Raw genomic sequence first — 230686 nt, forward strand, 5'->3', positions numbered from 1 at the left:
CTTTACCATTAATCTGGACTCTACAAAAGTGAACAGTAATCCGAGCAGCAGCGGCAGCATACCCGCAACCAATAACTGCAACATGTTGATCTTACGTTCACTACGTCTGGGACTCATCAACATCTCCTTTCTGGCAGCAGAGGCCTATGTAGAGACGTCCTTTTCTCCGTGAATTCAAGGAGAGCGCTGAATAGTGGTTATTATAGTGCCTATTTGCAGAAAGGCAGCGCCTGCGCGCAGGCCCATGCTGAACTCCACGCCCATTGGAAATTATACCCCCCGAGCCAGCCAGTTACATCGACCACTTCACCGATGAAATACAGACTTGGTACCGTGCTGGTCTCCATGGTTTTGGAGGACAGTGCTCGAGTGTCAACTCCGCCGATGGTCACTTCAGCCGTGCGATAGCCTTCAGTGCCGTTTGGCTGCACACGCCACTGTTGTAGGCTCTGCTCAATATGCGTTTGCTGTGTGCTGTTGAGCTGCTTCAACGTGATATCCGGCAATTGTCCTAACGCTTGCAGGCATTCGACCAGTCGTTTAGGTAGCCATTGTGCCAGCGTGTTTTTCAGGCTTTGGTTCGGGTGAGCCGTGCGCTCATCATTGATAAGTTGGGTGAGATCGCAATCGGGCAGTAAGTTGATGGTGACGAATTCACCTGCCTGCCAGTAGCTGGAAATTTGCAAAATAGCGGGACCAGAGAGCCCGCGGTGCGTGAACAGGATGTTTTCACGGAATATCACGCCGTTTTCTGCGGTGACGACGGTAGGTACAGAGACGCCGGAGAGCGTTTGCAGCTGTTCGAGCAAAGGCTTGTGCAGCGTAAAGGGCACCAGTGCGGCGCGGGTTGGGAGTACGTTGATACCAAATTGTGCGGCGAGCTGGTAACCGAACGGCGTCGCGCCAAGGCCTGGCATCGACAGGCCACCACAGGCAACAACCAGCGATGTGCTTTGGAATGATGTCCCGTTGCTCAGGTGGATGGTGAACAGATCGTCTGATTTCTCCACCGAGGTAACTTCACTGCGCAGACGGAGAGTGACGTTAGCCCGCTCGCACTCTGTTACCAGCATATCCACGATTTGCTGTGCGGAATCATCGCAGAACAGCTGGCCGAGCGTTTTCTCGTGATAAGCGATGCGGTGGCTGTTGACCAGACTAATGAAATCCCATTGGGTATAACGCGCCAATGCTGATTTACAGAAGTGAGGGTTGTGGGACAGATACGCCGCTGGTTCCGCATACATATTGGTAAAGTTGCAGCGCCCGCCGCCGGACATCAATATTTTGCGACCGGGTTTCTTGCCATTGTCGAGCAGTAGAACACGCAGCCCGCGTTGTCCCGCCTGTGCGGCACAAAACATGCCTGCTGCACCGGCACCGATGATGACAGCGTCAAACTGTTCCACAATGCATTTCTCCGATGAGTGATTTTATCTTGGATTGCCGTTGGCAAATAAGCCATCGAGGTGGCGAATTGTAGTGTTGGTTTCTGTTCGATACCAGCGTAACAATTTGCATGTTTTAGTAAAAATATATAATTGCTTGATTTATATTGATTAAGTGCTTTTCCTGTCTATCCCCATCACATATTAAGTCAAAAAAATGTCATATTTTGCTTTTCCCGACCCCTGCTTGTCGCCGATAATGCGCCGCGTTCATGACCACTAAATGGCCTAACGTTTATGCTACATTTATTTGCCGGACTGGATTACTACACCGGCCTGATGTTGATATTGGCTTTGTTGTTTGTGCTGATGTATGAAGCCATTAACGGTTTTCACGATACTGCGAATGCCGTTGCCACTGTTATTTATACCCGAGCCATGCGCGCCGAGTTTGCCGTTGTTATGGCGGGTGTCTTTAATTTCTTCGGTGTACTGCTGGGCGGCCTGAGCGTGGCCTATGCGATTGTTCACCTTCTTCCCACGGATTTATTGCTGAACGTGAGTTCGGCGCACGGTCTGGCGATGGTCTTTTCCATGCTGCTGGCCGCGATTATCTGGAACCTGGGTACCTGGTATTTTGGTATTCCTGCCTCCAGTTCCCACACGCTTATCGGTGCCATTATCGGTATTGGTTTGACCAACGCTTTGCTGACGGATACCTCCATCGTTGATGCGTTGAACGTACCGAAAATGATCAGCATTTTCCTGTCGTTGCTGCTATCGCCAATTGTGGGGATGGTAGTCGCAGGCCTGATGCTGCTGGTGCTGCGTCGGTTCTGGAACAACAGTAAAAAACGCAAACGCGTGCATCTGACGCCCGTCGATCGCGAGAAGCAGGACGGCAAACGTAAGCCGCCGTTCTGGACGCGTACCGCGCTGATCTTGTCGGCGATTGGTGTGAGCTTCTCTCACGGTGCAAACGACGGTCAGAAAGGTATCGGCTTGATTATGCTGGTGCTGATTGGTGTCGCGCCAGCCGGGTTTATTGTCAACATGAACGCATCTGGCTATGACATCAGCCGTACCCGCGATGCCGTTGTCAATTTACAGGAATACTACAAGCAGCATGGCGACGCGTTGACGCACGTTATCGATCTGTCTCCGCCAGTAATTCCTGTGCCAGAAAGTACGATTCCCGGCAACGGTCAGAAAGAATTCCACTGTGATAGTTCACGCGTGATGATCGCGATTGAACGTACTCAGGGTCTGCTGAATAACCTGAAAAGTTACGACCAGTTGAATCCTGACGATCGTAGCAGAGTGCGTCGCTTGTTGATGTGCATCGCGGATACGATGGATCGGGTGGTTAAGCTGCCAGAAACGTCGGGCGAAGATAAACGCTACCTGAACAACCTGCGTAAAGACATGCTGCAGACGGTTGAATACGCGCCTCTCTGGATTATCGTCGCGGTTGCGTTGGCGCTGTCTCTGGGCACGATGGTGGGCTGGAAACGCGTTGCTGTGACCATCGGTGAGAAGATTGGTAAGAAAGGCATGACCTACGCACAAGGCGTTTCGGCGCAGGTGACGGCTGCCTTGTCGATTGGTGTTGCGAGCTACACCGGGATGCCAGTTTCCACCACGCACGTATTGTCCTCGGCGGTTGCTGGGACGATGATTGCGGACGGTGGGGGCGTACAGGGCAAAACGATAAGAAGCATTCTGCTGGCCTGGGTATTGACGCTGCCAGTCTCAATGTTGATGTCTGGTACGCTGTACTGGCTGGCGTTGAAGCTGATCTAATCGCGGTGATTCATAACGCATAAAAACGTAGGGAACGTTTTTCAACGTCGCTTGCGACGGCCCGCAGGGGAACGGACAAGGATGTCCGTCATAAAAAAAGGCGATTCTGTGGGGAATCGCCTTTTTACTTTTTATCGACGTTCATGTTGTTAATACCAGAGATTGTGTAAGTACCAATAATTATATAAATACAATGCCTTAATACCACATCATCATGGCAATCAGGCTGATGACAATGAGGCCACACAGGGCGGTCGTGAGCAGAAATTGTCCCCGCACCCGCTCACAGCGGCGAATAAACTCAGGGTCGTGATGGTCAAGATAGCGTTGCGCGTAGATATAGCCTACCAGCCTGATTTGCTTGCTTGGTTGACCGTGCGATGTAAAAAAACCTCCCCCATCAACGTATTGGTAAAGCAGTGGGTCACAGTCACGCAAAATCATCAGTAACACGCGTAATGAAGAGTAATACCTCGCCATATTGATGATGCAGACGATACATAAAGCCCAGAAAAGCGCAAATGTACTAATCATGCTTCCCTCCCGGTCGTTCTATTCGTCAGATTCGATGGTCATACCTTCCCGTTGTCCACCTGTGTCCGATGACAAGCGTTATTATCAGCGACGCTTATCAACGACGTTTTTCTGCGACGAATAGTTATGCCACGCGCTTACGCACGATTTTATTGTCATTTGGGACAGCCAACAGCATCACGGCTAGCCCATTCTCGTTTTCCATCCCAAGGCGCAGCGGATAGGTTCACCACCCCCTACTTGTAGTGTAGAAGAAGAATGTTCGTTTGTGCCAGAGAGGCAGGCGCAATCAGGATGAAGGACGATTTTCGACGAGGTAATGCCCTTTTCGAAAGGAGAAGCTACGCGATTTAACTGTGAAAAGGAGCGGTTTCTACTACACTTATTAATAGAATTAACAGGTTTAAAAACGGGTTGTGATCGACTGAACAGTCCGATAGTGCGGACGAGTGTTATTCTATAATCCGCCGTTAAGTATCAGATTGGCAGGAGAAATATCTGCTAACCCTTAATTAGTCTTTACGGAAGGAGTCTTATTATGGCTTACAAACACATCCTTATTGCTGTTGACCTTTCTCCAGAAAGCAAAGTGTTAGTGGAAAAAGCCGTTTCAATGGCAAGACCGTACAATGCGAAAGTGTCGTTAATCCACGTCGATGTGAATTACTCCGATCTCTACACGGGGCTCATCGACGTCAATCTGGGTGACATGCAACAGCGTATCTCTGAAGAAACCCAGAATGCGTTGACCGAGTTGTCTCAGAATGCGGGCTATCCCATCAGCGAAACGCTGAGTGGCAGCGGCGATTTAGGGCAAGTACTGGTTGATGCAATCAAAAAATACGAAGCCGATCTCGTGCTGTGTGGGCACCATCAGGACTTCTGGAGCAAACTCATGTCTTCTGCACGTCAACTGATTAATACCGTACATGTTGACATGCTCATCGTGCCTTTGCGTGATGAGGAAAACGAATAAAAATTAACTTTTTTTGCATTTTTTTTCAGTGATGAAAGGCGCGGCTTCTGGCTGCGCCTTTTGTTATATAACAAAAACTTATCTCGAATTTCCTTCTCAAAACACCCCAAAAAACCCTTCCTATCTCATTGGATTATAACGTTTATCTGAAAAGAAAACGCTTGCTTAAATATCCATCGCCAGTGTTATAGTCCAGAGGACACAACATCATTTTCACCGATCCCACAAGCTTCTACGTGTCTAAAAATTAAAGAAGCAGAAGGGAGCTTATTCGTTCAATCAGGAGCTGTTCATGGCACAAATCGTATCTCTGGCAAGTTTTCTTGATTCTGTTCAACAACGCGATCCGCATCAGCCTGAATTTCTACAGGCTGTTAATGAAGTACTTTCCACGCTGTGGCCTTTTCTGGAGCAGAACCCTCACTATGCCGATTACAGCCTGCTGGAACGATTGGTAGAACCGGAACGTGTAATTCAGTTTCGCGTGGCGTGGACGGATGACAAAGGTCAGGTACAGGTGAACCGTGCCTGGCGCGTCCAGTTCAGCTCCGCGATTGGCCCGTACAAAGGTGGCATGCGTTTCCATCCGTCCGTTAACCTGTCGATTCTGAAATTCCTTGGGTTCGAGCAGACGTTCAAGAATGCGCTGACGACGCTGCCAATGGGCGGCGGTAAAGGGGGTTCGGACTTTAATCCGAAAGGGAAAAGTCAGGGCGAAGTCATGCGCTTCTGTCAGGCGCTGATGACGGAACTGTATCGTCATTTGGGCGCGGATACGGATGTTCCAGCGGGTGACATCGGCGTGGGTGGTCGCGAAGTCGGCTTCATGACCGGCATGATGAAGAAGCTGACCAACAACACGGCGTGCGTCTTCACCGGCAAAGGGTTGTCGTTTGGCGGCAGTCTGATTCGTCCTGAAGCAACGGGCTACGGCCTGATTTACTTCACAGAAGCGATGCTGAAACGCCACGGTCTGGGTTTTGAAGGCATGCGGGTTGCGGTGTCTGGTTCCGGTAATGTGGCGCAGTACGCGATTGAAAAAGCGATGGAACTGGGTGCCCGCGTGGTCACGGTATCGGATTCTAACGGCACTGTGGTGGATGAAAACGGATTTACCCCAGAGAAACTGGCGCTGCTGGAAGAGATCAAGAACAAACGCTATGGCCGTGTGGAAGATTACGCGCGTGAAGCGAAACTGACCTACCTCGCAGGCAAAACGCCGTGGGAAGTGCCAGTAGATATCGCGCTGCCGTGTGCGACGCAGAATGAGCTGGATCTCCCAGCGGCGCAGACGCTGATTGCTAACGGCGTGAAAGCCGTGGCGGAAGGTGCCAATATGCCGACCACGATTCCAGCGACCGATGCGTTCCTGGATGCAGGCGTGCTGTTTGCACCGGGTAAGGCGGCTAACGCCGGCGGCGTGGCGACATCCGGGCTGGAAATGGCGCAGAACGCGGCACGTTTGGGCTGGAAAGCGGAGAAGGTGGATGCGCGTTTGCATCACATCATGCTGGATATTCACACTGCGTGCGTGCAGTACGGTGGTGAAGATAGCCAGACGAACTACGTGCGCGGTGCCAATGTGGCGGGCTTTGTCAAAGTGGCTGACGCGATGCTGGCGCAGGGCGTTGTGTAACGGATAATTCCCCTGAGCGCCTGTATTCGCAGGCGCTCTTACCCGTCATACTTCAAGTTACAGGTGTGTTTGCTGCCTTTCTTTATCTTAATCCGCATTGTGTATCGTCGGTTTTTTGCCGGTACAACCCGTTCTCTTCAAGGTTTACACCATTGTGAAAATCAAACATCTTCCTTTCGATCAGAATCGTAATGGCTGGTCGGCAGATCTTGTCGATAAACCGAATTACCCGCAGCAACGTGGAAAAACAACGGCGGATTGGTTGGTGATCGGCGCGGGCTATGCGGGGATCGCTTTTGCCCAGCGTTTGGCTGAACAGCGCCCGGATAAACACATTATCCTGCTGGATGCGGGCGAGATTGGCGACAATGCCTCTGGGCGTAACTCTGGTTTCGTCATCGATTTGCCGCATAACATCGGCAGTTCGACGGCGGAGTTAGAAAAGGCAGCCGCTTATCGCCGCCTGTTGCAGTCCGGTGTGGCGCACTTAAAAGAAAAGGTGGATCGCTATGCTATCGCGTGTGACTGGAGCGTGGCGGGGAAATATCACTGTGCCGTTAGTTCGACATTCAATGGGCTGATCGATACTTATGTCCGTGAATTGAACGACCTTGGCGAACCTTATCAGGTGGTTGAAAAAGACGAACTTGCTCGTCGCCTTGGAACCTCTTTCTATCAACGCGCTGTGTATACCCCCAATTGTATTCTGCTAAATCCGGCGGCGCTGGTGATCGGGCTGGTGGCGAGTCTGCCTAAGAACGTGACGGTTTACGCTCATTCCCCTGCGCTGAATATCGAGACTGGATCGCGCATTCGTGTGAAAACGCCCTATGGTGAGATTCAGGCAGATAAGCTGATGATGGCGATTAACGGCGCGGCGCGCGGCCTGCCGTTGTTCAATGGTCGGGTTTTTGCCGTGGCGACCTTTGCGACGCTGACTGAGCCGCTGAATGCGGAACAGATTGCACGGATGGGTGATATGCCGGATTGGGGGCTGACGCCGGTCAATGCGCTGGCCAGCGCGACGCTGCGCTACACGCGCGACCATCGTTTCCTGATTCGGGAGCATGTGAAGTTTGCCCCTGAGTTGGTTAATAGTGCGGTCGAAACTGGACGCCACGCGCGTCGACATGCTGCTATTTTTGCCCGCATGTTCCCGCAGTTGAGCGACGTTAAAATGGCGCACTCGTGGTCAGGACTGATTAGCGTAACGCGCAACGGTGCGCCAATTTGGGGGCAGCTAAGCGACAATGTGTTCGCATCCGCTGGCTGTAACGGGGCCGGGCTGTCGAAGCAAACCGCCGCCGGACATATTCTGGCGGATCTGGCGTTAGGTGAAGACAACCCACTGATTAGCGATATGCAATCGCTCGGTCAGGCAAACTACCTGCCGCCACGCCCTTTTCTGGATATCGGCGTGAACGGCTACCTGACGAGCGAACGTTGGAAAGCCCGCAGCGAGAGATAACGCCTGTCAGTTAATCGCCGCGATAACTGTCAACTGATCGTTCAGCCGCTGCTTGGTCAACGCATTGGTGGTGCTGTCACGCTGTTGCGTCAGCTCCGTCACGCGTTTCTCCCTCTGCGTGGCATCCGGCAGCAGCAACGGCTTCACGTTGATGGATTGCACGTTGCTATAGCGGCCATCGTCTGAGGTCGGTACGCTGATTTTTCCACTGTTAAGCAGCGATTCGACAATTTTTCGCTCACGCTCATAGCCCTGCAATCCCGCCAGCTTCCAGCGCTGCGGCACCGTACCCTCGTATTGTCCTTTCTTCACCTCAGTCAAATAACGGATGGTCAGGTTACGAATCGTGCCCGCCTCTTCGCCATATTCCACTTTGGTATCCGATATCACCGGGAACTGCATGCCCTCCAGCACGCCGCCTTTTTGCGTCAGGTGGCCCATACGGTAGCTGTTCATGCCCAGACGAATCGGCATGTCGTCGGTAACCGGCGTGCCGTTATTCATTTTCAGATCGGTAATGCGCTGCCCAGCGGGTTTCGTCAGGTCGATGGTGTAGGTCACGCCGTCGAAGAAATCATTGGTGGAATACTTGGAGGCACGACGCTGTGGATTGAAACTGTAAGTCACATCCCCGTCTTGCAGCTGGTTGAAGTAACCCGCTGACCATTCCATGTATTTCTTCAGTTCTTTTCCGGTTAGCTGATAAACCGTGATTTCACCACCAGCGTATTGATAGTTAAAGGCGATGTCTTTTGCGGCAATAGTACCGACGTTCAGCTTAGGCCGATCGTTATCAATTTGCAGCGCGATAACCTGCGCTTTGGGGGCGTAATGACGGCTGGCTTCCTGAAACAGGGCGCTGATGCCCGTGTCCTGTACGTGTACTTGAGGAATGCCTTTCACGGCATCTTGCGGCACCAGATCGTGCCCGAGAAGTTGTGCAATCGGACGGCTGGCGTTGGCGCGTAAGGTATTGTGATAAGGCTCGTAGATGTCTTCCATCTTGCGGTCAGAATCTACGTCTTTAATCGAATAGGTATAGCTGTCTTTATTGATCAGCACGTATTTGCCGTTCTGTTGCTCAAACTGCAAATCGATACGCGACAGCGCGCGACCATATCTGTCCGGTTCGGTGACGATCACGCCATTAATCACCTCTTTATCCACTTTTACGTGCATATGGCCCGCGACGATGGCGGCTAATTCAGGGTTAGCGCGAGCAATGTCGCCTACGCCAGTGCCCGGCCGCTGGTTCTCGTTATCGATTCCCATATGGGCGACTAGCACGATGGCATCCACTTTGCCGTGGATTTGCTGGATAACGGTTTTTACCGCCCCGACGGGATCGGTAAAGTTCAGCCCTTTCACACGGTCGGTGCCCTTGGCGAATTCAGCGGTCATCGGCGTGTCCATGCCAATGATGCCAATCTTCACACCCTGTCGTTCGACAATTTTATAGGCCGGTAAGTAAGGTTTACCGCTCTCCCAAAAAATATTGCCCGCCAGCGCAGTACCATTGAACTGCTCAAGCGAAGTAGAAAGCACATTCAGTCCGAAATCAAACTCGTGGTTGCCCATGACCCAGACGTCATAATTCATTGCGTTAAAACCGAGAATCATCGGGCTGGTTTTGTCATTTTTGAAGGTTTCGACAAAATTGCCCTGAATGGTGTCGCCCGCATCAACCAGAATCACATTTGGCTGTTGTGCACGAACTTTATGCACCTGCGTCGCGATCTGACTCAGGCTGCCAGCCATGTTGGCGGTATCGGTAGCGTAATCCCAGGGAACAAAGGTGCCATGCAGGTCGGATGTACCTAGAATCGTGATATTTACCGGTTCTTGAACGGCCATAGCAGAGGTACTCAAACAAAGCAGAAGTGACAGAAGCGTTTTTTTCATTATGTCATCTTAGTGTAATAAGAACTGATAGCGTGAAATTATGCGATTTGCTTCTCATTTGTGCTACAGACTTTGCAAAAGCGGCATAAGAAATGCGAAGCAGGATGGGTTTTTAGCCGCCAACACGTTTATCGATGCAGCGGCGAGGGATTCAGACGGGAAGATAGAAGTCGAAGCGGTGGCTTTTGGTTTCCAACATGGACTGTGCCGGCACGCCAGCCAGCGGTGGCGCATAGTCTGGTCGCTTCACCACGACACGTTTCTTTGCCAGCGCACGTGCAGGTTCCAGCAGTGCATCGGCATCGTCATCTGCACCCACCAGCGATTGAAACACCCGCATCTCTTTCTTTACCAGCGCGCTCTTTTGTTTGTGTGGAAACATCGGATCGAGATAGACCACATCCGGCGGCGGTGTAATGTCACGCAGCGCGGTCATACTGGATGCGTGTAGCAGCGTGAGCCGTTCCCGTAGCCACGGGCCGATTTCTGCATCTTGATATCCACGTTTCAACCCATCGTCCAGCAGCGCCGCAACCACAGGATTGCGCTCCACCATGCGTACGTGGCAACCCAATGCCGCCAGCACAAAAGCATCGCGCCCTAGTCCGGCTGTCGCATCCACGACATCCGGCAGGTAATCTTTTTTGATACCAACAGCTTTAGCGACGGCCTCACCGCGTCCGCCGCCAAAGCGACGGCGGTGTGCCATCGGCCCGGCAACGAAATCCACGAAAATAGCGCCGAGCTTCGGTTCATCCTGCTTGCGCAATTCCAGACGTTCCGTTGTTAGCACCAGCGCCATCACCGCATTGGGATCGGAAACCAGCCCCCAGCGCTCAGCCAAAGAAGATAAGGCGCCACTATCGGCGCCTTCTTCTGCGATTAAGCAGATGCTCATCCTTTGATGCCGTAATGCGCGAGCATGGCATCTAACTGAGGTTCACGGCCACGGAAGCGTTTGAACAGCTCCATCGGTTCTTCGGAGCCGCCGCGGGTCAGGATGTTATCCAGGAACGACTGACCGGTTTCTCTATTGAAAATACCTTCTTCTTCAAAGCGGGAATAGGCATCGGCTGCCAGCACGTCGGCCCACAGATAGCTGTAGTAGCCTGCTGCATAACCGCCTGCGAAGATATGGCTGAATGCGTGCGGGTAACGACCCCAGCTTGGGCTTGGCACCACGGCTACCTGCGCTTTGATCTCCGTCAGCGTTGGCAGAATCTGGGCGCCTTTCGCAGGGTCAAACTCGGCATGCAGGCGGAAATCGAACAGGCCTAACTCCAACTGACGCAGAATGAATAGCGCGGCTTGGTAGTTCTTCGCTGCCAGCATTTTATCCAACAGTTCCTGCGGCAGCGGTTCACCGGTTTCATGATGGCCGGAAATAAAGGCCAGCGCTTCAGGTTCCCAGCACCAGTTTTCCATGAACTGACTCGGCAGTTCGACTGCATCCCACGGTACGCCGTTGATACCCGAGACACCGGCGGTATCGATCTGGGTCAGCATATGGTGCAGGCCGTGACCGAACTCGTGGAAGAGGGTGGTGACTTCATCGTGTGTGAACAGGGCCGGTTTGCCGTTGATTGGTCGGTTAAAGTTACAGACCAGATAGGCGACCGGTTTTTGCAGCTCGCCGTTGCCTTTACGCAGTTTACCCGCGCAGTCGTCCATCCAGGCACCGCCACGCTTGTATTCGCGGGCGTACAAATCGAGGTAGAAGCTGCCGCGCAGTTCGCCGCTTTCATCGAACAGATCGAAGAAGCGAACATCCGGGTGCCACACGTCCACATCTTTACGCTCTTTGGCCGTGATACCGTAAATGCGTTTAACTACTTCAAACAGGCCATTTACCGCGCGGTTTTCTGGGAAGTACGGTCGCAGTTGCTCATCGCTGATGGAATACAGGTGCTGCTTCTGCTGCTCGCTGTAGTAGGTGATATCCCAGGCCTGCAATTCATCCACGCCGAAGTGTTCTTTGGCGAAGGCGCGCAGTTGGGCGAGTTCTTCTTCAGCCTGCGGGCGGGCGCGTTTCGCCAAATCGGTCAGGAAATCGATCACCTGTTGTGGGTTTTCCGCCATTTTGGTCGCCAGCGATTTATGCGCGTAGCTATCGAAGCCCAGCAGCTGTGCCAGTTTGTGACGCAGTACCAACTCTTCCGCCATAATTTCGCTGTTGTCCCACTTGCCTGCGTTCGGCCCCTGATCGGACGCGCGGGTGCCGAACGCGCGGTACATCTCTTCACGTAGCGCTTGATTGGTGCAGTAGGTCAGCACCGGCAGGTAACTCGGGATATCCAGCGTTAACAGCCAGCCATCCTGCTCTTTGGCTTCTGCCTGCGCTTTGGCTGCTGCCAGCGCGCTTTCCGGCATGCCATCCAGCTCGGCGACGTCGGTAATCAGTTTGCTCCAGCCCATCGTGGCATCCAGCACGTTGTTGCTGTACTGCGAGCCGAGTTCAGACAGACGAGCGGAAATTTCGCCGTAGCGTTTCTGTTTTTCCGGCGACAGGCCGATGCCGGACAGTTCAAAATCGCGCAGCGCGTTATCAACGGATTTCTTCTGCGCTAGGCTCAGTGTGGTGTAGTGCTCGCCGTCACGCAGGCTGCGATAGGCCTGATATAGCCCGGCATGTTGACCAACCCAGGTGCTGTACTCGGACAGCAGCGGCAGACATTGTTCATAAGCACTGCGCAGCTCTGGGCTGTTCTTCACGGCGTTCAAATGGCTGATAGGGGAAAAAATGCGGCCAAGACGATCATCGCTGTCCGCCAGTGTCTGACACAGATTATCCCATGTGAACGGCCCCGCTTGCGCGACCACACGTTCTACCGTCTCGCGGCATTCATCCAGCGCAGATTTAACGGCTGGGACAATATCTTCCGTTTTAATGCTGGAGAACGGGGGCAGGGTAAATGAGGTCAGTAATGGATTCGTCATAGTGCCGTCCTGATAATTGTGGGTGATCTCGTTGCCGGTAAGTTGAATCTGTTGAAGAGAGACCGGCAAGGCGGATATCTATTGCGGATTGATTACTAAGATGAGGTCAAGTGCCGTGAAAATCAATGGTGGAGGCGGTGCTCCTCGTGATCAACGGTGCGTTTTCCGTCATCAATAAGCCCTGTGCGTTACCTGAGAAGGCCTGTTAACGTTGTACTAAATGCGTTTTCCTAAAAGTTTTTGCTATTTTCCTGCCCGATTTTGTTTCTCGCGTGACCTACCTGATGTGTCTTTTTTTTCAATATTTCAGGGGAATGACAATGGCGATAAACAATCATAATGGTGGGTGCATCGCGCATAAACCTACCTTGGCGGTCGCGCGGGCAGTCCATTTGGCACTGTCTGGCGTGTTGATCTTAAGTGTTGGAACGGTCAGCTCAGCGCTGGCGGCGGAAACTGCCGCTGCTGTCGCGGCACCAACAATGACGTTTTCCATTCTGGCAGGGTCGCTAGGCACCACGTTGCAGGCTGTCGCCAGCCGTGCCAATGTCATTCTCACGTTTTCTCCCGATCAAACACAGAATAAAACCAGTGGGAGCGTGCGGGGAACCTACACCGTACAGGAAGCCTTTGCGGCCGCACTGGCGGGAACGGGATTGAGTGCAGTACAGACGGCCACAGGCTATCGGCTGGAATCCACGCTTGCCGCCGAGGGAAGCGACGGCAGCCTGCTGATCCCAACGCTCTCGGTTGTCGGCGGCACATCGGACAGCGCTGCGGCCGGACGTTCCGTGTTACGTCAGGCCGATGTCGATCGCGTACAAGCTGACAATATTGCCAGCCTGCTCGATAAACTTCCCGGCGTGTCGATGGCGGGTTCTCCTCGACCGGGTGGACAGAGCCTGAATATCTGGGGCATGGGCGACATGGAAGACGTCAAAGTTGTTTTGGACGGTGCGCCAAAAGGCTTTGAGAAATACCGTCAAGGCTCGGTGTTCATTGAACCTGAACTGATTAAGCGTATCGACGTTGATAAAGGCCCGCATGATATTCGCAGCGGTAATGGCGGCTTCGGCGGTACCATTCACGTTGATACCAAAGACGCCAGCGATCTGCTCATGCCGGGAGAAAATTTCGGTGGGATGGCCAAGTACAGCTATCACACCAACGATCGGCAAAATATCTACAGCGGTGCGCTGTATGGCCGAACGGAGGATGGGATGGCTGATGGCCTGCTCTACATGAGCAAGCGCGATGGCGACAACATCGAACGTCCTGATGGCTCGCGCTTTGTCTACTCGACGAGCGACATGGCATCCTATTTACTGAAGACCAACATCTATCTGACGGATTCTCAGACGCTGACGCTCTCCGCTATGCGCTCCGAATCTGACGGCTGGCAGCCGTTTGCTGCTAAGCGTGACGATATGGCGGCACCCACACAGGCAGACATCAATCGTTATGGCTGGGAAGAGGCGTGGCGGCGTAAGCTGGTTTACCGCGATCAGGTCGATAAAAACTACTCGCTGAAATGGAATATCGCGCCAGCGGATCAGCCGTGGCTGAATCTCACTGCGTCATTTGCCACCTCAAAAACTGAACAGCATGACAGACGTTCTGATTCGGCTTCACAGAGTAGCTATCTGGGAACGCTGGGGAATGAAAGCTGGGTAAGCTATAAAGATCAACTTGCGGAAATCAGTAACGAAAGCCTGTTCACTACCGGCCCGCTCGACCATAAGTTGCTGGTGGGGATGCGCTGGCACCAGCATAAGCGCGATACGCTTATTTATTACCCATCTGGCAAGAATAACGCCGAGTATAACTATGGTTATTTCCAGCCTTACTACATGCCGGCAGGGGAACAGGAGACGCGCAGCCTGTATGTACAGGACGCGGTAACGATCGGTAGCGTGACGATTACTCCGGGTGTGCGTTATGACCATGTCACGAATACGGGGAAACCTAACGCGGCACCACGTTATAACAGCAGCATTCCGGCTGCCGGACATGATTACAGCAGCGTGACCTACACCGGCTGGTCGCCGCGTATCGGCGCACTCTGGAAAGCGACGGACAATCTCTCGCTGTTTGCCGATGCCAGCCGCACCTGGCGTGCGCCTGTTGTCGATGAGCAATATGAAGTGCAGTCTGCGGCGTCCAGCGTGCCGGGAACCAGTCGTAATCTGGAGGTTGAAAGCATTAAGGCATTTCGTCTGGGGGCGATTCTGGACTTCAACAATCTGATGCTCGAAGAGGACAGCCTACAAATCCGCACCACGCTGTTCCGTAATCGCGGTAAAAACGAAATTTTCTACCGTCGCGGTATTTTGTGTGAAGCGCAGACGCAGAGCGGCACGTCATCATCTTGTGGGCAGCCGCTCTCTAACTACCGTAATTTACCGGGTTATACCATTGAAGGGGTCGAGATTGAGTCGTTCTACGACAGCCGCTGGCTGTTTGGTAGCCTGTCCTTCTCTTCCATTCGCGGCGAGCGCGATGCTTCACCGCGTAATCCGTGGGGCAATAAAACCTGGATTGCTGAAATCCCGCCAACAACCGCACATGCGACGCTGGGCACCAAAATTCCTCGTCTGGATATGGCCGTAGGCTGGACGAGTGACTTTGTGCGTAAGCAGGACCGTTCGCCTGCCGATGGCGATCCACAGGCCGATATCTGGGCGCTACCGAAAAGCAAAGGCTATGTACTACATGGTCTGTTCGCCAGTTGGCAGCCACAGACGATAAAAGGATTTGAAGCGCGTGTGACGGTCGATAACCTACTGAATACCGATTACTACCCGTATCTGGGCGAATCCGTGTCCGGCGTGGGACGTAACGTGAAAATCAGCGTGTTACAACGCTTCTGATCGCGTCACGCGGGGCGGATAGGATGACCGCCCCGTTAGTAGGGGCATGTTGCATAGGCGTAATGCAAATTCAGCAAATTTGAATAATTTTCGTTTCGGAACTTGACAGTCAGAGGGAAAAAACATAAATAAGAACGATTATCATTCTTATGTTTAAATAGCGCTCTGGGGTAAAGTTCGATGGTGAGGAAAGCGACGGCCAGCGTGAATGACTTTGCCCAACAGCTCTATTTCGATCATCACCGCTGGTTGTATAACTGGCTGCGCCATAAACTGGATTGTTCCCAGAATGCGGAAGACTTGGCACAGGATACGTTCCTTAGTGTGCTGATGAACCCGGAGTTGCTCACGATTCGCCAGCCGCGCCCGTTTCTGGCCACCGTGGCCCGCCGTTTAGTCGCCAATCATTATCGTCGTAAAAAAATTGAAGATGCCTATCTGGATGTGTTGAGCACGCAGCCGGATGCCTGTATGCCTTCCCCGGAAACGCGTCTTCTTACCCTCGAAATTCTTGAACAGCTTGATGCTGCACTGGATGGCCTGCCAGCGCCAGTCAGAGAGGCGTTTCTGCTGGCACACCTCCACGGTATGCGCTACAGCGATATCGCCGAGCGTTTACGCGTTTCCAGCAGTTCAGTGAAACAGTATCTGCAACGCGCCAACCTCCAATGTTTCTTTGCTTTGCCGCTATGAACGATCCCACTTTTTATCGTGACGGACAGGGGCAGCCTATTCAGCCAGATAGCGCACGTGAAGCGGTGGCGTGGCTGACGCAACTGATGTCCGACAGCGTCACGGAGCAGGATCGCCGCGAGTGGCAGCGTTGGCGCGAGGCCTCACCGGATAACGAGCAAGCGTGGCAGCATATTGAATCCGTGTGTGCCAATCTGGGTCAACTTAACGCGCGGGCAGCACACCAGAGTCTATCGACGCTTAACGGTATGCAGCGGCGCAGCGTACTCAAAGCGCTAGCCATTCTCTGTCTGACCGGAGGGGCTGGCATGGCTGGATCGCGTACGGATGTGTGGCAGTCGTTTACGGCAGATTATCAGACGCAGGTAGGCGAACAGCGCCACGCGGTATTGGAAGATGGCACGACGCTGCTGCTGAATACGCAGACGGCGCTGAATGTGGCCTACGGTGACGATCTACGCCAGCTCACGCTGATTCGCGGTGAAGTCATGATCGAAACCAGTCAGGTGGAAAAGGCCGCGTTGTATCCACGTCCTTTCATTGTGACGACGGCACAGGGAAAGGTGCAGGCACTGGGCACGCGTTTTAGCTTGCGGGTACAGGATGAACACACGCAGGTGGCGGTGTATGACGGCGCGGTAAGGCTTCATCCGCAGCGGAACGGTCAGGATGTACAAGTGGTAAAAAGCGGACAAACGGCAACGTTTACCACGCAGCGCTGTGGCCAGATAGAGACGGAGAAGGCAGAGCCTGCATGGGTGAAAGGGCAACTGCTGGCGGATAATCAGCGTCTGGTGGATTTTGTTGATGAATTGAGCCGCTACCGCAGCGGCGTGATTCGTTGTCAGCCAGAGGTTGAGAGCCTGCGGTTCTCCGGCGTCTTTCCGCTGTCTGATACCGATAATATCTTGGCGGCGCTGGCGGAGGCGCTTCCTGTGCAGGTGCGTTATTTCTCTCGCTACTGGGTTCAGATTGCTGCGCGATAAAATATCCTGCCAAAGTGTAATAACATTGTATTTTATGCTGTTTTCATTTTTTTTCTGCCCGATCCCCGTAGCTGAACGACCCACTATTATCGGTTGCCTGTTTTATACCTAACGATGTGATGAAGAACGCATGATGATGTCCTCGGAACCTCATACATTGAGAATGCTGCTTCTGTCTCTGCGGCGAGAGGCGGTGTGCTAATGGCCACACAGACGCTGAAATTCAATACGATTCAGCCCGCAACGACAGTACGTTGGGGAAGTGGCTCGCTGCTGGCCTTGGCGCTACACGCGGGGGTGATTGTCTGGATGAGCTACCATGCGCTCGATTCCTCAATTGAAGCGCCGCCGCCCGCCATGATGTTAATGGTCGCGGATAGCGTGCAATCCACATCCAGCCCTCAGGATGCGCCTGTTGGCCCGCAGCAAACGCTGTCCACGCCGCAAGAATCTGCGGCTCAACCGGAAAAAATAATGCAAGACGTGCCGCCGCTCGCGCCTGCACCAAAGCCGGTGATTACGACGGCGCAAAAGGAAAAACCGCAGTCGCAGAAAAAAGTGCAGAAAAAAATGGAAAAACCGGTGCAGGAGACGACGCCGCAGGAAGCGATCGCGCCATCGGAAAAACCGCCAGCACCCGTCACCAGCGCACCGCTGCCGGGCAACAGTCAGCACGTCGCTGCGCCGTATAACAGCGATGCCGCGCAGATGCGTAAAGGCGTGGCGGACTGGAGTAGCAAACTGTTGGCACATCTGAGCCGCCATAAACGCTATCCGGCTCAGGCCGCACGGCAGCGATTACAGGGTGTCGCCCAGATTCGTGTGACGTTAGATCGAACCGGAAATGTACTGGCTGTTTCGTTGGTCAGCAGCAGCGGTGTGGCACCATTGGATACGGAGTCTGTCGCCTTGCCGAAGCGTGCTCAGCCGCTTCCGGCTCCGCCAGCAGAAGTGATTGGCGATAACGCGCAACTCACCATCACGGTCCCGATTAGCTTCGATTTACGCGAAGCACGTCGCTAACTGGTATCAACTAGCGCGGCGTGTGTGCATCATAGCCAGCATAAAAAAACCGAATCGCGTAAGGGTTGCCTTGTTCGGTAAAGAACTCTGCGACTCTCTCCCGTTCCAGCCCGTAGCGGCGCGATAACAACCCAGCCTCGAAGGCGGCCTGCTGGCGGTCGCCTTTGGTTTCCGCCAGATGGTGAGCATAGCCACAGATATAGCCGCGCCGATAATCGTAGCAGTAAGGGTTAATGTCGTTGGTGGATTTTGGGTTGGCAGATCTCAGCCCCGCGAGGACGCCTCGCTCAAAATGGTTTCCCACTATAATGCTCCGTGAATTATCGTTATATATTAAATGATATAACGCTTATTTGTCACTCACCAGATCTGTTGAAAAATATTCCTGAATCCGTCGCGCATGCACGTACTTCCTCAGCCTGAATATCGGTAGCTTTCAATCGAATGAAAAACGGCCATGTTTCACAATTTGCTGATTTCAGACGATAAAAATTGCCAGTTTGCGCGGCGGTTCGCAGGGTGGGGCGTTGTTTCGGTATTGAAGGGATATTTTCCGCCGCAGACGGTTATACTGTCGGTTAATCGACGTTATTTATAAAAACTTCACCGGAAAGCAAGCATGCTAAGTTACCGCCACAGTTTCCATGCCGGCAATCACGCCGACGTGCTGAAACACACTGTTCAGAGCCTGATCATCACTGCCCTGAAAGAGAAAGAAAAACCTTTCCTGTATCTGGATACCCACGCGGGTGCTGGACGTTATCAGCTTAGCGGCCCGCACGCCGAGCGCACAGGGGAGTATCTGGATGGCATCGCGAAGATCTGGCAGCGTGACGATATTCCGGCTGAACTCGAACCTTACATGCAGGCGGTGCGTACCTATAATCACAACGGACAACTGCGCTATTACCCTGGTTCTCCGCTGATTGCGCGCCAGCTACTGCGTGAGTACGACAAACTCCACCTGACCGAGCTGCACCCCAGCGATTTCCCGCTACTGCGCAATGAGTTTCAGAAAGATGCGCGTACCAAAGTGCTGCGTGACGATGGTTACCAGCAGTTGAAAGCTCAGCTTCCGCCGCTTTCTCGTCGGGGATTTGTGCTGATTGACCCACCTTATGAGCTGAAGACGGACTATCAGGACGTAGTCAAAGGCATTAAGGAGGGGCATAAGCGCTTTGGCACTGGCGTATTTGCACTGTGGTATCCGGTTGTGCTGCGTCAGCATATCAAACGCATGCTGAAAGAGTTGCAAGCCTCGGGTATTCGCAACATTTTGCAAATTGAGCTGGCGGTACTGCCGGACAGCGATCGCTACGGTATGACGGCGTCGGGCATGATTGTGATTAACCCGCCGTGGAAGCTGGCGGCGCAGATGAAGGACGTACTGCCGTGGCTGCATAGCGTGCTGGTACCGGAAGGCACTGGACATACGCTGGTGGAACAAATCGTACCGGAGTAATGCGTGTGAGCACGGTGGGCGATGCGGTCGGTTTTTCCTATTGCAACCATAGGCATAACCTTTATTGGACATGTGGCTCTGGCGTTACACTCTAGGCAAATTTTATTCACTTAAGCATGGATACACTGATGACCAAACACTATGACTATCTTGCTATTGGCGGCGGCAGCGGCGGTATCGCGTCTATCAACCGCGCGGCGATGTATGGACAAAAATGTGCGTTGATCGAAGCGAAATATCTGGGCGGCACCTGCGTCAACGTCGGCTGTGTGCCGAAGAAAGTGATGTGGCATGCAGCGCAGATCGCCGAAGCGATCCATCAGTACGGCCCAGATTACGGGTTCGATACCACGGTGAACCAGTTTAACTGGGGCACGCTGGTCAAGAATCGTAGCGCCTACATCGATCGTATCCACCAGTCCTACGATAACGTGCTGGGTAAGAATAAGGTTGATGTTATCCACGGCTTTGCCCGCTTTGTCGATGCGCACACGGTGGAAGTGAACGGCGAGAAAATTACGGCTGACCACATCCTGATTGCCACGGGTGGTCGTCCGGTTCACCCTAACATTCCCGGTGCAGAATACGGCATTGATTCCGACGGCTTCTTTGAGCTGGATGCGCTGCCGAAGCGTACCGCTATCGTCGGGGCTGGCTATATCGCTGTGGAGATTGCTGGCGTGCTGAACGGGCTGGGCTCTGAAACCCATCTGTTTGTGCGGAAACACGCACCGCTGCGTAGCTTTGATCCGCTGATTGTCGATACGCTGGTGGAAGTGATGAACACTGAAGGGCCGACGCTGCATACCGAATCGATCCCGAAAGCGATTGTGAAGAATGCCGATGGTAGCCTGACGCTAGAACTGGAAAACGGCCAGTCACAAACCGTCGATTGCCTGATTTGGGCGATTGGTCGTGAACCGGCGACGGATAACCTGAACCTGAGTGTCACTGGCGTGGGGCTGAACGACAAAGGCTACATCAATGTCGATAAATTCCAGAACACCACCGTTTCTGGCATTTATGCTGTCGGCGATAACACAGGTGCCGTCGAACTAACGCCGGTTGCTGTTGCGGCGGGGCGTCGTTTATCCGAGCGTTTGTTTAACAACAAGCCGGACGAACATCTGGACTACAGTAATATCCCAACCGTCGTCTTCAGTCACCCGCCGATTGGCACAGTCGGGCTGACCGAACCGCAGGCGCGTGAACAGTACGGCGACGATCAGGTGAAAGTGTATAAATCCGCCTTCACCGCGATGTACACCGCCGTGACGCAGCACCGTCAGCCGTGTCGTATGAAGCTGGTCTGCGTGGGTAAAGAAGAAAAAATCGTCGGCATCCACGGTATCGGCTTTGGTATGGATGAAATGCTGCAAGGCTTCGCGGTCGCCGTCAAAATGGGCGCTACCAAAAAAGACTTCGACAACACTGTCGCCATCCACCCGACTGCCTCGGAAGAGTTTGTGACGATGCGGTAATGGTGTAGGGAAGCGGGTCTAATAGCTTTTCTGGAAGACGAAAATATGCTGGTTGAATAGTGAACTATTTAGCCGGCATTTTTTTATGCTCAGCCTAACGTGATTATCTCATTCGCTCACTTGCCAGATGATAAACGCCGCTACGTTCACGCTTGCCTACTGCTACCACAGCTATAATCAATACGTCGTCAATGACTTCATACACTAAGCGAAAGCCTGACGCCCGGAGCTTTATTTTGTAGCAATCCTTTATCCCCCGTAACTTTGCCGAAGGAATATGAGGGTTTTCGCAGCATTTTTTTAGCTTTTTGGCAAATTGCTGTTGGATGGTTTTATCGAGTTTTAGCCATTCTTTCAGCGCATCTTCCCTGAATTTGACGCTATAGCTCATAGGAAACTATCCAAATCCACGTCAACCAGCGGCTGGTTTTTTCGTTCACCGATCAATTTAACCAGTTCCTGGTCGTCCAGCGCATCCAGCATTTTTTCGTAGAGATCCGCAGGAATGCAATAAAACGCAGGCTGGTTGCGGTTCAGAATAGCGACAGGTAGGCCATCGCCAGCGTTGACTGTTGCCATCGGGTTCTTTTTCAGTTCACTGACGCTGGCACTGGTATCACTCAATATAATATTCGGCATGACAGACCTTTAATGACCGGTTAATAGGTCTTTAAACTAAGCAATAAAAGACCTGTTAACAAGTCTTTTGATGGTTTTTTATGCCTGTTCCGCATGGCTTCCTTCCCACGTGATGAAGAAAACGCTGCTTTTATCACGGCATTCACCTTAATGGTGATAATGATTATCGTTAGTGTTTTGTTTATGGTAAGTTGCGGTGAATGGGTTTGATCCCGCTGGCTTATTTTTCCTTACAAAACATACGGCTTTATCACTATGTCTTTAGCTAACCGCACAACGTCTTCAGCCTATCGGTTGTTCAATTTACGTTTAGAGAGTAAGACGCTGCTCTCGCCTTCATTAGCGCGCTGTGTATTTACTGGCCCGGAAGTGCGCCAGATGAAACTGGATGCGCCGGATCAGCGCATCAAACTGCTGTTCGCCAGTGAAAGCGGCGAATTGACGCCGATGACCGTGAGCGACACTTGGTATCAGGACTATCTGGCACTGCCGCGTGAGCGCCGTCCCATTCTGCGAACTTATACGCTGCGTTCTGTTTCTCGTGACTTACAGCAGGCAACGATCGATTTTGTGCTGCACGGTGATACTGGGCCAGCCTCAAGCTGGGCGGGTCATGCTAAGCCGGGCGATGCCCTACAGATCGTCGCGCCCAACGCGGAAGCCGATGGCGCCAGCGGTGGCTATGAGTGGGCACCGCATGATGGCGTTGAGCAGGTGCTGCTGATTGCGGATGAAACAGCGCTGCCAGCAGCAATGGGAATTCTTGAACAACTGGCTACCCAGCCTTCTCCGCCGTCGGTGCAGGCCTTTTTTGAAGTGCCAAAAGCGGCGGACTGCGTGACGCCTAGTGACTTCCCTTTTGCGCAGATTCACTGGCTACCGCGTGAGGAAACCGGCAGCACAATATGGGGAGAACGCCTGCTGTATGCGGTGCAACAAGACGTGAAAATCCCCGCTAGCGCCTGTATCAACCGTGATGATATTGCACAGGAGACGCCCGAAGACGAGCTACTGTGGGAGCGCGCAACGGCGCACCGTCCGTTCTATGCTTGGGTGGCGGGAGAATCATCGGCCATCAAACGACTACGCCGCTATCTGCTCGACGAACGTCACCTCGATAAAGAGACGATCAACTTTATGGCTTACTGGTCACATCGCTAATAGAAAACGTCAGGAGGGGTATTCCCTCCTGCGTCTATTTCCCCATCATCTCTGCTAATTGCTGTTCATCCGGCAGCCCGACCACCTGCTGTAGTTCATCTTTATCGTTCAGGTAATAGATGGCTGGCGTAACGTTCGCACCCAGTTCATCCATCAGCCGCTGATTAAGCTGAATGTTATTCCAGATGTCGCGTGAAGCGCTTTCAGGGAACGGGGGCACAGTTTTGCCGTTTGATAGCTCATACTCATGCCAGGCTTTGGCCGGATCGCTGGCGGCAAGAATCGCCGCGGCATAACGCCCGCTTTCCGGTTTGATGACGCCGACCAACAGCGTTTGCAACTGTACTTTTCCTGCTTTCACCCACGGCTGTGCCTGCTGCCAGAACTGTTTGCAGTACGGGCAGAACGGGTCGGCAAAGACGATGATTTTACGCGGCGCATCCTTTGCCCCTTCGGTGATAAATGGCGCTTGCTGTAATTTCTGCCACATCTCCCGACCGGCGGGAACATAGACTTCCTGCTGAATCAGCGCTTCGCTGAGGTTGTTACCGTGTTCATCATACATATATCCCGAAATGGCATGCTTACCGTCAGGGGTTAAGTAGATGGTCACCCCTACGCCCTGATAGCTGCCCAGCCAGCCTTGCATGCCACCGGGCGCAGTGAACGGCTTAATGATCGTAATACCCTGTTTTTCGATGCTCTTCACCGCATCTGGCAGAGCATCTTGCGCTAGCGAAGACGCGGAAAGCGTCAATAAGGTGAGTGTGAGGGAGACGCGTTTTATCATGGTGTTTGAGCCTGTATCGTGAATCATTGCCTGCCGGATAGCGTAGCGGAAGGTAACCGATCGAGGGAGCTTATTTACGCTTCCTGAACCAGGACCATACTGTGACCTGTCGTTATACGATCTGGCTGAAGAGAGTGGTTGGGTAGGGTCAGTCTCTGCCGTATATTACGTAAAGAATGATGCGTTTTGTGGTTTTCCCCTGTTGGAGTAATGAATTACCGTGACGTTGACCGAATCGCTGATTGCTTTTACGTTTGCCGCGACGCTGCTGACCTTAACGCCGGGTTTGGATACCGCGCTGATTTTACGCACTGCTACCGTTGAAGGCAGTAAGAAAGCTTTTCATGCCGCGTTTGGAATTAACGTCGGCTGCCTGATTTGGGGCGCGATGGTGGCGTTTGGTTTGGGAACGTTGATTGCCGCGTCGGAGCTGGCCTATAACATCCTGAAATGGTGCGGTGCGGCTTATCTTTGCTGGCTGGGTCTGCAAATGATCCTGAAACCCAGAACCGAACTGGTGATGGCGGCGTCACAAACTGCGCCGAAGCATCAAAACTGGTTTCTCCGCGGCATGTTGGGCAACGTATTAAACCCGAAAATCGGCGTGTTCTATGTTTCATTCCTGCCGCAGTTTATCCCCGCTGGTCATTCGGTCGTGCTATGGACCTACCTGCTTGTTCTTATTCATGTCTTTATTGGCACGCTGTGGTCGTCCACGCTGATTGCCGCAACGCGCCCGCTGTCGCGTTTTTTGCGTCGCGGCTCGGTGGTTAAATGGATGGATCGAACAACAGGCGTGGTCTTTTTAGCGTTCGCCGCACGTCTGGCGTTCTCGCGGCGGTAGATCCAATATCAATACTGATATTATCAATAAGAGTATTGCCCACCCATCATAATCTGCCGAACAGTAGCTCGATGAGCATTATGATTTCTTTGCCGAGCGGCTGCCCTTTCTCTTCGGCTAACAGATAGAGCGGGGTGGTGCGCCTTTCCCCTTGCTGTAACGGCAATATGTGTAATTCGCCCCGCGTAATGTGCTCTGAAATCCGCGCTTCCGGCAGCCAGCCGTAACCGACCTGATGCAAAACGGCCTGCGTTGCCGCTTCAAACGTCGTAAATGTCCAGCTCTCGGCAGACGCCGGCTGCGAATGTGGCGGCGTTCGCATCACAATCTCTACGCAAGGGTAGCGAGACAGTGCCTCATGGCTTAATGGCGTTGGTAGTGAAAAAAGCGGGTGATGGCTGTGTGCGACAGCGACAAAATCAACGTTCATCAGCCAGCGCCCAGCACAGCCGTCGATCTCACGCTGCGTAATGATATAAATATCCGCATCTCGCGCCTTCAACTGCGCCGACGTTTCATTACGCAGCACCTCAGTCAGGTGGATACGCGTAGCCGGGTGCTGTTTCTGAAAGGTGCTGAGCAAGTGGAATAGGCGATCTTTGGGGAAGGTGCTGTCAACCACCAGATTGATGCTAGCCTGCTCACCCATTTTCAATGAGTGAGCGCGGGCTTCCAACGCATGAAACGAACGTATTACGGACCGCGCCTGTGCCAGCAGGTTTTCTCCCTCTGGTGTCAGCTCAGCTTTACGTCCGTGTATCGTGAGTAGCTCAATGCCCAGACGCTCTTGCAGCAGCGAAAGCTGGTAGCTGACCGAAGACTGGCTGCGATGAAGCACATTGGCCGCCTGCGTATAGCCGCCCAAATCAATAACTGCCTGAAGTATTTCCCATTGTTCCAACGTCGTCTTTGCTTGCATCTTTGATATATCTAAATATTGAATGATTTTCCCTGAAAAATAGCGTTATTTATCGAATTAGGAAAGCTATAGAGTGAATTTACACATTTAAGGAGAACTATCATGCCTGCATTTAACCAACACGACCTGAGTCACTTTGTAGGGAAACATCTGATATATACCTACGATAATGGCTGGAATTACGAGCTGTATGTCAAAAATGCCAACACTATAGACTACCGTATTCACAGTGGCATTGTGGGTAACCGTTGGGTGAAGGATCAGCAGGTGTATATCGTGCAGGTCGCTCGCGAGGTGTATAAAATTTCATGGACAGAACCAACGGGAACGGATGTCAGCCTGATTGCGAATATTGCCGATAAGGTCTTCCACGGCACCATCTTCTTCCCGCGTTGGGTCATCAACAACCCAGAAAAAACGGTGTGTTTCCAGAACGAGCATATTGCTGAGATGGAAGCGTATCGCGACGCGGGTCCTGCGTACCCTACTGAAGTGATTGATGAGTTCGCCACCATTACGTTCATCCGCGACTGTGGGGAAAACAACAACGATGTCATCAACTGCCCTGCCAGCGAATTGCCTGCGGATTTCCCTGCTTGCCTGAAAAAATAAGCAGCAACAGGCGTCACGAATGTTGTGCCGCCTGATTTTCTATCGCACCACGCTGATTAACTCTCCGGCCAGAACGGTTCGCCCAGCGTGAGCATCAGTCGGTTGGCCCATGAGAAGAAGGCGGCCGACTGCACCACATCGACAATTTCCAGCATATCCAATCCCTGTTCTTGCAGCTGTTTCACGTCGTTTGCGTTGACCTGCGCGGGCGTGGCAGAAAGGCGTGCCGAAAAATCGATAATCGCCTGCCAGCGTGGGCTTTGGCCGATACTCAAATCGCCACCGGGAACGACATCCAGTAGCCGTTGCACGTCGCTGTCCTGCTTGGATAGCTGGCTGGCTTTACGGGCATGCACCGAGGCGCAATAGATGCAGCCGTTGACCTTGCTGGTGACGGCGGCGATGAGTTCGCGTTCTTTGCGCGGCAGGCCGCCAGAGGTATAAAAAATCCCTTTATCCGTCAGCGTGCGCTGTTCCAGTACCGGCAAGTTACGTCCTAAGAGACGGAAATAGTCGGAATCGGTGTGGCCGAAGCGCGCCAGAATCGCCTGCTCGTCGGTATTGAATTCTGCCAGCGGTTTGGGGGCAATCCACGGTTCCCAATCCAGTTCCGCCTGAGTGAATGCCTGCGGTGCGGACTTGCCGCTGTGCGTCTGCGATTGGGTATTATGCCACTGGCCTGCGACAGCAGCCTGCGAATGAGGCTGGCTAACACGATGACCCGCAATCAGGCGATAGCCGCGCAGCAGGCGGCTTTGAAAATTCACAAATGCGATGAGCTGCGAGAGCGTCACGATATCGTCTACCGACCAGCCCGCCTGCTCCAGCGCGTTGACGTGTGATGGTGCGGCTTGCACGGGCGTTTTCGTCAGGCGTTCAGCGTGATCTAGCGCCAACTGTAGCGCGGGTGTCAGCACGGGTTCTGGGAAGTCCGCCAGCCGCTCGGTATAAAAATGCTGTAGTTGCTCATCCTGCTGCCAGCCACTGATTTTTGTCGCAAACCAGAAGCGCAGCGATAACGGTAATGTCGCGTTGTCATGTACTGTGGCGTTAAACAGCGCATCGTAGCTGCCCTGGGTGTGGCGAGTTGCCGCTTCACGAGTTTTTCTGGCTGCGGCGAGGGCAGAATCCGGGCCGATTTCGGCCAGCGCATCCAATACGTCATGGGTGTGCAAAGTGTTAGCGTGCGTCATGCAATCTCCTGCCCGAGTGGGCTTTTCTGTTTGACTGCGGGCTTCCAGCCCAAAGCGGGTGCGACCTGAGTAGCAATCAGCTCAAGTGAACGAAGGATCAGCGCATGTGGCGGATCGATGGAATGCACCTGGAATGTTACATCCGTCGCCCGTTCTAGTGAGCTGTCCGTCTTAAGCGACGCGGTGACATCCTGTGCGGTGCCGACATGGCTGTCGAAGGAGGCGATCAGTGCTTCTATCGAGTCGTGAGGGATCGCGCGGAACGTACCGGAGCGGGCGGCAGAACGATTAAGCCCTTTCTCCGCCAGACTTAGCGCCAGTTGACGATCGTCAGCCACGAAGACGCTACGCGAGCTGAGGATACGCGGTGCGACGCCAGCGGGCAGCGCAGCCAGATAGGCGTCGATCATCGGGTTTTGCAAGTCAGCAAGCGTGGCATCTGGGAAATGTTCTGGGCGTGGCTGGGTACGGGAAAGCATCAGGCCATCGCCCGCTTTTCCCGCTCGTTCAGCACCCTCAATGGAAAATGTGGCCTGCCAGACGCGCTTATCTAAATGTGGGGCAGCAGGATATAGGCGATTGCCGTCTTCGCTCAATGCGTCTCCCCGCCATGCGGCGCGCAGCTTCTCCAGATAGCGCCCGAGGATCTGCCCGCGCTGTGCGCTGTCGTGACCGAACGCGGCAAATGAGGACGGCGTGCCGCCGGAACCCACGCCGACTTCCAGCCTGCCGTTGCTGAGTAAATCGAGCACGGCGGTGTCTTCCGCCACGCGCAGCGGTTCTTCCATTGGCAGCGTAATTACGCCAGTGCCGAGTTGAATGCGTTGAGTGCGTGCCGCGACCAGCGCCAGAAACACCAGTGGTGACGGTAACCCACCTTCATCAGCGTGAAAGTGGTGCTGTGCGACCCAGGCGCTATCGAATCCTAACTGTTCTGCTTTGACGATCTGTTCCGTCGCCAGCCGATAGAGCTGCTGGGCGGAAACGTCATCCAGCAACCGTGTGAAAAATCCCAGACGTTTCGTTGCCATTTTACAGTCCTTGGTTTAGTGCGAATGTGGATTCAGTATGAATTGGGGGTTGGTGTGAACGGGCAAAAGCCGGGTGTTGCTGCCCAGGGATAGCCTCGATGAGTTCACGGGTGTAGCGATGCCCAGGCTGAGCGAAGATGTGCTCCACTGGGCCGGATTCAAGCTGCTTGCCGTGGTACAACACGGAAACGGTATCGGCGATCTGGCGTACCACCGCCAAATCGTGCGAGATGAACACGTACGTCAGCCCCAGAGACTCCTGTAGCTCAGTCAGCAAACGGAGAATCTGCGCCTGCACGGTGACATCCAGTGCAGAAACGGCTTCGTCCAACACCAACACCTGCGGTTCCAGCACCAGCGCCCGAGCGATGGCGACGCGTTGGCGCTGGCCGCCGGATAACTCACGCGGCTTGCGTGATAGCAGCGCTACGGGCAGAGCGACGCGTTCGAACATCTCATGAATTTTTCGCTCCCGCTGCCCGGAGGAATGGCGATTAAAATTGCGTAGTGGTTCCTCGACGATGTCGTACAACCGCTGAGAGGGATCGAGCGAGCCAAAGGGGTTTTGATACACCAGCTGAATTTTCTGCCGGAACTGGCGCAGCGCTTCACCTTTCAGATGAGTGATGTCCGTGCCGTCGATCAGAATGCGTCCGGCGCTGGGATGATGAAACCCGAGCAAGCTGCGTGCCGTGGTGGTTTTACCGGAGCCAGATTCGCCGACAATCGCGTGCGTTGTGCCGCGTGCCACGCTGAAAGAGACGTCATCCACCGCGCGAAAATGCTCGCCTTTACGGCCCGACAGAGGAAAGGTCTGCACCAGATTTTCAACTGAGACAATAATATCGGATGCATGGCTGCGCGGTGGACGTGGCGTCGGGTTTAGCGATGGGACGTTCGCCAGCAGCGTGCGGGCATAGTGACTTAAAGGCGCGCTGAGCACGTCAAGCGTTGGGCCTTGTTCCTGAATGTAGCCGTTCTGAAAGACCAGCAGACGATCGGCACGCTCGGCCGCCACGCCCAGATCGTGGGTGACGAACAGCACCGCTGTACCATTCTCACGCCGTAACTCATCAAGCAGATCGAGAATACGTTTCTGCACCGTGACATCCAGTGCGCTGGTGGGCTCATCGGCAATAATCAGTGCGGGTTTCAGCGCAATCGCAATGGCAATCAACACGCGCTGTTTCATACCGCCGGAGAGTTCGTGCGGATACTGCTTCGCCCGTAATTCGGGCTGATTCAGGCCAACGCGCTCCAGTAGCGCCAGTGTTTTCTGGCGGGTCGTCTGGCGATCTTCCCGCTGATGAATACGCAGAATTTCGTCCACCTGTTCGCCGATGGTCTGCACTGGATTCAGGGAACTGGTGGGATCCTGAGGGATCAGACTGATCTGCGCACCGCGCACGCTGTCCAAGCGTTTCTGCGACCAGCCGCTGATATCTACGCCGTTTAGCCGAATAGCACCGCGCGTGAGCCTACCATTCTCGGCCAGCAAACCGATGACGGCCTGTGCGGTGGTCGTCTTGCCTGAACCGGATTCCCCTACCAGCGCCACGACTTCGCCGGGCTGAATATGAAAAGAGACACCTTCCACGACGGTCTGCTCGCGATCGTCGCTACGGTAGGCAATCGTGACATTCTCCAGAGCCAGTACGGGCACCGCCGCGCTGGTTTGTAAGCTAGCTGACAGGCTCATCGTTCTTTACTCCTTATCGACTGGCTGATGCGGTTAGCGGACAGCACCACGAGTACGACAATCAAGCCAGGGAAGGTGGTTAGCCACCACGCGGTTGCGATGTAGTTGCGGCCTTCGGCGATGAGCAGCCCCCATTCTGGCGTGGGCGGCGGTGCGCCGTAGCCGAGGAAGCTGAGCGTGGAGATAGCCAGAATCGCGCTGCCGAATTGCAGGGCAGCGAAGGCGAAAACGGTAGTTAATGAATTTGGCAAAATGTGCCGCCACAGCACGCTGAAAAAGGTGCCGCCGCTGCCATAGGCGGCTTCGACATAGTCGCTGTGGCGCACGCGCAATACCTCTGAACGCACCAATCGGGTAAAGCTGGCAACGGAGGTGACGCCCACAGCAATCGCGGCGTTGACCGTGCCGAAACCCAGCAGAATGATGACGCTCAACGCCAGCAGCAGGCCGGGGATTGCCAATAAGACATCGATGCTGCGCATGACGACGCTATCCAACCAGCCGCCAATCGCACCAGCCAAGAGACCGAACAGGCTGCCGAGCACCAAACCTAGCCCGACGGCGATAAATGCGCCGGACAGCGAATGCACCGCGCCGTAAACGATACGCGCATAGAGATCGCGCCCTAACTGATCGGTGCCGAGCCAGTATGCTGCGTCGGGTGCCAGCCGTTGTGCGCCTGCGATGCCTTCCGTCGGGTTATAGCTGGTAAACCAACCGGGAAACAGGGCCCAAAGCGCGACAGTCAGTATGACAAGCCAGGCCAGCAGCAGCCCCGGCTGAAAGGCATAGCGACGTATAAACAGCCGCTTGCGCAGAAGAGGAAAGGTGATTTTTTCCAGTGGAATGGTAGTCATAGCGTGGCTCCTGGCGTTCTTTTCAGGCGCGGATCGAGAAGGGGATAAAGCAGGTCGACGGCCAGATTGACGACAACAAAGGCGGCGGCGGAAATCAGCACGATGGCCTGTAACACGCTGCTGTCCTGATAGTTCACGGCTTCCTGCGTTAACTGTCCGAGCCCGTTACGGCCAAACACGGTTTCCGTAATCAGCGCGCCCGCAATCAGTTCGCCCAACAGTAAACCGGCGATGGTCAGCGTGGGCAGCATGGCGTTACGGGCGATATGCCGCCAGAGCACACCGCTGCGACTGGCACCTTTCGCGCGGGCGACGGCGACAAACGGCTGGGTTTGCACCTGATCGATGCTGCGCATTAGCACCTGAGCCAACGGGGTGGAGATTGGTAGCGCCAGTGTGAGAACGGGCAAAATCAGTCCTTCCCATTCTCCGGGGTTAATCACCGGAATCAGGCCCAGACGGAAAGAGAAGATCTGAATCAGCACGATGCCCAGCCAGAATGTTGGCACGGAAATAAACAGCGACGGCAGCGATTGCAGTGCGGTTCGCAGCCACTGAAACGGCGTTAGCGTCGATAAGAATGCAAGAGCGAACGCCAATAGCCCGGCGGCGATGAAACCCAGCACGGAGAGCAGTAATGTGGGTGGCAGATTCGCGGCGATAAGCTCGCTGACTGGCACGCCAGCCTGAATAGACAGGCCAAGATCGCCACGCAGTATCTGCGCTATTGCATGGAAATATTGCGTGAGTACTGGCGTATCAGCACCGTAGGACAAACGCAACTGCGCGATCTGCTCGGCGCTTAGGCCGAGCTCTGGGTTTTGAAACTTGATCAGTACGGCATCACCCGGCATCGCCTGAAGCAGGATAAAAGACAGGGTGAATGCCGCCCACAGCACGAGCAGTGCCTGACCGATGCGCAGTGCCAGATAGCGGTTCATGATGATCTCCTCCCTCTTCTTCTGTGTTACTTATCTAGCCAGGTGTTGTAAAAGCTGGGGCGACCTACGGCTTCAAACGCGATGCCTTTTGTGGTGGGGGCGCCCGCAAATACCTGCGGTTCTTCAAAAATGGGAATGACGTAGGCCTGATCGATCAGGTAGCCCTGCACTTCTCCCACCAGCGTCAGCCGCTTGCTGCGGTCAGTTTCTGCGGCGATGCCATCCAGCAGCGTATTCAGATGCGGGTCAACAAAGTCCTTCACCTTGTCGCTGGAACCACCTTTTTGCAGCAGGACGTTACGTACCGTCGGGTAATACTGGCTTTTCAGCACATCTGGGTCGGCGCGGCCGACCATCGCGGGTGCCACGCCGGTTTTCAGCGGGTCGAGGCTATCCACGGTTTTACTGCCTGCATCGCCCGCTAACACATTCAGCTTCACGCCGACTTTTGCCCACTGTTGAGAAACCAGTTGCAGGGTTTCTTTGTTCTGCGGCTGCGGCAGAGATTCATAGGCGGTCAGTTCCAGCGTTTTGCCGTCTTTCTGACGTAATCCTTGGGGACCGGTTTTCCAGCCTGCTTCATCTAACAGTTTGTTGGCCTGAACGGGATCGAACGTCAGCTTGCTGGAGAGATCGACATAGCCTGCGGCGGTTTTGGCCAGCGGTGACGTGGCCTGTGGGTAGTTGTCAGAGAGCAGCGTATCAATGATCTCTTTGGTGTTGGTGGCGTGCAGCAGCGCCTTACGTACGCGGATATCGGCCACCAGCGGGTTATCCGGGCGGAAAACCACGCTGTTATTGACGCCGCGCGTAGGCGGCGCATACAGGTTGAAGCCCTGACTTTGCACCCGCTTTTCATCATAGGCTTGGATCTGACGAATGAAGTCAGCCTGACCAGAAACCAACGCGCCGATACGCACGCTGTCTTCCGGGGTGACCAGATAGGTAATACCGTCCAGATAGGCGCGTCCCTGATGCTTTGACTTAACCGGAGCCCAGTCGTAATCCTTACGTGCAGTCAGCTTCAGTTCGCGTCCCAGCTTCTCGCTGCTCACCACGAACGGGCCGGAGCCAATAATATTTTTGGCATTGCCTAACTGATTGAAATTGCGCTCAAGCGTACTGAGAGAAACTAAACCAGAACCGATCGCCGAAGTGCCTTGCAAGAAACCCGGCGAAGGCTTCTTGAAATAAAATTTCACCGTCAACGGATCGATAACTTCACTGCGCAGGTAATTGTTGATGACTTCGGAAACTGGCTGGTTGAGCGCGGTGTTCCCTAAACCATAGGTATCGACGTTTTTCGCTACCGCGTTGGCATCCAGCGGAGTGCCGTCAGAGAAGCTGACGCCAGGGCGGATCTTGAACGTGTATTCGGTGTTGTCCGCGTTGATGCTCCAGGATTCTGCAACCCACGGTTCGATCTCCAGCGTTTCTGGGTTCTGGTACGTCAGTTTATCGGTAATCTGGTTGAGAATGCCGCCGTTCGGATAAAAACCGCCCGCTGGCGTATAGAGATTGGTGTGTGGTTGCTGTTCCAGATAAACCAGCGTACCGCCGATTTTCGGTGCGTCGTTCGCAGCGTGTACGTTCACCGCACCGCCCAGAAGGAGCAGCGAGGCAAAAAGAGTGAGTTTCTGATGAGGATGCAAAAAAGTTGCCACGATAATTGTCCCTACATGTGATGGTTTTTATTAAGTTATTGGTATATCAGGTGAATATGTGGAGCGATTACGTCCTGACGCGGGGGAATAAAGCAGGAAACGTTAACCGCTTGTTACAGCCGATACTTCCATAGGCGGTAGGAAACAGCAAAGAACAATACCGGTATTGGTTATCCAGTTTTTAGGTAGAAAGAAAGGGAATAACGTTGATGTATTGGGGCATATTTAAGCGGGATAAATATATTGATAGTGCTTTTTGAGCGGACCTTTTAATATCGAAAAAATTTAACGTCCGTCTATTCAATTTAAGACATTTTTATTATGCACTTATGCTTTCGACTTGTGCTGGGCACGGCAACATTATTGATGCTCTCAGGCTGTAGTGCATTATCAAATATGTCTATTGATGAATCTGATGCTGATGTGTTGCGGCTTGCCTGCTATCAAGACTTAACCGCTGAGGTCGATCGTCTGGCCGTTCCTTTTCTTAAACAAAAAGCGATACCAGGTCTTGTCGTCGGGGTATTAACTGCTGACGGAAATAGGCGTAGTTGGGGATATGGTTTTACAGATAGTCATCACCGTTATCCTATTACGGGAGATACCCTGTTTGCCGTTGGGTCGGTGAGCAAAGGATTTATGGCGGAAACCACGGGTATTCTGGTGAAACGAGGGATACTGCGCTGGGATAATACGCTCGAAGAACTCCTGCCTGGTCAGGTTCTCTTAAGCGAGAGCGTAAAAAAGATCACGTTACTACAGCTGGTTACCCACACTTCGGGCTTACCTCGTCAGATGATGGATATGCAGATGCTGGGGCTTTTTGCCGAGTATCTATTTACCGGAAATAATTTCTATACGCTATTGGATGACGATCGGGTATTGGATTATCTGGCTGATTTTACGGTGCCGCCCAATCCAACGCCGATGTATTCGAATCTTGGCTATGCCATTCTGGGGTATGTCTTACAGTTGAAAACGGGGGAATCCATTGATCAGTTGGTGAATGAAACCATTATCGAGCCTCTAAGACTGGAAAACACCAGTTTTACCCCACAGAAATTAACGCGCTTTCCCTATCGAGCGATTGGCCATGCTGGCGATCAACCCAAATTTATTATGCGTGGTAAGCCGATACCTGACTGGCACTTTTCTTCCAATATGGTAGGTGCTGCCAGTTTGTACACCAGCGCCAACGATCTGTTGAAATTTGCCCGCGCACATATTTATCCGACAGGTTATTACGCGCTGGACGAAGCCATAAACGATTCGATGAAGACATATTACAACCGCACGAAACAGGCTGCCAATATTGCTTGGATCACCGATGAGGTAGGCACACAACACATTACCTATCAGGTGGGATACATTGGTGGTTATTCAAGTTACATCGGGTTAGATCGTCACAATCGCATTGCCGTAGTTGTACTGCAAAACAGCTTCAATTGGGACAATAACCTCGGGCATACCCTTATCTCGCGTATTGGTCAGGCAATGCATTATCAAGGTGTGTGCAAAGCTTAAACAATCACCTCCGCCCGCACGCTCCAGCCACGTAGTAGACATCGTTGCTGGAGCGTGAAGGGCGTTTTGAAAGCAAACGCTTGGTGGTGACCTACTTCAAAACCTGCGGATTCACGCAGTTTTCTTTTACCTGACCGCTCAGGGCGGCAATCAGGTTATCGACGGCGCAGGCGGCCATGTCGTAGCGCGTTTCGTGCGTGGCAGAACCGATATGCGGCAGCGCCACGACGTTAGGTAAATCCAGCAGGGGAGAATCGACAGGCAACGGTTCTTTGACAAAAACATCCAGACCTGCGGCCTGAATTGTCCCTTTGACCAATGCTTCCGTTAGCGCATCTTCATCCACGACGGCACCACGACCGATATTGATCAAAATAGCGCTGGGCTTCATTTTTGCCAGCTGTTCACGGCCAATGAGGTGGTGAGTTTCCGCCGTCAGCGGCAGCGTGATACAGAGGAAATCAGATTCTGCCAATAGCGTATCGAGATCGCAGTGGCGGGCATTAAATCGTTCTTCTGCTTCGGCATGATGGCGGCGTGCGTTGTACAGTACTGGCATGCTGAAACCAAAGTGGGCGCGTTGTGCGACGGCCAGACCAATGCGGCCCATCCCCAGAATACCGATGGTTTTATGGTGAACGTCGGTGCCAAACCAGTCGCTGCCTACACCGCCTTTCCATTCGCCCGCTTTGACCCGCTCAACCACTTCCACGACTCGGCGCGCGCTCGCAAGCATCAGTGCCAGAACCGTATCCGCCACCGTTTCCGTTAGCACGGTTGGGGTATGCATGAGAATCACCCCTTTTTCATTCAGCGCGTCGACGTTAAAGGTGTCGTAACCGACAGAAATAGTGGAAGCCGCGCGTAAAAGCGGTGCGTGTTGCAGGAAGTCTTTATCGACTTTGCCGCCGGAACCAATGATGCCTTCGGCCGTTGCCAGAGCAGGGTGGTCGAGTGCGGGAAAGGCGTCAAGTTCGGTGACGGTGAAGTGTTGGTCTAAACGAGCACGTAGGTCGTCAGCCACTTTTTTATACAGGATAACGCTAGGTTTCATCACAAACTCCAGCAGATTAAGGAAGTTAAGGTAGAAATCGCTCATCAAATAATCGCGTAGCTGGCGAGAGACTGCAAGCGATACCGCCCCCGCATCTGCCCAAGGTTAATCTCGATTAATGGGGGATTTGCACGATTGATGTGATGAACGATCGCATACAGACGCTTCACCGCTGCGTGCAGCTGTCCCTGAATGACGTTTCTTGATGATCCATTGATTAATATATTTCCTTTGTGATTGATATCACTCATTTCTTGATAAAGCATTACTACAAAAAACCGATAACGTTATTTACGGGGATGTTTTTTGACATGGTGATGTTTTAGACATTGATAGTGTTAATGGGGGCGGAAATGCATTTTTTTACCAGGATTATGAGTAACCTCAAGGTTTCTCATAAGCTGTATGGCGGTTTCGGTATTGTCCTGTTTTTGGTAATGATCGCATCTGGCGTTGGTGCTGTACGATTTTTCATCATCCACGATCTGTATGTTAAAACGACGATTTTGAATGAAATGAATCATTATCTCGATCAGTCAAAAATGGCGAGAGTAAAATATTCATTCACCTTTGCGGATGACAATATCAAGAACCTTAATACCTACATTAGTCAGGCAAATCAGCAAAAAGAAAAAGCGAAAGCGCTAACGTGGGAAGCGGTTTATCTCTCTGATTTTAATAATCTTGATCAGGATTTCGCTAATTATGATACCGATCTGAATAGCATGAAAGCCGCCGCAAACACGGTGGTCGAGACGGCAAAGAAAATCAGCCAGATGAATGCCTCTGATGCATTAACGGCATTTATGACTGGTCTCCCCGTCGGCGCAGATGAAAGTGCGTTGTCTATGCAGAAGGAATCCCTCTCGCTGCTGTTTCTGAAACTGGTCAACAGCACCTACACCTTACAAAGAGAGAATAGCGAAGCCGCGTTTACTGCACAGAAACAGGTCTATGGCGAATCGAAGACATCCTATGATGCGCTGGCATCGTCGGTCACTGGCGATCGCCGTCGCGTAGTCGATTCGTTTTGGCAATCATTTGAAAATTATCATCAAACGGCAGAGCAGTATTACGCACGGTTGGGGCAGTTAAAAACCACTGATGTGAAGTTCCGGGCAACCGGAGACAAAATGACGAGCGACATCGGCAGTATTCTGCAAAAGCTCGGCGCGAAGAATGATGACATTATCAATAGCTCTGTACTGCAAACGCTGGTTTTAGGGGCGATTGCCATTGTATTCGGCCTACTGATCGCATGGTCTGTCACGCGACAAATTACCCGATCCATTATCACCAACCTGAAGCTGGCGGAACGGATCGCTGGTGGCGATCTCTCTGCGAATGTCACGGTGGAACGGCATGATGAGCTGGGGCAATTAACGGCGGCCATGATGGTGATGACGGAGAAATTACGTCATTTAATGACGGATATTCGTCAGAGCGTGTACAGCGTTGAGAGTGCTTCCGCTGATATTGCATCGGGCAATAATGATTTGTCATCACGTACCGAGCAGCAATCGGCGGCGATTGTAGAAACGGCGGCCAGTATGGAAGAGTTAACGGCCACCGTGAAGAACAACGCCGAGAATGCCCGACATGCCAGCCAGATTGCCGGAGAAGCTTCAACCAATGCCAACCGCGGCGGGGATATTATTAACCGCGTGATTCACACCATGAGCGATATTTCAGGCAGTTCGAAGAAGATCTCTGATATTACGAGTGTCATTAATAGCATCGCTTTCCAGACTAATATTCTGGCATTGAATGCGGCTGTGGAAGCGGCACGAGCCGGTGAACAAGGACGGGGATTTGCGGTGGTCGCCAGTGAAGTTCGTAGTCTTGCTCAGCGCAGTTCACAGGCCGCAAAAGAGATCGAAACCCTGATCTCCGAATCGGTTTCTCGCGTGGATGCAGGTACTGAACTGGTTTCTCGGGCGGGAACGACGATGGATGACATTGTCGCTTCCGTGAACCGTGTGAATGACATCATGGGGGAAATCTCCTCAGCATCGGATGAGCAGAGTCGTGGTATCGCCCAAATTGGCAGTGCGGTTGCTGAAATGGATACCACCATCCAGCAGAACGCCTCGATGGTGAGTGAATCTTCGGCTGCGGCAAACTCGCTGCAAGAACAAGCGTCGAAGTTGGCAAAACTGATGTCGGTTTTCCGCATATCCGATAAGGATGTTGCGGGGCTGGCAAGACTGCAGGGTTCGAACACCGGTAATCCAAATTCGGGTAATAAGGCTATAGCTCGTCTGCCGACGCTTGCGTCGCGGGATAACGGCAACGATAACTGGACAACGTTCTGATATCCGGTTGAACCGATAGCTCAGAGATTATCCATTGAACCGAAGGGAGCGGTATTTACTGCTCCCTTACTCGTTTCACCCACTGCATAATTAGCGCAGTAGCTTGCGTATCCTGATTGACGTTTTCCTCAACAATGGCGAAACCCTGCTTATGGTAGAACCGGCAGGCGCGCGTATTCTGCTGATACACTTCCAGACTGAGTAAGGGGAAAAGCGCCTGAACATGCTGGATTAGCGTTGCGCCAATCTGTTTGCCGTAATAGTTTTGTTCCACAAAGAGTGCGCCGATAAATCGTGCTTCCAGTACGCTGATAAAGCCAATAAGACTTCCTTGCTCCTCATAAACCCAGGTTTGTGACTGAGGAATATAGATGTCACGTACCGCAGTTGCACTTTCTCGCCAGTAATCTTCATGAATGAAGGGATGCGCCAGAATGGTGCTCGTTAACCAAAGTTGCATCAGCGGTTCGAGATCGAGGCCACGGTAAGGGCGGATCATGATGTGCTTTTCTGATGACAAAAACAGTCGGTGACATGGTCGTTGACCAATCCGCCCGCCTGCATGAAGGCATAACAGATAGTTGAACCGATAAATTTGAAGCCGCGTTTCTTCAGGGCTTTTGACATGGCATCTGAAACGTCCGTTTTGGCAGGAACCTCTGCAAGTGAAGCTGGGTGATTGAGACGCGGTTGGTGTTCGACAAAAGACCAAATGAAGTGCGAGAAACTCTCTCCCTGACTTTCCATCGCCACCCATATTTTTGCATTGGTGATGATCGCCTCGATTTTCCCACGGTGGCGGATAATACCGCTGTCCTGCACCAGTCGATCCACGTCATCCTGCGTCATTTTTGCTACTTGTTCAGGATTGAACTGGTGAAAACAACGGCGATAGTTTTCGCGTTTTTTCAGGACGGTGATCCAGGAAAGGCCCGCCTGCTGGCCCTCCAGACACAGTAGCTCAAATAGCTTCTGGCTGTCGGTGCAGGGCTTCCCCCACTCGTTATCGTGGTAATCCTGATATAAGGTGTCTTGTGTAACCCAGCCGCAGCGTTGCATTCCTTTCTCCTGATTCGGTTGTGCCGTTGGTATTTGGACGCACAGTTCATTGTAATGCGGTCTGCCGCAATGTGGGGAGATCATGACATTCATAGTTCTGTATATGCAACCAGCGTTTTGCGGGCGTGCTCGCAGATATGAAAGGTCGTGTGCGGATGGGGCGGAAAGTCGTCGTGGAATCGTGAATAATGCTTTGCCAACAGCTCAGGGCTGTTTTATTCGCTCAGGGCTGTTCATTAGCTCAGGGCTGTTTATTGATCATAAGAAAAGCATAAACAGAGACAGAGGTATAGGGAATGGCAGTGGAGTGGATAGCGGCCTATCTGGCATTAGGCGCAGTGGTGGGTTTTATGGCCGGGTTATTGGGCATCGGCGGCGGTGGCATTATGGTGCCAGTGCTGACGGCGCTGTTTGCCGCACAAGGTGTAGATAATACGCATCTGGTGCATTTGGCGTTGGGAACGTCAATGGCGGCGATTGTCGTCACGGCAATTTCCAGCCTGCGTACCCACCATCAGCATCAGGCGGTGCTTTGGCCTGTAGTGGTGCGGATTACGCCTGCCATCCTGATCGGGACATTCGCCGCTACCTGGCTGGCGACGATGTTGCCGACGCGAACGCTGGCAATCTTTTTTTCCTGTTTTATGGCCTACGTTTCGCTGCAAATGGTGTTGAATATCAAGCCAAAACCGCAGCGCCAGTTGCCCGGTACGGCAGGTGTTTCGTTCGCAGGGCTGGTGATTGGTAGTATTTCGGCGCTGGTGGCCATTGGCGGCGGGTCGCTCACGGTGCCGTTCCTGACGTGGTGCAACGTGCGTATCCAGCAGGCGATCGGTACGTCGGCAGCGGTCGGGCTACCGATTGCTCTTTCCGGTGCGCTGGGCTACATGATCAACGGTTGGTCGGCGAACGGGCTGCCTGATTACAGCGTCGGCTATGTTTCTCTGCCCGCTGTTCTCTTGATTTCCGCCGTCAGCTTCTTCACTGCGCCTGTTGGCGCTCGTCTGGCGCACCGTCTGCCTGTTGCGACGCTGAAAAAAGCCTTTGCGGCATTGTTACTGCTGCTGAGCCTGAAGATGTTGCAGACCGTTTTTTCCGGTTGATCCCGGAACTTGAAAGATGATGGCGGGGATTTGCACTTGTTACCGCATTCTGGCTGTATATCTTGCGGTCAGAGGGTATACTGGCGAATTCCTTATAAATCCACTTGTATCGCGCGCGAATCCAACATGCAAAAGTTTGATACCAAGACCTTCCAGGGCCTGATCCTGACGTTACAGGATTATTGGGCTCGCCAGGGCTGCACCATTGTTCAACCATTGGACATGGAAGTCGGCGCAGGCACTTCACATCCTATGACCTGCCTGCGGGCACTGGGGCCGGAGCCAATGGCCACCGCCTATGTGCAACCCTCTCGTCGTCCAACCGATGGGCGCTACGGCGAAAACCCGAACCGCTTACAGCACTATTACCAGTTTCAGGTCGTCATTAAGCCATCACCGGAGAATATTCAGGAGCTGTATCTCGGTTCTCTGAAAGAGCTGGGCATGGATCCGACCATTCACGATATTCGCTTCGTGGAAGACAACTGGGAAAACCCGACGCTGGGCGCATGGGGCCTGGGCTGGGAAGTTTGGTTGAACGGTATGGAAGTCACGCAGTTTACCTACTTCCAGCAGGTTGGCGGCTTGGAATGTAAACCAGTAACCGGTGAGATCACCTACGGTCTGGAACGTCTGGCGATGTACATTCAGGGCGTTGATAGCGTTTACGATCTGGTCTGGAGCGATGGCCTGTTAGGTAAAACCACCTACGGCGACGTGTTCCATCAAAACGAAGTCGAGCAATCGACCTATAACTTTGAACACGCAGATGTCGATTTCCTGTTCAGCTGTTTCGAGCAATATGAAAAAGAAGCGCAGCACCTGCTGGCGTTGGAAAAACCGCTGCCTTTACCAGCTTACGAACGCATTTTGAAAGCGGCGCACAGCTTTAACCTGCTGGATGCGCGTAAAGCGATCTCGGTTACCGAGCGTCAGCGCTACATTCTGCGTATTCGTACCCTGACCAAAGCGGTTGCGGAAGCCTATTATGCCTCTCGTGAGGCTCTGGGTTTCCCGATGTGTAATAAGAAAGAGAGCTAAGAGGCAGCCATGACTGACAAGACTTTTCTGGTGGAAATTGGCACGGAAGAGCTGCCGCCGAAGGCTCTCCGTAATCTGGCAGAATCCTTTGCCGCTAATTTCACGGCGGAGCTGGATGCCGCCAATCTGGCGCACGGGGACGTAAGCTGGTTTGCTGCGCCGCGCCGTCTGGCGCTGAAAGTGGCACGCTTAAGCGCTTCTCAGCCCGATCGTGAAGTAGAAAAACGGGGTCCAGCGATTTCTCAAGCGTTTGATGCCGAAGGAAAACCAACCAAAGCGGCAGAAGGCTGGGCGCGTGGCTGTGGTATCACCGTTGAGCAGGCCGAACGTTTAACGACCGATAAAGGCGAGTGGCTGCTGTATCGCGCCCACGCTAAAGGTGAACAGGCTCAGGCGTTGCTGGCTGGCATGGTAAGCACCGCGTTATCAAAGCTGCCGATCCCAAAACTGATGCGCTGGAGCGATAAAGAAACCCAGTTTGTGCGTCCGGTACACACTGTAACCCTGCTGCTGGGTGAGGAACTCATCCCCGGTCAGGTACTGGGTATCCATTCTGCTCGTACTATCCGCGGTCACCGCTTTATGGGTGAAGCTGAATTCACGATCGACAACGCCGAACAGTACCCGCAGATTCTGCTGGAACGCGGTAAAGTCGTCGCCGACTATGATGCGCGTAAAGCCAAAATCAAAGCCGATGCGGAAGAAGCCGCACGCAAGATTGGCGGTAATGCCGATCTGAGCGACAGCCTGCTGGAAGAAGTCACCTCGCTGGTGGAATGGCCGGTGGTACTGACTGCGAAATTTGAAGAAAAATTCCTCGCTGTACCGTCCGAGGCGCTGGTTTACACCATGAAAGGTGACCAGAAGTATTTCCCGGTTTACGACAACAGCGGCAATCTGCTGCCTCACTTTATCTTTGTTGCCAATATCGAATCCAAAGATCCACAGCAGATTATCTCCGGTAACGAAAAAGTGGTGCGTCCGCGCTTAGCTGACGCCGAGTTCTTCTTCAATACCGACCGTAAAAAGCGTCTGGAAGATCATCTGCCGCGTCTGGAAACCGTTTTGTTCCAGCAACAGTTGGGTTCATTGCGCGATAAAACCGACCGTATTCAGGCGTTGGCTGGCTGGGTTGCTGGCCAGATTGGTGCCGATGTGAATCATGCTACGCGCGCGGGCCTGCTGTCCAAGTGTGACCTGATGACCAACATGGTGTTCGAATTCACCGACACGCAGGGCGTGATGGGGATGCACTATGCGCGTCACGATGGCGAAGCGGAAGATGTTGCTGTTGCGTTGAATGAGCAGTATCAACCGCGCTTTGCGGGTGATGAACTGCCGTCTTCTGCGGTGGCTTGTGCGCTGGCTATTGCCGATAAAATGGATTCGCTGGCAGGAATTTTTGGCATCGGCCAACATCCAAAAGGCGACAAAGACCCGTTTGCACTGCGTCGTGCGGCCCTCGGCGTGTTGCGCATCATCGTCGAAAAACGTCTGCCGCTCGATTTGCAGACGCTGACCGAAGAAGCGGTGCGTTTGTATGGCACTAAGCTGACTAATACCAAGGTTGTGGATGAGGTGATTGAGTTTATGCTCGGTCGCTTCCGTGCCTGGTATCAGGAAGAAGGTCACAGCGTAGATACCATTCAGGCGGTATTGGCGCGTCGTCCAACCCGTCCGGCTGATTTCGATGCCCGCGTGAAAGCGGTTAGCCACTTCCGTTCGCTGGATGCAGCAGCGGCGCTGGCAGCGGCTAACAAACGCGTTTCCAACATTTTGGCTAAGTCTACCGATAAGCTGAATGAGAGCGTCAATGCTGCTGTATTGAAAGACGCGGCGGAAATTACGCTGGCAACGCACCTTGTCGTGCTGCGTGACAAACTGACGCCGCTGTTTGCTGAAGGCCGTTATCAGGAAGCGCTGGTTGAGCTGGCCTCACTGCGTGAACCTGTCGATGCATTCTTCGATCAGGTGATGGTAATGGCGGAAGATGAGCAGGTTCGAGTGAACCGCCTGACGCTGCTGAGCCAACTGCGTGAGCTGTTCTTGCAGGTTGCGGATATTTCTGTGCTGCAATAGGGACAACATAACCTTTCCCTAGGCTGTAAAATGAGCCTAGGGAAAGATCGTTTAGCTTTCTGAAAGAACCATACTGTTTTTTATTTGAATAAATGGTGTAAGTTGGGGATTGTTTTTCATATGCCCATGGTTGTCCTGATTAGAATGACATTCAATACAGAGTGCCTGTAAATTTTTGTTGTTATTATTATTTTTTTGCCCATCACGGTGGTGGACATGTAAAAATTTATTTAAATCTTTACGTGTAAGGTTTATGTTGCAAATTTCACATTGCCAGTTAACTGACTCTCGATATTGTTTTGATATTATTTGGAAATTTTTGGAGTAATCATTAATTGGAGCAGTAATATCATTATGCTCAGCATTGTATGTTGTTGCTGAGTTCGGATAAACAGTAAAGAATTCTCTTAGATCAAAAGTAGAAAAAATATTTTCTCTATCCTGATATTTTCTAGAGTAATTTTTCCAATTTAGCGTTTCGAGACAAAACTTACATACATCTAAGTTTTCTTCTCTGGTGACCCACTCTGTTTTTTCAGTATTCTGTGATTTTATCGTAAAAATTCCATCACTACGAGTGGCTGCAACGTATCTTCCACTTTTGTTATTTTCCCACATTCTCTGTAATGTTTTACAGTTTGCCAAATGATATTTTGGCAAACTCATGTTCCCACTGTAGGAAGCGACATCTCTTATATGAAGGATAACTCGGTTATCTTTATAATTAATAGTATGATCACTATTAATTTCTATTTCTAATATATCAACATCTTTTCCAGTTGTTGACAGTATTTTATCAAGAACAAGAGCATCCATTTTTATTTCGGTGATTGGTGGGATAATTTCTGCTTTCATTTCCTTGCGTAGATTATTGAAAATTGACGACTCAAGAAAATCGGGAAGTTGAGAGACGAGAAACGAATCCATTATATTTTATTCCCTTTCTCAACAATATTGGCCACCTGACGTTCAACATTTGTCCTGACACGAAACTCCACTCTTTGAGAGCGTGCACTGTCTTCAATTTGCGTTGGGGATGTAATCGTTTTTCCTTCTTTATCAATGGGTTTTGCTGAAGAAAACCCAATGGCTCGAACATGATTTTTAAACCAGCTTAAGGTGTTTTTAGAGTCTGAAACAGCAGGCATATTCATAATATATGACAGAGTTGTTCGAGTTCTTGACTGAGACAGTTCCATGTTATGAAAGTAAGCATCATTTTCACTTACACCAGTTCGCCACATCGTTGATGTATGTCCCTCAATACGTATTTCCTCAATGTTATCGATATATTTTTTATCAGTCATAATACCAAGGTAGCGAGGGATAAATTCATCTAAGATACTTTTAAATTCCGGCTTTAGCTCAGAGGAACTGGTTGTAAATAAAATATTTGGCTCCTGGAACCGTACTGTTAGATCCTCGTCGATTGTTGCGTGCCAACGTTTTAGATCATCCTTGAATTCGAGCTGTAATGCTTGACCAAGCCCCTGTAGGGTATTTTTATATACTGATGGAATCTTAACCATCTCCTGTACTTTTATCATATAGACAACGGAGATAAGTAAAAATATCATCATCAGAGAGGTCATTAAATCACTCAGGCTGATCCAAAAATCCTCTTTATCTGCTTTTTTGTGAGTCAGTAATGGATTATTCATCTGCTATCTCCTCAAATTCTCGGATAGGCGTACGACGTCTCTTAGTTTTTCTGTTAGAGGATCGTAATCCTGTACAAATTTAGAAGATAGTGCTCCTAATTGTTGGCCTAGGCTATCGAGAGATTTCTTCAACGCAGCAGCTAAAGCAGCATCCAATGTCTGAACTTGTTGTTCTGTTTTTTTATTTAGTTCGACAATATTATTGGTGACGTCTTCATTGTGTTTCTGCATATATTTAGTGAGATCTTGAGAAAGGCGGGTTATCTGCTCTTGTAGCTCAGTACCTGTTTTCTGAACAGATTTTTGCATTTCCTGATTTTGGTTTTTTATTGCATCGGACATCGCTTTCGAACTACCTATCATCTGACTGGTAAAGTCAGCCGCTGAGGATTCCAATGTGCGTGTGACAGTATAAATACTATCTCCAATGACTGTGGCAGAGGCTTTAGCCCCGTTTCTCACATCCTCTATAATAGCCATGATTCCTTTTTCTATTTCGGGGATGCCTGTTTTTGAGGATTCAATTAGTTCAGCGAGTTGTTTTAGATTTTCTTCTATGCCTTTTTCTAAACTAGAGGCCGTGCCAATCGTTTGATGAATGTCTTTTGCAACTTGAGTAAATGATTCCGATTGTGTCATTATTTCAGAAAAGGATTGGGTCGCTTGTTGCATATTTTCTGTTGTTTGAGTTTGTTGCTCAATCATCTCTCGTATTTGCAGGCTGTATTGTTGCTGCCACTCATTTATTTTACCGACAGCTTCATTTAGCTGTTTAAAATTTTCGCCAAATTGCTCACCGATTTTTTCGTTAAAGTCATGAATAACTTCTTTTAATGCTTCAATTAATGCTTTTGAGTTATTTTCAGTTTGAATTTTTGCAAATTCAGTAAATGCATTATGAATATTGGTGAGTTTATCGTTTTGATCGCCGCGCATTAACTTTAACTGTGTGAGTAAAGAAGCATCTTCATTTCCTGCTATAGCATAATGCAATCGGCCAATCGATTCTGTAGAGATCTGTAAGTGTTGAACAATATCATCAATTGTTGAATCAGTGGGTGTTGGTTGGTTGTTTTTTGTTCTTACACCCCAGATGGCATAGCGCCATTTTATAATTAATGCGCAAGCGACACCCGCGACAGAAGCCCAAAATGCGGTTTTTATGCCATTAATCAGCGTAGGTAAGCTATTTTCCACATCATTCATATCGAATGACGACAAACCTAACGCAATGCCAAGGAAGGTTGCCAATATTCCTATAGTAATGAGGATACCTGGCGACTCATGGGATTTTTTCTCGGTAAAATTCCAGTTGCTATAAATGAAGTAGGCAAGGATTACAGCAATAAAAATCCATGTTTCAAGTGGTAATATACTAAGCATAGAGTAGTCAAATTGTCCGTTTGTTAAAAATAAAGCTATCGTGCTAAAAGAGTCACTTTTTATTTAAGGTAGTAAATTGCATATTCGTTACCTTGTTAATAGTTTCATTTTGTAATCTATTTTTTCATATTGTCGAGTAACCTCATATTTTTGGCGAATTTTATTATTCGGATGAAAAATGCGAGATGAAACGCAATTTTAATAATATGTTTATGATTAAACAATAACCATACTGGTTTTTATTTCTCTTGAACGCCAGACCTGGCCTTTTTCTGCACAGCCAGCCTGATTCGACTATGCTTATGTCGTAGAAAATCTTGTCATGGAAAATCCGTCGCTAGCGTGTTTTTGTCCGTATAAAGCACGGCTGGCGGGGCAGTAAGCATAACAGGAGTAGGGAATGAGAAGGCTGATGACGTACCGTTCACGCTGGCTGCTGCCAGTTCTGGTTATTCTGGCGGCATTGCAGCTTGCTGCCTGCGGTGACAGTGAAGCCGAGCAGCGGAAGGCATTCATTGCGTTCCTGCAAAGCGTGCAGTCGCAGCAGGATGGGATACTGCCTGCATTGACGGAAGAGCAAAAGAAGAATTTTGGCAATTTCACCAACGATTACGCGATTTTAACCACCTTTTCTCAGCAGTTTAATCAGGCCGTATCCGGCAGTTTAACGCCGATGCTGGGGCAAATTTCCCGTATTCGCGTCCCTAAAGACTATCTGACACAGCGTGATGCACTGAGGCAATCTGTTGGAACCATGAGCCTGTTGGCGCAGCATGTTCAGACGGCGAAAGCGCAGGCTGACAATGCCCACCGCACATTAAAACAGCCCGAAGAGGTGCAAATTCCTTATGAGCGACTGTATGCGCGGACGGTAATACAGCCGACGAATGCGTTGTTGCCTGCTATTCCGAATGCCACGTCGTTTACACAAAGCCTGATTCAGGTTGGGGATTTCCTTCAAGCTCAGGGCGATCAGGCCGTATTTAACGGTGCGTCTGTGCAATTCCGTACGCCACAGCAGGTGGCGCAATATAACGGTATGGTGGCAGCATTGCCGGTTCAGCAGCAAAATTTAATGAATGCGCTCAGAGGGGTAACTGGCACGAACTATCCCTAATTAGCCTCTTTTAGCGAGGCGCTCTTGGCGGATAGGTATTCTGGATAAGATGAGTTTGGCAGACGAGAGGAAAAATAAATTGTGATTAACATCACATAAATAAAACAAACAAGCGCCTGTAAAGTGTGATGCAAATCACATATAAGGCGCAGTGTTTGTCTACAAATCTGTTTAGTTTTTCATTTTTAACGGTTTTTTGTGAAGTAAATCACCTATTTGTATCGTTGATGTAGGGTGGTTGTGTGATTTTTGTCACGTTGCTGCCATGAGGTTGCGGTATGAAAACAGCGTGTTAGAGTCCGCGCTGCATACAGTAATAATGACGGAAGTATTCTTGTGGCAATCGGTATTTTTATAGCCACGCCGTCTCACGATAATTACCACGCGCTCTTATTGTCAGCGCGTTTCAATAGGGGTGTGTTTTTATGCTTTCACCAGATATTAAGATCAAAGTTCAAAACTTTGGCCGCTTCCTCAGCAATATGGTGATGCCCAATATTGGCGCATTTATCGCCTGGGGTATTATTACCGCGCTGTTTATCCCCACTGGCTGGATTCCCAATGAAACGTTGGCGAAGCTTGTCGGTCCAATGATCACGTTTTTGCTGCCATTGCTGATTGGTTATACCGGCGGACGCTTGGTATTTGGTGAGCGTGGTGGTGTGGTTGGTGCAATTACAACGATGGGCGTGATTGTTGGGACCGATATCCCGATGTTCCTCGGTGCCATGATTGTAGGCCCGTTGGGCGGCTGGGCGATCAAACGTTTTGACCGTATGGTCGACGGTAAAATCAAGAGCGGCTTTGAAATGCTGGTCAACAACTTCTCTGCCGGTATTATCGGTATGTTGTTGGCAATTCTGTCGTTTTTGGCAATTGGTCCGCTGGTTGAAGTCTTCTCTCAGGTGCTGGCCTCCGGCGTTAACCTGATGGTGCAGAACAACCTGTTGCCGTTGACGTCCATCTTCGTTGAACCCGCAAAAATTCTGTTCCTGAACAACGCTATTAACCACGGTATCTTCTCACCGCTGGGCATTCAGCAGGCGACGGAAACTGGCAAATCTATTTTCTTCCTGATCGAAGCGAACCCAGGCCCGGGTATGGGCGTGCTGATGGCTTACATGTTCTTCGGCCGTGGTAACGCGAAAGAATCAGCACCGGGTGCGGCGATTATCCACTTCCTGGGCGGTATTCACGAAATTTACTTCCCTTATGTGCTGATGAATCCGCGTCTGATTATTGCGGTGATTCTGGGTGGAATGACTGGCGTGTTTACGCTGAGCGTGTTGGGTGGCGGCTTGGTTTCTCCTGCGTCCCCTGGCTCAATTTTGGCCGTGTTGGCGATGACGCCAAAAGGCGCTTACTTCGCTAACCTCGCAGCCATTGCAGCCGCTTTCGCGGTGTCCTTCATTGTGTCAGCGATTTTGCTGAAAAGTACCAAGCAAAAAGAAGAAGACCTGGGCGACGCGACACGCCGCGTGCAGGAAATGAAAGCCTCTTCCAAAGGTGCAGCAACGAGCGCCGGTGTCAGCGGCGACATGAGCACCGTGCGTAAAATCATCGTAGCCTGTGATGCCGGCATGGGTTCCAGCGCGATGGGTGCTGGTGTGCTGCGTAAGAAAGTTCAGGATGCTGGGCTGACCAACATTTCGGTGACTAACAGCGCGATCAATAGCCTGCCGGATGATGTTGATCTGGTCATTACGCACCGCGATCTGACCGAGCGTGCGATGCGCCATGCGCCGCAAGCGCAGCATATTTCGCTGACCAACTTCCTTGATAGCGGTTTGTATAGCGATCTGGCAGCTCGTCTTGTGGCAGCGCAGGGTGCTGCGAAGCCTGAAACCGTCGCGACACCTGCACCAGCAGTTGTAGCCGATGTGCAGACGAACCTGTTCCAACTGGGTGCGGGTAACGTGTTCCTGAATCAGCATGCGACACACAAAGAGCAGGCAATCCGTTTTGCCGGTGAGCAACTGGTAAAAGGTGGCTACGTCGAACCTGAGTATGTTGAAGCGATGCTGGAGCGCGAAAAGCTGACCTCCACCTATCTGGGTGAATCGATTGCCGTACCACACGGTACGATTGAAGCGAAAGATCGTGTGCTGAAAACGGGCGTTGTCTTCTGCCAATATCCTGAAGGTGTTCGCTTTGGTGATGAAGAAGATGAGGTTGCGCGTCTGGTTATCGGTATTGCTGCCCGCAATAACGAACATATTCAGGTCATCACCAGCCTGACTAACGCGCTGGATGATGATGCCGCCATTGAACGTCTGGCACATACCCAAGATGTTCAGGAAGTACTCGACTTACTCTCTGGTAAAAAAAGTGCCTAATTGATGTGGCTAGAGCCGCCTTCGGGCGGCCTCTTTTTATGTTTTTTTAAGGTTATGTCTCATGAAAGCATTACATTTTGGTGCAGGTAATATCGGCCGTGGATTTATTGGTAAATTGTTGGCGGACGCTAACGTTGAACTGACATTCGCTGACGTCAATCAGCCGCTGTTGGATGCGCTCAACAGCCGTAAAAGCTATTCGGTGCGGATTGTCGGTGATAACACTCAAGTTGAGGCCGTCAGCAACGTCAGTGCTGTTCACAGCGGCAGTCAGGATGCCATCGCATTGATCGCCGTGGCCGATCTGGTGACGACCGCTGTGGGACCGCAGATTCTGGAAAAAATCGCCGGCACTATCGCTCAGGGGCTGGTTAAACGTCATGAAGACGGCAACACCCGGCCGTTGAACATTATTGCCTGTGAAAATATGGTGCGTGGCACCAGCCAGTTAAAACAGCATGTGCTGAAACTGCTGCCGGAAGCCCATCAGGAATGGGTTGTCGAGCATGTAGGATTCGTCGATTCCGCCGTGGATCGCATCGTTCCCCCTTCGGAAGCGGGAAGTGACGATGTGTTGGCGGTGACGGTAGAAACCTTCAGCGAATGGATTGTCGATAAAACCCAGTTCTGCGGTGAGCCGCCAGCGATTCCCGGTATGGAACTGACCGACAATCTGATGGCGTTTGTCGAGCGTAAGCTGTTCACGCTTAATACTGGTCATGCGATTACGGCCTATCTCGGCCAGCAGGCACGTCATCAAACGATCCGTGATGCGATTCTTGACCCGAAAGTCAGAGCCGTGGTCAAAGGCGCAATGGAAGAGAGCGGTGCGGTACTCATCAAACGTTATGGTTTTGATGCGGATAAACATGCCGCCTATATCAACAAAATTCTCAGCCGCTTTGAAAACCCTCATCTGCATGATGATGTGGATCGCGTTGGCCGTCAGCCGCTGCGCAAGCTGAGCGCAGGTGACCGTCTGATCAAGCCGCTGCTCGGAACGCTGGAATACCATTTACCGCATGACAACCTGATTATTGGTATTGCAGCCGCGATGCATTATCGCAGCGAACAGGATCCGCAGGCGCTGGAACTGGCTGAATTAATCCGTACTCTGGGGCCGCAGGCGACGCTGGTGCAAATTTCTGGTCTGGATGCTGACAGCGAGGTTGTCGCGCAAGCAGTGAATGTGTATAACGCCATGCAGTAATCGGCGCGTCTCGTCACAAGGCAGGTGTGGTCTTTTCGACACGGTGTAATGTATACGGGCGACGTCGGGGATCGGATGTCGCCACACCTGCCGGTAAGCATGCTACCGAGATGGGTATGTTGTGCGGATTTAAAGGTACGAGAAGTGACGATGGAAGAAACACAGGCGTTTGAAAACCGAGTTCTGGAAGCGCTGAACTCAGGGAAGACAGTGCGCGACTTTATGCTCTGCGCCGTTGAATTGCTGGCCGAAGCGGCCAGTATCTTGATGTTGCAGGTGTTCCGTAAAGACGACTATGCGGTGAAATATGCCGTTGAACCTCTGATGACGGGAACGGGCCCGCTGGGTGACCTTTCCGTGCGCCTGAAACTGATTTATGGCTTGGGGATGATCAGCCGTAAAGAGTATGAAGATGCGGAACTGTTAATGGCGCTGGGCGAAGAGTTGGCGCATGACGATCGGCACTATCGTTTTACCGATGATGAAATTCTGGGGCCCATCGGCGAGTTGCACTGCGTTGCGGCGTTGCCCGCAGAACCGACGTTGCCGCCGGGGGCAGATGCCGATCCGCTTCTGGTGAGTATGCAGCAGCAGCGTTATCAGCAGATGGTGCGTTCCACGCTGGTTTTATCCCTGACCACGTTGATTGCGCAAATCAGTCTGAAAAAGGCGTTTTAACCCCGTTCTACCGCATTACACCACTATACCTGTCAGGCGTTTATACTCGTTGTACTTCAAGCTGCATGTGTGTTGGCCGCCTTCACGCAACTCGAATTATTTAGCGTATAGTGTATGCTGTGCCCCGCATTATTCTCCCGTTATATAGGTTATCTTTTATGAAAGAGCAGGAAAAAACAGAGATCAAACTCCTTAGCGACCAGTTGGATAAGCTGACGCATAAGCAGACCACGCTGCTGGCACAAGGTGATGGTGAAGCCATCGCCCTCAATTTGGAGGCCTGCGAGAAGCTAACGGCTGAAATTGAGCGCCTGCGTAACGTGAGAGAACAGAAACTCAGCAAAGAAGCACAGAAATTGGCGAACTTACCTTTCAACCGTGCGATTACTAAAAAAGAGCAGGCTGATATGGGGACGTTGAAGAAAAACGTTCGCGGTTTGGTGATTGTGCATCCGATGACGGCACTCGGGCGTGAGATGGGTTTAAAAGAGATGACAGGCTACGCGCCGAAATCGTTCTGAGGCCTTTTCTCTGCACTGGCGGAGGATAGTGATGGACGAGTTATCGTGATGGATTCATTGATGAAGCCCCTGTTTAACAGGGGCTTTGTCGTTTTTATCGTTTTCGATATTAGCGCGGCGCGTGCAGACGATGCGGTTGGTTGTTAAACGCGATACCAGCGGGGGTATCGTCATGCTGTGCGTTGGCCAGACGGAAGACGGAAACCGCCTGCTTCAGCAGTCTTGCCTGCTCTTCCAGAGAGTCGGCGGCGGCAGAGGATTGTTCAACCAACGCGGCGTTCTGCTGAGTGGTGCTATCCATCTCAACAATAGCTTGGCTAACCTGAGTAATTCCTTTGCTTTGCTCATCCGATGCAGTGGCAATTTCACCCATGATGTCATGTACCTGAGTGATAGAGGTGACGATATCGTTCATCGTTTTACCTGCATTGCCGACCAGCGTCGCACCGCGTGATACCTGATTAACCGATTCAGAAATCAAACCTTCAATTTCTTTCGCAGCCTGCGAACTACGCTGGGCAAGACTACGGACTTCGCTGGCGACAACGGCAAAGCCACGGCCTTGTTCACCGGCGCGCGCGGCTTCCACTGCGGCGTTCAATGCCAGAATGTTAGTTTGGAAGGCGATGCTGTTGATGACGGACGTGATTTCCGCGATACGTTTAGAACTGCTCTCAATCGCGGTCATGGTTTGCACCACCTTATTGACCTGCTCGCCACCCTGTTTGGCGGTTTGGGAAGCGCTGATTGCCAGCTTGTTGGCGTGGTGTGCGTTGTCTGCGTTTTGCTTAACCGTCGCGGTGAGCTGTTCCATGCTGGCGGCGGTTTGTTCAACGGCAGCGGCCTGTTGTTCGGTACGTGACGACAAATCTGTGTTGCCCGCAACGATCTCGCTGGATGCGTTAGAAATCTGGCTGACGCCGACGCGAATGTCATCGATCATATTGTGCAGATTGTCGTTCATTTTCGACATCGCACTCATCAACTGGCCCAGCTCGTCTTTACGGGTCGTGTTGATGGACATGGTGAGATCGCCCATCGCGATTTTTTCAGCCATGTTCAATGTATTGCCAAGTGGTGTGGTGATCTGACGTGAAATGAACCAGGAAATCAGCAGACCAAGCAGTAGGGTAATCAGCGCCGCGATGCTCATTTGCAGCGTGGCATTGTGAATGTCTGCCTGTGAGGCGGCCAGTTGATCGCTAAGTAGTGATAGGATAACGGCATTCAACTGATCGGCAACAACCCGCATTTGCCCTGCCTGCGCCATTTCTTCTTGATAGGCCGGCATGTATGCCAACACCTGTTCTTCATAATTGTTCATGATCGTCATAACCGGTGCCAGCGTTTCACGCTGTTCGGCAGACAGACTCTGATACAGGAAGGTCAATGATGTTTGCGCCGCGTTGATGGAATCCGTTAGTTTTTCTTCGGATTCTTTATTGGTTGAAAGTAATAAACCGCGAACGTGGTAGCGGACGGCAATCAGTTTTTGGTTTAGGTCAGAAAGTAATAATTGCAGAGTGGCGCTGTTATTATCCGTCTTTAATTGGTCATTGAGCTGTTGCAGTGGTTTTTCTGTCGTTGAGATATTCCAGCCTTTTCTTACCGTGTCTTTGGTATTTACTGCATTAATATAACCTTTTTGCTTTTCCTGGTAGCTGGAAATTAACGTAGGGATGCTGGCTATTTTCTTGGCGTCGCTTTCTGGCCAGTTAAATTCTTTTGCTTTTTCAGCGAGCTTGCTGATATTAGAAATATGCTCAATGTTCTTTTTGATATCATCAGGATTATAGGTGGTGCCGTATAATGCGCGGTAATATTTAGCCTGATTAATTTCATCATTGATATCGTTGCTTAAATTAACTTTATCAATACTGTCTTTCAGCGAGCCTATATGCATAATACCCGCACCGGCAATCACCATGGTCATCAGCAGAATCAGGAAAAAGCCTAATCCTAATTTTTTACCGACTTTTAGATTGTCAAAATTCATAGCCATCCCATCCCACCACTATATCGTATTGAGTCAAATTCATTATCCTGATGCACACTTGATTAGCGGTGTTAGCATCTCGGATTACCGCGTGCCAAGCCTATCCCTGCAAAACAACATGATAAAAACCCGCAGTAGATATCGGCACTCTACTCTGAAACTTTACGTGCCGCCCGCTTTTCGGGCTTGAAGCCTGTTCGCTAACAGAAACGGGTAAACGGTGCGAGATAGCGGCTATTCGATCGCGCGGGTCGGTGGGGAACAACGAGAAGATGAACAGAAAATACGAGGTGAAATATAATAAAAAACTGGAATAACACGTTGTTATTCCAGTCTCCATTCAAACGCAGAAGGAGCCTGATGGTATCAGGCATCCAACGGTTTTATTTTTTCGCGCTAGCGAAGCGAGCTGAGGCTTCGTCCCAGTTCAGCACGTTCCAGAATGCTTTAGCATAATCTGGGCGACGGTTTTGGAATTTCAGGTAGTAAGCGTGCTCCCATACGTCCAGACCGACGATTGGGTAGCCAGAGGTACCAGAAATTGCTTCACCCATCAGCGGGCTGTCTTGGTTTGCAGTAGAGACTACAGCCAGTTTGCCGTCGTCTTTCAGAACCAGCCAAGCCCAGCCAGAACCGAAACGGGTTGCTGCTGCTTGCTCAAATTTTTCTTTAAACGCATCAACGCTGCCGAAATCGCGTTCGATTGCTGCTTTCAGATCGCCAGTCAGCGTAGTATCTAATTTCAGGCCTTTCCAGAACAGGCTGTGGTTAGCGTGGCCACCAGCGTTGTTACGCAGGGCTGCTTTTTTCTCAGCAGGAACTTTATCCAGTTGAGCAATCAGCTCTTCAACAGACAATTTAGCCAGTTCAGGCAGAGATTCCAGCGCGGCATTAGCATTATTGACGTAAGCCTGATGGTGTTTGGAATGGTGAATTTCCATCGTTTCTTTGTCGAAATGCGGTTCCAGTGCGTCATAAGCATAAGGCAGCGATGGCAGTGAATAACTCATGTTTAGCATCTCCATGGTAAAAAAAATGTTACGGCACTGTTCTATGAGTGCCGCGTAAGCAATACGTTCATTATAGTTAATTAAATGATATTGAAAATGATTATTCTCGATCTGCTGTCGGGAGTCAGATTGCTTTACTTCATGATAACAAACGTTTATGTCATTATCGCACTATGTAAAAACAAATTAATCTATACTCGTCATACTTCAAATTGCGTGTGTGTTGACTGCGAGCCACCGCGATCTTGACGGCAATGGCTTACTTGCTCAGACGCTGCGGGTGCGTGTAAATGGTTGCCTGCCCTGGTCGACAAAAACCCACTAGAGTCAGGTTGCAGCGCTGTGCGACGTCAACGGCCAGTGAGGTTGCCGCAGAGACGGCGAACAAGATTTCCACGCCACACATGGCAGATTTTTGTACCATTTCATAGCTGGCTCGGCTGGAAACCAGTGCTGCACCCTGTTGCCACCCCTGTTTTGCTCGGGCACCAAGCAATTTATCCAGCGCAACATGGCGTCCGACATCTTCGCTCCCCCCTGACAACGTGCCGTCTGGTGCTATCCAACTTGCAGCGTGAGTGCAGCCAGTCACCTGACCGATCTTCTGCACATCGCGCAGTCGCACTAGCGCGTTTTCAAGCTTGCTGAGGGAAAATGTCTGCGTGAACGGCAGAGGTGCAACCGGTTTGCCTATTTCCGCTAGCTGCTCTACGCCACAGACGCCGCAGCCTGTACGGCCATCCATCGATCTGCGTCGTTCTTTTAGACCGGCAAAACGTCGGCTGGAAAGCTCAATTTGAACTTCAATCCCGTTACAGGCGTTCTGTACATCAATACCGTAGATATCTGCGGGTGATTGAATAATGCCTTCAGATAAGGAAAACCCGAGTGCGAACTGCTCCAGTTCCTTCGGTGATGCCATCATAACGACATGCGAGATGCCGTTATAAACCAGCGCCACAGGCACCTCTTCTGCCAGCCAATCAGACTGTGGCTGATGCAGCGAATCGGGATGATAGACCGAATGTTGCGTTGCGCCTTCGAGGACGGCATCCGCTTGTGAATGAACCTCTTTCACCTGAAATACCTGCATGTTAGTAACCATAGAAATTAAAAGTATTATTTCACCGCGCCAGAAGGGATGCGAATTTTTCTCCAGGAACAGCGAGCGTGTTCGCATAGCAATATGTATTTTTCCTGCAACAGGAAAGAAACTGTGCGTCAACTCGAAGAGTTGCCTTCTTCTCTGGCCGAATCCTGTCGCTAACCCCATACCCCGTATAGGCTTAATGGAGCTGCTTACTGCTTGCCTCTTTTTTTCACTGCGGCATGGCCGCTCACTCGGAAATAAAAAGGAGACTGAAATGGCGCACGATAATCTCGAAGGCCGATCCGCATTTGGCGAAGTCGGTTCTCTCGATCTGAAAAAACGCTATGACAATTTTATCGGTGGAGCCTGGGTTCCGCCTGATGCTGGTCAGTATTTTGTCAATTTAACGCCAGTGACAGGCCAGCCGATGTGTGAAGTAGCCAGTTCGTCAACGCGAGATATTGACCACGCGCTGGATGCAGCCCACAAGGCAAAAGCGGAATGGGGTGGTCTATCGGTGCAGGAACGGGCGCTGGTTCTTAACCGTATTGCCGACCGGATGGAACAAAATCTTGAACGGCTAGCGCAGGTGGAAACCTGGGATAACGGTAAGCCGATACGTGAAACCAGCGGGGCGGATGTGCCGCTGGCGATTGACCACTTTCGTTATTTTGCTGCCTGTATCCGCGCGCAAGAGGGGGCAATCAGCGAAATTGACGGCGATACCGTGGCCTATCATTTTCATGAGCCTCTTGGCGTTGTTGCACAAATCATTCCCTGGAACTTCCCGCTGCTGATGGCCTGTTGGAAGATGGCTCCTGCACTGGCAGCCGGTAACTGTATTGTACTGAAGCCTGCCAAGCTGACGCCGATGTCGGTGCTGATTTTGATGGAGCTGATTCAGGATCTGCTGCCAGCGGGGGTCATTAATGTCGTCAATGGATCGGGAAGTGAGATTGGCGAGTATCTGGCAACATCGAAACGCGTTGCGAAAGTCGCATTCACCGGGTCAACCGAAGTGGGCCAGCAGATCATGAGCTATGCGGCACAGAATGTGACGCCGGTGACGCTGGAATTGGGTGGCAAATCGCCGAACATCTTCTTTGCCGATGTGATGGATAAGGAAGATAGTTTCTTTGACAAAGCGCTCGAAGGTTTCACGCTGTTTGCCTTCAATCAGGGAGAGGTTTGCACCTGCCCGAGCCGCGCGCTGGTGCAGGAATCTATCTATGATCGCTTTATGGAACGGGCAATCAAGCGCGTTGAAGCTATCCGCATCGGTAACCCGCTGGACAGCAAAACCATGATGGGCGCACAGGTGTCAGCAGGCCAGCTCGAAACCATCCTTAACTATATTGATATCGGTAAGAAAGAGGGCGCACGGGTACTCACTGGCGGCCAGCGTAAGGCGATGCCGGGCGGGCTGGCGGAAGGCTACTATTTGGAGCCGACGATATTGTTCGGTAAAAATAGTATGCGTGTCTTTCAGGAGGAAATTTTCGGTCCGGTGTTGGCGGTAACAACGTTCAAGACGATGGAAGATGCGCTGGAGATAGCTAACGATACGGAATACGGTCTGGGTGCTGGCGTGTGGAGCCGTAACGGTAACGTCGCTTACCGAATGGGGCGCGGCATTCAGGCTGGTCGAGTTTGGACCAACTGTTATCACGCCTATCCGGCACATGCCGCGTTTGGGGGCTATAAGCAGTCCGGTATCGGGCGTGAGAATCATAAAATGATGCTGGATCATTATCAGCAAACCAAGTGCCTGTTGGTGAGTTACTCTGATAAGCCGATGGGGCTGTTCTAACACCAGACCCTGCGCGCCTGCCATTGGGAGGCGCGCATAACGTAAATCGATGCTAGTTTTCCGTGTTAATGCGTCCTGAGCACTCAGATTTGCCCGATTGTTAGTTGCTGATGATTGATAGTTGATTGTGTCGGCGCTTAACAACGGCTACGCTGTTTTGAATAGCGCTTTGCTTTCAAGAGGTTGTGCATGACGGATAAGATCGGCTGGATTGATAACCTGCGGGCGCTGGCTTGCATGATGGTCGTTCTGATTCATAGTACAACTTACTATATTACTGCGGGTGGCACGCCGGGTGACGGATATTGGGATGTGGCGAATGTCCTGAACTCTGCTTCGCGCGTCTGCGTCCCACTGTTTTTCATGATCTCGGGTTATTTATTCTTTGGTGAGCGTAGTGCGGGGAAGAAAAATTTCCTACGTGTCGGTTTATGTCTGCTTTTTTATAGTACGGTCGCGCTGATCTATATTGCGACGCTCACGCCGATTAATGGCTTGAATTCATTACACCATGCGCTGCAAAAACCGATCTTTTATCACCTATGGTTTTTCTACGCCATTATCGTGATTTACCTGCTTTCCCCACTTATTACAATCAAGCCAGTATCGGGCAAATATTTAGCGGTCTTGATTATCTTATTGGCCGTTATCGCCAACCCTAATACGGGGCGGGTGGGGTTTGAAGGCTTTAAATTACTGCCTGTTAATCTCTATATTTACGGTGATACGTTTTACTACGTGCTATATGCCGCGCTGGGGCGTGCGTTGGGCATGTTGGATGTGCCAAAGAAAGTCGTGCTGGCCGCTATCCCCTTCTTCATTGCGTGTGTCGCGCTGATTGCTATGGGGACGAAGCACCACACATTGTTGAACGATACATTCACCCAGACGTTTTATATCTACTGCGGGCCACTGGTGTTTCTGGCGGCGGTCAGCCTTTTGGTGGTGTTTAAGTACTACTTTAGCCAGCGGATCTTACCGGGTTTTGCCACCATTTCGCGTCATTCGCTGGCGATTTACGGTTTCCACGCGTTGATCATTCACTATCTACGTACGCATGATGTGATGCTGCCGGATCATCCGGTTCTCGATATCTTCTATGTCTTCACCATCGCGCTGGCGGCCAGCCTGCTGCTTTCGATGGCTTTACAGAAGATTGATGTGCGGCGCTGGGTGAGTTGACTACCCGTCCGGTGTACCGGACGAACGGTGCTACATCAGCGGACTAAGCTGTTGGTAGAGCGTTTTAAATGTGCGCCTACGCTCGGCATAGTCGGCGTGGCGCTGGGTATTCGGCTGATGAACCTGCTCCATCGGTAGCGGCGGCAAGAGTTCTGCCAGTGGCGTATGGGGATGCATAGCGATTTGTGCCAGACGGGCGGCACCCAGCGCTGGGCCGACATCGCCGCCCGTGCGGTATTCCAGAGTTTGACCACTGATATCTGCCAACATTTGCCGCCAATAGTCGCTACGTGCGCCACCGCCAATTAGCGTGATGCTATCGGGTTTTAGCCCAGTCATATGCAGTGCGTCCATCCCATCGGCAAGCGCAAATCCCACGCCTTCCAGCACCGCTTTTGCCAGCTCTGCGCGGCCGTGCTGGTGGGTGAGCCCCCAGAATGCGCCTTTGGCATCAGGATTGTTGTGCGGTGTACGCTCGCCAGAAAGATAGGGCAAAAACCACACTGGCGTTATCGTGTCATCGGCTGGCATTGAGGCGACTTCCTGCAACAGTGCGGGCACGCTCTCGGCGTGTGTCAGGCGGGCGACCCAATCTAGGCAGGACGCCGCGCTTAACATCACGGACATCAGGTGCCAGGTATTTGGCAGCGCATGGCAAAAGCTGTGGACGGCATGCTGAGGATTACTGAGAAAACCGTCGCTGACGGCGAAATAAACGCCGGATGTGCCGAGAGACAGCATCGCCTGACCGGTTTGATACAGCCCGACGCCAATCGCGCCTGCTGCGTTATCCCCACCGCCAGCAATAACGGGGACGGGATCCATACCCCAGCGACTGGCGATGTCAGGTCGCAGATAACCGGTAATCTGGTTGCCTTCATACAGCGTGGGCATGTGTTCACGGCTCAGCGAGCAGGCTTCCAGCAGAGCATCGCTCCAATCCCGTTTGGCGACGTCCAGCCAGAGGGTTCCAGCCGCATCGGACATATCGCTGGCAAATTCCCCTGTCAGACGCCAGCGGAGATAGTCTTTTGGCAGCAGGACCTTGTCGATTTGGCGAAAGATATCGCTTTCGTTTTCCTGCACCCATTTTAGTTTGGGGGCAGTAAAGCCCGGCATCATCAGGTTGCCGGTAATCTGGCGCGAGGTAGGCACCAACTGTTCCAGCGTTCGGCATTGCGCCGCGCTACGTCCGTCATTCCAGAGAATCGCGGGCCGCAGCACGTTCTGGCGGGCGTCCAGCAAGGTCGCCCCGTGCATTTGCCCGGTCAACCCCAGCGCTTTCACGGCGCGAAGGCTGTGTGTTGCTGCCAATGCTTGTAGCGCTTGGTCTGTTGCCTGCCACCAGTCCTCAGGCGCTTGCTCCGACCAAAGCGGATGCGGACGCGAAATGCTCAGCGCGGCGCTATGGCTGGCGATCACCTCTCCTGTTTCATCCAGTAAGATGGCTTTAACACCGGAAGTACCCAGATCAATACCGATATACATAGTCGCTCCTGATCGCCTTGTACTACGGCAGTTTTTTAACCTGCCGTAGCAGGCAAGCGTACCGCACTAGCCAAATAGATGGCGGTTAACCAGATTTTCCAGCAGTTCCTGCTGGCCGCTCTGGTGCTGTGGTGCCAGTTGATGGCTTTCCGCATACTGAGCCAGCGATTCCAGCGACGCGTTGCCTTGCAGAATTTGCTGACCTAGTTCACCGTTCCAGCCCGCATAGCGCTTGGCGACCAATTGATTGAGCTTATCATCTTCAATCATTCTGGCAGCAGCCTTGAGCGCCAGTGCCATTGTATCCATCGCGCCGATATGCGCATGGAAAAGGTCATAGCGATCGGTGCTCTGGCGACGAACTTTGGCATCAAAGTTCAGCCCACCTGTCGTGAAGCCGCCTGCCTTGAGAATTTCATACATGATCAGCGTGTTTTCTTCCACGCTGTTAGGGAACTGATCGGTGTCCCAGCCAAGCTGAGGGTCGCCGCGATTGGCATCGACCGATCCGAAAACGCCCAGCGCGACAGCGGTGGCGATCTCATGGTGGAATGAATGCCCAGCAAGCGTCGCGTGGTTGGCTTCCACGTTGACTTTAATCTCTTTTTCCAGCCCAAACTGTTTCAGGAAGCCATAAACAGTGGCGACATCGTAATCGTACTGATGTTTAGTCGGTTCCTGCGGTTTCGGTTCAATGAGCAGTGTGCCCTGAAAACCGATTTTGTGTTTATGCTCGACAACCATTTGCATAAAGCGGCCAATTTGCTCACGCTCCTGACGCAGGTCGGTATTGAGCAGAGTTTCATACCCTTCGCGCCCGCCCCACAGCACATAGTTTTCACCGCCCAGTGTTTTGGTCGCGTTCATTGCCGTGAACACCTGCGTAGCAGCCCAGGCAAACACATCTGGATCAGGATTGGTGGCCGCGCCTGCGCCATAGCGGGGATTGGTGAAGCAGTTAGCGGTGCCCCACAGCAGCTTCACGCCGCTATCCTGCTGCTTTTCCGCCAGCACATCGGTGATCACCGCAATGTTATGCAGATATTCTTTCAGCGAGTTCCCTTCCGGCGCGACATCGACGTCATGAAAGCAGTAGTAAGGCACGCTTAGTTTTTGAAAGAATTCGAATGCGATATCCGCTTTGCGCTTCGCCAGTTCCAGCGCATCGCCCGACTGCTGCCACGGCCGGGCAAAGGATCCGACGCCGAACATATCCGAGCCGTTCCAGCAGAACGTGTGCCAATAAGCGACGGCAAAACGCAAATGGTCCGCCATACGTTTACCGAGAATTTCCTGATCGGGATTGTAGTGACGAAAGGCGAAGGGATTACTGCTTTGGCTACCTTCATAACGAACTTTTTCGATCTGTTCAAAATAGGCTTGCATCGTTAACTCCTTAGAAACCACCCAGACGGAAGAGACGGGAATGTGATTAATTTTCGGAGTTGATGAACGTTTCCTCAATTACGTTATTTCACACTGAAATTCAGAGAATTATTAAATGTGCGCTGTGTCGCAAAAATAACGGCGTTTTAACCTGAATACGCTTCGCAATATGTAACAACGTAAAAATGTGACTCGACAATAAAATATGACCCGCATCAAAAAACGGAAATTAAACCAAAAAACATAATTGGAGGATAAAAATCTGTAATTGATGGGGGGATATTTAGCGACAATACTCATCTGGCTATTGGAGACCTCATACCCGTCATACTTCAAGTTACATGTGCGTTGGCCGCGTTCAGTCACCCGAATCACTTACTTGAGTAAGCTCATCGGGACTCCCTCTCTTGCCGCCTTCCTGTAGCTCGAATTATTTAGGGTATAGCCCTGCACTTTAAATAAAAAAAGGTACGCTATGATGAAAGTTAACCATTTTTTACTCTCAGCTTGTGCCGTATTCACTTTAGCTTGTCAGCCCGGATTCGCGAAGGACGTTAAAATAGGCATGGCGATTGATGATTTGCGTCTTGAACGCTGGCAGAAAGATCGCGATCTTTTTGTTGAGCAAGCCAAAAAGCAGGGCGCTGATGTTTTTGTTCAATCAGCAAACGGCAATGAAGCTACGCAAATTTCTCAAATAGAAAACATGATCAATCGCGGTGTCGATGTATTGGTTATTATTCCTTATAACGGTCAGGTACTTGGTAATGTTATTGCGGAAGCAAAACGTGAGGGAATAAAAGTTCTTGCTTACGATCGCATGATTAATAATGCGGATGTGGATTTTTATATTTCATTTGATAATGAAAAGGTTGGAGAGCTACAGGCGAAATATCTCGTCGATAAAGTGCCCGGCGGAAACTATTTCTTAATGGGCGGCTCACCGGTCGATAACAATGCGAAGCTGTTTCGTCAGGGGCAAATGAAAGTGCTCACGCCGTTGATCGAGAGTGGGAAGATCAAGGTCGTTGGCGATCAGTGGGTCGATGCCTGGCTACCAGAAAACGCGCTAAAAATTATGGAAAATGCGCTAACGGCGAACAGCAATAAGATTGATGCTGTCGTTGCGTCGAACGATGCCACGGCGGGCGGGGCGATTCAGGCGCTGGCTGCACAAGGATTGGCAGGGAAGGTGGCTATTTCCGGTCAGGATGCCGACTTGGCGGCAATCAAACGCATTGTGGCTGGGGCGCAAACCATGACGGTCTATAAACCGATCAGCAAGCTGGCGAAAGATGCCGCAGATATCGCTGTGGCACTGGGAGCCGGTAAAACGCCAGAGTCTAACGCTAAACTAAACAATGGGTTGAAAGACATTCCTTCCTTCTTACTGACCCCAATTCCCGTCGATAAATCCAATATCGATTCCACCATCATTGCTGATGGTTTCCACAAAAAAGCGGATGTGTATTAACGCGCTCCGCAGCCAATATACTCCAAATAATTCGAGTTTCAGGATGTAGGAAAGAGGTTACTGAGCCACGACATGACGTTGTGGCTCGCCACTGTCGCTGACGAGGTCTGATACACCTGAATCACGGAGGCTACGATGCCGCACCTGTTGGAAATGAAAAACATCACGAAGGCGTTTGGTGCGGTGAAAGCCGTCGATAACGTCAGCCTGACGCTGGAGGCTGGTCAGGTCTTGTCGCTGTGCGGCGAGAATGGCTCAGGGAAATCCACCTTAATGAAGGTGTTATGTGCCATCTATCCACATGGCAGCTATGACGGGCAGATTATCTTTTCCGGTGATGAACTGCGTGCCAACCATATCCGTGATACGGAGCAAAAAGGCATCGCGATTATTCATCAGGAACTGGCGCTGGTGAAAGAGATGACGGTGCTGGAGAACATGTTCCTAGGTAATGAGTGGACGCGTTTTGGCGTGATGGATTACGACAATATGTATCTACGCTGCCAGCGCATGTTGGAGCAGGTCAAGCTGGCCGTCGACCCGAATACTAAAGTGGGGGAGCTTGGATTGGGTCAGCAGCAACTGGTGGAAATCGCCAAGGCGCTGAACAAGCAGGTGCGTCTGTTGGTGCTTGATGAGCCAACGGCCTCATTGACCGAACGGGAAACGGGTATCCTGCTGGAAATCATTCAGGATCTGCGCGATCACGGTATTGCCTGTATCTATATTTCTCACAAGCTCAACGAAGTTAAAGCGATTTCCGATGTGATTTGCGTGATTCGTGACGGGAAGCATATTGGTACGCGTCCAGCGGCTGAGATGAGTGAGGATCAGATCATTGCCATGATGGTAGGGCGGGAACTGACAGAGCTTTATCCCAATGAGCCGCATGTCATTGGTGAAGAGGTGTTGCGCGTGGAGCACCTTACTGCCTGGCACCCCGTGAATCGCCACATTCGTCGGGTGGATGATGTGTCGTTTGCTTTGCACCGAGGCGAAATTCTCGGTATTGCCGGGCTGGTTGGGTCAGGGCGTACGGAGACGGTGCAGTGTCTGTTTGGTGCCTATCGTGGGCGCTGGCAGGGCGACATATTTATTGACGGCAAGCAGGTGACCATCAGCAACTGCCAGCAGGCTATGGCGCAGGGGATTGCAATGGTGCCTGAGGATCGTAAGAAGGACGGCATCGTCCCAGTGATGAGCGTGGCGCAGAATATGACGCTGGCGGCGCTCGATCAATTCACAGGGATATTTTCCACGCTGGATGACGCCCGTGAACAGGACATCATCCGGCAATCGCTAGCGAATCTGAAAGTGAAAACCTCCAGCCCGGAACTGGCGATCGCCCGATTAAGTGGCGGTAACCAGCAAAAAGCGGTACTGGCGAAATGCCTGCTGCTGAACCCTCGTATTCTCATCCTTGATGAACCCACGCGCGGCATTGATATCGGTGCCAAATATGAAATCTATAAGCTCATTAATGCGCTGGTAAAACAGCATATTGCCGTCATCGTGATTTCTTCAGAATTGCCCGAGGTACTGGGGTTGAGCGATCGGGTGTTGGTGATGCATCAGGGGCGTATCAAAGCGGATTTGATCAATCGTGATTTAACCCAGGAACAGGTTATGGAAGCTGCATTGAGGAGTGAACATCGTGCTGAAAACATCGCAGTCTGAACAACAACATGTCGCTGGATCTGTCCCGATGCTGCAACGACTGAAAAGCATCAATCTTCAGGTCTACGTGATGATTGCCGCCATCATCGCGATCATGCTCTTTTTCACCTATATGACCGACGGGGCGTACCTCAGCGCGCGTAATCTTTCCAACCTGCTGAGGCAAACGGCAATTACTGGCATTCTGGCCGTCGGTATGGTGTTCGTCATTATCTCCGCCGAGATCGATCTGTCGGTCGGATCGATGATGGGGTTATTGGGCGGTGCGGCGGCTATTTTTGATGTCTGGTTTGGCTGGCCTTTGCCGCTGACCATTGTTGTGACGCTCGCGCTGGGATTATTGCTTGGCGCGTGGAACGGCTGGTGGGTTGCCTACCGGAAAGTCCCTTCTTTTATCGTGACGCTGGCGGGGATGCTGGCTTTTCGCGGCATTTTGATCGGTATTACCAATGGGACAACGGTTTCCCCGACCAGTGAGGCGATGTCGCAGATTGGGCAAAGCTATCTGCCTTCTGGCATCGGTTTTATGTTCGGTGCTATCGGGCTGATGGTGTTTATTGGCTGGCAGTGGCGTCGGCGTAGTAGCCGTGCTCGGTTAGGGTTACCGATAAATCCACCCGCCGGGGATGTCGGCCGCCAGACAGTGACAGCACTGATCGTATTGGGCGCGATCTATCTGCTGAATGACTATCGTGGCGTGCCAACACCGGTTCTGGTGCTGACGCTGTTGATGCTGGGCGGTATTTTTTTGGCGACGCGAACCGCGTTTGGTCGTCGTATCTATGCCGTGGGCGGGAATATCGATGCCGCTCGTTTATCGGGAGTGAATGTCGAACGCACCAAAATGGCGGTGTTCGCGATTAATGGCCTGATGGTCGCGGTCGCTGGGCTGATTCTCAGTTCACGATTAGGGGCAGGGTCGCCATCTGCCGGGAATATTGCCGAGCTGGATGCGATTGCGGCCTGCGTGATTGGTGGAACCAGTCTGGCAGGCGGTATTGGCAGCGTGGCGGGCGCGGTGATGGGGGCATTTATCATGGCGTCGCTGGATAACGGGATGAGCATGTTGGATGTGCCGACGTTCTGGCAATACGTCGTGAAAGGCGGAATCCTGCTCTTGGCGGTGTGGATGGACACCGCCACAAAGCGGCGCGTATGACGTGACGTTGGGCCTGAGGAGGAAATACGTGGCGGCTCGCAATAATCAGCAAATTATTTTGGCCTCTGGGGGCGCTGTGCTATTCAAGAAAGAGGTCTTTATTCAAGGAACTTGCGATTAATGAGCGCCGACTACCATGTTTGAAAAACGCTATCGCATCACGCTGCTGTTCAACGCCAACAAAGTGTATGACCGTCAGGTGGTTGAAGGGGTTGGCGAATATTTACAGGCTTCTCAGTGTGACTGGGACATCTTCATTGAAGAGGATTTTCGTTGCCGGATTGATAACATCAAAGAATGGCTGGGTGATGGTGTGATTGCCGATTTTGACGATGGTGAGATCAAACGGCTACTACAGGATGTGAACGTTCCGCTGGTAGGGGTTGGCGGTTCCTACCATCAGCCTGAGGATTACCCGCCAGTGCATTATATCGCGACAGATAATTATGCACTGGTGGAAAGCGCGTTTATGCACCTTAAAGATAAAGGGCTGAACCGCTTTGCTTTTTATGGGTTGCCCGCATCGGGCGGGAAAGGCTGGGCGCAGGAGCGGGAGCATGCTTTCCGGCAGCTAGTTGCGGCAGAAAAGTATCAGGGCGTGGTGTATCAGGGAATGGAAACCTCGCCGGATAACTGGCAATACGCGCAAAATCGGTTGGCCGATTGGGTACAGGGGTTGCCACCGCAGACGGGAATTATCGCGGTGACGGATTCCCGTGCGCGTCATCTGTTGCAGGTCTGCGAACATCTGAATATTGCCGTACCAGAAAAGCTGTGTGTGATTGGGATCGATAACGAAGATCTGATTCGCTACCTGTCACGCGTCGCACTCTCGTCTGTGGCGCAAGGCACGCGCCAAATGGGATACCGCGCCGCGAAGCTGCTGCATCAGCTGTTGCTAAATCAGGTCGATTTGCCGCTGCAACGTATTCTGGTGCCGCCGGTTCGGGTGGTCGAGCGCCGTTCAACGGACTATCGCTCCGTGCACGATCCTGCTGTTATTCAGGCCATGCACTTTATCCGCTATCACGCCTGTAAAGGGATTAAGGTCGAGCAGGTGCTGGATGCGGTAGGGATTTCCCGCTCGAATCTGGAAAAACGCTTCAAAGATGAGGTAGGCCAGACGATTCACGGTGTGATTCACGCAGAAAAATTAGATCGGGCGCGCAACTTGCTGATCTCGACCTCGCTCTCGATTGGTGAGATTTCGCTGATGTGCGGCTACCCTTCGCTGCCCTATTTTTATGCCGTCTTTAAGAAAGGGTATGACATCACGCCGAAAGAGTACCGCGAGCGCTATGGGGAAGGTTATTAGGATTATTTATACAGGAAAGGCATACAGGAAAGCCATGCAGGAAGGCGCGATGGTGCGCGCCTTATCATTAGGCTGGTGAACTGTTACGCTGGCACGCGCCAGTAATCGTAATCGATGTGTTCAACCTGGAAGTTGGCGTCTTCTTTGTCGCCGGTCAGGCGGGTGGCGATGGTAAAGGCAAAATCGAATGACACGCCCAGTCCCTTACCGCTGATCAGATTGCCGTCTTCTACGACTTTCTCGTTAACATAAACGCCATCGGTTACGTCCTGCCATAAATCCCCAGAACAGACGTAGCGGCGGCCTTTCAACAGCTTGTTACCACCCAGCACGCGCGCGGCTGCGGAGCACAGTGGGCAGATCAGTTTTCCCGCGTCGTCATGGCGACGGATAAACTCGACAACCATCGGGTTTGCGGCAAGATTTACTGTTCCCTGTGGGCCGCCAGGAATGACCACGGCATCAAACAGCGTGTCCTGGTTTCTTTCCAGCAGCGCATCGGCAAACATACGGATATTGTGATAACTGTGCAGCTCCAGTCTGTCATGGCATGACAGCATGGTGACTTCTATCTTCATACGGTGCAGTACATCAATCACCATAATCGCTTCTGCTTCTTCAAACCCAGGAGCCAGCAGAACGGCGACTTTCTTAGACATAGCATCTCCAGCAATATGCAAGGGAAGGTGTTAACCGCAAGAGAATAGCAAAGAAATATCGTAAAAATGAAACGATGTTTTATTAGTGTCGAGTGAGTCGCGTAAACGATTTTTGCTGCTTAGCCTGGAGAGAAGATAGCGCTATACTCGCTAACTTGGCCGTGAATTAGCCACGAATTTTTTTGCATGAAAGCATGACTCTTCTCTTCCTGTCCCGCCAAAAAGATGTTTAAATTATCACTCACTTATTTTGCATAAATATGCATTGGTGAGCGCGTCGATTTTTGGTCATCGACCGGCCCGTGAGATGTGCACAGGGCACGAACGCTCATTAATGTATGGCGTAACATAATGGTGTGGCGGCTAAGCTGATACCCTTAATAATTCGAGTTGCAGGACAAAACGTGTTCGTTTTGAATAGCGCGAAGCGTTAACCCTTTAGGGCGATGCTCAGTCATGAGCATCGTAACGCGGCAATCGCGCGAGTCCTAGGAGCTTACATCGGTAAGTGGCTGGGGTGAGTAAGAGAAGCCAACGCACATGCAGCTTGAAGTATAACGGGTATATCACCATAGATCTTTCGAGCAGGGATTACATATATGACAACGATTCTCAAGCATCTTCCGGTTGGTCAGCGTATTGGTATTGCGTTCTCGGGTGGTCTGGATACCAGCGCTGCACTGCTTTGGATGCGTCAAAAGGGCGCGGTTCCTTATGCGTATACCGCAAATCTGGGGCAACCAGACGAGGATGACTACGATGAAATCCCACGTCGTGCTATGGAATACGGCGCAGAAAATGCTCGCCTTATCGATTGCCGTAAGCAATTAGTCGCTGAAGGTATCGCTGCGATTCAGTGTGGCGCATTCCACAATACGACAGCGGGCGTGACCTATTTCAACACCACGCCGCTAGGCCGTGCAGTTACCGGTACGATGCTGGTTGCGGCAATGAAAGAAGACGGCGTGAACATCTGGGGTGACGGCAGCACCTATAAAGGCAACGATATTGAGCGTTTCTATCGCTACGGCCTGCTGACCAATGCTGAACTGAAGATTTACAAGCCGTGGCTGGATACCGACTTCATTGATGAGCTGGGCGGTCGTCAGGAGATGTCTGAGTTTATGTCGCAGGCAGGGTTCGGCTATAAAATGTCGGCCGAGAAAGCCTATTCTACGGATTCCAATATTCTGGGTGCGACGCACGAAGCGAAGGATCTGGAATTCCTGAATTCCAGCGTTAAAATCGTTAACCCGATTATGGGCGTGAAATTCTGGGACGAGAACGTCAAGGTTCCGGCAGAAGAAGTGACCATTCGTTTTGAGCGTGGACACCCAGTTGCGCTGAACGGCAAGACCTTTACCGATGATATTGAACTGATGCTGGAAGCAAACCGCATCGGCGGTCGTCACGGTCTGGGTATGAGCGACCAGATCGAAAACCGCATCATTGAAGCGAAAAGCCGCGGCATCTATGAAGCGCCGGGAATGGCACTGCTGCACATTGCCTATGAGCGTTTGCTCACTGGTATCCACAACGAAGACACCATCGAGCAATACCATGCTAATGGCCGTCAGCTGGGTCGTTTCCTGTATCAGGGACGCTGGTTTGACTCCCAGGCATTGATGCTGCGTGATTCTTCTCAGCGTTGGATAGCCAGTGCCATCACCGGTGAGGTTACGCTGGAGCTACGTCGTGGCAATGATTACTCCATCATGAATACTGTGTCTGACAATCTGACCTATAAGCCAGAACGCTTGACCATGGAGAAAGGCGACTCGGTCTTCTCGCCAGATGACCGTATTGGCCAGCTGACCATGCGCAATCTGGATATCACAGACACGCGTGAAAAACTGTTTAACTATGCTGAAACGGGCTTGCTCTCTTCCTCTGCCAGCACGGGCCTGCCGCAGGTAGGGCAATTGCAGGATAAAACAGAGAAATAACGAACAGATTGAATAATATAAAAATCCGGAGTCGTCTCGCGCTTCCGGATTTTTTTTATCTGTTTATCATATGTTTATATTCGATTTTTTCATGTATGAACTCTTACTGACAATGCAGGTTACATCTGTACAACCGCTGTGGAAAGCGACAGAATACAATAACAATAAGCCTAGGTTTTTGTTAAAAGGCGAAAGAATCTATTGGATGGCCTATCTGTTTTTTTGATATCTAGCTGCAAATTTTTAATGGAGGAAAAATGTTAGAAATATTCGATGTAAGTTACACACTACTGTCGGAAAAAAAATCGGAAGAATTGTTTACGCTTAGGAAAGAAACGTTCAAGGACAGGCTTAATTGGGCGGTAAAATGTATTAACGGGATGGAGTTCGATCAGTATGATGATGATAATGCGACTTATCTTTTCGGTATAGAGGATGATCAAGTTATTTGCAGTTCTCGACTAATTGAAACGAAGTATCCTAATATGATTACCGGAACATTTTTTCCCTATTTTGAAAAAATAGATATTCCTGAAGGGAAATATATTGAGTCGAGTCGGTTTTTTGTAGATAAAGCGCGGTCAAAAACTATTTTAGGAAATTCTTATCCCGTTAGTACGATGTTCTTCTTGGCAACGGTGAATTACTCAAGGAGTAAAGGATATGATGGTGTTTACACTATTGTCAGTCACCCTATGCTTACAATACTGAAGCGTTCTGGTTGGAAAATTTCGATTGTTGAGCAGGGTATGTCAGAAAAGCAGGAAAGAGTCTATCTGCTTTTCTTACCTGTCGATAATGAAAGCCAGGATGTGCTAGTTCGTCGTATAAATCACAACCAAGAATTTGTTGAAAGTAAGCTACGAGAGTGGCCACTGTCTTTCGAACCTATGACTGAACCGGTCTGATGAGTTGTAGCTCGATGCCAAGTCTGATTGCATGTTTGGCATTTAATACGCCGAGTTTTTTTACAACATTGCCGATGTGAAATTTAACTGTGCCTGTTTTAATATCTAATATCAGTGCTATCTCCTGATAGGTTTTACCCATACTGGCCCAATAAAGGATTTCATTTTCCCGTTGAGAAAAAATATCTTTATCATTTGATCTTTCATCTTCTTTGCTTCTAATCATCTCTCTGTACAGAGAGATGGTTTCTGCATGAATATTCATCAACGTCATTTGTAACTTATCTTTATTACTCTCGATTACGTCATCGATGTTATTCACATTAGATTCATCAATCATAATTGATAGCATAACCAGATTATTGTTGTGGTCATGAAGAACAAAAGTGTAACCGTTGGTGATGTTATGCTCTCTGGATAAGTTAAATATCTTTGACATCTTCAGTTGTGTGCTGACAAGTAAATCTTCGTCCCAAGGGAAAGGGGTGATTTTATTAAGGGCTGCAATTACCACAGGATCAATTTGTTGATAGTTATTTGCTTGGTATATCTCTCGCCACTCGTCATGGTGATTGGAAATGATCAAAATTTCTGTTGGCTTCTTTTTATTTAACACCATGTAGGCATATTTGATGTCACCGTAGTGGCTTAATGCCGTATCGAATTGACTTTTTATTATCCTGCTTATAGTTTCATTGTTGTAGAATAGTTGCGACATCTCATGACCTCTGCCTGAAAATTCAACATCCTGTAATAGAAAAAGTATATACCCATCCCTATACGTATATCTATAGTAACCTATGCAGATAGCCTTAACTATACTTTAGTATAGCTTTTCTTTGAGATGAAAAAACATAAAATCTTACGACGTTGTTAAGGGCGTAAAGCAAAAGAAATAAACATCGCTCAGGATAAGCGTGATGATTGGCTGACATCAGGGAATGCTAATTAAGCAAGATTTATCAGTAATATAATAAAAATAATTTTTCTTTTCTATGGCCTGTATTGTTTTACAGGCCCATCAGGTTCTAATGACATTAGTTATATCAATGTGATGTTTTCACAAGCGGAATCTGCCTACTTTCATCCGCATTATTCCTCATCGATATTGTTATATTCCCACAGCCGATTGAAATGCATATCGTCCAGATTGCGGGCCGAATCCGTGTTACCTGCAAAGGGTCTAGCGGTAGTGGCAGCGGCTCCCCACGGTTGTTCTCTGTCATAGCTGGCATCAATCGTACTGTCGCGAATCACTAGCTGTCCGTTTGCTGTCTGGCCCGGCTGATATCCTGTGTGCCTTGCTCCCTGATCCCATGCGCGCCCCAATTTGGCCTTTTTTTCCCTGCTGAAGCCTTCGTCACCCGTAAAGCGACATTTCATTGCCAAAAACCCATACTGCGCCCACGGCATGCTGTCAGGTGCAAACACATGAATATCTTTTGCCCCACGGCTGGAAACGGTATGAAAGTGGACGCGATCGAATACCGCAGTCGCCCGGCCAAAAATGTAATCAACATCACCTTCAATGTAGCTGTCTTTAATGTAGGCGCGGCTGTAGCGGTCTGTGACGTACTCGTTGTGGAGATTACTGGTATTGACGAAAAATGTATCCTGACGCCCGATCAGATGAACTCTTTCAAGCTGTACTTTATCGCCGTCGGTGCGTAGCGCCACAGCCTGATGTGCGCGGCTATCTACCGAATCGAGCAATGAATTTACCACCGTCAGGTTCTTCATCTGGAAATTGTCGCTCTGCGACCAGACCACGGCGGCACAGAGAGTATCAATCGTCGCGTTCTGCTTTGACGCACAGAGATCGTACATGTACCAGGCAGGATCGCTGGGCTGATATTCACCGTGCGGGTTCACCGTTTTTCGGTAGGTTGCTGGTGAAAACATCGAATCCAGCGCGAGTTGAATCACCATGTCATCCGGTTGTTCTCCTGCGCCAAATAGCGTGAGCGGTGGCGAATCGGCGGGGAGGTAGACCGTGCCGACATAGCTGCCCGGGAGCACTTTAATATCAATGCGCGCCCGACCCTGCTGAGCCTGCAGCGCGGCGTTTACCGCCTGCTGGATATGAGTGTGCGTTGCGCCATCGACCCCGACCTGTGGCCCAACAACCCAAGGCGTCGCCGGATCGACCTCAATCGGTGCGGGTTGCCAGACATCAGCATGACCATCGTGTCCACGCAACGTAAAATAGTCCGGGAGCGTGAAGCGATCCGCTTCCTGCGCGGAAAGAATAGGGCGAGAAACTGTGCCGGGGTATGTCGTTTTTGTCATTACGCAATCCTAATAAAGAAGTCAGACGCTAATTCCCCTGATACCACGTCCAGATTTTGATCAGCAGTGCCGCTGACACACTCCAACACACGACCGCCGCGAGCAGCGCCTGTGGCAACTTCATCCACCCGGTAAAGTAATAAAGTGAGATGAGATAAGCCAGATAAGGAATAACAGACCAGATGCCAAACAGGATGGTTGTGCGTAGCGCGTCCAGTCCGCGTTCGGTGCCAACGATGTAATGTGCGATCAGGGCGAACGTGGGGAATAGCGGCACCAGCCCGGCAATATAATAGTTTCGGCTTTTCGCCAATACGCTGATGAGCAATACAATCAGAGCGCCGATAACAGATTTGATAAACAATGACATAAGTATGACTTCTGGCTTAATTAAGCATCGTGAATGAACAGAGAATAGCGAAAAAGTACCCGTATGGAATAGTGTGACCGCACAGCTTGAGATTTCAATTCGTGGCAATTTCGTTATTCTTAGCGGCAAAATGAAGAAATACTGTACATGATAACCTGCTCAGTACGGGTAAAACGATAACGAATCTGAAAAGGATTGATGTTGAAGACGCAAAGTCATGCATTTACTCAGGGGTTGGTTCCACTCAAGATTATTTCCACTGGCAGCGCGCTTCCTGCGCAGCGGGTGACCTCGGCTGAATTAGATGTGCGGCTAAATAAGCCCGCTGGTTATGTTGAAAGCCGTTCAGGCATTATCTATCGCCATCATGCCGATAATCATGCCAGCCAGGCTGAGCTTGGTGTGGCGGCGTTAAATGATGCGCTGACGCGAGGCGTTATTCCGCCAGCGTCAATCGATCTGCTGCTGTTTGCTTCCGCCATCCCGATTCAGGCGCTGCCTTATAGCGCCAGTCATTTATTAAAGGCATCGTCTCTGCCAAAAGGGACGGCCTGTTTTGATATTAACAGCAGCTGTGTCAGCTTTATTTCTGCCCTTCAGGTGGCCGCTGGCTTGCTAAATACCGGAGCCTATCGGCGCATTGCTATTGTCTCTACCGAACTGGCCTCACGCGGTATTGACTGGGATGACGAAGAATCGTCGCTGATTTTTGGCGATGGGGCCGCCTGTGCCATTGTCGAACGTGGTGATGGTCGCAGCGGGATTGCTGCATGTCTGCTGGAAACCTATCCGAAGGGTAATGAGCTGTGTCAGATCCGCGCAGGCGGTACGTTGCGTAACCCGCGAGCGGGGATGGAACTGCATGATTTTCTATTCCATATGCAGGGAAAACGGCTATTCAGACAGGCTTCTGCTTTGATTGAGGGCTATCTGCAACGGCTGTTGGATGCGAGTGGTTTCACGCTTGAGCAGATGGCTGCGGTGGTTCCGCATCAGGCCAGCCACCTGTCGCTGGAGCATATGCGTAAACGGCTGGCGATCCCGACAGAAAGATTGATTGATATTTACCGCTATCACGGTAATCAGGTGGCGGCCTCGATTCCGACGGCGCTGCACCATGCCATCGTGACGCAACGCCTGCCTGAAGGCGAACCCGCGATGCTGGTTGGTACGGCCGCTGGGCTGACGCTGGGCGGAATGGTACTGATTCCATGAAGGTCTTCGTCACTGGTGCAACCAGCGGGTTGGGGCGTAACGCGGTGGAATGGCTGCTTCAGGCTGGGCATCAGGTGCTGGCTTGTGGGCGCGATCGCACGGTGGGGCAACAGCTTGATATGCAGGGCGCGCAGTTTACCTGCATTGATTTGGTTGAAACGTCGGTAGAGCAGTATCGATCGCTGATGGCGGGCTGCGACGTGGTCTGGCACTGTGCGGCGAAATCATCGCCGTGGGGTCAATATGATGACTTCTATCAGAATAATACCGAGGTAACGGCGCGGCTGGCTGAGGCTGCCGGACAATTGGGTATCCCGCGTTTTGTCCATATCTCCACGCCTGCGATTTACTTCGATTATCAGCACCACCTGAATATTGATGAAAGCTACCGCGCAGCACGCTTCGCCAATCACTATGCGCAGACAAAATTTCTGGCGGAAGAACGACTTCATGCGCTGACGTCGCGCTATCCGCAAACGACCTATGTAATTCTGCGACCGCGTGGCCTGTTTGGTCCGCATGACCGCGTGATCCTGCCGCGTGTTCTGGAGCAGATCGCGGTGGGCGGCGGTGTGCTACGGCTCCCGCGCGGCGGCGAGGCGCTGCTGGATCTGACATTTGTCGGCAACGTGGTGGAAGCGATGGCGCTGGCTAGCCAGCGAACGGGATTAGTTTCTGGCTCGGCGTACAACATCACCAATCATGAACCCGCACGCCTTGCAGACATGCTTGCGCAACTGCTGGTTGGGCAACTGGGGATGCATTATCGCGTCAAAGCGGTGCCGTATCCGCTGTTGCATGCGGTAGCGGGGGGGATGGAGTTGTTCTCGCGGTTTAGCCGGAAAGAGCCGTTGCTGACGCGCTACAGTGCGGGCGCGGTGAATTTCGATATGACGCTCAGCGCGGAAAAAGCGCAGCAAGAGCTGGGATATCAGCCGCGTTTCTCCCTCCAGCAGGGCATCGAATTAACCGGTAGCTGGTTCAATACCCACCTTGCACAGCGGAGTACTGACGGACATGGCTAATATTTCGACGTTTGAAGTAGGGTACTGCCTGCATCCGGGTTGCATGGCGCTGCGTGGAGCAGGCTGGAAGGTGTGCCGTTTTCCGGCGCGGGTCTGGATGCTGGAAAGTCACGGCAAGCGCTGGCTGTGGGACACCGGTTATGCCCAGCATTTTACCGACGCCACGCGTTCCGGCCTGTTTCAACTGTACCGCAGAATGACGCCGGTGCATTTCGAGACGAAAGACGCGCTGATTCATCAGCTACACGCGCAGGGCATTCAGCCTGCCGACATCGACGGCCTGATTATTTCCCATTTTCACGGTGACCATATCGCGGGGCTGCGGGATTTCCCTGCCGTGCCGTTTATCTGTTCGGCGCTGGGCTGGCAGCAGACGCGGAATTTGCGTGGTTTCGCGGCCTTGAAGCGAGCGTTTGTGCCTGCGCTGATCCCTGAACATTTTGAGCAGGCGCTCCAGTTTGTCGAAAACTTCCCGCTTACCGACCTGCCTGCGGCGCTTGCGCCGTTTACGCAAGGTTATGCGTTGCCGGGGAGCGACAAAGAGATCGTGCTGGTGCCGTTGCCCGGCCATGCAGTCGGGCACCTCGGCGCGTTTGTGCTGACCGAAACCGGCTGGGTGCTGTTGGCAAGCGATGCCGCCTGGTCGCCGCACAGCTATCGCGAAGGTCGCGGGCCGTCGCGCTTGGCGAATCTGGTGATGGACGATCCAAAAGCCTATTACCAAACGTTAGATCAACTGCATCAGTTGCATCTGAACGGGCAGGTTGAGATTCGGCTGTGTCATGAGGGCGACCTATGATTCCGCTGATGACGATCTGGCACTATTTGCGTGCCAGACGCCTGAGTTTTAGCACTCGTCAGGCGCTTGAACGCCATCAACAGCGTCAGCTTTCTCGTTTCGCGCGGCGAGTGCTGGCGCGTAGCCCCTATTTTCGTCCTTACTGCAATCTCCCGATCACGTCCTGGCCGATGATGGATAAAGCCGTGATGATGGCTGAATTCGATCGGATGAATACCGCCGGGCTTAAGCGGGACGACTTGCTCGCCTGTGCGCGCCGCAGTGAAGACGATCGGGACTTTACGCCGAATGTGAACGGGTTCAGCGTCGGGCTGTCGTCCGGCACCTCCGGTCAGCGCGGGTTGTTTGTCGTCAGCCCGCGCGAACAGCAGATTTGGGCCGGAGGCATGTTGGCTAAAATGCTGCCGGACGGTTTACGCGCCGGTGAACGCGTGGCGCTGTTTCTGCGGGCGGATAACAACCTCTATCACAGCGTCGATAATCGCTGGCTCAGCCTGTCGTTTTACGATCTCTTCGCGCCGTTTACTGAACATTTTTCTCGTCTGGAAACGTGGTCACCGTCGATTATCGTCGCACCCGCGCAGGTGCTGCGTGAGCTGGCGTTAGCGGTACAACGTGGTGAGCTGAACCTGTCGGTCAAAAAGGTGATTTCCGTGGCCGAGGTGCTGGAACCGCAGGATAAGCAGCTGTTACAGCAGGTCTTCGGGCAAGTAGGGGAAGTGTATCAGGCGACGGAAGGCTTTCTGGCATCGACCTGTGAACACGGCACGCTACACCTCAACGAAGAATTTATTCACATTGAGCCGCAGTGGTTGGATGACGAACGCTTTACGCCCGTCATTACTGATTTCACCCGCAGCACGCAGCCGATTGTGCGTTATCGGCTGGATGATGTGTTGGTGAAGCAAAAAGCGCCCTGTGCGTGTGGCCGAGTGACGATGGCGATAGCCCGTATCGAAGGGCGCAGTGATGACAGCCTGTGGCTACCGAGCAACAGCGGTGAACCTCAGACCGTGTTTGCGGATCTCTGTAGCCGGGTGATTGCCAATGCGCTGCCATTGCATGCCGACTATCGGCTGGTACAGCACGGAGAAGCGGCGCTGCATTTATCCGCCGCGTGTAGCCTGCCGGAACTGGAAGCCTGTCGGGACAGTTTGTCGCAGCAGTTTGTGTTGCAGGGGATTGATACGTCGCGGCTACGGTGGCAGTTAACTGCCAGTGAGATCGCGCCAGAATTCACGCAAAAGCGCAGACGTATTACCCGCCTGAAGGAGGAAGCATGATGCGATTTCCTCAAAGAACGATGCTATTGCGGCTGAAAGCGCTGCTCTTCGGCTGGGGGGCGGTCGGCGTGGTGTATCAACTGAGCGCACAGTTTCAGGGGCAAGGAACGGTGTTATCGCCTTCGATGGTTGATGAATGGATTCCCTTTAACGCCTCGGCTATCTGGCTGTATCTCTCCTTTTTCATCATCATTCCACTGTCTTACTTATCCTGCCCGATTACACGCTTGGCTGGATTACGCCGTGCAACGCAGCTTACCGCGTTGATTGCGGGCGCGGTGTACCTGATTTTTCCGACTACGATGGTGTATCCGCAAGTCGTCGGGGACGATATCTCCGCCCGTCTGCTACAGCTTTTACAGCGTATCGATTCGCCGCAAAACTGCCTGCCGTCGCTGCACATTGCGCTAACGGTTCTGGCGGTGTGGGCGATGAGCGATAGTCAGCAAAAGGTGAAAACGGGTCTGTATCTTCTGTGGGGTGCGGCGATTGCCTTTTCCATCCTGCAACTGCGCCGACACCTGTTCATCGATCTGGTGACTGGAGCGATGCTCGCAGGAATCGTCGGATGGATCTTTCTGCGTAGCCGGGAGACGGTGAAGGCCATTTCCCCATCGACGCTGCCCAACGATAAGCGCCATCAGGAATGAATTCATGATTGATTTAGCATTACCGATAGTCTTCATGCTGGTTGTGGTGATTGGCGAAGCGCTGGTTTTACAGTGGATGCAGCGCGAGAAGGTGAACTGGCATGACGTGGTTTTCAACCTGAATTCAGGGCATATCATGCTGTGGCTCTTTCGCAGCGTGGAAATTTTTTGCTATGGCTATGTCGCGGCGCATTTCAGTTTTGGCTGGGTGGAAACCTGGCCGCCGGTGCTGATGTGGTTGTTCGCGATACTCGCCTGGGATTTTGGTTTTTATTGGCTACACCGCCTGCACCATACCTTTGGCGTGCTGTGGGCGGTGCATGTGGTTCATCATCAGGGTGAACATTTCAATCTGTCGCTGGGCGTGCGTAACTCCTGGTATTCCTCGCTGACCTCGATTCCGTTTTTCCTGATTCTGGCGTTGCTCGGTGTTCCGCTGTACGTGTTCGTCACCGTTTCCATCCTGCATTACAGCGTCCAACTCTTTAACCATAACGCGATGACGCCCAAACTGGGCTGGCTGGAAAAGGTGTTGGTTACGCCAGCACACCATCGTGTACACCATGTGAATAACCGTGCGTACGCCGATAAGAACTTCGGTGGCACCTTCATTTTTTGGGACAAGTTGTTTGGCAGCTTTTGTCCGCAGTTACCTGACACGCCTTTCCGTTACGGCGCAGGCAAAGAAACGCCATCGGAAAACCCGTTCTTGGCCAGTAACCTACCGTTTATGTCGTATCTGAAATTGTCAGTACGCCGCACGCGTCAGGCGACGTTTCACTGTACGCCGATGGCGTTAATCGCTGGGTCGATGCTGCTATTTTCGTTGGTGGTGGGCTACGTCTACCTGTATGGCTACGGCTATGATTCCGCCAACCTGTCACAGGCGGCGCTCTTCCTGCTGCTGGTGGCGGGGGCGGTCGCGCTGGGCGGCATTTCTGAAGGGCGACGGTGGGGCATTTACGTCTGGCTGCTGGTGGTACTGTTGTTTCCTGCCGTGTTTCTTGTCTATCTGGGCTGGGAAGCGCTCTACTGGAAAATAGCGATGCTGATGTTGGCATTGCACGGGCTTGCAATGATGGTCGGCTGGGGCCAGCGCCCTATTGCCGTGGGGGAATGAAAATGAATGATGCGCTTCCCGCGAAGCTGTACCCCGCGAAGGGTGAACAGGCTTTTCATCGGGCATTACAGCGAGAAACGTCGGCCTATCTTCGTGCTAACCACGATCATCGCTTTGCCGATCGCGGTCAGTTTGTGAAGGCCGGATTACTCTTTTTATGCGGCATCGTCTGTTATGTCCTTTGTTTAGTGCAGCAGGCAGCATGGGCATTCTTCCTGAGCTATTTTTCTTTCATCATGCTGTCGATGTTATTGAATATCATCGTTAATCATGATGCGTCCCATAATACTTTTTTCCGCAACCACACGCTTAACCGCGTGGTTGGGCGAATAGTGACGCTGCCATTAGGCATCGATCCTGACTATTGGCGTTGGCGTCATGTGGACTTCCACCATCTTTATCCGAATGTGGAGCATTACGATCTGGATACGGAAGAGAATGGTGTTTTCCGCCAAACGCCTTTTCAGCGTCACCGTTCCTATATGCGTTATCAGCATCTTTACTGGCCGCTGGTAGCGGCGTTCTCGCTCCCCTACATCGCCTGGATCTTTGATTGGGCCGATCGCTTGGGTAAAACGCCCGTGAACGCCCGCGTAGCACAATCAGGCCGAGATGGGTGGTCGATTTTTATCGGCAGTAAAATCGGCCATATCTTGCTGGTGCTGGTTATTCCCATCTTGGTGGGAGGCGCACACGGCATTAGCCCCGGTATCGTGCTGTTAAGCTACGTGTTCGGGCAAATGTTGGCATCGCTATTGGTGGTGTTTTTACTGCTGGGTACGCACTGGGCTGAGGCTGAGTTTTATGCTGTCGCTGACGCAGAGAACATGCCTCAAGGCTGGTATCAGCATAACTTTGCGACCGCCTGTGACTGGCTGCCGACGCCGCGCTGGCTTGGGCACTGGACGGGAGGACTGAATTTACATCTGACACATCATCTTTTCCCAGGATGGCATCATCGCCATTACCCCGCACTCGCCGCTATTTTACGGCGCATTGCCGCCGAACATGGTATGAATTACCGCTGCATTACCTATCGTGAGCTGCTGGATAGCCAGCGTCGGTTTCTAAAATCGATGGGTGAAGGTTACGATCGGCGTACTGCGCAACGTACCGAGCAATCCCGCTCAGAGGAAGAATGATGCTCGCACCGTTGAAACCTCTACGTTATGAACAAGGCCGCGATCTGGCATTGCATCGGGCGTTGATGAAGGCGGCGAATGCGTATCTGGCAGAGACGGGCGATCACCGTTTTGCCAATGCGGGGTTTATCGGCAAGATGCTGTTTCTGGTGGCGCTGTGCCTGACGTTTTATGGTTTCAGTCTCCGGCAAACGACGCTGTTGGGTTTTGCTGGCTGCTACTTTGCCTTTATTTTTACCGCCATGTTTCTGGCGGTGAATGTGGTGCATGATGCGTCCCATAACGTCTTTTTCCGGCGGCCGTGGGCGAATAACCTGCTCAATATTGTGGTGAGTATTCCGCTCGGTATGGATTCCGACTGCTGGCGAGTGCGGCATGTGATTTTTCATCATGCGCACGTGAATGTGCAGCACTACGATCTGGATATCGAAGAAAACGGCGTCTTGCGCCAATCGCCCTACCATCGGTTTCGCTTTTTTATGCGCGCTCAGCGCTACTACTGGCCAATGGTGGCGTCGCTGACATTTCCCTGCATCATCTGGTTTTTTGACTGGCTCGATCGTGCGGGGAAAACGCAGGTGACGCGCAATATGACGTTTCAGGGTGCTCAGGGCTGGGGCGTTTTCCTGTTATCCAAAGTGCTGCATGCTCTGTTGGCGCTGGCGATCCCCTACTGGCTTTTGTCTCCGACGCCCATCAGCTTCGGCTCGCTGTTGTTGGTTTATCTGCTGAGCCAGATGTTGTCATCGCTGATTTTTGTCGTCCTGATTTTGGGGTCACATTGGGCAAAAGGGACGTTTTATCAAGCACCGGAAGACGGCCTATTCAAGCATGGTCGCTACCAGCATGCCTTTTCCACCACGGTAGATTGGCATACCCGGCCCGCATGGCTGGGTTACTGGCTGGGGCAGCTCAATATGCACCTGACTCACCATCTTTTCCCCAACTGGAATCACCGGCACTATCCTGCGCTATCCAAAATTATTGCGGACGTTGCCCCGCGTCATGGCATTAATTATCAATGCATTACGCTAAAAGCGATTTTGGTTGAGCAACAGCGCTTTCTTAAAAAAATGGGAACAGGACGCTAAAAATAGCCTGTTATCCATTTTTATCAATGCCTGAGATTGGTCATGGGCGGGGCGTTGCCGTCTCAACGATTTTCTCTGGTATGCCATAGCCGCAGCACATAGACTGTCGCATCAAGGATTTCATAACGAACCTCGTATTCCCCAACTAAAATCCGCCTAACCTCGCGTGGATCGAACTGGAACAACTACTCTCCAATACGTGGATTGGTGATCAGAGTGGTCGGGGGCTGGGTTGACGCCTGTATCACTCGTGTCGCAGCAGGTTGATTAGCCAGAGCCAGAAATTCATACCAGCGTGACAAATCTGATAGCGCCTTGCTGACCCACTTAACTTCCATCAACGCGGCACTGGCAGTTGCGGGTCGGTACCAAGACTGCCAGCCCAAGCCTGCACTGCTTGGTGAGCGATAACTTGCCCCGCATCCACGTCTGCTAATGCCTCTTGGGTCAGTCGGTCTCGTTCCTCCTCTTGGGCGATCCAAGCGGAAAGCGCCTGTTTCATGATCCAGCCGCGTGAGCGTTCAAGCCGAGCTGCCATCTGGTCAATTTTGTCAGCCATCGGTAGTGGCACGTGTGCTGTCAGTACTTTGGTGGTTGCTTGTGTCATGTTGCTTTTCATTTACCGACTCCAAATTATTCAATTTGATTCAAAATTAGTCATAGTGATTTACATTAAATCAATCAAGATAGTGTCACTTTGAACTGCACCCTATTATCAGGATGTACCTATCAAAAACAGGCAATTTCACCGTTCAAATCACAGTCTCTATGTATTCCCACGTCTCAGTCGGCAAGCTCGCCATCCAAATCTCCAATACTTTGCAAAAGTGTTACGTCAGGCGTTCTCATCATGACTTTTTTGCCACTTGCTAGACTGAGATGGCAGCGATGAAAAGGTAAATGCAGTGCAGATCGCGCAGCATGGCAAAACTTCACAAAAAAGACGTGTTTTTTTAACAACTCGTCTAAACAACTCGTTTATACGCTAAATAATTCGAGTTGCATGAAGGCGGCGACACAGTGAATCCCCAGGAGCTTACACCAGTAAGTGACTGGGGTGAGCGAGGAAAGCCAACGTACATGCGGCTTGAAGTATGACGGGTATATCACTTTGGAGACGCCTGACATGAGCACCACCCAGAAACGTATGTACATCAACGGTGAGTTTGTTGAAAACAGAAGCGGGAAGTGGATTGACGTAGTGAACCCGGCGACCGAGCAGGTCATTTCACAGATCCCAGAAGGCTCCGCTGACGATGCAAAAAGAGCGATTGATGCGGCAGAAGCTGCACAGCCGAGCTGGGAAGCGCTGCCTGCGGTTGAACGCGGCGTTTGGCTACACAAGATAGCCGCCGGTATTCGCGAGCGCGAAGCCGAACTGACCGACACCATCATTGCGGAAGGCGGTAAAACCCACGGTCTGGCGCAGACGGAGGTGTTGTTCACCGCCGACTATCTGGATTACATGGCCGAGTGGGCGCGCCGTTATGAAGGCGAGATTATTCAGAGCGACCGACCGAATGAAAATATCTTCGTCTTTCGTAAAGCGATTGGCGTCACGACCGGTATTCTGCCGTGGAACTTCCCCTTCTTCCTGATTGCACGTAAGGCCGCTCCTGCGCTGATTACCGGCAATACCATCGTCATCAAACCGAGCGAGATCACGCCGAATAATGCAGTGATTTTCGCCGAAATCATTCACAAAATTGGCCTGCCGAAAGGCGTCATCAATTTTGTTACCGGCTACGGCCCTACGGTAGGGCAAGAGCTGGCCGGTAACCCGAAAGTGGGCATGGTCAGCCTGACTGGCAGCGTGGCGGCGGGGATTGCCACCATGACGGCAGCAGCGCAGAACGTCACGAAGGTGTCGCTGGAACTGGGCGGCAAAGCGCCAGCCATCGTGATGGATGATGCCGATCTCGATCTGGCCGTTAAAGCGATTGTCAGTTCTCGCGTCATTAACAGCGGGCAGGTGTGTAATTGCGCCGAGCGCGTTTACGTGCAGAAAGGCATTTACGATGAATTTATCATCCGTATTAAAGCCGCCATGGAACAGGTGACCTTCGGCAACACGGGGGAGAAAAAAGCGCTGGATATGGGGCCGTTAATCAGTGCTGCGGCGCTACAGCGTGTAGAAGACAAGGTCGCTAAAGCGGTATCGCAGGGCGCGAAGGTGTTGCTTGGCGGCAAGTCTGAAAGCGGTACGGGGTATTTCTATCCGCCGACGCTGCTGGTAAACGTGACGCAAGAGATGCCAATCATGCACGAAGAAGTGTTTGGCCCGGTGCTGCCAGTGGCGACCTTTGACACGCTGGAAGAGGCGATTGCGATGGCGAACGACAGTGAATATGGCCTGACATCGTCGATCTATACTCAAAACATCAACACCGCGATGAAAGCGCTAAAAGGGCTGAAGTTCGGCGAAACCTACATCAACCGTGAAAACTTCGAGGCGATGCAGGGCTTCCACGCGGGCTGGCGTAAATCCGGCGTGGGTGGCGCGGACGGCAAGCACGGCTTGCAGGAATACCTGCAAACGCATGTCGCGTACCTTCAATTTCACTAAAAGCAGCTTCACTAAAGTCATGCCGATCGTTTAAGCATCGAGATACACGGGGCGACCACAGGGGTGAGGCGTCCCTGCGGGAATCTCCCCTGTGTTTCCCAAATAACAGGCTTAAGCGAACAGCACGAATTCCACTTACTGTAACAGTGGCACAAACCAGAAGAAGGATGGGAAAGGACGATGATCATCTCTGCTTCAACGGACTATCGGGCAGCGGCGCAGCGTAGGCTGCCGCCGTTTCTTTTTCACTATATTGATGGCGGTGCGTATGGCGAGCACACGCTCAGGCGTAATACCGCCGATCTGGCAGATATCGCACTGCGTCAGCGTATCCTGAAAAATATGTCCGACCTGAGTCTGGAAACGCAGTTGTTCGGTGAAAAACTGGCAATGCCGGTGGTGCTGGCTCCCGTTGGTCTGACCGGTATGTACGCCAGACGCGGCGAGGTACAGGCGGCTCGTGCGGCGGCACAGAAAGGGATTCCGTTTACCTTATCCACGGTTTCAGTCTGCCCGATTGAGGAAGTCGCACCTGCCATCGATCGCCCGATGTGGTTCCAGCTTTACGTGTTAAAAGATCGCGGCTTTATGCGTAGTGCGTTGGAGCGTGCGCAGGCTGCAGGGGTGAAAACGCTGGTGTTTACCGTGGATATGCCGACGCCGGGTGCGCGTTATCGCGATGCGCATTCTGGTATGAGCGGGCCGAATGCGGCAGCGCGCCGTATGTTACAGGCCGTGACTCATCCACAATGGGCGTGGGATGTCGGCCTGAACGGTAAGCCGCACGATTTGGGGAACGTCTCCGCTTATCGTGGCAAACCCACGACGCTCGAAGACTACATCGGCTGGCTGGCGGCGAATTTCGATCCCTCCATTTCCTGGCAAGATTTAGCATGGATTCGCGAGTTCTGGAAAGGGCCAATGATCATCAAAGGCATCCTTGACCCGGAAGATGCCAAAGAAGCGGTCAGGTTTGGCGCAGACGGCATCGTCGTCTCCAATCACGGCGGTCGCCAGTTGGATGGCGTGCTGTCGACGGCACATGCTCTACCTGCCATCGCCGATGCGGTAAAAGGCGATATCACCATTCTGGCGGATTCCGGTATTCGTACCGGGCTGGATGTGGTGCGCATGATTGCGCTGGGCGCGGATGGCGTAATGCTCGGACGCGCGTTTGTCTACGCGCTCGCGGCGGCGGGCGAGGCGGGTGTGGTTAATCTGTTGAACCTGATCGAAAAAGAGATGCGTGTGGCGATGACGCTCACCGGTGCTAATTCCATTGCCGACATTACCACTGATTCATTGGTGCAGGTTACGCAGCGGCGATTGGACGGCCTGTAAGCGCGAATCAGACGGTGAGAGTGATCCTCTCGCCGCGTTTCCTAATGGCTTTTGTTGGGGGATGGCTTTTTCCTGTATTGCAAATGCCCCACTTCGTTCTATATTTCGAGAGCAGATTGAACGAAGGGGAAATCGTTGTGAATATTAAAGGGCTCACGAAGGGATTCTTCATCCTTATCTTGTTTGTCGTCACGCTGGCGTTTTTTGACATCTTGGCGCCATATTATTCCGCCATTTTATGGGCGGCAGTGTTGGCCATCATCTTCCATCCGCTGAAAAGCAAGATTCGGCAAAAATTAAACGATCGCAACGGGTTGGCCTCGCTGCTGACCGTCTTGATCATCTTTCTGATTGTGTTCATTCCATTGGGGATCATTGTTTCCTCACTGGTGGTTGAAATTAACGGGGTTTACACCCGATTACAGGATAGCAATACGCAATTCCCTGTGGTGCTGGCGGAGCTGTTTCAGCATCTACCGAAGTGGGCACGGCATTTCCTGACAGAACACAATCTGGATAACGCCGCCAAAATACAGCAAGAGCTTTCTCAGGTAGCGCTGAAAGGCGGGCAATATCTGGCGGGAAGCGTGCTCCTGATCGGCAAAGGAACATTCACCTTCTTCATTGGTTTTGGGGTGATGCTTTACCTGCTCTTCTTCCTTTTGAAGGACGGTTCCTATCTGGTGAACCTGATTCTGGAATCGCTACCGCTTTCTACCCATGTTAAGCATCACCTGCTAGTGAAGTTTGCCGCCGTATCGCGGGCGACCGTGAAAGGCACCGTGGTCGTGGCGATTGTGCAGGGGACACTGGGCGGTATTGCGTTCTCCATCGCAGGGATAGAAGGTAGCCTGCTGTGGGGCTCGCTGATGGCGTTCCTGTCGCTGATCCCCGCTGTGGGTTCGGCGATTATCTGGGTGCCTGCCGCTATCTTCCTGTTCGCGACGGATATGCTCTGGCAAGCCATCTTCATTGTCGCGTTCTTTGTGCTGGTGATTGGGGTGGTGGACAACATTCTGCGTCCGCTGCTGGTGGGGAAAGACACCAAAATGCCGGATTACCTGATTCTGATCGCCACGTTGGGCGGCATGGAAATCTACGGCATTAACGGTTTTGTGATTGGCCCGCTGATTGCTGCGCTGTTCATCGCTTGCTGGAACATCCTCTCTGGGCGTGATAATCAGGAAAATATCGAAGGTATCAGCGAAGATTTTATCGAAGAAGGGCGTCAGCATCCGAATGTGGTAAAACCGGAAGAGAGTGAGGTGCTAGAGGGTCAGGTAGTGGAAGGCCAGAGCGTTGAACGTAAGACCACGGAGTAAGTTTGCTGTCTGGTCGTGAGTCAGAGGGATCTGCTTCGGCGGATTCCTCTTACGTCCAAATCTCTTGTCCCTCGGGCGTGATCCACACGACGCCTGCGGGCGCTTTGGCGAAGAACCACAGGCCAAATTCATCTACATCATCAAATTCATCGTCGGAGACGTCAGATGGAAAGGCTTCCCGGAGTTGATCGATCTGATATTTCGGTTCGCCCCGCAGATATTCTCCCTTGCTGGCAAGCCTGATTTTTCCTGCGACGATGAGGTGCTCTAGCAGATCGAAAAACAGCGTCTGACGCTGTGTGTACGTTCTGGGATTTTCCCGACACTCCACTGCAATATGTTGCCATATTGCGCCCATCGACAGCCCGTATGCGCTAGTCGTGACTGCATCAAAAATGTCGTTGTCGTTCATCTTCCCTCCTGTTTTTCAGAAGCTCACGTTTCTACCGTGTAGGGTCATAGGCATTGACCTCATGGCTCCACGGAATCGTGCGATCGTCAACCGCGACGTGCCATTCACAGTGCGTAAGAGCACCGCGAATCTCGGATAAACACTGGCACCAGTGCTGTACGCCAATCCAGATTGCTTCTTCCTCGTTGTCGGGAAGTTTGGTTGAACCGGAGAGCACGATCCCTTTCCTAAAGACGTTACCGATTTTCACATTGAGGGCGAAATCAAAGGATTCCCAGTTCAGGCCTGTACCCGTCGTCAGATATTTCTCAATTTGGTCATTAACAGAATGGCGTTGGACGATCTCCTTCACGGCAGATATCTCTTTCTGGCTCAGGGATTTTTTACGTCGAGCGGTGTAATAGAGAGAAATTGCCACGTTGCCTCGTTCGTCAAGAGTGTTTAAGGTGAGGAAAATACGGCTTGAATTCTCGAATAAAAAACGGCGTAAAATAATCAGGAAGTTCTGATTTTATAAAGGTAAGGGATGGTTATGTTGGGAAAAATTCTTCTGATTGGGGTGAGTGCGGCATTACTCAGCGGGTGCTCGGTCGCAACGTACAGCAATAAGTTGGAGGACTATCAGGGAACGGATCGTGTTGGTATGACGTTTGATAACCGTAACCTCGACTATATTCGCGTTTATCCGAATACTGATAGATGCATTAATATTGATGCGCCAGAAAATGGCTACACCAATAATGCGATTGGGTTCCAAACTAAACTCAATAATAAAGAGCTCGGCTTCCCTGAAATTCCCGAAACACCAACAATGATTCGTGAGTTTTGGGTCAGTGCGAAAAACAATATCGCGGTTAGAATGATTGCAGGCAATGGCGGATTCAGAACCGTGACGTTTAAGCCCGTGGTCGGGAATTACTACTATATCACTGGCGAATTTGCCGGGCCTTATTCGGCACGACGCCTTGAGGTTTATGAAGTCTTCAAGACTGAAAAAGGCTACTACGACCGCCGACTTGTCAAAGATTTGATGCTGAAAAACTGCGGCCAATTCACGTCCAGAATGCAGAAATTTTAATTATTAGGTTTCGGCCAGATACGCCAACTTATCTGGCCGCTCCTACCGTGGTTACGTCAGCTGTTTTCCTGAGAACGTACCGGCATACCAGGCATCCATCACCGATAGCAGATTTTTCACTTCATCGATGGTCAGGCCGTAGAAATCCGCATTTTCACCGGGCTTAACGACGAGCAGAGGAATATCGGCACGGGTGTGTAGATAATCGAACTGATATTGCACTTCTCTGTTGTCGTACAGACTGCCGCCAACGTTTCCGGCTTTGCGTAGCTGGGTAATCTGTTTATCTTTTGCGGCTGGATCTTCCGTCCAAATCAGGAAATCACGCAGCGGCTGCGTCTGCCGTGCAAAATCATCGCGGGTAAAGCCGAAATAGGCATATTCGGTTCTTACCACTAATGCAATTTTGCTCTTATCGTCGGATATTCTGACGTTAAAAGATCGCTTATTCACCGTACAGTCGCGGAATTTAGGTTTGTAATCGCAGGCGGAAAGGTTGTTGGTTTCATACACTTCATAAAGACGCATCGTGGCGTATTTATCGAAGGTAGTGATCGCCTGGCAGCCTGTTAAGGCAAGAAGCATGAAGGGGAGGACGAGATAACGCATGGCGGTTGTTTTTCCCTGTTTTCACTGGTGTGCTAACAGCATTCGATCACGCTGATATAATCTGAGCAATACTTAATAATATTGCCATCGTTCGTTATCAATGCCAGACCTTCTATTTTCGCCTGAGAGACTAACATTCGGTCAAACGGGTCTTGGTGCATTTCGGGTAAGTCAGCGAGGTTATAGGCGTGAGTTGCATGCATCGGAAGCTCAAGATAATCTGCTGATAATAAACCTTTTGTTATAGCCTCAGCATCAATACTAAAACTGGGTTTGTTTAGAGCAGTTTTGATTGCTATTTCTTGTATGCTGACCGAAGAGAAGTAAAAACGGTTATTATCATCGGAAAGAATGGCAATTGCCTCGCTGCTAAGTTTTTCCGGTTCTCCTGCTAGCCAAATTAACGCGTGCGTATCTAACAAGTAGCTAGTAGAGCGCCGCTTTGGGGCATCGTCCTTGTTGATTGTCATCATTATTTTCCATTAAACATGTCGATAATTTCTTCTTTATTCAAATCATTAAAATTCTCTGGGGCTGAAACTTGGCCCTTCATGAAACCAATACGTGGCGTTTTCTCGGTCACGGTAAGAGGGACGATCTTAGCGACGGGTTTACCGTTGCGGGCGATAACATAGGACTCTCCCGTTTCTGATACATGATTGATGATTTTGGAGAAATTGGTCTTTGCCTCGTAGAGATTGATTTTTTGCACGTGTCCTCCGAAGATTTGGTCAGAATCTTAAAAAAAGTTGGTCTATATGAATCTAGTCTACTGGTCATTTAAGAGTTGGTCAATCTATGACCGATTAAAGTGTGGGTAGATATTTTGTGTCGCTTTCATCGACCGATAAAATAGGACTGTATTCCCATTTTTGGCGCCATTATAGGAATACAGTCCCATGTTGCTTGATTTTTGCTCTTCGCTACATTGATTACCTGATAATGTGGGACTATATTCCCATTAATGGGTTAATACTGGGAATATAGTCCTACTTTGGTGTGAGGTTGATGATGGCCAAGCGAGATATGTACAGGGTGCTGTTTCCAAAGCAACGAAAGATCCTGACCACGTTTGGTGAGGATTTACTGCTTGCTGTCAAACGTCGTGGATTCACTAAAAAAATGATCTGCGATCGCACGGGATTTGATAACAAAACCGTCAATAAAGTCTTCTCTGGCGATCCGGGCGTGGCGATTGGGACTTATCTAAAGGTGATGGCCGTACTGGGTATGGAAGATAACTTTGCCAAACTTGCGGCTCACGATGAAGTCGGCATGAAGTTACAGAACATCAAGCTGTTGGAGGGCACAAAATGAGCCGCTCCATCGTTGAGGTTTATGCATCCTGGATGCCTATTGATACCCCTCTGTTAGTGGGGCATTTGACGTTTGCAGAAAGCAGCCGTGGCGGTGTGTTTAGCTTTGCTTACGACAAACATTTTTTGGCATCCAACTATCGTTTGCAGATCGACCCCTTATTGGCATTGCACCGTGGGGAGCTTTATAACGACTCGGCAGATAAAAATTTCCGTGCCTTTCTGGATTCATCTCCCGATCGTTGGGGGCGCATTTTGATGCAGCGACGCGCGGCAATTGAATGCCGTAAAGGCATACGAGCGAGCGCGAAACTGACGGAGTTGGATTATCTTCTTGGAGTTCACGATACCTATCGAATGGGCGGTATTCGTTTTAAGACGGCGGCGTCGCAAGATTTTTTAGACAATAACACCGAGTTTTCCGCTCCACCGATGACATCGTTACGTGAGTTGGAACAGGCAGCGATGAACATTGAACGGGATGACAACATCGACAGCGATGATTATTACCGTTGGCTCAAGATGCTGATATCTCCAGGATCCTCACTGGGGGGAGCAAGACCCAAAGCGTGTGTGACCGATTCAGAGGGGCATCTATGGATTGCCAAATTTCCCAATCAGAACGACACATTTGATGTGGGTGCTTGGGAAATGGTGTGTTATCAGCTCGCGTTGGCTGCGGGTGTCGATATGTATCCGAGTGAAATACGCAAATTTTCGGCTGAACACCACACTTTCCTGACTAAGCGCTTTGACCGCGTAGGTGATAAACGGATTCATTTCTCATCGGCGATGACGCAACTGCAATATTATGACGGTGAGCAATCTGACGGCGCTAGCTATCTGGAGATAGCAGAGTTTTTAAGTAATAGTGGTGCGCAAACCAAAGCCGATCTTGCCCAGCTATGGCGCAGAATTGTGTTTAATATTGCGGTGTCCAATACAGACGATCACCTCAGAAATCATGGTTTTTTGCTCGCCGATAAAGGCTGGAAGTTATCTCCGGCATACGATTTAAACCCGATAGTGGGTAAACATGGCTTGCATCTCAACATCACCGATACCGCTAACGAACTCGACTATACACTGGCCTTCGAGGTGATCGATTTCTTCCGCTTAAGCCGCGAGGACGCCACTTGCATCTATGATGATGTCATGGGTGCAGTAAAAGGGTGGCAAACTGTCGCAAGCCGTCTGGGTATCAGCCGCAACGAGCAACTTACCAAACAAGAGGCGTTTAATGTGTAGCGCTGGTCGGTTTATTGGCGTGTTTCTATAAGGACAGAATAGCGGTAGTGTCTCTATATTGAGTAGAGATAAGGACAAAATTCAAGTTAATAAGGACATTTTATAAAAAATTTGTCCTTATTAGGCTCTGATAGGGACAGTTTTAGGCTAGATTTGCCGTGTGAACAGATGAAATATGTTCGCTGAGTATGACCAATACCGGAATCAAATGCGCGCAGGTGTTGAGGTAAGAGCTAATTTGTTGAAGGTGCTCTGTGACGGTTTCTGTGACCAGCGATTTGCTCAGGTACTGTAAACCGTGGCATAGCCCTTCAACCGACTCTGCGGCGATTGCGCTGAGATCGTCACGTTGAGCACGACTAAGGTGATCAATGGGTAGCGAAGCAATTAGGTCTTGGAAAATAGTAATGGAACTCTCTGTTACGGCAGCATTTGTAATGGTCATTGGCGATCCTCCTTGAAAGTTAGTGTCACCAATTGTCGATGCTTTTTACGGGTTCAGATACTACGAGTTTCGTAGCCATTGACTTGGTAGTCATAGAAATTAAAAACGCTCTGAAAACAGGGTGTTTTGGCAGTTAGTGGAGCAGGCTGGAAGTTATTCGATGTTTGAATCTTAATATCGAATTATCAGTTTTATTATTAATAATGGTGGAAGAACAGAACGAATTTATGTTCATGATAAAAAGGAACATGACGCAAACAGGCTGATAAAACCCTCAATAATCGCCAAGAAAAACGGCTGTCGATTATACTAGAATTTGTTTTAAAGGGTATCCTTTAAACGATAACTTGTGTGATTTTTTCAATTAAAAAATCACACAAAAATAAAGGGTGTTGTATTTTAAACTCTCACCTGAGAGCGTATTATATCTATGCAATAGATACTACGGATCTGTACCGTAGAGTGGGATTTTTTTTGTATGGAGGCATGATGTCCAATCTTATTTATCTTAGCATTACCGGGGAAAAGCAGGGACTGATATCAGCAGGGTGTTCATCGCTGGATTCTATTGGAAACAAGTATCAATCCGCACATGAGAATGAAATTTTTGTTTATGAGTTGGTGAATAACATTAGTCGGGAAGAAAATATTTCTCTTCTTCCTGTAGAAATCAGAAAACCAATTGATAAAGCTACACCATTGTTCGCTCAGGCAATAAATGATAAGGAAAAACTGGAGTGCGTTTTTTCTTTCTATAGAACGGCTCAGTCTGGTGGAAATGAACTTTATTTTAAGATGAAGCTTCGGGATGCGCTTATCAGCAACATCCGTTTTTTCTATCCTAACTCGCTGACACATAATGAGGTTCAGCCACAGGAAAGCGTATCATTCAAATTTGCTTCTATTGAATGGGAGCATGTTATTGCGAGAACTAGCGCATACATGCTTTGGCAGAATGTAGCTTACTGATAATATTAAAGGCCGATTTACTTTCGGCCTGATTTTTTTGAAAAGAATTTTACGTCAACATAAACAATAATGACAATCGAAAGAATAGTCAGTTTTCCCCAATGCTCAGGGATGAATTCGTAGAATAAAACACCTAAACCAATTATTAACGCCATCGTGGTATAGGTGTTAATAAATTCTTTAACTGCATAAGAAAGTATTTTCTTTAAACTCATTTTTTTAGAATTCCGTTTATTGCTTCTGTTATATCGATTTTGTCATAGGGATTTCTTGGCACATAGGGGGATAGGCGTTCTTCAAATACGAAATACAACATCTCAACCTGCATAGCATAGAGAGACCAGTATAGCTCTGGGCATACATCATGTAGGTGTCGTGCAGACATCGCGGCCTTCTGAACCTTGCCATGAAAAGTGAGAGCACTTAATCACTATCAGTGAATATTTATTAATCGATCGGCGAATTGACAGTGAAAAATTTAACGAAGATGCAATATGTTTTGCAAGCAGATAAGCAACTGACATTTTTATTGCTCTGTTTGTCGTCATATCTGATGCTATTGATACACCTAATATAGCTTTAGCTATTAATTTTTGCTCTCTTTCTTCGGTGTCTTTTAATAGAAGTTTTATATACTCAACTAAAATGTCAATAATTACATCTCTTCTTTTGTATATTTGCTTTATAGCAAGATACATTCTTCCATTTTCGGATTTTAATTGCTGGCAATCGTCATTGTATTTCTCTATAAGACAAGATGAATACCATGTTGCCCTTTCTATTCCGCTATATAAGTCAGAGGTAATGCTTGCGGTGTTTTCTTTAAACTTATGTACAATGCTATCTAAGTGAGTGGCGAGAACTCTTTCTGATTCCATTTTGTATTTTAAATATTCTGATAACTGCATGTTACGTCCCTTTTATTAGGCTGGTTCTCTCCCTTTATGCAGGCAGTTTACCCGAATAACTGGCAATATTTCAATGTTATTGCGAGAACAAACGCATACATGCTTTGGCAGAATGTAGCTTACTGATAATATTAAAGGCCTATTTACTTTCGGCCTGATTTTTTTGAACCATATTTAATATTAATAAATATGATTATGGCAATTGAAAGCAACATCAGTTTCATCCAATGCTCTGGAATAAACGAGACATAAAAAAACCATAATGCAATGGTTATAATAACTAAAACTTCAGTGATTATGAAATTTTTTATCATATATACTAGCATCTTTTTTAAACTCATTACCTTATTATCCCATTAGTTAAGTTTATTATTTCTTCTTCACTTTTTGAATTGGTTGGAATATATGGTAATAGGATTGGTTCTATTAAAAAGTATAACATTTCTAATTTTTGTGCATAAAATAAAGCATATAGTGCGGGGTTAATATCCCGTAAATGGCGGGCTGACATGGCCGCTTTCTGAACTTTGCCATAAAATGCTGTTACTGTTATAGCCCAATAAGATGTTTGATTAATTGTTTTGCGTAAGGATGCATTGAAATTAAGAGTAGTGCTAATAAATTTAGCTAATGCATATGATATTGATTCTTTTATCACCCTGTTTGTGGAGAATTCAGATGTTACACCTAAAATTGCTTTGGCTATTGTTTTTTGTTTATTTTCATCAAAGTCTTTCATTAAATTATCGGTATAAATTTTCACCATATCCAGAATAACATCATCTCTTTTAAATACTTTTTTTATTGCACTAACCATTCTGGAATCTTCATACTGTAATTCTTGACAGACATCGTTATATTTCTCAAATAAGCATGATGAATACCAGCTTGTCCTTTCCATACCACTATATAGATCTGTTGTTAAGCTTATTGAGTTGCTCTTTAATTTCTTTGTGATGTCACCTAAATGGGTTGCGAGAACTTTATCAGACTCCATTTTGTATTTTAAATATTCTGATAACTGCATGTTACGTCCCTTTTGTTAGGCTGGTTCTCTCCCTTTATGCAGGCAGTTTACCCGAATAAGCGGAAATATTTCAATGCTTTTGCTTGTCTGATAATTTGCATCCTACTAATTATAGAATGAAAACATTGTTTTTTTAGAAAATACGATAATATATCCTTATATAAATAAAAATGAGTAGTTATAGATTGTGATGAAAAAGGCGGTGATTATGTGTGCCCCCGAAAATTCGTGGTTTTCTATGGATGTGAATGTTCATTATTGGAATTTGAAATGCATAAAAAGCCCATGTTACATGGGCTTGTGTAGGTCAATGATGTTGAATGGAAATCACTCGATATTCTGAATTTGTTCCCGCATTTGCTCGATCAGCACTTTCAACTCGATTGCTGAAGCGGTTACGTCGGCGTTGATGGATTTCGAGGCCAGCGTGTTCGATTCGCGGTTGAATTCCTGCATCATGAAGTCGAGGCGGCGGCCGACGGCTTCTTCTTTTTTCAGGATTTTGTAGGTTTCTTTGACGTGAGCATCGAGGCGGTCGAGTTCTTCGGCGACGTCGACGCGCTGCGCCATCAGCACCAGTTCCTGTTCCAGACGGTTATTTTCCAGCTGTACCTGCGCATCTTCCAGCTTGCTTTGCAGGCGCTCGCGCTGCCATAGCAGGACGTTCGGCATCTGGGCACGGACTTTGGTCACTTCGGCGCTAACACCAGCCAGACGCTGTTCGATCATCGCTTTCAGCGCGTTACCTTCGCTTTCTCGGGCGAGGATGAAGTCATCCAGCGCGCCTTCCAGTGCTTTCAGCAGTTCGGTGCTGATGGTGTCCAGATCCTGCTCTTCTGCCGACATCACGCCCGGCCAGCGCAGAATATCAACCGGGTTGATTTCGCCCTCGTCGCTCTGCATTTTGACCCAGTTGGCGGCATTAACCAGCTGTTTCGCCAGCTTTTCGTTCAGGATCAGCGAACTTTGCGCACTGGGATCGAGTTCAAAACGCAAGTTGCATTCGATTTTTCCACGGGTCAAACGGGCGCGGATGCGTTCGCGGGCCACAGGTTCGAGGCTGCGGAATTGTTCCGGTAAACGAAGATAGGTTTCCAGATAGCGCTGGTTAACGGAACGCAGTTCCCAGGCTGCGCTTCCCCAGTTGCCCTTGATTTCTCGGCGGGCGTAAGCGGTCATGCTGCGAATCATTGGTGCATACCTGTAAAGCAAATGATGGGAAGGATTATAGCGTTGAGTCCTGCGCAGGGGATAGGAAAAACCGTCCGTGGCGTGGCGTCTGTCGCGAATCAGGCGGCGTAAAGCAGAGTCTCGTGCTGTCTGGCGATGTCACGACAGCGGTTCTTCATCATCTGTTTCAGTTGCAGCGTCGCCTGCGATTGTGGGTTGTCGCGGCGGCTGATCAGCGTGACTTCAAAAGGCAGCGGCTGATCGATAGGGACGATTTTGAGCTGGTCCGCATAGCGGCAGGCGGTGAAAAGATCGACGATGCCCGCGCCGCCGCCCGCCAGAACCATGTCGGCAATCACTGAGTAGGTTTTGATGTAGAGCGAAGCCGCTGGCTGTAGCGCTTTGTCGCGCAGCGCACGGTGTACCACCTGACCGAGCGGATCCTGATGCTGCATCATCAGCAGGTTATTGTTGCACAACCATTCCAGCGACACCGGGCCATTTATTGGGCTATTTTTCGGCAATAGCGCAACCATAGTAGACTGGAACAACGGTTCCGCCAGCAGTTCAGACGGCACCTGCTGACCAAAAATCAGCGCGAAATCGAGCTGGTTTTGCAGGATGTTCTGGCACAGCGTGCTGAAGTGTTCGGTTACCAGTTCGACGTTAACCGATGCAGCCTGCTTATGAAACTCCACCAGCGTTGGTGCGACGATCATCTGCCCGAACGCGTGTGCCGCGCCCAGCCGCACTGAGTGTGCTTTGCTGGTTTTGATTTGTTCGGTGAGGGAACTGATGCTTTGCAGATGGCTGAAAAGCTCCTGCACTTTCGGTATTAGGCGCAGCCCCTCTTCGGTGGCGATCATTCCCTGTGTACGACGTTCAAACAGGGAAAAACCGAGCTGTTGTTCTGCATGGTTAAGTACGCGGCTGACGTTGGGTTGTGAGACGTTGAGCAACCGAGCAGCACCGCTGATAGTGCCTGCCTGAACAATGGCCTGGAAGATTTCAATATGGCGTAATCGCATGAGTGCAGGCTCCGGCTGACGTTTTCTGATGAACGTCGTATGAGTAATAACCAAAGGGTCTGCAATTATTACGCCAGATTATAAGGCCGCGATGAATGGTCGATAGATAAGCGATGAAAACACTTTGTGCACTATTTTGATGCCCGATATCGGTGCGATCGCACCGATATCGGGCAATTTGGTTTCTACCGACTTGTGCGACAGTTTAACGATAGATATCGGCGACGGGTTCTTTCCCCACGTAGCCATAGCCGCGGTACATGCCTTCGCTGTTGAACGGCAGGGCGATGTTGCCTTCTTTGTCGACGGCAATCATCCCGCCGCTGCCATCCATTTGCAGTAATTTTTCCATCACTACGCGGTCGCTGGCCTGTTGTAAAGTCAGTCCTGCGTATTCCATAAGCGCCGAGACATCATAAGCGGCGACGGCGCGCATAAAGACTTCGCCGGTGCCGGTGCAGGAAACCGCGACCGTCTGGTTATTGGCGTAACAGCCTGCACCGATGATTGGGCTATCGCCCACGCGCCCAGCCTGTTTGTTGGTCATGCCGCCCGTCGAGGTTGCCGCTGCGAGATTTCCTGCACTGTCGAGTGCGACTGCGCCGACGGTGCCGAATTTACGGTCGGGATCGATAGGGTCGTTCTGTCCGTCATGATCGAGGATGACGCGACCTGAACCCGCCTGCGCGTTGTGCAACTGCTGACGGCGTTCGTCGGTGGAGAAAAATGCAGGCTCAACCCTTTCCAGCCCATGCTGCTGGGCAAACGCTTCTGCGCCATCGGCGGTAAACATCACATGCTGGCTGGCTTCGAGTACAGTGCGCGCTGCCAGAATCGGGTTACGGATGTGGCTGACGCAACTGACCGCGCCGGCATCTAACGTCCGTCCATCCATGATGCTGGCGTCCAGTTCGTGGGTTTCCGCGTGGGTGAACACCGAGCCGTGTCCAGCATTGAACAACGGGCACTCTTCCAGCAGGCGGACGGCTTCCGTCACGGCATCCAGCGCGCTGCCGTTTTCAGCCAGAATGCGTTGTCCACTGGCAACAATCTCGGACAGCGCTGCCAGATAACGTTGCTCTTTTTCAGCACTCATAGCCGAGCGGGTCAGCGCACCTGCGCCACCGTGGATCACAATCACGGGTTTCGTCATGCGATAAATTCTCTTTTCAATCGGTTTACGCCCCGGAATAAGGGGCGGAGAGACCGGAATCAGTTTTGCGTTGTCGCCAGATAGGAAAATGCACCCAGCAGGCTGGTGATTTCCCGCATGCTTTGCGCCGTATAACCTACGGTTATGGCATCCAAACGTTCAATGTTCGGCAGCAGACAGAATAGATCGGCGAGTACCGGTTTTGCCACCATCAGCTCAAGACGGTAGGGAGCCTGAATCCGCGAATTCAACGAACGGTGTGCTTTTTCCACCGCCGCCTTTGCCGCGTCGCGAATCACCTGGCGAGCCTGTTCGGTGCTGAGGGATTCTGCTGCGTGCTGTGAGATAGCGCGTTTAACGCAGGCGTAATCGGTATCGGGATAGTAACGGGCAATCCAGTTCTGGAGCGTGTCGTCGCCGCTGACCAGCCAGAGCGGCGTCTTCTGTTCAACGCCTGCGGCGGCGTAGATGTCGCTCTCTCCCATGATTTCACCGTTGATGCGCACGCGGTAGAACGCCCGGCCGTTGATGGTGTGCGACAGCACGCCAAACTCGCCCGCGGCGCTGTGGTAGCCGATGAACATCATGCCGTCGAACTGCTGCTGTTCCAGCCCTTCGACCATCGAATAGCCGCGCGGTTTACCTTGTACCAGTCGGGCGCGGGCGTCGATGTTCTCCGCACGTAGGTTAACCATTGCCGCATGGCTGTCGGCGACCACCACTTCTGTTGCGCCACCTGCGAACGCGCCGTCGATGGCGGCATTCACTTCCTGTTCCATCAGGCCGCGTGCCAGCTGATATTCAGCGGTGCCGGGGCTGCACTGTTCCGGGCGCATCACGCCTGCGATCCCTTCAATATCAGCAGAGATAAAAATTTTCATAATCAGTTTCCTACGGGAGAATGACCTACAGAAGAGAAAGTCGCGGCTAGCTTATCCAACGCCTGTGGTAGCGTCGGGCGATGATGGCCGCGAAAACCGGTGACGGCGTCTGCCTGAAGCATGGCGTCGAGCACGGCGTGTTCGGTCGCATCGGCGGCGGCGCTTAACAGCGGTTCAAGCTGCGCATCCTCCGGCGGTTGCGGTTGTGGGCAGGTGGAGAACGCCACGGCGATGTCGCCGGAACCGTGTCCCCAGTAGCTGCCGAGTCGTCCCAGTCCCGCACCCGCACGTTTGGCGATGCGCTTGAGCTGGCGGGCATCGAGCGGTGCATCTGTCGCCATGATAATGATGATCGATCCCGCATCCTGCTGCGGTGCGAGCTCTGGCAGAATGGGTGCGATGGCGTCTCCCATCTGTACGCCGTCCAGCGTCAGCGCGGAAAGTGTGCCGAAGTTTGCCAGCACCAGTACGCCGAGCGTGGCGTTTAATTCGGGAATCAGACGTGATGTTGTGCCGATACCGCCTTTCAGACTAAAGCAACTCATGCCACGTCCAGCACCGACGCTGCCGCGTGCGAAGTTATCCGTTGCGCTATCCAGTGCGTGCCGCGCCATGTGTTCCGTCACAGCCAGCGCCTGAATGTCGTTCAGCCAGCCGTCGTTGCACTCCAGCGCCAGCGGGTTAACTGTCGGCAACGTGCGGCCCAGTTCAGGATTGCGGGAAATCGTGTCGCGTACCAGCGTGGTAAACAACGTGCCGGTTGCCAGCGTGTTGCTGAGCAGGATAGGTGTTTGCAGCAGCCCCAACTCCTCAATCTGCACCAGTCCGACGGGTTTGGCGAAGCCGTTCAGCACCGCCGCGCCGCAGGGCAGGGGCTGGGTGAACAGGTTCTCGCCGGGCGGCACAATCGCGGTCACGCCGGTTTGTACTTCCCCCGCTGCCAGCGTGCAGTGGCCGACTCGCACGCCTGCCACATCGCTGATGCTGTTATGCGGCCCGCTGGCCGAGCGCGGCGTACCCAGTTGCCGCGTCGTTTTCCAGCGTTGTAGCACCAGCGCTTGCTGCTGCTGGTGATAGTCTTTCATCTGGTGATCGCGGTGCATTGCCGTCCTCAGCTTTTCAGTTTGGGATCGAGCGTATCACGCAGCGCATCCCCGAGCAGGTTAAACGCCAGCACGGTGAAGAAAATCGCCAGACCGGGGAACACGCTAACGTGCCACGCGCCCGCCATCATCAGGCTGCGGCTCATCGCCAGAATATTGCCCCATTCCGGCACGTCCGGCTCTGGACCAAGACCGATGAAGCTCAGCCCTGCCGCAGTCAGGATGCTGGTGCCGATACGCATGGTGAAATAGACGATCACGTTAGGCAGCGTGCCGGGCAGGATGTGGCGCATCAGTACGATGCGATCCGGTGCACCGGCGCAGCGTACTGCTTCTACATAGGCCGCCTGTTTCAGCGACAGGGTGGAGGCACGCACGATGCGAGCGAAGACCGGCACGCTGAAAACTGCCACGGCGATAATCACGTTATTCAGGCCAGGACCGAGGATCGCGACGACCGCAATTGCCAGCAGCATACCGGGGAAGGCGAACAGCACGTCGGAACCGCGCATGATCAGCGTATCCACCCAGCGGCCGTAGTACCCCGCCAGCAGGCCGAGTACGATACCGACCAGCATTCCCAGCGTGACGGAGAAAACACCGATATATAACGAGATGCGAGCGCCGTAGATGATACGACTCATCACATCGCGCCCGAGATCGTCGGTGCCCATCCAGTGTGCTGACGAAGGCGGTGATGCTAACGCCATCCAGTCGGGTTCCATCGGGTTCCACGGTGCTAGCCAAGGGGCGAAAACCGCGACCAGCACTAGCAGCAGAACGAAGCCGCTGGAAACCAGCGCCATCGGGTTACGGATAAAGACCTGAACGAAATCGCGCCACGGCGACCGTATCGTTTCTTCATCAAGCGTGGCAACGGCCACGACGGGATCGGAAGGGAGGTTCATCGTGTCTCCTAACGTAGGCGAATCGCCGGATTGACCACCGCGTACAGCAGGTCCACCAACAGGTTAATGACAATAAATTCAAACACGAACAGCATCACCAGCGCCTGCATGACCGGCTGATCCTGCGTCTTGATCGATTCAATCAGCAGCCAGCCCAGTCCCGGCCAGCTAAACACGCTTTCGACCACGATGGAGCCACCAAGCAGGAAGCCGAATTGCAGCCCGAGCATGGTGATAACCGGGATCAGCGCGTTCCGCATCACGTGCTTCCAGGTGACCAGCCGATTGCGCAGCCCCTTGGAGCGAGCGGTGCGCACGTAGTCTTCTTGTGCGACTTCCAGAAACGCGGAGCGGGTAAAACGTGCCATGACGGCGGCTACCGATGCCCCGAGCGTCAGCGCAGGCAGAATAATGTCGCTGGGCTGATTAAAGCCGCTGACGGAGAAGACGCCGAACGGCATGGCGACAAACTGAATCAGCAACAGGCCGAGCCAGAACGGCGGCATGGAAATCCCGCCGACTGCGAAGCTCATTAGCGTCCAGTCCTGCCATTTTCCCCGCTTGAGCGCGGAAACCACGCCGATCAGCAGGCCGAGCAGGACTGACCAGACAAAGCCCGCCAGCGCCAGCCACATGGTGGGCATGAAACTCTTGCTGATGACGTCGATGACTGGCTGCTGGGTACGATACGTTACACCCAGATCGCCGCTGAACAGGCCGCCGAGCCAATGGACATATTGCTGCGGCAGCGGATCGTTCAACCCTAATTGCTGACGGGCGGTTTCCACCGCCTCAATAGTCGCGTCAGCACCAGCGTAAATGCGTGCCGGATCACCCGGCAGCAGTTTGATAAAACCGAACACTAACAGGGAGACCACCAGCAGAACCGGGATCATTTCCAGCAAACGTCGGACGATATAAGCAAACATGGCGTTCTCCCTGACCGATTACTTAAATTCAGCCTGATCGAAGATCAGTGAACCGTCTGCCAGCATGTATACGCCGTCGAGGTTCTTGGTTTTGCCGACCACGTTGTCCGGCGAACCCAGGAAGACCACCGGCGCATCCTGCCAAATCTGGCGCTGTGCATCAGCGTAAGCGGCGGCACGTTTGTCTGTATCAGCAGTCGCCAACCCAGCGGTAATCGCTTTATCCGTGACCGGATTGCTGTAGTAGGAAACGTTGTAAGCAACCGGAACCCAAGACTCTGTAGCGAACAGTGGACGCAGCGCCCAGTCAGCATCGCCCGTAGATGGCGACCAGCCGTTATAGAACAGGTCAAATTCAGCTTCTTTTGGATCTTTCACGCCAAACAGCTTGGCGTTACGCATCCCGGAATCCATCGGGGTAACGGTAACCTTGATGCCGACCTGTTCTAACTGCTGTTTGAAGAACTGCGCGCTACGGATGTAGTCGGTACGGTTCGTCGTCCACAGTTTCAGGCTCAGGCCGTTGGCGTAGCCCGCTTCTTTCAGCAGTGCCTTGGCTTTTTCTGGGTTATAGGTGTAGTTCGGCGAGCTCTGGCGGGCGAAGAACTGCACGTCCGGTGCCATCGCTGAAGAGGCAGGAACGCCCATACCTGCAAAGCCGACTTTCAACCAGATATCGCGGTTGATGGCGTAGTTAAGTGCCTGACGCACGCGGATATCGTTCAGCGGCGGGCGCAGGTTGTTCATTGCCAGCCAGAACTGATAAATACTTGGGTCGCGCTGAATCGCCAGTTTGCTGTCGTTTTGTACGGTGCCGATCAGGTCAGAAGGCAGCGGATACACGGCATCGACCTGGCCTGATTTCAGGGACGCCACGCGAGTGGAATCTTCTGGCGTCGGGTAGAAGGTCACGCTGTCGACTTTCGGCCAGCCTTTCTGCCAGTAATTGTCGAATTTCACCAGCTTCACGTCTTTACCCTGCTGCCATTCGGTGAACTTGAACGGGCCAGTACCGACTGGATGTACGCGCAGCTGTGCTTCATCTGGATATTTCTTCAGTGCTTCCGGGCTGTGCATAACAGCAGACGGGTGCGCCAGCGTGTTCACAAAGGCACCGAAGGATTTGTTCAGCTCGATTTTAACCTGTGTTGGCGACAGCACGGTGACGGTTTGCACCATGTTAAACAGGCTGTTGCGTTTTAAGCCTTTGCTCTGATCGGCCAGACGGTCGAGGTTGGCTTTAACGGCGTCGGCGTTGAAGGGGGCGCCGTCCTGGAAGGTGATGCCTTCACGCAGCGTAATGACAAACTCGGTGGCGGCGTCGTTGCTGGTATAGCCTGTCGCCAGACGTGGCACCAGCTTCATTTTGTTATCGAACTGGAACAGACGCTCGAAGATGCCGCTCTGAATGGAGTAGCTCAGCGTGTCCGAGGTGTCGTGCGGGTCGAGCCCGGTGATATCGGCATAGATGGAAATACGAAGGTCTTGCGCCTGGGCAACAGCAGCCAGACACAGTGAGAGCCCGAGGGCAACGGCGGAGCGGCGAACGAATGGCTTCATGGTTATCTCTCCTGGTCAGCAATGAACGTGTGTTGTGTTTATGAATGTGTTGTGTTTCAGGCAGCCGATTCGTTGTCGGCGACCCAGTGCTGCGGCGCAACCTCTCGGTAGCGCGTTTTGGCGACGACCTCGCCTGCTTTACGCAAGGGGGAGGGGATTTCGCTGTCGTCAAACTGTCGTGTGCCGCGACGGGTTGGATCGGCAATCGGGACCGAGGCCAACAGGCGGCGAGTGTACGGATGCTGTGGATCGTTAAACACGGACTGGCGCGGGCCGATTTCCACAATCTGGCCGAGGTACATCACCGCCACGCGGTTGGCAATGCGCTCGACTACCGCCATATCGTGCGAGATGAAAATCCACGACACACCGGTTTTCTTCTGAAGATCCATCATCAGGTTGACGACCTGTGCCTGAATCGACACATCGAGCGCCGAAACGGCTTCGTCAGCAATGATGACCTGCGGCTGCAACGCCATCGCTCGGGCAATCGCGATACGCTGACGTTGTCCGCCGGAAAACTCGTGTGGATAACGACGTGCGTGCTCAGGCAGCAGACCGACGCTTTTTAACAGCGCCTGTACTTGCGGTGTCGCCTCTTCCAGCGATTTCACCAGCCCGTGCAGCAGCAGTGGTTCGGCGATGGTGAAGCCGACCGTCAGACGTGGATTGAGCGAAGCGTAGGGGTCTTGAAACACCATCTGCATTTCCCGACGTAGCGGCTGGAAATCACGCTCTTTCATCTGAGAAATTTCGTTGCCCTGAAAATGAATGCTCTCGGCTTCGCTCTGTACCAGACGCAGCAGGGCGCGTCCGGTGGTGGATTTGCCGCAGCCGCTTTCGCCAACGATAGCCAGCGTTTCGCCCGGCCAGACGTTGAAATCGATCTGTTCTACCGCATGAACGTGATGGGTGATGGTGGAGAAAATCCCGCTACGCATGGGGTAATACACGCTCAGCCCGCGAATATCTAACAGCGGCTCGGCATCATAACGCGCGGTGACCTGCTCACTATCTTCTGGGTCGGCAGCCTTTCCTAGCAGAGGGAAGCGCTTCGGCCAGAGGCTATCGCGCATGTCGCCCAGTTTCGGTACGGCGGCCAGCAGCGACTGGGTATAAGGATGTTGCGGTGCAGCGAAAATCTGTTCAACAGAGCCTTGCTCTACGATCTCGCCGCGATACATCACCACTACGCGGTCGGCGATTTCCGCGACCACGCCCATATCGTGGGTGATAAACAGTACTGACATGTCGCTCTGCTGTTGCAGGTCACGCAGAATTTGCAGAATGCGAGCCTGCACGGTGACATCCAGCGCGGTGGTGGGTTCATCGGCAATCAACAGTTGTGGATCGCAGGCCAGCGCCTGAGCAATCATCACACGCTGGCGCATCCCGCCGGACAGCGAGTGCGGGTAGCTTTTCATCACGCGATCGACGTCAGCAATACGCACTTTATGTAGCAACTCACGCGCTTTTTTGTCTGCGCTGGCGGCATCACAGATTTTGTGGTCAAGCAGGGCTTCCGTGAGCTGATCGCCGACTTTCAGCACCGGATTCAGTGACGTCATCGGCTCTTGGAAAATCATGGCGAGATCGCGACCGCGCAGCTTCCGACGCGCTTCCGCTTTCATGCTCAACAGGTCATGCTGCTTGCCGTCGCGTGCGGTGAAACGGAGTGCGCCGCGTTCGATGTTGGCAGAGTCCGCCAGCAGCCCCATCACGGCAAGCGACGTCACGGATTTACCTGAACCACTTTCGCCGACCACGGCGACCACTTCCCCTTTATTAACGGTAAAAGAAATGCCTTTTAGCGCTTGATGGGTACCGGAACGGCCGCTAAAGCTGACGCTCAGGTCGTCGATTTCCAGTACAGGTCGGGGGGCGTTACCGGGTGCTGTGGCGGCACCCGCGTGCATGATATCCGTCATGGTCACTCCGGTTGAGGGTAGTAGGGTTGCTTCGGTTGAGAGCGTCATAGCCAGATTCGGCCGAGGTTATAGGTCAGATAAGGTGAGCTATCGGCGGCCAGCCAGATCGGGCCATCGAGATCGACATGCTCGGCGTCCGCTGCAACCGGCAGCGCGGCTTCCATTGCCATCGATGAGCCCAGCGTGCAGCCAACCATAATGCGCAGGCCGTGAAAGTGGGCCTCACGTACCATCGCCAGTGCTTCGGTCAACCCGCCGCACTTGTCCAGCTTGATGTTGATCATGTCGTAACGACGGCGTAACCCGACGATATCACTGCTGTGGCGGCAGCTTTCATCCGCACAGATAGGAATAGGGTGGGCGAAACGCTGCAAATCCTCGTCCTTACCGACCGGAAGCGGTTGCTCAATCATCGCGACCTGATAAGGCAGCAGCGCAGTGGATAGGCTATGCAAATCCAGCCCGCTCCAGCTTGCTCTTGCATCGATAATCAATCTGGCATTGGGCGCGGCGGCGCGAATAGCGGCGACCTTTTCCAGAATCAGTTCGCGATCCAGTTTGATTTTCAGCAGCAGTGCGCCGTGGGAAACAGCATTGGACGCGGCGGTGGCCATTTTCTCCACGCTGTCGAGCGCCAACGTTTGCGCACAGACCACAGACGTGGGGGGATGGATGCCAACGCGCTGCCACAGCGTTTGCTTTTCCAAGGTGGTGTTGAGCCGCCACAGTGCGCAGTCCAGCGCATTTCTGGCTGCACCTGGCGATAAATTCTGTTGGAGTTGTTCGATGGTGAGGCCGTTTTCTATTGCCTCACGGATCGCAGAGAGCTGGCGGCATACGCTGTCGGCGGACTCGCCATAATGTGCGGCTGGCGTACACTCGCCTTGTCCAATAAATCCTTTTTCTTCCAGTGTGACGCGAATAACGGTAACCGCGTCACGCGTACCGTTCTCAGCCGCCATAGGACGGGCTAGTGGCAGATTGACGGTTTCAATTTGCATATGCCGCATCATGATTTTTTCTCATTCACGCTCAAGGGATGAATGGACTATTTCATGATGCATCATAACTGACGAATACTTGTTTATGAGTAGGGTATAACCTGAGGTTATAGCATAAGGATAAGGTATGGCTGGTGAATAATTAACCGCTGGCGTTGCGAAATTATCGATACTGGCGCAGGGTAAGATTAGGCAGCGCGCCGCGAAGACCGTATAATGTGCGCCAGTTTTCATTGACCCACCGGAGATGAGCCATGCGCCCAACAGGCCGAAGTGCACAGCAAGTACGCCCCCTTACATTCACCCGTCATTACACGAAACACGCCGAAGGTTCCGTTTTGGTCGAGTTTGGCGACACCAAAGTGTTATGCAATGCCACGGTAGAAGAGGGTGTTCCGCGCTTTCTGAAAGGCCAGGGGCAAGGATGGGTCACCGCCGAATACGGCATGCTGCCACGTGCGACGCACAGCCGTAACGCGCGTGAAGCGGCTAAAGGCAAGCAGGGCGGGCGGACGCTGGAGATTCAGCGCCTGATTGCACGTTCCCTACGTGCGGCAATCGACCTGAAAGTGCTTGGCGAATACACCATTACGCTCGACTGCGATGTCTTGCAGGCAGACGGCGGCACGCGTACGGCGTCCATTACCGGTGCTTGTGTCGCTCTGGCGGATGCGCTGAATCAGATGGTTGCCAACGGTAAGCTGAAAAAGAACCCGATGAAAGGCATGGTCGCGGCGGTTTCTGTCGGCATCGTTAAGGGCGAAGCGCTGTGCGATCTGGAATACGTGGAAGATTCCGCTGCTGAAACCGACATGAATGTGGTCATGACCGAAGATGGCCGCATGATTGAAGTGCAGGGGACGGCCGAAGGCGAGCCGTTCAGCCACGAAGAATTACTCACCCTGCTGGCGCTAGCCCGAGGGGGAATCGATACCATCGTTCAGGCACAGAAAGCTGCCTTAGCCGATTGATTCTGATAAGCGACCAAATGGTCGCTTTTTTATACCCGTAATACTTCAAGCTGCATGTGCGTTGGCGATACTCGGCCCATCTTGAGCCTCGCCCTAGCAGGCCGCCGCAAGCGGCGTTCAAAAACGCCTTGCCGTTTTTGTCCTGCAACTCGAATTATTTAGGGTATATATAATGGTCAACAACGTGATTAACCCGTAAGACGAGGAGATGCCGTAATGAAAGCCTACCAGCGCCAGTTTATTGAGTTTGCACTCAGCAAACAGGTATTGAAGTTCGGCGAGTTTACCCTGAAATCAGGGCGTATCAGTCCCTATTTCTTTAACGCCGGGCTGTTTAATACCGGGCGCGATCTGGCCTTACTAGGGCGCTTTTATGCGGCAGCCTTGGTTGATTCCGGTGTTGAGTTCGATCTGCTGTTCGGGCCGGCTTACAAAGGCATTCCGATTGCCACTACCGCAGCGGTAGCGCTGGCAGAACACCACGATCGAGACCTGCCTTACTGCTTTAACCGCAAAGAAGCCAAAGATCATGGCGAAGGCGGCAGTTTGGTCGGCAGCCCATTGCAGGGCCGTGTGATGCTGGTAGATGACGTGATTACGGCGGGGACGGCGATTCGCGAATCGATGGAAATCATCGGTGCCCATGGTGCAACGCTGGCGGGTGTGATGATTGCACTGGATCGTCAGGAACGCGGTCGTGCCGATCTGTCTGCGATTCAGGAAGTTGAACGCGACTATCAGTGCAAGGTGATTTCGATTATTACGTTGACGGATTTGATCGCCTATCTGGCAGAAAAACCAGAGATGGCGGCGCATCTTGATGCGGTGAAAGCCTATCGTGAACAGTACGGGATTTAATTTGTGAATAGGTTCCCGCCAGACATGTTTGGCGGGAACCTTTGTTGGTAATAAGCGGCGTTTAGTTCAACTGTGCGGCCAACAGCGGCCAGCGGGTATCGAATTCTTGCGTCGGACGATAGCGGAATTCAGAGCGAACGAAGCGCGACAGCATCCCTTCGCAAAACGCTAACAGCTGACTGGCCAGCAGCGTTTCATCATGCTGGAAACCTTTTCCGTCGCGTAGCTTATGTTCGCGCAATACCTGACGCAGCTGTGATTCAATACGCTCAAACAGCTGGTTAATACGCCCCTGCAAGCGATCCTGTTCAAACATCAGCGCGTGACCGGTCATTATCCGAGTCAGACCCGGGTTCCGTTCCGCAAATCCTAAAATAAGCAGCAAAATCAGACGAAGACGATTAAACGTTTCTTTTTCATCTTGCAGAATCAGGTTAATGCGGGTGGTCAGGCTATCCTCAATAAATTCAATCAGGCTATCAAACATCCGCGTTTTACTGGGGAAATGCCGGTAGAGCGCTGCTTCGGACACGCCGACGTTCGCAGCCAGTTTTGCCGTGGTAATGCGTTGGCTACCGTCGCTGGATTCCAGCATTTGCGCCAGCGCCTGCAAAATTTCCTCGCGGCGATTCCTTTTCGTATTTTCTTTTTCTGCCATGTCTGAAAAGACCCTTGCTAAATATTTGACTGACAAGCACCCGGTAGCGCCACAGTCGCCATTTCCTTTTGGATAGATAGGCGCTGTGGCTTATATGAATTTTTTACACTATGGGGTGGCTGGAGCGCGTTAGCTACGGCCAGAGTGGCCGAAGCCGCCTTCTCCACGTTCACTGCCGACGAAATCTTCGACCAGATTGAATTCGGCCTGAACGACGGGCACAAAAACCATCTGTGCGATGCGCTCGCCCGGTTCAACCGTAAACGTTTGTTGGCCACGGTTCCAAACGGAAACCATCAGTTGCCCCTGGTAGTCCGAATCAATCAGCCCAACCAGATTCCCCAGCACTACGCCGTGCTTATGGCCCAGCCCAGAACGAGGCAGAATAACCGCTGCCAGTCCGGTATCGGCAATGTGAATTGCCAGCCCGGTTGGGATCAGGGTCGTTTCCCCTGCTTTAAGTTCAATTGCCTGATCCAGACAGGCACGCAGATCGAGCCCGGCAGAACCCGGTGTGGCATAGGTTGGTAACGGAAATTGCTGCCCAACGCGTGGGTCAACAATCTTAACGTCGATTTTTTTCATCATAACGGCTGATAATCTCGTCGATTAATTTTTGGCCAAGAAGACGCTTGTCGCACTGCGGCAACGGCGTGTTCCCACCTTGCCAAAAAAGGTGTAATGCATTGGTTTCACTGTTAAAACCATGCCCGGAAAGAGAGACGTTGTTCGCGCAAATCAGGTCCAGCTTTTTACGCGCCAGTTTTTGCCGGGCGTATTCTTCCACATTCTGGGTTTCGGCAGCAAACCCGACAACATAAGGACGATTTTTCGTCATCGCTGCGACACCGGCGATAATATCTGGATTTTTGACCAGAGTGAGAGTCATTTCATCACCCTGCTGATTCTGTTTTTTAATCTTTTCGTCAGCGATGTGTTTGGCGCGATAGTCTGCAACCGCAGCACAGCCGATAACAATGTGCTGCTGTGCCGCGTGTTCCATCACCGCGAGCTCCATCTCCAGCGCGCTGCCGACATCAATACGCGTGACGCCCTGCGGTGTATCAAGCGAGACTGGGCCGCTTACCAGTGTGACGTTAGCACCACGAGCGGCAGCGGCCTGCGCGATAGCAAAGCCCATTTTCCCAGAGCTGTGGTTAGTGATGAAGCGAACTGGGTCCAGCGCTTCCCTCGTCGGCCCAGCGGTGACCAGAATGTTCAGATGTTGCAGATCGTTGATGGCAGAAAAATGACGCTGCGCTAGCCCGACAATGTCCATTGGGTCGATCATACGGCCTGGTCCAACATCGCCACACGCCTGACTGCCGCTATCCGGCCCCCAAATAGGTAAACCTCGAGCTGCCAGCGTGCGCAGATTGTCCTGCGTGGGCTCTGCGCGATACATCTGCTGATTCATCGCAGGGACAACGGCGATAGGGGCGGATGTTGCCAGACAAATAGTGCTCAGCAGGTCGTTCGCCATGCCCGCGGCGACTCGAGCGATCAGATCGGCGGTAGCCGGGGCAAGAATGACTAAATCAGCCCATTTCCCTAACTCAATGTGACCCATTGAGGCTTCTGCTGCTGGGTCAAGCAGATCGTCCGAGACCGGGTAGCCAGAGACGGCTTGTAGCGTCAGTGGAGTGATGAAAGCTTTAGCGGCAGATGTCATGACAACCCGTACGTCGGCTCCGCCATCGCGCAGGCGCCGCACCAGTTCCGGGCACTTGTACGCCGCGATACCGCCGCTGATACCCAGCACGATTCGTTTGCCGGAGAGTGCATTCAGGCTGGAAAATTCCGTCATCATCATGGTCCGATTGAAAGTCAGAAGAGTCGTCATTTTACCATAACCTTGAGGGCAGATAGGAATCTTAAGGTCGTTGCTGTGGTTTCCTTGAGAAGATTGCGAGGCGCTTCGCAGCCTTTTATCACCGATATCGTCCTATTTTTTCGGGCGTGACATGATGCCGTCGAGTGGTACAGGGAGAGGCTGATGGGTTGGGAAAAGGGATTGGCACCGCGTGAAAAACTGGTGCGTTTAGGCGCGGAATCACTGACGGATGCCGAACTGTTGGCGATTTTTTTACGCACAGGGTTGCCCGGTGTGCATGTGATGCAGTTGGCAGAGAATTTGTTGGCGCAGTTTGGGTCGTTATATCAACTGATGACGGCCGAGCAGTCCGCGTTCCATAACGCCAGAGGGGTGGGAATATCAAAATATACGCAAATCAAGGCGATCGCAGAGCTGTCGCGGCGGTTGTTTTTCTCCCGCCTGGCGAAAGAGGATGCGATGCTAAACCCAGAAGCGACTGGTCAATATTTGCAGTTGCTACTGTCGCGACGTGAGCGCGAGGTTTTTTTAGTCCTGTTTTTGGATAATCAGCATCACGTTATTCGCCATCAGGAGATGTTTGTTGGTACGATTAACAGCGTAGAAGTACACCCGCGTGAAATTGTGCGTGAAGCGCTAAAGGCGAATGCCGCTGCGCTGATTTTGGCGCATAATCACCCGTCGGGAAAAGCGGAGCCGAGTCAGGCTGACCGTGCGATAACCGAACAGATTGTCAAAGCGTGCCTATTACTGGAGATCCGCGTGCTCGATCATTTAGTGATTGGGCATGGTGAATTCGTTTCTTTTGCCGAGCGCGGCTGGATTTGACAGATATTTCCGCGATCCAATGGGATCTTTAGCTGTTCGGGACTTGAGCACTTACGCTTCAGAGCGTATACTACGCCACCTTTGAGAATCTTGGGTGTGGCGTTAAGAGCCTATCTCAGCAGGTTTATCCTGATGACAGAGTCTTTTCAGTGAAGTTGCTGAGATGGGCTCTAAAGCCTGACGAGGCGGCCAAACCCTATACGAAGCTCGAGCTGATTTGATTTTTGGAGAATAGACATGTCCCGAGTCTGCCAAGTTACTGGCAAGCGTCCGGTGGCCGGGAACAACCGTTCCCACGCACTGAATGCGACCAAACGCCGTTTTCTGCCGAACCTGCATTCACACCGTTTTTGGGTTGAAGGCGAGAAGCGCTTTGTGACACTGCGTGTATCTGCTAAAGGTATGCGTGTTATTGACAAGAAGGGTATTGAGACGGTTTTGGCCGATCTACGTACCCGTGGTGAAAAGTATTAAGGAACTGAATCATGGCTAAGGGTGTTCGCGAGAAGATCAAGCTTGTTTCTTCTGCTGGTACTGGTCACTTCTATACCACTACGAAGAACAAACGTACTAAACCGGAAAAATTGGAACTGAAGAAATTCGATCCAGTTGTCCGTCAGCACGTTCTCTACAAAGAAGCTAAAATTAAGTAATTTTTGCTCCTTTATAAAAAACCCGGCTAAGGCTGGGTTTTTTTTTGGCAATTGCCAGTCAGGCACGTGTCGATTTGTCTTAACTGATTTGTTTTAATCGCTGTGGGTAAAATATGTCAGCGATAGCGTTGTTTCCCGCCGCATCCCCTGTCTTGAGGGTCGTCACTGATGGTATCCTTTTGTTTATGCTAATGTAGCCACCTTTATCAGGAGACACGCATGCCTGAATTACCTGAGGTTGAAACCAGTCGTCGGGGTATTTCGCCGTATCTTGTTGGCCATACCATCCTTTATGCGGAAGTGAGGAACGCGCGTCTGCGCTGGCCGGTATCGGCTGAGATTCTTTCACTGAGCGATGAGCCAGTGCTAAGCGTGCGTCGGCGGGCAAAGTATCTGTTAATTGAACTCACGCATGGCTGGATTATCGTGCATCTCGGCATGTCTGGCAGCTTGCGGATACTGCCGGAATATAGCGAGCCGGAAAAGCACGATCATGTTGATTTAGTGATGGACAGCGGCAAGGTGCTGCGTTACACCGACCCTCGGCGTTTTGGTGCCTGGCTGTGGACGGATAGTCTTGAAACCAGCTCGGTGTTGGCGCATTTGGGGCCGGAACCGTTAGAGGCGGAATTCTTCGCAGATTATCTCTATCAGGCTTCACGCGGTAAAAAAACAGCAATCAAGCAGTGGATTATGGATAACAAAGTGGTAGTTGGCGTAGGTAATATTTACGCGAGCGAATCGCTGTTTGCTGCGGGTATCCATCCTGACAGAGCTGCCGGATCGTTAAATGAAAACGATGCAGACGTATTGGTTCGCGTGATTAAACAGGTGTTACAACTTTCGATTGAGCAGGGTGGCACGACGCTGCGTGACTTTTTGCAATCAGATGGTAAACCCGGTTATTTCGCACAGGAGCTGCGGGTCTATGGCCGTAACGGTGAACCTTGTCGGACATGTGGCACGCCGATAGAAACTGCGAAACACGGGCAGCGCAGCACGTTTTTTTGCCGCCGTTGTCAGGTGTAATTGGCGTTACGGATAAAAGCTCAGATAAATAACAATGACGATAATGCTTATTAAGGGAAAAGAAGTATGCAGCGCATTTTGTTGATAAGAATAGATTTTCTGGGTGACATGGTATGTACCACGGCGTTGATTCACTCTCTGAAAAGAAAATGGCCTGCTGCTGAAATTCATGTGTTAGCGAACAAGTATAATTCATATGCGCTTGAAGATAACCCTGATGTGGAAAAAGTGCATCGTTATGTTTACAGCAAGAGTCGAGAAAGAAATAACCGCAGTGGTTTAATTGGCTCATTAATTGATAAATTTCTTTTGATTATGCGCTTAAGGCGTTTGAATTTCGATTTTCTGATTATTCCTAATGGTGGAATGAATAAGAATGCGATCCAGTTTGCCCGATGGATGAATATCCCTGATAAGCGTTGGCACACGGCTGAGACAGAGTTTGACGATCGCAATATCGAAAATGTTACTAATCGGCCAATAAAGCATGAAGTATTAGCTGGGTATGACTTAGTGCCAGAGCTTGGTGTGACGAGCACTGACGATTTACGGCTTTATGTTTACCCTAATCCAGAACTAAAAAAGCAATGGTCAGAAAAATTAGAAAGCAACGGTAAAGCAAATATAGGACTTTTTATATCAAATAAGGCGCATGAGCGTCGCTGGCCGTGGGAAAATTGGTATTCGCTCGCTAAATCACTTGGCGACGATTTCAATATTATTATTTTCTCTAATCCTGGTGAGAACCCAGGGCAAGATGCACTTAATGGTATTACTGTTCAGTGTGTCGATACTGAAACCGTGCCTGACCTTATCGCTGCGATGAGTCAATTAGACTTGGTCGTTTCGGCTGATAGTGCGCCTGTTCACCTTGGTGCAGCGCTACAGATACCTGTTGTCGGTCTATTTGAAGCAAGACCAGAGAAATATTTACGTTGGTATCCGATTGGTGTCAATCACGTACTGTTGCATTCGGATAGATGTATTGACAGCATCAGCGTGACTGATGTTAAAGACGCGGTTATTTCTCTTATTGCGTGAACGTATTATTAGTGCAGCTTTTCCAGTAAGGCACGAACGATGGCATCGGGTAAGAAGTGCGTTACATCACCGCCGTGACGCGCGACTTCCTTGACCAGAGAGGATGAAATAAACGACCACTCTTCCGATGGCATCAGGAAAACGCTTTCTAGTGTTGGCATCAGGTGGTGATTCATTTTTGCGAGCTGGAGTTCATATTCGAAATCAGCCACGGCTCGCAAACCACGCACAAGAATATTCGCTTTTTGCTGCTGCGCGAAGTGCACCATGAGATCGCTAAAACCAATTACCTCGACGTTCGATAAATGCTGCGTGGCATCGTTTGCCAACGCGACACGTTCATCCAATGTGAAGAGCGTATTTTTGCTCGGGCTGGCAGCGATAGCTAGTACCACATGATCGAACAGTCGTGCTGCTCGTGTCAGCAGATCCAAATGACCATTGGTTAATGGATCGAACGTTCCGGGGTAAATCGCTTTGGTTGTCATCACATCAGCCCTTTATTCACAATCTCGGTAACTGCTTCACTGTGTCCGCTGAGGTAAATAAGGCTCTAGTAGCGTTAGCAGCATCTGTAGTGCACCCTGATTTTGGTGTAACACTTCCACGGCATGTCGACCATAGTAAAGACGATAGTCTTCGTCAGCGAGCAGTTTCCCTACTTCTTTTCCAAGTGAATCAGCATCGGTCACGGTAATCAGTCCATCAGCCTGATCGAGTTTGTTGCAGATATCTTTGAAATTGAAAGTGTGTGGCCCCATTAATACCGGAATAGCATGAGCTGCCGCTTCCAGCGGATTATGTCCGCCTCGCTCAACTAAACTTCCACCGACAAAAGCCAAATCGGCGATGCCGTACAACAGCATCAGCTCGCCCATGGTATCTCCAATCACTACCTGAGTGTTCGCAGAAGGTTGTTCACCACTGCTGCGCAGCGTGTAGTTGAACCCCATACTTTCTGCTAATGCCTGGGTGGTGGAGAAACGTTCTGGGTGGCGAGGAACAAGAATCAGTAATAAATCCGGATAGGTGGCAAGCAACCGCCGGTGAGCGGCCAGAACGATCGCTTCTTCACCTTCGTGCGTACTGGTGGCTATCCATACTGGACGATGTGGAGCCCATTGCCGGCGTAATGTAATCGCTCGGGCAGCTAGCTCTGGCGTAACAGAAATATCAAATTTGAGGCTTCCGGTTACTTTCAGGCTTGAGCGCTTCAGGCCAAGAGCGATAAATCGATTCCCGTCTTCCTGATTCTGCGCGGCGACGAGCGTAATTCGCTGCAAGATGTGGCGCATTAGCTTCCCGATCTTTTTATAACCCGCAGCAGAGCGTTCTGAAAGCCGGGCATTCGCAATGACCAGCGGAATTTCGCGTTTATGCAGTTCAGCGATCAGATTTGGCCAGAGTTCGGTTTCCATAATGATGACGATTTTTGGACGAACTTGATCAAAAAAGCGCTTCAGAGCACAGGGCAAATCATAAGGCAGATAAACGTGATAGACCGTGTCGCCAAAAGCGGAACGCACGCGCTCGGAACCGGTCGGCGTCATGGTCGTTACCGTGATCGGCAGATTAGGGTAACGATGGCGCAATGCTCTAACCAAAGGGATGGCAGCCAATGTTTCACCCACCGACACTGAATGCAGCATGATGCCGTCTGGCTTGACCTTCTCTGCACAAAAACCGTAGCGTTCACCCCAGCGTCGACGATAGGCGGGTGCCTTGCGGCCACGAAGCCACAGGCGAATCCAAATCAACGGCTGGATGAGGTACAGGATGATGGTGTAGAGAGTTTGTAACATAAGATCTACTGTTATCGGTTATCGCTGGGGGGGATTTTATCGGGTTCGTGAGGATAAGGCTATTTGTAAAACGGATGTCGTTTATTCCTTTACCGATTTCCCCAAAAAATTGCTAGTAAATACGCTCATGACCGCAATTGTTGAATCTGGTATGGGATAAACAAACAACTGAACGAACCAGAAGAGCAACTATATTCACACGACCCTTTTTTATGAGACGTTTGTATCTATTGGGACGTTTTACGGGAAATTCGTTTCATTTTTCTTATGACGAATTTACTCTCATTAATAATGTTTTTCTTTAGTCGTTGCAGCGGGTAAAAAAATAGCAACCATAGTTTATAATATAGCTTATCTTTTCCTTCTAGAGTAACAATGGAATCCTTTAGCTTGCTGTAATGATTTTTATTAAGTTTTCTTATTGTCTCTTCGGTAACATTTCGGTATTTTAATCCTATGTTACGATAATTTTCTTCGTGATGGAAAAATTCAGTCTTATTGATTCTTTCAATGCCAACGGAAAATGGAACTGGGCCTGTAGTATTTAATACGCCTTTCATTCCTACACCATAAATCCAGGGTTTGTAAGTTTTTAACCTGTGAATAACTTCATCTATTGCAGATTTTATATAAGGAGAACCAGATGCTGAAATTATGTTCCATTGTTGGTATTCCCCACATTTTAAAAAACCTAACTCTTTGTGTATTCCCATATTTCTATCACAGCCACATTCTTTATTATCCCAGCTGCATAGCAATATCTCACAATCGTCTTTAATTACTTGATCAAGGGGGATCGAACATGAGCTTTTAATATCTAGATAAACACCGCCTTCTATGTAAATCAATAGATAACGGAATAAGTCAGCTTTTGCTACACCATACTTAGGGTTTATGCTTAAATAGATGTTCAGCATCTCTTTTCCATAATGCTTATGTATATATCCAATTATGCTTTTTTCATCATAGAAAAAATACTCCCACCCTGGATTCAGATCTTTTAATTTACCCACAGATACTAAAATTTCTTCAGGCAAATCATGTATGCCTTTAGTATATATCTGATGAATCTTTTTAGGTATTTTCATCACTATATCGTCCTTGGTGAAAAATGTATTTATATAATAATAAGTGTTTTTTATTTATTTTTATTATTGAGTGACCATAGTTCTGTATACTTATTAAAGGTATATTGAGCGTTAACAAATGCGAGCAATAATCCTTGTTTTCCATCTAAAAAACCACATCTGAATAACCAAGTTTTTAAGAATGAAAATGCGCTATGGGTAAATATTTCTATATAGTAACAAGATTTACGTCTTTCATGACGTTCTTTTGCCCATGCAGAGGCATAACGCAACTGTTTTTCTTGGAATACTGAAAAATCGCGACAGGTTAAATGCTTTAGATCTCCAGATAAATGGAGAACAGGAGCATCACCACAATCAAGAGACTCATGGACACTATTATCATTATATTTATAGCGTTGATTAGCATAAAGTCGAATGACCTTGTCAGGATACCAGCCGCTATGCTTCATAAAGCGACCAAGAAAGAGGTTTTTTCGTGCACAGGAGTAGACGATTTTATCGTCCATATCGGGTTTGAGTAACAAGTTTTCAATTGATTGACGTAGCTCTGGCGTAACTCTTTCATCGGCATCAATAAAGAATATATAGCCTCCGTTTGCATACTTTTGTGCTCTCTGCCTTTGCTTGCCATACCCTGACCAGTCATCATGTTGATAGACGTTTGCTCCATACTGATGAGCTATTTCTACCGTATTATCTGTGCTGCCAGAATCAACAACAATGATTTCATCAGCCCAACTAACTGATTGTAGGCATTCTGCTATTAGTTCGGATTCGTTTTTTGTAATTATTAGAATAGATAGTTTTTTATTCATATCACGCCCGTGATGTAGATTACGCTTGATTTTTTCATAGTTGTTGATATAGGCTAATTTGTTAATGTTGTCACAAGGTGATTACTATGAAAGTGTTTGTTGTGAATTTGGATAAAGATAAAGATAAAAAAGAGAAAATTAAAAATGAATGCCGAAATGCAGAGCTTGATTATGAAATAATTAGTGCAGTGGACGGAAGAGAGCTAAGTTATAATGAATTGAAATCAAAAGTCCACCCTGTTAGTCTTAATTATCTATCCAAAGGTGAAATAGGCTGCGTATTAAGTCATCAACGAATATATAAAAGAATATTAGATGATGACATCGACTATGCTCTTATTTTAGAAGATGATGTTGAGCTTTCTCAAGATATCAAGGTTTTTTTAAAAGAATTCTTAAGCGTCAAAGATAAAAATAAAGGCGATGTTTTTTTATTGTATCCTTCCGGATTGAGGTTTCTTAATAGAAGGATAAACGTTTCTCATGATTATTTTTTCTATGAGGCATACAATTCTTCATGTGCCCATGGTTATATTATATCCAATAAGGCTGCTAAAAAACTCATACGTATTAATACGCCGATTATTTTAGTCGCTGATGCTTGGTTATGGTTTTATCAAATATCTCTGTTAAAAGTGTATGTGTTGAATAAAGAATTAGTCAGAGCATATGATGTTGATAAATCACTCTCTACTATAGAAACTGAGCGATCGTTACTTTTAGATGAAAAAGAAAAGCATCAAATGCAAATAATAAAAAAACAACCATTATATTACCTGATAAAATATTATCATAAATATATTAGAAGGCTGTTTATCAATAAAGATAAATAATAGCAATTATTTTATTTTCTATTGAAAACACATTGTGTTAAGACATCGTAGGTATTGGTTTTAATATATAATGATGCTGTTTTTTTATTATTTCATATCAATTGATATGTTTTCCCAAATTTATGCTTATGGAGTGAATGTTAAATATTTAATTAAAAATATTTTTTTTCGTAAGGTTTCGGTTTTTTCCATAAAACCCAATAATTTTTATTGGGTTGGGGGGGCGGATTTATTTTATTTAAGAGTAATAGAGTAATGCAGGGTTATGTATGTTTAACAACTTATTATTTTAATAATTAATATTTTAATTAATTAATATTTTCTTTATTGTTCCCGATGTTATTAACTTAATGTATCTGTATCTCTCACGGTGATTTATAATGCCAAATGTCTTTTTTTGAATCTTTTTAATTCTTTTTTTATTTTACTAATAATGCTTTTTTTATCTATGTAATTTTCTAAAAATTTCTTATGGCTTTCTGATGAAGCTTTAATAATATACTTTCTATAATCAATAAACTCTTCTTTTGATATTATTTCATTTGCTATATCGATGAAGCATTCTATAAGATGTTTATTCCTTGACTCGAAAATGTGTAAATAATCATTGTTATATATTGTAAATAACCCATAAACATGGCTGTCACCTAGTAACCATTTCGGAACGGCATAATTAGTAGGATAAACAAGATCTACTGTGTATCCAGAATCTTTGGCTGCTAATGTTAATTTACCACCAACGTCAAATTCTGCATCTGCCAATAAGTTTGGCCTCCCAACCCCACGCCATGTCTTCCCTGTTAGAGCAAGGAACATAGGAGCCGCATAAATATAGTTATGGTCGATATGATTCGCTGATTGAGCGCAGCCGTATATATGACCATTACGTGCACTGGCAATGGCTTTTTTTACCGCATTTTCATTTAAAGGAATGCAATCAATATCAATGATAATAACAACATCATTTTCTGGTGTATTATCTAAAATGTCTGTCATCCATACACCATGATCCATATCGTGTATGTTTTGTTGTTCAATATGATATCCGAATTTTTCAAAAACCTTTCGTTGACTATTAACTAATCGAATATCTATGTTATCCCAATAAAGAGTGACTATTTTAACATTATCTACATCATAGGTGTCTTTTTTAGTCATTATTCTTGTCCATGTAATATCTATTTAATCCCGATGCTTTTATTCTTGCTATAAAATAGTTAGATGTTAATTTAGCTATATCTACAGGATCTAGGCATAGAGTAAATGTCGTTTTAAGTTGATGTGGGGTTAATGTATTTTTTAATCCCTAATTTACATTCTTTCTGTAATGCTTATTTATAAGATATTTAAAAGCACAAATTAACCCAGATAAATACTTTCCTTTTTTTAACAAGTGCTTGTATTTTTTCTTCATTTCTACGAACGTATCAGCATCTTTCAAATCCTTGAACGACCAAGGGGATTCTTTCTGGGCGTGTTGAAAGTATGAGGTTGATGGATAGTTAGCCCATTTGTGCCAAGGTTTAGTTATACCTGTATAGTGTATAAGAACAGTGTCATCTTTAATGACTTCTTTATATTTTTTATGGCTTGGATCATTTAATTCATTTTTTATAGAATAAATAGTGTTGTATTCCCTAGGAAGGAAAATTACATTATTATGTAATAATATATTCATGACATCTTGATCTGGGTATTGAATGGCCTCATCACCATTTATTAATTTTTCAAATATCTTTTGTGTTAAATCTAATTCATTCCAAATTTTTAAATTTACAAATAAAACACCAGAATTAAAATATTCTCCCTCTAAGGTAGTAATCTTTAATCGACTTGCTGATTTCTTTTGCGTTTCTGGCAAATCACGAATTACAGCAGCAACATGTGGTGCCGTATCCAGTGTGCTAAGCTGTGCTAAAGAACCCTTGCACATCACATCGGCGTCAAGGTAGAGGAGGCTTGATATTTTATCTGAAAGATGGGAGAAAGCTAATAATCTAAAATACATAGCATGTGACCAAATATCAGTACAAGGCAATGTTTTTAACATTTCAGAGTTTATTTTATATAAGACTATTTTAGTTTTGAATTTTTCTGCAATAATCTCTATTTTTTTAATAAATTCATCATCAAAATCGTCAGAAAAAATATGGAATGTAAAATTGATATTGTTATTTATGAGAATGGATGCTACTGATATTCCACAACCAACGGCATAGTTCTTATCTATACCATAAGCAACATTTAACGTGTTATTATCGGCGATTGATTGATGCCTTTTTTCAAAAACCGAGAGAACATCAATATGTGATGAAAAGACCATAAAATCACCTTAAAAGAAGAAAAATTTAGCGTGTAGATTTTGGGATTATTTTTTAAAATGCTTTTTTATACAGGTAGCTAAGGATGCTCAATGTTCCACGAATAATGTCACCGTTGTGGAACTGGTGCTTGGCACAATATCGCATATTACTCGCTGTCACAGCATCTAATAAAGGCTCGTTTTTCCATGGGGAATTTTCTTTAGCTTTTAAAAAATATTTTGTGCAAGCGTAATTAGCCGCCCATTTATGCCAGGGCTTAGTTGGACCGATGTAATGAATAAAAACAGTTTCATTGGAGATCGGCGTGGGTGCAGACTCACCATGGCTATATTTTAATTCATAATTAATACTAAACTGAGTGTTATATTTATTGTCCAGTTGATAAAACTGTCTTGCCAAAAGTATATTTAAAACATCCTGGTCTGGATGGGTAATGACTTCCTTCATATCCGGGTCGACCAAAAAACGCATGCTATTTTCTGTTATCGCTGCCTGATTCCAGTTACTGATCTCAATTAATAAAACGCCGGAGTTAAAGTAGCCATTACTGAGTTCAGGCTGTTGGAGTTTTTGTGCACGATTTTTCCACCAGTGGCTATCGCCATCTAAAACAACGGCAGCAATATGGTTGCTAAGGTCTAATGTTATTAGTTCTTTCAATGAGCCATTACATATAATATCCGCATCAAGATAGAGAACTTTATCTAATGTTTTATAAAAATAGTCAGCGATAATGAAGCGGAAATAAATGGCATAGCTCCAGAGTTTTGTTTCTGGTAACGTTTTCAACCAAGAGCAATCAACGATATAGATGTTAATTGTTGTATTATATTCCTTTGCCATTTCCTGAAACTTGGCTTTGTCGCCATCACTGATTTTGTCTGTAAACACGTGAAAGGATAAGGAATGATCCTGATTTTTTAATAGGGTTGATGCTATAGCTATCGCGCAGCCATAAATGAACTTTTCATCAGTACCAAATGCTATATTTAACTCAGCATTTTTTTTCGAATATGAGAATGAGTGTACATTTTTTATGACTTTTTCTTTGTCAAAGTACATGTGCTTACCGTGTTGGGTGAGTAGCGAAGAGAATGACGTGTTGTAAAAAACAGGTCAAAATATTTATCATATTGATTCAATAATCAACTGCGCTGCTTTTTCTGGCAGGCTATAAATATCTTCTGTATCGGCAAAATGGCGGGCATTTTGTGCCCATTGTTTAAGCGTTTCTGGCTGACTGAGTGCGTGTAGTAACTCGTGGTTCAGTGCCGTCTGGCTAAACGGTTCTGGTATGACTTGTCCGGCCTGAGAGCGCTCAATATAAGAAGCATAACCACATGCATCGGTAACGAGTATCGGTAACCCTGCTGCGATAGCTTCTAGCAAGACGATTCCTGCGGCTTCCTGATGAGCTGGATGAAGTAACAGGTCTGCTGCTGCCATGAAGTCAGGAATATCATCTCGGCCTGAGAAGAATTGTATTTGTTTACCAATACCGAGTTGTTCAGCCTGCTGTTTAAAGGGTTTGGGATCGTCTTGGCCGACAACTAACAGCGTTACGCGTTGACGCAGTTCCTGAGGCAGGCTGGCGATAGCGGTCAGGCTACGACCAACGCCTTTACGTTTGAAGTCAGAACCGACTTGTAATAGAACAAATCCGTTTTCATCCAGATGGTGCTGCTGACGGAACTGTGAACGCGTATCTGGAGAGTGTGCGCTGTACTTTCTATCCTGCGAAATACCCGGTGGCAGCATAAAGAAGCGCTCATCCTGTGTGCCGTAATGCTTCTGGAAATGGGCAATTTGACGCGGGGTCAGCATCAGCATACGCGTGTGGCTGTTTTTATCGAACACATCTCGTTCAAGTGCCGCATATCCGCGGTAGCGGGGTGTTAGTCGATAAAAGAAGCCTTTTTCCTGAACCGCTTTTTCTGCCGTACATCCTTCTGCGGCATAGTAGAAGTCCAGTCCTGGCATTTTGCTAAACCCGACAACTCGGTCGACAGGACGTTGTTGTAAATGGTTATGTATCCAGTCGGAAAAATGGCGATGGCGAGTGTGGTTGCCAAGGCCTGATATGGGAACGAGAACGATGTCGAATCCTTCCGGCTTGTCGCCTTGCCACTCGCTGGTGTAAACGCGAATGTCGTGACCCTGTTTTTGGCAGGTTTGTGCGATGCTCAGAAAATCACGCTGTAATCCGCCAAAAGGAAAGTATTTATAGACGCAGAATGCGATTTTCATAGGGTGTTTTCTTCCTGCGACGCTTTTAGCATGTGTTCTGATGCCTGAATAACTGCTTGTGCAGGAATGCAGGACAAATATTTGACTGTCTGATCGTAATTCTGCTGTGCTGGCATCTGTTGATATTCACCTGCCCAAATCTGCTTATAGTGCTCACACCATGGACGCCATAATTTGTAGTCTGTTGGGCCAAATAGACACACTAGCGGTGTATTTAACGCAGCCGCCATATGCATCGGGGCTGAATCCACACCGATATATAACACTGCGTTGTCAATTAAAGCAGCCAACTCAAGAAAACTCGTTTTACCCGCAAAGGTCATATCCGGTTTATGCATGCATTGTGAATGAATGTCTCGCACTACGTTTAAATCATCTTCTGAGGGACCACAGGTCAAAACGACTTCCAGATTTTTTGTTTTAAGATAGTCAATAACCTGAGCGAATTTGTCGTTGTCCCAGTATTTGTAATATTGGCGAGTTGTGGGTTGGATGACGACGTAGCGTTGCGTTAAAAGTGTAGGACGTTGGTTAGCTATGCTCTGAGCATCTTCCTGACGATAATGCAGTGATAATTTAAAACATGTATTTGACGCTGGCAGTTTGAGCGGGGTGAGGAGATAAAGATTTTGCTCAACAATATGTGCACCTACCGGTGGAACACAAGTATCGAAAAACAAACGCCAAATCTTCCCTTTCAGGTTATTGCCCCGATCGAGAGCAATACTGCGGCACCCCAATAATTTTACTAATAAGGCAATCGGCCACTGATCAGCCAGATTGACGATCAGATCGTAATTATTTTGCTTAAGCGTTTGCCAGATTTCTGTGAAATTACGGATTTTTTCCAAAAGCGTGCTGGTCTTTCTTTTGAGCCCATAAAGCTGATGTATCTCTGGATTTGCGGAGAGAATCGGCATCGTATCCTGATACAGTAATACATCGATTTTAGCGTTAGGATAATTGGCTTTCAGCGTGCTGATGAGCGGAGTGGTCAGCAGCATATCGCCATGATATCTTAATTTTAAAATCAAAATTTTTTTTGGGGGCAGAGATTCCTCTTTCATTGCACTCCCCTATTTCTTTTTACTAATAAAATACTGAGGCAGTAAGTAACAATCCACACGGTGGTAGCATTTTTCCCATAAAAAATAACATCACTTAGTCCATAAATAACTAAGGATAGTGTGAGGGATGTAAGTGCGTAATCTTTTAGGATAAATGAAGAAAAATAAAATAATGATGCATAAAGAAGCAGTAATGCCATGCCACCTATAATCCCTTTTAAGGATATTGCTTCAATTAGCTCATTATGTAAATGAATTCCGGTAAGGAGTGCGGCACCAGAAAGGGATGGGTTTTGTTCTGCTTGTTTCTGAATATCCAACTGCCTTGATTCTGCTGATTGTCCCATTGGGGCATGTATGAAGGAGGTTAAACCACTTCTGTACATGGCTATGCGAGCGCCAACAGATGATTCACTATTTGATTGATTATACATGTTTATATCAGAAATAAGATTTTCAGATCTAGACATAATGGTTTTTTGACATGCCACTAAACAAACAATATTCACCATTATGTATAATATTATTAGTTTTAAGTTGATCTTTTTGTCTTTTAATATTGCGGGTATCAATACTATCGCACTTAGTAATGGATAGGCTAAAATAGCTGCGCGGGTTCCGCTTAATACTATAATTGTAAAGAAAATAATATGATTAATAAAATAAAAAAATAAATTTCTTTTCTCTGTTTTTAATAATATGACCTGTGAGGTAAGAATGCCAATAAAACTTATCATATAGGCAGAGCTTGTCGCGATTTTATCAGAAATAGAAAATCTAACCTCTGGTTCGGATAATAAATAATAAAGAATAAGAAAAAAAGGAATTGTATATATTATATTGAGTACATTCTTAGGTAACGGATGCTTTGATGAGAAAGTCATAGCAAACAATGTTAAAGATGAACCGAGGAATAGAATTTTCATTACATTATGATAGGAGTGATATAGTCCAATTATTTCGCTTCCGCTATTTTTATATAATTGCTCCCATATTAAATTAGTGACACATAAGAAAAGTATACTTAATGGAATTAGCATGCTTTCTTTCTTTATTTCTCTTTTATTAATAAAAAGAAGAATGGCGGAGATTATTCCAATAGTATTAAATATTTTAGATGCTAATTTTACATCAAAGATCATGGCAATTAAAGAAATTATTAAACTTGTATAAATTAACGAAGAGAAGACTTTTATTGTTTTCTCATTGGTAAGTAAATTCATTTTTTACCTTTTTGATTCGGGATAATTAAATATAAATTAATTTCTTGTATGTCTTACATGATTTAATTTTTATAAAGGTTGCAGTCTTGCATTATTCTCAAATGATTGTTCGCGAGTATTCAATATTCCATGTCGCTTTGGCCACAGGTATACATGGGTGTCTAAATGCGTCTCGAAGTGTATCGACAACGTGGCAATGCCAGATTCTGGTTGTGAAATGAGTGTATCCAGTGTCCAGACGAGTGCAAGATACCAATTGTTAAGATGGGTAGTAGAGAATATTGAGTACGGCTAACCTGAAAACAGGTTTAAGTGTGAAAAAATGCTACCGCCCCTGGCTCGACAGCTACCAGTTAACTGAAATGACCTGAAATCTCACGACGATTTGCGATGCGCAAATTTATCTCGCGATAGTGTTACAACACATATTGTGCTAAACCCCATATGGTACTAGAACCCACATCCCTCTCACAGAGGTAAATGCTACTACCACACGCTAATTATAACAGGACTAATTTTTTAGCCATTTTACGTTCAGCGTTGTGCCGAGGCAAAAAGCCATCAGCCACGCAATAAGCATGTCCCGTGAATAGAGAATGACATCGCTAAGTCCATACATAATCAGCGCAAAAAGCAGCGCGGCGGAGAGGTGACTGCGCAGAACAAAAAATGAAAAATAAAATAAGGATACATAGAGTAATATTAACAATATCGCTCCTGGTAGCCCCTTAAGAGAAAAAGCATCAATCACTTCGTTATGTAGATGGACATTCAGATATTCAACTGCGCCAGCTAAGCTCGGTTTTTGTTCTGCTTGTGCAATGATCCGTTCTGACCGCTGTTCAGCAGATTGTCCGAGTAATGCTTCTTCTCCTGCTTCGGTGCCGGATTGGTACATCGCGATGCGTGCACCAACCGATGTCCTGCTGTTATTCATGCTGTAGCTGTGTACGTCATTGATCAGATCGTTGGCGCGCTGATGAATCGTCTCTTGGAAAAGGAATAAACACAGGAGAATAGTGGCCGATGAACCGATTAATGCTTTGATGAACAAGCGCTTATTGTGCCTGACTTCTGACAATAAAATAGTCGCGCCAACAATAGGATAGACGAATATGGCCGCCCGGGTTTCTGTCAGGAAAATAGCGATAGTGACTAACAGAAAATGCCCCAGATAGAGATAATATTTATAAGCTGAATCTAGCTTAAGCAGTGCCTGTGCGCTTAACGCGCCAATAAAAGTAAGAAAATAGGCCGCGCTGGTTGCTGTGCCAAATACCAACCCAATACGATGCATTCCACTGAAGAGTGACTGATAAAACGCATAGCCCAGTGTTAACACACAGATTGCGATGGTGTAGAAGAGCGACAGCTTTTGCTTTTGTTGCGTGATGTGTAGGGCTGTCAGCAAGATAAAGGCGCCCAAAATACCAGCATGTGCAGATGTTTTATAGGCGTTATATACATAAGAAAAAAGGCTATCAGGTTGATAATATTGGTGATACCAAATGAGATTGGTTAAGCCGATAGCTAGCAGGCAAAGCGGGATCAATAACAACCGCTTAGCGGCTATTACTGTTCTTAAGTGTGTTACCACATAGAAAACAGATAGCGAACCCGTGAGATAAAAAAACCACCCAGCAAGGACGCTACTAAACGGCATAATGGCTAATGTGAGTAAACAGCCGGGGAAGATCGCTGTAAGTGCGACAGCCGAACTTATACTGGGCGTTTTTCCCAATTCGTACCTTAATTCATTGAGCATGTATTTGTTCACTGTCGGGAGTGATATCACTCCCTTGATGCAGGTAATTCTATCAGCATCTCTAATTTCTGATGGATGAGGCTAGCGGGAATTGTCTCCATTTGCTGGCTTTCAGACATTTCCACCACTTGGTTCATTCCATAGCCGCCAATCAGCCCTGGGTCGGTTGGCCCGTATAAGGTGATATTCGGACGATCCAGCGCGGCTGTCAGGTGGCTAAGTCCAGTATCGACGGAGACGATAGCGCTGGCCCCTGCGAGTACCTCGGCAACCTGTTGCAGCGTGAGGCGCGGTAAGACGTCAACGTGTGGGAACCCTTCCGCCAGCCGTAATGCACGTTGGTGCTCGTGTTCTGCTCCCCAAGGGAGTTTGATGTGCAGTCCACTCGATGCCAATAGCGCAATCAGTTCACGCCAGTGCGCCTCCGGCCAGTGTTTTTCATCACGCGTGGTGGCATGGAGAAACACCAGATAGCGGTTGGCATCTGCGAGCGGCTGGGAGAGGAAACGTTGGGCAATCGCATAATCGCCGCGTTCGGTGGGTTTTTTATAGCCCAAACTAGCGGCAAACAGCTCCCTTATGCGCTCTACCGCATGCTGTCGACGGCTTATCGGGTGGCGATAGTTATAAAACCAGCTTGCCAGCGGCTCACGCGCGCTCTTGCAATCCAATCCATGTTTCTTTCCGTTAGCGAGTCGCGTAACCAGCAGCGCACTTTTAATCAGCCCCTGTGCATCGATAACTGCATCGTAGTGGTATTGATGTAGTTGGTGCTTGAATTCTGCACGTTCCTGACGTATCGGGGCACTAAACCAGTTTTTCCGCCAGCGGCGTATTGCCACTGGAATGACGCGGGAAACTGCGGGGTGCCAGCTTGGAATTTGTGCGAAACCTTCTTCAACCGCCCAGTCGAACTGGATACCGGGAATAGCCTGCATCGCGTCGGTTAAAGCGGGCAACGTATGTAGCACATCGCCCATCGACGATGTTTTCACGATCAGCACTCTCATGCGTCTGCTCCCGGCGCCCGATTTACTCCCAGAATGAGATGCTTATCCAGCGCGCTGAGCACGCGTTCGGGCTGAATATCGATCAAGCTCTGGTGATAACCTTGCTCGGCATCCCCTTTACGCACCCGGTGATAACCGGTAATCAGGCGAATCACTTCAGCCTGGTGGGACAACGGCGGGGTAAAATCGGGGCTACTCGGGCCATAAAGCGCGACAAGCGGGCGATGAAGCGCCGCGGCGACGTGCATGAGCCCAGAGTCATTGCTGACAACGGCATGGCAGGCCGCAATCAAGACAACAGCCTGTTCCAGCGAGGTTTTCCCCGCCAGATTGGCGCAGTGCTGTCGGGCATCCTCCGTCAACCCCTGAAGGATATCGTCACAGGCTGAACTATCATTGGCCGAACCGAACAGCGCAATCTGGTAGCCGCGCTCAATCAGTGATTGCGCCAACGCAGCGTAGTGATAATGCGGCCAGCGTTTGGCAGGGCCGAATTCGGCTCCGGGGCAAAAACCGATGATGGGGCGTTTATCGCTGAGGTCAAAGGCCTGCGTTATGTCCGCAATTTCGGCCTGATTAACCTGTAACTGTGGCCAAAGTAACGGCTGCGGCAAGTCCTCAGCACGATGGATACGGCTACGGTCATAGGCTAATGCTGCGTAGCGCTGAACCATCAGTGGAAATGCGGCTTTATCCAGCACGCGTAGGTCGTTCAACAGCCCGTAACGCATCTCGCCGCGCCAGCCTGTGCGTTGCGGAATGTTGGCAAAGAATGGCACCAGCGCAGATTTGAAGGAGTTGGGCAGCACGTATGCTCGGTCATAGCCTGCATCGCGCAGGGATACGCCAAGACGACGGCGTTCGCCCAGCTCAAGTGCGCCGTGGCCTAGCGGCATGGCTAACGCCTGATTGACTTCCGGCATTCGTGCCAGCAGCGGACGGCACCAGGCTGGCGCCATCACGTCAATGACCGCTTCCGGGTGTTCAGCCTTCAATGTGCGATAAAGGCTGTGCGACATCATCATATCGCCGACCCAGGAAGGGCCGATGACCAAAATTTTCATACCGCTTATAAATCCTTATCCGATTAAACGGTACGGTTCAGCCAGGTCATATATTCCGCTACGCCTTCGGCGACGGTTTTGAACGGCTTATCGTAGCCCGCGGCCCGCAAGTTGGTGAGATCGGCCTGCGTATAGGCCTGATAGCGGCCTTTCAGTTTTTCAGGGAATTCGATGTACTCCACGCCGCCTTTGTTATGGAAGGCGAGTGTGGCGTCGGCAACGGCCTGGAAGGATTCGGCACGACCGGTACCGCAGTTGAAGATGCCCGAAACACCGTTTTGCCAGAACCACAGATTGACGGCCGCGACATCACCGACGTAAATGAAGTCACGTTTGAAGTTTTCGCTACCAGAGAACAGCTTCGGATTTTCACCCTGATTAATCTGGTTGTTCAGGTGGAACGCGACGCTTGCCATGCTGCCTTTGTGCCCTTCGCGCGGTCCATAGACGTTGAAATAGCGGAAGCCGCAGATCTGCGATTCCGCTTCCGGTAGAATCTCACGCACGTACTGATCGAACAGGAACTTGGAGTAGCCATAGACGTTCAGAGGCTGCTCGTATTGGCGGTCTTCGATGAAGTTATCGTTACGACCGCCGTAGGTCGCGGCCGAAGAGGCATACAGGAACGGAATACTGCGATCGAGGCAGTAGTGCAGCACATCTTTGGAATACTGATAGTTGTTATCCATCATGTATTTGCCATCCCACTCGGTGGTGGAGGAGCAGGCACCTTCATGGAATACGGCCTCGATATCGCCCAGATCGTCACCCGCAACGATGCTGGCGACGAAATCTTCCTTATCCACGTAATCTGCTATGTCCAGATCGACCAGATTGACGAACTTGGTGCCGTCTTTCAGGTTATCGACAACCAGAATGTCCCGGTAGCCGATGTCATTCAGAGATTTTACGATATTGCTGCCGATAAAACCGGCACCGCCAGTAACGATAATCATGGGTGCGACCTTTGTTAATCATGCCGGTGAGGCACCGCGCCCCACACTGTTTATGACCGCTATAATAGCATTTCATTTTACCGCAAGCAGCCAGAGGTTAATTTATCCCGTGTTGTCCCAACCTTTTAAGATGATTCAGGTCGTGACGAAACCTGCATTTTCAGACTGTTTCCCCCGCATTTCTGCCCACATCCGCTAGCTTAAAAACCATAAAGCAATCTTTTTATGGGAGATGGTCGCTATGCCTGCCGCTTTTTATCAACAACTTACTACACAAATTATGGCTGCACGCACCGAAGGCGTGTTTAAGGAAGAGCGAATTATTACCTCTGCTCAGCAGGCCGAAATTGAGGTGATGGACAGCAACTGTCTGCTCAACTTCTGCGCCAATAATTATCTTGGTCTGGCGGACAGCCCTGAGCTGATTGCCGCGGCAAAAGCGGGATTGGACAGCCACGGTTTCGGCATGGCATCGGTGCGCTTCATTTGTGGAACGCAGGATATCCACAAACAGCTGGAGCGTAAGTTGGCGGATTTTCTGGGAATGGAGGACGTAATTCTCTATTCCTCTTGTTTTGATGCCAACGGCGGGCTGTTTGAAACGCTGATGGGGCCGGAGGATGCGATTATTTCCGATGCGCTTAACCACGCCTCGATCATTGACGGTATCCGGCTATCGAAGGCTCGGCGCTATCGTTATGCCAATAACGATATGAGCCAGTTGGAAGCGCAGTTGCAACTGGCCAGAGCGGCAGGGGCGAAACATATCATGATCGCCACCGACGGCGTTTTCTCTATGGATGGTGTGATTGCAGACTTACAGGGAATTTGCGACCTAGCGGACCGCTATGATGCGCTCGTGATGGTTGATGATTCCCATGCAGTGGGATTTGTCGGTGAACAAGGGCGCGGAACACATGAACACTGTGGGGTGATGGATCGCGTTGATATCATCACCGGCACGTTAGGCAAGGCGTTGGGTGGCGCATCGGGCGGTTATACGGCGGGCAAGCGGGAGGTTATCGACTGGCTGCGCCAGCGCTCTCGCCCTTATCTGTTTTCCAACTCGCTCGCGCCAGCCATTGTCACCGCATCGCTCAAGGTGCTGGATCTACTCGAACATGGCGGAGAGCGACGTGATCGCCTGTGGAAAAATGCCCGCCTGTTTCGTGAAAAGATGACTGCTGCAGGGTTCACGCTGGCAGGTGCCGATCATGCCATTATTCCCGTGATGCTGGGCGAGGCGCAACTGGCACAGGATTTTGCTCAGGCGCTACAGCGGGAAGGCGTTTATGTCGCGGGCTTTTTCTATCCTGTTGTTCCCCTTGGTCAGGCGCGTATTCGTACCCAAATGTCGGCTGCCCATACGCCGCAGCAAATCGAATTCGCCGTCGAGGCTTTTATCCGTGTGGGCAAGCGTCTGGGTGTGATCATCTGAGGAAACTGTCATGAAAGCATTGGCAAAATTGCGGCCGGAAGAAGGTATCTGGATGATGGATGCCCCCATGCCAGAACTCGGGCATAACGACATCATGATTAAAATCCGCAAAAGCGCGATTTGCGGAACGGATGTGCATATCTATAACTGGGACGAATGGTCGCAGAAGACCATTCCTGTTCCGATGGTCGTCGGGCATGAGTACGTGGGTGAAATTGTCGCGATTGGTCAGGAGGTTAACGGTTTTCATATTGGCGACCGGGTTTCTGGTGAGGGGCATATTACCTGTGGCTACTGCCGTAACTGTCGCGCTGGGAGACGTCACTTATGCCGCAACGCCATCGGTGTCGGGGTAAACCGTCCCGGTTCGTTCGCGGAATATCTGGTGATTCCTGCCTACAATGCATTTCGCATTCCCGACAATATTTCTGACGAGTTGGCCGCCATCTTCGATCCTTTCGGTAACGCCGTGCATACCGCACTTTCCTTCGATTTAGTCGGGGAAGATGTGTTGATTGCAGGGGCAGGGCCGATAGGCATGATGGCCGCGGCGGTGTGCCGTCACGTTGGTGCAAGGAATGTCGTGATTACCGATGTGAATGCATACCGTCTGGAGCTGGCTAGTAAAATGGGGGCAACGCGTGCCGTCAATGTGGCAGAGGAAAAGCTGACTGACGTGATGATAGAACTGGGTATGACCGAGGGGTTTGATATTGGGTTAGAAATGTCGGGCGCACCATCGGCCTTTCGCGCGATGCTGAAAGCGATGAATCACGGTGGGCGAATCGCCATGCTGGGCATTCCGCACGAACCGATGTCGATTGACTGGGGCGAAGTGATTTTTAAGGGATTGTTTATTAAAGGCATCTACGGACGGGAAATGTTCGAAACCTGGTACAAAATGTCTGCGCTGATTCAGTCCGGACTGGATTTGTCCCCGATTATCACTCATCGCTTTCACATTGATGAGTTTCAAAAGGGGTTTGATGCCATGCGTTCAGGTCAGTCGGGCAAGGTTATTCTCAATTGGGATGAGGCATATACTCGTCATACTTCGAGTTGCATGTGCGTTGACTGCGCTACTCGGCATACTTAACGTGTACCTCGCCCCTCATGGGCCGCTGCAAGCAGCGTTCAAATCAGCCTTTAGCAGATTTGTCACTCACCCGAATCACTTACCTGAGGAAAACACGCGCCTGACATTACGGCTGCTTGTGCGTTTCGGTGTCGGCGGGGGCAATCCAGGTCTGCCAGCGGTGCTTGATAAACAGCACGGGTGCGCTGTCCCGAATACTGCTGCTCACCAGCCTGAAGAACACATCGTCTTTTACAGGTTCCGGTGGCTGCTTGACCTGACATTGCGGTATGCCGCGGAACGGATTACGCGACTTAGGCGGTTTCTGTGGCTGAGGCTCATAATGCTGCGTAGGCTCATTCAGCAACTGGCTGGGGCGCACTAAGACGATATCGGCATCCAGTGTAGGCAGCATCTGCTGCAAGACGCGGATAGTTGAAGGATGTGGGTGCCCAATAGCGATAGCGGAACCGCTGCGGCGGGCAATTTGCACCGCACGGGTAAACTGTTTACGAATCTCGGCTTCGTTCTGCGAATCGTCCAGAAAGACTTTGCGTTTGATAACTTTGACGCCCGTTCCTGCTGCGGCCTGACTCGATTGGCTGCTGCCAATGGTCATACTATCGAGGAAATAGAGCTGGTAGGCGCTCAGCGCCTGCATGACTTTTTGCATACCAGGCAGGCTGGCGGTCATCGCGCTGCCCATATGGTTATTCAACCCTACGGCATAAGGCACGTTACTGACCGATTGGCGAATAATGCGCTGAATTTCATCGCTGCTCATGTCTGGGCGTAACGTGTCGCGCTCCAGCGGCTGCTTGCTCATCGGTGCCATCGGCAAGTGGATCAGCACTTCTCGCCCTTGCTGGTGGGCTTTAGTCGCCATTTCACGGGCGTACGGTGCGTTAGGTAATACTGCGACGGAAATTGCCGTAGGCATCGCCAGAATCTGGTTCTCATTATGTGGACGATAGCCGAAATCATCGATCACGATGGCGAGTTTTCCGGCCAGAGCCAACGGAGAAAGTGCGAATAGACTCAATGCCAATAACGGTGTTTTGGTTAAATAAGACAAGACTATCTTCCCAGCCAAGGTTGTGGATTGACCGCCTGACCCTGACGACGGATTTCAAAATATAGCCCGGCCTGACTTTGCCCGCCGCTGGTGCCGACCAGTGCGATAGGTTGGCCTGCTTTGACCTGAGCGCCAACGGATACCAATGCGCTTTGGTTGTAACCGTACAGGCTCATGTCACCTTTACCATGCTGCACAACAACGACCAGCCCGTAGCCCTGTAGCCAGTCGGCCATCAGTACGGTACCGTCGGCGATGGCTTTCACTTCCGTCCCTTCTGGTGCGGTAATCACCAAGCCTTTCCAACGTAGCTCACCCTGTAGTGGCTCGCCGAAACGGTGCTCGATGCGGCCGTTAACCGGCCATATAGCTTGACCAGAAGGTCGTCCTAAACCGCCAGTGCGCGCCATAAGTGAGCGTTCACCTTCAGTCGGTTTGTAACTGCTGCCGCTGCGTTTAGCCTGCTCTTCTTTGGCGCGAACCTTTGCAGCCTCGCGCGCTTCCCGCTCAGCGCGGGCTTTAGCTTCTCGCTCGGCGCGGGCGATCTGATCGCGCAATCGGGTTTCATTCTGGCGCAGTTCCGTCAACTGCTGCTGATCTTTTTCCAGCGAACTTTCCAGCGTCGACAGGGTTTTCTTTCGATCGGACTGCGCCTGTTCCAGCGTTTGCTGTTGCTGCTGTTGGTCACTCAGCAGTGTTTTTTGCTGCGTCTGTTTTTGTTCTAACTGACGTTGCTGATTAGCCAGCTCTACGCGAGTTTGCTGCAATTCGTTGATGGATTTCTGCCGTGCTTCATTCAGGTAACCGAAGTAGGCGAGGATACGCTCGTTGCGCTGGCTTTCCTCTCCGCTCAGCATGAGTTGCAGCGCGCTGTGCTGGCCTTGCCGGAAGGCGGCATCAAGCTGACGAGAAAGGAGCGTTTGTTGCTTATCCTGCTGAGATTGCAATTTTGCGATAGAGGCGCTGAGGCTGGTTAATTCTTTATTTAGCGTTGACAGCGTATTGCGCGTTTCATGCAGTTGGCGGCTGGCCTGAGAGATGGACTGCTCCTGCTTTTTCAACTGCTGAACTAATGTACTGCGCTGCTTTTGTTGCGCTTGAACGCTTTTTTCTTTCGCGGCGATATCTTGTTGCAGGGTCTTAAGCTGTGCCTGATTATCTTCCGCCTGGCTGAGCGCGGGCAACAGCAAAATGCCAACGCAGAGCGCGCTGGCGCAGCGGGTGAGTAGCCTGTGTAATGCAGATAATTGGCGATCGGCGCTACATACCACTCGACTCTGTTCAAATAACGCGTTTTTACTCATATCGATAAATTATTCCACGATGAACAGCGGCTTACCAGTTGTCTCTTGTCTGATTTCTATTTCCAGACGTGACAAGCATGGCACAAAGGTGCGTGTCTATGCGTATCAACAATAGATAAATGGAAAGCGCGCCGCAGATTCGATACGCTATATTGGCTTACTGGCTGTAATTGCCGTATCGCGCAGGTATACTCAGGAAACTTATATTTTTGTTGCTTAACTGATCCGGGAGCCGTTACACCCCATGCAAGAGATTATGCCATTCGTTAGCAAGAACCCTATTTTGAGCATCGCCTGGGTTGCGCTGTTGGTTGCGGTAATTGTTCTTACTGTGAAGAGTAAACTGTCGAACGTGAAAGAAGTGGTTCGTGGTGAAGCGATCCGACTGATTAATAAAGAAGATGCTGTCGTCGTTGATATTCGTAACCGTGATGACTATCGCCGTGGCCATATTGCCAACGCATTTAACCTGTTGCCGAACGACATTAAAAACGGCAGCGTAGGTGAACTTGAAAAACATAAGTCGCAGCCGATTATTGTGGTCTGCGCCAACGGCCTCTCTTCACGCGAGGCGGCCGATAATTTGCACAAAGCCGGTTTTGAGCGTGTGCAGGTGCTGAAAGACGGCCTGGCTGGCTGGAGCGGTGAGAATCTGCCTTTAGTCCGCGGCAAATAAAACGGTTTGTGGTAAAACTATCCGCATCGTGCCACGTGCAGCAAGTCATATGCAGCCAAAATGGCAACGATTTTGCAGGATAACCGACAGGCTGATTGCAGTACGACAATAACAGAAATGTGCTGACGTCCGCCTACTCATGACGACGGAAGACGTCAAGAAAATCTAACAAAAGGGTATTACCTAACATGTCTGAACAAAACAACACAGAAATGGCTTTCCAAATCCAGCGTATCTACACCAAAGATATCTCTTTTGAAGCGCCGAAAGCGCCTCAGGTGTTCCAGCAGGAATGGCAGCCGGAAGTAAAACTGGATCTGGATACGGCTTCTAGCCAACTGGCTGATGACATCTATGAAGTCGTACTACGTGTGACCGTAACGGCTTCTCTGGGTGAAGAAACTGCATTTCTGTGTGAAGTTCAGCAAGGTGGTATCTTTACCGTTGGCGGTATCGAAGGGACTCAGCTGGCGCACTGCCTGGGCGCATACTGCCCGAACATTCTGTTCCCTTACGCGCGCGAGTGCATCACCAGCCTGGTTTCTCGCGGTACTTTCCCGCAATTGAACCTGGCGCCGGTTAACTTCGATGCGCTGTTCATGAATTACCTGCAACAGCAGACCGAAGGTGAAGGCGAAGGTGAAGGCGCTGCGCAGCATCAGGATGCCTGATGAACGCGTCTGACGCTTCCATGACCGTCATCGGTGCCGGTTCATACGGCACCGCATTAGCCATTACGCTGGCGCGTAATGGCCATCGAGTCGTGCTGTGGGGTCACAACCCTACGCACATTCAGGCGTTACAGGCCGCTCGTTGTAATCAGGCATTCCTGCCGGATGTCCCTTTCCCCGATTCGCTACAGTTGGAAACTAATCTGGCTCATGCGCTCGCTGCCAGCAGAAACGTGCTGGTTGTCGTGCCGAGCCATGTATTCGGTGATGTTTTGCGTCAGTTGAAACCTCATTTGCGTTCCGATGCGCGTATCGTGTGGGCGACCAAAGGGCTGGAAGCAGAAACGGGCCGTCTGTTACAGGATGTCGCACGCGAAGCGTTGGGTGAAACCATCCCGCTTGCGGTGGTATCTGGCCCGACATTTGCCAAAGAATTAGCGGCCGGCATGCCGACGGCTATTGCTCTGGCATCACCGGACAGTGAATTTGCTGACGATCTGCAACAGCTACTGCATTGCGGGAAGAGCTTTCGTGTTTATAGCAACCCAGATTTTATCGGTGTGCAGTTGGGCGGAGCGGTGAAAAACGTCATTGCTATCGGTGCCGGGATGTCTGACGGCATTGGGTTTGGTGCTAATGCACGTACTGCATTGATCACCCGCGGGCTGGCGGAAATGACCCGGCTTGGTGCCGCGCTGGGCGCGGATCCTACTACCTTCATGGGGATGGCTGGGCTTGGCGATTTGGTGCTGACCTGTACTGATAATCAGTCCCGTAACCGACGCTTTGGCATGATGCTGGGGCAGGGAATGGACGTGCAGAGCGCACAGGATAGCATTGGTCAGGTTGTTGAAGGATACCGCAATACGAAAGAAGTATTGGCATTAGCACAGCGCTACGGCGTTGAAATGCCGATTACGGAGCAACTCTGGCAGGTTCTGTATTGTGGGAAAGACGCCCGTGAGGCGGCGTTAAGTCTGTTAGGGCGAACGCGTAAAGACGAAACCGCCAAATTATAAAACACGTCGTTCCATACTCTAAATAATTCGAGCTTCAGGCAGGCGGCAAGGGAAGGAGTCCCGATGAGCTTACTCAGGTAAGTGATTCGGGTGACTGAACGCAGCCAACGCACATGAAACTTGAAGTATGACGAGTATATGCTGGGCTTCCTAATCTTGGAGGCTCATAGTATCTTCATTTTCTTGTACATGAGCGATGGGCTAACAAGCCTGTCGTTTGGAACAGATATACGTTGTGATGTGTGGTATCTCGGAGAGTAAGGCAATGTCGACAGAAGAACTGGCACTGGTCTGGACCAATATCAAAGCAGAAGCGCGCAGTCTCGCAGACTGTGAACCGATGCTGGCCAGCTTTTTTCACGCCACATTGCTGAAGCATGAGAATCTGGGTAGCGCCCTGAGCTACATGCTGGCGAATAAGTTAGCCAATTCGATTATGCCTGCAATTGCTATTCGTGAGGTGGTGGAAGAAGCTTACAGCGCCGATCCGCATATGATCGTTTCTGCCGCGCGCGATATTCAGGCCGTCTGCCTGCGCGATCCTGCGGTAGATAAATACTCTACGCCGCTGCTCTACCTGAAAGGGTTTCATGCGTTGCAGGCTTATCGCATTGGTCACTGGCTTTGGTCGCAGGATCGTAAAGCACTGGCGGTCTATTTCCAGAATCAGATCTCAGTTTCTTTTGGTGTCGATATTCACCCAGCGGCGAGAATCGGTTGTGGGATCATGCTCGATCACGCAACAGGTATTGTGATCGGTGAAACGGCCGTGGTTGAAAACGATGTCTCCATTCTACAATCCGTTACGCTTGGCGGTACGGGCAAAACTAGCGGCGATCGTCATCCTAAAATTCGTGAAGGTGTGATGATTGGCGCAGGCGCTAAAATTTTGGGGAACATTGAAGTTGGCTGTGGAGCGAAAATTGGTGCTGGTTCTGTCGTGCTGCAATCCGTTCCTCCACATACGACGGCGGCAGGGGTTCCGGCCCGTATCGTCGGTCGACCAGAAAGCGATAAGCCCGCCATGGATATGGATCAGTATTTCAACGGTATCAACCGCGGCTTTGAATACGGCGACGGCATCTAATCCTGTTGCGTCAGCGGTTCTATTCAATCTGAGATTGATGCCGCGCTTTACCTCCATCAGAATATAAACCACCGACAAATAAGGTGGTTTCTTGTTATTGCGCCTAGGAAACGTCTGAAAGCATATCTGAACTCACCATCTATTTAGCCACAGTTGCTGTTTATCCCTTCATAATAGGCTGCTTTGATTTCCCGTTTATATAGGCAGATCGCGTAAGTTGAACTATATATTTTGGTAACGATCAGAATAGTTTTGTTTGGATCACCTTTGTTTGAATGGAATCGTGACGCTGTTACAGAGAATCTTATATGTATTTGAAGCGAATTTTAATCACATTAAGTTTGATTACACTGCCGATTGTCCCTTGTTTGAGCTACGCAGCAGAAAGCATAAGTAATGTAGGGATAAATAATACGGGTAGCACGGCGAATCTTGCACCCGCTGCGGTTGATGCCAATGTTTCGGCGTCGGATAAGCACGAGGAAAGCTGGTGGCAGAGAAGTAAAAATAATCTGTCTACTACCTGGAATGCGCCGCAGAGCCACGATATTTATATCCCGACTATCACCTGGCATAACCGCTGGACGTACGATAAAGAAAAGACTGACAGGTATAATGAAAAACCGTGGGGCGCGGGCTACGGTGTTTCCCGTTTGGATAAAGATGGGGATTGGCACGGGCTTTATATCATGGCGTTCAAAGACTCCTATAACAAATGGGAGCCTATCGGTGGTTATGGCTATGAAAAGCGTTGGCGGCCAACCAGCGATCAGGATTTTCAATTGGGCCTAGGCTTTACGGCGGGTTTTACTATGCGTGATAACTGGAACTATATTCCAATTCCCGTCTTGTTGCCTTTGGCGTCAATAAGTTATAGCAAACTTTCTTTCCAGGCGACTTACATCCCCGGAACATACAATAACGGTAATGTTTTCTTTGCCTGGTTCAGATGGCAGATTTAATAGCCTCTTGTTTTCTTCGAGAGTGTTTTTTCTTCAAGAAGAAAATCATAATATAAATGGCTAACGGTCCCGTATTCTGGGATCGTTACTGCTATGTTGTGATTTGTATAATACCCACAATATATATTAATGAGAAAAGGCTAGAAATTATCCGCAATGCTTTTCTAGCTATCTATATCCGATGATACTATTCGTGATTTTATTATATGGCTTGCCTATTGAATTTTTCATGTTGATGAAACTATAATCAGCATGTTATCTCTATTTTTTAGAATTAAATATAGTGGTTTGTTGGTTTTTACATTAATTACGAGTAGGTTTTCGTAAAGTGTTTGAGTATGTAAGCGATTTTTTACGTGGAAAGTTAACGTTTTTTTATTGTTAAATTCGCAAAATTTACGACTTTTTAGATTAAATGATATAAAGGGATTTTATATGGCGAATAATATTTATTTGACCTTGACGGGTAATCAGCAGGGGGAAATATCTGCTGAGTGTGGCACTGTTGATTCGATTGGGAATAAATATCAGATAGGGCATAGAGACCAAATCTTTGTGTTGCAATTTGATCATTCTATCAGCCGAAACCAAAACATTAATCATCAACCTATAACTTTTTGTAAGCCTATCGATAAGTCTTCTCCGCTCCTGGGAAATGCCATATCAAACAACGAAAAGCTTGAACTTTTGTTCGATTTTTACCGTACGGCGCAGACTGGCACGCAGGAAAAATATTATTCTGTAAAACTCCTTGGAGCCGTTATAAGGAACATTGCCGTTTCCTATCCGCATGCTTTGACCCATGCAGAGAACCAACCAGAAGAAATGATATCTATTGCGTATCAAAGCATAGATTGGCAACACCATATCGCTGGAACTGGTGGTTATAGCTTATGGGAAGAAAAAGTATACTAATATAAAAGGAGCGATTATGGCAGGTGATATTATCGTACGAAATAAATTTTGTGATATTTCCAAAGTTAGATTTAGAAAGTGGGATGAAATTGATGTTATTTTCTGGAAGTTTGGTAAAAGCAATCCTGAAAGGAAGAGTGGAGGATATTATTTAAACGCATATAAAGATGCTTATATCCAATACAATAAAGAAAGAATAATAAAATATGCTAACCAAGCTGGAATTCTCCCTGAGTTGCTTGGTGGTGTTGCTTGGATTGAGTCAGGTGGAATGCCAGAAGAATATAAATTTCAGGTGTTTGAGATAAAACGGTTTTTGAAATTAAAGTCATCCCCCGAAAATAAAACCTCTTTTGGTTCTGTTGCTATGCAAATTCAGGTCGCAGCTAGAACTTTGGGCTTAAATCCTGATATTTTGACAACGCGCGATCAGCTTGAATTAGCAACTTGTCTGATGGAGGATGATTTTAACCTCTGGATTGTCGCGCAGCATCTAAGAGATATGATCCTCTATGATTATCCGAGTGTGGCGGCACTTTATTTGACTGATGAACAGTACATGATGGCGGGGATTCGTTACAACCGGGGTATACAAAGAAAGTTGAGTGAATTTATTCGTTTTATCGATGCTAAGCCAGAACGTGGTTCTGCAGAATTTGATTACATCTCTTATGGAGTACGGCTACTACAGATTAGAAATCATATAAGAAAACTGCTGGAGCTTAATACCTGAATGAACATAAGCAAGGAAAAGGTCGTCGATGCTATCTCTATGGTGGGGTATTTTGTATTCGCCTATGTTGTAATGGAGTTACTCTCGATCAACAAATATGATTGGATGATGGAGTCAGGAGACTCTATCTGTAGTATTCCCCATCAGCCTCTCAGCAACCGTATCTTACAAGCGGGTGTTGCGGCTCTATTGTTGATAACACCTTTGTTTATTGCGTTAGCACGTAACCTTTTCATAAAAAATCGCTATAAAATAGCCTATTACATAGCTGGGATACTGTGCATCGCTCTGTATGGCGGATGGCTTTTCTTAGGTCGATTTGCTTTATGTTAATTGGCTGGTTCCGTCAAAATGACCTGATTTCATCGTGATTAACGATCATTTTAGAAAACAGAGTTCAATACCATTATGAATATTATGGGAATGGCGATTTACCCTTAGGGGATAAATGTAGGAGCACCGATGCTTTTATTTGTTCATTATTTAATCTCATGTAAACCACTTTGACTGAAATTCATTCAGTTATCTCCGCTACAATAGCGCTACTTTTTTCTCAGTGGATGCTGTCGTGCCATTACTTATTATCACCACTATTTTGTGGGCATTTTCATTCAGCCTGATTGGCGAATATCTGGCGGGTCAGGTCGATAGCTGGTTTTCTGCGATGTTCCGTCTAACGGCCGCAGCAGTTGTATTCTTGCCGTTCTTACGCTGGCGGGGCTACGCGCCGCGCGTCATTTTCTTGTACATGTTAGTGGGTGCTTGCCAACTGGGTATCATGTACCTGTTTGTGTTCCAGGCTTACCTGTACCTGACCGTACCTGAGTTTTTACTCTTCACGGTGATGACGCCGCTGTACGTCACGCTGATTTACGATTTGCTTGCCCGACATCGTCTGCGCTGGGGCTACGTGATGAGTGCGCTGCTGGCAGTATTCGGGGCGGCGGTGATCCACTATCACGGCGTGAGTGAGCACTTCTGGTGGGGATTCCTGCTGGTGCAGGTGGCTAACGTGTGTTTTGCCGCAGGTCAGGTTGGGTATAAGCGTCTGATGGAGATTCATCCTGTGCCGCAGCACTGCGCGTTTTCCTGGTTTTATCTGGGAGCCGCGATCGTGACGATAGCCGCATGGCTACTCTTCGGCAATATGGATAAATTACCCACCACAACCTTACAGTGGGGCGTGTTGGCCTGGCTGGGGATTGGCGCTTCTGGTGTTGGTTATTTTATGTGGAACTACGGTGCAACCCAGGTGGATGCCGGAACGCTCAGCATAATGAATAACTTCCACGTGCCAGCCGGTCTACTGGTCAACTTCGCCATCTGGCACAAAACGCCAGACTGGCTGAGTTTTATCGTGGGGACAGCGATCATTACGTCCTCGCTGTGGGTACACCAGCATTGGGTCGTGAAGCGTCCTTTACGAACGGCAAATGATCACAAGCGTGCTGACGCGCCGAACGAGTAAATGCATCAATTACCGGTTGGCGTTGCTCTCCGTCGCGGACGGCGGCGTACAACCGGCTCCAAAGCCCATCCCCCAGCGATTTGGTCACAATCAACCCTTGGCGTTCAAAGCTTTCCACCACCCAGTGCGGTAGCGCGGCGATACCCATGCGGGCGGCGACCATCTGAATCAATAGCAGCGTATTATCCACGCTTTTCAGTGCTGGGCTGATACCTGCTGGCTGTAAAAAGTGACGCCAGACGTCCAACCGCTGCCGCTGTACCGGATAGATCATCAGGGTTTCGGCGCTGAAATCTTCCGGTTCGATTTTTTCTTTTTTTGCCAGTGGGTGTTCGGGAGCCAGTACCAGCCTGACTTCAAAATCAAACAGAGGCGAATAGTGCAGACCGCTGCGCGGCATAATGTCCGAAGTCATGACCAGATCCAGCTCGCCTTGCTGGAGTGCGGGCTGCGGATCGAATGTCACACCCGATTTAAAATCCATCACCACCTGCGGCCAGTGTTGGTGAAATTCGTCTAGCGCAGGCGTCAGCCACTGAATACAGCTGTGACACTCAATGGCCAGACGCAGTGTGGTTTGGTGCGGCTCATGGCACGCCTGCAACGCCTGCTGAATTTGCGGTAACACCTGCTCTGCCAACTGAAGCAGAATTTCTCCCTGAGGCGTAAAGCGCAGCGGCTGGCTTTTACGCACGAATAGCCTGAACCCAAGGCGTTGTTCCAGATCGCTGAACTGGTGGGATAACGCCGATTGGGTTTGGTGAAGTGCAGCGGCAGCGGCGGCTAACGATCCGGTATTGCGCAGTGCTTGCAGCGTTCGCAGGTGTTTAAATTCGATCATGAGAGTCCTTCACAGTGACAGTGAACAAATTGCGCTTGTGCTTACTACAGTACCTGCGGATTATGGATGTGTAAACATCTGGACGGCTAAATGAGGAATTAACGATGGCGATTGTGAATCACACACTGGGTTTTCCGCGCGTTGGACTACGCCGTGAACTGAAAAAAGCGCAGGAAAGCTATTGGGCAGGTAACGCGACACAGGAAGAGTTGCTGACCGTTGGACGTGAGCTGCGTGCACGTCATTGGCAACAACAGAAGGATGCTGGCGTTGATCTGCTGCCAGTGGGTGATTTTGCCTGGTACGACCATGTGCTGACGACGAGTCTGCTGCTGGGTAACGTACCTGCGCGTCATCAGAATGAAGATGGCTCGGTCGATCTGGATACGCTGTTCCGTATTGGTCGTGGACGTGCGCCAACCGGTCAACCTGCCGCTGCGGCAGAAATGACCAAGTGGTTTAACACGAACTATCACTACATGGTGCCCGAATTCACCAAAGGGCAGCAGTTCAAGCTGACCTGGACACAACTGCTGGATGAAGTCGATGAAGCACTTGCGCTGGGCCATAAAGTTAAACCTGTGCTGCTAGGCCCGGTTACCTATCTGTGGCTGGGCAAAGTGAAAGGCGAACAGTTTGACCGCCTGTCGCTGTTGCAGGATATTTTACCGGTTTACCAGCAGGTGCTGGCTGAATTAGCGAAGCGCGGCATTGAGTGGGTGCAGATCGATGAACCTGCACTGGCGCTGGAGCTGTCGCAAGAGTGGCTGGCCGCGTTTAAACCCGCTTACGACGCGCTGCAAGGCCAGGTGAAACTGCTGCTGACGACCTATTTCGATAGCATTAGCCAGAATCTGGAAACGATCAAAGCGCTGCCGGTTCAGGGGCTGCATATCGACTTGGTTCACGGTAAGGATGACGCCGCTACGCTGAGTGCCCAACTGCCTGCTAACTGGGTATTGTCTCTGGGTGTGATTAACGGACGTAACGTATGGCGTGCCGACCTGAGCAGCTGGTTCGAGCGTTTGCAACCGTTGGTAGGGACGCGCGATCTGTGGCTGGGAAGTTCATGCTCACTGCTGCATAGCCCTATCGATCTGAGCGTGGAAGTCCGTCTGGATGATGAAGTGAAGAGCTGGTTTGCCTTTGCGATTCAGAAATGTGCGGAGTTGTCACTGCTGTCTCAGGCACTGAACAGCGGGAACGGTCAGGCGCTGGAAGCCTACAGTGCGCCGATTCGCGCTCGCCGTACCTCTACACGAGTCAATAACGCCGCCGTTGCGCAGCGTCTGGCGGCCATCACCGCACAGGACAGTCAGCGTCAGAACGTATATTCAGTGCGTGCCGATGCTCAGCGTGAGCGCTTTAATCTGCCAGCATGGCCGACGACCACGATTGGTTCTTTCCCACAAACCACCGAAATTCGCGGCCTGCGTCTGGATTTCAAGCAGGGTCGTCTGGACGGTAATAACTACCGCACCGGCATTGCCGAACACATCAAGCAAGCTGTGGCTGAGCAGGAGCGTCTGGGTCTGGACGTACTGGTACACGGTGAAGCTGAGCGTAACGACATGGTCGAGTACTTCGGTGAGCATCTGGATGGCTTTGTCTTTACCCAGAACGGTTGGGTGCAGAGCTACGGTTCTCGCTGTGTGAAGCCGCCAGTCATTATTGGCGATGTGAGCCGCCCAGAAGCAATCACCGTTGAGTGGGCTAAATACGCGCAGTCTCTGACTGACAAGCCGATGAAAGGCATGCTGACAGGTCCGGTGACGATCCTGTGCTGGTCTTTCCCGCGTGAAGACGTCACACGTGAAACCATTGCCAAGCAGATTGCACTGGCGCTGCGTGATGAAGTGGCTGATTTGGAAGCCGCAGGCATTGGTATCATTCAGATTGACGAACCAGCGCTGCGTGAAGGTCTGCCGCTGCACCGCTCGGATTGGGATGCTTATCTGGCTTGGGCAGTGGATGCCTTCCGTCTTAATGCCGCTGTGGCGAAAGATGATACGCAAATCCATACCCACATGTGTTATTGCGAATTCAACGACATCATGGATTCTATCGCCGCGCTGGATGCAGACGTGATAACGATTGAAACCTCTCGCTCCGATATGGAGTTACTGGAGTCATTTGAAGAGTTCGAATACCCGAATGAAATCGGTCCAGGCGTTTATGATATTCACTCCCCGAACGTACCGAGCGTGGAGTGGATGGAAGCCCTGCTGAAGAAAGCGGCGCAGCGTATTCCCGCTGAGCGTCTGTGGGTGAACCCAGACTGTGGTCTGAAAACCCGTGGCTGGCCGGAAACGCGTCAGGCTCTGGCAAATATGGTTCAGGCAGCACAGCGTCTGCGTGAAACCCAGTAAAGTTTAGTTACTGATGAAATCAGGGTGGTTATAGCCTCCCTGATTTTTTACTGTTTACTGATAAATAAAATACGTTTTCCCCTTTCATTACCCCAACGCGTAATTATTACTTATCCTTCAGATTTCCTCCTTTTCTGCACATTAAATATTGCCTCTTCATTTTAATAAAATCTCCGCATTATCTCCTTTTTTCTACATCGCCTGGTAGGCTGTTTTTCGAGAGTTAATATTTACCCGCTATCTATGTATTTATTCCTTGAAAGGTTTAATCGACGAATTAATAAAGCTAGGGGATATTGTGCCGATAAGGTAAACGGCATCGAGGGGGCTCAGTATGTACCAATGGAGCGAGATTGTTTGTATTTATTAGCGTTTTTATTAAGTTGAAAGTACATCTTTTATTACTCTCTTTTGGGTATGTTAAATATACCCACAAAGCATATTTTTCTTTCCCGAAAAAACGATTATTTCACCACTCTACGACGTTATTCGGCGGTGCGCCGTGCGCAGTAGTCATTATTATTTATTACCTAAAAGGAGTGAGATGTGAATTTAGCGAATTGGCGTATTGGCTATCGATTGGGTGGCGGATTTGCCATCTTGATTCTGATGTTATTTGCCGTGAGTATTTTTTCCCTGTCTAAACTGTCCAATTTTCAGGATGGTGCCAGAGACATCGTCAAAGAGGTTTATCCACAAACGGTGGATGCCAATAACCTTATCGATAATGTGAATGGGCACTTTGTGGCCTATTTGCAGATGATGTTGGTATCAGGCCAAGAGCAGCGTCAGGGATATGTGGATCGGATTATGGCGTACCGCAAAGAGATTGGTCGCCTGCTAGGCAATCTGGAAAGCAATGCTTCAGGAGAGCGTTCCCGCAAACAGATAGAGACCATCCGCGTGCTTCGTGCCGAGTTCATAAAATCCGGTGATAAAATTATTAGTGATGCGTTGGCGGGTAATAACGACGTCGCCGTAGAAGAATTCAATAGCAACCTGAACGTGATTCAACGCAATTACCGTGATTCGGTGAAGCAGTTGGTGAATTATCAGGATGATGCGATGAATACGTCTGTCGAAGCCATGGCAGAGGTATACAGCAGTACTCGCATAATTTTACTGCTTATTTTGGCGCTGGGTGCCGTATTTGGGGCGCTGATTGCCTGGGCGATCACGCGCAGCGTAACCCGGCCAATAGAACAAGCTTTGCAAGTGGCAGACCGAGTGGCACAGGGCGACCTGACCTCACGCATCACGGTTACCAGCAAGGATGAAACCGGATTGCTGCTGCAATCGTTGGATCGTATGAACACCAGCCTGAGTTTGATTGTTGGTCAGGTGCGCGATGGCGCGGAAACGATTTCGACGGCCGCGTCGCAAATCACGGCGGGTAATCAGGATTTGTCATCGCGTACTGAAGAGCAAGCCAGCTCGCTGGAAGAAACGGCAGCCTCGATGGAGCAACTGGCATCCACCATTAAAAACACGGCGGAAAACACCCAACAGGCGACGGAGATTGCCAATAAGGCGACGGGAGCTGCCAAACAAAGCGGCGACGTTATGGTTTCTGTGACGCAGAAAATGCGTGGGATACGTGATTCATCTCAGCGTATGGCGGAGATCATTGGCGTGATTGACGGTATTGCGTTCCAGACCAATATTCTGGCTCTGAATGCGGCCGTCGAAGCGGCGCGTGCGGGCGAACAAGGGCGCGGTTTTGCGGTAGTGGCGGGGGAAGTCCGTTCACTGGCACAGCGCAGTGCGACTGCTGCGCGGGAGATCAAGGATTTGATCGACGACTCTGTGAGCAAGATTCGCGAAGGCATGGAGCTTGTCGATACCGCTGAAGAAACGATGGGGGGATTAACGGCTCACGTGAAGGATGTACACGGCATCATCAGTGAGATTTCACAAGCCAGCCGTGAACAGAGCGACGGGATTAACCAGATGAATCTGGCGATTGGACAGATTGATACCACGACCCAGCAAAACGCGGCTCTGGTTGAGGAATCCGCCTCTGCGGCTCTGTCTCTGCAATCGCAGGCCTCTGTTCTGGCAGACGCAGTGAGCGCGTTTAAAATACCGTCGTATAGCCACGGTAATGCTGGTTCTTATGCATCGGTGCCAATGAGCACACCAACGTTGTCTCTGGTGCTGGCAAGGAAAGAGTAAGGTTACTGCCATCATTTGGCTGCTTTGCTGCGTAACGTCTCTTGCATCAGGGGGGCAATCGCCTCTCTGATTCTGCCACCTCGATACATAGAGTAAATATTATTTTTTCTATTACTATTCATATAGTTATCCTTTTTTAAGAAATATTCTCATCTCTTTATTTTTAATATCAAATATGTCTGACTATTATTTTATGTAACAGATGCGTTATTTATGTTAATGGTTGGTGGGTTGGTCTGTGATTTTTCCGATCAAAACTTGACTTTTGATAGTTGAAATCTATTTATTATCTGTTTTTGAATGATTTAAACGATCAAATTGTAAAGATAAGAAACCGGTTGCCGATAAAACGAATAACACAGGAACGGCTATGGATGCACGAATACGGAGAGGGAAGGCCATCATCTCACCTCGACAACGTCTCTGCGGTCTTATCAACCGTATTTGTACTACTGTTAGATTTATTGCCATTTTTACACCTCAACATCTGAGGAAAACTATTTGATTTTTGATCGCGCCTCTCATGCTGAGAGTGTGCGTAAAAATGCCTGCCTCAAGGTATCTCTGGTGCGTCAGAGGGAAACCGCTTTTTCCTTCGGATAGCCAGCCATTCTCCGCCCTGTGGTTCCACAAGCTGCGACATGTGCGCAATTGACATTGCTATGCATTACCTAAAAGGAGTGAGACATGAATTTAGCAAACTGGCGTATTGGTTATCGATTGGGAGCGGGATTTGCCATCCTGATTGTGATGCTGTTCGTCGTGAGTATTTTTTCCCTGTCTAAGCTATCCGGCTTTCAGGATAGTGCCAGAAGTATCGTGAAAGATGTCTATCCACAGACGGTGGATGCCAATAATCTCATCGATAATGTCACCAGTATTCTAGTTGCTTATCAGCGACTCATGCTGGTCTCTGATCAGGTGCAAATTCAGACAAACGTCACTCGCGTGAATGAATTCCGTCAGGAAATTGGTCGTCTACTGGACAAGCTAGAAAGCCAAACCGTTGAAGAGCGTTCGGTCACCCAGCTACGTGCCATCCGCGCGATTCGTACCGAGTTTCTGAAATCTGGCGATAAAATCATCAGCGAAGTCGTGGCGGGCAATCGGGAAGCCGCGATCGAGGAGTTCAACAACAACCTGAACGTGGTCCAGCGGCAGTACCGTGATGCAGTGAAACAATTAGTGAATTACCAAGATGATGCGATGGATACCTCCGTTGAAGCTATGGCTGAGGTATACAGTAATACCCGCATGATTTTGTTGCTCATTTTAGCGCTGGGTGCCGTATTTGGAGCGTTGATTGCGTGGTCGATCACGCGCAGCGTAATCCGACCGATCCAGCAGGCTCTGCAAGTGGCAGACAGAGTGGCGCAGGGCGACCTGACCTCTCGAATCACGGTTACCAGCAAAGATGAAACAGGATTACTGCTGCAATCGTTGGATCACATGAACACCAGCCTGAGTACGATTGTCGGGCAGGTACGTGACGGGGCGGAAACGATATCGAGTGCAGCCTCGCAGATCGCCGCAGGTAATCAGGATCTGTCATCGCGCACCGAAGAGCAGGCCAGCTCACTGGAAGAAACAGCAGCTTCAATGGAACAGCTGACCTCCACTATTAAAAATACGGCGGAAAACACGCAGCAGGCGACAGACATTGCGAATAAAGCCTCTAGTGCTGCGAAGCAAAGCGGTGACGTCATGGTTTCCGTAACGCAGAAAATGCGCGGCATTCGTGATTCATCCCAGCGTATGGCGGAGATCATTGGCGTCATTGACGGCATTGCATTCCAGACTAATATTCTGGCGCTGAACGCGGCGGTTGAAGCGGCGCGCGCGGGCGAGCAAGGGCGTGGCTTTGCGGTGGTGGCGGGGGAAGTACGTTCTCTGGCACAGCGCAGTGCGACAGCCGCGCGTGAGATTAAGGATTTGATCGACGATTCCGTGAGCAAAATTCAGGAAGGGATGTCGCTGGTGGATAACGCCGAAGAAACGATGAGCGGTTTAACGGGCTACGTGCGCGATGTGAATGAGATCATCAGCGAAATTTCGCAGGCCAGCCGTGAACAGAGCGACGGGATTAACCAGATGAACCTAGCTGTTGGGCAAATTGATACCACGACCCAGCAGAATGCGGCTCTGGTTGAAGAATCTGCCTCTGCGGCACTTTCCCTGCAAGCACAGGCCTCCGTTCTGGCGGAGGCGGTGAGCACCTTTAAACTTCTGTCGTATGGCAATGGTAAAACCGCCTCTTACGCATCGGCACCAACGCGCACGCCAACGCTATCTTTAGCACCAGCAGCGGCGAAAGACCAAAGCAACAACGACAATTGGACTACGTTCTAAGGGTGGCTCTATAACACGGTGAAACAAACGCCACCGTTGTTTGGTGGCGTTTTAGATCGTAGGTAAGAACGGAAACGTGTGATGGTGTTACGCCACACCGTTTTTCTGAAACCATGCCAGCATACGCTGCCAGCCGTCACGTGCGGATTCTTCATGGTAGCTAGGGCGATAATCGGCATGGAAAGCATGCCCGGCATCGGGGTAGACAATAATTTCTGCCGTCGCGTTGGCGGCACGCAGCGCCTGCCGCATGATATCCACGTGTTCCAGCGGAATACTCCCGTCTTTCGCTCCGTATAACCCCAGCACGGGCGCTTCCAATTCTGTTGCGATATCGACCGGATTTTTGGGGCTATTCAGCGTTTTCTCACCCGTAAATTTGCCGTACCAGGCAACGGCCGCTTTGAGCTGCGGATTGTGCGCGGCGTAGAGCCAGGTGATGCGCCCGCCCCAACAAAACCCCGTTATCGCCAGCTTACTGGCATCGCCGCCCTGTTTAATCGCCCAGTTAGCGGTGTGATCGAGGTCGGACAGCACCTGCGTATCAGGAACCTTATGCACCAGCTCGGTCAGGATTTGCTGAATGTCGTTGTATTGGCTAGGGTCGCCCTGACGAAAATACAACTCTGGTGCAATGGCCATATAGCCCTGTTTGGCGAGCCTGCGGCAGACATCCTGAATGTGTTGATGAACGCCGAAAATCTCCTGCACCACCAGGACAATTGGGAGCGGCCCGTCATGGTTCGCCGGTCTGGCGATATACGCGGGTAGTTGCTCCCCCTGAGAAGGAATAGTGGTTTCACTGGCAATAATACCGACAGAATCCGTCGTAATGATGGAGAAGCTCTGCGGTTCCACTGCTGGGGATAACCCTTGGGGAAGATGTTTGAAGGTCGTCTGTTCATCAGTCTTCATTACGCGCTCTCCTGTTACTGGCCAACTGGCTTTCATATAAAGAGGGATTTCAGAGCATCTATGATAAATACTATCAATGATTAAAGAATCTACACTAGAAGACAATTAATCGGCAAAAATGAATTTCCCATCCGATAAAAAGTGATTTAAGTCACATTTTTTATGTATGTTGATCTCCGTTTCTTTTTGGTAGGTGACTCTCATCACTTAAAAAAACGTACTGATGCGCTAGAGTCTTTTATTGGACGGACGCTTACAGACTGCTACAAGCAGCATAGATGAGGCGTTCGGCGCGATTTCTCTGAATACCCAACTGATTGCCCGGGAGGCAGTTATGTCTACATCTGATGTGTTCCATCTTGGTCTGGTCAAGAATGATTTACAGGGCGCAACGCTGGCTATCGTGCCCGGCGATCCTGAGCGTGTTGAAAAAATTGCTCGCCTGATGGATAACCCGGTGCATCTGGCATCACACCGCGAATTTACATCCTGGCGTGCTGAGCTGGACGGAAAAGCGGTGATTGTCTGCTCGACGGGTATTGGCGGGCCGTCAACGTCAATCGCGGTAGAAGAACTGGCTCAGCTCGGCATTCGTACTTTCCTACGCGTCGGCACAACGGGGGCGATTCAACCCGGTATTAATGTCGGTGATGTACTGGTCACCACCGCCGCTGTACGTCTTGACGGTGCGAGCCTGCACTTCGCGCCGATGGAGTTCCCAGCCGTTGCTGATTTTGGCTGCACCACTGCGCTGGTGGACGCGGCGAAAGCGTCGGGTATTGCGTTGCATGTGGGCATCACAGCATCTTCAGATACGTTCTATCCCGGTCAGGAACGCTATGACACTTTCTCTGGCCGTGTTGTACGTCGTTTCCGCGGTTCTATGGAAGAGTGGCAGAGCATGGGCGTTCTGAACTATGAAATGGAATCAGCCACGCTGCTGACCATGTGTGCTAGTCAGGGGCTAAAAGCAGGTATGATCGCTGGGATTATTGTTAATCGTACCCAGCAGGAAATCCCAGATGTAGCAACGATGAAGCTGGCCGAGACGAACGTGATCAAAGTGCTGCTGGACGCGACTCGCAGTTTGTTAGCCGCTGAATAAGCACAAAAACTGATGGTATTTTGGGCTGGTCATCGCAGAGGCCAGCCTTTATCCTAATAACTTGTTCTGGTTTATTGGGTTAACCTGCGACGCGCTCTGCGTGTGTAATACGGTTGCCTTGCTCGCCTTTCAACCTCGCAAGGAGATGTATGACCGAACCAACGTTGCTTCATCCCTCTTTATTACCGCTTGACGGCGGAATCAATTTCCGTGATTTAGGTGGTAACCGCGCTGCTGATGGGCGGCTTATCCGACACGGTAAACTTTTTCGTTCTGGCTCGCTGGATCTGCTGAGTCAGGCGGACTGTGAACACCTTGCTGGCGTGCCTATTTCTCATGTCGTGGACTATCGGGATGTCGATGAAATTGCGCAGAAGCCGGATATATTATGGACTGGGGCCAATTATCACGCCTATCCGGCTAATCCATTACGTCACGAAGTGACAGCCAATCTGGATTCGTTGGGGTCTGATGTGTTGGCGGCCTTTGATTCCCGAGCGTTTATGTTGGAACTTTACCGCCGTTTGCCTTTCAATAATTCTGCTTATAAACAGCTGGTGTCGCTGTTATTACGGCCGGATGAGGGCGGGTTGGTACAGCACTGCGCGGTGGGTAAAGATCGCACGGGTATCGGTTCGGCGCTGGTGATGTTTGCGCTGGGGGCAGATGAGCAAACCGTGATGGAAGATTACCTGCTCACGGATACGACACTGACGCCATTCCGCCAGCAGCTACTGGCGCATTTGTCGGAAACGCTGAATGAGAAAGCGCTCGGGCAGTTCTCTTATGTGCTATCAGTGCAGGAAGAGTTCATCGTGACGGCGTTGCAGGCTATCTACGAACGACACGGATCGATCGACAGCTGGCTTGAAGTGGAATACGGTCTGGATAATCGTGCGCGGAATTATTTGCAGGATAAATATCTGGTGTAAGGTTTTAGTTTTAGGCCGGTCAACTGACCGGCCTTTGTTTTTGCTTCAGTGTGGTTTTTACTTCCGCATAGCTTTTACTGCTTGGATGATTAACCCGTATTACGCATACCTGCTGCGACGCCAGCGATGGTCACCATCAGCGCCAGCTCCAAGTCGGCATCCGGTTGTTTTTGCTGACGTGAACGATGCAGCAGTTCGGCCTGCAGCACATTCAGGGGATCGGTGTAGACGTTACGTAGTGCGATCGACTCGGCGATCCACGGTAGATCTGCCATCAGGTGATCGTCGTTGGAGATCGCCAGCACAATGTTGATGTCGGCGGCTAACTGATCGCGCAGCTGTTTTCCTAACGGCCACAGTTTCTCTTCTACCAAACGCTGATCGTAATACTCCGCCAGCCATAGGTCGGCTTTGGCGAACACCATCTCCAGCATGCCGATACGCGTCGAAAAGAACGGCCAGTTGCGACACATTTCTTCCAACTGCTCCTGCTTGCCGTCATCGACCACTTTCTGTAGCCCAGCCCCGGCACCGAGCCACGCTGGTAGCATCAGACGGTTCTGCGTCCAAGCGAAAATCCACGGGATCGCGCGCAGGCTTTCCACGCCGCCGTTCGGACGACGCTTAGCCGGGCGTGACCCCAGCGGCAGTTTACCTAGCTCCAGCTCCGGCGTAGCGGCGCGGAAGTAAGGAACGAAATCTGGGTTTTCACGAACGTATCCGCGGTACATATCGCAGGACACGCGGGACAGTTCATCCATCACCTCGTGCCATTCCTGTTTTGGCTCCGGTGGTGGCAGCAGGTTCGCTTCCAGAATCGCACCGGTATACAGCGCCAGACTGCTGATGGTGACATCCGGCAGGCCGTATTTAAAGCGGATCATCTCGCCTTGTTCCGTAACGCGCAGGCCGCCTTTCAGACTGCCCGGCGGCTGTGACAACAGCGCGGCGTGAGCTGGTGCGCCACCGCGACCGATGGAACCACCGCGTCCGTGGAACAGCGTCAGTGCGATACCCGCTTTCTCACAGGTTTTGATCAGCGCGTCTTGTGCACGGTACTGTGCCCAGGATGCGGCCATCACGCCTGCGTCTTTTGCCGAATCGGAATAGCCGATCATGACCATCTGTTTGCCCTGAATAAAGCCGCGATACCAGTCGATGCTTAGCAATTGCGTCATGACATCATCGGCGTTGTTCAGGTCGTCTAACGTTTCAAACAGCGGCGCGACGGGCAGAGCAAACGGGCAGCCAGCCTCTTTGAGCAGCAGTTGAACGGCCAGCACGTCGGAAGGCGTACGCGCCATTGAAATAACGTAAGCGGCAATAGAACCCTGTGGTGCTTTAGCAATGACCCGACAGGTATCCAGCACTTCTTTGGTATCTGCACTCGGTTCCCAGTAGCGCGGCAGCAGCGGGCGTTTGGAGCTGAGTTCACGGATCAGGAATGCCTGCTTATCGGATTCTGACCAGCTTTCATAATCGCCCAGACCCAGATAGCGGGTAATTTCGGCCAGCGCGTCGGTGTGGCGGGTGCTTTCCTGACGGACATCAATGCGCACCAACGGTACACCGAAACAGCGTACGCGACGCAGCGTATCCAGCAGGCTACCGTCGGCAATGATGCCCATGCCGCAGGTTTTCAGCGACTGGTAGCAGGCGTGGAGCGGTTCCCACAACTGCTCGTTGGTAATCAGCAAGTCTTTAGGTGGCAGACGTTCTTCACCCGTCAGGCGTGCTTCCAGATAGCTCAGCGTGCAGCTCAACTGTGAGCGCAGTGACTTCATTATGGCACGGTACGGTTCCTGAACCTCGCTGCCACCTGCTAATTCCAGCAGCTCCGGCGTACATTCGGACATCGACAGCTCGGAAACCAGCACCTGAATATCACGCAGGAACAGATCGGCGGCTTTCCAGCGACTGAGTAACAGCACATGGCGAGTGACTTCTGCCGTGACGTTTGGGTTGCCGTCGCGGTCGCCGCCCATCCAGGAGGTAAAGCGTACGGGGACGGCGTCAACCGGCAGACGGTAGCCGAAAGCTTGTTCCAGTTGTTCATCCAGTTCACGTAAAAATGCGGGTACGCCTTCCCACAGGCTATTTTCCACTACGGCGAAGCCCCATTTGGCTTCATCTACCGGGGTAGGGCGAATTTTGCGGATCTCATCGGTATGCCAAGACTGTGCGATCAACTGGCGTAGACGGCGCATGACCTGATTGCGTTCATAATCAGCCAGATCGTTGTGATCGAGCTGTTTGAGGCAGGTATTCACTTCTACCAGCTTGTGGATCAGCGTCCGACGGGTGATCTCGGTGGGGTGGGCGGTCAGCACCAGCTCGATCGACAGCGATTCCACTGCATCACGGATATCTCGCTCGCTCAGATCTTTACTTTCTTTCAGGCGCTTAAAGGCGCTGGAAAGCTGTGCCGGGTTACTCGCCGCTTCACCGTGCGGTGAAATCGTATGATATTGCTCAGCGGTATTGGTCAGGTTAAGGAATTGGCTGAACGCGCGAGCAACGGGCAACAGTTCATCGTTAGACAGGTTTTGCAGTGTGGTCAGCAACTCCTGACGATGTTTTTCATTCCCTGCGCGGGATGATTTTGACAACTTGCGGATTGTTTCGACTTTATCAAGGATGTTTTCACCCAGTGCTTCCTTGATGGTATCGCCGAGTAGTGTGCCGAGCATACTGACGTTACTGCGCATTGCGGAATATTGTTCGTTCATAGTTACCCTGACCATCCCTACCATTTTTGTAAGTTTATTTCACTTGACATATTTTGACGCGCTGCCTCCATCTAGCCACGATAAGGCGAGTTCGTCAATTGACGATTCTTTCTTCTCCTTATTCTTTGTACTTGTATTGGTGAGGGTTTGGCAATTTGTGAAATTTAATTACAAAGGCGCGGATATTAGGACAACTTATATACTCGTCATACTTCAAGTTGCATGTGCGTTGGCTACGATACTCGGCACACTTGCGTGTGCCTCGCCCCGCTGGGGCCGCTGCTTGCAGCGTTCAAATCTGCCTTTGGCAGATTTGTCAGTCACCCGAATCACTTACCTGAGTAAGCTCATCGGGATTCCTTCGCTTGCCGCGTTACAAGGCTTATAAATGCCTCACCCCTTCAGGGTCAGCGTAAGCGCTGTTCAAAAACGCCTTGCCGCCTTCCTGAAACTCGAATTATTTAGAGTATCGTGGGGGGAAGAAACGCGGGGCGCAGCGGCCCCGCGAGTGCGGTTATGACTGCTTGGAGGCTCTGACAACCAGAATGTAGGTCAGAGTAAAAGAAAGCACGATGGCGATAGCCATACCGGAGACGGCATAGCTAAAGTACGGGCCGATATAGGCTGGCAAGCTGAAAATACTCGACAGAATGTAGCCATATAGCCGGACACCGAAGTACGCAATAAAGGCCGAGGCGATGGAGCTGGCAACGGTGGCGGAGATAAACGCTTTTTTATACTTAGTCAGTACGCCGAAGAGTGCAGGTTCGGTAATACCGAGCAGTGCTGAAACCCCAGCAGACAGTACGACAGACTTGTCCTGACGGGTTTTGGCATGGAAGTAAATAGCAAATGTTGCCCCAGCAATCGCCATATTAGCCATACACATCATTGGCATCAGCATATCGAAACCTTGATTGCTGAAATTTTGCAGCGCAATGGGCGTCATCGCATGATGCATCCCAGTCAGGATAGCGACAGGCCGAATCGCACCGACCACGAAACCAGCAAAGATAGACGACACATCGAACAGGCTCTGAATAAACAGTGCCAGTAGTTTACCGAGATAGATCCCGAATGGTCCGATAACCGTGAGGGACACCAACGCGGCGATAAACAGCGTCAGCGTTGGAGTAAACACGGTTTTCAGGATCGAAGGCATGATGCGGTCGACCCAGCGGTGGATATAGCTCAACGCCAGCACGGAGAAAATCACTGGGATGACGCTAGCAGCATAGTTGAACACTGGAATGGGCAGTACGCCCACGAAGTAAAAGGCGCTGACCGCATTAGGGCTATTGCTGGCTAGTGCCTTCGCCGCTTCCATTAGCGACGGGTACATCAGGCAAGCAGCGACAGCCGCTGCCAGATATTCGTTCGTTTTGAATATCCTGGCCGCTGAGATTGCGAGGAAGAACGGCAAGAAATAGAACACGCCGCTGGCGATCAGGTCGATAACGATAACGGTATCGGTTTTGGCAGAGACTACTTTCAAGGCGATCAGCCCTGCCAGTAGCCCTTTGATCATCCCCGCACCCGCGATAGCAGGCACGATGGGACCAAATACGCCAGAAACCGTATCCATGAACAGCGAGATCAGCCCTTTTTTCTGCTTCGGCGCGTCTGGCTGTGCCGTGGCGGTAGGAGAAAGCTGTGCGTTCAACAGTTCGTAGTATTCATTGACCTGCGGCCCGATAATAATCTGAAATTGCTCACTTTGGTGTTGCGCACCTAATATCCCCGGCAGGTTCTTGATTGCGTCGGTTTGCACTTTACTTTCATCAACTAAATCAAACCGAAGCCGCGTCATACAGTGCCAGGCTTTATTAATATTCTCGTTTCCGCCAACCAGTTTAATGATTGACTGAATAACCTCATTTTTTCCCATGGAATAAACCCCTGCATAGCACTATGTTATTTTTGGTCAAATTATTCCCACTGATAATAAAAAACTAAAAATAAAAAAACAAACCAATAAAACATGAAGTCCATCACATGATTAGGCTTTAAAGGGGTTTTTATTGCCAGTAACTGATAATTGGTCTGGTTTTTTAATCAATTAAGCGAGTTTTTTAAACCAAAATAATTCTTTTAAAGAATAGGTTTACAATAAAAGAAAAAATAAGTAGAAAACAAAAAAGAAACTGATTTTAGACTGTGTTTTTACTGGGCGTGACTATTCCGGTAAACGCACCGGAGGATATTTTTGTGTTGCCAACAATCATTACTGACATTGAATGTCTTGTTACCCGCCCTGACCGCCATAATTTGGTGACGGTGGTGGTGCATACGAATAAAAACGTTACAGGTTATGGGTGTGCAACCTTCCAGCAGCGCCCGCTCGCCGTAAAGGCGATGGTAGACGAGTACCTCAAACCGCTGCTATTGGGAAGAGATGCTAACCATATCGAAGATTTGTGGCACATGATGATGGTCAACGCCTACTGGCGTAACGGGCCGGTTATCAACAATGCTGTCGCGGGTGTCGATATGGCGCTGTGGGACATCAAGGGTAAGCTGGCGGATATGCCGCTCTATCACCTGTTTGGTGGGAAATCTCGCGATGCGATTGCCGCATACAGCCATGCTGCCAGCGATACGCTGGATGGACTGTATCAGGAAGTCGAGCGGCTTTATGCGCAAGGCTATCGCCATATCCGCTGCCAGTTAGGGTTCTATGGCGGTAATCCTGATGCGTTGCACAGCACGCGGCAGCCAACGGAGGGAGCCTATTACGATCAGGATCAGTACATGGCTAACACGCTCGCCATGTTCCGTGCCTTGCGGGAGAAATACGGCGATCGTTTTCACATCCTGCATGATGTCCATGAACGCCTGTTTCCGAATCAGGCCGTGCAGTTCGCCAAAGCAGTAGAAGTTTATCGTCCCTATTTTATCGAAGATATTTTGCCGCCTGCGCAAAACGAGTGGCTGGCGCAGATCCGTAGCCAGAGCGCGGTGCCGCTGGCGACGGGAGAGCTGTTTAACAACCCCGCCGAGTGGCAAAATCTGGTGATTAACCGTCAGGTTGATTTTATTCGCTGCCATGTCTCACAGATTGGCGGGATTACGCCTGCGTTGAAACTGGGCGCATTCTGTCAGAACTTTGGCGTTCGGTTAGCGTGGCACTGTCCGCCGGATATGACGCCCATCGGCGCGGCGGTTAATATTCACCTCAATATCCACCTGCACAACGCCGCGATTCAGGAGTTTGTCGCTTACCCAGAAAATACCCGCAAGGTCTTCCCGCAGGCGGTGGAACCGGAGAATGGCTATCTGTACCCGATTGAGCGTCCCGGTATCGGTGTCGGCATCGATCTGGATGCAGCGCGGCAGTTCCCTGTCGTCTATCGTCCGCACGAGTGGACGCAGAGTCGCCTGCCAGATGGCACGATGCATACGCCTTGAGTCGCTTACGGCGACTGACGGAAGGCTAGGTTATCGAGGTTTAAGGGGATGACGTAGGTGCAGGTGTAATCTATATCGATGATATCGCTCGATTCGTACACGCGCCCGCCCTGTAAAATTCCGCGATTAAGAATATGCATCGCCGCCGTGCCTTTCTTGCAGCCCAACAGCTCAGCCTGTGCTTTAGTGACGTTAACCGCCTGATAATGTGTCAGGTAGTGTGAAATTGCATAGCCCTTGCTGAGCACATACTGCTGAATAGAGCCTTCAATAATCTTCTGACTCATCTCAGGGAAGTCTGCGGCAGGCATTTTCGATATCTCAATCTGCACCTTGCGGTTATCGACATAGCGTAAGCGGCTGAATTCCCAGATGAACGCATTGTCGCTGATAGCAAAGACCTGCTGCTCTTCTCGGTTCGGCAGGCGTTTATGTAGGCTAAGCAGGCGAGATGAAATCTGAGTAAATTTCTTTTCGGTAATCGAGTTATAAACCAGTGGGTTACTGCGTACGCCCTGATTAATGAAATTACCCGAGCCTTGCACCATATGGATCGCGCCGATACTGGCGAGTTTTTCCAGCGCCTGACGAATAGTAAAGCGCGACACGCCGTATTCTTCCGCCAACTGGCGTTCCGGCGGCAGCTTTTCCGGCAGCGGATCGGTGTGCTGATAGATTTTGCTCAGTAAATCCTGCGCGATGAAATCTTTCTTTTTCATGGGCTGTCTCAAAATGGCCCTGCCAGCATAGCTGACAAGGCCGCTTTCATCGGATCAGTGGTGGCAGAAGTGATGAATAACCTGCGAAATCAGTTCCCGCGTCGGTTTGATAAACGCGGTATCAATATATTCATCCGGCTGGTGCGCCTGTTCGATCGATCCCGGCCCCAAGACCAGCGTCGGGCACAGCGTCTGAATAAACGGCGCTTCGGTGCAGTAGTTCACAATTTCCGTTTTCGTCCCCAGCAGATTCTCCACGACTGATATTAGACGGTGATCGGGCGGGCACTCATAGCCGGGAATCGGGGGATGCAGTTCGCTGATGGTCAACCGACCCGGCCAGCGCTGGCTGACGGGCGCAAGTGCTTCTGACAGCAGTCCGTCCAGATCGTTAAGCGTAATACCCGGCAGCGGGCGAATATCCATATGCAGTTCACAGCAGCCGCAGATACGGTTTGCGGCATCGCCGCCGTGAATATGACCGAGATTCATCGTGGGGTAAGGAATGTGGAAAATTGGGTTGTGATAGCGTTCCTGTAGGGTATTGCGCAGCACCAACAGGTGGGAAATTGCCTCGTGCATCAGCTCAATCGCGTTTACGCCGCGTGAAGGATCGCTGGAATGGCCGGATTGACCCTGAATACGAATCGCATTGGACATATGGCCTTTGTGCGCCCGCACTGGTTGCAGCGAGGTGGGTTCGCCGATGATGGCGCAGTCCGGGCGAATCTGCGTGGATTCGGAGAAATATTTGGCGCCAGCCATCGTCGTTTCTTCATCCGCCGTTGCCAGTACATAGAGCGGCTTCGTGAGCTTGGTCGGATCGATATCGCGCAAGGCATCCAGAATAAAGGCAAAGAACCCTTTCATATCCGCCGTGCCCAGACCGTACAGCTTGTTGTCGTGTTCGGTCAGCGTGAAGGGGTCGCGCGTCCAGCGACCGTCGTCGAACGGAACGGTGTCGGTGTGCCCTGCCAACAATAAGCCACCTTTTCCTTCACCAATCCGCGCTAGCATATTAAATTTATTGAGGGTGCCGGGAACCGGTTGGACTTCAACATGGAAGCCGATATCGCCGAACCAGCCTGCCAGCAGGTTGATTAAGGTATGATTACTTTGATCGAGCGCGCTGTCGGTGGCACTGATGGACGGTGTGGCGATCAATGCCCGATATAGCTCAATAAAAGGGGGTAAATTCATCTTCACTGTTGACAGCCTCTGGTTAGGATAGTATCAATATTCATGCATTTATTTTGAATAAAAATACAATATTGCTCGGCGAAAGGAAACCCAAAGGTACGGCGATGACGATTCGTCACTTTCACTGAGTTTCGCGGGTGAGCAGCGTATCGACGCTGGTGAACCCTGTTACCTGTTCCATAGATAAATAAGAAGGTATACGGATCCCATGCTGAATACGCTGATTGTTGGTGCAAGTGGTTATACCGGCGCTGAGCTTGCGCTCTACCTGAACCGTCACCCACAGATGAACATAACCGCTTTGATGGTTTCTGCGCAAAGTGTCGATGCAGGAAAATTGATTTCTGATTTACATCCGCAGCTCAAAGGCATCATTGATATACCGGTAAAACCGCTGACTGATGCTGAAGAAGCGGCGAAGGGCGTGGATGTTGTTTTTCTGGCGACTGACCACAAAGTCAGCCACGATTTGGCCCCGATTTTTCTGGCGGCAGGCTGCACTGTTTTTGATTTGTCCGGCGCGTTTCGCGTACAGGATGCCGAATTTTATCGTCGCTATTATGGCTTCGAACATCAGCACACCGACTGGCTGGCAAAAGCGGTTTACGGGCTGGCGGAATGGCGCGCTGAAAGCGTAAAACAGGCACAGCTGATTGCAGTACCGGGCTGTTATCCGACGGCTGCGCAGCTGGCGCTGAAGCCGCTGCTTGATGCTCAACTGCTGAATTCAGCCCAGTGGCCGGTGATTAATGCCGTGAGCGGAGTGAGCGGCGCGGGGCGTAAAGCATCACTGACCAGCAGCTTCTGTGAAGTCAGCCTGCAACCGTATGGTATTTTCAACCACCGCCATGAGCCTGAAATTTCAACACATCTCGGTACGCCAGTGATTTTCACGCCGCATTTGGGCAACTTCGCCCGTGGCATTCTGGAAACCATCACTTGTCGCCTGCAGCCGGGCGTCACCCAGCAGGATGTCGCTGAAGCCTATCACAACGCTTATCACGATAAGCCGCTGGTTCGTCTGTATGATAAGGGCGTTCCGGCGCTGAAATCTGTTGTTGGCCTGCCGTTCTGCGATATCGGTTTCGCCGTTGACGGTGAGCACCTCATCGTGGTGGCAACCGAAGATAACCTGCTGAAAGGCGCGGCGGCACAGGCTGTGCAATGCATGAACATTCGTTTTGGTTTCCCTGAAACCCAATCGTTAATTTAATGACTACTGGTCCCGACATTTCGAGGCACGAAGCATAATGAATCCGTTAATTATCAAGTTAGGTGGCGTTTTACTGGATAGCGAAGAAGCGCTGGAGCGCCTGTTCACAGCACTGGTGGCTTACCGTCAGGAACATCAGCGTCCGTTGGTGATTGTGCACGGCGGTGGCTGTCTGGTGGATGAACTGATGAAGAAACTGTCGCTGCCTGTCGTGAAGAAAAACGGCCTGCGCGTCACGCCTGCCGATCAGATCGACATCATTACCGGTGCGCTGGCGGGTTCAGCCAACAAGACGCTGCTGTCATGGGCGAAGAAGCATGATATCAACGCTGTGGGTTTGTGCCTGGGCGATGGTGACAGCACGACGGTAACGCAGTTAGATGAATCTCTGGGTTTTGTGGGTAAAGCGGAAGCAGGATCGCCAGCGCTGCTGAACACGCTGCTTTCTGCGGGCTATCTGCCTGTCGTCAGCTCCATCGGTATTACGGCGCAGGGTGACCTGATGAACGTCAACGCCGATCAGGCGGCAACGGCGCTGGCGCAAACGCTGGGCGCGGATTTAATCCTGCTGTCTGATGTTAGTGGCATTCTGGACGGTAAAGGCCAGCGTATTGCCGAAATGACGGCGGAGAAAGCCGAGCAACTGATTGCTCAGGGCATCATCACCGACGGCATGATTGTTAAGGTTAACGCTGCGCTGGATGCCGCTCGTGCGCTGGGCCGTCCGGTTGATATCGCCAGCTGGCGTCATGCCGAGCAACTGCCCGCGCTGTTCAGCGGTGTGGCTATCGGCACGCGTATTCTGGCGTAAGTCGTTTCTGGGTATGGCATGATGCGATACCAACATGAATTACATTCTGGGAGTAATGGTTATGGCTTTGTGGGGCGGTCGGTTTAGTCAGGCAGCAGATCAGCGTTTTAAACAATTTAATGACTCACTGCGGTTTGATTACCGTCTGGCGGAACAGGACATCGTTGGCTCGATTGGCTGGTCGAAAGCGTTGGTGACGGTCAATGTGCTCAGCGAGCAGGAACAGCAACAACTGGAACAGGCGCTGGATGCGCTGCTGGTTGAGGTACAAGCCGATCCTGAGATGATCCTGCAAAGCGATGCAGAAGACATTCACAGCTGGGTTGAGCTGCGCCTGATTGAGAAAGTCGGCGATTTAGGTAAGAAATTGCATACCGGTCGCAGCCGTAACGATCAGGTCGCAACTGACCTGAAACTGTGGTGCAAGGCACAGATTGCAGAGCTGCTGCTGTCGGTACGCCAGCTGCGTCAGGCGCTGGTCACGACGGCAGAAGCCAATCAGGATGCCGTAATGCCGGGTTACACCCACTTGCAGCGCGCGCAGCCAGTGACGTTTGCACACTGGTGTCTGGCTTATCATGAAATGTTAACTCGTGATGAAAGTCGTCTGGAAGATACGCTGAAGCGTCTGGATGTCAGCCCGCTGGGCTGCGGGGCGCTGGCAGGAACGGCTTATCCGATTGACCGTGAGCAGTTAGCAGACTGGCTGGGCTTTGCCTCTGCTACGCGCAACAGTCTGGACACGGTTTCCGATCGCGATCATGTGCTGGAACTGCTGTCCAACGCCTCAATTGGCATGGTTCACCTGTCGCGCTTTGCTGAAGATCTGATCTTCTTCAATAGCGGTGAAGCCGCGTTCGTCGAGCTGTCTGACCGTGTGACATCCGGTTCCTCCCTGATGCCGCAGAAGAAAAACCCGGATGCGCTGGAGCTGATTCGCGGTAAATGCGGTCGCGTACAGGGTGCATTGACCGGCATGATGATGACGCTGAAAGGCTTGCCGCTGGCGTATAACAAAGACATGCAGGAAGATAAAGAAGGGCTGTTTGATGCGCTGGATACCTGGCACGACTGCCTGATGATGGCGGGTCTGGTGCTGGAAGGCATTCAGGTTAAACGTCCGCGCTGTAAAGAAGCCGCTGAGCAAGGCTACGCAAACTCTACAGAGCTGGCAGACTATCTGGTCGCGAAAGGCGTCCCGTTCCGTGAAGCGCACCACATCGTGGGTGAAGCGGTGGTTGAAGCCATTCGTCAGGGCAAAGCGTTGGAAGCACTGCCGCTGACCGATTTGCAAAAATTCAGTGCGGTGATTGGCAATGACGTATACCCGATTCTTGCGTTGCAATCCTGTCTGGATAAGCGTGCTGCACAAGGTGGCGTATCACCGCAGCAGGTCGCTAAAGCGATTAGCGATGCGAAACAGCGCTTAGCCTAAGCATTACTAGAATAGGTCTACGCTATACCTTAAGTTCCCTCAACGTTGGTGCTTCGCGTTGGGGGATTTCTTTGTTATCGCTCTGATTCTTCTGCAAATTATCGTCTGTTGATACTCATATGGAATGCGGCTCGCATTTTTCGGCTCAACCGACTCCCCTCCTGAATTGTTTCTGGACATCCATACAGTATCATTTTACCTTGACCGACAGCGTGAAAGGCCTGCGGAGGTAAAGTGGATATCAGCATATTTTATGGTCTAGGCGGTGGTGCGGTGGGTCTGCTGATCGGGTGGTTAATTGCTAGTCTGATTCATCAGCAGAAGCTGTCGCAGCATAATACTGAACAGCGGTTGCTGGCGCAGACATTGCAGCAGACTCAACAGTCACTCAGTGAACAGCAGCAGGCAAAGCAGCAGGATGAACAACGACTGCGGCAAAACGAGCTGGAACTGCGCACGGTTCACGCTCAACTCTCTGCCAGCCATGAAAAGCTGCAACAACTTGGCGAACTCCGCACTGAATGCGTGCAGCTAAATCAGGAACTGCGGACGTTGCGTGAAATCAATAGTGCGCAGGAAGCCGAACTGCGGGAAGTCACTATTCGGCTGGAAGAAACCCGTATGGCAGCGGAAGAGAAGCAGCGGCTGCTGGCAAGCAGCGAACAGCGGTTGACGACACAGTTTGAGAATCTGGCGAACCGCATTTTCGAACACAGTGGCCGCAAGGTGGATGAACAAAATAAACAGAGTCTGGATAAGCTGCTGATGCCGTTGCGTGACCAGCTTGATGGGTTTCGTCGCCAGGTGCAGGACAGTTTTGGCGCGGAAGCGCGCGAGCGTCACACGTTGGCACATGAGATCCGCAATCTGCAACAGCTGAACGCGCAGATGGCACACGAGGCCATCAACCTGACGAAAGCGCTGAAAGGCGACAATAAGACGCAGGGTAACTGGGGCGAAGTGGTGTTAAGCCGTGTGCTGGAAGCCTCCGGTCTGCGTGAAGGCTATGAATATCAAACACAGGTCAGCGTGCAAACGGGGACAAATAGCCGTTTGCAACCCGATGTCATCGTGCGTTTACCGCAGGGTAAAGATGTTGTGATCGATGCCAAGATGTCGCTGGTGGCCTACGAGCGCTATTTCAATAGTGACGATGACGTAGAACGTAGTGCGGCGCTGAACGAACATTTACTCTCGGTTCGCAGCCATATTCGGCAGTTGAGCAGCAAAGATTACCAACAGCTTCCGGGGCTGCGTTCTCTGGACTACGTACTGATGTTTATTCCCGTCGAACCCGCTTTTCTGGTCGCTATCGATCGCCAGCCCGAGTTGATCAACGAGGCGCTAAAGAACAATATTATGCTGGTCAGCCCGACCACGCTGCTGGTGGCATTACGTACTATCAACAATTTATGGCGCTATGAACAACAGAGTCGCAATGCACAGCAGATCGCCGAAAAAGCCTCACGGCTGTACGATAAGCTGCGGTTGTTTGTGGATGACATGGAGGCGCTGGGGCAGAGTCTGGATAAAGCACAGGGCACTTATCGTCAGGCGATGAATAAACTTTCGTCTGGGCGTGGTAACCTTATTGGCCAAGCTGAGGGATTTCGCGCGCTGGGTGTAGAAATTAAACGCACGATCAGCCCGTCATTGGCAGAAAAAGCAATGGCCCATGAGCACACTGAACACGATGAATTACTGGGTTCTATAGCACCTGAAACTGCCTCCCCAACCGTAAAAACGGAGGGTGAAGGAGCGTAGCCAACGCACAAGCAGTTTGAAGTCTGACGGATATAAATAGGTATGGATTTCGCGGGCTTGGCACCCATGCTATGCGAAATTAGTGCAGTGGGGTTTTTATACGGGTCTGGTACACTCTCATCATTAATGGGTAGACCCGAAATTTGACTGAAATAGTAGGCGGATAAGATGGCAAGTGAGCAGGAGAAAACGGCCGACTTTGGTTTTCGGACTGTCGCCAAGGATGAAAAAGAAGTCATGGTGGCTGAGGTTTTTCATTCTGTAGCGGCAAAGTATGACCTGATGAATGACCTGATGTCTTTTGGTATTCACCGTATCTGGAAGCGTTTCACTATCGAGTGCAGTGGAGTCAGGCGTAATCAGCGCGTTCTGGATCTTGCTGGAGGAACAGGGGATTTGACTGCCAAGTTCTCCCGTATGGTTGGTGAGGGCGGTGAAGTCATTCTGGCGGATATCAACGCATCCATGTTGAAGGTGGGCCGCGAGAAACTGCGTAACAAAGGCATTATCGACAATATCAACTACGTGCAGGCCAATGCAGAAGCGCTGCCGTTCCCTGATGATTTCTTCGACTGCATTACTATTTCCTTTGGTCTGCGCAACGTGACGGACAAAAACAAAGCGCTGCGCTCCATGTACCGTGTTCTGAAGCCCGGTGGTCGGTTGCTGGTGTTGGAGTTTTCCAAACCGGTGATTAAACAGCTGAGCACTATTTACGATGCGTATTCATTTCATATCCTGCCGAGGATTGGCGAAGCGGTGGCAAGCGATGCCGGAAGCTATCGCTATCTTGCTGAATCCATCCGCATGCACCCCGATCAGGAAACGCTGAAAGGGATGATGAGCGACGCTGGTTTTGACAGTGTTAACTATTTCAACCTCACCGGTGGAATCGTTGCGCTGCATCGTGGGTTTAAATTCTGATTGGAAACGCCAATGCTGATAACGTCTTTTCTGACAGCCACGCTGGAAACCGCGCTGAATCAGCTGCTTTTTCACGACGCTTTTTCTTGTGATCGAAGCATGAAATCTGCCCGTCAGCGCTTACAGGGAAAAACACTCCAGATCGAGCTGGCTGAACTGGATGTCCCCTTGGTGCTGGTGTTTAACGAACAGCGGCTGGATGTTGTTAGCCAGTGGGACGAGTTGGCTGATTGCCGTCTGAAAACACGCGTTCCGGTTCTGATGAAATTACGCGATCGTCAACAGCTATCGTCGCTGATGCGCAGCGGCGAACTGATCATTGAAGGCGATATTCAAGTCGTTCAACAGTTCATCGTGCTGTGTGATCTGGCGGAGTGCGATCCGGCTGAATGGTTATCCCCTTATCTGGGCGATATTGTTGCTCAGGGGCTTAGCCAGACGGCACAGAAAACACTGAGTTTCCTGAGACGGTCATTACATCAGCAGCAACATTTCCTTTCCGAGACGTTAACGGAAGAGTGGCGATTGGCACCGGGAAAACTGGAGAATGCCTGGTTCCATGAGGAAATTGTTGCGCTGGATAAATCCGTCGATACGTTGTCCGAACGGCTGGCGAAATTGGAGGCTTTACGATGACGCCCAGCGAATTACGCCGCCTCTACAGCATTGTGCGTGTACTGTTGAGCTACGGTCTGGACGAACTCATTCCTAAGATGCGTCTGACGTTTCCGCTGCGTGTGGGGCGTCGCCTGCTATTTTGGTTACCTAATCGCCACCGCAACATGCCTTTAGGGGAACGTCTGCGTTTAGCGCTTCAGGAATTGGGGCCAGTGTGGATTAAGTTTGGGCAAATGATGTCGACGCGCCGCGATCTGTTCCCGCCCGCTATCGCCGATCAACTGGCGATGTTGCAGGATAAGGTTGAGCCATTTGATGGCAAACTGGCGCGTGAGCAGATTGAGTTGGCGATGGAGGGTATCCCTCTTGAAGAGTGGTTTGATGATTTTGACATCAAACCGTTGGCCTCGGCCTCGATTGCACAGGTTCATACCGCCCGTCTGAAAAGTACGGGAAAAGAAATCGTTATCAAGGTGATCCGCCCGGATATTCTGCCAGTCATCAAGGCAGATATGCGCTTGATGAAACGTCTGGCTGGCTGGTTGCCCCGCCTGTTGCCGGATGGTCGCCGCTTGCGTCCGCGCGAAGTGGTGATGGAATACGAAAAAACGTTACTTGATGAGCTGAACTTGCTGCGAGAAGCGGCAAATGCCATCCAACTACGGCGTAATTTTGAGAATAGCCCGATGCTGTATGTGCCGGAAATTTATTCTGATTATTGCAGAGAAAGTATGTTGGTAATGGAACGTATCTACGGTATTCCTGTTTCTGATGTCGACGCGCTGAAAGCCAATGGCACGGATATGAAGTTACTGGCAGAACGCGGCGTTCAGGTTTTCTTCACGCAGGTATTTCGCGACAGTTTCTTCCACGCGGATATGCATCCCGGCAATATCTTTATTAGTTACGATCACCCGGAAGACCCGCAATACATCGGGATTGATTGTGGTATCGTCGGTTCGTTGAATAAAGAAGATAAGCGCTATCTGGCCGAGAATTTTATCGCCTTCTTCAACCGTGATTATCGCAAAGTCGCCGAACTGCATGTGGATTCGGGCTGGGTGCCTCCAGACACCAATGTTGCAGATTTTGAGTTTGCTATTCGTACGGTCTGTGAGCCGATTTTTGAGAAGCCGTTAGCGGAAATTTCGTTCGGCCATGTATTATTGAATTTGTTTAATACGGCGCGTCGCTTCAATATGGAAGTACAGCCTCAACTGGTGTTGCTGCAAAAAACGTTGCTGTATATTGAAGGTGTTGGTCGGCAGCTTTATCCGCAGCTCGACCTGTGGAAAACGGCTAAGCCGTTTCTGGAGAGCTGGCTGAAGCAACAGGTCGGTTTACCTGCGGTTTTTCGTGCGCTCAAAGAAAAGGCACCGTTCTGGGCTGAGAAATTACCGGAAATCCCTGAACTTTTTTATGACGGACTTCGTCAGCATAAGATGTTAAAACAAAGCGTCGATAAGCTGGCATATGAGCTGAGAACGCAGCAGGCACGTCAAGGACAGTCACGATATCTTTTGGGTATTGGCGCAACGCTGCTAATCGGTGGTACGTTGTTACTGATCAGTCGTGTTGAAGCCGATATGGTTCCCACAGGGTTGATCGCGGCAGGAATTGTCGCTTGGATTATCGGTTGGCGTCGAACTCGTTGAAGCAGATCATGATGCACGTCAGAATTACCCGATACAATAACGAGAATTCTGTCGTTCCCCTTTTTGAAAAGAGGTAAATGTTATGGGTGGTATTAGTCTTTGGAACCTGTTGATTATCGCAGTTATCGTCATCTTGCTGTTCGGAACCAACAAGCTGAGAACGCTGGGTTCTGATCTGGGTGCATCCATCAAGGGCTTTAAAAAAGCGATGGGTGACGATCAGCCGTCCACGAATGCAGACAAAGCGCAGCCAGATGCTGATTTCTCTACTAAATCTATCGCTGACAACCAATCAGACGCCAAGCAGGGCGACACGAAGAGCCAGCATAAAGAGCAGGTGTAATCTGTGTTCGATATCGGTTTTGGTGAATTGCTATTGGTGATGGTTCTCGGCCTGATAGTCCTTGGGCCTGAGCGTTTGCCTGTTGCAGTCAGAACGGTTGCAAGCTGGATCAGGACGCTGCGTTCACTGGCGTCTACGGTTCAGAATGAACTGTCTCAGGAGCTGAAACTCCAGGAGTTTCAGGAAAGCCTGAAGAAAGTCGAAAAAGCCAGTTTGCAGAATCTGTCGCCTGAGTTGAAAGCCTCAATGGATGAACTTAAAGATGCGGCAGAAGCGATGAAACGTGGCTATACCGAGATACCGTCACCGCAAAAATCAGACGATCCCAAAAAATCAGGTGATCATAGTGCGACGGTGGAACCGCAGAGCAATATCCCGTTAAACGATCCTGAAGCGGCCTACGATGGGGTGATTGAAGCGGAAACCGCAGTACGTCCGGCAGACAGCCAGCAGGAGCCTGAGAACGCTGCTGTTGCTGAGAATCACAATGATGGCCGCCACGCCACAAGTGATGAAGCTGTCGGTAACAATAATGTCAAACCTGAGCAGTCACAGCCTTCTGCTGCTTCTGCCCGCCAACCGAGCGATAGTCGTTAGTTTATGGCCGATGAAGATACTCAACCGCTAATTAGCCACCTGATTGAGCTACGTAAGCGGCTACTGAACAGCATTATCTGTGTGTTGGCGGTATTTGTTGTACTGGTGTACTTTGCCAATGACATTTACCAAGTGGTTTCTGCCCCGCTCATCAAGCAATTGCCTGCGGGCGCCAGCATGATCGCGACCGATGTCGCCTCGCCTTTCTTTACGCCGATAAAGCTGACGATGATTGTCTCAGTGTTTGTCGCCGCGCCTTTGGTGCTGTATCAGGTGTGGGCGTTTGTGGCTCCTGCTCTGTATAAACACGAACGTCGCTTAATGATGCCGTTGCTGGTATCCAGCAGCCTGCTGTTTTATTCGGGTATGGCGTTCGCGTACTTTGTGGTATTCCCGCTGGCATTTGGCTTTTTTGCGAAAACCGCGCCCGTCGGCGTGTTGATTGCGACCGACATCAATAACTACCTCGATTTCGTTATGGCGCTGTTCATGGCATTCGGGATATCGTTTGAAGTGCCGGTTGCCATTGTGCTGCTCTGCTGGAGCGGTGTGGTGACGCCAGAAGATCTGAAGAAAAAGCGGCCTTATATTTTGGTGGGTGCATTCGTTGTCGGGATGCTGCTGACGCCGCCGGATGTTTTCTCACAGACGCTACTGGCGATTCCGATGTACCTGCTGTTTGAAATCGGTGTGTTCTTCGCGCGGTTTTATGTTGGCAAAGGCCGACGACGGACTGAAACTGAAGAGCCATCGCAGTAACTCACGGTTTCCTGCGGCAGGACGGTAAAATGACCTCTCTTTGAGAGGTCTTATTTTTTTATTCGCCAGAGTGAGAGTCATGTTTGATATCGGTGTCAATCTAACCAGTTCCCAGTTTGAAAAAGATAGGGGGCAGGTCGTCATCCGAGCAAAGCTAGCGGGTGTCAGTGGCATCTTAATCACGGGAACTAACGCCCAGGAAAGTCATCAGGCAATGCTGCTGGCGCAAGCCTATCCCGATTACTGTTGGTCAACGGCGGGTGTCCATCCGCATGATGCTAGCCAATGGAATGACGCTATTGCCGAACAGCTTCACCAAATGGCAAACGCTGCCTGTGTAGTCTCCATTGGTGAATGCGGATTGGATTTCAACCGTAACTTTTCTACCCCAGAAGAGCAGGAACAGGCATTCAGTGCACAGTTAGCGATAGCGGCTGAGCTGTCCATACCGGTCTTCCTTCACTGTCGTGATGCACATCCCCGCTTTATTTCCCTGCTTACGCCATGGTTGAGCCAGTTACCTGCTGCAGTGGTTCACTGCTTTACCGGCAATCGCCATGAATTGGATGAGTGTCTGGCGGCGGGACTGATGATTGGCATCACTGGCTGGGTTTGCGATGAGCGTCGTGGGCTTGAGCTACGCGCCTTATTGCCACATATTCCTGCCGATCGGCTGTTGGTGGAAACCGACGCACCTTATCTGTTACCCCGGGGTTTACGCCCTAAACCGGCATCCCGTCGTAACGAACCCTGTTATCTGCCTCATATTATTCGCCAGATTGCGGAGTGGCGTGGAGAAGATGCCACATGGCTGGGACAGACAACAGATGAAAATGCCCGCCGGGTTTTCCGGCTGGCCTGATTCAGGAGAATAATGACATGAGCAATGCTTTTCCCGGCACGTTCCCCGGCCGACGTATGCGCCGTATTCGCCGCCATGATTTCAGCCGCCGCCTTGTTGCTGAAAATCAACTGACGGTGAATGATTTGATTTATCCCGTTTTTGTGATGGAAGGGACAAATCATCGTCAGGAAGTTCCCTCAATGCCGGGGGTATACCGGATGACTATCGACGTGCTTCTGAAAGAAGCCGAAGAGATCGCTAAGCTCGGCGTTCCGGTACTGTCGCTGTTCCCCGTTATTGAAGCGGATAAGAAATCACTCTATGCCGAAGAAGCCTATAACTCGGATGGCCTTGTTCCTCGTACGATCCGCGCGCTGAAAGGTGCCGTCCCAGAGCTGGGTTTGCTGACGGATGTGGCGCTCGATCCCTATACCACGCACGGTCAAGACGGGATTATTGATGAAGATGGCTATGTGATTAATGACGTCACCAAGGAGATTTTGGTGCGTCAGGCGCTGTCTCACGCTGAAGCCGGAGCAGAAATTATTGCGCCTAGCGATATGATGGATGGCCGTATCGGCGCTATTCGTGACACCCTGGAAGCACAAAACCTGATCAATACGCAGATCATGGCGTATTCGGCTAAGTATGTATCGTGCTATTACGGGCCTTTCCGTGATGCCGTGGGCTCAGCAAGTAATCTGAAAGGCGGCAACAAGAAAACCTACCAGATGGACCCGGCCAACAGCGATGAAGCCTTGCAGGAAATTGCGCAGGATTTGCAGGAAGGCGCGGACATGGTGATGGTCAAACCGGGGATGCCATATCTGGACGTGGTTCGTCGCGTCAAGGATACGTTCGGTGTGCCGACGTTTGCTTATCAGGTATCTGGCGAGTATGCGATGCACATGGCGGCGATTCAGAACGGCTGGCTACAGGAACAACCGGTGGTCATGGAGTCTCTATTGTGCTTCAAACGCGCTGGCGCGGATGGTGTGCTGACCTACTTTGCCAAGCGTGTTGCACAGTGGCTACACGATCAACACATGCAACGCTAAGCGGGTTATTTATCCGGCGCGGTGTAAACGTGCCGGATGGAAATAGTCAGGAGCGTTAGGACTAGGCTTTGCGAAACTCGCGATTATCGATGCTCTGCCTGACCTGCTTGTTCAACATATTCAGCAACAACATCGAGCGGGCTTCGCCGTCAGGTTCGCTGTAGATAGCCTGAAGACCAGAGAAAATACCGTCGGTAATGACCACGCTATCGCCGGACTGTGGCGTCAGTGGATCAATGATTACCTGCATGGGGCGAAGTGACAGCTCATCGATAACCTGCTGCGGAATAGTCGCTGGCAGTGCGCCAAACCGCACAAAGTTACTCACCCCACGCGTTGCGCTGATGGTGGTAGTGTGGATGCGCTCGGGGTCGAACTCCACAAACAGGTAGTTCGGGAACAGCGGCTCACAGACTTCAGTTCGTTTACCGCGAACGATTTTATCCAGCGCGATCATCGGGCTCACGCAGGTTACCTCCTGACGTTCCAGGTGCTCTTTCGCTCGCAGCAGTTGACCACGTTTACAATATAGTAAGTACCAGGCTTCCATAATTTCGCAGACTTATGATTCCGACGGGCAAGCATAACAAAAGCAAGCACGGATAAAAAATTTTCGGCAGATATTTTTGTTACCACATTCTGGCGATCGAATTCTTGATGGTGATTAGATTCTTGCCATAAATAGGCGCTGTGGGAAGCGACAGGCTGGCGAAGAGACTTTATAATAGCCAGAACGATAGACTGCCTCCGATGAATAGCATGAAATACCGTGACTTACGCGAGTTCCTCTCGCTGCTGGAAGAGAGAGGGGAGTTGAAACGCATTACTCAGCCCATCGATCCCTACCTTGAAATGACGGAAATTGCCGACCGGACGCTGCGTGCCGAAGGCCCAGCCCTCCTGTTTGAGAACCCCAAAGGCTATGACATGCCGGTGCTGTGCAATTTATTTGGCACGCCGAAACGTGTTGCATTGGGAATGGGACAGGAAGAGGTCAGTGCATTGCGAGATGTGGGCAAACTGCTGGCGTTTTTGAAAGAGCCAGAGCCACCTAAAGGGTTCCGCGATCTGGTAGATAAAATGCCGAAGTTCCGTCAGGTGCTGAATATGCCGACGAAACGGCTGTCTTCGGCACCGTGTCAGGAGCAGATCTGGCAGGGTGATGATGTTGACCTGCGTCGGATTCCGGTGATGCAGTGCTGGCCAGAAGATGCCGCGCCGCTCATCACCTGGGGGCTCACCGTGACGCGCGGGCCGCACAAAGAGCGACAGAATCTGGGGATCTATCGCCAGCAGGTGCTAGGCAAAAACAAACTGATCATGCGTTGGCTATCTCATCGCGGCGGCGCACTGGATTTCCAGGAATGGTGTCAGGAAAATCCGGGGCAGCGTTTCCCCGTGGCTGTTGCGCTAGGGGCTGACCCTGCGACGATTCTCGGTGCAGTGACGCCCGTGCCCGACACGCTGTCGGAATATGCCTTTGCGGGTTTACTGCGTGGGCATAAGACGGAAGTTGTGAAGTGCCTGTCGAGCGATTTGGAAGTTCCCGCCAGTGCGGAAATTGTTCTTGAAGGCTATATTGAACCCGGAGAAATGGCGGCTGAAGGGCCTTATGGCGACCATACCGGCTATTACAATGAAGTCGATCACTTTCCGGTCTTTACCGTCACGCATATCACGCAACGCCAGAATGCCATTTATCACTCGACTTATACGGGGCGGCCACCGGATGAACCCGCCGTGCTGGGCGTGGCGTTGAACGAAGTTTTCGTGCCGATCCTGCAAAAGCAGTTTCCTGAGATTGTCGATTTTTATTTGCCACCGGAGGGTTGCTCTTACCGTCTGGCGGTCGTTACCATGAAGAAACAGTACGCTGGCCATGCCAAACGCGTCATGATGGGCGTCTGGTCTTTTTTACGCCAGTTCATGTATACGAAATTTGTTATTGTCTGCGATGATGACATTAACGCGCGCGACTGGAAGGACGTGATATGGGCGATTACGACGCGCATGGATCCGGCACGCGATACGGTATTAGTGGAAAATACACCGATAGACTATCTTGATTTCGCCTCACCGGTTTCTGGTCTGGGCTCCAAAATGGGTCTGGACGCCACCAATAAATGGCCTGGTGAAACTCAGCGTGAGTGGGGACACCCCATCAAGAAAGATCCGCAGGTTTGTGCCCGCATTGATGAAATATGGGACGAATTGGCCATTTTTAGTGACAGAGAGCCCCGGCGTTAACGGCTGCCCTGTTCTCAGTTTTGCTTTTATGACCCTATAGAGGGAATGCATGACAACATTGAGCTGTAAAGTGACTTCGGTAGAAGCCATAACCGATACGGTCTATCGCGTTCGTTTATTACCTGAAGCGCCTTTTTCCTTTCGGGCCGGTCAGTATTTGATGGTAGTCATGGGCGATCGGGATAAACGTCCTTTCTCACTGGCATCAACCCCGATGGATAAAAACTTTATCGAGTTACACATTGGGGCGTCCGAACTGAATCTTTACGCGATGGCGGTGATGGAACGCATTCACAAGGAAAAAACCCTGACGGTCGACATCCCGCATGGCGAAGCCTGGCTGCGTGAAGAGAGTACGCGTCCACTGGTGTTGATTGCCGGTGGAACTGGATTTTCGTACGTGCGCTCTATTCTGCTGACCGCGCTTGCACAGCAACCCGATCGCGATATCTCCATTTACTGGGGCGGACGTGAATCCCAGCATCTGTATGATTTAACAGAGCTTGAGGGTTTTGCAGCCAAGCACGCTAATCTGAGAGTAGTGCCTGTTGTCGAACAGCCAGAAGAAGGATGGGATGGCAGAACGGGTACCGTTCTGAGCGCGGTCCTGCAGGATTATGGCTCACTGGCAGAGCAGGATATTTATATTGCCGGGCGTTTTGAAATGGCGAAAATTGCGCGTGAGCGTTTTTGTAACGAGCGCGGTGCGTTGGTAGCTCACATGTTCAGCGATGCGTTTTCGTTTATTTAAAGCCGTCGGCGACAGTAAGAAATAAACAGTAAAAATCCCACAGTTGTGGGATTTTTTGTTTCTACAGGAGTTGCTTGCAGAGATTGTCTACGCTCAGGGGCGTTCAAATACCGTCGCAATACCTTGTCCTAAGCCGATGCACATCGTCGCTACTCCAAACTGAGCGTCGCGGCTTTCCATCAGATTAATCAATGTGGTGGAGATGCGTGCCCCCGAACAGCCGAGTGGGTGGCCCAGCGCGATGGCCCCGCCGTTGAGATTGACCTTTTCATCGAGCTGTTCCAATAGACCCAGATCTTTAATGCAGGGTAGCGTTTGGGCGGCGAATGCCTCATTCAGTTCAAAGATGCCGATATCGGCCAGACTCAAGCCTGCTCGTTTCAGCGCTAGTTTAGTGGCTGGGACAGGACCATAGCCCATAATTGAGGGATCGCAGCCCACCACGGCCATCGCCCGAATGCGGGCCCGCACTGGTAAGCTTAATGATGCTGCGCGGGATTCGCTCATGATCAACATGGCCGATGCGCCATCGGATAGAGCAGAGGATGACCCAGCTGTCACCGTGCCGTTAACCGGATCGAATGCCGGTTTGAGAGCGGCAAGACTATCGACGGTGGTTTCTGGGCGAATCACTTCATCATAATCGAAGCGCTGCAGCGCACCGTCTGCATCATGGCCTGACGTGGAGACGATTTCATGGCGAAATGCGCCAGATTGGGTGGCGTGATAGGCCCGTTGGTGCGAGCGGGCGGCGAATTGATCCTGCATCTCACGGCTAATATTGTGCATACGCGCGAGCATTTCGGCCGTCAGCCCCATCATTCCTGCGGCTTTAGCTATAGTGCGGCTCAGTCCCGGATGAAAATCGACGCCATGATTCATCGGCACATGTCCCATATGCTCAACGCCGCCGATTAAACAGACATTCGCGTCGCCAACCATAATCGCACGGGCGGCATCGTGGAGCGCCTGCATAGAAGAACCACAGAGTCTGTTAACTGTCGTTGCGGGTACGCTCACCGGGATTTCAGCTAACAAAGCGGCGTTACGGGCCACGTTGAAACCTTGCTCCAGTGTCTGCTGTACACATCCCCAATAGATATCGTCGATCTCACGGGCATCTAACGCTGTGTTACGGCTCAATAGGCTACGCATCAGGTGTGCGGATAGGTCTTCGGCTCTCACCTGACGGAAGGCTCCACCTTTGGATCGCCCCATCGGCGTGCGTACGGCATCAACAATCACTACCTTTTCCATATTTCCTGTCCTCATGCCGGTTGACCGTGGGAAACGTCCGCGTGTGGCGCGACCGATGGGTAATAGCCTTCATTGCTTCTGGCTTTTTGTTGTAAGCCGTCAGGCACTTGATAGATGGCGCTGAGGTGCGCCAGCTGTTGCGCCATCTCGACATAACGTTCGCTGCCCAACGTATCCAGATAGCGGCAGGCTCCGCCGTGGAAGGGAGGAAAACCTAACCCATATACCAGTGCCATGTCCGCTTCGGCAGGACTGGCGACAATACCTTCTTCCAGACAGCGCGCAACTTCATTAATCATTGGGATCATCATCCGAGCGATAATCTCTTCTGCGCTGAACGTTTTTTTCGGTTGGCTGATGTCTTTAAGGAGCGTATCTACGGCTTCATCCTGTTCTTTGCGCAGTTTCCCTTTGCTATCCGTTTGATAACGGTAGAAACCCTGACCATTTTTCTGCCCAAAGCGCTGATGCTCAAACAACACGTCAATCGCATCGCGATAGTCTTTCGCCATCCGCTGTGGAAAACCTTCCGCCATCACCGCTTGGGCATGGTGAGCGGTATCAATGCCGACAACGTCCAGCAGATAGGCTGGACCCATCGGCCAGCCGAATTTCTTCTCCATGACGTTATCGATCTCGCGGAAATCGGCACCGTCTCTGAGCAGTATGCTGAATGCTGCAAAGTAGGGGAACAGGACGCGATTTACGAAGAATCCTGGGCAATCGTTCACAACAATCGGCGTCTTGCCCATCTTGCTGGCGTAAGCCACCACGCTGGCGATGGTACTGTCACTGGTTTTAGGGCCGCGAATAATTTCGACCAGCGGCATGCGGTGTACCGGGTTGAAGAAGTGCATACCGCAGAAATTTTGCGGTCGTTTTAACGATGCAGCCAGCACAGCAATTGGAATCGTTGAGGTATTAGAAGCCAGAATCGTATTCTCGCTAACGTGCAATTCGGTTTCCGCTAATACGCTGGCTTTGATTTTCGGGTTCTCTACGACGGCTTCAACTACGATATCGGTACGTTCGAACCCGGCGTAATCCAGCGTCGGGTGAATGTTTGCCAAAATCGTCGCCATTTTCATTCCGTCCAGTTTGCCTCGTTCCATCTGTTTATTCAGGAGCTTAGCTGCCTCGTTCATCCCCAGCGCGAGTGGCTTCTCGTTGATATCCTTCATCCGAATTGGCACGCCTTTGAACGCGGATTGATAGGCAATTCCGCCGCCCATAATGCCCGCACCCAGCACGGCGGCCTGCTTTGGTACGGATGTTTCGCCAATCAGCTTCTTCGCTTTTCCTTTAACATATTGACCGTTGAGGAAAATGCCGACGAGGGCGCGAGCTTCATTTGAACGCGCCAGTTGAACGAAGTGCTGCGTTTCGAGCTGCAATGCCTCATCACGTGTCATGGTTGCGGCGGCTTCGATGGTTTTTACCGCTAACATCGGCGCTGGATAATGTTTCCCAGCGGTTTGTAGCACCATCGCTTTGGCGGTGGTAAAGCTCATCATGGCTTCAATTTTATTGAGCTTCAGCGCCTCAAGTTTCGGGCGTCGGTAACCCAGCCAGTCCAGCTCGCCATTTATGGCCTGCTTTAGCATCTTGATGGCGGCGGGAATCAGTTTTTCATTAGCGACAACAGCCTGCACCAGCCCCACTTTTAAAGCATCGGCTGCGCTGACGTCTTTACCTGCGGCGATAATCTCCAGCGCGCTGTCTGCACCTAACAGACGCGGTAGCCTGACTGTGCCGCCAAAGCCCGGCATGATTCCGAGTTTAGTCTCAGGCAACCCGATTCGTGCATCTGGCGTTGCTAAGCGAAAATCGGTCGCCAGCACGCATTCACATCCGCCTCCCAGCGCATAGCTATTAATCGCGGACAGCGTGGGAACGGGTAAATCCTCAAGACGGTTGAAAATGCTGTTGGCGAAGACAAGCCACTCATGCAGCTTTTCGGCCGGCGCGGCAAAAAGAGAAAGGAATTCCGTGATATCGGCACCGACAATAAATGCAGCTTTGTCTGATCGCAGCAGTAAGCCCTTCAGGTTCGGCTGTTCCGCCAGAACGTCCAGCGCCTTACCCAGGCTGGCAACCGTGCGGGTATCTAGCGTGTTTACAGAGCCAGGGGCAGAAAATACCAGCTCGGCAATGCCGTCCTCAAGCCAGTTAAGGTAGAGGGATTCACCTTGATAAAGCATGTTCATCTCCGCTGTTTGTGTGAGTGATCTGGTATGACCAGATAATCGAATTGTGGTTATAATGTTAATTTTTTGCAAACGGGAGATTAATTTTTTGCCGAATTGATCACAAAGCATGGGACGCTGCCCTTGGGTGATGCCTGTGTTAAAATGGAGGGATCAAGTCGTGACGTACAAGGATACTCATGGAAAAGCTGGCTTCTTTATATCATCACCATCTGGCTACGCTGCAAACGCGTGCTCAGGCGGTTTTAGTGCGCCATAAGCTTGACGCATTACTGATTCATTCTGGTGAGCTGTTGACCGTTTTTCTGGACGATCACGACTATCCTTTTAAAGTTAACCCGCAGTTTAAAGCTTGGGTGCCGGTCACGCAGGTGCCGAACTGCTGGCTATGGATTGATGGCGTTAATCCGCCGAAGCTGTGGTTCTATTCGCCGGTTGATTACTGGCATAGCGTTGCTCCGGTGCCCGAGAGCTTCTGGACCGCAGGGGTTGAGATTGCCGTGCTGCGCAATGCCGATGATATCGGGCAACTGCTTCCAGCACAGCGTGAGCGCGTTGCCTATATCGGCTATGCACCACAACGTGCACAGGGTTTGGGAATTCGGGCGGACAATATCAATCCTCAGGGCGTGTTAGATTATCTGCACTATCATCGCGCTTACAAAACAGACTACGAGCTGGCCTGCATGCGTGAAGCACAGAAGACGGCGGTTATCGGTCATCGTGCAGCGCATGAAGCGTTTCTTTCTGGCATGAGCGAGTTCGATATTAATTTGGCGTATCTGACGGCCACTGGCCATCGGGATATCGATGTGCCTTACGGCAATATCATTGCGCTCAATGAACATGCGGCAGTGTTGCACTATACCCAGTTAGATCATCAGGTGCCTTCCGATGTCCGCAGCTTTCTGATTGATGCAGGTGCTGAATATAACGGATATGCCGCTGACCTCACGCGAACCTACTCGGCACAGAGCGATGGGGCTTTTGCTCAACTGATTAAAGATCTCAATCAGGAAATGCTCGCGTTGATTGATACCATGCAGGCGGGAGTACGTTATACCGATTACCACATTCAGATGCATCAGCGGATTGCGAAGCTGCTGAAATCACATCAGTTGGTTCGGGATATCAGCGAAGAAGCCATGGTAGAGCAGGGGCTGACGTCGCCTTTCCTGCCGCACGGCCTTGGTCACCCGCTGGGCTTGCAGGTGCATGACGTCGCTGGGTTTATGCAAGACGATCGCGGTACACATCTGGCAGCACCGACGCAGCATCCTTACCTACGTTGTACCCGTGTGCTCGAACCTGGCATGGTCATGACGATCGAACCGGGCATCTACTTCATCGAATCCTTGCTCGCTCCGTGGCGCGAGGGTGCATGTAGTCAACACTTTGACTGGCAAAAAATCGATGCGCTGAAACCGTTTGGTGGTATTCGTATCGAGGATAATATTGTCATTCATGAAGGGCGCGTGGAAAACATGACGCGCGACCTGAATCTGGCCTGATGCACGCGTATCCCATTCTTACTGCGCCCGTGAGCTTCAGTGAGGAAATCAAGAAAAGCCGCTTTGCTACGATCCTGGCGGCAACGCCGGGAATCGACGCGGCAAAAGCGTTTATCCAGCACGTCAGAGAGGAACATGCCTCGGCGGGGCACCACTGCTGGGCGTTTGTTGCAGGAGCGCCTGACGATTCTCAACAGCTTGGTTTTTCTGACGATGGTGAGCCGTCCGGCACGGCGGGTAAACCGATGCTGTCGCAATTGATGGGAAGCGGTATCGGTGAGATTACGGCTGTGGTAGTGCGTTACTATGGAGGAATCCCGCTAGGGACTGGCGGGTTAGTGAAGGCTTATGGCGGTGGCGTTCAGCAAGCGCTGAAGCAGATATCGCTGCAAGAGAAGGTCTTGCAAAAAGAGTATGGCTTACAATGTGACTATGCGCTGTTGCCCCAGGTGGAATCACTGATCTTTCAGCTTGGCGGAAAAGTGCTGCATAGCGAGTATGGCGTGGACGTCGTATTGCGGTTCTCTCTCCCTATCAGGGGAACCGAGGAAGCGGCAACGAAATTGCGTGATTTAAGTCGCGGTGCGTTGCATTTATTGCCGATTCCATAATAATCCCAGCGCTTTTTTATGAATCATTAAGGAATTCCCTGCGATGCACTTGCGCGCCATAACCCGTATTGTCGGCCAGTTGGTTATCCTTTTTTCCGGAACGATGGTTATTCCCGGCCTGGTGGCGTTAATTTACCGCGATGGCGCAGGCCGTGCGTTTACGCAGACATTTATTGTCGCGCTGGCAATTGGCATCATGCTGTGGCTACCAAACCGCAAGCAGAAGCATGAACTGAAATCTCGTGAAGGATTCCTAATCGTTGTCCTCTTCTGGACGGTACTGGGAAGCGTTGGGGCTCTGCCTTTCCTGTTTGCGGAACACCCTAATCTGGGCGTAACGGATGCTTTTTTCGAATCGTTCTCTGGGTTAACGACAACGGGAGCGACCACGCTGGTCGGGCTGGATTCATTGCCTAAAGCCATCCTGTTTTATCGACAAATGCTGCAATGGTTTGGTGGGATGGGGATCATCGTTCTCGCCGTTGCTATCCTACCGATTCTTGGCGTCGGTGGGATGCAGTTGTATCGCGCAGAGATGCCGGGGCCGCTGAAGGAAAACAAAATGCGCCCGCGTATTGCCGATACGGCGAAAACGCTGTGGCTGATTTATCTCTTACTTACTATTGCTTGTGCTGTTGCGCTTTGGCTGGCGGGAATGCCAGTATTTGATGCAATTGGGCACAGTTTCTCTACGGTGTCAGTCGGAGGTTTCTCTACCCACGATGCCAGTATCGGCTACTTCAACAGCCCAACGATTAACACCATCATCGCGATATTCTTGCTGATTTCCGGCTGTAACTTTGGTTTGCACTTTGCCCTGCTGAGCGGCCGCAGCCTGAAGGTATACTGGCGTGACCCAGAATTTCGCATGTTCATTTTTGTTCAACTGTCGCTGGTGGCCGTGTGTACGATTGTCCTGTGGTTCCACCATGTTTATGACAGCGGTATGCAGACGATCAACCAGGCATTCTTCCAGGTTGTCTCTATGGCGACAACGGCAGGGTTTACGACGGATAGCATTGCATCGTGGCCACTTTTTCTGCCGGTTTTGCTTCTGTGTTCCGCGTTTATTGGCGGATGTGCGGGGTCAACTGGCGGCGGCTTGAAAGTGATTCGTATCCTGCTACTTTTCCTGCAAGGGTCGCGTGAGCTCAAGCGTTTAGTGCATCCGAATGCAGTTTACACAATTAAGTTGGGCCACCGAGCGTTACCGGAGCGCATTCTTGAAGCTGTATGGGGATTCTTTTCCGCGTATGCACTGGTTTTTATTGTCAGCATGCTGGCCGTCATTGCGACAGGCGTTGATGATTTCTCCGCGTTTGCTGCGGTCGCTGCCACATTGAATAATCTGGGGCCGGGGCTGGGTGTTGTCGCTGAGAATTTTACGTCGATGAATGATACGGCGAAATGGATTCTGATACTGACAATGCTGTTTGGTCGTTTGGAAGTCTTCACGCTTTTAGTGCTGTTTACGCCAACCTTCTGGCGGGAATAGTACCAATAAGGATAAAGAACAATGAAAGCTTTGATCGTGTTTTCGAGTCGGGATGGGCAAACAAGAGCGATTGCCTCCTATATTGCGAATACGCTGAAAGGAACGCTGGAGTGTGATGTTGTTAACGTACTCAATGCGAATGATATCGATCTGGGCCAATACGATCAGGTGCTTATTGGGGCGTCGATTCGGTACGGGCGCTTTCATCCAGCGGTAAATCAATTTATCCATAAGCATCTGGCTTCTCTGCGACAACTGCCTAGCGCATTCTTCTCAGTTAACCTCACCGCACGTAAACCAGAAAAGCGCACAATACAAACCAATGCCTATACGCGTAAGTTCCTGCTGAATTCCCCTTGGCAGCCGGATTTGTGCTGTGTGTTCGCGGGTGCTTTGCGTTATCCGCGTTATCGTTGGTTTGATCGGGTAATGATTCAGCTAATTATGCGTATGACGGGCGGCGAAACGGATAGCAGTAAAGAAGTTGAATATACGGACTGGCAGCAGGTTGCCCGTTTTGCACAGGATTTCGCGCAATTAGCGGCGAAAAATCCGGCATAACGCTGTCTTTTACTGCGCTTTGCTGAAGAAATCTCCACTCGATAATTATTTTGCATTTAGCGCTTGTCAGCGGGCGAGAAGTCCCTATAATGCGCATCCACTGACACGGCAACAGCGACACGCGGTTGTGGTGACAGAGAAAAGATTCAACGAAGGCAGTCAGTAATGACTTGACTTCACAGCGGAAAAGCATAATATATGCGGCCCGCGCCACGGAAGACGTGGCACTGCTCTTTAACAATATAATCAGACAATCTGTGTGGGCACTCACAAGACCGTATCTTAAACGATATAAAAAGTCTTGAAGAGTGAACAACAGTGAAATTCATTACGAATAAACAGTTTTAATTCTTTGAGCATCGCTGACGAGTTCAGCAAATCAAACAAATCTTAAATTGAAGAGTTTGATCATGGCTCAGATTGAACGCTGGCGGCAGGCCTAACACATGCAAGTCGAGCGGTAGCACAGAAGAGCTTGCTCTTTGGGTGACGAGCGGCGGACGGGTGAGTAATGTCTGGGAAACTGCCTGATGGAGGGGGATAACTACTGGAAACGGTAGCTAATACCGCATAACGTCTTCGGACCAAAGAGGGGGACCTTCGGGCCTCTTGCCATCAGATGTGCCCAGATGGGATTAGCTAGTAGGCGGGGTAATGGCCCACCTAGGCGACGATCCCTAGCTGGTCTGAGAGGATGACCAGCCACACTGGAACTGAGACACGGTCCAGACTCCTACGGGAGGCAGCAGTGGGGAATATTGCACAATGGGCGCAAGCCTGATGCAGCCATGCCGCGTGTGTGAAGAAGGCCTTCGGGTTGTAAAGCACTTTCAGCGGGGAGGAAGGCAGTAAGGTTAATAACCTTGCTGATTGACGTTACCCGCAGAAGAAGCACCGGCTAACTCCGTGCCAGCAGCCGCGGTAATACGGAGGGTGCAAGCGTTAATCGGAATGACTGGGCGTAAAGCGCACGCAGGCGGTCTGTTAAGTTGGATGTGAAATCCCCGGGCTTAACCTGGGAACTGCATTCAAAACTGACAGGCTAGAGTCTTGTAGAGGGGGGTAGAATTCCAGGTGTAGCGGTGAAATGCGTAGAGATCTGGAGGAATACCGGTGGCGAAGGCGGCCCCCTGGACAAAGACTGACGCTCAGGTGCGAAAGCGTGGGGAGCAAACAGGATTAGATACCCTGGTAGTCCACGCTGTAAACGATGTCGACTTGGAGGTTGTGCCCTTGAGGCGTGGCTTCCGGAGCTAACGCGTTAAGTCGACCGCCTGGGGAGTACGGCCGCAAGGTTAAAACTCAAATGAATTGACGGGGGCCCGCACAAGCGGTGGAGCATGTGGTTTAATTCGATGCAACGCGAAGAACCTTACCTACTCTTGACATCCAGAGAATTTGGCAGAGATGCCTTAGTGCCTTCGGGAACTCTGAGACAGGTGCTGCATGGCTGTCGTCAGCTCGTGTTGTGAAATGTTGGGTTAAGTCCCGCAACGAGCGCAACCCTTATCCTTTGTTGCCAGCGCGTAATGGCGGGAACTCAAAGGAGACTGCCGGTGATAAACCGGAGGAAGGTGGGGATGACGTCAAGTCATCATGGCCCTTACGAGTAGGGCTACACACGTGCTACAATGGCGTATACAAAGAGAAGCGAACTCGCGAGAGCCAGCGGACCTCATAAAGTACGTCGTAGTCCGGATTGGAGTCTGCAACTCGACTCCATGAAGTCGGAATCGCTAGTAATCGTAGATCAGAATGCTACGGTGAATACGTTCCCGGGCCTTGTACACACCGCCCGTCACACCATGGGAGTGGGTTGCAAAAGAAGTAGGTAGCTTAACCTTCGGGAGGGCGCTTACCACTTTGTGATTCATGACTGGGGTGAAGTCGTAACAAGGTAACCGTAGGGGAACCTGCGGTTGGATCACCTCCTTACCAATAAAGATGTGTGTTAAGTGAAGTGCTCACACAGATTGTCTGATGAAAATAACGAGCAGAAATACCTTAATAGGCTTGTAGCTCAGGTGGTTAGAGCGCACCCCTGATAAGGGTGAGGTCGGTGGTTCAAGTCCACTCAGGCCTACCAACTCTTCCATGAGTGGTATCTAAGGTAACTGTAAGTAGAGATGGGGCTATAGCTCAGCTGGGAGAGCGCCTGCTTTGCACGCAGGAGGTCTGCGGTTCGATCCCGCATAGCTCCACCATTAAAAAAGACTTCAGAGCGTATTGGAAACAGTATGCTGCGAAGTATTTTGCTCTTTAACAATCTGGAACAAGCTGAAAATTGAAACATGACAGCTGAACATGCATGACTGCCTTCGGGCGGGTCGTGATGAATCAGCATGTCAATGAGTCTCTCAAATAATCGCAGCGCGAGGATGAATCGAAAGAAACATCTTCGGGTTGTGAGGTTAAGCGACTAAGCGTACACGGTGGATGCCTAGGCAGTCAGAGGCGATGAAGGGCGTGCTAATCTGCGATAAGCGTCGGTAAGCTGATATGAAGCGTTATACCCGACGATACCCGAATGGGGAAACCCAATGTGTTTCGACACATTATCATTACGTGAATACATAGCGTAATGAGGCGAACCGGGGGAACTGAAACATCTCAGTACCCCGAGGAAAAGAAATCAACCGAGATTCCCCTAGTAGCGGCGAGCGAACGGGGAGGAGCCCAGAACCTGAATCAGTTTGTGTGTTAGTGGAAGCGTCTGGAAAGTCGCACAGTAAAGGGTGATAGTCCCGTACACAAAAATGCACAGATTGTGAGTTCGATGAGTAGGGCGGGACACGTGACATCCTGTCTGAATATGGGGGGACCATCCTCCAAGGCTAAATACTCCTGACTGACCGATAGTGAACCAGTACCGTGAGGGAAAGGCGAAAAGAACCCCGGCGAGGGGAGTGAAATAGAACCTGAAACCGTGTACGTACAAGCAGTGGGAGCCTTGATTAATCAGGGTGACTGCGTACCTTTTGTATAATGGGTCAGCGACTTATATTCTGTAGCAAGGTTAACCGAATAGGGGAGCCGCAGGGAAACCGAGTCTTAACTGGGCGTTAAGTTGCAGGGTATAGACCCGAAACCCGGTGATCTAGCCATGGGCAGGTTGAAGGTTGGGTAACACTAACTGGAGGACCGAACCGACTAATGTTGAAAAATTAGCGGATGACTTGTGGCTGGGGGTGAAAGGCCAATCAAACCGGGAGATAGCTGGTTCTCCCCGAAAGCTATTTAGGTAGCGCCTCGTGAACTCATCTTCGGGGGTAGAGCACTGTTTCGGCTAGGGGGTCATCCCGACTTACCAACCCGATGCAAACTACGAATACCGAAGAATGTTATCACGGGAGACACACGGCGGGTGCTAACGTTCGTCGTGAAGAGGGAAACAACCCAGACCGCCAGCTAAGGTCCCAAAGTCATGGTTAAGTGGGAAACGATGTGGGAAGGCACAGACAGCCAGGATGTTGGCTTAGAAGCAGCCATCATTTAAAGAAAGCGTAATAGCTCACTGGTCGAGTCGGCCTGCGCGGAAGATGTAACGGGGCTAAACCATGCACCGAAGCTGCGGCAGCGACACTTAGGTGTTGTTGGGTAGGGGAGCGTTCTGTAAGCCGTCGAAGGTGACCTGTGAGGGTTGCTGGAGGTATCAGAAGTGCGAATGCTGACATAAGTAACGATAATGCGGGTGAAAAACCCGCACGCCGGAAGACCAAGGGTTCCTGTCCAACGTTAATCGGGGCAGGGTGAGTCGACCCCTAAGGCGAGGCTGAAAAGCGTAGTCGATGGGAAACAGGTTAATATTCCTGTACTCGGTGTTACTGCGAAGGGGGGACGGAGAAAGCTAGGTTATCCGGGCGACGGTTGTCCCGGTTTAAGCGTGAAGGTGGATGACTTAGGTAAATCCGGGTCATTATTAACACTGAGGCGTGATGACGAGTCACTACGGTGATGAAGTAACCAATGCTACGCTTCCAGGAAAAGCCTCTAAGCTCCAGGTAACATCAAATCGTACCCCAAACCGACACAGGTGGTCAGGTAGAGAATACTCAGGCGCTTGAGAGAACTCGGGTGAAGGAACTAGGCAAAATGGTGCCGTAACTTCGGGAGAAGGCACGCTCCTGTCGGTGAAGTCCCTTGCGGACGGAGCTGACGGGAGTCGCAGATACCAGCTGGCTGCAACTGTTTAATAAAAACACAGCACTGTGCAAACACGAAAGTGGACGTATACGGTGTGACGCCTGCCCGGTGCCGGAAGGTTAATTGATGGGGTCAGCCGCAAGGCGAAGCTCTTGATCGAAGCCCCGGTAAACGGCGGCCGTAACTATAACGGTCCTAAGGTAGCGAAATTCCTTGTCGGGTAAGTTCCGACCTGCACGAATGGCGTAATGATGGCCAGGCTGTCTCCACCCGAGACTCAGTGAAATTGAACTCGCTGTGAAGATGCAGTGTACCCGCGGCAAGACGGAAAGACCCCGTGAACCTTTACTATAGCTTGACACTGAACCTTGAGCCTTGATGTGTAGGATAGGTGGGAGGCTTTGAAGCGAGGACGCCAGTTCTTGTGGAGCCAACCTTGAAATACCACCCTTTAATGTTTGATGTTCTAACGTAGGCCCGTGATCCGGGTTGCGGACAGTGTCTGGTGGGTAGTTTGACTGGGGCGGTCTCCTCCCAAAGAGTAACGGAGGAGCACGAAGGTTAGCTAATCCTGGTCGGACATCAGGAGGTTAGTGCAAAGGCATAAGCTAGCTTGACTGCGAGAGTGACAGCTCGAGCAGGTGCGAAAGCAGGTCTTAGTGATCCGGTGGTTCTGAATGGAAGGGCCATCGCTCAACGGATAAAAGGTACTCCGGGGATAACAGGCTGATACCGCCCAAGAGTTCATATCGACGGCGGTGTTTGGCACCTCGATGTCGGCTCATCACATCCTGGGGCTGAAGTAGGTCCCAAGGGTATGGCTGTTCGCCATTTAAAGTGGTACGCGAGCTGGGTTTAGAACGTCGTGAGACAGTTCGGTCCCTATCTGCCGTGGGCGTTGGAAGATTGAGAGGGGTTGCTCCTAGTACGAGAGGACCGGAGTGAACGCACCACTGGTGTTCGGGTTGTGATGCCAATTGCATTGCCCGGTAGCTAAGTGCGGAAGAGATAACCGCTGAAAGCATCTAAGCGGGAAACTTGCCTCGAGATGAGTCTTCCCTGGGCACTAGATGCCCCTGAAGGGCCGTTGAAGACTACGACGTAGATAGGCTGGGTGTGTAAGCGTAGCGATACGTTGAGCTAACCAGTACTAATGACCCGAGAGGCTTAACCTTACAACACCGAAGGTGTTTTGTGGGTGACTCATATAAAACGATATTCAGCTTGTTCAAAGATTGGTTCTGATGGTTATACGACACAAGAAAAGTGAAGTGTAACGGTTGGAATGAAACAGAATTTGCCTGGCGGCGATAGCGCGGTGGTCCCACCTGACCCCATGCCGAACTCAGAAGTGAAACGCCGTAGCGCCGATGGTAGTGTGGGGTCTCCCCATGTGAGAGTAGGGAACTGCCAGGCATCAAACATGTGGAAAGCCCCTGTCGAAAGACGGGGGCTTTTTGCTGTGGGGCATTTGGGGCGAGGGATTATTGATGCATCTCCGGTGGCAAAAGGCCATCGGTATCTTGCGTAGATCAGGTAGACTGTGTGATATCTAAATTAGTCGGTATTTCTATTATGGCGCCAAGCGTTATTTCCTTGAGGTCTCATAACTCTTTCTCATTATCTGTTTCTGCATCTTGTATTAAGGTTGCGGATACTCAGGATAAATTGATTGAAGAGTGGCGCGTCGCCAGTGCATCACAAGAGCCAGTTTTATTGCTAGGGGAAGGGAGTAATGTTCTTTTTCTGGAAGATTTTTTAGGCACAATTCTGCTAAATCGGCTTAAAGGCATAGATATTCGCGAAGAAAGCGATGGCTGGTATCTTCATGTTGGCGCTGGTGAAAATTGGCATCAATTAGTTGAATATACGCTTAAATGTGGAATTACTGGGTTAGAAAATTTGGCGCTAATTCCCGGATGTGTGGGGTCTGCACCTATACAGAATATTGGTGCGTATGGTATCGAATTACAACATGTCTGTGATTATGTTGAGTTATTGGATCTGACCGAAGGTAAAACTATACATCTTACCACTGAAGAATGCCAATTCGGTTACCGTGAAAGTATATTTAAGCATCAATATCGTTATGGGTTTGCAATTACCGCAGTGGGGATTTTTTTAAAAAAAGAGTGGAATCCGGTACTGAACTACGGTGATTTGGCAAAATTGAATCCTGCGACAGTTACGCCACAGCAGGTATTTGATTCTGTATGTCATATGCGCCGAAGCAAGCTCCCTGATCCTGTCGTGACAGGTAATGCAGGTAGCTTTTTCAAAAATCCGATAGTTACAAAACAGCATGCTGACAGTATTTTACGAGAGTACCCAAATATGCCCCAGTATTTACAAGCTGACGGGAATGTTAAATTGGCAGCTGGATGGTTAATTGATCAGTGCAAGCTTAAAGGATTTCAACTCGGTGGTGCTGCTGTTCACGAGCAACAGGCATTAGTTCTGATCAATAAAAGTAATGCAAAAGGTTCAGATATTGTCGAATTAGCTCGTTATGTCCGCAATCAGGTCGCTGCAAAGTTCTCTATACAGCTGGAACCTGAAGTCCGTTTTATTGCTGCGCATGGCGAGGTCAATGCTATCGAGGTATTATCATGAAAGATATTACGGTTCCTCTTAAATTAATTAAGATTCTCTCGGATGGTGATTTTTATTCCGGTGAAGTACTGGGTGAAATGATGGGGATGAGTCGAGCTGCAATTAATAAACATATTCAAACTATACGTGACTGGGGAATTGACGTATTTACCGTAACGGGTAAAGGTTATTCTTTACCCGTTACTATGCAGTTATTAGATGAGGAAATAATCCTTAAGCACTTACCAGAAGGCGGAGTGACGGTTTTACCTGTTGTTGATTCTACTAATCAGTACATTTTAGAACGACTGGACACGTTATCCTCCGGTGATGCTTGTCTTGCCGAATATCAGCAATCTGGCCGTGGTCGTCGGGGCCGACAATGGTTTTCACCCTTTGGTGCGAATTTATATTTGTCCTTATATTGGCGCCTAGAGCAGGGACCTGCAGCGGCTGTTGGAGTCAGTCTGGTAATCGGTATCGTAATGGCTGAGGTGTTACATAAGCTTGGTGCTGACGGTGTGCGGGTCAAATGGCCCAATGACTTATACCTAAAGGATCGAAAATTAGCCGGTATTCTTGTCGAGCTTACCGGGAAAACAGGTGATGCTGCTAATTTGGTAATTGGAGCGGGTATAAATTTACAAATGAGAGAGCCAGCTCCAGATACTATTAATCAAGGCTGGATAAATTTACAAGAAGCGGGCATAGACATTAATCGCAATACACTGGCTTCAACCCTCATTTCTGAATTAAGAGGTGCTTTAGCTGTCTTTGAACTAGAAGGCCTTGAACCATTCATTTCCAGATGGGAAAGATTGGATAATTATTTTAACCGCCCAGTTCGTTTGATTATCGGCAACCGCGAGATATATGGAGTTGACCGTGGAATAGATAGCCAAGGTGCATTGTTATTAGAAAATGACGGCCTGATAACGTCATATATTGGTGGCGAAATTTCTCTGCGTGGTGTATGAAAATGGGGGGTGCCCATTTTCATATATTTATTTTCTTAATCGAACACACTCAACCGCATGGTTAGCGCTTTTAGTCATAATAAGGCTGGCCCTTTCCCTTGTGGGTAGGATGTTTTCTTTTAAATTAAGCCCGTTAATTTCCTTCCATAATTGAGATGCGATGCCGACAGCTTCTTCTTCCGTCAATTTTGCATAATTATGAAAATACGAATTTGGATTTGAGAATGCACCTTGCCTGAATTTTAAAAAGCGATTTATATACCATGGTTGTAGCAATGTTTCAGGGGCATCGACATAGATAGAAAAATCCACAAAGTCAGAAACAAAAACTCTATGTGGATCATGTGGATAGTCCATACCACTTTGTAGGACGTTTAAGCCTTCTAATATTAAAATATCAGGTTGCTCCAACACTTTATTATTATTAGGAACGATGTCGTATGTTAAGTGCGAATACGTTGGGGCGGTGACTTGATGTGTTCCCGATTTTATATCCGAAACAAATTTCACTAGGCTATGCATATCATATGATTGCGGGAAGCCTTTTTTCTTCATCAAATCACGTTCTTTTAGTACCTTATTTGGATGAAGAAATCCATCAGTTGTAATTAGTTCTACACTACGATGTTCTGGCCAGCGGCTCAATAATGCTTGAAGTACACGGGCAGTGGTACTTTTTCCTACTGCGACACTACCTGCAATACCTATTATATAAGGTATCTTTTGGCCATCAGTTCCTAAGAACTGCTCAAGTACAGCCTGACGGCGTAAGTTAGAGTTGATATAAAAATTGAGCAGGCGAGATAACGGTAGATAAATTTCTGCGACCTCGTCTAATGAAAGATCCTCGTTGATCCCTTTGAGCTTAACGATCTCTTCTTCTGTCAGCGTTAACGGGACAGAATCGCGCAAGGCGGCCCATTGGCTGCGGTTAAATTGTAGATATGGCGTGGCCAATGATTGATCTCTATTGCTCATAAGTCGTGTTCTGCCTGCTTAACAGGTAAGAAAAGGGACTCTTAGCCCAGCGAGAAAGCGGGCTATTAGCTTAGCCAACGCAATGATCGCAACACCTTCTCTTGTGTAATAAATTTTTGATAATGGGCAGGTTAACACTTTGCGGATAGAAATAAGAAGAGAAAATCGGTTCTGTGATGGATGCTTCTGCGTTTGTACCGAGAGGGCCCGCTAGCTGGTGATTGCTTTACCTAAACTATTCACTGCAAGGAGGCGCTTATAATAGATGCCGTCGGGTGGTAATGACCATCAGGTGTGCAGGCATAGTTTGGTCATTCTCCAAGATGGCGATATCCCAAGGCACGGTAGAATACCTCTGCTGAGGATCCTGCTTAAGAATCTAAATAGAGTAGCCCCTTCTGTTGGAAAAACGCACTTTTTTCCAACAGAAGCGCCTTTTTCTACAGCATCTATCAGTAGATTGGCCAGCTCTTCACGATAGAGAGGTAAGGTTGCCGCATTGAGTTGAATTGTTTTCATCACGTTTTGCCCGTTCGACATAAATTTGTTTCTAGCACGCAAAATTTATTCCAAGTCTATTTTCTTAGAGAAACGAGCAAAATAGCATCTGTCAGTGCAGAGCCTGCTCTTCTAAAGGGCAAGAAATGTATTTTTGGGCAAGAGGAATGGGGCAGGTTCAATAGTGAAATCTTCATTTTGTTGGATAAATCTGGTGGTTCTTTGTGCTAATTCTTGCTGCTACTCTAGATTTATGGGTTAATTTGGATAAAATCTAAGCGATAGCGCATTTTACGCAATTTTTTTGTTGCATCGAGCGTTCTGTCTACCTAGAATGCGCAGCACTTGAAGCCGGCTTAGCTCAGTAGGTAGAGCAACTGACTTGTAATCAGTAGGTCACCAGTTCGATTCCGGTAGCCGGCACCATCAAGTACACAATCAGGTGGGGTTCCCGAGCGGCCAAAGGGAGCAGACTGTAAATCTGCCGTCACAGACTTCGAAGGTTCGAATCCTTCCCCCACCACCAAATTCAATCCTGGCAGCAGGATATTCGATACGGTAGCAAGCCTAAGCCGGATCGACGAAGGCGGGGTCTATAAATCTTATTCCCCAACTTCAAAATCTACAGAAAAATTAGGTAGCCGAGTTCCAGGATGCGGGCATCGTATAATGGCTATTACCTCAGCCTTCCAAGCTGATGATGTGGGTTCGATTCCCACTGCCCGCTCCAAGATGTGCTGATATAGCTCAGTTGGTAGAGCGCACCCTTGGTAAGGGTGAGGTCGGCAGTTCGAATCTGCCTATCAGCACCACTTCCTTTTCCTCCTCCTGATTTTCTTTCTGTGAATAAATTCAGCAAGCTATCGCTTGGTTGATGTGGTGATACCACCGATTTATCCGTGTCTTAGAGGGACAATCGATGTCTAAAGAAAAATTTGAACGTACAAAACCGCACGTTAACGTCGGTACTATCGGCCACGTTGACCATGGTAAAACAACGCTTACCGCTGCAATAACTACCGTTCTGGCTAAAACCTACGGTGGCAGCGCGCGTGCATTCGACCAGATCGATAACGCACCGGAAGAAAAAGCACGTGGTATCACCATCAACACCTCTCACGTTGAATACGATACCCCGGCTCGCCACTATGCGCACGTTGACTGCCCAGGACACGCCGACTATGTGAAAAACATGATCACCGGTGCTGCTCAGATGGATGGCGCGATCCTGGTTGTTGCTGCGACTGATGGCCCAATGCCTCAGACCCGTGAGCACATCCTGCTGGGTCGCCAGGTTGGCGTTCCTTTCATGATCGTATTCATGAACAAATGCGACATGGTTGATGACGAAGAGCTGCTGGAACTGGTTGAGATGGAAGTGCGTGAGCTGCTGTCTCAGTACGATTTCCCAGGCGACGACATCCCGGTTATTCGTGGTTCTGCACTGAAAGCGCTGGAAGGCGAAGCTGAGTGGGAAGCAAAAATCATCGAACTGGCCGGTTACCTGGATTCTTATATTCCAGAACCAGAGCGTGCGATTGATAAGCCGTTCCTGCTGCCAATCGAAGATGTATTCTCCATCTCCGGTCGTGGTACCGTTGTTACCGGTCGTGTAGAGCGCGGTATTGTTAAAGTTGGTGAAGAAGTTGAAATCGTTGGTATCAAAGATACCGTGAAATCAACCTGTACCGGCGTTGAAATGTTCCGTAAGCTGCTGGACGAAGGTCGTGCAGGCGAGAACGTTGGTGTCCTGCTGCGTGGTATCAAGCGTGAAGAAATCGAGCGTGGTCAGGTACTGGCCAAACCGGGTTCAATCAAGCCGCACACCCAGTTCGAATCAGAAGTGTACATCCTGAGCAAAGATGAAGGCGGCCGTCATACTCCGTTCTTCAAAGGCTACCGCCCTCAGTTCTATTTCCGTACCACTGACGTAACGGGTACTATCGAACTGCCAGAAGGCGTAGAGATGGTAATGCCGGGCGACAACATCAAAATGGTTGTAACCCTGATCCACCCAATCGCGATGGACGACGGTTTGCGTTTCGCAATCCGTGAAGGCGGCCGTACTGTAGGCGCGGGCGTTGTTGCTAAAGTTATCGCTTAATCGCTGATAACGTTTGACGCGACACGCGATAAAAGGGCATCATTTGATGCCCTTTTTCTACGCTGTCATGGTAGAACCTATCTCATCAGCGATTGTGAGATATAATCATTGGTGAGATAGGCTCTGTAGACACGGCGTAAATACCGAATTATTCGTTTTACAGAACATCTTTCGGTTTGGTTGCTCCGTAGTTGCGGGGCAAAGTTATTTGTCTGAATCATTGTGACAGGTTGGTTTATGAGTGCGAATACCGAAGCTCAGGATAGTGGGCGTAGCCTGGAAGTGATTAAGTGGCTAGTAGTAGGTGCCTTGCTGGTCGTTGCGATTGTTGGCAATTATTATTACCGCGAATTTAGTCTTCCTCTGCGTGCATTGGCCGTTGTTATCCTGATCGCCGCAGCCGGTGGTGTGGCACTGCTGACCACGAAAGGCAAAGCAACCGTAGCGTTTGCTCGCGAAGCGCGTACTGAAGTACGCAAAGTAATTTGGCCGACTCGTCAGGAAACGTTACACACCACGTTAATCGTTGCCGCGGTGACTGCCGTGATGTCGCTGATTTTGTGGGGGCTGGATGGTATTCTGGTCCGTCTGGTATCGTTTATCACTGGCCTGAGGTTCTAAGATGTCTGAAGCTCCAAAAAAACGTTGGTACGTCGTTCAGGCGTTTTCTGGTTTTGAAGGCCGCGTAGCACAATCGCTGCGTGAGCACATCAAACTCCATAACATGGAAGAACTGTTTGGCGAAGTCATGGTTCCTACTGAAGAAGTAGTTGAGATCCGTGGTGGTCAGCGCCGCAAGAGCGAGCGCAAGTTTTTCCCTGGTTATGTCTTGGTACAGATGGTTATGGAAGATGCTAGCTGGCATCTTGTGCGCAGTGTTCCTCGTGTTATGGGGTTCATTGGTGGTACATCTGACCGTCCTGCACCGATCAGTGACAAAGAAGTGGATGCGATTATGAATCGTCTCCAGCAGGTTGGTGATAAGCCTCGTCCGAAAACGCTGTTTGAACCAGGTGAAATGGTTCGCGTTAACGACGGTCCGTTTGCCGACTTTAACGGTGTTGTCGAAGAAGTCGACTATGAGAAAAGCCGCCTGAAGGTGTCTGTTTCTATATTTGGTCGTGCGACACCTGTTGAATTGGACTTTGCTCAGGTCGAAAAAGGCTAATTTTCTGACAAGACTTGCTGAAAATAGCTACTTGCCTATGGCGCGAAATTAACCTATAATTTCGCGCCTTTTGTTTTTCAGTGGCCTTAACGGCGTCTGAAGCGTAATACAAACCACGGGGAGCCTTTTACTAGGCGCTATTACCCAATCGAGGAAAGTTAAATGGCCAAGAAAGTACAAGCCTATGTCAAGCTGCAAGTTGCAGCTGGTATGGCTAACCCGAGCCCACCAGTAGGTCCGGCTCTGGGTCAGCAAGGTGTTAACATCATGGAATTCTGTAAGGCGTTCAATGCTAAAACTGAAAGCATTGAGAAGGGCCTGCCGACTCCGGTTGTTATTACCGTTTATTCTGACCGTTCTTTCACCTTCGTTACCAAAACGCCTCCAGCAGCAGTTCTGCTGAAGAAAGCTGCTGGTATCAAGTCTGGTTCCGGCAAGCCGAACAAAGACAAAGTAGGTAAAGTAACGAGCGCTCAGGTTCGTGAAATCGCAGAAACTAAAGCTGCGGACATGACTGGTTCTGATGTAGACGCCATGGTGCGCTCTATAGCAGGTACTGCTCGTTCCATGGGCCTGGTAGTGGAGGATTAATAAATGGCTAAGCTGACCAAGCGCATGCGCGTGATCCGTGACAAAGTTGATGTAACTAAACAGTATGACATCAACGAAGCTGTTGCTCTGCTCAAAGAGCTGGCCACTGCTAAGTTTGTAGAAAGTGTAGACGTAGCTGTTAACCTCGGCATCGATGCACGTAAATCTGACCAAAACGTTCGTGGTGCAACCGTTCTGCCTCATGGTACCGGTCGTTCTGTTCGTGTCGCTGTCTTCACCCAAGGTGCAAACGCTGAAGCTGCTAAAGCTGCTGGCGCTGAATTTGTGGGCATGGAAGATCTGGCTGATCAGATCAAGAAAGGCGAAATGGGCTTTGACGTTGTTATTGCTTCTCCAGATGCAATGCGCGTTGTAGGCCAATTGGGCCAACTGCTCGGGCCGCGCGGCCTGATGCCAAACCCGAAAGTGGGTACTGTAACACCTAACGTTGCTGAAGCAGTTAATAATGCTAAAGCAGGTCAGGTTCGTTACCGTAACGACAAGAACGGCATCATCCATACCACTATCGGTAAGGTTGATTTCGATTCTGACAAATTGAAAGAAAACCTTGAGTCCTTGCTGGTTGCGCTGAAAAAAGCAAAACCATCTCAGGCAAAAGGTGTGTACATCAAGAAAGTTAGTCTGTCCACCACTATGGGCGCTGGTGTTTCTATCGACCAGAGCGGCTTGAACGCTGTTGCTAACTAATAGCTTTTGTTCCGCTTTACTCGGGTGTGGGATTTACCTATAATTTTACGCCCGTTGTTCTTCGAGTGGGATGACGCAAGAATTATTCGGTTGGAGCCTGGCCTATCCAGGCCTCCGTCCAAGACCGCAGGTGTTTCGTAAGAAACTTAATTTTCCTGCGTAGACGGTGACAGAGCCTAAATAACGTTTTTCTTTTTTATAAAGAATAATTTTTTACTGGATTCTGCTCACCGTGTTTCAACGCTTATCTCTAATTTTGGCGATAAGTGAAGTGAGTTCCGGAGAGTTTTTCCGGCTAAATCCAGGAGCAAAAGCTAATGGCATTAAATCTTCAAGACAAACAAGCGATTGTTGCTGAAGTCAGCGAAGTGGCCAAAGGTGCGCTGTCTGCGGTTGTTGCGGATTCCCGTGGCGTTACCGTTGATAAAATGACTGAACTGCGTAAAGCGGGTCGTGAAGCTGGCGTTTACATGCGTGTTGTTCGTAACACCCTGCTGCGCCGCGTCGTTGAAGGTACTCAATTTGAATGCCTGAAAGACACGTTTGTTGGTCCGACCCTGATTGCATATTCTATGGAACACCCGGGCGCTGCTGCTCGTCTGTTCAAAGATTTCGCGAAAGCGAATGCAAAATTTGAGGTCAAAGCTGCAGCCTTTGAAGGCGAGCTGATCCCGGCGGCTCAAATTGACCGTCTGGCAACGCTGCCGACTTACGAAGAAGCACTGGCACGTCTGATGTCGACCATGAAAGAAGCCGCTGCCGGCAAACTGGTCCGCACTCTGGCTGCTGTTCGCGATGCAAAAGAAGCGGCTTAATAGCGCTTTCTTTTCTATCGCACTTGCTAACGTATAAACTATTTCTGATTCTTAGGAACAATTGTCATGTCTATCACTAAAGATCAAATTCTGGAAGCAGTAGCGGCTATGTCTGTAATGGATGTTGTTGAACTGATTTCCGCTATGGAAGAAAAATTCGGTGTTTCTGCTGCTGCTGCTGTAGCTGTTGCTGCTGGCCCAGCTGAAGTTGCTGAAGAAAAAACTGAGTTCGATGTTGTGCTGAAAGCTATCGGCGCTAACAAAGTTGCTGTAATCAAAGCTGTTCGTAGCGCAACTGGTCTGGGCCTGAAAGAAGCCAAAGATCTGGTTGAATCTGCTCCAGCAGTTATGAAAGAAGGCGTGAGCAAAGATGACGCTGAATCACTGAAGAAATCTCTGGAAGAAGCTGGCGCAGAAGTTGAAGTTAAATAAGCCAACCTTTCAGGTTGCAGCCTGATTTATTAGGCTGATGGCTGGTGACTTTTTAGTCACCAGCCTTTTTGCGCTGTAGGGCATCAATGGGATTTCACACTGTTTAGCCATTGATTTCCCCAAATATTTTTTTCTATTGACGACTTAATATACTGCTTTCCAGCAATAGGGCGCTTGCCTAAGCAAGAGCAACGAAATGGTTTAAGAGTAATAGAAAGACGTATTACGGAAAGTTCTCTATTTTCCGACCAACATAAATAGTGTTGCATGAACTGTCCTTGTTAGGACAGACAGAGTGGTTCGACTTGTCAGCTAGCTGAGGAACCCTATGGTTTACTCCTATACCGAGAAAAAACGTATTCGTAAGGATTTTGGTAAACGTCCACAAGTTTTGGACATACCTTATCTCCTTTCTATCCAACTTGACTCGTTCCAGAAGTTTATCGAGCAAGACCCGGAAGGTCAGCACGGTTTGGAAGCTGCATTCCGTTCTGTTTTCCCCATAAAGAGCTATAGCGGTAATTCAGAGCTGCAATATGTTAGCTATCGCTTGGGCGAACCGGTATTTGACGTTAAAGAATGTCAGATCCGTGGTGTGACGTTCTCTGCACCGCTACGCGTGAAACTGCGTCTGGTGATCTACGAGCGTGAAGCGCCTGAAGGCACCGTTAAAGACATCAAAGAACAAGAAGTTTACATGGGCGAAATTCCGCTCATGACCGATAACGGTACCTTCGTGATCAACGGTACTGAGCGTGTAATCGTGTCTCAGTTGCACCGTAGTCCAGGTGTGTTCTTCGATAGCGACAAAGGTAAAACCCACTCTTCAGGTAAGGTGCTGTATAACGCACGTATTATTCCTTACCGTGGTTCCTGGCTGGATTTCGAGTTTGATCCGAAGGATAACCTGTTTGTCCGTATCGACCGTCGTCGCAAATTGCCTGCGACCATTATCCTGCGCGCACTGGGTTACTCCACCGCACAGATTCTCGATCTTTTCTTCGATAAAATTGTCTATGAAATCAATGGCAATAAATTGCAGATGGATCTGGTTCCTGAACGCTTGCGTGGTGAAACTGCGTCGTTTGATATTGAAGCGAACGGTAAAGTTTATATCGAAAAAGGTCGCCGCATCACTGCACGTCATATTCGTCAGTTAGAGAAAGACAGCATTGAGCGCATTGAAGTGCCTGTTGAATATATCGCTGGAAAAGTGCTGTCCAAAGATTATATCGACGAGAGCACTGGCGAGCTGATCGGCGCAGCCAACATGGAGCTGTCGCTGGACCTGCTGGCTAAACTGAGCCAGTCTGGTCACAAGCGTATTGAGACCCTGTTCACCAACGATCTTGATCACGGTGCATACATGTCTGAAACCGTGCGCGTCGATCCGTCAAGCGATCGTCTGAGCGCGCTGGTTGAAATCTATCGCATGATGCGTCCTGGTGAACCGCCAACGCGTGAAGCTGCAGAAACGCTGTTCGAGAACCTGTTCTTCTCTGAAGACCGCTACGACTTGTCTGCGGTTGGCCGTATGAAGTTCAACCGTTCTCTGCTACGCGATGAGATCGAAGGTTCCGGTATCCTGAGCAAAGATGACATCATCGAAGTGATGAAGAAGCTCATTGATATCCGTAACGGTAAAGGCGAAGTGGATGATATCGACCACCTCGGCAACCGTCGCATCCGTTCCGTCGGCGAAATGGCAGAAAACCAATTCCGCGTTGGTCTGGTGCGTGTAGAACGTGCCGTAAAAGAGCGCCTGTCTCTGGGTGACCTCGATACGCTGATGCCACAGGACATGATTAACGCCAAGCCGATTTCGGCTGCCGTGAAAGAGTTCTTCGGTTCGAGCCAACTGTCACAGTTTATGGACCAGAACAACCCACTGTCCGAGATTACGCATAAACGTCGTATCTCTGCATTGGGCCCAGGTGGTCTGACGCGTGAACGTGCTGGCTTTGAAGTTCGTGACGTACACCCGACTCACTATGGTCGTGTTTGTCCTATCGAAACGCCGGAAGGTCCGAACATCGGTCTGATCAACTCCCTGTCCGTTTATGCGCAAACTAACGAATACGGTTTCCTTGAAACCCCATATCGTCGCGTGCGTGAAAACGTGGTTACGGATGAGATTCATTACCTGTCTGCGATTGAGGAAGGTAACTTCGTTATCGCACAGGCAAACACCAATTTAGACGAAGAAGGCCGCTTCATCGACGAACTGGTTACCTGCCGTAACAAAGGGGAGTCCAGCTTGTTCAGCCGTGATCAGGTTGAATATATGGACGTTTCCACACAGCAGATAGTTTCCGTCGGTGCGTCCCTGATTCCGTTCCTGGAACACGATGACGCCAACCGTGCCCTGATGGGTGCGAACATGCAACGTCAAGCCGTTCCGACCTTACGCGCTGATAAGCCGCTGGTTGGTACAGGTATGGAACGCGCTGTTGCGGTTGACTCCGGTGTAACTGCCGTAGCCAAACGTGGTGGTACAGTACAGTACGTGGATGCATCTCGTATTGTAATCCGCGTTAATGACGATGAAATGTATCCGGGCGAAGCCGGGATCGACATCTATAACCTGACCAAATATACCCGTTCTAACCAGAACACCTGCATCAGCCAGATGCCGTGTGTGTCGCTGGGTGAACCTGTAGAACGTGGTGATGTTCTGGCCGATGGCCCGTCCACCGATCTGGGTGAACTGGCGCTGGGTCAGAATATGCGCGTGGCATTCATGCCATGGAATGGTTACAACTTCGAAGACTCCATCCTCGTTTCCGAGCGTGTGGTTCAGGAAGATCGCTTTACGACCATCCACATTCAGGAACTGGCCTGTGTCTCTCGTGACACCAAGTTAGGGCCGGAAGAAATTACTGCGGACATCCCGAACGTGGGTGAAGCAGCACTTTCCAAACTGGATGAGTCCGGCATCGTTTACATCGGTGCTGAAGTAACCGGTGGTGACATTCTGGTTGGTAAGGTAACGCCGAAAGGTGAAACCCAACTGACGCCAGAAGAGAAGCTGCTGCGTGCGATCTTCGGTGAGAAAGCGTCCGACGTTAAAGACTCTTCTCTGCGTGTACCAAACGGTGTTTCCGGTACGATTATCGACGTACAAGTCTTTACCCGCGACGGCGTGGAAAAAGACAAACGTGCGTTGGAAATCGAAGAAATGCAGCTGAAGCAGGCGAAGAAGGACCTGACTGAAGAGTTGCAGATTCTGGAAGCGGGCCTGTTTGGACGTATCCACGCTGTGCTGGTTTCTGGCGGCGTTGAAGCTGACAAACTGGACAAACTGCCGCGCGAGCGTTGGTTGGAACTGGGCCTGACTGACGAAGATAAACAGAATCAGTTGGAACAGTTGGCAGAACAGTATGATGAGCTGAAGCACGAGTTTGAGAAAAAACTCGAAGCTAAGCGCCGTAAAATCACTCAGGGCGATGATCTGGCACCAGGTGTGCTGAAAATCGTTAAGGTTTATCTGGCTGTTAAGCGTCAGATCCAACCGGGTGACAAGATGGCTGGTCGTCACGGGAACAAAGGTGTTATCTCCAAGATCAACCCGATCGAAGATATGCCTTACGATGAGAACGGTACGCCGGTCGATATCGTACTGAACCCGCTGGGTGTACCTTCACGTATGAACATTGGTCAGATTCTGGAAACCCACTTGGGTATGGCTGCAAAAGGTATCGGCGAGAAGATCAACGCCATGCTTAAGCAGCATGAAGAAGTGACTAAACTGCGTGAGTTTATCCAGAGAGCCTACGATCTGGGCGACGATTTGCGTCAAAAAGTTGACCTGAGCACTTTCTCCGACGAAGAAGTTATGCGTCTGGCTGAAAACCTGAAAAAAGGTATGCCAATTGCAACGCCGGTATTCGACGGTGCAAAAGAGAAAGAAATCAAGGAACTGTTGCAGATGGGCGGTATCCCTACCTCCGGTCAGATTACCCTGTACGATGGACGTACCGGTGAGCAATTTGAGCGTCAGGTTACCGTGGGCTACATGTACATGCTGAAACTGAACCACTTGGTTGACGATAAGATGCATGCCCGTTCCACCGGTTCTTATAGCCTGGTTACTCAGCAGCCGCTGGGTGGTAAGGCGCAGTTCGGTGGTCAACGCTTCGGTGAGATGGAAGTGTGGGCGCTGGAAGCTTATGGTGCGGCTTATACCCTGCAAGAAATGTTGACTGTTAAGTCTGATGACGTGAACGGCCGTACCAAGATGTATAAGAACATCGTGGATGGCAATCATCAGATGGAGCCAGGCATGCCGGAATCCTTCAACGTATTGTTGAAAGAAATCCGCTCGCTGGGTATCAACATCGAGCTGGAAGAAAAGTAATTCCAGCCCGTTGTATTGCTGGCATTCGTCATAGGGACACCTGAACGCTGTTTTAACGGCAATGTTGTTTTTAACAGCCATGTTGTTTTGAACAGCATAGTTCAGGTGTCTATCAGGTCTAACTCCGACAGGAGCCAATCCGTGAAAGACTTATTAAAGTTTCTGAAAGCGCAAACTAAGACCGAAGAGTTTGATGCGATCAAAATTGCTCTGGCCTCGCCAGACATGATCCGTTCGTGGTCTTTTGGTGAAGTTAAAAAGCCAGAAACCATCAACTACCGTACGTTCAAACCTGAGCGTGACGGCCTTTTCTGCGCCCGTATCTTTGGGCCAGTAAAAGACTATGAGTGCTTGTGCGGTAAGTATAAGCGCCTGAAACACCGTGGTGTTATTTGTGAGAAGTGCGGCGTTGAAGTGACCCAGACTAAAGTACGCCGTGAGCGTATGGGCCACATCGAGCTGGCTTCCCCGACTGCGCACATCTGGTTCCTGAAGTCACTGCCTTCCCGTATCGGTTTGCTGTTAGATATGCCGCTGCGTGATATTGAGCGTGTGCTTTATTTTGAATCTTATGTCGTGGTTGAAGGTGGGATGACCAACCTTGAGCGCCGCCAGATCCTGACTGAAGAGCAGTATCTGGATGCGCTGGAAGAGTTTGGTGATGAATTCGACGCGAAAATGGGCGCCGAAGCGATTCAGGCTCTGCTGAAGAATATGGATCTGGAGCAGGAATGCGAGCAGCTGCGTGAAGAGCTGACCGAAACCAACTCCGAAACCAAACGTAAAAAGCTGACCAAGCGTATTAAGCTGCTGGAAGCGTTCGTACAGTCTGGCAACAAGCCAGAGTGGATGATCCTGACCGTTCTGCCGGTACTGCCGCCAGATCTGCGTCCATTGGTTCCGCTGGATGGCGGTCGTTTCGCGACTTCCGATCTGAACGATCTGTATCGTCGTGTGATCAACCGTAACAACCGTCTGAAACGTCTGTTGGATCTGGCTGCGCCGGATATCATAGTACGTAACGAAAAACGTATGTTGCAGGAAGCGGTTGATGCCTTGCTGGATAACGGCCGTCGCGGTCGTGCGATCACCGGTTCTAACAAGCGTCCTCTGAAATCTTTGGCCGATATGATCAAAGGTAAACAGGGTCGTTTCCGTCAGAACCTGCTCGGTAAGCGTGTTGACTACTCCGGTCGTTCCGTTATCACCGTTGGTCCATACCTGCGTCTGCACCAGTGCGGTCTGCCGAAGAAAATGGCGCTGGAACTGTTCAAACCGTTCATCTACGGCAAGCTGGAACTGCGTGGTCTTGCTACCACCATTAAAGCCGCCAAGAAAATGGTTGAGCGTGAAGAAGCCGTCGTATGGGATATCCTGGACGAAGTCATCCGCGAACACCCGGTACTGCTGAACCGTGCACCAACACTGCACCGTTTGGGTATCCAGGCATTTGAGCCAGTGCTGATCGAAGGTAAAGCGATCCAGCTGCACCCGCTGGTTTGTGCGGCCTATAACGCCGACTTCGATGGTGACCAGATGGCTGTACACGTACCGCTGACGCTGGAAGCCCAGTTGGAAGCGCGTGCGTTGATGATGTCGACCAACAACATCCTGTCCCCTGCGAATGGTGAGCCAATCATCGTTCCTTCTCAGGACGTGGTATTGGGTCTGTATTACATGACGCGTGACTGTGTTAACGCCAAAGGCGAAGGCATGGTGCTCACGGGTCCGAAAGAAGCAGAACGCGTTTATCGTGCCGGTCTGGCCTCTCTGCATGCGCGCGTTAAAGTGCGTATTACGGAAGAGATCAAGAGTATCGAAGGCGATGTTACGCATCAGACGTCGATTATTGATACGACTATCGGTCGCGCCATCTTGTGGATGATCGTACCGAAAGGTCTGCCGTTCTCGATCGTTAACCAGCCTCTGGGCAAGAAAGCGATCTCCAAAATGCTTAACACCTGTTACCGCATTTTGGGTCTGAAGCCGACGGTTATCTTCGCTGACCAGACTATGTATACCGGTTTTGCTTACGCGGCGCGCTCTGGTGCTTCCGTAGGTATCGATGACATGGTTATCCCGGCGAAAAAAGCCGAGATTATCGAAGAAGCAGAAACCGAAGTTGCCGAGATTCAGGAGCAGTTCCAGTCTGGTCTGGTTACCGCGGGCGAACGCTATAACAAAGTGATCGATATCTGGGCAGCGGCGAATGAACGTGTTGCGAAAGCGATGATGGAAAACCTGTCCGTTGAGGATGTGGTTAACCGTGATGGCGTGGTTGAGCAGCAGGTTTCTTTCAACAGCATCTTTATGATGGCTGACTCCGGTGCGCGTGGTTCCGCAGCACAGATTCGTCAGTTGGCGGGTATGCGTGGTCTGATGGCGAAACCAGATGGTTCCATCATCGAGACGCCGATTACCGCAAACTTCCGTGAAGGTTTGAACGTACTCCAGTACTTCATCTCGACGCACGGTGCGCGTAAAGGTCTGGCGGATACCGCACTGAAAACGGCAAACTCCGGTTACCTGACTCGTCGTCTGGTTGACGTTGCGCAGGATCTGGTTGTGACCGAGGACGATTGTGGTACCCATGAAGGTATCATGATGACGCCGGTTATCGAGGGTGGTGATGTTAAAGAGCCACTGCGTGAACGCGTACTGGGCCGTGTAACGGCTGAAGACGTGATCAAACCGGGTACCGCGGATATTCTGGTTCCACGTAACACGCTGCTGAACGAGCAGTGGTGTGACATGTTGGAAGAGAACTCTGTTGACGTCGTTAAAGTGCGTTCAGTGGTAAGCTGCCAAACCGACTTTGGCGTCTGCGCCAATTGCTACGGTCGCGACCTGGCTCGTGGTCATATCATCAACAAAGGTGAGGCCATCGGGGTTATCGCGGCACAGTCCATCGGTGAACCGGGTACACAGCTAACCATGCGTACGTTCCACATCGGTGGTGCGGCATCGCGTGCGGCTGCTGAGTCCAGCATTCAGGTGAAAAACAAAGGTAGCCTGAAACTGAACAACGTGAAGTTCGTTATGAACGGTAACGGTAAACTGGTTATTACTTCACGTAATACCGAACTGAAGCTGATCGACGAATTCGGACGTACTAAAGAAAGCTATAAAGTGCCTTACGGTGCGGTGATGGCGAAAGGTGACGGCTCTGACGTTAGCGGTGGCGAAACTGTCGCAAACTGGGATCCGCACACCATGCCTGTGGTGACCGAAGTGAGCGGTTTTATCCGTTTTGCTGATATGATTGACGGTCAGACCATTACCCGCCAGACCGATGACCTGACTGGTTTGTCTTCTATCGTGGTTCTGGATAGCGCAGAGCGTACCGGTAGTGGTAAAGATCTGCGTCCGGCACTGAAAATCGTTGATGCCAAGGGTCAAGATGTACTGATCCCAGGTACCGATATGCCTGCTCAATACTTCCTGCCGGGTAAAACGATTGTTCAGTTGGAAGATGGAGTGCAGATTGGTGCCGGTGATACATTGGCGCGTCTCCCTCAGGAATCCAGCGGTACCAAGGATATTACCGGTGGTCTGCCACGCGTAGCCGACCTGTTCGAAGCTCGTCGCCCGAAAGAACCGGCGATTCTGGCAGAGATCAGCGGCATCATTTCCTTCGGTAAAGAAACCAAAGGCAAGCGCCGTCTGGTGATTTCTCCGTTGGATGGTAGCGATGCTTACGAAGAGATGATTCCGAAATGGCGTCAGCTCAACGTGTTCGAAGGTGAAGTTGTGGAACGTGGTGACGTTGTTTCCGACGGCCCAGAGTCTCCGCACGATATCCTGCGTCTGCGTGGTGTACATGCAGTAACGCGTTATATCACCAACGAAGTTCAGGAAGTTTACCGTCTGCAAGGCGTTAAGATTAACGATAAACACATTGAGGTTATCGTTCGTCAGATGTTGCGTAAAGGCACCATCGTTAGCGCGGGTAGTACGGAGTTCCTGGAAGGCGAACAGGCAGAAATGTCTCGCATCAAGATTGCCAACCGCAAGTTGGAAGCGGATGGCAAGATCACGGCAACGTTCAGCCGCGATCTGCTGGGTATCACCAAAGCATCTCTGGCGACCGAGTCCTTCATCTCTGCAGCATCGTTCCAGGAAACCACTCGCGTACTTACCGAAGCTGCTGTTGCTGGTAAACGTGATGAACTGCGTGGCTTGAAAGAGAACGTCATCGTGGGTCGTTTGATCCCAGCGGGTACGGGTTATGCGTACCATCAGGATCGTATGCGCCGACGTCAGGCGAGTGAAGCTCCTGTCGTACCTCAGGTGAGTGCCGATGAAGCTTCTGCTAACATGGCTGAACTGTTGAACGCAGGTTTTGGTAAGCGCGACGACGAATAAGTCTGTTTACGCTGCACTACCATGCGGTAAATAATAAAAACCCCAGCTATCATGGCTGGGTTTTTTTTATAGTGCGCATCCCTGTGTGCTACCTGAAGGCCGTTGCAAGCGACGTTAAAAATTGATGGAAGGCGTCCTGCGGGCCAACGCTGTACGTTGTTATAAAACGCTCCCGGCGTTTTATATCATCCTGAAATTTTTTATAGCGCACATCCCTATGCGCTACCTAAAGGCCGTCGCAAACGACGTTAAAAATTTCATCCTGAAATTTTTTGTTGTACAGTAGTGTAAAGTAAATAGAACGGAACCGACATGGACACCTCGACTACGCCAACACTCTCACAGCCTGGCGGCTCATTACCTCATCAGGATGATTCACTCTCTTCTGATAAAACCCTACAAACACAGTCAGTAAGCCATTCTCAACATCGAGCAAAACGTGCAGCATGGGGCAGTTTTGTTGGTGCCGTTGTCGATTGGTACGATTTTCTTCTGTACGGAATTGTTGCCGCTCTTGTATTTAATACCGAATTTTTCCCACAGATCAGCCCGACGATGGGGACGCTGGCGGCATTTGGTACGTTCGGCGTTGGTTTCTTGTTCCGCCCGTTAGGTGGCATGGTGTTTGGTCACTTTGGTGACAAGCTGGGCCGTAAACGGATGTTAATGATTACGGTCTGGATGATGGGCATTTCCACTGCATTGATTGGGCTGCTGCCGTCGTTTGATTCTATTGGCTGGTGGGCACCGGCGCTGTTGGTCACGCTGCGGGCAATTCAGGGATTCGCGGTCGGTGGCGAATGGGGCGGGGCGGCGCTGTTGGCGGTAGAAAACGCGCCGAAGAAGAAGAAAGCCTTTTACAGCAGTGGCGTACAGGTTGGCTTTGGTGTCGGGCTTTTGCTGGCAACCGGGTCGGTATCAGTGGTGAGCAATTTGACGACCAATGAGGAATTTACCAGTTGGGGTTGGCGTTTGCCGTTCTTATTCAGCCTGATTCTAGTTGCTATCGCTTGGTGGGTACGTAATGGGATGGATGAGTCTCAGGAATTTGAAGCCAACAAAACTCTAGGTGAAAGAGCACAGAAGCTGCGTTCGTTCCCTATTATGGAAGCACTGCGCCAGCATCCGAAGGCATTCCTGCTGATTATTGCGCTACGGCTTGGTGAGCTGCTGACGATGTATATCGTCACCGCGTTTGCACTCAATTACTCCACCACCCATCTTGGGCTATCGCGGGATATTTTCCTGAATATCGGGCTGCTAGTGGGGGCGATAAGCTGTGTGTCTATTCCTTTCTTTGCCTATCTGGCGGATAGCTTTGGCCGTCGTCGTATCTATGTGACCGGTGCGTTGATTGGAGCCGTGAGTGCGGTGCCTTTCTTCATGGCGCTGGAAAGCCACAACACGCTGATGATTCTGTTTTTTGCCATCATGTTGGCGAATGCTGCCCACGATATGATCGTTAGCGTACAGCAACCGATGTTTACGGAGCTATTTGGTACGGCGTATCGCTATAGCGGGGCTGGTGTGGGTTATCAGGTCGCCAGTGTGGTCGGCGGCGGATTTACACCTTTTATCGCTGTCCTGCTGGTGGAATTTATGGATGGTTCATGGCACGCGGTGGCGGCCTACCTTGCCATCGGCTGCTTACTGTCGGCAGTTGTCGGGATGGGGATGAAAGCACCTTCAGACGATACTGTGCCTCACTAATCTCTTTATCTTGCCGATACAGATGCACTATCTGTATCGGCGATATTTCTACTGTTTTTTGGTTGTTATGTTATCTGAACCGATCGAGATCGCTTCGTTTCAGCCCGATATCCTTGAGCCCATCATTGCTCATATTCCGCAGTATCTTCAGCGTTTGTGCTCTTACTCGCCAGGCTTTCCACAAACGGTACGGCAAAATCAGCATTAGCCAGAACGGTGACTCGCGGAACGGTTTTTGTGATCGATTCTCATGAAATTCCATATATTCCCCCTCGCCAGTGAATGATCGCTATGATGAGGTGAAAGGCTTTTCCAATACAGACGCAAAAAATCCATTTTTTTAGCATACAGATTGTGTGATATTGCATCTGAATGGTGATTTTTATTCGAATCTGTACTGGTTACTGCTGTTAATCATGATGGGGAACGATACTGATGACGCGTTATCAACACCTTGCTGGGCTGTTAGAGCAGCGGATTGAACAAGGGTTATATCAAAGCGGAGAACGCCTGCCTTCCGTTCGGGCACTGAGTACAGAACATGGTGTGAGTATCAGTACCGTACAGCAAGCCTATCATCTGCTGGAAACTCGGCAGTTGATTATGCCGCAGCCGCGTTCGGGATATTTTGTCACGCCGCGCAAGGCAACCCCGCCCGTACCCGCGCTGACGCGTCCTGCTCAACGTCCGGTTGAAATCACGCAGTGGGAGTCGGTACTGGAATTGGTGAACGTACGTCTGGAAACCAACGTGCTGAAATTTGGCAGCGGAATGCCGGATGTGAGCCAGCCGACCATCAAACCACTGTGGAAAGAGATGAGTCGACTCTGCCAGTATCAGGATCCCCGAGTCTTACAATATGACAGCGTATACGGCGTGCCTGCACTGCGTGAACAGATTGCCCGTCTTACCGTAGACTGTGGCTGTCAGCTGAACCAAGATGATATTGTGATCACTACCGGATGTCAGGAAGCCTTGTTTGTTGCCGTCCGCGCCGTTTGTCAGCCTGGTGACATCGTGGCTGTTGAATCACCCGCTTTTCCGGGCACGATGCAGATCCTTCGTGGGCTGGATATCAAAGCGATCGAAATCCCGACTGACTCTGTCACGGGGATCAGTCTCGAAGCGCTGCGGCTGGCGCTGGATCAGTGGCCGGTCAAAGCTGTACTTCTGGTTCCTAGCTGTAACAACCCGCTTGGCTTCATCATGCCTGATGCCCGTAAGAAATCGCTGGTTACACTGGCGCAGCACTTTGATATCGCGATTATTGAAGATGATGCATATGGCGAGCTGGCCTATGAATATCCGCGCCCGCGCGCGATAAAGTCGTTTGATGAAGATGGCCGCGTACTGTTGTGTAGCTCGTTTTCGAAGAACCTGGCTCCCGGTTTGCGTGTAGGCTGGATCGCTCCGGGGCGTTATTTGGAGCGGGTAATCCATACAAAATACATCAGTACAGGATCGACAGTGGTACAGCCCCAGCTAGCCGTGGCAGAATTTATTCGTCGTGGACACTATCAGCCTCATTTGCGCCGCATGCGCGCGCAGTACAAAGCTAACCTCGATATATTTACCTGCTGGGTACGTGAGTACTTTCCGTCAAACATTTGTGTGAGTCGCCCACAAGGCGGCTTTTTGGTGTGGATCGAACTGCCTGAATATTTTGATTCTCTCAAGCTCGCGCGTGAAGTCAGAAAAGCGGGTATACAAATAGCTGCTGGTTCGCTATTTTCCGCCTCAGGGAAATATCGCAATTGTATTCGACTCAATTATGCTAATCGCTTTACGGAAGAGATGAGAGAAGGGCTGCGCATCGTGGGTAGTGAAGTCGCGAAGATGATGCATACTTAACTATACTCGTCATACTTCAAGCTGCATGTGCGTTGGCTGCATTATTCGGCACACTTACATGTGCCTCGCCCCGTTGGTGCCGCTGCAAGCAGCGTTCAAATCTGCCCCTGGCAGATGTGTCACTCACCCGAATCACTTACTTGTGTAAGCTCATCGGGATGAAATGAGAGACGTCCTGTCTCTCACCGAAGGCCAGCCGTTGGCTGGTCAAATTCGTTCCCGACGAGTTTGCCCCTCTCTTGCCGCGTTATTCGGCCTTATGGCCTCACCCCTTCGGGGTCAGCGCAAGCGCTGTTCAAAACGCCTTGCCGTTTTTGTCCTGCAACTCGAATTATTTAGGGTATACAACGTATCTGATGATTTTTAAGGAAGGGCCGATACGGGTAAGGATAAGCCCCGTATCGGCGGGTTGATGTGCAGAACCGATAAATGGCAAACGGCTCCGGCTAGCAGGCTCAGTACCTCAGGCCTGCCAACGACGCTACTGTATTCTTCGTCGCAGGCCGTGACGATAGGCCGAATGTCATGTTGCGCGGCGCTATCCTGAGAATATTGCCTTCCGCGTAACTCTCATTCCGGCCTGCGAGCTGCTTCCCAAATCAAGCGTATCAACTCATGTCGATCGCTTAAAATCTGAGATACCGAGGGCTACCACGGCATGAGGCATCCCTACGGGAACCTCATCACCGGGTTTCCCTCTCACTTCACGCTTAAGTGATCACTATCAGGCGCATCGTCCCACTACCTGCCTAAATACCCGTCCCAGTCTTTCCACACCGGTTGAAGACCTGCTCGTATGATGGCCTGCGCTACATCTTCAGGGCGTCGTGAATCATGCGGTGTGAACTGTTCCAATTCGGGATGATTGTCGGCATAGCCACCCGGCTGGGTTTTGGAAAACGCGCTGACATTGTTAATCGCAATGGGAATTGCATGATCGCGAAAGAAAGGTGATTCGCGCGTGGAAAGCGATAGCTCAATATCCGGTGACAGTAATCGGAATGCACAAATCACCTGCATGAGCTGTGCTTCATCCATTAACGATGCTGGCTCAATGCCGCCCGCACAGGGGCGCAGGCGAGGGAACGAGATAGAGTAACGACTCTGCCAGTAGTTCTGCTGTAAGTGCAGCAGATGTTCCGCCACCATGTAGCAGTCGGTTCGCCAGCTATTGGATAGGCCGATTAAAGCACCCAGCCCGATCTTGTCGATCCCCGCACGACCAAGCCGATCCGGCGTAGCGAGTCGCCAGTGGAAATCCTGCTTTTGTCCTTTTAGATGGTGCAGTTGGTAGGTCGCTGGGTGGTAAGTTTCCTGATAGACCATCACGCCATCCAGCCCCAGCATTTTCAACTCGGCGTACTCGTCCTGCGATAGTGGCTGGACTTCGATCATCAACGAACTGAAGAGCGGTCGAATCAGTGGAAAGACGCGACGAAAATAGTCCATTCCCACCTTGCGCTGATGTTCGCCGGTCACGAGCAGCAGGTGTTCAAACCCGAGTTCTTTGATAGCCGCGCATTCACGTAGAATCTCTGCCTCATCCAGCGTTTTTCGCTTGATGTGATTGCTCATCGAAAAACCGCAGTAGGTGCAGTCGTTGGAGCACAGATTGGACAGATATAACGGTACATAAAAGCTCACCGTATTGCCGAAACGCTGTCGAGTGAGCTGCTGTGCCCGCTGGGCTAGCGGTTCCAGATAAGCGCTGGCGGCAGGTGAAATGAGCGCCATAAAGTCGTCGCGCGTCAGGTGTGGCGCAGTAAGCGCTCGTTCAACGTCAAGCGTGTTTTTACTGTTGATGCGCAGCGTCAGGTCATCCCAGTCGAGTTGTTCCCAGGCGGTTTGAAAATCGACGCTCATCGCTCCGCCCCTTCCGTTTGCTGGTGCAGAAAACCGGTGAGCGGGCTGGTGGCGCTGGCGACAAACTGCTTATTTCCCAGCCCGGCTTGACGAGCAAGCCCACCGGCATCGACGGCCAGCCGAAATGCGCGCGCCATCGCCACAGGATCGCGGGCAACAGCGATTGCTGTATTTACCAACACGCCGTCGGCCCCCATTTCCAGCGCATCGGCCGCATGGCTGGGCGCACCAATACCCGCATCGACAATCACCGGAATACGCGCCTGTTCGATGATAATGCGGAGAAAATCACGCGTTTGCAGCCCCTGATTGGAGCCAATTGGCGCACCCAGTGGCATCACGGCGGCGCAGCCGACTTCTTCCAGTCGTTTGCACAGTACTGGGTCGGCACCGCAATAGGGCAGCACCGTGAATCCCTCTTTGACCAACTGCTCGGCGGCCTTCAGCGTTTCGATAGGGTCGGGCAGCAGGTATTTCACATCGGGGTGAATTTCCAGTTTCAACCAGTGAGTACCCAGCGCTTCACGCGCCAGTCGGGCAGCAAAAACAGCTTCGTCTGCGGTTTTGGCACCTGACGTGTTTGGCAGCAGCTTGATACCGAGCTGGCGTAGCGGAGCGAGAATGGCATCGTTGCCGCCATTCAGATCTACGCGCTTCATCGCCATGGTGACTAACTGCGAACCGGAAGCCTCAAGTGCCGCTAGCATCAGCTCTGGCGTGGCGAATTTGCCGGTGCCGGTCAGTAGTCGTGAAGTTAATATCGTATCGGCAATGTGCAGCATGTCATCCTCCCGCGATTGCCTGAAAAAGCAAAATATCATCACCGTCTTGCACTTGATGCTGTGACCAAGTGGCGTGCGGGATAATGGTCTGGTTGATGGCTAACGCTGTGCCTGGCTGGAACCGATTTATCTGGTTCAGCAGCGTCTCAACCGTCATGGCCTCTGGGCACTCAAAGGGCTCATCATTCAACGTGATTTTCATGCCACGCCTCCACATACCGGGCAATGAGGCGAACGCGTCAGTTGGAGTGTGCTCCAGCTCTGCTGCTTGCCATTGAACATTCTCAGTTTGCCGTCCAACGCGGACGGCAAGCCTGCCAGCAGTTTGATTGCTTCCAGCGCCTGAAGTGTGCCAATCACACCGACCACCGGACCAAGCACGCCAGCAGTACGACAGTTGCGCTGCGGTTCGGCGGTATCGGGGTACAGGCAGGCGTAGCAGCCAGAGTGATAAGGCGGCGTGAAGACCGTGAGTTGACCGCTGAAACCGACGGCGCTACCGCTGATCAGCGGCTTGCCAGCCCCTACGCAGGCGGCGTTAACCGCATGGCGGGTTATCATGTTGTCGCTGCAATCCAGTACCAGATCGACACGGCTGACGGCGTTGTGTAACGCGTCACCGCTTAGCCTTTCGGTAATAGCAATCGCTTCTGAATGTGGGTTTAACGCCTGTAGCTGACGCTGTGCCAACACCGCTTTGGGCTGGTCGGTTTCGCTGGTGCGATACAGAATCTGGCGTTGCAGGTTGCTGATATGCAGCGAGTCATCGTCGGCAAGCAGTAGCGTGCCGACTCCTGCGGCGGCAAGATAGAGTGAGGCGGGCGAGCCCAGTCCACCTAGCCCTACCAGCAGAACGCGGGCAGCTTTGAGCTTCTCCTGACCTTCCGGGCCAATATCTTCCAGCATCAGTTGACGGCTGTAGCGCATGAACTCGCTATCGCTCAGTCCCGCAGGCGTTGGAGGGTGATTAGTTACCATTTCATGCCTCCCGTCCCTCAATCATCTTGAGCAGCGTCGCCGTGGCTTGCCGCCAGTCTGGTGCCTGAGTAATGGCGCTGACGACGGCAATGCTGCCGACGCCCGTTGCCAGCACCGCAGGCACTCTGTCGATGCTGATCCCACCGATTGCCACCGTGGGAAAACGGCCTTGCAGATCGGCGATGTGTCGGGTCAGTTCGGCCAACCCCTGCGGCGCAGAAGGCATATCTTTGGTCTGCGTGGGGAAAATATGCCCGAGTGCGATGTAGGACGGGTTTATTGCTACTGCACGCGCCAGTTCACGATCGTAGTGCGTAGAGACGCCTAAGCGCAGGCCGGCTTTTTTAATCGCAGCCAGATCGGCTGTATCCAGATCTTCCTGACCCAGATGTACGCCATACGCCTGATGCTTTACTGCCAATGTCCAGTAGTCATTGATGAAGAGCTGAGCCTGATAGCGACTACCCAATGCGATCGCTTGGATCACATCGGTTTCGGCTTGTTCATCTGACCGATCTTTGATTCTTAGCTGGATCGTTTTCACCCCGACACCGAGCAGGCGTTCGATCCACTCCACGCTATCGACAACAGGATAGAGCCCCAGCCGCTGTGCCGTTGGGGCAAAAGGCGTCGAGTCCGTCATTTGCTTTCCTCGGCTTGTAGGCTGGTGGCGCTGTGATAAAGCTCGCTGCCACGAGAGCGGAATTCCTGCGACATCTCAGCCATGCCAATTTCAATCGGTTTGGCTTCCGTTTCCTGTTTCGCGGCGTAATCGCGCACTTCCTGTGAGATTTTCATCGAACAGAATTTAGGACCGCACATGGAACAGAAGTGGGCGACTTTACCGGATTCTTGCGGCAACGTTTCATCGTGGTAGGCGCGTGCCGTTTGCGGATCGAGTGCCAGATTGAACTGATCTTCCCAACGGAATTCGAAGCGCGCTTTAGACATGGCGTTATCACGGATTTGAGCGCCGGGGTGACCCTTCGCAAGATCGGCCGCGTGGGCGGCGATCTTGTAGGTAATCAGCCCTTGCTTGACGTCTTCTTTGTTCGGCAAGCCGAGATGCTCTTTCGGTGTCACGTAACAGAGCATCGCACAACCGAACCAGCCGATCATGGCGGCACCGATGCCAGAGGTAAAGTGATCGTAACCCGGTGCAATATCTGTGGTTAGCGGGCCGAGTGTGTAGAACGGCGCTTCGTGACAGTGCTCCAGCTCTTCGGTCATGTTGCGGCGGATCATCTGCATCGGAACGTGCCCGGGGCCTTCGATCATTACCTGTACGTCGTATTCCCAGGCAATTTTGGTTAGCTCACCCAGTGTATGCAGCTCGGCAAACTGCGCTTCGTCATTGGCATCCTGAATGGAGCCTGGGCGTAAGCCGTCACCCAGCGACAGCGCGACATCATAAGCGGCGCAGATTTCACAGATTTCGCGGAAGTGTTCGTACAGGAAGCTCTCTTTGTGATGCGACAGGCACCACTTCGCCATGATGGAACCCCCGCGCGAGACGATGCCGGTCAGGCGTTTGGCCGTCATCGGGACGTAGCGCAACAGCACGCCAGCATGGATGGTGAAATAGTCCACCCCTTGCTCGGCCTGTTCCAGTAGCGTATCGCGGAACATTTCCCAGTTCAGGTTTTCCGCCACGCCGTTCACTTTCTCCAGCGCCTGATAGATTGGCACTGTCCCGATTGGCACCGGACTGTTACGCAGAATCCACTCGCGAGTCTCGTGAATATAGCGTCCGGTCGAGAGATCCATCACCGTATCCGCGCCCCAACGGGTAGACCAGACCAGCTTTTCCACCTCTTCTTCGATGGAGGACGTCACGGCGGAGTTACCAATATTGGCGTTAACTTTCACCAGAAAATTGCGGCCGATAATCATCGGTTCCGATTCTGGGTGATTGATGTTTGAGGGAATAATAGCGCGCCCGGCAGCCACTTCCTGACGGACGAATTCCGGCGTGATGTTTTCCGGCAGGAGGGCACCGAAACTTTGGCCCGGATGCTGTTGGCGCAGAACTTCGCCGCGAATGCGCTCGCGTCCCATATTTTCGCGAATAGCGATAAATTCCATTTCGGGGGTAATCATGCCCTGTCGCGCATAGTGAAGCTGGGTGACGCGTTTGCCTGTTTTGGCACACAGCGGTCGTGGCAAATGTTCGAAGCGCAGATGATCCAGACCAGCATCCGCCATGCGCTGTTGGGTGAAATCGGAGCTGACGCCGGATAACGCTTCGGTGTCGTGACGTTCTGCAATCCAACTGGCACGCAGCTTCGCTAACCCAACGCGGACATCGGGTTGCGCGGCGGGGTCGCCATAAGGCCCTGATGTATCATAAACCGGGATCGGCTCATTGGGTTCGTATTGGGGATCGTCTTTGCTGCCGCCGAGTAGCGTCGGGCTGAGCTGAATCTCCCGCATCGGTACGGCGATGTCGTCACGCGAGCCCGCAAGGTAAATACGTTTTGAATTGGGAAAGGCGGTTCCCTGTAAAGTTTCAATAAACCGCTGAGCGGCAGCACGCTGTTCACGGCGACTTGGTTTTGACGATGTGGATGGCTCTTGTGTTGCAGACAAGGGGTTGATAGACAATGGTTCTGTAGACATAGCAAGTTCCTGTAATGCGTAAAGGGAAGATTGCTTGTCTGGAGCCCGGAGGGAGTAATAATGATATTAAGCATCAGGGTAGGTATGTAGAAATACACAGCCTTGGGCTCAATGAGGTGCATTACTCTTGTTCCCTTCGCAGGTATTAACCCGATCAGGTTCCGCGGATCCCGAATTAACGGTCTCAGCCTGTGCGCTCATAGGTTCCGTAAAAACGAAACACAAGCACGCTAGGCACTCCGACAAGATTTGCCCGTCTCTTAAACGGGCGAATAAAACCCCTACACTGTATGACGGCAAAACGCGGATGTCAAAGCGTGCCGATTTTACCTGTACAGCGTGTGATGATGGTCTTAAATAACGTCAAATGATGGCTAGTTATCGTAAACCTGCTTGATCATGTTGTCTTCTAACGTAAAACGCTCTTCTAATGCTTCGCCGACGCTGGAAAGTGCCTGCTGGAATTCGATGCAGTTATCGTGGTCGATGGCGGCCGCCAGGTGGCTATCGTAAAACGTCATGATTTGCTGCGTGTTATTTTGCAGGGCGAAGTCGAGCTGGGTGGAAAGTGCTAATACTTGTTCGCTGTGGGTCGCTGCTTCATGCAGCATTTTTTCATATAAATGAAAGTGGCCTGTTGAAAGATAGTCCACCAGATTCTGGCAAAAATTATCCAATGCCTCTTCATCCAAAAGAGAAAGCGCTTCCTTATTCGGCTTGATGCCAACCAGATGATAGTAAGCCACCAGAAGCTGCTTACGCGCTTGTAGCCATTGGTCGATTAACGCATTATTGCCACCAACGTATTCAGTCAGACTTTGTAGCTGGTTTAGCATTGTTGACTCCGTGAACGGTAAGAACTAACTGAAATCCCAGTTATAAAACTTATGTAATCACTCTGAATGTAAAATGCCAGTGAAGTGGCAGTGGAGCAATAAAAAGATATGGAACAGACGCTAAAAGGTGATGAAACCGGCTGGTGGGTCGTTAGCGATGCGGTACAAATCTGGATGCCTCAAGGAGAATTGCCACTCGGAACGGCTACAGAGTGGTCGTTACAGGGGAAAACAGCTCGTCAAATCGGTGAATGGCAAGGGCAGCTTGCCTGGCTGGTGTGTCAGGGTCGGGATACTGATATGGCATCGGTTCGCCAACTGCTCGATCAGGACGTGGGTTTATTCCAACTAGCGGGGCGAGGCGTACAGCTGGCTGAGTTCTATCGATCTCATCGTTTTTGCGGTTACTGCGGGCATGAAATGGTGCGGAGTAAAACGGAGCTGGCGTGCTTATGTCATCACTGCAAAGAGCGTTATTACCCGCAGATCGCGCCTTGCATCATCGTCGCGATTCGCCGTGGCGAGGAAATTTTGCTGGCGCAGCACAATCGACATCGCGGAAACATGTACACCGTGCTGGCTGGGTTTGTAGAAGTAGGCGAAACGCTGGAGCAAACGGTCGTGCGTGAGGTAATGGAAGAGAGCCAAATCCAGATAAAAAATCTGCGTTACGTGAGTTCGCAGCCTTGGCCATTCCCTCATTCTCTGATGATGGCGTTTATGGCCGATTATGCGGGTGGAGACATCAAGCACGATCCGAAAGAGCTGCGTGACGCAGGCTGGTTCCGCTATGACCAACTCCCTCAGTTGCCTCCGCCGGGCACCGTGGCGCGTCGGCTTATCGAAGATACGGTGGTGTTGTGCCGCGCTTATCACGAGAACGAAGGCTGACGTGGTACTATTTGCACCATAACGTATTCGTTTCATAAAACATCTGCTTCAACCCATCTATCCGGTGTAGAACCGCCGTGAGGCTGAAAGGAAAAGAACATGACTGATCTGAAAAACGATCGCTATTTGCGGGCATTATTGCGCCAACCTGTTGATATCACTCCGGTGTGGATGATGCGTCAGGCGGGGCGTTATTTGCCGGAATATAAGGCAACGCGCGCGCAGGCTGGCGATTTTATGTCGCTGTGTAAAAACGCAGAGCTGGCTTGTGAAGTCACGTTACAACCTTTGCGGCGTTATGCGCTGGATGCAGCGATCCTGTTCTCTGATATCCTGACTATCCCAGATGCCATGGGCTTAGGCCTCTATTTTGAAGCGGGGGAAGGCCCACGCTTTCACTCACCCATCACGACTCATGCCGATGTGGTTAAACTGCCGGTTCCCGATCCAGAACAGGAACTCGGTTATGTGATGAACGCGGTGCGGACGATCCGTAAAAATCTTGCTGGTGAAGTGCCGCTCATTGGCTTCTCGGGTAGCCCGTGGACGCTGGCGACCTATATGGTTGAAGGCGGCAGTAGTAAAGCATTTACCGTCATCAAGAAAATGATGTTTGCTGAGCCTAAAACGCTGCACCTGTTGCTGGATAAGCTGGCTGATAGCGTCATTCTTTATCTCAACGCACAGATTCGCGCAGGCGCGCAGGCGGTAATGGTATTCGATACCTGGGGCGGTGCATTGAGCGGGCGTGACTACAAAGAATTCTCTCTGCATTACATGCATAAGATCGTTGACAGTTTACAGCGTGAGAATGAAGGGCGCCGTGTGCCAGTGACGCTCTTTACCAAAGGCGGGGGCCAGTGGCTAGAAGCGATGGCAGAAACAGGCTGTGACGCTCTGGGGCTGGACTGGACGAGCGATATTGCCGATGCACGTCGTCGCGTAGGTGATAAAGTGGCGTTACAGGGAAATATGGATCCCTCAATGCTGTACGCCGATCCGGCACGGATCGAACAGGAAGTGGCATCGATCCTCGCTGGATTTGGGCAAGGCAACGGACATGTTTTCAATCTGGGTCACGGCATTCATCAGGACGTGCCGCCGGAGCACGCGGGCGTTTTTGTTGAAGCGGTACATCGGTTGTCCCGCGCTTATCACGCATGATTCACAGGAGGTGATGTGATTGATACACAACGGCTGCGAGCTGAGCAGTTGGCTCGCGCTTCTGATGTGATTCGGCACGATGATTTACCTTTTGAACAGCCTGCGTTTATCGCGGGTGCGGATGTTGGCTTTGAACAAGAAGGTTCGGTAACTCGCGCCGCAATTGCGGTAATGCGCTATCCTTCGTTGGAACTGGTAGAATACAAGATTGCGCGTATCAGCACGACGATGCCTTATATCCCCGGTTTTCTTTCGTTTCGTGAATGCCCTGGGCTGTTAGCTGCGTGGGCGTTGCTTGAAAAAAAACCGGATCTGCTGTTTGTCGATGGGCATGGGATTTCCCATCCACGCCGTCTCGGTGTTGCCAGCCATTTTGGTCTGTTGGTTGATGTGCCCACGATTGGCGTGGCGAAAAGTCGGCTTTGCGGCCGGTTTGAGCCGGTGGCAGAAAGCGTCGGTAGCCAGCAGCCCTTGTTGGATAAGGGCGAGCAGATTGGTTGGGTATGGCGTAGCAAAGCACGTTGTAATCCGTTGTTTGTGGCGACAGGGCATAGAATCAGTCAGGATAGCGCATTGCACTGGGTACAATGTTGCATGCGCGGCTACCGTTTACCGGAGCCGACCCGTTGGGCTGATGCCGTCGCATCAAATCGTCCCGCATTTGTGCGTTGGCAACGGCAGCAAGCGGCCAACGTATTGTCGTAAAACTTTAGGAATTCAGGCATAGGGCGTCACTGTGATTTCAGGTACACTGCCGTCCGTCGCCGTTAATGAGCATAAAAATGTTACGTAACCCCATTCATTTACGTCTGGAAAAGCTGGCGAGCTGGCAACATGTCACTTTCATGGCATGTCTTTGTGAACGTATGTATCCAAATTACCACGAATTTTGTCGTCAAACAGAATTCGGCGACGCGATGGTTTACCGCCGCATTCTCGATCTGGTATGGGAAATATTGGTTGTTAAAGATGCAAAGGTCAATTTCGATAGCCAGTTGGAAAAGCTGGAAGAAGCGGTTCCCGCTGCTGAAGATTACGATCTTTATGGCGTCTACCCGGCTATTGATGCCTGTATCGCGCTGGGCGAGCTGATTCATTCGCGTTTAAGCGGTGAAACGCTGGAACATACGATAGCTATCAGCGAAGCGTCTATCCGCACGGTTGCTATGTTGGAAATGACGCAGGCCGGTAAAGAAATGACCGACGATGAGCTAAAGGTTTTGCCTGCAATTGAAGAAGAATGGGATATCCAATGGGAGATTTTTCGCCTGTTGGCGGCCTGTGAAGAACGCGACATTGAGCTGATCAAAGGGCTCCGTTCCGATCTGCGCGAGGCCGGAAGTAGTAACATCGGGATAAATTTGCATCAATAACGCGATAAAACGTGATTTAAGGCCTGAAATGGCCTGTCTTAAGGCTTCACATTCGCACCCTGTCTGGTCTACATTTGGGGGGCGTAAAAAAAGTGGCTGTCGGTGCGTGTATGCAGGAGAGTGCTATTACACCCTAAAACGGGAAAGGGCATATCCGTCGCACTCGATGCTTAGCAAGCGATAAACACACTGTAAGGATAACTTATGAATAAGACTCAACTGATTGATGTAATTGCGGACAAAGCTGATCTGTCAAAAACACAGGCTAAAGCAGCTCTGGAATCAACTTTGGCGGCAATTACCGAGTCTCTGAAAGAAGGTGATGCAGTACAATTAGTTGGTTTTGGTACGTTTAAAGTCAACCATCGTAATGAGCGCACTGGCCGTAACCCACAAACCGGTAAAGAAATCAAAATTGCTGCTGCCAATGTGCCAGCGTTTGTTTCTGGCAAGGCTCTGAAAGACGCTGTTAAATAAGCCCATGCCGGTTAAAAGTTTAAGCAGAGGGGCGTTTTCGCCCCTTTTGCTTTTACGACGTTTGTGTGGCGCAGGCCTCGTACTTATTGCTGTCGTGGCCTGCAGTAGCCGCACTGCACCGCCGGACGTCTTCTCCAGCGGTTACGTTGCCGATCGTGGCATCGTGCGTTTGTGGCGTAAGGATGATGCGCAGGATACGACGGCACTGACCACCGTGTATAATCCGCTTCAGGGCAATGCTCTAGTGGTGACTCGCTATACGTTCCAACAGGATAAGCTACGCGAGATACAGCGTAATCAGCTCGGGACGCAAAAAGAAGATATGCGTTTGCGCTTTGCAGAGGATGGAACCGTCAGCTTTATGCAGCGGCAGCTTGCTGAAAGACGTGAGTCAGTTTCCGATGATGATGTCGCGCTCTATCAGTTTGATGCTAAACGTATGCTGGAATTGAGTGATGTTCTGCGTGCAGGAAAGGTGATGCTGAAGCAAGGGAAATGGCTGGAAGGGCAGGTTCAGTCTTGTGACGGTACGGTAGTTCGCCCTGATTTTGACAGAGACTCGCGCGAATGGATTGCGCAGCAAAAATCGCATGCAACGCGTCCCCTAAACGTAGCATGGCTGGAAGCACCTGAAGGAACGCAGCTATTGCTGGTGGTGGAAGATGACGTCTGCCAGTGGCAGCCTAAATAGCCATTAAAAAACCCGGATTTCTCCGGGCTTCAGTATTTATCAGATAATCGTTATCGGACCATCGTTTATCAGGCTTGCTCGCGCTCAATGGCACGGTAGCCGATGTCTTTGCGACAGAAGACCCCTTGCCACTGAATACCTGCTGCTATTTCATAAGCGCGTTGTTGTGCTTCAACCACGGTATTACCCAATGCAGTGACGCACAGTACTCGCCCGCCGTTGGTGACAACATTAATACCATTCAGCTTGGTGCCAGCATGGAAGACTTTGCCATCTTCGGCATCCTGCTGCGGTAAACCAGAAATAACATCACCCGTATTGTAGTCATCTGGGTAACCGCCTGCGGCCAATACCACGCCCAGAGACGGACGTTCATCCCAGACCGAATCTTTCTGATCCAGCGTGCCGTCACAGCCTGCCAGACACAGTTCCACCAGATCGGAGCGCAGGCGCAGCATAATTGGCTGTGTTTCTGGATCGCCAAAGCGACAGTTGAACTCGATCACTTTTGGCTGGCCATCGGCAGAAATCATCAGACCGGCATACAGGAAACCAACGTAGGTATTTCCCTCGGCGGCCATGCCGTTCACGGTCGGCCAAATCACCTGATCCATCACTCGCTGGTGGATTTCATCGGTCACGACTGGCGCTGGCGAATAAGCGCCCATACCACCGGTATTCGGGCCAGTATCTTTATCCCCTACGCGCTTATGATCCTGGCTGGTCGCCATCGGCAGCACGTTCTTGCCGTCCACCATCACGATGAAGCTCGCCTCTTCGCCATCAAGGAACTCTTCCACCACGATACGGTGTCCAGCATCCCCGAATGCATTACCTGCCAGCATATCCTGAATGGCGTTTTCCGCTTCCTGCAACGTCATCGCGACAATCACGCCCTTACCAGCGGCCAATCCGTCCGCCTTGATGACGATAGGCGCACCTTTACTGTGTACATAAGTCAGAGCAGGTTCCACTTCGGTGAAATTCTGGTATTCCGCTGACGGGATGTTATGGCGTGCCAGAAAATCTTTAGTAAAGGCTTTCGAGCCTTCTAGCTGTGCTGCTGCTTGTGACGGGCCAAAGATTTTTAGACCTGCACTCTGAAACGCATCCACAACACCGATAACTAACGGTGTTTCTGGGCCAACGATGGTTAAATCGATGTGGTTTTCCTGAGCAAAGGCGACTAACGCTGGAACATCGGTTGCGGAGATATCGACGTTGGTCAGCGCTGGTTCAAGTGCGGTACCTGCGTTTCCTGGAGCAACATAAACCTGTTTCGCCAACGGTGATTGTGCCGCTTTCCAGGCCAGCGCGTGTTCGCGTCCGCCATTACCAATTACTAAAATGTTCATTTCGGTCAGCTCCAGAATTAATGGCGGAAATGGCGCATGTCGGTAAAGATCATCGCAATGCCGTGTTCGTTGGCGGCAGCAATAACTTCATCATCACGAATAGACCCGCCCGGTTGGATCACGCAGCTAATGCCAACGGCTGCGGCAGCATCAATACCATCACGGAATGGGAAGAATGCATCAGAGGCCATGGCGGAACCTTTAACTTCCAGCCCTTCATCGGCCGCTTTGATTCCGGCGATTTTCGCGGAGTAAACGCGGCTCATCTGACCGGCACCTATTCCGATGGTCATGTTGTCGCGTGCGTACACAATTGCATTGGATTTAACGAATTTAGCCACTTTCCAGCAGAAGAGCGCATCGCGTAATTCCTGTTCGCTCGGCTGGCGTTCGGTCACGACACGCAGTTGAGACGTATCGACCATGCCCAAATCGCGATCCTGTACCAGTAAACCGCCGTTGACACGTTTGAAGTCCAGAGCCGGAACGCGTTGCTGCCAGCTACCACTGGTCAGGACGCGTACGTTTTGTTTGGCAGCAGTAACCTTTAACGCGGCATCACTGGCGGATGGCGCAATAATGACTTCGACAAACTGACGGCTGATGATGGCCTGTGCCGTTTCTTCATCCAGTTCGCGGTTGAAAGCGATAATGCCGCCGAATGCGGATGTTGGGTCGGTTTTATAGGCGCGATCGTAGGCATCAAGAATTGAGCCGCCAATTGCTACGCCGCACGGATTCGCGTGTTTAACGATAACGCAGGCTGGTTCGGCAAATTCCTTCACACATTCCAGCGCAGCATCGGTATCGGCGATGTTGTTATAAGACAGCGCTTTGCCTTGTAGCTGTGTAGAGGTGGCGACAGAGGCTTCGTGAATATTCTCTTCTATATAGAAGGCAGCTTGTTGATGACTGTTCTCGCCGTAGCGCATGTCCTGCTTTTTGATGTAGTTCAGGTTCAGCGTGCGGGGGAAGTGGCCAGATGGTTTATCGGTATCACCGTGGTAAGGCGGAACCAGTGCGCCAAAGTAGTTGGCAATCATGCTGTCGTAAGCGGCAGTATGCTCGAAGGCTTTAATGGCTAAATCGAAACGGGTTTCGTAGGTCAATGAACCTTCGTTAGCGTCGATTTCATTAATGATAGTGGTGTAGTCGCTGCTCTTGACCACGATTGCCACATCTTTATGGTTTTTGGCGGCGGAGCGTACCATCGTCGGGCCGCCGATATCGATGTTCTCAACCGCATCTTCTAATGTGCAGTTCTCACGGGCGACGGTCTGAGCGAACGGATACAGATTCACAACGACGATATCAATCGGTTTGATGTCGTGCTGCGTCATGATCGCATCATCTTGATCGCGTCGTCCCAGAATGCCGCCGTGTACTTTCGGGTGCAGAGTCTTTACACGCCCATCCATCATTTCTGGGAAACCGGTGTAGTCAGAGACTTCCGTCACGGCTAAGCCAGCATCGGCCAGCAAACGGGCGGTTCCACCTGTTGAAAGGAGCTCGACACCACGATGGGACAGAGCTTGAGCAAATTCGACAATACCTGCTTTGTCAGAAACGCTGAGCAGAGCGCGGCGAATTGGACGGCGTTGTTGCATGATGATGTTATCCCCTGGATTTGGGTAGTCAGTAAAGAACGGTATGTGAATATCGTCTTTGTCAGAGTAATAATTGCGGAATAAAGAGAAATATTCAGTTAGCGTTCGCAAAAATACGACGATTTTGAACGGGGTGAATTGTAGCGAAAACGTTTGCGTGATGCTCGTCAATTTTTGAGTAGAATGCTTTCTGTGGATAAGTTTGTGCAAAAATAGGTATAAGGTGGGGTTTTGCTGTGGAATGCAGCAAACAGTCATTTTTCTTTAAAATACCTATTGTCAGCGGGCGAGAAGTCCCTATAATGCGCATCCACTGACACGGCAACAGCGACTTACGAAGTTGGTGTGACAGAAAAGATTCAACGAAGGCAGTCAGTAATGACTTGACTTCACAGCGGAAAAGCATAATATATGCGGCCCGCGCCACGGAAGACGTGGCACTGCTCTTTAACAATATAATCAGACAATCTGTGTGGGCACTCACAAGACCGTATCTTAAACGATATAAAAAGTCTTGAAGAGTGAACAACAGTAAAATTCATTACGAATGAACAGTTACTAATTCTTTGAGCATCGCTGACGAGTTCAGCAAATCAAACAAATCTTAAATTGAAGAGTTTGATCATGGCTCAGATTGAACGCTGGCGGCAGGCCTAACACATGCAAGTCGAGCGGTAGCACAGAAGAGCTTGCTCTTTGGGTGACGAGCGGCGGACGGGTGAGTAATGTCTGGGAAACTGCCTGATGGAGGGGGATAACTACTGGAAACGGTAGCTAATACCGCATAACGTCTTCGGACCAAAGAGGGGGACCTTCGGGCCTCTTGCCATCAGATGTGCCCAGATGGGATTAGCTAGTAGGCGGGGTAATGGCCCACCTAGGCGACGATCCCTAGCTGGTCTGAGAGGATGACCAGCCACACTGGAACTGAGACACGGTCCAGACTCCTACGGGAGGCAGCAGTGGGGAATATTGCACAATGGGCGCAAGCCTGATGCAGCCATGCCGCGTGTGTGAAGAAGGCCTTCGGGTTGTAAAGCACTTTCAGCGGGGAGGAAGGCAGTAAGGTTAATAACCTTGCTGATTGACGTTACCCGCAGAAGAAGCACCGGCTAACTCCGTGCCAGCAGCCGCGGTAATACGGAGGGTGCAAGCGTTAATCGGAATGACTGGGCGTAAAGCGCACGCAGGCGGTCTGTTAAGTTGGATGTGAAATCCCCGGGCTTAACCTGGGAACTGCATTCAAAACTGACAGGCTAGAGTCTTGTAGAGGGGGGTAGAATTCCAGGTGTAGCGGTGAAATGCGTAGAGATCTGGAGGAATACCGGTGGCGAAGGCGGCCCCCTGGACAAAGACTGACGCTCAGGTGCGAAAGCGTGGGGAGCAAACAGGATTAGATACCCTGGTAGTCCACGCTGTAAACGATGTCGACTTGGAGGTTGTGCCCTTGAGGCGTGGCTTCCGGAGCTAACGCGTTAAGTCGACCGCCTGGGGAGTACGGCCGCAAGGTTAAAACTCAAATGAATTGACGGGGGCCCGCACAAGCGGTGGAGCATGTGGTTTAATTCGATGCAACGCGAAGAACCTTACCTACTCTTGACATCCAGAGAATTTGGCAGAGATGCCTTAGTGCCTTCGGGAACTCTGAGACAGGTGCTGCATGGCTGTCGTCAGCTCGTGTTGTGAAATGTTGGGTTAAGTCCCGCAACGAGCGCAACCCTTATCCTTTGTTGCCAGCGCGTAATGGCGGGAACTCAAAGGAGACTGCCGGTGATAAACCGGAGGAAGGTGGGGATGACGTCAAGTCATCATGGCCCTTACGAGTAGGGCTACACACGTGCTACAATGGCGTATACAAAGAGAAGCGAACTCGCGAGAGCCAGCGGACCTCATAAAGTACGTCGTAGTCCGGATTGGAGTCTGCAACTCGACTCCATGAAGTCGGAATCGCTAGTAATCGTAGATCAGAATGCTACGGTGAATACGTTCCCGGGCCTTGTACACACCGCCCGTCACACCATGGGAGTGGGTTGCAAAAGAAGTAGGTAGCTTAACCTTCGGGAGGGCGCTTACCACTTTGTGATTCATGACTGGGGTGAAGTCGTAACAAGGTAACCGTAGGGGAACCTGCGGTTGGATCACCTCCTTACCAATAAAGATGTGTGTTAAGTGAAGTGCTCACACAGATTGTCTGATGAAAATAACGAGCAGAAATACCTTAATAGGCTTGTAGCTCAGGTGGTTAGAGCGCACCCCTGATAAGGGTGAGGTCGGTGGTTCAAGTCCACTCAGGCCTACCAACTCTTCCATGAGTGGTATCTAAGGTAACTGTAAGTAGAGATGGGGCTATAGCTCAGCTGGGAGAGCGCCTGCTTTGCACGCAGGAGGTCTGCGGTTCGATCCCGCATAGCTCCACCATTAAAAAAGACTTCAGAGCGTATTGGAAACAGTATGCTGCGAAGTATTTTGCTCTTTAACAATCTGGAACAAGCTGAAAATTGAAACATGACAGCTGAACATGCATGACTGCCTTCGGGCGGGTCGTGATGAATCAGCATGTCAATGAGTCTCTCAAATAATCGCAGCGCGAGGATGAATCGAAAGAAACATCTTCGGGTTGTGAGGTTAAGCGACTAAGCGTACACGGTGGATGCCTAGGCAGTCAGAGGCGATGAAGGGCGTGCTAATCTGCGATAAGCGTCGGTAAGCTGATATGAAGCGTTATACCCGACGATACCCGAATGGGGAAACCCAATGTGTTTCGACACATTATCATTACGTGAATACATAGCGTAATGAGGCGAACCGGGGGAACTGAAACATCTCAGTACCCCGAGGAAAAGAAATCAACCGAGATTCCCCTAGTAGCGGCGAGCGAACGGGGAGGAGCCCAGAACCTGAATCAGTTTGTGTGTTAGTGGAAGCGTCTGGAAAGTCGCACAGTAAAGGGTGATAGTCCCGTACACAAAAATGCACAGATTGTGAGTTCGATGAGTAGGGCGGGACACGTGACATCCTGTCTGAATATGGGGGGACCATCCTCCAAGGCTAAATACTCCTGACTGACCGATAGTGAACCAGTACCGTGAGGGAAAGGCGAAAAGAACCCCGGCGAGGGGAGTGAAATAGAACCTGAAACCGTGTACGTACAAGCAGTGGGAGCCTTGATTAATCAGGGTGACTGCGTACCTTTTGTATAATGGGTCAGCGACTTATATTCTGTAGCAAGGTTAACCGAATAGGGGAGCCGCAGGGAAACCGAGTCTTAACTGGGCGTTAAGTTGCAGGGT

199 protein-coding genes, 8 tRNA genes, 5 rRNA genes, 1 pseudogene and 1 riboswitch (2 of these 214 only partly in view) are annotated in these 230686 nt (G+C 50.6%); of the genes and pseudogenes, 121 read left to right on the plus strand and 92 right to left on the minus strand.

Going from position 1 to position 230686, the window contains the following annotated elements:
- Together GZ59_RS00240 and GZ59_RS00245 are read right to left on the minus strand one after the other, a co-directional pair.
- Positions 1-117, minus strand: the 5' portion of a protein-coding gene (locus GZ59_RS00240; RefSeq protein ID WP_051122300.1) for an EAL domain-containing protein. It extends 1488 nt beyond the left edge of the window; the window shows 117 of its 1605 coding nt (coding positions 1-117); its start codon is at positions 115-117; its stop codon lies off the left edge, out of view.
- Between the two features lie 92 nt (positions 118-209).
- Positions 210-1409 carry a BaiN/RdsA family NAD(P)/FAD-dependent oxidoreductase gene (locus tag GZ59_RS00245; protein ID WP_011091692.1) on the minus strand — a complete coding sequence of 400 codons (1200 nt, stop codon included), beginning with the start codon at positions 1407-1409 and terminating at the stop codon, positions 210-212.
- Between the two features lie 276 nt (positions 1410-1685).
- Between GZ59_RS00245 and pitA the strand changes: the two genes are divergently transcribed.
- Entirely contained in the window at positions 1686-3191 is a 1506-nt protein-coding gene (gene pitA, locus GZ59_RS00250) for an inorganic phosphate transporter PitA (protein WP_011091693.1), read from the plus strand.
- Between the two features lie 198 nt (positions 3192-3389).
- Here pitA and uspB read toward each other — a convergent pair whose 3' ends face one another.
- Positions 3390-3725, minus strand: a complete 336-nt coding sequence (gene uspB / locus GZ59_RS00255) for a universal stress protein UspB (protein ID WP_011091694.1) — start codon at positions 3723-3725, stop codon at positions 3390-3392.
- A 538-nt stretch (positions 3726-4263) separates the two neighbouring features.
- Between uspB and uspA the strand changes: the two genes are divergently transcribed.
- From uspA to GZ59_RS00270, 3 genes are all read left to right on the plus strand, one after another.
- On the plus strand, positions 4264-4701 hold the full coding sequence (gene uspA / locus GZ59_RS00260) for a universal stress protein UspA (RefSeq protein ID WP_011091695.1): 438 nt from the start codon (positions 4264-4266) through the stop codon (positions 4699-4701).
- A 292-nt stretch (positions 4702-4993) separates the two neighbouring features.
- Positions 4994-6337: an NADP-specific glutamate dehydrogenase gene (gdhA, locus tag GZ59_RS00265; protein ID WP_011091696.1), complete on the plus strand. Its 1344-nt coding sequence runs from the start codon at positions 4994-4996 to the stop codon at positions 6335-6337.
- Between the two features lie 154 nt (positions 6338-6491).
- Complete coding sequence (locus GZ59_RS00270; RefSeq protein ID WP_039289317.1) at positions 6492-7805, plus strand: NAD(P)/FAD-dependent oxidoreductase; 1314 nt, start codon at positions 6492-6494, stop codon at positions 7803-7805.
- A gap of 6 nt (positions 7806-7811) precedes the next feature.
- Here the strand turns inward: GZ59_RS00270 and GZ59_RS00275 are convergent, their stop codons facing one another.
- From GZ59_RS00275 to prlC, 3 genes are all read right to left on the minus strand, one after another.
- Positions 7812-9707 carry a bifunctional metallophosphatase/5'-nucleotidase gene (locus tag GZ59_RS00275; protein ID WP_039289318.1) on the minus strand — a complete coding sequence of 632 codons (1896 nt, stop codon included), beginning with the start codon at positions 9705-9707 and terminating at the stop codon, positions 7812-7814.
- A 151-nt stretch (positions 9708-9858) separates the two neighbouring features.
- Positions 9859-10605: a 16S rRNA (guanine(1516)-N(2))-methyltransferase RsmJ gene (gene rsmJ, locus GZ59_RS00280; protein WP_011091699.1), complete on the minus strand. Its 747-nt coding sequence runs from the start codon at positions 10603-10605 to the stop codon at positions 9859-9861.
- Entirely contained in the window at positions 10602-12644 is a 2043-nt protein-coding gene (prlC, locus tag GZ59_RS00285) for an oligopeptidase A (RefSeq protein ID WP_039289320.1), read from the minus strand. The genes rsmJ and prlC overlap by 4 nt, the downstream gene beginning before the upstream one ends.
- 320 nt (positions 12645-12964) lie before the next feature.
- Between prlC and GZ59_RS00290 the strand changes: the two genes are divergently transcribed.
- From GZ59_RS00290 to GZ59_RS00305, 4 genes are all read left to right on the plus strand, one after another.
- A complete protein-coding gene (locus GZ59_RS00290; RefSeq protein WP_039289322.1) occupies positions 12965-15514 on the plus strand; it encodes a TonB-dependent receptor in 2550 nt (849 codons plus the stop codon).
- A 180-nt stretch (positions 15515-15694) separates the two neighbouring features.
- Positions 15695-16207 (plus strand): sigma-70 family RNA polymerase sigma factor, encoded by a 513-nt coding sequence (locus GZ59_RS00295; RefSeq protein WP_011091702.1) that lies wholly within the window; start codon positions 15695-15697, stop codon positions 16205-16207.
- Entirely contained in the window at positions 16204-17193 is a 990-nt protein-coding gene (locus GZ59_RS00300) for a FecR domain-containing protein (protein WP_011091703.1), read from the plus strand. The genes GZ59_RS00295 and GZ59_RS00300 overlap by 4 nt, the downstream gene beginning before the upstream one ends.
- A gap of 201 nt (positions 17194-17394) precedes the next feature.
- Positions 17395-18216 carry a TonB family protein gene (locus GZ59_RS00305; protein WP_011091704.1) on the plus strand — a complete coding sequence of 274 codons (822 nt, stop codon included), beginning with the start codon at positions 17395-17397 and terminating at the stop codon, positions 18214-18216.
- Positions 18217-18226: 10 nt separating this feature from the next.
- Here GZ59_RS00305 and GZ59_RS00310 read toward each other — a convergent pair whose 3' ends face one another.
- Positions 18227-18520, minus strand: a complete 294-nt coding sequence (locus GZ59_RS00310) for a DUF2623 domain-containing protein (RefSeq protein ID WP_011091705.1) — start codon at positions 18518-18520, stop codon at positions 18227-18229.
- A 315-nt stretch (positions 18521-18835) separates the two neighbouring features.
- On the opposite strand from GZ59_RS00310, the gene GZ59_RS00315 reads away from it, so the two are divergent.
- The gene (locus GZ59_RS00315; RefSeq protein ID WP_011091706.1) at positions 18836-19678 is read left to right on the plus strand and encodes a 23S rRNA (adenine(2030)-N(6))-methyltransferase RlmJ; all 843 of its coding nucleotides are present in this window, start codon (positions 18836-18838) and stop codon (positions 19676-19678) included.
- A 128-nt stretch (positions 19679-19806) separates the two neighbouring features.
- Positions 19807-21159: a glutathione-disulfide reductase gene (gorA, locus tag GZ59_RS00320; RefSeq protein ID WP_011091707.1), complete on the plus strand. Its 1353-nt coding sequence runs from the start codon at positions 19807-19809 to the stop codon at positions 21157-21159.
- A gap of 103 nt (positions 21160-21262) precedes the next feature.
- Here the strand turns inward: gorA and GZ59_RS00325 are convergent, their stop codons facing one another.
- Complete coding sequence (locus GZ59_RS00325; RefSeq protein WP_011091708.1) at positions 21263-21550, minus strand: type II toxin-antitoxin system RelE family toxin; 288 nt, start codon at positions 21548-21550, stop codon at positions 21263-21265.
- Complete coding sequence (locus tag GZ59_RS00330; protein ID WP_010281712.1) at positions 21547-21798, minus strand: type II toxin-antitoxin system Phd/YefM family antitoxin; 252 nt, start codon at positions 21796-21798, stop codon at positions 21547-21549. The genes GZ59_RS00325 and GZ59_RS00330 overlap by 4 nt, the downstream gene beginning before the upstream one ends.
- Positions 21799-22053: 255 nt before the next feature.
- Between GZ59_RS00330 and GZ59_RS00335 the strand changes: the two genes are divergently transcribed.
- Complete coding sequence (locus GZ59_RS00335; RefSeq protein WP_011091709.1) at positions 22054-22959, plus strand: siderophore-interacting protein; 906 nt, start codon at positions 22054-22056, stop codon at positions 22957-22959.
- A gap of 34 nt (positions 22960-22993) precedes the next feature.
- Here the strand turns inward: GZ59_RS00335 and dsbG are convergent, their stop codons facing one another.
- The gene (gene dsbG, locus GZ59_RS00340; RefSeq protein WP_011091710.1) at positions 22994-23749 is read right to left on the minus strand and encodes a thiol:disulfide interchange protein DsbG; all 756 of its coding nucleotides are present in this window, start codon (positions 23747-23749) and stop codon (positions 22994-22996) included.
- A 220-nt stretch (positions 23750-23969) separates the two neighbouring features.
- Here dsbG and GZ59_RS00345 point away from each other — a divergent pair, with 220 nt between their 5' ends.
- On the plus strand, positions 23970-24593 hold the full coding sequence (locus GZ59_RS00345) for a LysE family translocator (RefSeq protein WP_011091711.1): 624 nt from the start codon (positions 23970-23972) through the stop codon (positions 24591-24593).
- 46 nt (positions 24594-24639) lie between these two features.
- On the opposite strand, the gene GZ59_RS00350 is transcribed toward GZ59_RS00345, so the two are convergent.
- A complete protein-coding gene (locus GZ59_RS00350; protein WP_011091712.1) occupies positions 24640-25512 on the minus strand; it encodes a LysR family transcriptional regulator in 873 nt (290 codons plus the stop codon).
- Positions 25513-25614: 102 nt separating this feature from the next.
- Here GZ59_RS00350 and GZ59_RS00355 point away from each other — a divergent pair, with 102 nt between their 5' ends.
- Positions 25615-26124, plus strand: coding sequence for a phenolic acid decarboxylase (locus GZ59_RS00355; protein ID WP_011091713.1), 510 nt, complete (start codon positions 25615-25617; stop codon positions 26122-26124).
- 56 nt (positions 26125-26180) lie between these two features.
- Here the strand turns inward: GZ59_RS00355 and GZ59_RS00360 are convergent, their stop codons facing one another.
- Genes GZ59_RS00360 through GZ59_RS00385 form a run of 6 tightly spaced genes read right to left on the minus strand, consistent with a single transcriptional unit; the run spans position 26181 to position 33509 of the window.
- A complete protein-coding gene (locus GZ59_RS00360; RefSeq protein ID WP_039289326.1) occupies positions 26181-27317 on the minus strand; it encodes an alkylhydroperoxidase domain protein in 1137 nt (378 codons plus the stop codon).
- Complete coding sequence (locus GZ59_RS00365; protein ID WP_011091715.1) at positions 27314-28348, minus strand: putative FMN-dependent luciferase-like monooxygenase; 1035 nt, start codon at positions 28346-28348, stop codon at positions 27314-27316. Before GZ59_RS00365 ends, GZ59_RS00360 begins: the two co-directional genes overlap by 4 nt.
- A gap of 1 nt (position 28349) precedes the next feature.
- Complete coding sequence (locus tag GZ59_RS00370) at positions 28350-30047, minus strand: dipeptide ABC transporter ATP-binding protein (protein ID WP_011091716.1); 1698 nt, start codon at positions 30045-30047, stop codon at positions 28350-28352.
- Positions 30044-30904, minus strand: a complete 861-nt coding sequence (locus GZ59_RS00375) for an ABC transporter permease (protein WP_011091717.1) — start codon at positions 30902-30904, stop codon at positions 30044-30046. Before GZ59_RS00375 ends, GZ59_RS00370 begins: the two co-directional genes overlap by 4 nt.
- Positions 30901-31845 carry an ABC transporter permease gene (locus tag GZ59_RS00380; RefSeq protein ID WP_039289329.1) on the minus strand — a complete coding sequence of 315 codons (945 nt, stop codon included), beginning with the start codon at positions 31843-31845 and terminating at the stop codon, positions 30901-30903. The genes GZ59_RS00375 and GZ59_RS00380 overlap by 4 nt, the downstream gene beginning before the upstream one ends.
- Before the next feature lie 26 nt (positions 31846-31871).
- Positions 31872-33509: a TIGR04028 family ABC transporter substrate-binding protein gene (locus GZ59_RS00385; RefSeq protein ID WP_011091719.1), complete on the minus strand. Its 1638-nt coding sequence runs from the start codon at positions 33507-33509 to the stop codon at positions 31872-31874.
- 321 nt (positions 33510-33830) lie between these two features.
- Between GZ59_RS00385 and GZ59_RS00390 the strand changes: the two genes are divergently transcribed.
- Positions 33831-35033 (plus strand): serine hydrolase domain-containing protein, encoded by a 1203-nt coding sequence (locus GZ59_RS00390; protein WP_011091720.1) that lies wholly within the window; start codon positions 33831-33833, stop codon positions 35031-35033.
- A gap of 91 nt (positions 35034-35124) precedes the next feature.
- Here the strand turns inward: GZ59_RS00390 and ghrB are convergent, their stop codons facing one another.
- Positions 35125-36087 (minus strand): glyoxylate/hydroxypyruvate reductase GhrB, encoded by a 963-nt coding sequence (gene ghrB / locus GZ59_RS00395; protein WP_039289332.1) that lies wholly within the window; start codon positions 36085-36087, stop codon positions 35125-35127.
- A gap of 353 nt (positions 36088-36440) precedes the next feature.
- On the opposite strand from ghrB, the gene GZ59_RS00400 reads away from it, so the two are divergent.
- Positions 36441-38402 carry a methyl-accepting chemotaxis protein gene (locus GZ59_RS00400; RefSeq protein ID WP_039289333.1) on the plus strand — a complete coding sequence of 654 codons (1962 nt, stop codon included), beginning with the start codon at positions 36441-36443 and terminating at the stop codon, positions 38400-38402.
- A gap of 55 nt (positions 38403-38457) precedes the next feature.
- Here GZ59_RS00400 and GZ59_RS00405 read toward each other — a convergent pair whose 3' ends face one another.
- Together GZ59_RS00405 and GZ59_RS00410 are read right to left on the minus strand one after the other, a co-directional pair.
- Positions 38458-38901 (minus strand): N-acetyltransferase, encoded by a 444-nt coding sequence (locus tag GZ59_RS00405; RefSeq protein ID WP_039289336.1) that lies wholly within the window; start codon positions 38899-38901, stop codon positions 38458-38460.
- Positions 38898-39461: a DNA-3-methyladenine glycosylase I gene (locus GZ59_RS00410; protein WP_039289338.1), complete on the minus strand. Its 564-nt coding sequence runs from the start codon at positions 39459-39461 to the stop codon at positions 38898-38900. The genes GZ59_RS00405 and GZ59_RS00410 overlap by 4 nt, the downstream gene beginning before the upstream one ends.
- A 296-nt stretch (positions 39462-39757) precedes the next feature.
- On the opposite strand from GZ59_RS00410, the gene GZ59_RS00415 reads away from it, so the two are divergent.
- From GZ59_RS00415 to glyS, 3 genes are all read left to right on the plus strand, one after another.
- Positions 39758-40564 carry a sulfite exporter TauE/SafE family protein gene (locus GZ59_RS00415; RefSeq protein ID WP_039289341.1) on the plus strand — a complete coding sequence of 269 codons (807 nt, stop codon included), beginning with the start codon at positions 39758-39760 and terminating at the stop codon, positions 40562-40564.
- Positions 40565-40690: 126 nt separating this feature from the next.
- Positions 40691-41605, plus strand: a complete 915-nt coding sequence (gene glyQ, locus GZ59_RS00420) for a glycine--tRNA ligase subunit alpha (RefSeq protein WP_011091727.1) — start codon at positions 40691-40693, stop codon at positions 41603-41605.
- Positions 41606-41614: 9 nt separating this feature from the next.
- Complete coding sequence (gene glyS, locus GZ59_RS00425) at positions 41615-43684, plus strand: glycine--tRNA ligase subunit beta (RefSeq protein WP_039289343.1); 2070 nt, start codon at positions 41615-41617, stop codon at positions 43682-43684.
- Positions 43685-43735: 51 nt separating this feature from the next.
- Here glyS and GZ59_RS00430 read toward each other — a convergent pair whose 3' ends face one another.
- The 3 genes from GZ59_RS00430 to GZ59_RS00440 form a co-directional block, all read right to left on the minus strand.
- The gene (locus tag GZ59_RS00430; RefSeq protein ID WP_144243121.1) at positions 43736-44539 is read right to left on the minus strand and encodes a hypothetical protein; all 804 of its coding nucleotides are present in this window, start codon (positions 44537-44539) and stop codon (positions 43736-43738) included.
- 71 nt (positions 44540-44610) lie between these two features.
- Positions 44611-45345, minus strand: a complete 735-nt coding sequence (locus GZ59_RS00435; protein WP_039289344.1) for an OmpA/MotB family protein — start codon at positions 45343-45345, stop codon at positions 44611-44613.
- Between the two features lie 3 nt (positions 45346-45348).
- On the minus strand, positions 45349-46728 hold the full coding sequence (locus tag GZ59_RS00440; RefSeq protein WP_039289347.1) for a hypothetical protein: 1380 nt from the start codon (positions 46726-46728) through the stop codon (positions 45349-45351).
- Between the two features lie 412 nt (positions 46729-47140).
- Here GZ59_RS00440 and GZ59_RS00445 point away from each other — a divergent pair, with 412 nt between their 5' ends.
- The 5 genes from GZ59_RS00445 (at position 47141) to GZ59_RS00465 (ending at position 52590) form a co-directional block, all read left to right on the plus strand.
- Positions 47141-47845 (plus strand): DUF3053 domain-containing protein, encoded by a 705-nt coding sequence (locus GZ59_RS00445; RefSeq protein WP_080708278.1) that lies wholly within the window; start codon positions 47141-47143, stop codon positions 47843-47845.
- Positions 47846-48270: 425 nt separating this feature from the next.
- The gene (locus GZ59_RS00450) at positions 48271-50181 is read left to right on the plus strand and encodes a PTS mannitol transporter subunit IICBA (protein ID WP_039289350.1); all 1911 of its coding nucleotides are present in this window, start codon (positions 48271-48273) and stop codon (positions 50179-50181) included.
- A gap of 61 nt (positions 50182-50242) precedes the next feature.
- The gene (locus tag GZ59_RS00455; protein WP_039289352.1) at positions 50243-51391 is read left to right on the plus strand and encodes a mannitol-1-phosphate 5-dehydrogenase; all 1149 of its coding nucleotides are present in this window, start codon (positions 50243-50245) and stop codon (positions 51389-51391) included.
- Positions 51392-51490: 99 nt separating this feature from the next.
- Complete coding sequence (locus GZ59_RS00460; protein WP_162837362.1) at positions 51491-52069, plus strand: MltR family transcriptional regulator; 579 nt, start codon at positions 51491-51493, stop codon at positions 52067-52069.
- A gap of 158 nt (positions 52070-52227) precedes the next feature.
- Positions 52228-52590, plus strand: coding sequence for a YibL family ribosome-associated protein (locus GZ59_RS00465; protein ID WP_011091733.1), 363 nt, complete (start codon positions 52228-52230; stop codon positions 52588-52590).
- A 109-nt stretch (positions 52591-52699) separates the two neighbouring features.
- Here the strand turns inward: GZ59_RS00465 and GZ59_RS00470 are convergent, their stop codons facing one another.
- The 3 genes from GZ59_RS00470 to fdhD form a co-directional block, all read right to left on the minus strand.
- Complete coding sequence (locus tag GZ59_RS00470; protein WP_011091734.1) at positions 52700-54592, minus strand: methyl-accepting chemotaxis protein; 1893 nt, start codon at positions 54590-54592, stop codon at positions 52700-52702.
- Between the two features lie 377 nt (positions 54593-54969).
- A complete protein-coding gene (gene sodA / locus GZ59_RS00475) occupies positions 54970-55596 on the minus strand; it encodes a superoxide dismutase [Mn] (protein WP_039289356.1) in 627 nt (208 codons plus the stop codon).
- 259 nt (positions 55597-55855) lie between these two features.
- Positions 55856-56689 carry a formate dehydrogenase accessory sulfurtransferase FdhD gene (gene fdhD / locus GZ59_RS00480; protein ID WP_039294607.1) on the minus strand — a complete coding sequence of 278 codons (834 nt, stop codon included), beginning with the start codon at positions 56687-56689 and terminating at the stop codon, positions 55856-55858.
- A gap of 271 nt (positions 56690-56960) precedes the next feature.
- On the opposite strand from fdhD, the gene exaC reads away from it, so the two are divergent.
- Positions 56961-58496, plus strand: coding sequence for an acetaldehyde dehydrogenase ExaC (gene exaC, locus GZ59_RS00485; RefSeq protein ID WP_039289357.1), 1536 nt, complete (start codon positions 56961-56963; stop codon positions 58494-58496).
- A gap of 189 nt (positions 58497-58685) precedes the next feature.
- Positions 58686-59678 (plus strand): acyltransferase, encoded by a 993-nt coding sequence (locus tag GZ59_RS00490; RefSeq protein WP_011091738.1) that lies wholly within the window; start codon positions 58686-58688, stop codon positions 59676-59678.
- A gap of 30 nt (positions 59679-59708) precedes the next feature.
- Here GZ59_RS00490 and xylB read toward each other — a convergent pair whose 3' ends face one another.
- Both xylB and xylA read right to left on the minus strand, forming a co-directional pair.
- Positions 59709-61166 carry a xylulokinase gene (xylB, locus tag GZ59_RS00495; protein WP_039289359.1) on the minus strand — a complete coding sequence of 486 codons (1458 nt, stop codon included), beginning with the start codon at positions 61164-61166 and terminating at the stop codon, positions 59709-59711.
- 66 nt (positions 61167-61232) lie between these two features.
- Entirely contained in the window at positions 61233-62552 is a 1320-nt protein-coding gene (xylA, locus tag GZ59_RS00500; protein ID WP_011091740.1) for a xylose isomerase, read from the minus strand.
- A gap of 478 nt (positions 62553-63030) precedes the next feature.
- Between xylA and xylF the strand changes: the two genes are divergently transcribed.
- From xylF to xylR, 4 genes are all read left to right on the plus strand, one after another.
- Positions 63031-64026, plus strand: coding sequence for a D-xylose ABC transporter substrate-binding protein (gene xylF / locus GZ59_RS00505; RefSeq protein ID WP_039289361.1), 996 nt, complete (start codon positions 63031-63033; stop codon positions 64024-64026).
- A 135-nt stretch (positions 64027-64161) separates the two neighbouring features.
- Entirely contained in the window at positions 64162-65703 is a 1542-nt protein-coding gene (locus GZ59_RS00510) for a xylose ABC transporter ATP-binding protein (protein ID WP_039289363.1), read from the plus strand.
- Positions 65704-65731: 28 nt separating this feature from the next.
- Positions 65732-66862, plus strand: a complete 1131-nt coding sequence (xylH, locus tag GZ59_RS00515; protein WP_235213966.1) for a xylose ABC transporter permease XylH — start codon at positions 65732-65734, stop codon at positions 66860-66862.
- Between the two features lie 136 nt (positions 66863-66998).
- Positions 66999-68177: a D-xylose utilization transcriptional activator XylR gene (xylR, locus tag GZ59_RS00520; protein ID WP_011091744.1), complete on the plus strand. Its 1179-nt coding sequence runs from the start codon at positions 66999-67001 to the stop codon at positions 68175-68177.
- 83 nt (positions 68178-68260) lie between these two features.
- Here the strand turns inward: xylR and GZ59_RS00525 are convergent, their stop codons facing one another.
- Positions 68261-68836: a DJ-1/PfpI family protein gene (locus tag GZ59_RS00525; RefSeq protein WP_011091745.1), complete on the minus strand. Its 576-nt coding sequence runs from the start codon at positions 68834-68836 to the stop codon at positions 68261-68263.
- Between the two features lie 599 nt (positions 68837-69435).
- On the opposite strand from GZ59_RS00525, the gene argG reads away from it, so the two are divergent.
- Complete coding sequence (gene argG / locus GZ59_RS00530; RefSeq protein WP_011091747.1) at positions 69436-70782, plus strand: argininosuccinate synthase; 1347 nt, start codon at positions 69436-69438, stop codon at positions 70780-70782.
- Between the two features lie 257 nt (positions 70783-71039).
- Positions 71040-71690, plus strand: coding sequence for an acyl-homoserine-lactone synthase (locus GZ59_RS00535; protein WP_039289369.1), 651 nt, complete (start codon positions 71040-71042; stop codon positions 71688-71690).
- Here GZ59_RS00535 and GZ59_RS00540 read toward each other — a convergent pair.
- The 3 genes from GZ59_RS00540 to GZ59_RS00550 form a co-directional block, all read right to left on the minus strand.
- Entirely contained in the window at positions 71671-72408 is a 738-nt protein-coding gene (locus tag GZ59_RS00540) for a LuxR family transcriptional regulator (protein WP_039289372.1), read from the minus strand. The two genes, GZ59_RS00535 and GZ59_RS00540, sit on opposite strands and share 20 nt — an antisense overlap.
- 374 nt (positions 72409-72782) lie before the next feature.
- On the minus strand, positions 72783-73979 hold the full coding sequence (gene pemB, locus GZ59_RS00545; RefSeq protein ID WP_039289374.1) for a pectinesterase PemB: 1197 nt from the start codon (positions 73977-73979) through the stop codon (positions 72783-72785).
- 28 nt (positions 73980-74007) lie between these two features.
- Positions 74008-74349, minus strand: a complete 342-nt coding sequence (locus GZ59_RS00550; RefSeq protein ID WP_011091751.1) for a GlpM family protein — start codon at positions 74347-74349, stop codon at positions 74008-74010.
- A 198-nt stretch (positions 74350-74547) separates the two neighbouring features.
- Between GZ59_RS00550 and GZ59_RS00555 the strand changes: the two genes are divergently transcribed.
- Genes GZ59_RS00555 through GZ59_RS00590 form a run of 8 tightly spaced genes read left to right on the plus strand, consistent with a single transcriptional unit; the run spans position 74548 to position 82674 of the window.
- Positions 74548-75564, plus strand: a complete 1017-nt coding sequence (locus GZ59_RS00555; protein ID WP_048018325.1) for a 3-oxoacyl-[acyl-carrier-protein] synthase III C-terminal domain-containing protein — start codon at positions 74548-74550, stop codon at positions 75562-75564.
- A complete protein-coding gene (locus GZ59_RS00560; RefSeq protein WP_039289376.1) occupies positions 75561-76589 on the plus strand; it encodes an NAD-dependent epimerase/dehydratase family protein in 1029 nt (342 codons plus the stop codon). Before GZ59_RS00555 ends, GZ59_RS00560 begins: the two co-directional genes overlap by 4 nt.
- Positions 76582-77388 carry an MBL fold metallo-hydrolase gene (locus GZ59_RS00565; protein ID WP_039289378.1) on the plus strand — a complete coding sequence of 269 codons (807 nt, stop codon included), beginning with the start codon at positions 76582-76584 and terminating at the stop codon, positions 77386-77388. The genes GZ59_RS00560 and GZ59_RS00565 overlap by 8 nt, the downstream gene beginning before the upstream one ends.
- Positions 77385-78671: a F390 synthetase-related protein gene (locus tag GZ59_RS00570; RefSeq protein ID WP_039289379.1), complete on the plus strand. Its 1287-nt coding sequence runs from the start codon at positions 77385-77387 to the stop codon at positions 78669-78671. The genes GZ59_RS00565 and GZ59_RS00570 overlap by 4 nt, the downstream gene beginning before the upstream one ends.
- The gene (locus tag GZ59_RS00575; RefSeq protein ID WP_100675276.1) at positions 78671-79321 is read left to right on the plus strand and encodes a phosphatase PAP2 family protein; all 651 of its coding nucleotides are present in this window, start codon (positions 78671-78673) and stop codon (positions 79319-79321) included. The genes GZ59_RS00570 and GZ59_RS00575 overlap by 1 nt, the downstream gene beginning before the upstream one ends.
- A 4-nt stretch (positions 79322-79325) precedes the next feature.
- Positions 79326-80441 carry a sterol desaturase family protein gene (locus GZ59_RS00580; RefSeq protein WP_039289384.1) on the plus strand — a complete coding sequence of 372 codons (1116 nt, stop codon included), beginning with the start codon at positions 79326-79328 and terminating at the stop codon, positions 80439-80441.
- A 2-nt stretch (positions 80442-80443) separates the two neighbouring features.
- Positions 80444-81583, plus strand: coding sequence for a fatty acid desaturase family protein (locus tag GZ59_RS00585; RefSeq protein ID WP_039289386.1), 1140 nt, complete (start codon positions 80444-80446; stop codon positions 81581-81583).
- Positions 81583-82674, plus strand: coding sequence for a fatty acid desaturase family protein (locus GZ59_RS00590; protein ID WP_039289389.1), 1092 nt, complete (start codon positions 81583-81585; stop codon positions 82672-82674). The genes GZ59_RS00585 and GZ59_RS00590 overlap by 1 nt, the downstream gene beginning before the upstream one ends.
- A 62-nt stretch (positions 82675-82736) precedes the next feature.
- Here GZ59_RS00590 and GZ59_RS22485 read toward each other — a convergent pair.
- A pseudogene (locus GZ59_RS22485) lies at positions 82737-83012 on the minus strand (type II toxin-antitoxin system RelE/ParE family toxin).
- Positions 83012-83293 (minus strand): CopG family ribbon-helix-helix protein, encoded by a 282-nt coding sequence (locus tag GZ59_RS00595; protein WP_100675179.1) that lies wholly within the window; start codon positions 83291-83293, stop codon positions 83012-83014. The pseudogene GZ59_RS22485 and the gene GZ59_RS00595 overlap by 1 nt, the downstream one beginning before the upstream one ends.
- 507 nt (positions 83294-83800) lie before the next feature.
- Here GZ59_RS00595 and aldA point away from each other — a divergent pair.
- From aldA to GZ59_RS00610, 3 genes are all read left to right on the plus strand, one after another.
- Positions 83801-85240, plus strand: coding sequence for an aldehyde dehydrogenase (aldA, locus tag GZ59_RS00600; RefSeq protein ID WP_039289390.1), 1440 nt, complete (start codon positions 83801-83803; stop codon positions 85238-85240).
- Positions 85241-85420: 180 nt separating this feature from the next.
- On the plus strand, positions 85421-86581 hold the full coding sequence (gene lldD, locus GZ59_RS00605) for an FMN-dependent L-lactate dehydrogenase LldD (RefSeq protein WP_039289392.1): 1161 nt from the start codon (positions 85421-85423) through the stop codon (positions 86579-86581).
- 137 nt (positions 86582-86718) lie between these two features.
- Positions 86719-87903 (plus strand): AI-2E family transporter, encoded by a 1185-nt coding sequence (locus tag GZ59_RS00610; protein ID WP_039289394.1) that lies wholly within the window; start codon positions 86719-86721, stop codon positions 87901-87903.
- 49 nt (positions 87904-87952) lie between these two features.
- On the opposite strand, the gene GZ59_RS00615 is transcribed toward GZ59_RS00610, so the two are convergent.
- Entirely contained in the window at positions 87953-88315 is a 363-nt protein-coding gene (locus tag GZ59_RS00615; RefSeq protein ID WP_039289396.1) for a DUF596 domain-containing protein, read from the minus strand.
- A 31-nt stretch (positions 88316-88346) separates the two neighbouring features.
- Complete coding sequence (locus GZ59_RS00620; RefSeq protein WP_181023457.1) at positions 88347-88733, minus strand: hypothetical protein; 387 nt, start codon at positions 88731-88733, stop codon at positions 88347-88349.
- A gap of 114 nt (positions 88734-88847) precedes the next feature.
- Here GZ59_RS00620 and GZ59_RS00625 point away from each other — a divergent pair, with 114 nt between their 5' ends.
- On the plus strand, positions 88848-89393 hold the full coding sequence (locus GZ59_RS00625; protein ID WP_181023458.1) for a hypothetical protein: 546 nt from the start codon (positions 88848-88850) through the stop codon (positions 89391-89393).
- Positions 89394-89444: 51 nt separating this feature from the next.
- Here GZ59_RS00625 and GZ59_RS00630 read toward each other — a convergent pair whose 3' ends face one another.
- The 3 genes from GZ59_RS00630 to GZ59_RS00640 are packed head-to-tail and all read right to left on the minus strand — an operon-like array spanning position 89445 to position 90714.
- A complete protein-coding gene (locus tag GZ59_RS00630; RefSeq protein ID WP_039289399.1) occupies positions 89445-90002 on the minus strand; it encodes a hypothetical protein in 558 nt (185 codons plus the stop codon).
- Positions 90003-90034: 32 nt separating this feature from the next.
- Positions 90035-90475, minus strand: a complete 441-nt coding sequence (locus GZ59_RS00635) for a type II toxin-antitoxin system VapC family toxin (RefSeq protein ID WP_199559459.1) — start codon at positions 90473-90475, stop codon at positions 90035-90037.
- Positions 90475-90714, minus strand: a complete 240-nt coding sequence (locus tag GZ59_RS00640; RefSeq protein ID WP_039289402.1) for a type II toxin-antitoxin system Phd/YefM family antitoxin — start codon at positions 90712-90714, stop codon at positions 90475-90477. The genes GZ59_RS00635 and GZ59_RS00640 overlap by 1 nt, the downstream gene beginning before the upstream one ends.
- Before the next feature lie 296 nt (positions 90715-91010).
- On the opposite strand from GZ59_RS00640, the gene GZ59_RS00645 reads away from it, so the two are divergent.
- A complete protein-coding gene (locus GZ59_RS00645) occupies positions 91011-91319 on the plus strand; it encodes a hypothetical protein (protein ID WP_039289403.1) in 309 nt (102 codons plus the stop codon).
- Positions 91316-92566 (plus strand): type II toxin-antitoxin system HipA family toxin, encoded by a 1251-nt coding sequence (locus tag GZ59_RS00650; protein ID WP_039289406.1) that lies wholly within the window; start codon positions 91316-91318, stop codon positions 92564-92566. The genes GZ59_RS00645 and GZ59_RS00650 overlap by 4 nt, the downstream gene beginning before the upstream one ends.
- A 142-nt stretch (positions 92567-92708) precedes the next feature.
- On the opposite strand, the gene GZ59_RS00655 is transcribed toward GZ59_RS00650, so the two are convergent.
- On the minus strand, positions 92709-93011 hold the full coding sequence (locus GZ59_RS00655) for a hypothetical protein (RefSeq protein WP_039289408.1): 303 nt from the start codon (positions 93009-93011) through the stop codon (positions 92709-92711).
- Between the two features lie 489 nt (positions 93012-93500).
- Here GZ59_RS00655 and GZ59_RS00660 point away from each other — a divergent pair, with 489 nt between their 5' ends.
- Positions 93501-93980, plus strand: coding sequence for an Hcp family type VI secretion system effector (locus GZ59_RS00660; protein ID WP_039289410.1), 480 nt, complete (start codon positions 93501-93503; stop codon positions 93978-93980).
- Positions 93981-93997: 17 nt separating this feature from the next.
- Here the strand turns inward: GZ59_RS00660 and GZ59_RS00665 are convergent, their stop codons facing one another.
- From GZ59_RS00665 to ycjG, 13 genes are all read right to left on the minus strand, one after another.
- Positions 93998-94195 carry a hypothetical protein gene (locus GZ59_RS00665; protein ID WP_039289411.1) on the minus strand — a complete coding sequence of 66 codons (198 nt, stop codon included), beginning with the start codon at positions 94193-94195 and terminating at the stop codon, positions 93998-94000.
- A 147-nt stretch (positions 94196-94342) separates the two neighbouring features.
- Positions 94343-94888 carry a hypothetical protein gene (locus tag GZ59_RS00670; protein WP_235213962.1) on the minus strand — a complete coding sequence of 182 codons (546 nt, stop codon included), beginning with the start codon at positions 94886-94888 and terminating at the stop codon, positions 94343-94345.
- A gap of 340 nt (positions 94889-95228) precedes the next feature.
- Positions 95229-95915: a hypothetical protein gene (locus tag GZ59_RS00680; protein WP_039289415.1), complete on the minus strand. Its 687-nt coding sequence runs from the start codon at positions 95913-95915 to the stop codon at positions 95229-95231.
- 327 nt (positions 95916-96242) lie between these two features.
- Entirely contained in the window at positions 96243-97106 is an 864-nt protein-coding gene (locus tag GZ59_RS00685; RefSeq protein ID WP_039289416.1) for a YicC/YloC family endoribonuclease, read from the minus strand.
- Positions 97107-97204: 98 nt separating this feature from the next.
- Positions 97205-98113 carry a LysR family transcriptional regulator gene (locus tag GZ59_RS00690; protein WP_039289418.1) on the minus strand — a complete coding sequence of 303 codons (909 nt, stop codon included), beginning with the start codon at positions 98111-98113 and terminating at the stop codon, positions 97205-97207.
- A 205-nt stretch (positions 98114-98318) separates the two neighbouring features.
- A complete protein-coding gene (locus GZ59_RS00695) occupies positions 98319-99266 on the minus strand; it encodes an isoaspartyl peptidase/L-asparaginase family protein (protein ID WP_039289420.1) in 948 nt (315 codons plus the stop codon).
- Positions 99267-99325: 59 nt separating this feature from the next.
- Positions 99326-100147, minus strand: coding sequence for a M55 family metallopeptidase (locus GZ59_RS00700; protein ID WP_039289422.1), 822 nt, complete (start codon positions 100145-100147; stop codon positions 99326-99328).
- A gap of 2 nt (positions 100148-100149) precedes the next feature.
- Positions 100150-101250 (minus strand): DmpA family aminopeptidase, encoded by a 1101-nt coding sequence (locus GZ59_RS00705; RefSeq protein WP_373365835.1) that lies wholly within the window; start codon positions 101248-101250, stop codon positions 100150-100152.
- An 8-nt stretch (positions 101251-101258) separates the two neighbouring features.
- Positions 101259-102158, minus strand: coding sequence for an ABC transporter permease subunit (locus tag GZ59_RS00710; protein WP_039289424.1), 900 nt, complete (start codon positions 102156-102158; stop codon positions 101259-101261).
- Between the two features lie 8 nt (positions 102159-102166).
- Positions 102167-103087, minus strand: a complete 921-nt coding sequence (locus GZ59_RS00715; RefSeq protein ID WP_039289426.1) for an ABC transporter permease — start codon at positions 103085-103087, stop codon at positions 102167-102169.
- Positions 103088-103105: 18 nt separating this feature from the next.
- Complete coding sequence (locus GZ59_RS00720) at positions 103106-104647, minus strand: glutathione ABC transporter substrate-binding protein (RefSeq protein WP_039289428.1); 1542 nt, start codon at positions 104645-104647, stop codon at positions 103106-103108.
- A 56-nt stretch (positions 104648-104703) separates the two neighbouring features.
- Complete coding sequence (locus tag GZ59_RS00725) at positions 104704-106575, minus strand: ABC transporter ATP-binding protein (protein ID WP_039289430.1); 1872 nt, start codon at positions 106573-106575, stop codon at positions 104704-104706.
- 44 nt (positions 106576-106619) lie between these two features.
- Entirely contained in the window at positions 106620-107585 is a 966-nt protein-coding gene (gene ycjG / locus GZ59_RS00730) for an L-Ala-D/L-Glu epimerase (protein WP_181023459.1), read from the minus strand.
- Between the two features lie 245 nt (positions 107586-107830).
- Between ycjG and rph the strand changes: the two genes are divergently transcribed.
- Together rph and pyrE are read left to right on the plus strand one after the other, a co-directional pair.
- Positions 107831-108547 (plus strand): ribonuclease PH, encoded by a 717-nt coding sequence (gene rph / locus GZ59_RS00735; protein ID WP_039289434.1) that lies wholly within the window; start codon positions 107831-107833, stop codon positions 108545-108547.
- A 216-nt stretch (positions 108548-108763) separates the two neighbouring features.
- On the plus strand, positions 108764-109405 hold the full coding sequence (gene pyrE / locus GZ59_RS00740; RefSeq protein WP_039289436.1) for an orotate phosphoribosyltransferase: 642 nt from the start codon (positions 108764-108766) through the stop codon (positions 109403-109405).
- Positions 109406-109466: 61 nt separating this feature from the next.
- Here pyrE and slmA read toward each other — a convergent pair whose 3' ends face one another.
- From slmA to coaBC, 3 genes are all read right to left on the minus strand, one after another.
- On the minus strand, positions 109467-110063 hold the full coding sequence (slmA, locus tag GZ59_RS00745) for a nucleoid occlusion factor SlmA (protein ID WP_039289438.1): 597 nt from the start codon (positions 110061-110063) through the stop codon (positions 109467-109469).
- A gap of 129 nt (positions 110064-110192) precedes the next feature.
- Positions 110193-110651, minus strand: coding sequence for a dUTP diphosphatase (gene dut / locus GZ59_RS00750; RefSeq protein ID WP_010285710.1), 459 nt, complete (start codon positions 110649-110651; stop codon positions 110193-110195).
- Positions 110629-111906, minus strand: coding sequence for a bifunctional phosphopantothenoylcysteine decarboxylase/phosphopantothenate--cysteine ligase CoaBC (coaBC, locus tag GZ59_RS00755; RefSeq protein ID WP_373365836.1), 1278 nt, complete (start codon positions 111904-111906; stop codon positions 110629-110631). The genes dut and coaBC overlap by 23 nt, the downstream gene beginning before the upstream one ends.
- 153 nt (positions 111907-112059) lie before the next feature.
- On the opposite strand from coaBC, the gene radC reads away from it, so the two are divergent.
- The 5 genes from radC (at position 112060) to GZ59_RS00780 (ending at position 115448) form a co-directional block, all read left to right on the plus strand.
- A complete protein-coding gene (radC, locus tag GZ59_RS00760) occupies positions 112060-112725 on the plus strand; it encodes a RadC family protein (RefSeq protein ID WP_011091786.1) in 666 nt (221 codons plus the stop codon).
- A 237-nt stretch (positions 112726-112962) separates the two neighbouring features.
- Positions 112963-113199, plus strand: a complete 237-nt coding sequence (gene rpmB / locus GZ59_RS00765; protein ID WP_011091787.1) for a 50S ribosomal protein L28 — start codon at positions 112963-112965, stop codon at positions 113197-113199.
- An 11-nt stretch (positions 113200-113210) separates the two neighbouring features.
- Entirely contained in the window at positions 113211-113378 is a 168-nt protein-coding gene (gene rpmG / locus GZ59_RS00770) for a 50S ribosomal protein L33 (protein ID WP_002208990.1), read from the plus strand.
- 219 nt (positions 113379-113597) lie between these two features.
- Positions 113598-114407, plus strand: coding sequence for a bifunctional DNA-formamidopyrimidine glycosylase/DNA-(apurinic or apyrimidinic site) lyase (mutM, locus tag GZ59_RS00775; protein WP_011091788.1), 810 nt, complete (start codon positions 113598-113600; stop codon positions 114405-114407).
- Between the two features lie 66 nt (positions 114408-114473).
- Positions 114474-115448, plus strand: a complete 975-nt coding sequence (locus GZ59_RS00780; RefSeq protein WP_011091789.1) for a glycosyltransferase family 9 protein — start codon at positions 114474-114476, stop codon at positions 115446-115448.
- Positions 115449-115456: 8 nt separating this feature from the next.
- On the opposite strand, the gene coaD is transcribed toward GZ59_RS00780, so the two are convergent.
- From coaD to GZ59_RS00800, 4 genes are all read right to left on the minus strand, one after another.
- On the minus strand, positions 115457-115936 hold the full coding sequence (gene coaD / locus GZ59_RS00785) for a pantetheine-phosphate adenylyltransferase (RefSeq protein WP_011091790.1): 480 nt from the start codon (positions 115934-115936) through the stop codon (positions 115457-115459).
- 36 nt (positions 115937-115972) lie between these two features.
- Entirely contained in the window at positions 115973-117250 is a 1278-nt protein-coding gene (gene waaA, locus GZ59_RS00790) for a lipid IV(A) 3-deoxy-D-manno-octulosonic acid transferase (protein ID WP_011091791.1), read from the minus strand.
- Positions 117251-117477: 227 nt separating this feature from the next.
- Complete coding sequence (locus GZ59_RS00795; protein ID WP_039289441.1) at positions 117478-118338, minus strand: glycosyltransferase family 32 protein; 861 nt, start codon at positions 118336-118338, stop codon at positions 117478-117480.
- Positions 118339-118388: 50 nt separating this feature from the next.
- On the minus strand, positions 118389-119156 hold the full coding sequence (locus tag GZ59_RS00800) for a glycosyltransferase family 2 protein (protein WP_011091793.1): 768 nt from the start codon (positions 119154-119156) through the stop codon (positions 118389-118391).
- Between the two features lie 86 nt (positions 119157-119242).
- Here GZ59_RS00800 and GZ59_RS00805 point away from each other — a divergent pair, with 86 nt between their 5' ends.
- Entirely contained in the window at positions 119243-119989 is a 747-nt protein-coding gene (locus GZ59_RS00805) for a glycosyltransferase family 25 protein (RefSeq protein ID WP_011091794.1), read from the plus strand.
- A gap of 375 nt (positions 119990-120364) precedes the next feature.
- Here GZ59_RS00805 and GZ59_RS00810 read toward each other — a convergent pair whose 3' ends face one another.
- From GZ59_RS00810 to rfaD, 10 genes are all read right to left on the minus strand, one after another.
- On the minus strand, positions 120365-121147 hold the full coding sequence (locus tag GZ59_RS00810) for a hypothetical protein (RefSeq protein ID WP_011091796.1): 783 nt from the start codon (positions 121145-121147) through the stop codon (positions 120365-120367).
- Positions 121148-121295: 148 nt separating this feature from the next.
- Positions 121296-122312, minus strand: coding sequence for a glycosyltransferase family 8 protein (locus tag GZ59_RS00815; RefSeq protein ID WP_011091797.1), 1017 nt, complete (start codon positions 122310-122312; stop codon positions 121296-121298).
- A 52-nt stretch (positions 122313-122364) separates the two neighbouring features.
- Positions 122365-123375, minus strand: a complete 1011-nt coding sequence (gene waaO, locus GZ59_RS00820) for a lipopolysaccharide 3-alpha-galactosyltransferase (RefSeq protein ID WP_011091798.1) — start codon at positions 123373-123375, stop codon at positions 122365-122367.
- Positions 123376-123441: 66 nt separating this feature from the next.
- Positions 123442-124560 (minus strand): glycosyltransferase family 4 protein, encoded by a 1119-nt coding sequence (locus GZ59_RS00825; RefSeq protein WP_011091799.1) that lies wholly within the window; start codon positions 124558-124560, stop codon positions 123442-123444.
- Positions 124557-125627, minus strand: coding sequence for a lipopolysaccharide core heptosyltransferase RfaQ (gene rfaQ, locus GZ59_RS00830; RefSeq protein WP_011091800.1), 1071 nt, complete (start codon positions 125625-125627; stop codon positions 124557-124559). Before rfaQ ends, GZ59_RS00825 begins: the two co-directional genes overlap by 4 nt.
- On the minus strand, positions 125624-126850 hold the full coding sequence (locus GZ59_RS00835) for an O-antigen ligase family protein (RefSeq protein WP_039289445.1): 1227 nt from the start codon (positions 126848-126850) through the stop codon (positions 125624-125626). Before GZ59_RS00835 ends, rfaQ begins: the two co-directional genes overlap by 4 nt.
- A 511-nt stretch (positions 126851-127361) precedes the next feature.
- Positions 127362-128615 (minus strand): O-antigen ligase family protein, encoded by a 1254-nt coding sequence (locus GZ59_RS00840; RefSeq protein WP_231848494.1) that lies wholly within the window; start codon positions 128613-128615, stop codon positions 127362-127364.
- 26 nt (positions 128616-128641) lie between these two features.
- Entirely contained in the window at positions 128642-129625 is a 984-nt protein-coding gene (rfaC, locus tag GZ59_RS00845) for a lipopolysaccharide heptosyltransferase RfaC (protein WP_039289447.1), read from the minus strand.
- A complete protein-coding gene (rfaF, locus tag GZ59_RS00850; protein ID WP_039289449.1) occupies positions 129622-130689 on the minus strand; it encodes an ADP-heptose--LPS heptosyltransferase RfaF in 1068 nt (355 codons plus the stop codon). Before rfaF ends, rfaC begins: the two co-directional genes overlap by 4 nt.
- Before the next feature lie 23 nt (positions 130690-130712).
- A complete protein-coding gene (gene rfaD / locus GZ59_RS00855; RefSeq protein WP_011091805.1) occupies positions 130713-131645 on the minus strand; it encodes an ADP-glyceromanno-heptose 6-epimerase in 933 nt (310 codons plus the stop codon).
- Between the two features lie 241 nt (positions 131646-131886).
- Here rfaD and GZ59_RS00860 point away from each other — a divergent pair, with 241 nt between their 5' ends.
- A complete protein-coding gene (locus tag GZ59_RS00860) occupies positions 131887-133083 on the plus strand; it encodes a glycine C-acetyltransferase (protein ID WP_039289451.1) in 1197 nt (398 codons plus the stop codon).
- A gap of 10 nt (positions 133084-133093) precedes the next feature.
- Positions 133094-134179, plus strand: coding sequence for an L-threonine 3-dehydrogenase (gene tdh / locus GZ59_RS00865; protein WP_039289452.1), 1086 nt, complete (start codon positions 133094-133096; stop codon positions 134177-134179).
- Positions 134180-134285: 106 nt separating this feature from the next.
- On the opposite strand, the gene GZ59_RS00870 is transcribed toward tdh, so the two are convergent.
- Both GZ59_RS00870 and envC read right to left on the minus strand, forming a co-directional pair.
- Complete coding sequence (locus GZ59_RS00870; protein WP_039289454.1) at positions 134286-135233, minus strand: divergent polysaccharide deacetylase family protein; 948 nt, start codon at positions 135231-135233, stop codon at positions 134286-134288.
- A 2-nt stretch (positions 135234-135235) separates the two neighbouring features.
- Positions 135236-136537 (minus strand): murein hydrolase activator EnvC, encoded by a 1302-nt coding sequence (gene envC / locus GZ59_RS00875; protein ID WP_039289456.1) that lies wholly within the window; start codon positions 136535-136537, stop codon positions 135236-135238.
- A gap of 244 nt (positions 136538-136781) precedes the next feature.
- On the opposite strand from envC, the gene GZ59_RS00880 reads away from it, so the two are divergent.
- From GZ59_RS00880 to GZ59_RS00920, 9 genes are all read left to right on the plus strand, one after another.
- The gene (locus GZ59_RS00880; protein WP_039289457.1) at positions 136782-137213 is read left to right on the plus strand and encodes a rhodanese-like domain-containing protein; all 432 of its coding nucleotides are present in this window, start codon (positions 136782-136784) and stop codon (positions 137211-137213) included.
- A 188-nt stretch (positions 137214-137401) separates the two neighbouring features.
- Entirely contained in the window at positions 137402-137884 is a 483-nt protein-coding gene (gene secB / locus GZ59_RS00885) for a protein-export chaperone SecB (protein WP_039289458.1), read from the plus strand.
- Entirely contained in the window at positions 137884-138903 is a 1020-nt protein-coding gene (gene gpsA, locus GZ59_RS00890) for an NAD(P)H-dependent glycerol-3-phosphate dehydrogenase (protein WP_039289460.1), read from the plus strand. The genes secB and gpsA overlap by 1 nt, the downstream gene beginning before the upstream one ends.
- A 265-nt stretch (positions 138904-139168) precedes the next feature.
- A complete protein-coding gene (gene cysE / locus GZ59_RS00895) occupies positions 139169-139990 on the plus strand; it encodes a serine O-acetyltransferase (RefSeq protein WP_011091813.1) in 822 nt (273 codons plus the stop codon).
- 308 nt (positions 139991-140298) lie between these two features.
- Positions 140299-140952: a lipid IV(A) palmitoyltransferase PagP gene (pagP, locus tag GZ59_RS00900; protein ID WP_039289461.1), complete on the plus strand. Its 654-nt coding sequence runs from the start codon at positions 140299-140301 to the stop codon at positions 140950-140952.
- Between the two features lie 435 nt (positions 140953-141387).
- Positions 141388-141867 carry an Hcp family type VI secretion system effector gene (locus tag GZ59_RS00905; protein WP_039289463.1) on the plus strand — a complete coding sequence of 160 codons (480 nt, stop codon included), beginning with the start codon at positions 141388-141390 and terminating at the stop codon, positions 141865-141867.
- Positions 141868-141883: 16 nt separating this feature from the next.
- Positions 141884-142600, plus strand: a complete 717-nt coding sequence (locus GZ59_RS00910) for a hypothetical protein (protein WP_011091816.1) — start codon at positions 141884-141886, stop codon at positions 142598-142600.
- Entirely contained in the window at positions 142601-142933 is a 333-nt protein-coding gene (locus GZ59_RS00915; RefSeq protein ID WP_048018327.1) for a YjeO family protein, read from the plus strand.
- 235 nt (positions 142934-143168) lie between these two features.
- On the plus strand, positions 143169-144068 hold the full coding sequence (locus GZ59_RS00920) for a carboxylate/amino acid/amine transporter (protein ID WP_039289465.1): 900 nt from the start codon (positions 143169-143171) through the stop codon (positions 144066-144068).
- Here GZ59_RS00920 and metR read toward each other — a convergent pair.
- Positions 143974-144909 carry an HTH-type transcriptional regulator MetR gene (gene metR, locus GZ59_RS00925; protein ID WP_011091819.1) on the minus strand — a complete coding sequence of 312 codons (936 nt, stop codon included), beginning with the start codon at positions 144907-144909 and terminating at the stop codon, positions 143974-143976. The genes GZ59_RS00920 and metR overlap by 95 nt on opposite strands.
- 104 nt (positions 144910-145013) lie before the next feature.
- Here metR and metE point away from each other — a divergent pair, with 104 nt between their 5' ends.
- The 3 genes from metE to GZ59_RS00940 all read left to right on the plus strand — a co-directional run bounded on the left by metE (position 145014) and on the right by GZ59_RS00940 (position 151802).
- Complete coding sequence (metE, locus tag GZ59_RS00930; RefSeq protein ID WP_039289467.1) at positions 145014-147278, plus strand: 5-methyltetrahydropteroyltriglutamate--homocysteine S-methyltransferase; 2265 nt, start codon at positions 145014-145016, stop codon at positions 147276-147278.
- A 546-nt stretch (positions 147279-147824) separates the two neighbouring features.
- Positions 147825-149453 (plus strand): methyl-accepting chemotaxis protein, encoded by a 1629-nt coding sequence (locus GZ59_RS00935; protein ID WP_039289469.1) that lies wholly within the window; start codon positions 147825-147827, stop codon positions 149451-149453.
- Between the two features lie 687 nt (positions 149454-150140).
- Entirely contained in the window at positions 150141-151802 is a 1662-nt protein-coding gene (locus GZ59_RS00940) for a methyl-accepting chemotaxis protein (protein WP_039289471.1), read from the plus strand.
- An 87-nt stretch (positions 151803-151889) separates the two neighbouring features.
- On the opposite strand, the gene GZ59_RS00945 is transcribed toward GZ59_RS00940, so the two are convergent.
- On the minus strand, positions 151890-152717 hold the full coding sequence (locus GZ59_RS00945; protein ID WP_039289473.1) for a dienelactone hydrolase family protein: 828 nt from the start codon (positions 152715-152717) through the stop codon (positions 151890-151892).
- Between the two features lie 334 nt (positions 152718-153051).
- On the opposite strand from GZ59_RS00945, the gene udp reads away from it, so the two are divergent.
- A complete protein-coding gene (udp, locus tag GZ59_RS00950) occupies positions 153052-153822 on the plus strand; it encodes a uridine phosphorylase (protein WP_039289475.1) in 771 nt (256 codons plus the stop codon).
- A gap of 149 nt (positions 153823-153971) precedes the next feature.
- Positions 153972-154754, plus strand: coding sequence for a tyrosine-protein phosphatase (locus GZ59_RS00955; RefSeq protein ID WP_039289478.1), 783 nt, complete (start codon positions 153972-153974; stop codon positions 154752-154754).
- Between the two features lie 89 nt (positions 154755-154843).
- Here GZ59_RS00955 and ppc read toward each other — a convergent pair whose 3' ends face one another.
- Both ppc and GZ59_RS00965 read right to left on the minus strand, forming a co-directional pair.
- Entirely contained in the window at positions 154844-157483 is a 2640-nt protein-coding gene (gene ppc / locus GZ59_RS00960; RefSeq protein ID WP_011091826.1) for a phosphoenolpyruvate carboxylase, read from the minus strand.
- Positions 157484-157997: 514 nt separating this feature from the next.
- Positions 157998-159371 (minus strand): PTS transporter subunit EIIC, encoded by a 1374-nt coding sequence (locus GZ59_RS00965; protein ID WP_011091827.1) that lies wholly within the window; start codon positions 159369-159371, stop codon positions 157998-158000.
- A gap of 320 nt (positions 159372-159691) precedes the next feature.
- On the opposite strand from GZ59_RS00965, the gene GZ59_RS00970 reads away from it, so the two are divergent.
- Positions 159692-160891, plus strand: coding sequence for a starvation-sensing protein RspA (locus tag GZ59_RS00970; RefSeq protein WP_011091828.1), 1200 nt, complete (start codon positions 159692-159694; stop codon positions 160889-160891).
- Positions 160892-160896: 5 nt separating this feature from the next.
- On the opposite strand, the gene GZ59_RS00975 is transcribed toward GZ59_RS00970, so the two are convergent.
- Together GZ59_RS00975 and argE are read right to left on the minus strand one after the other, a co-directional pair.
- On the minus strand, positions 160897-161610 hold the full coding sequence (locus GZ59_RS00975; RefSeq protein WP_039289481.1) for a GntR family transcriptional regulator: 714 nt from the start codon (positions 161608-161610) through the stop codon (positions 160897-160899).
- 54 nt (positions 161611-161664) lie between these two features.
- Positions 161665-162816 carry an acetylornithine deacetylase gene (gene argE, locus GZ59_RS00980; protein WP_011091830.1) on the minus strand — a complete coding sequence of 384 codons (1152 nt, stop codon included), beginning with the start codon at positions 162814-162816 and terminating at the stop codon, positions 161665-161667.
- Between the two features lie 202 nt (positions 162817-163018).
- Here argE and argC point away from each other — a divergent pair, with 202 nt between their 5' ends.
- From argC to hemB, 12 genes are all read left to right on the plus strand, one after another.
- Entirely contained in the window at positions 163019-164023 is a 1005-nt protein-coding gene (gene argC, locus GZ59_RS00985) for an N-acetyl-gamma-glutamyl-phosphate reductase (RefSeq protein ID WP_011091831.1), read from the plus strand.
- A 37-nt stretch (positions 164024-164060) separates the two neighbouring features.
- On the plus strand, positions 164061-164834 hold the full coding sequence (gene argB, locus GZ59_RS00990) for an acetylglutamate kinase (protein WP_011091832.1): 774 nt from the start codon (positions 164061-164063) through the stop codon (positions 164832-164834).
- 61 nt (positions 164835-164895) lie between these two features.
- Positions 164896-166269 (plus strand): argininosuccinate lyase, encoded by a 1374-nt coding sequence (gene argH / locus GZ59_RS00995; RefSeq protein ID WP_039294630.1) that lies wholly within the window; start codon positions 164896-164898, stop codon positions 166267-166269.
- A gap of 234 nt (positions 166270-166503) precedes the next feature.
- Positions 166504-168033: a DNA recombination protein RmuC gene (gene rmuC / locus GZ59_RS01000; protein ID WP_039289488.1), complete on the plus strand. Its 1530-nt coding sequence runs from the start codon at positions 166504-166506 to the stop codon at positions 168031-168033.
- 168 nt (positions 168034-168201) lie between these two features.
- Positions 168202-168957: a bifunctional demethylmenaquinone methyltransferase/2-methoxy-6-polyprenyl-1,4-benzoquinol methylase UbiE gene (ubiE, locus tag GZ59_RS01005; protein WP_011091835.1), complete on the plus strand. Its 756-nt coding sequence runs from the start codon at positions 168202-168204 to the stop codon at positions 168955-168957.
- A gap of 12 nt (positions 168958-168969) precedes the next feature.
- Positions 168970-169593, plus strand: coding sequence for a ubiquinone biosynthesis protein UbiJ (ubiJ, locus tag GZ59_RS01010; RefSeq protein ID WP_039289491.1), 624 nt, complete (start codon positions 168970-168972; stop codon positions 169591-169593).
- On the plus strand, positions 169590-171230 hold the full coding sequence (gene ubiB / locus GZ59_RS01015) for a ubiquinone biosynthesis regulatory protein kinase UbiB (RefSeq protein WP_011091837.1): 1641 nt from the start codon (positions 169590-169592) through the stop codon (positions 171228-171230). The genes ubiJ and ubiB overlap by 4 nt, the downstream gene beginning before the upstream one ends.
- A gap of 82 nt (positions 171231-171312) precedes the next feature.
- Positions 171313-171573 (plus strand): Sec-independent protein translocase subunit TatA, encoded by a 261-nt coding sequence (tatA, locus tag GZ59_RS01020; protein ID WP_011091838.1) that lies wholly within the window; start codon positions 171313-171315, stop codon positions 171571-171573.
- A gap of 3 nt (positions 171574-171576) precedes the next feature.
- Positions 171577-172170 carry a Sec-independent protein translocase protein TatB gene (gene tatB / locus GZ59_RS01025; protein WP_039289495.1) on the plus strand — a complete coding sequence of 198 codons (594 nt, stop codon included), beginning with the start codon at positions 171577-171579 and terminating at the stop codon, positions 172168-172170.
- Positions 172171-172173: 3 nt separating this feature from the next.
- Positions 172174-172929 (plus strand): Sec-independent protein translocase subunit TatC, encoded by a 756-nt coding sequence (tatC, locus tag GZ59_RS01030; protein WP_039289497.1) that lies wholly within the window; start codon positions 172174-172176, stop codon positions 172927-172929.
- Positions 172930-173008: 79 nt separating this feature from the next.
- Entirely contained in the window at positions 173009-173791 is a 783-nt protein-coding gene (gene tatD / locus GZ59_RS01035) for a 3'-5' ssDNA/RNA exonuclease TatD (protein ID WP_039289501.1), read from the plus strand.
- A gap of 17 nt (positions 173792-173808) precedes the next feature.
- On the plus strand, positions 173809-174831 hold the full coding sequence (gene hemB, locus GZ59_RS01040) for a porphobilinogen synthase (RefSeq protein WP_039289503.1): 1023 nt from the start codon (positions 173809-173811) through the stop codon (positions 174829-174831).
- A 61-nt stretch (positions 174832-174892) separates the two neighbouring features.
- On the opposite strand, the gene rfaH is transcribed toward hemB, so the two are convergent.
- Positions 174893-175381 carry a transcription/translation regulatory transformer protein RfaH gene (rfaH, locus tag GZ59_RS01045; protein ID WP_011091843.1) on the minus strand — a complete coding sequence of 163 codons (489 nt, stop codon included), beginning with the start codon at positions 175379-175381 and terminating at the stop codon, positions 174893-174895.
- A gap of 200 nt (positions 175382-175581) precedes the next feature.
- On the opposite strand from rfaH, the gene ubiD reads away from it, so the two are divergent.
- Together ubiD and fre are read left to right on the plus strand one after the other, a co-directional pair.
- On the plus strand, positions 175582-177078 hold the full coding sequence (gene ubiD, locus GZ59_RS01050; RefSeq protein ID WP_039289505.1) for a 4-hydroxy-3-polyprenylbenzoate decarboxylase: 1497 nt from the start codon (positions 175582-175584) through the stop codon (positions 177076-177078).
- 49 nt (positions 177079-177127) lie between these two features.
- Positions 177128-177829, plus strand: coding sequence for an NAD(P)H-flavin reductase (gene fre, locus GZ59_RS01055; protein WP_039289508.1), 702 nt, complete (start codon positions 177128-177130; stop codon positions 177827-177829).
- Between the two features lie 93 nt (positions 177830-177922).
- On the opposite strand, the gene fadA is transcribed toward fre, so the two are convergent.
- Together fadA and fadB are read right to left on the minus strand one after the other, a co-directional pair.
- Positions 177923-179086, minus strand: a complete 1164-nt coding sequence (fadA, locus tag GZ59_RS01060) for an acetyl-CoA C-acyltransferase FadA (protein WP_039289511.1) — start codon at positions 179084-179086, stop codon at positions 177923-177925.
- 11 nt (positions 179087-179097) lie between these two features.
- Positions 179098-181287, minus strand: a complete 2190-nt coding sequence (gene fadB, locus GZ59_RS01065) for a fatty acid oxidation complex subunit alpha FadB (RefSeq protein ID WP_039289515.1) — start codon at positions 181285-181287, stop codon at positions 179098-179100.
- Between the two features lie 185 nt (positions 181288-181472).
- Between fadB and pepQ the strand changes: the two genes are divergently transcribed.
- From pepQ to birA, 11 genes are all read left to right on the plus strand, one after another.
- Positions 181473-182804 (plus strand): Xaa-Pro dipeptidase, encoded by a 1332-nt coding sequence (gene pepQ / locus GZ59_RS01070; protein WP_039289518.1) that lies wholly within the window; start codon positions 181473-181475, stop codon positions 182802-182804.
- Complete coding sequence (locus GZ59_RS01075) at positions 182804-183415, plus strand: IMPACT family protein (protein WP_039289522.1); 612 nt, start codon at positions 182804-182806, stop codon at positions 183413-183415. The genes pepQ and GZ59_RS01075 overlap by 1 nt, the downstream gene beginning before the upstream one ends.
- A 43-nt stretch (positions 183416-183458) precedes the next feature.
- Positions 183459-184910, plus strand: coding sequence for a Trk system potassium transporter TrkH (gene trkH, locus GZ59_RS01080; protein ID WP_010298674.1), 1452 nt, complete (start codon positions 183459-183461; stop codon positions 184908-184910).
- Between the two features lie 21 nt (positions 184911-184931).
- Positions 184932-185471: a menaquinone-dependent protoporphyrinogen IX dehydrogenase gene (gene hemG, locus GZ59_RS01085; RefSeq protein ID WP_039289525.1), complete on the plus strand. Its 540-nt coding sequence runs from the start codon at positions 184932-184934 to the stop codon at positions 185469-185471.
- Between the two features lie 392 nt (positions 185472-185863).
- Positions 185864-187406 (plus strand): 16S ribosomal RNA (locus GZ59_RS01090).
- A 74-nt stretch (positions 187407-187480) separates the two neighbouring features.
- Positions 187481-187557, plus strand: a tRNA-Ile gene (locus GZ59_RS01095).
- A gap of 42 nt (positions 187558-187599) precedes the next feature.
- Positions 187600-187675, plus strand: a tRNA-Ala gene (locus GZ59_RS01100).
- Between the two features lie 205 nt (positions 187676-187880).
- A 23S ribosomal RNA gene (locus GZ59_RS01105) occupies positions 187881-190789 on the plus strand.
- A 125-nt stretch (positions 190790-190914) separates the two neighbouring features.
- Positions 190915-191030: ribosomal RNA gene (gene rrf / locus GZ59_RS01110) — 5S ribosomal RNA — on the plus strand.
- Together the 16S, 23S and 5S rRNA genes with 2 tRNA genes alongside form the textbook arrangement of a ribosomal RNA operon.
- Positions 191031-191189: 159 nt before the next feature.
- Complete coding sequence (gene murB, locus GZ59_RS01115; protein WP_011091851.1) at positions 191190-192227, plus strand: UDP-N-acetylmuramate dehydrogenase; 1038 nt, start codon at positions 191190-191192, stop codon at positions 192225-192227.
- The gene (birA, locus tag GZ59_RS01120; RefSeq protein WP_011091852.1) at positions 192224-193183 is read left to right on the plus strand and encodes a bifunctional biotin--[acetyl-CoA-carboxylase] ligase/biotin operon repressor BirA; all 960 of its coding nucleotides are present in this window, start codon (positions 192224-192226) and stop codon (positions 193181-193183) included. The genes murB and birA overlap by 4 nt, the downstream gene beginning before the upstream one ends.
- A 27-nt stretch (positions 193184-193210) precedes the next feature.
- On the opposite strand, the gene coaA is transcribed toward birA, so the two are convergent.
- Positions 193211-194161, minus strand: coding sequence for a type I pantothenate kinase (coaA, locus tag GZ59_RS01125; protein ID WP_011091853.1), 951 nt, complete (start codon positions 194159-194161; stop codon positions 193211-193213).
- An 848-nt stretch (positions 194162-195009) separates the two neighbouring features.
- Here coaA and GZ59_RS01130 point away from each other — a divergent pair.
- The 14 genes from GZ59_RS01130 (at position 195010) to shiA (ending at position 210909) form a co-directional block, all read left to right on the plus strand.
- Positions 195010-195085, plus strand: a tRNA-Thr gene (locus GZ59_RS01130).
- A gap of 15 nt (positions 195086-195100) precedes the next feature.
- Positions 195101-195185: transfer RNA gene (locus GZ59_RS01135), tRNA-Tyr, on the plus strand.
- 129 nt (positions 195186-195314) lie between these two features.
- Positions 195315-195389 (plus strand) — tRNA-Gly (locus tag GZ59_RS01140).
- Between the two features lie 6 nt (positions 195390-195395).
- Positions 195396-195471: transfer RNA gene (locus GZ59_RS01145), tRNA-Thr, on the plus strand.
- Between the two features lie 107 nt (positions 195472-195578).
- Positions 195579-196763 carry an elongation factor Tu gene (gene tuf / locus GZ59_RS01150; protein WP_011091854.1) on the plus strand — a complete coding sequence of 395 codons (1185 nt, stop codon included), beginning with the start codon at positions 195579-195581 and terminating at the stop codon, positions 196761-196763.
- A 237-nt stretch (positions 196764-197000) separates the two neighbouring features.
- Positions 197001-197384, plus strand: coding sequence for a preprotein translocase subunit SecE (secE, locus tag GZ59_RS01155; protein WP_011091855.1), 384 nt, complete (start codon positions 197001-197003; stop codon positions 197382-197384).
- A 1-nt stretch (position 197385) separates the two neighbouring features.
- On the plus strand, positions 197386-197931 hold the full coding sequence (nusG, locus tag GZ59_RS01160; protein ID WP_005970339.1) for a transcription termination/antitermination protein NusG: 546 nt from the start codon (positions 197386-197388) through the stop codon (positions 197929-197931).
- Between the two features lie 162 nt (positions 197932-198093).
- Positions 198094-198522, plus strand: a complete 429-nt coding sequence (gene rplK, locus GZ59_RS01165; RefSeq protein WP_011091856.1) for a 50S ribosomal protein L11 — start codon at positions 198094-198096, stop codon at positions 198520-198522.
- A 3-nt stretch (positions 198523-198525) separates the two neighbouring features.
- Entirely contained in the window at positions 198526-199230 is a 705-nt protein-coding gene (gene rplA, locus GZ59_RS01170) for a 50S ribosomal protein L1 (protein WP_011091857.1), read from the plus strand.
- A 317-nt stretch (positions 199231-199547) separates the two neighbouring features.
- Positions 199548-200045, plus strand: a complete 498-nt coding sequence (rplJ, locus tag GZ59_RS01175) for a 50S ribosomal protein L10 (RefSeq protein ID WP_011091858.1) — start codon at positions 199548-199550, stop codon at positions 200043-200045.
- Positions 200046-200111: 66 nt separating this feature from the next.
- A complete protein-coding gene (rplL, locus tag GZ59_RS01180; protein WP_011091859.1) occupies positions 200112-200477 on the plus strand; it encodes a 50S ribosomal protein L7/L12 in 366 nt (121 codons plus the stop codon).
- Positions 200478-200805: 328 nt separating this feature from the next.
- The gene (gene rpoB, locus GZ59_RS01185) at positions 200806-204834 is read left to right on the plus strand and encodes a DNA-directed RNA polymerase subunit beta (protein ID WP_011091860.1); all 4029 of its coding nucleotides are present in this window, start codon (positions 200806-200808) and stop codon (positions 204832-204834) included.
- 141 nt (positions 204835-204975) lie between these two features.
- Positions 204976-209199, plus strand: coding sequence for a DNA-directed RNA polymerase subunit beta' (rpoC, locus tag GZ59_RS01190; RefSeq protein WP_011091861.1), 4224 nt, complete (start codon positions 204976-204978; stop codon positions 209197-209199).
- 312 nt (positions 209200-209511) lie between these two features.
- On the plus strand, positions 209512-210909 hold the full coding sequence (shiA, locus tag GZ59_RS01195; protein WP_011091862.1) for a shikimate transporter: 1398 nt from the start codon (positions 209512-209514) through the stop codon (positions 210907-210909).
- Between the two features lie 70 nt (positions 210910-210979).
- Here shiA and GZ59_RS01200 read toward each other — a convergent pair whose 3' ends face one another.
- On the minus strand, positions 210980-211171 hold the full coding sequence (locus GZ59_RS01200; RefSeq protein ID WP_011091863.1) for a DUF1127 domain-containing protein: 192 nt from the start codon (positions 211169-211171) through the stop codon (positions 210980-210982).
- 173 nt (positions 211172-211344) lie between these two features.
- Here GZ59_RS01200 and GZ59_RS01205 point away from each other — a divergent pair, with 173 nt between their 5' ends.
- Positions 211345-212760 (plus strand): aminotransferase-like domain-containing protein, encoded by a 1416-nt coding sequence (locus tag GZ59_RS01205; RefSeq protein ID WP_039289534.1) that lies wholly within the window; start codon positions 211345-211347, stop codon positions 212758-212760.
- 741 nt (positions 212761-213501) lie between these two features.
- Here the strand turns inward: GZ59_RS01205 and thiH are convergent.
- The 7 genes from thiH to rsd form a co-directional block, all read right to left on the minus strand.
- Positions 213502-214623 (minus strand): 2-iminoacetate synthase ThiH, encoded by a 1122-nt coding sequence (gene thiH, locus GZ59_RS01210; protein WP_039289537.1) that lies wholly within the window; start codon positions 214621-214623, stop codon positions 213502-213504.
- Positions 214620-215405, minus strand: a complete 786-nt coding sequence (locus GZ59_RS01215) for a thiazole synthase (protein WP_039289540.1) — start codon at positions 215403-215405, stop codon at positions 214620-214622. Before GZ59_RS01215 ends, thiH begins: the two co-directional genes overlap by 4 nt.
- Before the next feature lies 1 nt (position 215406).
- A complete protein-coding gene (thiS, locus tag GZ59_RS01220; protein ID WP_011091867.1) occupies positions 215407-215607 on the minus strand; it encodes a sulfur carrier protein ThiS in 201 nt (66 codons plus the stop codon).
- A complete protein-coding gene (locus GZ59_RS01225; protein ID WP_011091868.1) occupies positions 215604-216383 on the minus strand; it encodes a HesA/MoeB/ThiF family protein in 780 nt (259 codons plus the stop codon). Before GZ59_RS01225 ends, thiS begins: the two co-directional genes overlap by 4 nt.
- A 1-nt stretch (position 216384) precedes the next feature.
- The gene (thiE, locus tag GZ59_RS01230; protein ID WP_011091869.1) at positions 216385-217026 is read right to left on the minus strand and encodes a thiamine phosphate synthase; all 642 of its coding nucleotides are present in this window, start codon (positions 217024-217026) and stop codon (positions 216385-216387) included.
- Entirely contained in the window at positions 217023-219002 is a 1980-nt protein-coding gene (thiC, locus tag GZ59_RS01235) for a phosphomethylpyrimidine synthase ThiC (protein ID WP_039289543.1), read from the minus strand. Before thiC ends, thiE begins: the two co-directional genes overlap by 4 nt.
- Positions 219003-219116: 114 nt before the next feature.
- Positions 219117-219254: riboswitch (TPP riboswitch) on the minus strand.
- 122 nt (positions 219255-219376) lie between these two features.
- Complete coding sequence (gene rsd, locus GZ59_RS01240; protein WP_011091871.1) at positions 219377-219838, minus strand: sigma D regulator; 462 nt, start codon at positions 219836-219838, stop codon at positions 219377-219379.
- A 108-nt stretch (positions 219839-219946) separates the two neighbouring features.
- Here rsd and nudC point away from each other — a divergent pair, with 108 nt between their 5' ends.
- The 6 genes from nudC (at position 219947) to GZ59_RS01270 (ending at position 224434) form a co-directional block, all read left to right on the plus strand.
- Positions 219947-220729: an NAD(+) diphosphatase gene (gene nudC / locus GZ59_RS01245; RefSeq protein ID WP_039289546.1), complete on the plus strand. Its 783-nt coding sequence runs from the start codon at positions 219947-219949 to the stop codon at positions 220727-220729.
- Between the two features lie 99 nt (positions 220730-220828).
- Positions 220829-221893 carry a uroporphyrinogen decarboxylase gene (gene hemE / locus GZ59_RS01250; protein WP_039289549.1) on the plus strand — a complete coding sequence of 355 codons (1065 nt, stop codon included), beginning with the start codon at positions 220829-220831 and terminating at the stop codon, positions 221891-221893.
- Between the two features lie 15 nt (positions 221894-221908).
- Positions 221909-222598, plus strand: a complete 690-nt coding sequence (gene nfi, locus GZ59_RS01255; RefSeq protein WP_039289551.1) for a deoxyribonuclease V — start codon at positions 221909-221911, stop codon at positions 222596-222598.
- Between the two features lie 77 nt (positions 222599-222675).
- Positions 222676-223266, plus strand: coding sequence for a YjaG family protein (locus GZ59_RS01260; protein ID WP_011091874.1), 591 nt, complete (start codon positions 222676-222678; stop codon positions 223264-223266).
- 204 nt (positions 223267-223470) lie between these two features.
- Positions 223471-223743, plus strand: a complete 273-nt coding sequence (gene hupA / locus GZ59_RS01265; RefSeq protein ID WP_011091875.1) for a nucleoid-associated protein HU-alpha — start codon at positions 223471-223473, stop codon at positions 223741-223743.
- A 4-nt stretch (positions 223744-223747) separates the two neighbouring features.
- On the plus strand, positions 223748-224434 hold the full coding sequence (locus GZ59_RS01270; protein ID WP_011091876.1) for a DUF1481 domain-containing protein: 687 nt from the start codon (positions 223748-223750) through the stop codon (positions 224432-224434).
- 68 nt (positions 224435-224502) lie between these two features.
- Here the strand turns inward: GZ59_RS01270 and purD are convergent, their stop codons facing one another.
- Both purD and purH read right to left on the minus strand, forming a co-directional pair.
- On the minus strand, positions 224503-225789 hold the full coding sequence (gene purD / locus GZ59_RS01275; protein WP_011091877.1) for a phosphoribosylamine--glycine ligase: 1287 nt from the start codon (positions 225787-225789) through the stop codon (positions 224503-224505).
- Between the two features lie 17 nt (positions 225790-225806).
- Complete coding sequence (purH, locus tag GZ59_RS01280; protein ID WP_011091878.1) at positions 225807-227396, minus strand: bifunctional phosphoribosylaminoimidazolecarboxamide formyltransferase/IMP cyclohydrolase; 1590 nt, start codon at positions 227394-227396, stop codon at positions 225807-225809.
- 606 nt (positions 227397-228002) lie between these two features.
- On the opposite strand from purH, the gene GZ59_RS01285 reads away from it, so the two are divergent.
- The 4 genes from GZ59_RS01285 to GZ59_RS01300 form a co-directional block, all read left to right on the plus strand.
- A 16S ribosomal RNA gene (locus GZ59_RS01285) occupies positions 228003-229545 on the plus strand.
- Between the two features lie 74 nt (positions 229546-229619).
- Positions 229620-229696 (plus strand) — tRNA-Ile (locus GZ59_RS01290).
- 42 nt (positions 229697-229738) lie between these two features.
- A tRNA-Ala gene (locus GZ59_RS01295) sits at positions 229739-229814 on the plus strand.
- A 205-nt stretch (positions 229815-230019) separates the two neighbouring features.
- Positions 230020-230686 (plus strand): 23S ribosomal RNA (locus GZ59_RS01300); it runs 2242 nt beyond the window's last position.

The organism is Pectobacterium atrosepticum, from assembly GCF_000740965.1.
In the GTDB taxonomy this organism is placed as follows: domain Bacteria; phylum Pseudomonadota; class Gammaproteobacteria; order Enterobacterales; family Enterobacteriaceae; genus Pectobacterium; species Pectobacterium atrosepticum.

Excerpts from the sequence above, each read along its gene's own strand:
- GZ59_RS00880 (WP_039289457.1), top strand. The coding sequence starts at position 136,782 with ATGCAAGAGATTATGCCATTCGTTAGCAAGAACCCTATTTTGAGCATC.
- thiH (WP_039289537.1), bottom strand. The coding sequence starts at position 214,623 with ATGAGCGTCGATTTTCAAACCGCCTGGGAACAACTCGACTGGGATGAC.
- rfaQ (WP_011091800.1), bottom strand. The coding sequence starts at position 125,627 with ATGAAAGAGGAATCTCTGCCCCCAAAAAAAATTTTGATTTTAAAATTA.
- rfaC (WP_039289447.1), bottom strand. The coding sequence starts at position 129,625 with ATGAGAGTGCTGATCGTGAAAACATCGTCGATGGGCGATGTGCTACAT.
- uspB (WP_011091694.1), bottom strand. The coding sequence starts at position 3,725 with ATGATTAGTACATTTGCGCTTTTCTGGGCTTTATGTATCGTCTGCATC.
- GZ59_RS00405 (WP_039289336.1), bottom strand. The coding sequence starts at position 38,901 with ATGATCCGCCCTTACCGTGGCCTCGATCTCGAACCGCTGATGCAACTT.
- GZ59_RS01200 (WP_011091863.1), bottom strand. The coding sequence starts at position 211,171 with ATGGAATTTCATGAGAATCGATCACAAAAACCGTTCCGCGAGTCACCG.
- secB (WP_039289458.1), top strand. The coding sequence starts at position 137,402 with ATGTCTGAACAAAACAACACAGAAATGGCTTTCCAAATCCAGCGTATC.
- GZ59_RS00550 (WP_011091751.1), bottom strand. The coding sequence starts at position 74,349 with ATGTCATTGTTTATCAAATCTGTTATCGGCGCTCTGATTGTATTGCTC.
- GZ59_RS00455 (WP_039289352.1), top strand. The coding sequence starts at position 50,243 with ATGAAAGCATTACATTTTGGTGCAGGTAATATCGGCCGTGGATTTATT.
- xylF (WP_039289361.1), top strand. The coding sequence starts at position 63,031 with ATGAAAGTTAACCATTTTTTACTCTCAGCTTGTGCCGTATTCACTTTA.
- argH (WP_039294630.1), top strand. The coding sequence starts at position 164,896 with ATGGCTTTGTGGGGCGGTCGGTTTAGTCAGGCAGCAGATCAGCGTTTT.
- secE (WP_011091855.1), top strand. The coding sequence starts at position 197,001 with ATGAGTGCGAATACCGAAGCTCAGGATAGTGGGCGTAGCCTGGAAGTG.
- tatC (WP_039289497.1), top strand. The coding sequence starts at position 172,174 with ATGGCCGATGAAGATACTCAACCGCTAATTAGCCACCTGATTGAGCTA.
- thiS (WP_011091867.1), bottom strand. The coding sequence starts at position 215,607 with ATGAAAATCACGTTGAATGATGAGCCCTTTGAGTGCCCAGAGGCCATG.
- radC (WP_011091786.1), top strand. The coding sequence starts at position 112,060 with ATGGGTTGGGAAAAGGGATTGGCACCGCGTGAAAAACTGGTGCGTTTA.
- sodA (WP_039289356.1), bottom strand. The coding sequence starts at position 55,596 with ATGAGTTATTCACTGCCATCGCTGCCTTATGCTTATGACGCACTGGAA.
- GZ59_RS00615 (WP_039289396.1), bottom strand. The coding sequence starts at position 88,315 with ATGAACGACAACGACATTTTTGATGCAGTCACGACTAGCGCATACGGG.
- argB (WP_011091832.1), top strand. The coding sequence starts at position 164,061 with ATGAATCCGTTAATTATCAAGTTAGGTGGCGTTTTACTGGATAGCGAA.
- GZ59_RS00570 (WP_039289379.1), top strand. The coding sequence starts at position 77,385 with ATGATTCCGCTGATGACGATCTGGCACTATTTGCGTGCCAGACGCCTG.
- GZ59_RS01215 (WP_039289540.1), bottom strand. The coding sequence starts at position 215,405 with ATGCTGCACATTGCCGATACGATATTAACTTCACGACTACTGACCGGC.
- GZ59_RS00715 (WP_039289426.1), bottom strand. The coding sequence starts at position 103,087 with ATGTTTGCTTATATCGTCCGACGTTTGCTGGAAATGATCCCGGTTCTG.
- tuf (WP_011091854.1), top strand. The coding sequence starts at position 195,579 with ATGTCTAAAGAAAAATTTGAACGTACAAAACCGCACGTTAACGTCGGT.
- gdhA (WP_011091696.1), top strand. The coding sequence starts at position 4,994 with ATGGCACAAATCGTATCTCTGGCAAGTTTTCTTGATTCTGTTCAACAA.
- GZ59_RS00390 (WP_011091720.1), top strand. The coding sequence starts at position 33,831 with ATGCACTTATGCTTTCGACTTGTGCTGGGCACGGCAACATTATTGATG.
- xylH (WP_235213966.1), top strand. The coding sequence starts at position 65,732 with ATGCTGCAACGACTGAAAAGCATCAATCTTCAGGTCTACGTGATGATT.
- GZ59_RS00335 (WP_011091709.1), top strand. The coding sequence starts at position 22,054 with ATGTCTTTAGCTAACCGCACAACGTCTTCAGCCTATCGGTTGTTCAAT.
- GZ59_RS00645 (WP_039289403.1), top strand. The coding sequence starts at position 91,011 with ATGATGGCCAAGCGAGATATGTACAGGGTGCTGTTTCCAAAGCAACGA.
- rsd (WP_011091871.1), bottom strand. The coding sequence starts at position 219,838 with ATGCTAAACCAGCTACAAAGTCTGACTGAATACGTTGGTGGCAATAAT.
- argC (WP_011091831.1), top strand. The coding sequence starts at position 163,019 with ATGCTGAATACGCTGATTGTTGGTGCAAGTGGTTATACCGGCGCTGAG.
- GZ59_RS00365 (WP_011091715.1), bottom strand. The coding sequence starts at position 28,348 with ATGGCAACGAAACGTCTGGGATTTTTCACACGGTTGCTGGATGACGTT.
- udp (WP_039289475.1), top strand. The coding sequence starts at position 153,052 with ATGTCTACATCTGATGTGTTCCATCTTGGTCTGGTCAAGAATGATTTA.
- hupA (WP_011091875.1), top strand. The coding sequence starts at position 223,471 with ATGAATAAGACTCAACTGATTGATGTAATTGCGGACAAAGCTGATCTG.
- GZ59_RS00355 (WP_011091713.1), top strand. The coding sequence starts at position 25,615 with ATGCCTGCATTTAACCAACACGACCTGAGTCACTTTGTAGGGAAACAT.
- metE (WP_039289467.1), top strand. The coding sequence starts at position 145,014 with ATGGCGATTGTGAATCACACACTGGGTTTTCCGCGCGTTGGACTACGC.
- GZ59_RS00955 (WP_039289478.1), top strand. The coding sequence starts at position 153,972 with ATGACCGAACCAACGTTGCTTCATCCCTCTTTATTACCGCTTGACGGC.
- GZ59_RS00805 (WP_011091794.1), top strand. The coding sequence starts at position 119,243 with ATGAAAGTGTTTGTTGTGAATTTGGATAAAGATAAAGATAAAAAAGAG.
- argG (WP_011091747.1), top strand. The coding sequence starts at position 69,436 with ATGACAACGATTCTCAAGCATCTTCCGGTTGGTCAGCGTATTGGTATT.
- aldA (WP_039289390.1), top strand. The coding sequence starts at position 83,801 with ATGAGCACCACCCAGAAACGTATGTACATCAACGGTGAGTTTGTTGAA.
- GZ59_RS00625 (WP_181023458.1), top strand. The coding sequence starts at position 88,848 with ATGTTGGGAAAAATTCTTCTGATTGGGGTGAGTGCGGCATTACTCAGC.
- GZ59_RS00560 (WP_039289376.1), top strand. The coding sequence starts at position 75,561 with ATGAAGGTCTTCGTCACTGGTGCAACCAGCGGGTTGGGGCGTAACGCG.
- GZ59_RS00680 (WP_039289415.1), bottom strand. The coding sequence starts at position 95,915 with ATGCAGTTATCAGAATATTTAAAATACAAAATGGAGTCTGATAAAGTT.
- GZ59_RS00905 (WP_039289463.1), top strand. The coding sequence starts at position 141,388 with ATGGCGAATAATATTTATTTGACCTTGACGGGTAATCAGCAGGGGGAA.
- GZ59_RS00375 (WP_011091717.1), bottom strand. The coding sequence starts at position 30,904 with ATGACTACCATTCCACTGGAAAAAATCACCTTTCCTCTTCTGCGCAAG.
- GZ59_RS00445 (WP_080708278.1), top strand. The coding sequence starts at position 47,141 with ATGACGTACCGTTCACGCTGGCTGCTGCCAGTTCTGGTTATTCTGGCG.
- fadB (WP_039289515.1), bottom strand. The coding sequence starts at position 181,287 with ATGCTTTATCAAGGTGAATCCCTCTACCTTAACTGGCTTGAGGACGGC.
- xylA (WP_011091740.1), bottom strand. The coding sequence starts at position 62,552 with ATGCAAGCCTATTTTGAACAGATCGAAAAAGTTCGTTATGAAGGTAGC.
- GZ59_RS00655 (WP_039289408.1), bottom strand. The coding sequence starts at position 93,011 with ATGACCATTACAAATGCTGCCGTAACAGAGAGTTCCATTACTATTTTC.
- gpsA (WP_039289460.1), top strand. The coding sequence starts at position 137,884 with ATGAACGCGTCTGACGCTTCCATGACCGTCATCGGTGCCGGTTCATAC.
- rpmG (WP_002208990.1), top strand. The coding sequence starts at position 113,211 with ATGGCTAAGGGTGTTCGCGAGAAGATCAAGCTTGTTTCTTCTGCTGGT.
- GZ59_RS00540 (WP_039289372.1), bottom strand. The coding sequence starts at position 72,408 with ATGTCGCAACTATTCTACAACAATGAAACTATAAGCAGGATAATAAAA.
- pepQ (WP_039289518.1), top strand. The coding sequence starts at position 181,473 with ATGGAAAAGCTGGCTTCTTTATATCATCACCATCTGGCTACGCTGCAA.
- GZ59_RS00965 (WP_011091827.1), bottom strand. The coding sequence starts at position 159,371 with ATGGGAAAAAATGAGGTTATTCAGTCAATCATTAAACTGGTTGGCGGA.
- purD (WP_011091877.1), bottom strand. The coding sequence starts at position 225,789 with ATGAACATTTTAGTAATTGGTAATGGCGGACGCGAACACGCGCTGGCC.
- GZ59_RS00380 (WP_039289329.1), bottom strand. The coding sequence starts at position 31,845 with ATGAACCGCTATCTGGCACTGCGCATCGGTCAGGCACTGCTCGTGCTG.
- GZ59_RS00290 (WP_039289322.1), top strand. The coding sequence starts at position 12,965 with ATGGCGATAAACAATCATAATGGTGGGTGCATCGCGCATAAACCTACC.
- murB (WP_011091851.1), top strand. The coding sequence starts at position 191,190 with ATGGCGCCAAGCGTTATTTCCTTGAGGTCTCATAACTCTTTCTCATTA.
- GZ59_RS00720 (WP_039289428.1), bottom strand. The coding sequence starts at position 104,647 with ATGAAGCCATTCGTTCGCCGCTCCGCCGTTGCCCTCGGGCTCTCACTG.
- GZ59_RS00940 (WP_039289471.1), top strand. The coding sequence starts at position 150,141 with ATGAATTTAGCAAACTGGCGTATTGGTTATCGATTGGGAGCGGGATTT.
- rplA (WP_011091857.1), top strand. The coding sequence starts at position 198,526 with ATGGCTAAGCTGACCAAGCGCATGCGCGTGATCCGTGACAAAGTTGAT.
- GZ59_RS00330 (WP_010281712.1), bottom strand. The coding sequence starts at position 21,798 with ATGCCGAATATTATATTGAGTGATACCAGTGCCAGCGTCAGTGAACTG.
- nudC (WP_039289546.1), top strand. The coding sequence starts at position 219,947 with ATGGAACAGACGCTAAAAGGTGATGAAACCGGCTGGTGGGTCGTTAGC.
- GZ59_RS00825 (WP_011091799.1), bottom strand. The coding sequence starts at position 124,560 with ATGAAAATCGCATTCTGCGTCTATAAATACTTTCCTTTTGGCGGATTA.
- GZ59_RS00450 (WP_039289350.1), top strand. The coding sequence starts at position 48,271 with ATGCTTTCACCAGATATTAAGATCAAAGTTCAAAACTTTGGCCGCTTC.
- GZ59_RS00350 (WP_011091712.1), bottom strand. The coding sequence starts at position 25,512 with ATGCAAGCAAAGACGACGTTGGAACAATGGGAAATACTTCAGGCAGTT.
- thiC (WP_039289543.1), bottom strand. The coding sequence starts at position 219,002 with ATGTCTACAGAACCATTGTCTATCAACCCCTTGTCTGCAACACAAGAG.
- rfaH (WP_011091843.1), bottom strand. The coding sequence starts at position 175,381 with ATGGAAGCCTGGTACTTACTATATTGTAAACGTGGTCAACTGCTGCGA.
- dut (WP_010285710.1), bottom strand. The coding sequence starts at position 110,651 with ATGATGAAAAAAATCGACGTTAAGATTGTTGACCCACGCGTTGGGCAG.
- GZ59_RS00585 (WP_039289386.1), top strand. The coding sequence starts at position 80,444 with ATGAATGATGCGCTTCCCGCGAAGCTGTACCCCGCGAAGGGTGAACAG.
- GZ59_RS00580 (WP_039289384.1), top strand. The coding sequence starts at position 79,326 with ATGATTGATTTAGCATTACCGATAGTCTTCATGCTGGTTGTGGTGATT.
- lldD (WP_039289392.1), top strand. The coding sequence starts at position 85,421 with ATGATCATCTCTGCTTCAACGGACTATCGGGCAGCGGCGCAGCGTAGG.
- rsmJ (WP_011091699.1), bottom strand. The coding sequence starts at position 10,605 with ATGAGCATCTGCTTAATCGCAGAAGAAGGCGCCGATAGTGGCGCCTTA.
- GZ59_RS00305 (WP_011091704.1), top strand. The coding sequence starts at position 17,395 with ATGGCCACACAGACGCTGAAATTCAATACGATTCAGCCCGCAACGACA.
- glyS (WP_039289343.1), top strand. The coding sequence starts at position 41,615 with ATGACTGACAAGACTTTTCTGGTGGAAATTGGCACGGAAGAGCTGCCG.
- GZ59_RS00700 (WP_039289422.1), bottom strand. The coding sequence starts at position 100,147 with ATGAAAATTTTTATCTCTGCTGATATTGAAGGGATCGCAGGCGTGATG.
- GZ59_RS00705 (WP_373365835.1), bottom strand. The coding sequence starts at position 101,250 with ATGCACCGCGATCACCAGATGAAAGACTATCACCAGCAGCAGCAAGCG.
- birA (WP_011091852.1), top strand. The coding sequence starts at position 192,224 with ATGAAAGATATTACGGTTCCTCTTAAATTAATTAAGATTCTCTCGGAT.
- GZ59_RS00690 (WP_039289418.1), bottom strand. The coding sequence starts at position 98,113 with ATGCGATTACGCCATATTGAAATCTTCCAGGCCATTGTTCAGGCAGGC.
- GZ59_RS00555 (WP_048018325.1), top strand. The coding sequence starts at position 74,548 with ATGTTGAAGACGCAAAGTCATGCATTTACTCAGGGGTTGGTTCCACTC.
- GZ59_RS00525 (WP_011091745.1), bottom strand. The coding sequence starts at position 68,836 with ATGTCTAAGAAAGTCGCCGTTCTGCTGGCTCCTGGGTTTGAAGAAGCA.
- GZ59_RS01225 (WP_011091868.1), bottom strand. The coding sequence starts at position 216,383 with ATGGTAACTAATCACCCTCCAACGCCTGCGGGACTGAGCGATAGCGAG.
- trkH (WP_010298674.1), top strand. The coding sequence starts at position 183,459 with ATGCACTTGCGCGCCATAACCCGTATTGTCGGCCAGTTGGTTATCCTT.
- GZ59_RS00670 (WP_235213962.1), bottom strand. The coding sequence starts at position 94,888 with ATGCAGTTATCAGAATATTTAAAATACAAAATGGAATCAGAAAGAGTT.
- ppc (WP_011091826.1), bottom strand. The coding sequence starts at position 157,483 with ATGAACGAACAATATTCCGCAATGCGCAGTAACGTCAGTATGCTCGGC.
- GZ59_RS00725 (WP_039289430.1), bottom strand. The coding sequence starts at position 106,575 with ATGACGGATATCATGCACGCGGGTGCCGCCACAGCACCCGGTAACGCC.
- xylR (WP_011091744.1), top strand. The coding sequence starts at position 66,999 with ATGTTTGAAAAACGCTATCGCATCACGCTGCTGTTCAACGCCAACAAA.
- GZ59_RS00410 (WP_039289338.1), bottom strand. The coding sequence starts at position 39,461 with ATGCAACGCTGCGGCTGGGTTACACAAGACACCTTATATCAGGATTAC.
- GZ59_RS00510 (WP_039289363.1), top strand. The coding sequence starts at position 64,162 with ATGCCGCACCTGTTGGAAATGAAAAACATCACGAAGGCGTTTGGTGCG.
- dsbG (WP_011091710.1), bottom strand. The coding sequence starts at position 23,749 with ATGATAAAACGCGTCTCCCTCACACTCACCTTATTGACGCTTTCCGCG.
- GZ59_RS00275 (WP_039289318.1), bottom strand. The coding sequence starts at position 9,707 with ATGAAAAAAACGCTTCTGTCACTTCTGCTTTGTTTGAGTACCTCTGCT.
- GZ59_RS00795 (WP_039289441.1), bottom strand. The coding sequence starts at position 118,338 with ATGAAAATACCTAAAAAGATTCATCAGATATATACTAAAGGCATACAT.
- rfaF (WP_039289449.1), bottom strand. The coding sequence starts at position 130,689 with ATGAAAATTTTGGTCATCGGCCCTTCCTGGGTCGGCGATATGATGATG.
- GZ59_RS00835 (WP_039289445.1), bottom strand. The coding sequence starts at position 126,850 with ATGAATTTACTTACCAATGAGAAAACAATAAAAGTCTTCTCTTCGTTA.
- pagP (WP_039289461.1), top strand. The coding sequence starts at position 140,299 with ATGTATTTGAAGCGAATTTTAATCACATTAAGTTTGATTACACTGCCG.
- GZ59_RS00710 (WP_039289424.1), bottom strand. The coding sequence starts at position 102,158 with ATGAACCTCCCTTCCGATCCCGTCGTGGCCGTTGCCACGCTTGATGAA.
- waaA (WP_011091791.1), bottom strand. The coding sequence starts at position 117,250 with ATGTTACAAACTCTCTACACCATCATCCTGTACCTCATCCAGCCGTTG.
- GZ59_RS00630 (WP_039289399.1), bottom strand. The coding sequence starts at position 90,002 with ATGCGTTATCTCGTCCTCCCCTTCATGCTTCTTGCCTTAACAGGCTGC.
- envC (WP_039289456.1), bottom strand. The coding sequence starts at position 136,537 with ATGAGTAAAAACGCGTTATTTGAACAGAGTCGAGTGGTATGTAGCGCC.
- exaC (WP_039289357.1), top strand. The coding sequence starts at position 56,961 with ATGGCGCACGATAATCTCGAAGGCCGATCCGCATTTGGCGAAGTCGGT.
- GZ59_RS00440 (WP_039289347.1), bottom strand. The coding sequence starts at position 46,728 with ATGCTTAGTATATTACCACTTGAAACATGGATTTTTATTGCTGTAATC.
- GZ59_RS00565 (WP_039289378.1), top strand. The coding sequence starts at position 76,582 with ATGGCTAATATTTCGACGTTTGAAGTAGGGTACTGCCTGCATCCGGGT.
- coaA (WP_011091853.1), bottom strand. The coding sequence starts at position 194,161 with ATGAGCAATAGAGATCAATCATTGGCCACGCCATATCTACAATTTAAC.
- GZ59_RS00490 (WP_011091738.1), top strand. The coding sequence starts at position 58,686 with ATGACGGATAAGATCGGCTGGATTGATAACCTGCGGGCGCTGGCTTGC.
- xylB (WP_039289359.1), bottom strand. The coding sequence starts at position 61,166 with ATGTATATCGGTATTGATCTGGGTACTTCCGGTGTTAAAGCCATCTTA.
- fdhD (WP_039294607.1), bottom strand. The coding sequence starts at position 56,689 with ATGCAGGTATTTCAGGTGAAAGAGGTTCATTCACAAGCGGATGCCGTC.
- rph (WP_039289434.1), top strand. The coding sequence starts at position 107,831 with ATGCGCCCAACAGGCCGAAGTGCACAGCAAGTACGCCCCCTTACATTC.
- waaO (WP_011091798.1), bottom strand. The coding sequence starts at position 123,375 with ATGTACTTTGACAAAGAAAAAGTCATAAAAAATGTACACTCATTCTCA.
- GZ59_RS00535 (WP_039289369.1), top strand. The coding sequence starts at position 71,040 with ATGTTAGAAATATTCGATGTAAGTTACACACTACTGTCGGAAAAAAAA.
- GZ59_RS00635 (WP_199559459.1), bottom strand. The coding sequence starts at position 90,475 with ATGATGACAATCAACAAGGACGATGCCCCAAAGCGGCGCTCTACTAGC.
- GZ59_RS00360 (WP_039289326.1), bottom strand. The coding sequence starts at position 27,317 with ATGACGCACGCTAACACTTTGCACACCCATGACGTATTGGATGCGCTG.
- GZ59_RS00685 (WP_039289416.1), bottom strand. The coding sequence starts at position 97,106 with ATGATTCGCAGCATGACCGCTTACGCCCGCCGAGAAATCAAGGGCAAC.
- tatA (WP_011091838.1), top strand. The coding sequence starts at position 171,313 with ATGGGTGGTATTAGTCTTTGGAACCTGTTGATTATCGCAGTTATCGTC.
- GZ59_RS01260 (WP_011091874.1), top strand. The coding sequence starts at position 222,676 with ATGTTACGTAACCCCATTCATTTACGTCTGGAAAAGCTGGCGAGCTGG.
- GZ59_RS00460 (WP_162837362.1), top strand. The coding sequence starts at position 51,491 with ATGCTACCGAGATGGGTATGTTGTGCGGATTTAAAGGTACGAGAAGTG.
- GZ59_RS00430 (WP_144243121.1), bottom strand. The coding sequence starts at position 44,539 with ATGAAAGCAGAAATTATCCCACCAATCACCGAAATAAAAATGGATGCT.
- GZ59_RS01270 (WP_011091876.1), top strand. The coding sequence starts at position 223,748 with ATGCCGGTTAAAAGTTTAAGCAGAGGGGCGTTTTCGCCCCTTTTGCTT.
- nusG (WP_005970339.1), top strand. The coding sequence starts at position 197,386 with ATGTCTGAAGCTCCAAAAAAACGTTGGTACGTCGTTCAGGCGTTTTCT.
- GZ59_RS00815 (WP_011091797.1), bottom strand. The coding sequence starts at position 122,312 with ATGGTCTTTTCATCACATATTGATGTTCTCTCGGTTTTTGAAAAAAGG.
- ubiD (WP_039289505.1), top strand. The coding sequence starts at position 175,582 with ATGAATAGCATGAAATACCGTGACTTACGCGAGTTCCTCTCGCTGCTG.
- glyQ (WP_011091727.1), top strand. The coding sequence starts at position 40,691 with ATGCAAAAGTTTGATACCAAGACCTTCCAGGGCCTGATCCTGACGTTA.
- prlC (WP_039289320.1), bottom strand. The coding sequence starts at position 12,644 with ATGACGAATCCATTACTGACCTCATTTACCCTGCCCCCGTTCTCCAGC.
- coaBC (WP_373365836.1), bottom strand. The coding sequence starts at position 111,906 with ATGACGACTCTTCTGACTTTCAATCGGACCATGATGATGACGGAATTT.
- pitA (WP_011091693.1), top strand. The coding sequence starts at position 1,686 with ATGCTACATTTATTTGCCGGACTGGATTACTACACCGGCCTGATGTTG.
- thiE (WP_011091869.1), bottom strand. The coding sequence starts at position 217,026 with ATGACGGACTCGACGCCTTTTGCCCCAACGGCACAGCGGCTGGGGCTC.
- GZ59_RS00590 (WP_039289389.1), top strand. The coding sequence starts at position 81,583 with ATGCTCGCACCGTTGAAACCTCTACGTTATGAACAAGGCCGCGATCTG.
- hemB (WP_039289503.1), top strand. The coding sequence starts at position 173,809 with ATGAGCAATGCTTTTCCCGGCACGTTCCCCGGCCGACGTATGCGCCGT.
- ghrB (WP_039289332.1), bottom strand. The coding sequence starts at position 36,087 with ATGAAACCTAGCGTTATCCTGTATAAAAAAGTGGCTGACGACCTACGT.
- ubiJ (WP_039289491.1), top strand. The coding sequence starts at position 168,970 with ATGCTGATAACGTCTTTTCTGACAGCCACGCTGGAAACCGCGCTGAAT.
- coaD (WP_011091790.1), bottom strand. The coding sequence starts at position 115,936 with ATGACAACCAAAGCGATTTACCCCGGAACGTTCGATCCATTAACCAAT.
- rplL (WP_011091859.1), top strand. The coding sequence starts at position 200,112 with ATGTCTATCACTAAAGATCAAATTCTGGAAGCAGTAGCGGCTATGTCT.
- GZ59_RS00860 (WP_039289451.1), top strand. The coding sequence starts at position 131,887 with ATGCCTGCCGCTTTTTATCAACAACTTACTACACAAATTATGGCTGCA.
- GZ59_RS00300 (WP_011091703.1), top strand. The coding sequence starts at position 16,204 with ATGAACGATCCCACTTTTTATCGTGACGGACAGGGGCAGCCTATTCAG.
- GZ59_RS00810 (WP_011091796.1), bottom strand. The coding sequence starts at position 121,147 with ATGACTAAAAAAGACACCTATGATGTAGATAATGTTAAAATAGTCACT.
- GZ59_RS01205 (WP_039289534.1), top strand. The coding sequence starts at position 211,345 with ATGACGCGTTATCAACACCTTGCTGGGCTGTTAGAGCAGCGGATTGAA.
- cysE (WP_011091813.1), top strand. The coding sequence starts at position 139,169 with ATGTCGACAGAAGAACTGGCACTGGTCTGGACCAATATCAAAGCAGAA.
- fre (WP_039289508.1), top strand. The coding sequence starts at position 177,128 with ATGACAACATTGAGCTGTAAAGTGACTTCGGTAGAAGCCATAACCGAT.
- GZ59_RS00660 (WP_039289410.1), top strand. The coding sequence starts at position 93,501 with ATGTCCAATCTTATTTATCTTAGCATTACCGGGGAAAAGCAGGGACTG.
- GZ59_RS00840 (WP_231848494.1), bottom strand. The coding sequence starts at position 128,615 with ATGCTCAATGAATTAAGGTACGAATTGGGAAAAACGCCCAGTATAAGT.
- GZ59_RS00910 (WP_011091816.1), top strand. The coding sequence starts at position 141,884 with ATGGCAGGTGATATTATCGTACGAAATAAATTTTGTGATATTTCCAAA.
- rpoB (WP_011091860.1), top strand. The coding sequence starts at position 200,806 with ATGGTTTACTCCTATACCGAGAAAAAACGTATTCGTAAGGATTTTGGT.
- GZ59_RS00650 (WP_039289406.1), top strand. The coding sequence starts at position 91,316 with ATGAGCCGCTCCATCGTTGAGGTTTATGCATCCTGGATGCCTATTGAT.
- ycjG (WP_181023459.1), bottom strand. The coding sequence starts at position 107,585 with ATGCGGCATATGCAAATTGAAACCGTCAATCTGCCACTAGCCCGTCCT.
- GZ59_RS00465 (WP_011091733.1), top strand. The coding sequence starts at position 52,228 with ATGAAAGAGCAGGAAAAAACAGAGATCAAACTCCTTAGCGACCAGTTG.
- GZ59_RS00435 (WP_039289344.1), bottom strand. The coding sequence starts at position 45,345 with ATGAATAATCCATTACTGACTCACAAAAAAGCAGATAAAGAGGATTTT.
- purH (WP_011091878.1), bottom strand. The coding sequence starts at position 227,396 with ATGCAACAACGCCGTCCAATTCGCCGCGCTCTGCTCAGCGTTTCTGAC.
- rplJ (WP_011091858.1), top strand. The coding sequence starts at position 199,548 with ATGGCATTAAATCTTCAAGACAAACAAGCGATTGTTGCTGAAGTCAGC.
- gorA (WP_011091707.1), top strand. The coding sequence starts at position 19,807 with ATGACCAAACACTATGACTATCTTGCTATTGGCGGCGGCAGCGGCGGT.
- GZ59_RS00975 (WP_039289481.1), bottom strand. The coding sequence starts at position 161,610 with ATGAAAAAGAAAGATTTCATCGCGCAGGATTTACTGAGCAAAATCTAT.
- fadA (WP_039289511.1), bottom strand. The coding sequence starts at position 179,086 with ATGGAAAAGGTAGTGATTGTTGATGCCGTACGCACGCCGATGGGGCGA.
- tdh (WP_039289452.1), top strand. The coding sequence starts at position 133,094 with ATGAAAGCATTGGCAAAATTGCGGCCGGAAGAAGGTATCTGGATGATG.
- GZ59_RS00595 (WP_100675179.1), bottom strand. The coding sequence starts at position 83,293 with ATGAAAAGCAACATGACACAAGCAACCACCAAAGTACTGACAGCACAC.
- pemB (WP_039289374.1), bottom strand. The coding sequence starts at position 73,979 with ATGACAAAAACGACATACCCCGGCACAGTTTCTCGCCCTATTCTTTCC.
- rpmB (WP_011091787.1), top strand. The coding sequence starts at position 112,963 with ATGTCCCGAGTCTGCCAAGTTACTGGCAAGCGTCCGGTGGCCGGGAAC.
- GZ59_RS00665 (WP_039289411.1), bottom strand. The coding sequence starts at position 94,195 with ATGAGTTTAAAGAAAATACTTTCTTATGCAGTTAAAGAATTTATTAAC.
- GZ59_RS00325 (WP_011091708.1), bottom strand. The coding sequence starts at position 21,550 with ATGAGCTATAGCGTCAAATTCAGGGAAGATGCGCTGAAAGAATGGCTA.
- GZ59_RS00315 (WP_011091706.1), top strand. The coding sequence starts at position 18,836 with ATGCTAAGTTACCGCCACAGTTTCCATGCCGGCAATCACGCCGACGTG.
- pyrE (WP_039289436.1), top strand. The coding sequence starts at position 108,764 with ATGAAAGCCTACCAGCGCCAGTTTATTGAGTTTGCACTCAGCAAACAG.
- metR (WP_011091819.1), bottom strand. The coding sequence starts at position 144,909 with ATGATCGAATTTAAACACCTGCGAACGCTGCAAGCACTGCGCAATACC.
- GZ59_RS00295 (WP_011091702.1), top strand. The coding sequence starts at position 15,695 with ATGGTGAGGAAAGCGACGGCCAGCGTGAATGACTTTGCCCAACAGCTC.
- GZ59_RS00470 (WP_011091734.1), bottom strand. The coding sequence starts at position 54,592 with ATGGCTATGAATTTTGACAATCTAAAAGTCGGTAAAAAATTAGGATTA.
- GZ59_RS01075 (WP_039289522.1), top strand. The coding sequence starts at position 182,804 with ATGCACGCGTATCCCATTCTTACTGCGCCCGTGAGCTTCAGTGAGGAA.
- slmA (WP_039289438.1), bottom strand. The coding sequence starts at position 110,063 with ATGGCAGAAAAAGAAAATACGAAAAGGAATCGCCGCGAGGAAATTTTG.
- GZ59_RS00780 (WP_011091789.1), top strand. The coding sequence starts at position 114,474 with ATGCAGCGCATTTTGTTGATAAGAATAGATTTTCTGGGTGACATGGTA.
- GZ59_RS00945 (WP_039289473.1), bottom strand. The coding sequence starts at position 152,717 with ATGAAGACTGATGAACAGACGACCTTCAAACATCTTCCCCAAGGGTTA.
- hemG (WP_039289525.1), top strand. The coding sequence starts at position 184,932 with ATGAAAGCTTTGATCGTGTTTTCGAGTCGGGATGGGCAAACAAGAGCG.
- GZ59_RS00415 (WP_039289341.1), top strand. The coding sequence starts at position 39,758 with ATGGCAGTGGAGTGGATAGCGGCCTATCTGGCATTAGGCGCAGTGGTG.
- GZ59_RS00370 (WP_011091716.1), bottom strand. The coding sequence starts at position 30,047 with ATGAGCCTGTCAGCTAGCTTACAAACCAGCGCGGCGGTGCCCGTACTG.
- ubiB (WP_011091837.1), top strand. The coding sequence starts at position 169,590 with ATGACGCCCAGCGAATTACGCCGCCTCTACAGCATTGTGCGTGTACTG.
- GZ59_RS00800 (WP_011091793.1), bottom strand. The coding sequence starts at position 119,156 with ATGAATAAAAAACTATCTATTCTAATAATTACAAAAAACGAATCCGAA.
- GZ59_RS00400 (WP_039289333.1), top strand. The coding sequence starts at position 36,441 with ATGCATTTTTTTACCAGGATTATGAGTAACCTCAAGGTTTCTCATAAG.
- uspA (WP_011091695.1), top strand. The coding sequence starts at position 4,264 with ATGGCTTACAAACACATCCTTATTGCTGTTGACCTTTCTCCAGAAAGC.
- hemE (WP_039289549.1), top strand. The coding sequence starts at position 220,829 with ATGACTGATCTGAAAAACGATCGCTATTTGCGGGCATTATTGCGCCAA.
- rplK (WP_011091856.1), top strand. The coding sequence starts at position 198,094 with ATGGCCAAGAAAGTACAAGCCTATGTCAAGCTGCAAGTTGCAGCTGGT.
- mutM (WP_011091788.1), top strand. The coding sequence starts at position 113,598 with ATGCCTGAATTACCTGAGGTTGAAACCAGTCGTCGGGGTATTTCGCCG.
- tatD (WP_039289501.1), top strand. The coding sequence starts at position 173,009 with ATGTTTGATATCGGTGTCAATCTAACCAGTTCCCAGTTTGAAAAAGAT.
- GZ59_RS00915 (WP_048018327.1), top strand. The coding sequence starts at position 142,601 with ATGAACATAAGCAAGGAAAAGGTCGTCGATGCTATCTCTATGGTGGGG.
- ubiE (WP_011091835.1), top strand. The coding sequence starts at position 168,202 with ATGGCAAGTGAGCAGGAGAAAACGGCCGACTTTGGTTTTCGGACTGTC.
- shiA (WP_011091862.1), top strand. The coding sequence starts at position 209,512 with ATGGACACCTCGACTACGCCAACACTCTCACAGCCTGGCGGCTCATTA.
- GZ59_RS00575 (WP_100675276.1), top strand. The coding sequence starts at position 78,671 with ATGCGATTTCCTCAAAGAACGATGCTATTGCGGCTGAAAGCGCTGCTC.
- GZ59_RS00695 (WP_039289420.1), bottom strand. The coding sequence starts at position 99,266 with ATGACGAAACCCGTGATTGTGATCCACGGTGGCGCAGGTGCGCTGACC.
- rfaD (WP_011091805.1), bottom strand. The coding sequence starts at position 131,645 with ATGATTATCGTTACTGGCGGTGCCGGTTTTATCGGCAGCAATATCGTA.